211 protein-coding genes and 5 tRNA genes (2 of these 216 cut by a window edge) are annotated in these 226,084 nt (G+C 67.2%); 133 read left to right on the top strand and 83 right to left on the bottom strand.

The window, feature by feature from the left end; all coding sequences use genetic code 11:
• The 3 genes from ACFCQI_RS12440 to ACFCQI_RS12450 all read right to left on the bottom strand — a co-directional run.
• Positions 1-791 carry the 5' portion of a glycosyltransferase family 2 protein gene (locus tag ACFCQI_RS12440; RefSeq protein ID WP_395117136.1) on the bottom strand. Its footprint begins 232 nt before the window's first position, so 791 of the gene's 1,023 nt are visible here — the first part of the coding sequence; the start codon lies at positions 789-791; its stop codon lies off the left edge, out of view.
• Positions 792-915: 124 nt separating this feature from the next.
• Entirely contained in the window at positions 916-1,242 is a 327-nt protein-coding gene (locus ACFCQI_RS12445; protein ID WP_395117138.1) for a type II toxin-antitoxin system HicB family antitoxin, read from the bottom strand.
• Complete coding sequence (locus ACFCQI_RS12450) at positions 1,239-1,487, bottom strand: hypothetical protein (RefSeq protein ID WP_395117140.1); 249 nt, start codon at positions 1,485-1,487, stop codon at positions 1,239-1,241. Before ACFCQI_RS12450 ends, ACFCQI_RS12445 begins: the two co-directional genes overlap by 4 nt.
• A gap of 189 nt (positions 1,488-1,676) precedes the next feature.
• On the opposite strand from ACFCQI_RS12450, the gene ACFCQI_RS12455 reads away from it, so the two are divergent.
• Positions 1,677-3,791: a prolyl oligopeptidase family serine peptidase gene (locus ACFCQI_RS12455; RefSeq protein WP_395117142.1), complete on the top strand. Its 2,115-nt coding sequence runs from the start codon at positions 1,677-1,679 to the stop codon at positions 3,789-3,791.
• 141 nt (positions 3,792-3,932) lie between these two features.
• Here ACFCQI_RS12455 and mutY read toward each other — a convergent pair whose 3' ends face one another.
• The 3 genes from mutY to ftsY are packed head-to-tail and all read right to left on the bottom strand — an operon-like array spanning position 3,933 to position 7,226.
• Positions 3,933-4,994, bottom strand: a complete 1,062-nt coding sequence (mutY, locus tag ACFCQI_RS12460) for an A/G-specific adenine glycosylase (RefSeq protein ID WP_395117144.1) — start codon at positions 4,992-4,994, stop codon at positions 3,933-3,935.
• A 10-nt stretch (positions 4,995-5,004) separates the two neighbouring features.
• The gene (locus ACFCQI_RS12465) at positions 5,005-6,060 is read right to left on the bottom strand and encodes an AsmA family protein (protein ID WP_395117146.1); all 1,056 of its coding nucleotides are present in this window, start codon (positions 6,058-6,060) and stop codon (positions 5,005-5,007) included.
• A gap of 23 nt (positions 6,061-6,083) precedes the next feature.
• The gene (gene ftsY, locus ACFCQI_RS12470; RefSeq protein WP_395117148.1) at positions 6,084-7,226 is read right to left on the bottom strand and encodes a signal recognition particle-docking protein FtsY; all 1,143 of its coding nucleotides are present in this window, start codon (positions 7,224-7,226) and stop codon (positions 6,084-6,086) included.
• Positions 7,227-7,300: 74 nt separating this feature from the next.
• On the opposite strand from ftsY, the gene rsmD reads away from it, so the two are divergent.
• The 6 genes from rsmD (at position 7,301) to ACFCQI_RS12500 (ending at position 12,132) form a co-directional block, all read left to right on the top strand.
• Positions 7,301-7,882, top strand: coding sequence for a 16S rRNA (guanine(966)-N(2))-methyltransferase RsmD (gene rsmD / locus ACFCQI_RS12475; RefSeq protein ID WP_395117150.1), 582 nt, complete (start codon positions 7,301-7,303; stop codon positions 7,880-7,882).
• Between the two features lie 25 nt (positions 7,883-7,907).
• The gene (gene coaD, locus ACFCQI_RS12480) at positions 7,908-8,468 is read left to right on the top strand and encodes a pantetheine-phosphate adenylyltransferase (protein ID WP_395117152.1); all 561 of its coding nucleotides are present in this window, start codon (positions 7,908-7,910) and stop codon (positions 8,466-8,468) included.
• A complete protein-coding gene (locus ACFCQI_RS12485; RefSeq protein ID WP_395117154.1) occupies positions 8,461-8,961 on the top strand; it encodes a hypothetical protein in 501 nt (166 codons plus the stop codon). The genes coaD and ACFCQI_RS12485 overlap by 8 nt, the downstream gene beginning before the upstream one ends.
• Positions 8,962-9,051: 90 nt before the next feature.
• Positions 9,052-9,312, top strand: coding sequence for a YfhL family 4Fe-4S dicluster ferredoxin (locus tag ACFCQI_RS12490; RefSeq protein WP_395117156.1), 261 nt, complete (start codon positions 9,052-9,054; stop codon positions 9,310-9,312).
• A complete protein-coding gene (gene ggt / locus ACFCQI_RS12495; protein WP_395117158.1) occupies positions 9,309-11,027 on the top strand; it encodes a gamma-glutamyltransferase in 1,719 nt (572 codons plus the stop codon). The genes ACFCQI_RS12490 and ggt overlap by 4 nt, the downstream gene beginning before the upstream one ends.
• Before the next feature lie 64 nt (positions 11,028-11,091).
• On the top strand, positions 11,092-12,132 hold the full coding sequence (locus ACFCQI_RS12500) for a TMEM43 family protein (RefSeq protein WP_395117160.1): 1,041 nt from the start codon (positions 11,092-11,094) through the stop codon (positions 12,130-12,132).
• Between the two features lie 155 nt (positions 12,133-12,287).
• On the opposite strand, the gene ACFCQI_RS12505 is transcribed toward ACFCQI_RS12500, so the two are convergent.
• The 4 genes from ACFCQI_RS12505 to cdd form a co-directional block, all read right to left on the bottom strand.
• Complete coding sequence (locus ACFCQI_RS12505) at positions 12,288-12,884, bottom strand: NUDIX hydrolase (protein WP_395117162.1); 597 nt, start codon at positions 12,882-12,884, stop codon at positions 12,288-12,290.
• Between the two features lie 227 nt (positions 12,885-13,111).
• Positions 13,112-14,041, bottom strand: coding sequence for a 5'-3' exonuclease H3TH domain-containing protein (locus ACFCQI_RS12510; RefSeq protein WP_395117165.1), 930 nt, complete (start codon positions 14,039-14,041; stop codon positions 13,112-13,114).
• On the bottom strand, positions 14,029-14,598 hold the full coding sequence (locus tag ACFCQI_RS12515; protein WP_395117167.1) for a nitroreductase: 570 nt from the start codon (positions 14,596-14,598) through the stop codon (positions 14,029-14,031). Before ACFCQI_RS12515 ends, ACFCQI_RS12510 begins: the two co-directional genes overlap by 13 nt.
• A 72-nt stretch (positions 14,599-14,670) precedes the next feature.
• Positions 14,671-15,087: a cytidine deaminase gene (gene cdd, locus ACFCQI_RS12520; protein WP_395117168.1), complete on the bottom strand. Its 417-nt coding sequence runs from the start codon at positions 15,085-15,087 to the stop codon at positions 14,671-14,673.
• Positions 15,088-15,216: 129 nt separating this feature from the next.
• Here cdd and ACFCQI_RS12525 point away from each other — a divergent pair, with 129 nt between their 5' ends.
• Entirely contained in the window at positions 15,217-16,317 is a 1,101-nt protein-coding gene (locus ACFCQI_RS12525) for an NAD(P) transhydrogenase subunit alpha (protein WP_395117170.1), read from the top strand.
• Positions 16,318-16,347: 30 nt separating this feature from the next.
• On the opposite strand, the gene ACFCQI_RS12530 is transcribed toward ACFCQI_RS12525, so the two are convergent.
• Genes ACFCQI_RS12530 through ACFCQI_RS12540 form a run of 3 tightly spaced genes read right to left on the bottom strand, consistent with a single transcriptional unit; the run spans position 16,348 to position 17,919 of the window.
• Positions 16,348-16,881, bottom strand: coding sequence for a DUF3106 domain-containing protein (locus tag ACFCQI_RS12530; RefSeq protein ID WP_395117172.1), 534 nt, complete (start codon positions 16,879-16,881; stop codon positions 16,348-16,350).
• A gap of 4 nt (positions 16,882-16,885) precedes the next feature.
• Entirely contained in the window at positions 16,886-17,278 is a 393-nt protein-coding gene (locus ACFCQI_RS12535) for a hypothetical protein (protein ID WP_395117174.1), read from the bottom strand.
• Positions 17,275-17,919: an RNA polymerase sigma factor gene (locus tag ACFCQI_RS12540; protein ID WP_395117176.1), complete on the bottom strand. Its 645-nt coding sequence runs from the start codon at positions 17,917-17,919 to the stop codon at positions 17,275-17,277. Before ACFCQI_RS12540 ends, ACFCQI_RS12535 begins: the two co-directional genes overlap by 4 nt.
• A 168-nt stretch (positions 17,920-18,087) precedes the next feature.
• Here ACFCQI_RS12540 and ACFCQI_RS12545 point away from each other — a divergent pair, with 168 nt between their 5' ends.
• On the top strand, positions 18,088-18,393 hold the full coding sequence (locus tag ACFCQI_RS12545; RefSeq protein ID WP_395117178.1) for an NAD(P) transhydrogenase subunit alpha: 306 nt from the start codon (positions 18,088-18,090) through the stop codon (positions 18,391-18,393).
• Positions 18,393-19,850, top strand: a complete 1,458-nt coding sequence (locus ACFCQI_RS12550) for an NAD(P)(+) transhydrogenase (Re/Si-specific) subunit beta (protein ID WP_395117180.1) — start codon at positions 18,393-18,395, stop codon at positions 19,848-19,850. Before ACFCQI_RS12545 ends, ACFCQI_RS12550 begins: the two co-directional genes overlap by 1 nt.
• 81 nt (positions 19,851-19,931) lie before the next feature.
• On the opposite strand, the gene ACFCQI_RS12555 is transcribed toward ACFCQI_RS12550, so the two are convergent.
• Complete coding sequence (locus ACFCQI_RS12555; RefSeq protein ID WP_395117182.1) at positions 19,932-20,378, bottom strand: hypothetical protein; 447 nt, start codon at positions 20,376-20,378, stop codon at positions 19,932-19,934.
• 213 nt (positions 20,379-20,591) lie between these two features.
• On the opposite strand from ACFCQI_RS12555, the gene sufT reads away from it, so the two are divergent.
• The 3 genes from sufT (at position 20,592) to ACFCQI_RS12570 (ending at position 25,051) form a co-directional block, all read left to right on the top strand.
• Complete coding sequence (gene sufT, locus ACFCQI_RS12560) at positions 20,592-21,149, top strand: putative Fe-S cluster assembly protein SufT (protein WP_395117184.1); 558 nt, start codon at positions 20,592-20,594, stop codon at positions 21,147-21,149.
• Positions 21,150-21,648: 499 nt separating this feature from the next.
• Positions 21,649-23,796, top strand: coding sequence for a M4 family metallopeptidase (locus tag ACFCQI_RS12565; RefSeq protein WP_395117186.1), 2,148 nt, complete (start codon positions 21,649-21,651; stop codon positions 23,794-23,796).
• A gap of 343 nt (positions 23,797-24,139) precedes the next feature.
• Positions 24,140-25,051 carry a LysM peptidoglycan-binding domain-containing protein gene (locus ACFCQI_RS12570; protein WP_395117188.1) on the top strand — a complete coding sequence of 304 codons (912 nt, stop codon included), beginning with the start codon at positions 24,140-24,142 and terminating at the stop codon, positions 25,049-25,051.
• An 85-nt stretch (positions 25,052-25,136) separates the two neighbouring features.
• On the opposite strand, the gene ACFCQI_RS12575 is transcribed toward ACFCQI_RS12570, so the two are convergent.
• The 4 genes from ACFCQI_RS12575 to ACFCQI_RS12590 form a co-directional block, all read right to left on the bottom strand.
• Positions 25,137-26,795 carry a protein kinase gene (locus tag ACFCQI_RS12575; protein ID WP_395117190.1) on the bottom strand — a complete coding sequence of 553 codons (1,659 nt, stop codon included), beginning with the start codon at positions 26,793-26,795 and terminating at the stop codon, positions 25,137-25,139.
• Complete coding sequence (locus tag ACFCQI_RS12580; protein ID WP_395117192.1) at positions 26,792-27,325, bottom strand: FHA domain-containing protein; 534 nt, start codon at positions 27,323-27,325, stop codon at positions 26,792-26,794. Before ACFCQI_RS12580 ends, ACFCQI_RS12575 begins: the two co-directional genes overlap by 4 nt.
• Positions 27,326-27,434: 109 nt before the next feature.
• Complete coding sequence (locus tag ACFCQI_RS12585; protein ID WP_395117194.1) at positions 27,435-27,929, bottom strand: asparaginase domain-containing protein; 495 nt, start codon at positions 27,927-27,929, stop codon at positions 27,435-27,437.
• A 164-nt stretch (positions 27,930-28,093) separates the two neighbouring features.
• Positions 28,094-29,734, bottom strand: a complete 1,641-nt coding sequence (locus ACFCQI_RS12590; RefSeq protein ID WP_395117196.1) for an acyl-CoA dehydrogenase family protein — start codon at positions 29,732-29,734, stop codon at positions 28,094-28,096.
• Positions 29,735-29,836: 102 nt separating this feature from the next.
• On the opposite strand from ACFCQI_RS12590, the gene ACFCQI_RS12595 reads away from it, so the two are divergent.
• The 3 genes from ACFCQI_RS12595 (at position 29,837) to ACFCQI_RS12605 (ending at position 31,586) form a co-directional block, all read left to right on the top strand.
• Positions 29,837-30,622 (top strand): acyl-CoA thioesterase, encoded by a 786-nt coding sequence (locus ACFCQI_RS12595; protein ID WP_395117198.1) that lies wholly within the window; start codon positions 29,837-29,839, stop codon positions 30,620-30,622.
• A 202-nt stretch (positions 30,623-30,824) separates the two neighbouring features.
• Positions 30,825-31,139, top strand: a complete 315-nt coding sequence (locus ACFCQI_RS12600) for a TonB family protein (protein WP_395117200.1) — start codon at positions 30,825-30,827, stop codon at positions 31,137-31,139.
• Positions 31,140-31,208: 69 nt separating this feature from the next.
• Positions 31,209-31,586 (top strand): hypothetical protein, encoded by a 378-nt coding sequence (locus ACFCQI_RS12605; RefSeq protein ID WP_395117202.1) that lies wholly within the window; start codon positions 31,209-31,211, stop codon positions 31,584-31,586.
• A 352-nt stretch (positions 31,587-31,938) separates the two neighbouring features.
• On the opposite strand, the gene ACFCQI_RS12610 is transcribed toward ACFCQI_RS12605, so the two are convergent.
• Positions 31,939-33,018, bottom strand: a complete 1,080-nt coding sequence (locus ACFCQI_RS12610) for an IS110 family transposase (protein WP_395117203.1) — start codon at positions 33,016-33,018, stop codon at positions 31,939-31,941.
• 138 nt (positions 33,019-33,156) lie between these two features.
• Here ACFCQI_RS12610 and ACFCQI_RS12615 point away from each other — a divergent pair, with 138 nt between their 5' ends.
• The 6 genes from ACFCQI_RS12615 (at position 33,157) to ACFCQI_RS12640 (ending at position 35,901) form a co-directional block, all read left to right on the top strand.
• Positions 33,157-33,414, top strand: coding sequence for a hypothetical protein (locus ACFCQI_RS12615; protein WP_395117205.1), 258 nt, complete (start codon positions 33,157-33,159; stop codon positions 33,412-33,414).
• A gap of 314 nt (positions 33,415-33,728) precedes the next feature.
• Positions 33,729-34,106: an Imm50 family immunity protein gene (locus tag ACFCQI_RS12620; protein ID WP_395117207.1), complete on the top strand. Its 378-nt coding sequence runs from the start codon at positions 33,729-33,731 to the stop codon at positions 34,104-34,106.
• Between the two features lie 8 nt (positions 34,107-34,114).
• On the top strand, positions 34,115-34,492 hold the full coding sequence (locus ACFCQI_RS12625; protein WP_395117209.1) for a hypothetical protein: 378 nt from the start codon (positions 34,115-34,117) through the stop codon (positions 34,490-34,492).
• Between the two features lie 83 nt (positions 34,493-34,575).
• The gene (locus tag ACFCQI_RS12630; protein ID WP_395117211.1) at positions 34,576-35,106 is read left to right on the top strand and encodes a hypothetical protein; all 531 of its coding nucleotides are present in this window, start codon (positions 34,576-34,578) and stop codon (positions 35,104-35,106) included.
• A 79-nt stretch (positions 35,107-35,185) separates the two neighbouring features.
• On the top strand, positions 35,186-35,473 hold the full coding sequence (locus ACFCQI_RS12635; RefSeq protein WP_395117213.1) for a hypothetical protein: 288 nt from the start codon (positions 35,186-35,188) through the stop codon (positions 35,471-35,473).
• A 53-nt stretch (positions 35,474-35,526) separates the two neighbouring features.
• Positions 35,527-35,901: a hypothetical protein gene (locus tag ACFCQI_RS12640; RefSeq protein ID WP_395117215.1), complete on the top strand. Its 375-nt coding sequence runs from the start codon at positions 35,527-35,529 to the stop codon at positions 35,899-35,901.
• 401 nt (positions 35,902-36,302) lie between these two features.
• Here the strand turns inward: ACFCQI_RS12640 and ACFCQI_RS12645 are convergent, their stop codons facing one another.
• Positions 36,303-37,382: an IS110 family transposase gene (locus ACFCQI_RS12645; RefSeq protein ID WP_395117203.1), complete on the bottom strand. Its 1,080-nt coding sequence runs from the start codon at positions 37,380-37,382 to the stop codon at positions 36,303-36,305.
• Between the two features lie 143 nt (positions 37,383-37,525).
• Here ACFCQI_RS12645 and ACFCQI_RS12650 point away from each other — a divergent pair, with 143 nt between their 5' ends.
• The 3 genes from ACFCQI_RS12650 (at position 37,526) to ACFCQI_RS12660 (ending at position 40,269) form a co-directional block, all read left to right on the top strand.
• The gene (locus ACFCQI_RS12650) at positions 37,526-37,834 is read left to right on the top strand and encodes a hypothetical protein (protein ID WP_395117216.1); all 309 of its coding nucleotides are present in this window, start codon (positions 37,526-37,528) and stop codon (positions 37,832-37,834) included.
• A gap of 1,284 nt (positions 37,835-39,118) precedes the next feature.
• The gene (locus tag ACFCQI_RS12655; RefSeq protein ID WP_395117218.1) at positions 39,119-39,574 is read left to right on the top strand and encodes a GNAT family N-acetyltransferase; all 456 of its coding nucleotides are present in this window, start codon (positions 39,119-39,121) and stop codon (positions 39,572-39,574) included.
• A gap of 17 nt (positions 39,575-39,591) precedes the next feature.
• Complete coding sequence (locus ACFCQI_RS12660; protein ID WP_395117220.1) at positions 39,592-40,269, top strand: GNAT family N-acetyltransferase; 678 nt, start codon at positions 39,592-39,594, stop codon at positions 40,267-40,269.
• Between the two features lie 3 nt (positions 40,270-40,272).
• Here the strand turns inward: ACFCQI_RS12660 and ACFCQI_RS12665 are convergent, their stop codons facing one another.
• Both ACFCQI_RS12665 and wrbA read right to left on the bottom strand, forming a co-directional pair.
• On the bottom strand, positions 40,273-40,635 hold the full coding sequence (locus tag ACFCQI_RS12665) for a DUF2069 domain-containing protein (protein ID WP_395117222.1): 363 nt from the start codon (positions 40,633-40,635) through the stop codon (positions 40,273-40,275).
• Complete coding sequence (wrbA, locus tag ACFCQI_RS12670; RefSeq protein WP_395117223.1) at positions 40,632-41,234, bottom strand: NAD(P)H:quinone oxidoreductase; 603 nt, start codon at positions 41,232-41,234, stop codon at positions 40,632-40,634. Before wrbA ends, ACFCQI_RS12665 begins: the two co-directional genes overlap by 4 nt.
• Positions 41,235-41,339: 105 nt before the next feature.
• Between wrbA and ACFCQI_RS12675 the strand changes: the two genes are divergently transcribed.
• Genes ACFCQI_RS12675 through ACFCQI_RS12685 form a run of 3 tightly spaced genes read left to right on the top strand, consistent with a single transcriptional unit; the run spans position 41,340 to position 43,353 of the window.
• Complete coding sequence (locus ACFCQI_RS12675; protein ID WP_395117224.1) at positions 41,340-42,617, top strand: YihY family inner membrane protein; 1,278 nt, start codon at positions 41,340-41,342, stop codon at positions 42,615-42,617.
• Positions 42,614-43,087 (top strand): TlpA family protein disulfide reductase, encoded by a 474-nt coding sequence (locus ACFCQI_RS12680; protein WP_395117225.1) that lies wholly within the window; start codon positions 42,614-42,616, stop codon positions 43,085-43,087. Before ACFCQI_RS12675 ends, ACFCQI_RS12680 begins: the two co-directional genes overlap by 4 nt.
• Positions 43,087-43,353, top strand: a complete 267-nt coding sequence (locus ACFCQI_RS12685) for an acylphosphatase (RefSeq protein WP_395117226.1) — start codon at positions 43,087-43,089, stop codon at positions 43,351-43,353. The genes ACFCQI_RS12680 and ACFCQI_RS12685 overlap by 1 nt, the downstream gene beginning before the upstream one ends.
• Before the next feature lie 17 nt (positions 43,354-43,370).
• Here ACFCQI_RS12685 and prfA read toward each other — a convergent pair whose 3' ends face one another.
• Positions 43,371-44,450 carry a peptide chain release factor 1 gene (prfA, locus tag ACFCQI_RS12690; RefSeq protein ID WP_395117227.1) on the bottom strand — a complete coding sequence of 360 codons (1,080 nt, stop codon included), beginning with the start codon at positions 44,448-44,450 and terminating at the stop codon, positions 43,371-43,373.
• A 70-nt stretch (positions 44,451-44,520) separates the two neighbouring features.
• Positions 44,521-45,792 carry a glutamyl-tRNA reductase gene (gene hemA / locus ACFCQI_RS12695; RefSeq protein ID WP_395117229.1) on the bottom strand — a complete coding sequence of 424 codons (1,272 nt, stop codon included), beginning with the start codon at positions 45,790-45,792 and terminating at the stop codon, positions 44,521-44,523.
• 165 nt (positions 45,793-45,957) lie between these two features.
• Between hemA and ACFCQI_RS12700 the strand changes: the two genes are divergently transcribed.
• The 8 genes from ACFCQI_RS12700 to ychF all read left to right on the top strand — a co-directional run bounded on the left by ACFCQI_RS12700 (position 45,958) and on the right by ychF (position 53,523).
• Positions 45,958-47,649 (top strand): tetratricopeptide repeat protein, encoded by a 1,692-nt coding sequence (locus ACFCQI_RS12700; protein WP_395117231.1) that lies wholly within the window; start codon positions 45,958-45,960, stop codon positions 47,647-47,649.
• On the top strand, positions 47,646-48,251 hold the full coding sequence (gene lolB, locus ACFCQI_RS12705; protein ID WP_395117233.1) for a lipoprotein insertase outer membrane protein LolB: 606 nt from the start codon (positions 47,646-47,648) through the stop codon (positions 48,249-48,251). Before ACFCQI_RS12700 ends, lolB begins: the two co-directional genes overlap by 4 nt.
• A 55-nt stretch (positions 48,252-48,306) precedes the next feature.
• The gene (ispE, locus tag ACFCQI_RS12710; protein ID WP_395117234.1) at positions 48,307-49,686 is read left to right on the top strand and encodes a 4-(cytidine 5'-diphospho)-2-C-methyl-D-erythritol kinase; all 1,380 of its coding nucleotides are present in this window, start codon (positions 48,307-48,309) and stop codon (positions 49,684-49,686) included.
• A gap of 40 nt (positions 49,687-49,726) precedes the next feature.
• Positions 49,727-49,803 (top strand) — tRNA-Gln (locus ACFCQI_RS12715).
• Positions 49,804-49,854: 51 nt separating this feature from the next.
• Positions 49,855-50,796, top strand: coding sequence for a ribose-phosphate diphosphokinase (locus tag ACFCQI_RS12720; protein ID WP_395121353.1), 942 nt, complete (start codon positions 49,855-49,857; stop codon positions 50,794-50,796).
• 218 nt (positions 50,797-51,014) lie between these two features.
• A complete protein-coding gene (locus tag ACFCQI_RS12725) occupies positions 51,015-51,710 on the top strand; it encodes a 50S ribosomal protein L25/general stress protein Ctc (RefSeq protein ID WP_395117236.1) in 696 nt (231 codons plus the stop codon).
• Between the two features lie 53 nt (positions 51,711-51,763).
• Positions 51,764-52,345 (top strand): aminoacyl-tRNA hydrolase, encoded by a 582-nt coding sequence (gene pth / locus ACFCQI_RS12730; protein WP_395121354.1) that lies wholly within the window; start codon positions 51,764-51,766, stop codon positions 52,343-52,345.
• Between the two features lie 89 nt (positions 52,346-52,434).
• Positions 52,435-53,523, top strand: a complete 1,089-nt coding sequence (ychF, locus tag ACFCQI_RS12735; RefSeq protein ID WP_395117239.1) for a redox-regulated ATPase YchF — start codon at positions 52,435-52,437, stop codon at positions 53,521-53,523.
• Positions 53,524-53,637: 114 nt separating this feature from the next.
• On the opposite strand, the gene ACFCQI_RS12740 is transcribed toward ychF, so the two are convergent.
• The 3 genes from ACFCQI_RS12740 to ACFCQI_RS12750 all read right to left on the bottom strand — a co-directional run bounded on the left by ACFCQI_RS12740 (position 53,638) and on the right by ACFCQI_RS12750 (position 58,427).
• Positions 53,638-56,712 carry a TonB-dependent receptor gene (locus ACFCQI_RS12740; RefSeq protein WP_395117240.1) on the bottom strand — a complete coding sequence of 1,025 codons (3,075 nt, stop codon included), beginning with the start codon at positions 56,710-56,712 and terminating at the stop codon, positions 53,638-53,640.
• A gap of 91 nt (positions 56,713-56,803) precedes the next feature.
• Positions 56,804-57,862: a FecR family protein gene (locus ACFCQI_RS12745; protein ID WP_395117242.1), complete on the bottom strand. Its 1,059-nt coding sequence runs from the start codon at positions 57,860-57,862 to the stop codon at positions 56,804-56,806.
• A complete protein-coding gene (locus ACFCQI_RS12750) occupies positions 57,852-58,427 on the bottom strand; it encodes an RNA polymerase sigma factor (protein ID WP_395117244.1) in 576 nt (191 codons plus the stop codon). The genes ACFCQI_RS12745 and ACFCQI_RS12750 overlap by 11 nt, the downstream gene beginning before the upstream one ends.
• Positions 58,428-58,559: 132 nt before the next feature.
• Between ACFCQI_RS12750 and ACFCQI_RS12755 the strand changes: the two genes are divergently transcribed.
• The 48 genes from ACFCQI_RS12755 (at position 58,560) to ACFCQI_RS12990 (ending at position 96,376) form a co-directional block, all read left to right on the top strand.
• Positions 58,560-59,600, top strand: coding sequence for a cyanophycinase (locus ACFCQI_RS12755; RefSeq protein ID WP_395117246.1), 1,041 nt, complete (start codon positions 58,560-58,562; stop codon positions 59,598-59,600).
• Between the two features lie 106 nt (positions 59,601-59,706).
• On the top strand, positions 59,707-60,195 hold the full coding sequence (locus tag ACFCQI_RS12760; RefSeq protein ID WP_395117248.1) for an acyl-CoA thioesterase: 489 nt from the start codon (positions 59,707-59,709) through the stop codon (positions 60,193-60,195).
• Positions 60,196-60,288: 93 nt separating this feature from the next.
• Positions 60,289-60,374, top strand: a tRNA-Tyr gene (locus ACFCQI_RS12765).
• A gap of 48 nt (positions 60,375-60,422) precedes the next feature.
• A tRNA-Gly gene (locus ACFCQI_RS12770) sits at positions 60,423-60,496 on the top strand.
• A 172-nt stretch (positions 60,497-60,668) separates the two neighbouring features.
• Positions 60,669-60,744 (top strand) — tRNA-Thr (locus ACFCQI_RS12775).
• A gap of 79 nt (positions 60,745-60,823) precedes the next feature.
• Entirely contained in the window at positions 60,824-62,014 is a 1,191-nt protein-coding gene (tuf, locus tag ACFCQI_RS12780) for an elongation factor Tu (protein WP_395117250.1), read from the top strand.
• Positions 62,015-62,120: 106 nt separating this feature from the next.
• A tRNA-Trp gene (locus tag ACFCQI_RS12785) sits at positions 62,121-62,196 on the top strand.
• A gap of 81 nt (positions 62,197-62,277) precedes the next feature.
• Complete coding sequence (secE, locus tag ACFCQI_RS12790) at positions 62,278-62,673, top strand: preprotein translocase subunit SecE (protein ID WP_395117252.1); 396 nt, start codon at positions 62,278-62,280, stop codon at positions 62,671-62,673.
• A 7-nt stretch (positions 62,674-62,680) separates the two neighbouring features.
• On the top strand, positions 62,681-63,241 hold the full coding sequence (nusG, locus tag ACFCQI_RS12795) for a transcription termination/antitermination protein NusG (RefSeq protein ID WP_136258106.1): 561 nt from the start codon (positions 62,681-62,683) through the stop codon (positions 63,239-63,241).
• 299 nt (positions 63,242-63,540) lie between these two features.
• Positions 63,541-63,969, top strand: coding sequence for a 50S ribosomal protein L11 (rplK, locus tag ACFCQI_RS12800; protein WP_027491701.1), 429 nt, complete (start codon positions 63,541-63,543; stop codon positions 63,967-63,969).
• A gap of 3 nt (positions 63,970-63,972) precedes the next feature.
• Positions 63,973-64,680, top strand: coding sequence for a 50S ribosomal protein L1 (rplA, locus tag ACFCQI_RS12805; RefSeq protein ID WP_395117254.1), 708 nt, complete (start codon positions 63,973-63,975; stop codon positions 64,678-64,680).
• 349 nt (positions 64,681-65,029) lie between these two features.
• Positions 65,030-65,563 carry a 50S ribosomal protein L10 gene (gene rplJ / locus ACFCQI_RS12810; RefSeq protein WP_395117256.1) on the top strand — a complete coding sequence of 178 codons (534 nt, stop codon included), beginning with the start codon at positions 65,030-65,032 and terminating at the stop codon, positions 65,561-65,563.
• A 51-nt stretch (positions 65,564-65,614) separates the two neighbouring features.
• On the top strand, positions 65,615-65,986 hold the full coding sequence (gene rplL / locus ACFCQI_RS12815) for a 50S ribosomal protein L7/L12 (protein ID WP_136258109.1): 372 nt from the start codon (positions 65,615-65,617) through the stop codon (positions 65,984-65,986).
• Positions 65,987-66,242: 256 nt separating this feature from the next.
• A complete protein-coding gene (gene rpoB / locus ACFCQI_RS12820) occupies positions 66,243-70,406 on the top strand; it encodes a DNA-directed RNA polymerase subunit beta (RefSeq protein ID WP_395121355.1) in 4,164 nt (1,387 codons plus the stop codon).
• A gap of 154 nt (positions 70,407-70,560) precedes the next feature.
• On the top strand, positions 70,561-74,772 hold the full coding sequence (gene rpoC / locus ACFCQI_RS12825; RefSeq protein WP_395117258.1) for a DNA-directed RNA polymerase subunit beta': 4,212 nt from the start codon (positions 70,561-70,563) through the stop codon (positions 74,770-74,772).
• A 177-nt stretch (positions 74,773-74,949) separates the two neighbouring features.
• Entirely contained in the window at positions 74,950-75,324 is a 375-nt protein-coding gene (rpsL, locus tag ACFCQI_RS12830) for a 30S ribosomal protein S12 (protein ID WP_007083021.1), read from the top strand.
• Positions 75,325-75,527: 203 nt separating this feature from the next.
• A complete protein-coding gene (rpsG, locus tag ACFCQI_RS12835) occupies positions 75,528-75,995 on the top strand; it encodes a 30S ribosomal protein S7 (RefSeq protein WP_007514548.1) in 468 nt (155 codons plus the stop codon).
• A 192-nt stretch (positions 75,996-76,187) separates the two neighbouring features.
• On the top strand, positions 76,188-78,305 hold the full coding sequence (fusA, locus tag ACFCQI_RS12840; RefSeq protein ID WP_395117261.1) for an elongation factor G: 2,118 nt from the start codon (positions 76,188-76,190) through the stop codon (positions 78,303-78,305).
• A 158-nt stretch (positions 78,306-78,463) separates the two neighbouring features.
• The gene (gene tuf, locus ACFCQI_RS12845; protein ID WP_395117250.1) at positions 78,464-79,654 is read left to right on the top strand and encodes an elongation factor Tu; all 1,191 of its coding nucleotides are present in this window, start codon (positions 78,464-78,466) and stop codon (positions 79,652-79,654) included.
• Between the two features lie 533 nt (positions 79,655-80,187).
• Positions 80,188-80,499 (top strand): 30S ribosomal protein S10, encoded by a 312-nt coding sequence (rpsJ, locus tag ACFCQI_RS12850; RefSeq protein WP_007082173.1) that lies wholly within the window; start codon positions 80,188-80,190, stop codon positions 80,497-80,499.
• 20 nt (positions 80,500-80,519) lie between these two features.
• Positions 80,520-81,161, top strand: coding sequence for a 50S ribosomal protein L3 (rplC, locus tag ACFCQI_RS12855; RefSeq protein WP_395117262.1), 642 nt, complete (start codon positions 80,520-80,522; stop codon positions 81,159-81,161).
• Between the two features lie 11 nt (positions 81,162-81,172).
• The gene (rplD, locus tag ACFCQI_RS12860; RefSeq protein ID WP_395117264.1) at positions 81,173-81,775 is read left to right on the top strand and encodes a 50S ribosomal protein L4; all 603 of its coding nucleotides are present in this window, start codon (positions 81,173-81,175) and stop codon (positions 81,773-81,775) included.
• Entirely contained in the window at positions 81,772-82,065 is a 294-nt protein-coding gene (gene rplW, locus ACFCQI_RS12865) for a 50S ribosomal protein L23 (RefSeq protein ID WP_395117266.1), read from the top strand. Before rplD ends, rplW begins: the two co-directional genes overlap by 4 nt.
• A gap of 17 nt (positions 82,066-82,082) precedes the next feature.
• On the top strand, positions 82,083-82,907 hold the full coding sequence (gene rplB, locus ACFCQI_RS12870) for a 50S ribosomal protein L2 (RefSeq protein ID WP_395117268.1): 825 nt from the start codon (positions 82,083-82,085) through the stop codon (positions 82,905-82,907).
• A gap of 12 nt (positions 82,908-82,919) precedes the next feature.
• On the top strand, positions 82,920-83,192 hold the full coding sequence (gene rpsS / locus ACFCQI_RS12875; protein ID WP_108473256.1) for a 30S ribosomal protein S19: 273 nt from the start codon (positions 82,920-82,922) through the stop codon (positions 83,190-83,192).
• Positions 83,192-83,527 carry a 50S ribosomal protein L22 gene (rplV, locus tag ACFCQI_RS12880; protein ID WP_007082179.1) on the top strand — a complete coding sequence of 112 codons (336 nt, stop codon included), beginning with the start codon at positions 83,192-83,194 and terminating at the stop codon, positions 83,525-83,527. The genes rpsS and rplV overlap by 1 nt, the downstream gene beginning before the upstream one ends.
• Before the next feature lie 15 nt (positions 83,528-83,542).
• On the top strand, positions 83,543-84,295 hold the full coding sequence (rpsC, locus tag ACFCQI_RS12885; protein ID WP_136259089.1) for a 30S ribosomal protein S3: 753 nt from the start codon (positions 83,543-83,545) through the stop codon (positions 84,293-84,295).
• A gap of 12 nt (positions 84,296-84,307) precedes the next feature.
• The gene (gene rplP / locus ACFCQI_RS12890) at positions 84,308-84,721 is read left to right on the top strand and encodes a 50S ribosomal protein L16 (protein WP_136259088.1); all 414 of its coding nucleotides are present in this window, start codon (positions 84,308-84,310) and stop codon (positions 84,719-84,721) included.
• On the top strand, positions 84,721-84,906 hold the full coding sequence (gene rpmC / locus ACFCQI_RS12895) for a 50S ribosomal protein L29 (protein ID WP_136259087.1): 186 nt from the start codon (positions 84,721-84,723) through the stop codon (positions 84,904-84,906). Before rplP ends, rpmC begins: the two co-directional genes overlap by 1 nt.
• 12 nt (positions 84,907-84,918) lie before the next feature.
• Positions 84,919-85,179: a 30S ribosomal protein S17 gene (gene rpsQ, locus ACFCQI_RS12900; protein ID WP_136259086.1), complete on the top strand. Its 261-nt coding sequence runs from the start codon at positions 84,919-84,921 to the stop codon at positions 85,177-85,179.
• 15 nt (positions 85,180-85,194) lie between these two features.
• Positions 85,195-85,563, top strand: coding sequence for a 50S ribosomal protein L14 (rplN, locus tag ACFCQI_RS12905; RefSeq protein WP_395117270.1), 369 nt, complete (start codon positions 85,195-85,197; stop codon positions 85,561-85,563).
• A gap of 15 nt (positions 85,564-85,578) precedes the next feature.
• The gene (gene rplX / locus ACFCQI_RS12910) at positions 85,579-85,893 is read left to right on the top strand and encodes a 50S ribosomal protein L24 (protein ID WP_136259084.1); all 315 of its coding nucleotides are present in this window, start codon (positions 85,579-85,581) and stop codon (positions 85,891-85,893) included.
• A gap of 8 nt (positions 85,894-85,901) precedes the next feature.
• A complete protein-coding gene (rplE, locus tag ACFCQI_RS12915) occupies positions 85,902-86,444 on the top strand; it encodes a 50S ribosomal protein L5 (protein ID WP_395121356.1) in 543 nt (180 codons plus the stop codon).
• 63 nt (positions 86,445-86,507) lie between these two features.
• Positions 86,508-86,813 (top strand): 30S ribosomal protein S14, encoded by a 306-nt coding sequence (gene rpsN / locus ACFCQI_RS12920; protein ID WP_395117272.1) that lies wholly within the window; start codon positions 86,508-86,510, stop codon positions 86,811-86,813.
• 224 nt (positions 86,814-87,037) lie between these two features.
• Positions 87,038-87,433 carry a 30S ribosomal protein S8 gene (gene rpsH / locus ACFCQI_RS12925; protein ID WP_395117275.1) on the top strand — a complete coding sequence of 132 codons (396 nt, stop codon included), beginning with the start codon at positions 87,038-87,040 and terminating at the stop codon, positions 87,431-87,433.
• Between the two features lie 11 nt (positions 87,434-87,444).
• A complete protein-coding gene (gene rplF, locus ACFCQI_RS12930; RefSeq protein ID WP_395117277.1) occupies positions 87,445-87,972 on the top strand; it encodes a 50S ribosomal protein L6 in 528 nt (175 codons plus the stop codon).
• Between the two features lie 103 nt (positions 87,973-88,075).
• Positions 88,076-88,429, top strand: coding sequence for a 50S ribosomal protein L18 (rplR, locus tag ACFCQI_RS12935; RefSeq protein WP_136259079.1), 354 nt, complete (start codon positions 88,076-88,078; stop codon positions 88,427-88,429).
• 151 nt (positions 88,430-88,580) lie between these two features.
• Positions 88,581-89,090, top strand: a complete 510-nt coding sequence (gene rpsE / locus ACFCQI_RS12940; protein ID WP_136259078.1) for a 30S ribosomal protein S5 — start codon at positions 88,581-88,583, stop codon at positions 89,088-89,090.
• Complete coding sequence (gene rpmD / locus ACFCQI_RS12945) at positions 89,083-89,280, top strand: 50S ribosomal protein L30 (RefSeq protein WP_136259077.1); 198 nt, start codon at positions 89,083-89,085, stop codon at positions 89,278-89,280. The genes rpsE and rpmD overlap by 8 nt, the downstream gene beginning before the upstream one ends.
• Positions 89,281-89,285: 5 nt before the next feature.
• The gene (gene rplO / locus ACFCQI_RS12950; protein WP_395117279.1) at positions 89,286-89,717 is read left to right on the top strand and encodes a 50S ribosomal protein L15; all 432 of its coding nucleotides are present in this window, start codon (positions 89,286-89,288) and stop codon (positions 89,715-89,717) included.
• Positions 89,718-89,721: 4 nt separating this feature from the next.
• Positions 89,722-91,044 carry a preprotein translocase subunit SecY gene (gene secY, locus ACFCQI_RS12955; RefSeq protein ID WP_395117281.1) on the top strand — a complete coding sequence of 441 codons (1,323 nt, stop codon included), beginning with the start codon at positions 89,722-89,724 and terminating at the stop codon, positions 91,042-91,044.
• Positions 91,045-91,169: 125 nt separating this feature from the next.
• The gene (rpsM, locus tag ACFCQI_RS12960; RefSeq protein WP_136259074.1) at positions 91,170-91,526 is read left to right on the top strand and encodes a 30S ribosomal protein S13; all 357 of its coding nucleotides are present in this window, start codon (positions 91,170-91,172) and stop codon (positions 91,524-91,526) included.
• 90 nt (positions 91,527-91,616) lie between these two features.
• The gene (gene rpsK / locus ACFCQI_RS12965) at positions 91,617-92,003 is read left to right on the top strand and encodes a 30S ribosomal protein S11 (RefSeq protein WP_007513384.1); all 387 of its coding nucleotides are present in this window, start codon (positions 91,617-91,619) and stop codon (positions 92,001-92,003) included.
• Positions 92,004-92,070: 67 nt separating this feature from the next.
• Positions 92,071-92,697, top strand: a complete 627-nt coding sequence (rpsD, locus tag ACFCQI_RS12970; protein ID WP_136259073.1) for a 30S ribosomal protein S4 — start codon at positions 92,071-92,073, stop codon at positions 92,695-92,697.
• 16 nt (positions 92,698-92,713) lie between these two features.
• Positions 92,714-93,712, top strand: coding sequence for a DNA-directed RNA polymerase subunit alpha (locus tag ACFCQI_RS12975; RefSeq protein WP_395117283.1), 999 nt, complete (start codon positions 92,714-92,716; stop codon positions 93,710-93,712).
• A 204-nt stretch (positions 93,713-93,916) separates the two neighbouring features.
• Positions 93,917-94,300 (top strand): 50S ribosomal protein L17, encoded by a 384-nt coding sequence (rplQ, locus tag ACFCQI_RS12980; RefSeq protein WP_395117285.1) that lies wholly within the window; start codon positions 93,917-93,919, stop codon positions 94,298-94,300.
• Between the two features lie 175 nt (positions 94,301-94,475).
• A complete protein-coding gene (locus ACFCQI_RS12985) occupies positions 94,476-94,979 on the top strand; it encodes a disulfide bond formation protein B (protein WP_395121357.1) in 504 nt (167 codons plus the stop codon).
• The gene (locus ACFCQI_RS12990) at positions 94,976-96,376 is read left to right on the top strand and encodes a class II 3-deoxy-7-phosphoheptulonate synthase (RefSeq protein WP_395117287.1); all 1,401 of its coding nucleotides are present in this window, start codon (positions 94,976-94,978) and stop codon (positions 96,374-96,376) included. Before ACFCQI_RS12985 ends, ACFCQI_RS12990 begins: the two co-directional genes overlap by 4 nt.
• Positions 96,377-96,388: 12 nt before the next feature.
• Here the strand turns inward: ACFCQI_RS12990 and ACFCQI_RS12995 are convergent, their stop codons facing one another.
• Positions 96,389-97,996, bottom strand: coding sequence for an amidase (locus ACFCQI_RS12995; RefSeq protein WP_395117289.1), 1,608 nt, complete (start codon positions 97,994-97,996; stop codon positions 96,389-96,391).
• A gap of 95 nt (positions 97,997-98,091) precedes the next feature.
• Between ACFCQI_RS12995 and ACFCQI_RS13000 the strand changes: the two genes are divergently transcribed.
• A complete protein-coding gene (locus ACFCQI_RS13000) occupies positions 98,092-98,862 on the top strand; it encodes a c-type cytochrome (RefSeq protein ID WP_395117291.1) in 771 nt (256 codons plus the stop codon).
• A gap of 13 nt (positions 98,863-98,875) precedes the next feature.
• On the opposite strand, the gene ACFCQI_RS13005 is transcribed toward ACFCQI_RS13000, so the two are convergent.
• Together ACFCQI_RS13005 and ACFCQI_RS13010 are read right to left on the bottom strand one after the other, a co-directional pair.
• Positions 98,876-99,391: a mismatch-specific DNA-glycosylase gene (locus ACFCQI_RS13005; RefSeq protein ID WP_395117293.1), complete on the bottom strand. Its 516-nt coding sequence runs from the start codon at positions 99,389-99,391 to the stop codon at positions 98,876-98,878.
• Positions 99,375-100,067: an ATP-binding protein gene (locus ACFCQI_RS13010; protein WP_395117295.1), complete on the bottom strand. Its 693-nt coding sequence runs from the start codon at positions 100,065-100,067 to the stop codon at positions 99,375-99,377. The genes ACFCQI_RS13005 and ACFCQI_RS13010 overlap by 17 nt, the downstream gene beginning before the upstream one ends.
• Before the next feature lie 163 nt (positions 100,068-100,230).
• On the opposite strand from ACFCQI_RS13010, the gene rng reads away from it, so the two are divergent.
• From rng to ACFCQI_RS13100, 18 genes are all read left to right on the top strand, one after another.
• On the top strand, positions 100,231-101,730 hold the full coding sequence (gene rng / locus ACFCQI_RS13015) for a ribonuclease G (protein WP_395117297.1): 1,500 nt from the start codon (positions 100,231-100,233) through the stop codon (positions 101,728-101,730).
• Between the two features lie 21 nt (positions 101,731-101,751).
• Entirely contained in the window at positions 101,752-105,696 is a 3,945-nt protein-coding gene (locus ACFCQI_RS13020) for a YhdP family protein (RefSeq protein WP_395117300.1), read from the top strand.
• Positions 105,697-105,763: 67 nt separating this feature from the next.
• A complete protein-coding gene (gene tldD / locus ACFCQI_RS13025; RefSeq protein ID WP_395117302.1) occupies positions 105,764-107,203 on the top strand; it encodes a metalloprotease TldD in 1,440 nt (479 codons plus the stop codon).
• Between the two features lie 82 nt (positions 107,204-107,285).
• A complete protein-coding gene (locus tag ACFCQI_RS13030) occupies positions 107,286-107,573 on the top strand; it encodes a PAAR domain-containing protein (RefSeq protein WP_395117304.1) in 288 nt (95 codons plus the stop codon).
• A 144-nt stretch (positions 107,574-107,717) separates the two neighbouring features.
• Positions 107,718-109,031, top strand: coding sequence for a tetratricopeptide repeat protein (locus ACFCQI_RS13035; protein ID WP_395121358.1), 1,314 nt, complete (start codon positions 107,718-107,720; stop codon positions 109,029-109,031).
• Positions 109,032-109,143: 112 nt separating this feature from the next.
• Positions 109,144-111,105 carry a type VI secretion system Vgr family protein gene (locus tag ACFCQI_RS13040; protein ID WP_395117306.1) on the top strand — a complete coding sequence of 654 codons (1,962 nt, stop codon included), beginning with the start codon at positions 109,144-109,146 and terminating at the stop codon, positions 111,103-111,105.
• 11 nt (positions 111,106-111,116) lie between these two features.
• A complete protein-coding gene (locus ACFCQI_RS13045; RefSeq protein ID WP_395117308.1) occupies positions 111,117-111,659 on the top strand; it encodes a DUF6931 family protein in 543 nt (180 codons plus the stop codon).
• Positions 111,660-111,920: 261 nt separating this feature from the next.
• Positions 111,921-113,261, top strand: a complete 1,341-nt coding sequence (tagH, locus tag ACFCQI_RS13050; RefSeq protein WP_395117310.1) for a type VI secretion system-associated FHA domain protein TagH — start codon at positions 111,921-111,923, stop codon at positions 113,259-113,261.
• Between the two features lie 201 nt (positions 113,262-113,462).
• A complete protein-coding gene (gene tssK / locus ACFCQI_RS13055; RefSeq protein ID WP_395117312.1) occupies positions 113,463-114,797 on the top strand; it encodes a type VI secretion system baseplate subunit TssK in 1,335 nt (444 codons plus the stop codon).
• A gap of 4 nt (positions 114,798-114,801) precedes the next feature.
• A complete protein-coding gene (gene icmH / locus ACFCQI_RS13060; protein WP_395117314.1) occupies positions 114,802-116,178 on the top strand; it encodes a type IVB secretion system protein IcmH/DotU in 1,377 nt (458 codons plus the stop codon).
• A gap of 5 nt (positions 116,179-116,183) precedes the next feature.
• Positions 116,184-119,711, top strand: a complete 3,528-nt coding sequence (gene tssM, locus ACFCQI_RS13065) for a type VI secretion system membrane subunit TssM (RefSeq protein ID WP_395117316.1) — start codon at positions 116,184-116,186, stop codon at positions 119,709-119,711.
• A gap of 4 nt (positions 119,712-119,715) precedes the next feature.
• The gene (gene tagF, locus ACFCQI_RS13070) at positions 119,716-121,287 is read left to right on the top strand and encodes a type VI secretion system-associated protein TagF (protein ID WP_395117318.1); all 1,572 of its coding nucleotides are present in this window, start codon (positions 119,716-119,718) and stop codon (positions 121,285-121,287) included.
• On the top strand, positions 121,284-122,000 hold the full coding sequence (locus ACFCQI_RS13075; protein ID WP_395117320.1) for a PP2C family protein-serine/threonine phosphatase: 717 nt from the start codon (positions 121,284-121,286) through the stop codon (positions 121,998-122,000). Before tagF ends, ACFCQI_RS13075 begins: the two co-directional genes overlap by 4 nt.
• 16 nt (positions 122,001-122,016) lie before the next feature.
• Entirely contained in the window at positions 122,017-126,417 is a 4,401-nt protein-coding gene (locus ACFCQI_RS13080; protein WP_395117322.1) for a bifunctional serine/threonine-protein kinase/formylglycine-generating enzyme family protein, read from the top strand.
• The gene (locus ACFCQI_RS13085) at positions 126,414-126,785 is read left to right on the top strand and encodes a hypothetical protein (protein ID WP_395117324.1); all 372 of its coding nucleotides are present in this window, start codon (positions 126,414-126,416) and stop codon (positions 126,783-126,785) included. The genes ACFCQI_RS13080 and ACFCQI_RS13085 overlap by 4 nt, the downstream gene beginning before the upstream one ends.
• Positions 126,786-127,028: 243 nt before the next feature.
• Positions 127,029-128,798, top strand: a complete 1,770-nt coding sequence (locus ACFCQI_RS13090; RefSeq protein WP_395121359.1) for a ShlB/FhaC/HecB family hemolysin secretion/activation protein — start codon at positions 127,029-127,031, stop codon at positions 128,796-128,798.
• Between the two features lie 14 nt (positions 128,799-128,812).
• Positions 128,813-139,621: a filamentous hemagglutinin N-terminal domain-containing protein gene (locus tag ACFCQI_RS13095; RefSeq protein ID WP_395117326.1), complete on the top strand. Its 10,809-nt coding sequence runs from the start codon at positions 128,813-128,815 to the stop codon at positions 139,619-139,621.
• Complete coding sequence (locus ACFCQI_RS13100) at positions 139,600-140,745, top strand: hypothetical protein (RefSeq protein WP_395117328.1); 1,146 nt, start codon at positions 139,600-139,602, stop codon at positions 140,743-140,745. Before ACFCQI_RS13095 ends, ACFCQI_RS13100 begins: the two co-directional genes overlap by 22 nt.
• Before the next feature lie 39 nt (positions 140,746-140,784).
• Here the strand turns inward: ACFCQI_RS13100 and tssA are convergent, their stop codons facing one another.
• Complete coding sequence (gene tssA, locus ACFCQI_RS13105; protein WP_395117330.1) at positions 140,785-141,819, bottom strand: type VI secretion system protein TssA; 1,035 nt, start codon at positions 141,817-141,819, stop codon at positions 140,785-140,787.
• Positions 141,820-141,908: 89 nt separating this feature from the next.
• A complete protein-coding gene (locus ACFCQI_RS13110) occupies positions 141,909-142,463 on the bottom strand; it encodes an NADPH-dependent FMN reductase (RefSeq protein ID WP_395117332.1) in 555 nt (184 codons plus the stop codon).
• A gap of 28 nt (positions 142,464-142,491) precedes the next feature.
• Between ACFCQI_RS13110 and dapD the strand changes: the two genes are divergently transcribed.
• From dapD to dapE, 5 genes are all read left to right on the top strand, one after another.
• Positions 142,492-143,448 (top strand): 2,3,4,5-tetrahydropyridine-2,6-dicarboxylate N-succinyltransferase, encoded by a 957-nt coding sequence (dapD, locus tag ACFCQI_RS13115; RefSeq protein ID WP_395117334.1) that lies wholly within the window; start codon positions 142,492-142,494, stop codon positions 143,446-143,448.
• A gap of 101 nt (positions 143,449-143,549) precedes the next feature.
• Entirely contained in the window at positions 143,550-143,903 is a 354-nt protein-coding gene (locus ACFCQI_RS13120) for a Spx/MgsR family RNA polymerase-binding regulatory protein (RefSeq protein ID WP_395117336.1), read from the top strand.
• Between the two features lie 7 nt (positions 143,904-143,910).
• Positions 143,911-144,402: a DUF2165 family protein gene (locus ACFCQI_RS13125; protein WP_395121360.1), complete on the top strand. Its 492-nt coding sequence runs from the start codon at positions 143,911-143,913 to the stop codon at positions 144,400-144,402.
• A 2-nt stretch (positions 144,403-144,404) separates the two neighbouring features.
• Complete coding sequence (locus ACFCQI_RS13130) at positions 144,405-145,466, top strand: VIT1/CCC1 transporter family protein (protein WP_395117339.1); 1,062 nt, start codon at positions 144,405-144,407, stop codon at positions 145,464-145,466.
• A 42-nt stretch (positions 145,467-145,508) separates the two neighbouring features.
• The gene (gene dapE / locus ACFCQI_RS13135) at positions 145,509-146,648 is read left to right on the top strand and encodes a succinyl-diaminopimelate desuccinylase (RefSeq protein WP_395117341.1); all 1,140 of its coding nucleotides are present in this window, start codon (positions 145,509-145,511) and stop codon (positions 146,646-146,648) included.
• Between the two features lie 84 nt (positions 146,649-146,732).
• On the opposite strand, the gene ACFCQI_RS13140 is transcribed toward dapE, so the two are convergent.
• From ACFCQI_RS13140 to ACFCQI_RS13190, 11 genes are all read right to left on the bottom strand, one after another.
• The gene (locus ACFCQI_RS13140; protein ID WP_395117343.1) at positions 146,733-146,936 is read right to left on the bottom strand and encodes a Sec-independent protein translocase subunit TatA; all 204 of its coding nucleotides are present in this window, start codon (positions 146,934-146,936) and stop codon (positions 146,733-146,735) included.
• A gap of 14 nt (positions 146,937-146,950) precedes the next feature.
• Positions 146,951-147,577, bottom strand: a complete 627-nt coding sequence (locus ACFCQI_RS13145) for a nitrous oxide reductase accessory protein NosL (RefSeq protein ID WP_395117345.1) — start codon at positions 147,575-147,577, stop codon at positions 146,951-146,953.
• 26 nt (positions 147,578-147,603) lie between these two features.
• Entirely contained in the window at positions 147,604-148,437 is an 834-nt protein-coding gene (locus ACFCQI_RS13150; RefSeq protein WP_395117347.1) for an ABC transporter permease, read from the bottom strand.
• Positions 148,434-149,363: an ABC transporter ATP-binding protein gene (locus ACFCQI_RS13155; protein ID WP_395117349.1), complete on the bottom strand. Its 930-nt coding sequence runs from the start codon at positions 149,361-149,363 to the stop codon at positions 148,434-148,436. The genes ACFCQI_RS13150 and ACFCQI_RS13155 overlap by 4 nt, the downstream gene beginning before the upstream one ends.
• On the bottom strand, positions 149,347-150,627 hold the full coding sequence (locus ACFCQI_RS13160) for a nitrous oxide reductase family maturation protein NosD (protein WP_395117351.1): 1,281 nt from the start codon (positions 150,625-150,627) through the stop codon (positions 149,347-149,349). The genes ACFCQI_RS13155 and ACFCQI_RS13160 overlap by 17 nt, the downstream gene beginning before the upstream one ends.
• A 61-nt stretch (positions 150,628-150,688) precedes the next feature.
• Positions 150,689-152,635 carry a TAT-dependent nitrous-oxide reductase gene (gene nosZ, locus ACFCQI_RS13165; protein ID WP_395117353.1) on the bottom strand — a complete coding sequence of 649 codons (1,947 nt, stop codon included), beginning with the start codon at positions 152,633-152,635 and terminating at the stop codon, positions 150,689-150,691.
• A gap of 33 nt (positions 152,636-152,668) precedes the next feature.
• Entirely contained in the window at positions 152,669-154,858 is a 2,190-nt protein-coding gene (locus ACFCQI_RS13170; protein ID WP_395117355.1) for a 4Fe-4S binding protein, read from the bottom strand.
• Positions 154,858-155,925 (bottom strand): FAD:protein FMN transferase, encoded by a 1,068-nt coding sequence (locus ACFCQI_RS13175; protein ID WP_395117357.1) that lies wholly within the window; start codon positions 155,923-155,925, stop codon positions 154,858-154,860. Before ACFCQI_RS13175 ends, ACFCQI_RS13170 begins: the two co-directional genes overlap by 1 nt.
• A gap of 47 nt (positions 155,926-155,972) precedes the next feature.
• Positions 155,973-157,049 carry an NAD(P)/FAD-dependent oxidoreductase gene (locus ACFCQI_RS13180; RefSeq protein ID WP_395117359.1) on the bottom strand — a complete coding sequence of 359 codons (1,077 nt, stop codon included), beginning with the start codon at positions 157,047-157,049 and terminating at the stop codon, positions 155,973-155,975.
• Between the two features lie 194 nt (positions 157,050-157,243).
• Positions 157,244-158,152: a cyclase family protein gene (locus ACFCQI_RS13185; RefSeq protein WP_395117361.1), complete on the bottom strand. Its 909-nt coding sequence runs from the start codon at positions 158,150-158,152 to the stop codon at positions 157,244-157,246.
• Between the two features lie 20 nt (positions 158,153-158,172).
• The gene (locus ACFCQI_RS13190) at positions 158,173-159,906 is read right to left on the bottom strand and encodes a hypothetical protein (RefSeq protein WP_395117363.1); all 1,734 of its coding nucleotides are present in this window, start codon (positions 159,904-159,906) and stop codon (positions 158,173-158,175) included.
• 201 nt (positions 159,907-160,107) lie between these two features.
• Between ACFCQI_RS13190 and ACFCQI_RS13195 the strand changes: the two genes are divergently transcribed.
• On the top strand, positions 160,108-160,251 hold the full coding sequence (locus ACFCQI_RS13195; protein WP_395117365.1) for a hypothetical protein: 144 nt from the start codon (positions 160,108-160,110) through the stop codon (positions 160,249-160,251).
• 187 nt (positions 160,252-160,438) lie between these two features.
• Here the strand turns inward: ACFCQI_RS13195 and ACFCQI_RS13200 are convergent, their stop codons facing one another.
• The 5 genes from ACFCQI_RS13200 to ACFCQI_RS13220 form a co-directional block, all read right to left on the bottom strand.
• Positions 160,439-160,594 carry a hypothetical protein gene (locus ACFCQI_RS13200; protein WP_168709697.1) on the bottom strand — a complete coding sequence of 52 codons (156 nt, stop codon included), beginning with the start codon at positions 160,592-160,594 and terminating at the stop codon, positions 160,439-160,441.
• Between the two features lie 104 nt (positions 160,595-160,698).
• Positions 160,699-161,088, bottom strand: coding sequence for a hypothetical protein (locus ACFCQI_RS13205; RefSeq protein ID WP_136259908.1), 390 nt, complete (start codon positions 161,086-161,088; stop codon positions 160,699-160,701).
• Between the two features lie 57 nt (positions 161,089-161,145).
• Positions 161,146-163,404: a TIR domain-containing protein gene (locus ACFCQI_RS13210; protein ID WP_395117367.1), complete on the bottom strand. Its 2,259-nt coding sequence runs from the start codon at positions 163,402-163,404 to the stop codon at positions 161,146-161,148.
• 251 nt (positions 163,405-163,655) lie between these two features.
• Entirely contained in the window at positions 163,656-166,073 is a 2,418-nt protein-coding gene (locus ACFCQI_RS13215) for a penicillin acylase family protein (RefSeq protein ID WP_395117369.1), read from the bottom strand.
• A 26-nt stretch (positions 166,074-166,099) separates the two neighbouring features.
• Positions 166,100-166,867, bottom strand: a complete 768-nt coding sequence (locus ACFCQI_RS13220; protein WP_395121361.1) for a phosphodiester glycosidase family protein — start codon at positions 166,865-166,867, stop codon at positions 166,100-166,102.
• 169 nt (positions 166,868-167,036) lie between these two features.
• On the opposite strand from ACFCQI_RS13220, the gene ACFCQI_RS13225 reads away from it, so the two are divergent.
• A complete protein-coding gene (locus tag ACFCQI_RS13225; protein WP_395117371.1) occupies positions 167,037-167,525 on the top strand; it encodes an NUDIX domain-containing protein in 489 nt (162 codons plus the stop codon).
• Positions 167,526-167,653: 128 nt separating this feature from the next.
• Here the strand turns inward: ACFCQI_RS13225 and ACFCQI_RS13230 are convergent, their stop codons facing one another.
• The 4 genes from ACFCQI_RS13230 to ACFCQI_RS13245 form a co-directional block, all read right to left on the bottom strand.
• Entirely contained in the window at positions 167,654-168,430 is a 777-nt protein-coding gene (locus tag ACFCQI_RS13230) for a biotin/lipoate A/B protein ligase family protein (RefSeq protein ID WP_395117373.1), read from the bottom strand.
• Positions 168,427-168,714 carry a biotin--protein ligase gene (locus ACFCQI_RS13235; protein WP_395117375.1) on the bottom strand — a complete coding sequence of 96 codons (288 nt, stop codon included), beginning with the start codon at positions 168,712-168,714 and terminating at the stop codon, positions 168,427-168,429. The genes ACFCQI_RS13230 and ACFCQI_RS13235 overlap by 4 nt, the downstream gene beginning before the upstream one ends.
• Positions 168,715-169,068: 354 nt before the next feature.
• Complete coding sequence (locus ACFCQI_RS13240) at positions 169,069-169,956, bottom strand: NAD(P)/FAD-dependent oxidoreductase (RefSeq protein ID WP_395117377.1); 888 nt, start codon at positions 169,954-169,956, stop codon at positions 169,069-169,071.
• The gene (locus ACFCQI_RS13245; RefSeq protein WP_395117379.1) at positions 169,946-170,398 is read right to left on the bottom strand and encodes an Rrf2 family transcriptional regulator; all 453 of its coding nucleotides are present in this window, start codon (positions 170,396-170,398) and stop codon (positions 169,946-169,948) included. Before ACFCQI_RS13245 ends, ACFCQI_RS13240 begins: the two co-directional genes overlap by 11 nt.
• A 51-nt stretch (positions 170,399-170,449) precedes the next feature.
• Here ACFCQI_RS13245 and ACFCQI_RS13250 point away from each other — a divergent pair, with 51 nt between their 5' ends.
• A complete protein-coding gene (locus tag ACFCQI_RS13250; protein ID WP_395117381.1) occupies positions 170,450-171,127 on the top strand; it encodes a class I SAM-dependent methyltransferase in 678 nt (225 codons plus the stop codon).
• A 144-nt stretch (positions 171,128-171,271) separates the two neighbouring features.
• On the opposite strand, the gene ACFCQI_RS13255 is transcribed toward ACFCQI_RS13250, so the two are convergent.
• The 4 genes from ACFCQI_RS13255 to ACFCQI_RS13270 all read right to left on the bottom strand — a co-directional run bounded on the left by ACFCQI_RS13255 (position 171,272) and on the right by ACFCQI_RS13270 (position 173,921).
• Positions 171,272-172,027, bottom strand: a complete 756-nt coding sequence (locus ACFCQI_RS13255; protein ID WP_395117383.1) for an oxidoreductase — start codon at positions 172,025-172,027, stop codon at positions 171,272-171,274.
• Positions 172,028-172,151: 124 nt separating this feature from the next.
• Positions 172,152-172,409, bottom strand: coding sequence for a hypothetical protein (locus tag ACFCQI_RS13260; protein ID WP_395117385.1), 258 nt, complete (start codon positions 172,407-172,409; stop codon positions 172,152-172,154).
• Between the two features lie 88 nt (positions 172,410-172,497).
• Positions 172,498-173,232: an SDR family NAD(P)-dependent oxidoreductase gene (locus ACFCQI_RS13265; protein ID WP_395117387.1), complete on the bottom strand. Its 735-nt coding sequence runs from the start codon at positions 173,230-173,232 to the stop codon at positions 172,498-172,500.
• Positions 173,233-173,321: 89 nt separating this feature from the next.
• On the bottom strand, positions 173,322-173,921 hold the full coding sequence (locus ACFCQI_RS13270) for an NADPH-dependent F420 reductase (RefSeq protein WP_395117389.1): 600 nt from the start codon (positions 173,919-173,921) through the stop codon (positions 173,322-173,324).
• Positions 173,922-174,049: 128 nt separating this feature from the next.
• On the opposite strand from ACFCQI_RS13270, the gene ACFCQI_RS13275 reads away from it, so the two are divergent.
• Positions 174,050-174,955 (top strand): LysR family transcriptional regulator, encoded by a 906-nt coding sequence (locus tag ACFCQI_RS13275; protein ID WP_395117391.1) that lies wholly within the window; start codon positions 174,050-174,052, stop codon positions 174,953-174,955.
• 466 nt (positions 174,956-175,421) lie between these two features.
• Here ACFCQI_RS13275 and ACFCQI_RS13280 read toward each other — a convergent pair whose 3' ends face one another.
• Positions 175,422-176,333, bottom strand: coding sequence for an AraC family transcriptional regulator (locus ACFCQI_RS13280; protein WP_395117394.1), 912 nt, complete (start codon positions 176,331-176,333; stop codon positions 175,422-175,424).
• Between the two features lie 135 nt (positions 176,334-176,468).
• Here ACFCQI_RS13280 and ACFCQI_RS13285 point away from each other — a divergent pair, with 135 nt between their 5' ends.
• Both ACFCQI_RS13285 and ACFCQI_RS13290 read left to right on the top strand, forming a co-directional pair.
• Positions 176,469-177,257 (top strand): hypothetical protein, encoded by a 789-nt coding sequence (locus ACFCQI_RS13285; RefSeq protein ID WP_395117396.1) that lies wholly within the window; start codon positions 176,469-176,471, stop codon positions 177,255-177,257.
• Between the two features lie 225 nt (positions 177,258-177,482).
• Complete coding sequence (locus ACFCQI_RS13290; protein WP_395117398.1) at positions 177,483-177,989, top strand: methylated-DNA--[protein]-cysteine S-methyltransferase; 507 nt, start codon at positions 177,483-177,485, stop codon at positions 177,987-177,989.
• 159 nt (positions 177,990-178,148) lie between these two features.
• Here the strand turns inward: ACFCQI_RS13290 and ACFCQI_RS13295 are convergent, their stop codons facing one another.
• A complete protein-coding gene (locus ACFCQI_RS13295) occupies positions 178,149-178,739 on the bottom strand; it encodes a hypothetical protein (protein ID WP_395117400.1) in 591 nt (196 codons plus the stop codon).
• Between the two features lie 234 nt (positions 178,740-178,973).
• Entirely contained in the window at positions 178,974-179,405 is a 432-nt protein-coding gene (locus ACFCQI_RS13300; RefSeq protein WP_395117402.1) for a hypothetical protein, read from the bottom strand.
• Positions 179,406-179,761: 356 nt separating this feature from the next.
• Here ACFCQI_RS13300 and ACFCQI_RS13305 point away from each other — a divergent pair, with 356 nt between their 5' ends.
• The 3 genes from ACFCQI_RS13305 (at position 179,762) to ACFCQI_RS13315 (ending at position 182,896) form a co-directional block, all read left to right on the top strand.
• Positions 179,762-180,313, top strand: a complete 552-nt coding sequence (locus ACFCQI_RS13305; RefSeq protein WP_395117404.1) for a LemA family protein — start codon at positions 179,762-179,764, stop codon at positions 180,311-180,313.
• Positions 180,310-182,058 carry a hypothetical protein gene (locus ACFCQI_RS13310; RefSeq protein WP_395117406.1) on the top strand — a complete coding sequence of 583 codons (1,749 nt, stop codon included), beginning with the start codon at positions 180,310-180,312 and terminating at the stop codon, positions 182,056-182,058. The genes ACFCQI_RS13305 and ACFCQI_RS13310 overlap by 4 nt, the downstream gene beginning before the upstream one ends.
• 268 nt (positions 182,059-182,326) lie before the next feature.
• On the top strand, positions 182,327-182,896 hold the full coding sequence (locus ACFCQI_RS13315; protein ID WP_395117408.1) for a peroxiredoxin family protein: 570 nt from the start codon (positions 182,327-182,329) through the stop codon (positions 182,894-182,896).
• A gap of 40 nt (positions 182,897-182,936) precedes the next feature.
• Here ACFCQI_RS13315 and ACFCQI_RS13320 read toward each other — a convergent pair whose 3' ends face one another.
• Complete coding sequence (locus ACFCQI_RS13320; protein ID WP_395117410.1) at positions 182,937-184,166, bottom strand: MFS transporter; 1,230 nt, start codon at positions 184,164-184,166, stop codon at positions 182,937-182,939.
• 315 nt (positions 184,167-184,481) lie between these two features.
• Positions 184,482-186,152: a tol-pal system YbgF family protein gene (locus ACFCQI_RS13325; RefSeq protein ID WP_395117412.1), complete on the bottom strand. Its 1,671-nt coding sequence runs from the start codon at positions 186,150-186,152 to the stop codon at positions 184,482-184,484.
• A 451-nt stretch (positions 186,153-186,603) separates the two neighbouring features.
• Between ACFCQI_RS13325 and ACFCQI_RS13330 the strand changes: the two genes are divergently transcribed.
• Positions 186,604-187,407, top strand: a complete 804-nt coding sequence (locus ACFCQI_RS13330; protein ID WP_395117414.1) for a hypothetical protein — start codon at positions 186,604-186,606, stop codon at positions 187,405-187,407.
• A 112-nt stretch (positions 187,408-187,519) separates the two neighbouring features.
• On the top strand, positions 187,520-188,161 hold the full coding sequence (locus ACFCQI_RS13335; RefSeq protein WP_395117416.1) for an NAD-dependent dehydratase: 642 nt from the start codon (positions 187,520-187,522) through the stop codon (positions 188,159-188,161).
• Positions 188,162-188,177: 16 nt separating this feature from the next.
• Here the strand turns inward: ACFCQI_RS13335 and ACFCQI_RS13340 are convergent, their stop codons facing one another.
• Together ACFCQI_RS13340 and ACFCQI_RS13345 are read right to left on the bottom strand one after the other, a co-directional pair.
• The gene (locus ACFCQI_RS13340; RefSeq protein ID WP_395117418.1) at positions 188,178-188,933 is read right to left on the bottom strand and encodes a zinc-dependent peptidase; all 756 of its coding nucleotides are present in this window, start codon (positions 188,931-188,933) and stop codon (positions 188,178-188,180) included.
• Positions 188,934-189,027: 94 nt separating this feature from the next.
• Positions 189,028-192,255 carry an EAL domain-containing protein gene (locus tag ACFCQI_RS13345; protein ID WP_395117420.1) on the bottom strand — a complete coding sequence of 1,076 codons (3,228 nt, stop codon included), beginning with the start codon at positions 192,253-192,255 and terminating at the stop codon, positions 189,028-189,030.
• Between the two features lie 263 nt (positions 192,256-192,518).
• Between ACFCQI_RS13345 and ACFCQI_RS13350 the strand changes: the two genes are divergently transcribed.
• A complete protein-coding gene (locus tag ACFCQI_RS13350; protein ID WP_395117422.1) occupies positions 192,519-192,782 on the top strand; it encodes a hypothetical protein in 264 nt (87 codons plus the stop codon).
• The gene (locus tag ACFCQI_RS13355; RefSeq protein WP_395117424.1) at positions 192,779-193,273 is read left to right on the top strand and encodes a cupin domain-containing protein; all 495 of its coding nucleotides are present in this window, start codon (positions 192,779-192,781) and stop codon (positions 193,271-193,273) included. Before ACFCQI_RS13350 ends, ACFCQI_RS13355 begins: the two co-directional genes overlap by 4 nt.
• A 26-nt stretch (positions 193,274-193,299) precedes the next feature.
• On the opposite strand, the gene ACFCQI_RS13360 is transcribed toward ACFCQI_RS13355, so the two are convergent.
• Positions 193,300-193,848, bottom strand: coding sequence for a hypothetical protein (locus ACFCQI_RS13360; RefSeq protein ID WP_395117426.1), 549 nt, complete (start codon positions 193,846-193,848; stop codon positions 193,300-193,302).
• 18 nt (positions 193,849-193,866) lie between these two features.
• Positions 193,867-194,934, bottom strand: coding sequence for a DUF5694 domain-containing protein (locus tag ACFCQI_RS13365; protein WP_395117428.1), 1,068 nt, complete (start codon positions 194,932-194,934; stop codon positions 193,867-193,869).
• 471 nt (positions 194,935-195,405) lie between these two features.
• On the opposite strand from ACFCQI_RS13365, the gene ACFCQI_RS13370 reads away from it, so the two are divergent.
• The 4 genes from ACFCQI_RS13370 (at position 195,406) to ACFCQI_RS13385 (ending at position 199,039) form a co-directional block, all read left to right on the top strand.
• Positions 195,406-195,738, top strand: a complete 333-nt coding sequence (locus ACFCQI_RS13370) for a hypothetical protein (protein ID WP_395117430.1) — start codon at positions 195,406-195,408, stop codon at positions 195,736-195,738.
• 69 nt (positions 195,739-195,807) lie between these two features.
• Positions 195,808-196,866 (top strand): radical SAM protein, encoded by a 1,059-nt coding sequence (locus ACFCQI_RS13375; protein WP_395117432.1) that lies wholly within the window; start codon positions 195,808-195,810, stop codon positions 196,864-196,866.
• 20 nt (positions 196,867-196,886) lie between these two features.
• Positions 196,887-198,317, top strand: coding sequence for a hypothetical protein (locus ACFCQI_RS13380; RefSeq protein ID WP_395117434.1), 1,431 nt, complete (start codon positions 196,887-196,889; stop codon positions 198,315-198,317).
• A gap of 41 nt (positions 198,318-198,358) precedes the next feature.
• On the top strand, positions 198,359-199,039 hold the full coding sequence (locus ACFCQI_RS13385; RefSeq protein WP_395117436.1) for a glutathione S-transferase N-terminal domain-containing protein: 681 nt from the start codon (positions 198,359-198,361) through the stop codon (positions 199,037-199,039).
• A gap of 42 nt (positions 199,040-199,081) precedes the next feature.
• Here ACFCQI_RS13385 and ACFCQI_RS13390 read toward each other — a convergent pair whose 3' ends face one another.
• The 4 genes from ACFCQI_RS13390 to ACFCQI_RS13405 all read right to left on the bottom strand — a co-directional run bounded on the left by ACFCQI_RS13390 (position 199,082) and on the right by ACFCQI_RS13405 (position 203,234).
• Positions 199,082-199,831, bottom strand: a complete 750-nt coding sequence (locus ACFCQI_RS13390; RefSeq protein ID WP_395117438.1) for a class I SAM-dependent methyltransferase — start codon at positions 199,829-199,831, stop codon at positions 199,082-199,084.
• A gap of 40 nt (positions 199,832-199,871) precedes the next feature.
• A complete protein-coding gene (locus ACFCQI_RS13395) occupies positions 199,872-200,555 on the bottom strand; it encodes an SDR family NAD(P)-dependent oxidoreductase (protein WP_395117440.1) in 684 nt (227 codons plus the stop codon).
• A 72-nt stretch (positions 200,556-200,627) separates the two neighbouring features.
• Positions 200,628-201,920, bottom strand: a complete 1,293-nt coding sequence (locus tag ACFCQI_RS13400) for a M24 family metallopeptidase (RefSeq protein ID WP_395117442.1) — start codon at positions 201,918-201,920, stop codon at positions 200,628-200,630.
• Positions 201,921-201,968: 48 nt separating this feature from the next.
• Positions 201,969-203,234, bottom strand: coding sequence for an MFS transporter (locus ACFCQI_RS13405; RefSeq protein ID WP_395117444.1), 1,266 nt, complete (start codon positions 203,232-203,234; stop codon positions 201,969-201,971).
• 368 nt (positions 203,235-203,602) lie between these two features.
• Here ACFCQI_RS13405 and ACFCQI_RS13410 point away from each other — a divergent pair, with 368 nt between their 5' ends.
• From ACFCQI_RS13410 to ACFCQI_RS13420, 3 genes are all read left to right on the top strand, one after another.
• Positions 203,603-205,519: a M61 family metallopeptidase gene (locus tag ACFCQI_RS13410; protein WP_395121362.1), complete on the top strand. Its 1,917-nt coding sequence runs from the start codon at positions 203,603-203,605 to the stop codon at positions 205,517-205,519.
• Positions 205,520-205,551: 32 nt separating this feature from the next.
• A complete protein-coding gene (locus ACFCQI_RS13415) occupies positions 205,552-206,409 on the top strand; it encodes an endonuclease/exonuclease/phosphatase family protein (RefSeq protein WP_395117446.1) in 858 nt (285 codons plus the stop codon).
• Between the two features lie 332 nt (positions 206,410-206,741).
• Positions 206,742-207,956, top strand: coding sequence for a serine hydrolase domain-containing protein (locus ACFCQI_RS13420; RefSeq protein WP_395117448.1), 1,215 nt, complete (start codon positions 206,742-206,744; stop codon positions 207,954-207,956).
• A gap of 127 nt (positions 207,957-208,083) precedes the next feature.
• On the opposite strand, the gene ACFCQI_RS13425 is transcribed toward ACFCQI_RS13420, so the two are convergent.
• Positions 208,084-208,920, bottom strand: a complete 837-nt coding sequence (locus ACFCQI_RS13425; protein WP_395117450.1) for a class I SAM-dependent methyltransferase — start codon at positions 208,918-208,920, stop codon at positions 208,084-208,086.
• 166 nt (positions 208,921-209,086) lie between these two features.
• Between ACFCQI_RS13425 and ACFCQI_RS13430 the strand changes: the two genes are divergently transcribed.
• Both ACFCQI_RS13430 and ACFCQI_RS13435 read left to right on the top strand, forming a co-directional pair.
• Complete coding sequence (locus ACFCQI_RS13430) at positions 209,087-209,947, top strand: TrmB family transcriptional regulator (protein WP_395117452.1); 861 nt, start codon at positions 209,087-209,089, stop codon at positions 209,945-209,947.
• 29 nt (positions 209,948-209,976) lie between these two features.
• Entirely contained in the window at positions 209,977-210,624 is a 648-nt protein-coding gene (locus ACFCQI_RS13435) for a hypothetical protein (protein WP_395117454.1), read from the top strand.
• 328 nt (positions 210,625-210,952) lie between these two features.
• Here the strand turns inward: ACFCQI_RS13435 and ACFCQI_RS13440 are convergent, their stop codons facing one another.
• From ACFCQI_RS13440 to ACFCQI_RS13450, 3 genes are all read right to left on the bottom strand, one after another.
• Positions 210,953-211,420 (bottom strand): hypothetical protein, encoded by a 468-nt coding sequence (locus ACFCQI_RS13440; RefSeq protein ID WP_395117456.1) that lies wholly within the window; start codon positions 211,418-211,420, stop codon positions 210,953-210,955.
• A gap of 412 nt (positions 211,421-211,832) precedes the next feature.
• On the bottom strand, positions 211,833-212,510 hold the full coding sequence (locus ACFCQI_RS13445; protein WP_395117458.1) for a hypothetical protein: 678 nt from the start codon (positions 212,508-212,510) through the stop codon (positions 211,833-211,835).
• A gap of 73 nt (positions 212,511-212,583) precedes the next feature.
• Positions 212,584-213,114 carry a GNAT family N-acetyltransferase gene (locus tag ACFCQI_RS13450; RefSeq protein WP_395117460.1) on the bottom strand — a complete coding sequence of 177 codons (531 nt, stop codon included), beginning with the start codon at positions 213,112-213,114 and terminating at the stop codon, positions 212,584-212,586.
• Positions 213,115-213,248: 134 nt separating this feature from the next.
• On the opposite strand from ACFCQI_RS13450, the gene ACFCQI_RS13455 reads away from it, so the two are divergent.
• Positions 213,249-214,328 (top strand): IS110 family transposase, encoded by a 1,080-nt coding sequence (locus ACFCQI_RS13455; RefSeq protein ID WP_395117203.1) that lies wholly within the window; start codon positions 213,249-213,251, stop codon positions 214,326-214,328.
• Positions 214,329-215,454: 1,126 nt separating this feature from the next.
• A protein-coding gene (locus ACFCQI_RS13460; RefSeq protein WP_395116043.1) for an IS3 family transposase occupies positions 215,455-216,611 on the top strand; the annotation gives its coding sequence in 2 pieces (ribosomal slippage) (positions 215,455-215,704 and positions 215,704-216,611; 1,158 coding nt in all).
• A gap of 32 nt (positions 216,612-216,643) precedes the next feature.
• Here ACFCQI_RS13460 and ACFCQI_RS13465 read toward each other — a convergent pair.
• From ACFCQI_RS13465 to ACFCQI_RS13500, 8 genes are all read right to left on the bottom strand, one after another.
• Positions 216,644-217,021, bottom strand: a complete 378-nt coding sequence (locus ACFCQI_RS13465) for an Imm50 family immunity protein (protein ID WP_395117207.1) — start codon at positions 217,019-217,021, stop codon at positions 216,644-216,646.
• Between the two features lie 67 nt (positions 217,022-217,088).
• Complete coding sequence (locus ACFCQI_RS13470; RefSeq protein ID WP_395117209.1) at positions 217,089-217,466, bottom strand: hypothetical protein; 378 nt, start codon at positions 217,464-217,466, stop codon at positions 217,089-217,091.
• A gap of 350 nt (positions 217,467-217,816) precedes the next feature.
• Complete coding sequence (gene kynU, locus ACFCQI_RS13475; protein ID WP_395117463.1) at positions 217,817-219,094, bottom strand: kynureninase; 1,278 nt, start codon at positions 219,092-219,094, stop codon at positions 217,817-217,819.
• A gap of 95 nt (positions 219,095-219,189) precedes the next feature.
• The gene (locus ACFCQI_RS13480; RefSeq protein WP_395117465.1) at positions 219,190-219,705 is read right to left on the bottom strand and encodes a hypothetical protein; all 516 of its coding nucleotides are present in this window, start codon (positions 219,703-219,705) and stop codon (positions 219,190-219,192) included.
• Positions 219,702-220,736 carry an amidohydrolase family protein gene (locus ACFCQI_RS13485; RefSeq protein WP_395117467.1) on the bottom strand — a complete coding sequence of 345 codons (1,035 nt, stop codon included), beginning with the start codon at positions 220,734-220,736 and terminating at the stop codon, positions 219,702-219,704. The genes ACFCQI_RS13480 and ACFCQI_RS13485 overlap by 4 nt, the downstream gene beginning before the upstream one ends.
• Positions 220,737-220,850: 114 nt before the next feature.
• Positions 220,851-222,911 carry an FUSC family protein gene (locus tag ACFCQI_RS13490; RefSeq protein WP_395117469.1) on the bottom strand — a complete coding sequence of 687 codons (2,061 nt, stop codon included), beginning with the start codon at positions 222,909-222,911 and terminating at the stop codon, positions 220,851-220,853.
• A 132-nt stretch (positions 222,912-223,043) separates the two neighbouring features.
• Positions 223,044-223,607, bottom strand: coding sequence for an elongation factor P-like protein YeiP (gene yeiP, locus ACFCQI_RS13495; RefSeq protein ID WP_395117471.1), 564 nt, complete (start codon positions 223,605-223,607; stop codon positions 223,044-223,046).
• A 112-nt stretch (positions 223,608-223,719) separates the two neighbouring features.
• Complete coding sequence (locus ACFCQI_RS13500) at positions 223,720-224,487, bottom strand: SDR family NAD(P)-dependent oxidoreductase (RefSeq protein ID WP_395117473.1); 768 nt, start codon at positions 224,485-224,487, stop codon at positions 223,720-223,722.
• Between the two features lie 207 nt (positions 224,488-224,694).
• Here ACFCQI_RS13500 and ACFCQI_RS13505 point away from each other — a divergent pair, with 207 nt between their 5' ends.
• Positions 224,695-225,129, top strand: a complete 435-nt coding sequence (locus tag ACFCQI_RS13505) for an RcnB family protein (RefSeq protein WP_395117475.1) — start codon at positions 224,695-224,697, stop codon at positions 225,127-225,129.
• 100 nt (positions 225,130-225,229) lie between these two features.
• Here ACFCQI_RS13505 and ACFCQI_RS13510 read toward each other — a convergent pair whose 3' ends face one another.
• Positions 225,230-225,811, bottom strand: a complete 582-nt coding sequence (locus tag ACFCQI_RS13510) for a GNAT family N-acetyltransferase (protein ID WP_395117477.1) — start codon at positions 225,809-225,811, stop codon at positions 225,230-225,232.
• Positions 225,812-225,815: 4 nt separating this feature from the next.
• Positions 225,816-226,084: the 3' portion of a GNAT family N-acetyltransferase gene (locus ACFCQI_RS13515; RefSeq protein WP_395117479.1), read on the bottom strand. It continues 220 nt past the right edge of the window; 269 of the gene's 489 nt are visible here — the last part of the coding sequence; the start codon falls outside the window, past its right edge; its stop codon occupies positions 225,816-225,818.

Genomic DNA, 226,084 nt, shown 5'->3' on the forward strand with positions numbered 1-226,084 from the left:
CATGCGCCGATATAGGTCCAGATGCGCAACGGTGCGGTGCTGAAACTGGTGAATCCTTCCAACGCGAAGTTCCATAACTTCCAACCGGTGAACTTGCTGGTGCCCGTGGCTCGCGGCTGGCGCGTGTAGTCGATCACCTCCGTGCGAAAGCCGATCCACGCGAACATGCCCTTCATGAAGCGCTGGCGTTCGGGCAGGCGCTTCAATGCGTCGACCGATGCGCGATTCATCAGGCGAAAATCACCCACGTTGGCGGGTATTTCCAAGTGCGAGACGTGATTGTGGATCTTGTAAAACAGGTTGGCGGTGCCGCGCTTGACGAGTGAGTCCCCGGTGCGGTCGACGCGTCGCGCCAGCACCACGTCGGCGCCGAGGCGCCACTTCTCGATCATTCGGGCGATCAGTTCGGGTGGGTCCTGCAGGTCGGCGTCCATCGGAATCACCGCGTCGCCGGTAGCGGCGTCCAGGCCGGCGGTCAGGGCTGCCTCCTTGCCGAAGTTTCGCGACAGTTCGATGACCTTGATGCGAGGGTCAATGCGCGCTGCGGTCAGCAGTCGAGTGAGCGTGTCGTCCTTGCTGCCGTCCTCGACGCAGATGATCTCGAATGTCGTCGCCTCGATGTCGGCAAGCGTCGCGGTGATGGCCTCGAGGAATACCTCGACACCCTTGCCTTCGTTGTAGAACGGCACGACCAGCGATACGACGGAGCTTGCTTGCATATCCGACACCCGACCCTGCGGCGCCGGGCAGGAACCCACGGCGTCGCCAGATGGTAGCGTACTGGCCCCCAAGGAGCGCTCAAGAGGAGCGATTTTTTAGCAGTCTGCCATCTCTGTGGTCGTTCCCCGGTTATCCCCCGACGCTGTCCGGGTTGGTGTGCACACAGCCCGGCTAGGGGAACGCACAGGTTTCTGCTCACGCGCAAAGCTTGTCCGTGACGTACCGGTTGAGGCTGATGCCTTGCTCCGCTGCCTGCATGGCGAGCGCCTTGTGGCGTTCGGGCGGGATGCGCACCTGGAACTTGCCCGAGTAGGACTTGGCGCTCATCGGCTCCGGCGGTGCTTCGCCATGGGCCTCCATGTCGCTGACGGTCTCACCGACCACGCGCACGATGCCCGCCAGTGCCTTCGCCTGGTTGCCGTGCAGCCATGACAGGCTCGGGAATTCGGCGCACAGGCCTACGTATTCGGCGTCTTCCGGGGACCAGATGACGCGGTAGGTGTAGTGACGAGCGTCCATCATTTGTCCTCCAGCTTCTTGATTGCTTGCAGCACTTGCCGTACCTGGTACAGCTTGGCCTTCCCGGCGTCACCTTTCTGGATGTTCACGCGGGGATCGCCATGCCAAGGCGTCTTGTATACGCGATGACTTGTGCCTTCCTGCCTCGCCTTTCCGAAATGGTGATCGCAGACCTTGCAGAGGTCGGTATAGGCCACGCTTTTCGGTGCCTGGCGCATCCGTTCCATCAGATCCGTGATCTTGTCCATGTGAAAACGTAGTATCAATAATGATACTGTTCAAGTAGGCCGCCGCGCATGGTTGTTGCCACGGTCATTCCGGACACGCTCGAGGGAATGCTGTCGCCGCGTTGACTTCGCTCCCCGGTGCGCCGGACTTGCCTGTTGCGAGGCAGCGCCTTACCGTGGCTGTTTCGCCGCACAACTCAAGGACCCTCCATGAAACCGTTGATTGCCGCGCTGTTGCTTGCGTTGGTGGCCTCGCCCGCGCTGGCGGGCGGTGTCGTCGACACCACTTTTGCCAAGGCCCAGGGCTCGCACGCGTTCAACGTGCGCGATCTGGTGATGATGGATCGGGTCAGCGATCCGCAGTTGTCGCCGGATGGGCGCCATGCGGCATTCAGCGTGCGCAGCACGGATTACGCGGCGAACAAGGGTGTCAACGCGATCTACGTGCTGGACCTGGAGCGCAAGGGTGCGCAGCCGGTGAAGGTGGTGGACAAGGGTTCGTCGGCGCGCTGGTCGGCTGATGGGAAGAGCTTGTACTTCGTGGCGCCGGCGAAGGATGTGGCGCAGCTGTGGCGCGTCGATCTGGGTGCGAACCCTTCCAGCCATGCGGCGCCGGTGCAGGTCAGCCATGCGCCGTTGGATGTCGTCGATTACAAGCTGTCGCCCGATGGGAAGCAGGTGTTGCTCTCTTATGAGGTGTTCACCGATTGCGCCACGTTGGCCTGCACCGAGCAGCGCATCGAGGCGCGCGCGAAGGACAAGGCCAGCGGCACCTTGTACAACAAACTGTTCGTGCGGCATTGGGATACCTGGGCCGACGGCCGGCGCAACCAGTTGTTCGTTGGAACGTTCGGCGCCGATGGCCAGCTGCCGGCCGAACCGACCCTGCTGAGCCGCGACATCGATGGCGACGTGCCCAGCAAGCCGTTCGGCGACGCCAGCGAGTTCGCCTTCGCGCCGGACGGCAAGAGCGTGTATTTCGATGTGCGCATCGCCGGCACCACCGAGCCGTGGTCGACCAATTTCGATTTGTACCGCGTGCCGGTGGACGGCTCGACTGCGCCGGCCAACCTCACCGCCGACAACAAGGCCTGGGATGCGTACCCGGTGCCCTCGCCGGACGGCAAGACGCTTTATTACCTGGCGATGAAGACCCCCGGTTTCGAGGCCGATCGCTTCGCCATCATGGCGATGGACCTGGCCACCGGCGCCAGGCACGAAGTCGATCCGCGCTGGGATCGGTCGCCCGGCGGCCTGGCGATTTCCGCCGACGGCAAGACCTTGTACGCGACCGCCGACGACGAAGGCCAGCACCCGTTGTTCGCGATTGACCCGGCCAACGGCGAGGTGCGCAGCCTGTCCGGTGCCGGTGACGTGAACGCGTTTTCGCTGGCCGCCGGCAAGGTCCTGTTTGCGCGCGACGACCTGAAGCGGCCGGCCGACTTGTACCTGGCCAAGGCCGATGGGCGTGGCCTGAAGCAGGTCACGCATTTCAATGCCGAGGATCTGAAGAACGCCAGGGTCGGCGACTTCGAATTCTTCCAGTTCCCGGGCTGGAACAACGAAACCGTGCAGGGCTACGTGGTCAAGCCGGTCGACTACCAGAAGGGCAAGACCTACCCGGTTGCCTTCATCATCCACGGCGGCCCGCAGGGTGCGATGAGCAATGGCTGGAGCTATCGCTGGAACCCGCAGACCTATGCCGGCCAGGGCTTCGCCGTGGTCACGATCAACTTCCACGGCTCCACCGGCTACGGCCAGAAGTTCACCGATTCGATTTCGGGAGACTGGGGCGGCAAGCCGCTGGAGGATCTGAAACTGGGCTGGAAGGCCGCGCTGGACAAGTACAAGTTCCTTGACGGCGAGCGCGCCTGCGCGCTGGGCGCCAGCTACGGTGGCTACATGGTGTACTGGATCGCCGGCGTGTGGAACCAGCCATGGAAATGCCTGGTCGACCACGACGGCGTGTTCGATGCGCGGATGATGTACTACGCCACCGAGGAGCTGTGGTTCGAAGAGCGCGAGAACGGCGGCCCGCAGTACGAGGTGCCGCAGAACTACGAGAAGTTCAACCCGATCGACCACGTCAAGGACTGGCGCGTGCCGATGCTGGTGGTGCATTCGGGCAAGGATTTCCGCATCCCGATCACCCAGGGCCTGGGCGCCTTCACCGCGCTGCAGCGCCGCGGCATCCCCAGCGAACTTCTCACTTTCCCCGACGAGAATCATTGGGTGCTGAAGCCGCACAACAGTGTGCAGTGGCACGACACGGTGAATGCCTGGTTGAAGCAGTGGACGGCGAAGGACGCGGCGGCCAGTAAATGAAGAGTGAGTCTGGAACCGGGAGGCCCCTCTCCCGTCGGGAGAGGGGTTGGGGTGCGAGGCGAGTACGAGGCCCCACGCTCCGCCCGCACCCTCATCCGCCCTTCGGGCACCTTCTCCCGCAGGGAGAAGGGGGAGAATCTGTCACGTTGCGGCGATCTCAAGCAGCAGTTTGCGCACGGGGGCGGGCAGGCCGAGGGCGTCGAGGTCGCTGGCGCTGCACCAGCGCAGTTGTGCATCGTCGGCAATCTTGTGTCGTGCGGCGGCCCGGTCGAACAGCAACGGTTCGACGTTCAAGCGGTAGTGGCTGAACACGTGGGTGAACGGTGCGAGCGCCTGCGCATCGTCGATGCGCGCGTGCTGCTGGGCGATGCGCCAGGCGCCATCGGCATCGGCGGCTTCGGGCAGGCTCCACAAGCCTGACCAGACGCCTTGGGGGCCACGCCGCTCCAGCAGGATGCGCTGCCGAGCGTCGCGCAGTACCAGCATCACGGTGGCGCGGGTGGGAATGGATCTGCCCGCCTTGCGCGTGGGCAGTTCAGTGGTGAGGCCGTCGCGAAGCGCGATGCAGTCGCCAGCCAGCGGACAGGCATCGCAACGCGGGTTGCTGCGCACGCAGACGGTGGCGCCGAGATCCATGATGGCCTGGGTGTAATCGGCCACGCGGCGCACGGGTGTATGCGCCTCGGCATGCAACCACAGTTGCCTCTCGACCGCGCCGGTGCCGGGGTCGCCGTGGACGCCGTGGTAGCGCGTCAGCACCCGCTTGACGTTGCCGTCGAGGATGGGAAAGCGCAGCCCGTGCGCCTGCGCCAGGATCGCACCGGCCGTGGAGCGGCCGATGCCGGGCAGGGCGGCGAGGGCGGCGAAGTCGCGCGGCAGTTCGCTGTCGTGTTGCGCCACGCAGATCTGCGCGGCGCGATGCAGGAAGCGCGCGCGACGGTAGTAGCCGAGGCCCGACCACAGCGCGAGCACGGTGTCCTCGTCAGCGTTGGCCAGGTCGCGCAAGGTCGGCAGGGCGGCCACGAAGCGCTCGAAGTAGGCAAGCACGGTGGCGACCTGGGTCTGTTGCAGCATCACTTCGGACAGCCACACGCGGTAGGCGTCGCGCTGGCCCGGCGAAGTCTCCGACTGCCACGGCAGATCCTTGCGGCCGTGCCGGTCGAACCAGCGCAGCAGGCGTGCGGCCACGTCGGTATTCGCCATGGACCCTGATCTACTTCGCGGTCGCGGCGGCAGGCGTCGCGCTGCTGGATACGGTCGCCGGCACGTTGTCGCCGGCCCGCAGGGTCAGCCCTTCCACGTGCACGCCACCGGCGTCGATGCTGTCGAACTCGGCGTGTCCGCTGCCGGGCGGCACACCGAGTTGCGGTGCCTGCGGATCGCCCAGGCGACCCCACCAGCGCGCCAGTGCCAGCGGCGGCAAGCGCAGGTCGGCGTGGTTGCCGGGGCCGTCGAGTTTCAGCGCCAGCAGCAGCGGGTTGTCCTGGTTGGCGGGCGTGAGCGTCAGTGACAGGTCGTACTGGCCCGCGCCGGTGCGGTCGAGCTTGCCGGCCAGGCTGGCCGCGGCATCGGCTGCGCCGTGCCAGTGCGCGCGGCCGTTCAGCGCCAGCGTCACCGCATCTTCCTGCGCCAGGTGCAGGCTGATGTTGTCCAGTTGCAGGGCGTTGCCCTGGATGCGCGGCGTCGCCGACAGGTGCAGCTGCCACGGCTTGCCGGCGACGAAGGCGTTGATGCTGAGCGGAAACGGCTGCCCGGAAACGAGGCTGCCGGCCCTGATCGAGACGTTGTCCAGCAAGACTTCATTGCCGCGCACCACGCTGCCGTGGGTGATTTCCACGCCGGTGTCGATGCGCGGGATGTTGAGCGGCGCCTGCTGTGTCTGCGCCGGCAGCGCGGCCATCCATGCCTGCAGGGCATCGAGGTCGACGCGCGGCGAGTCGATCTCCAGTTGCGAGATCACGGCGGGCCCGCCGAACAGGGTGTGCCACGGCAGCACCAGCCGGCCGCGCGCGGCGAGCAGGATCGGTGCGCTGGCGCCTTGGGCGTTGAGCGTGATGCCACGCAGGTCCAGCGCCGGCCGCGGGAACAGGCTGGGGCTGGCGGGGCTGGCCAGGTTCAACTCCAGCCCGGCGGCGCGCGCCTGGCTCTGCAGCATGGCGGTGAAGCGGTCGGGCTGCAGCAGCAGGTAAACGGCGGCCACCACGACGAGCGTGGCCGCCACGACCACACCGCCGAGCACCGTTGCGATCAGGCGCAGTCGGCGCGACACCGGATCAGCCCCGCCAGCCGGCGTCAGCCATGGTCTCGAACCTGGCCGAGATTGGCGGGCAGCAGGCCGTCGACGAAGGCTTCGGCCTCGAACGCGCGCAGGTCGGTGGCGCTTTCGCCCAGGCCCACGAAACGGATCGGCAGGCCGAACTCGCGCGCCAGCGCAAACACCACGCCGCCCTTCGCGGTGCCGTCGAGCTTGGTCACCACCAGGCCGGTGACGCCCACGATCTGGCGGAACTGGCGCACCTGGTTGACCGCGTTCTGTCCGGTGGTGCCGTCGATCACCATCAGCACTTCATGCGGTGCGTCGGCGTCGAGTTTCTTCAGCACGCGGGCGATCTTGCCCAGTTCGTCCATCAGGCCACCCTGGGTGTGCAGCCGTCCGGCGGTGTCGGCGATCAGCACATCCATGTGGCGCGAACGCGCGGCCTGCAGGGCGTCGAAGATCACGCTGGCCGAATCGGCGTCCTGGCCCTGCGAGATCACCGGCACCGCGTTGCGCTCGCCCCAGGTCTTGAGCTGCTCGACCGCGGCGGCGCGGAAGGTGTCGCCGGCAGCCAGCATCACCGCGTGCTTTTCGTCGCGCCACCTGCGGGCCAGCTTGCCGATGGTGGTGGTCTTGCCGGCGCCGTTGATGCCGACGACCAGCACCACGAAGGGTTGTCTGCCGCGTACGTCCAGCGGCTGCTCGACCGGCTTGAGCAGCTCGATCAGCGCCTGGCGCAAGGCCGCCAGCAAGGCCGCGGCGTCGGCGAACTCGCGTTTGTGCATGCGCTTGCGCAGGCCATCGACCAGCGCGCTGCTGGCTTCGACGCCGACATCGGCGGTGATCAGCACGGTTTCCAGCTCGTCGAGCAGGTCGTCGTCGAGCTTCGGGTTGCGCACGAACAGCGAACCGAGGCTGCGCGAAAACACGCTGCCGGACAGGCGTTCGCGCCAACTGCGCTTCGGCGGCGCTTGGGCGGGTTCTTCCGCCGGCGCCACGAAGCGCTCGGTGTCGCGGCGGGTGTCCTCGGCCGAGGGCATTTCCGCCAGCGCCTCGCGCAGGCCCGATGCCACGGCTTCCGGCAGGCCCGCGTCGACCGCCGCATCCGGCGCGGCAGGCGGCACTTCCTTGCCGTGGGCATCCGTCTCGGCGGATTTTTTCTTCCAGAACTTGAGCATGGCCGGGGCGATTCAAAGACAATGGCCGGCATGCTAACACCCCGACCCGTACTCCCAGCTGAGGGCCCGCGCGCGTGAGTGGCGGGCGAAAACCGTCGCCTGGCCAGGTGCGCATCATCGGCGGCAACCTGCGCAATTCGCGCCTGCGGGTGCCGGAACTGCCCGGCTTGCGGCCGACCCCGGCGCGCGTGCGCGAGACCGTGTTCAATTGGCTGGCGCCGATGATCGCCGGTGCGCGCTGCCTGGACCTGTGCGCCGGCACCGGCGCGCTGGGCATCGAGGCGTATTCGCGCGGCGCAGCCAGCGTGCAGTTCGTCGAGCGCGACGCGCAGGCGGCGCAGGCGCTGCGCGCGAACCTGGCGCGGCTCAAGCTGATGTCCGCGGTGGTCACCACCGCGGAGGCGGCGACTTTCCTGCGCGGTCCGGCGCAGCCTTGCGATCTGGTCTTCCTCGACCCACCGTTCGCGCTCGACCTGTGGGCACCGTTGGCCGCGCAGTTGGAAGCGGGCGGCTGGCTGGCGGCGCAGGCGCTGATCTACGTCGAATCGCCCCGCGCCGGCGTCCCCGGGCTGCCGCCGAACTGGTCGTTGCATCGCGAGGGACAGGCCGGCGAGGTACGTTTTGCGCTCTATCGGCGTTCGCTTCCGTTAAGCTAAGGGTCACACCGTCGTCGGCGACTGCATGCCTTCCGTGAGAAAAAATCTGGGGAATCCCCGCCTGGCCATCTATCCGGGCACCTTCGACCCGATCACCAACGGCCACGCCGATCTGGTGACGCGCGCCGCGTCGCTGTTTGACCGGGTGATCGTGGCAGTGGCGGACAGTTCCACCAAGGGGCCGCACTTCAGCATCGGCGAGCGGGTGGCGCTGGCGCGGCTGGCGCTGGCCGACCTGCCCAACGTGGAGGTGCGCGGCTTCGATTGCCTGCTGGCGACCTTCATCGGGCAGGTGGGTGCCGGGGTGATCATCCGCGGGCTGCGGGCGGTGTCGGATTTCGAGTACGAATTCCAGCTGGCCAGCATGAATCGGCATCTGATCCCGCAGGCGGAGACCTTGTTCCTGACGCCGGCCGAAGAATACAGTTTCATCTCCTCGTCACTGGTGCGCGAAATCGGCCGCCTCGGCGGGGACATCTCCGGCTTCGTGCATCCGGCCGTGCAACAGGCGATGCGCCAGCGCTGGCAGAAGTCGCTTCATCCATCCAACCAGCAACCCGAAGCAGAAGGTGATGACCATGCGTAAATTCGTTCTCATTGCGGTTGTCGCGCTGAGCGCTTGCCTGGGCCTGAGTGCCTGCAACAAGCAGGGCGACGACCAGCAGGCCCAGGAACAGGTGCAGAAGGCGCCCAAGCCCACCGACGTCAATGACGCCAAGGGCTGGAATGCCTATCTCGGCCAGTTGGTGCAGGCCAACCTGCAGGGCATGAAGGCGCCGCAGCCGTATGCCTACATGGTCACCCCCGGCCTGACCGAGGACCAGCAGGCGCAGAACGCGCGGCAGTTGCAGGGCGTGCAGGACACCGTCGCCCGCGGCGTGCTGCCGGGCAACCTGCTTGCCTTCGGCGGCCCCAGTTCCGCGGCGACCTCCGAGTTCGTGATCGACGCGTTCAAGAACGCCAACCCCGGCTCGTTCAAGGACGTGATCGTGGTGTTCATCGGCGACAAGGCCGACGAGCAGAAAGTGACCGACGCGCTGAAGCCCACCGGGGCGACATTCCGTTTCGTCGAAATGTGATGAGGCGGGAGTGAGAAATGAGAGAGAGCATGGCGAGGTCCTGCCTTCTCTCGTTTCGCACTCCTCTTCACTCACTCCTGGCTTGCCCTCATGTCGCTCAAGATCCTCGACTCCTGCGTCAATTGCGACGTTTGCGTACCGGCGTGCCCCAATCAGGCAATTTCGCTGGGCGAGGAGTACTACGTGATCGACCCGGCGTTGTGCACCGAGTGCGTGGGCCATCACGACGAGCCGCAGTGCGTGGAGGTGTGCCCGGTGGAGTGCATCATCGGCGACCCCGACCATGTCGAATCTCCGGCCCAGCTTGAGTTGAAGTATCGACACCTGATGAGCAAGGAGTCCGTGGCATGAGCATCTCCTTCGATTGGCGCGCGCTGGCGCTGGGTCTGTTGCTGAGCGGTACCGCCGGCCTTGCGCCGGCGGCTTCGGCGAAGCAGGCGCCGCCGGCCGCGCCCGCCGCGCAGCGGCCGGGCCATGCGGCGATCGCCAGCGCGAATTTCCTGGCCACGCGCGCCGGCCTGGAGGTGTTGCGCAAGGGCGGCAACGCGTTCGATGCGGCGGTGGCGGTGGCTTCCACGTTGTCGGTGGTGGAACCGGAGAGCTCGGGCATCGGCGGCGGTTTCATGGCCGTGCTGCACCGCGCCAGCGATGGCCGCAACGTGTTCATCGACGCCCGCGAGACGGCGCCGGCGGCAGTCGATCCGAAGGATTACCTGAAACCCGACGGCAGCCCCAACCGCGATACCGCATTGACCGGCCCGCTGTCCGCCGGCATCCCCGGCGAGCCGGCCGGGCTGGCGCTGCTCGCGAAGGATTACGGGCGGTTGTCGCTGCAGCAGTCGCTGGCGCCGGCGATCCGCATCGCGCGCGACGGCTTCGTTCCCGATCCGCGCCTGCATGGCGCGATCGTCTCCGAGCAGAAATTGCTCGCGCGCTGGCCCGCCTCGGCCGCGAAGTACCTGGTGAACGGGCAGCCGCCGGCCGAGGGCGCCACCTGGCACGATCCGGACCAGGCCCGCACGCTGGAGGCGCTCGCGCGCCATGGCCACGATGGTTTCTATCGTGGCGAGACCGCGCGCAAGCTGGTCGACGCGGTGCGTGCGGCCGGCGGCAACTGGACGCTGGCCGACCTGGCCGCGTACCAGGCGAAAGAGCGCACGCCGATCAGCGTCGACTACCGCGGCTACCAGGTCATCACTGCGCCGCCGCCGTCTTCCGGCGGCGTGGCGATCGCCGAGATCCTCAACATCCTGTCCGGCTACGACCTGACGAAGATGGATGCCGCCACGCGCGTACATTACGTCGTCGAGGCGATGCGGCGGGCGTTCCGCGACCACAACGATTACCTGGGCGACCCGGATTTCGTGAAGATGCCGCTGGACATGCTGCTGTCGCCGTACTACGCCGACGGCCTGCGCCAGAGCATCCTGCCCGACCGCGCGACGCCCTCCTCGATGCTGCCGCGCGCCGAGCCGGCCGATGCGGGCATGCACACCACGCATTTCTCCATCATCGACGCCGACGGCAACATGGCCGCGGTGACGCTCACCGTCAACACCACGTTGGGCTCTAAGTTCGTCGCCGCCGGCACCGGGGTGCTGCTCAACAACGAGATGGACGACTTCGCGCTGGTGCCGAACAAGCCGAACGTCTACGGTCTGCTCGGGAGCAAGGCAAATGCGCCGGTGGGCGGCAAGCGCATGCTGTCGTCGATGTCGCCCAGCATCGTGATCGGGCCGGAGCGCACCATGGTGATCGGCTCGCCCGGCGGCTCCACCATCATCACCCAGGTGCTCGAAGGCATCCTGCATTTCATCGACGGGCAGGGCGCGCAGCAGATCGTGGCGCACAAGCGCTTCCACCATCAGTACCTGCCCGACGTGGTCATGACCGAGCCGCAGGCATTCGATGCGGGCACCGAGGCGGCCTTGACGAAAATGGGCTACGTCCTGAAACAGCGCGAGCCGTGGGGGTTCATGAACGTGGTCACCTGGGATCGCAAGACCAACCAGCTCGACGCTGCCAGCGACCCGCGCCGACCGTCGGGCCTGGGCCAAGTGCAGTAGGCGCCGGCATGGAGCATTCCGCCTTGCATCCCGCCTGCCCGTCGCCGCCGGTGCGGTGCGCCTGATGGAGCTGGGCAAGGGCATGTCCTGGCGCCTGCTGGCATTGAACGTCATCGGCGCCCTGCTGGTGATCGCCGGCATCGGCCTGGAGGCGCTCAACGCCAGCAGCCTGATCGATTTCCGCCAGGCGTCCGTCCGGCACGGCGGCGAGGCGATCGAACTGGGCGCGGATGCGCTGCCGCAACCCGGCCAGCACGGCTACATGGCACGCCTGGCCGGGACGCCACGCGTGGTCGAGGCGCCGCACGACCCGGAGTTCAACCAGACCGCCAATACACCCGTGCTGGTGCGGCATGTCGAGATGTTCCAGTGGCGGGAGATCAGCATCGGCGGCAGCGTCCACTACGAACTGGACTGGGTCGACCAGCCGGTGGATTCCAGTCGGTTCCGCTACGTTCGCGGGCACGTCAATCCCGGTCGTTTCCCGATCGAAAGCAAGCAGTTCGACGCCGGACTGGTGCAGATGGGCGGCTTCAGGCTCGGCCGCGTGCTGGTGCACGCCTTGCCCGGTTCGGAACTGATCGAACCCGACCCGGCGGCGCTGCCGCAGAACCTTGCCGTCACCTTCAGCCGTTATCAGGATTACCTGGTGACCAGCGCCCATCCTGGCGATCCGCGCCTGGGCGACCTGCGGGTGAGCTGGAGCGCCGTCCCGCTGCAGCAGGTCACCATCGTGGCACGCCTGGATGGCGCCCGGCTGGAAGCGGCCGCCGATGCTCCCGATGGCAAGGGCTACCAGGTGCAGGTCGGTGACGTGCCCTTGCTGGCGCTGTTTCCCGACCTGCCGGTGCCGCCGCAGTACGTGATGCTGTGGCGGGTTCTCTCCGTGCTGCTGGCGGCGCTGGGCGCACTGGCGCTGCTCGCGGCCCAGGGGCGCCGCCGTGACCCGCTGCTGGCGCTGGGCCTGGGTTCGATCGGCGTGGGCGCCGTCGCCAGCGTGTTGTGGCTGGGGGGCGAGAACGCCCACGTGCTGGGCGGCTGGGTGGTGGTGACCCTGGTCGGCGTGGCGCTGTCGGTCTGGTGTCTGCGCCGGCAAGATCACTGACTTGGACCCGTTCACCCTGGGCGCAGGCCGAAGGCCGCACGCGGAGAATGGCCATGGACAGCCACAGTCCTGAGGAGCGAGGAAGTCGAAGGGCACGCCAGCGACGGGCTTCCCGATAGGCGCCGCTTCGACTCCGCCCGCTGCGCGGGCTACGCTCAGCGCGAGCGGTCGGACATCGCGGACTGCTTTTCCGCACCGTCGTGCTCGATGAACCACAGTCCCGCGAACAGCTTCGGGTCGATCGAGTAGCCCTCGGCCGCGCGCGCGAACAGCCAGCCGCCGGCCTCGCGCCGCGGCACCTCGTGCACCACGATGTTCTCCGTCTCGTCGCCGCCACCGGGGCCGACCTTCTGCAGGTCGCGCGCGCGCACGAAGGCGATCATCTCGGTGCTCATGCCTGACGACGACGGGCCGCGGTGGATGAACTCCACGCTGGCGCAGCGGTAACCGGTTTCCTCTTCCAGCTCACGTTGCGCCGCCGCCAGCGCGCTTTCGTCGGCCTGGTCGGCCAGGTCGCCGACCAGGCCGGCCGGCATCTCGATCGTGTTCTGCAGGATCGACACGCGGTACTGTTCGACGAACAGCACGCAGTCTTCCGGAGTCACCGCCACGATGATCACCGCGCCCGCCGGATTGTTGCGCTCGGCATACTCCCAGCGGCCGCGCTTGCGCAGGCTCAGCCAGCGGCCTTCGCACAGGGTTTCCACCGGCGCGCTGGCGTCGGCGGGGATGGGGTGCGCGGTGTCGTTCATCGGTGCTCGCAGGTCCGGGCTGAAACACCCATGGTGGCCCGTCGCGTGCGGCGCGACAAGCGACCGCGTCAGACGATGATGGCTCAGTTTGAAGTCCGTTCGCGTTGAGCGTAGGCCCGCAGGGCCGAAGTCGAAACGCCTCGCCTCGCGGCACTTCGACTTCGCTCGCCTTCGGCAAGCTACGCTCAGTGCGAACGGGCAGAGAAGTTCGGCTTGGACACAACCCTTCAGACCGACAGCGCGCGCAAGCGACTGCGGGTAAGCGGGCCGAAGCGCAACTGCTCGCACAATGCATCGAGCTGATCGACCGGGCGAGGCCGGCGCTGCAGGGTTTCGACTTCGCCGGCGCCGGGAGCGTCCAGCGCGATCCGCGTCAATCGGCGGCACATCCGCGCCTGCTCGGCATGCTGGCGCAGCCGTGCCGCGCAACTGGCCGCGCCGCGCAGGCGCAGGAAGGCGACTTCGTCGATGCGTTCGAGCAGGGCATCCAGGCTGCCGAAATGGGCGAGCAGGGCCGCGGCGGTCTTGGCGCCGATGCCGGGCACGCCGGGGATGTTGTCCACCGCGTCGCCGCACAGCGCGAGATAGTCGGCGACCTGGTGCGGATGCACGCCGAGCTTGTCGTGGACGCCGGCCGGCCCCCAGCGCAGGTTGCGGGCGTAATCCCACTGCTCGTCGTGCTCGCCCAGCAGTTGGCCGAAATCCTTGTCCGCCGACACGATCACGCTGCGCCAGCCCAGCGCGCGCAGGTTCCACACGGTGCTGCCGATCAGGTCGTCGGCCTCGTACTCGTGGTCGATCATCAGGTGCACGCCGAGCGCTTCGGTGAGCGCCCGGCACTGCACGAACTGCCGTTCCAGGTCCGGCGGCGGCAGCTCGCGGTTGGCCTTGTAGGCCGGGTAGATCGTGTTGCGGAACGAGCTGGTCAGCGAGGCGTCGAACGCCACCGCGACATGCTCCGGTCGCGCCCGCTCCAGCAGCTCGCACAGGAAGCGCGCATAGCCGTGCACGGCGTTTACCGGATGACCGTCGACGTCGTGGAACTCGTCCGGCATCGAGTGCCAGGCGCGGAACACGTACAGGCTGCCGTCGACGAGATGGGCAGTGGGAAGATGGACGTCCGGACGTCCGTCTGGCGAGCTGGTCATGGCGTCCATGTGGTGAGCAGGTCGGCCAGCGCCGGTCGGTCGCGGTCGGGAACCTCGACCTGCGGCGTGCCCAGGTGGACGAAGCCGACCACGTGCTCGTCGGCGTCCAGGCCCAGCAGTGCGGCGACTTCGCGGTCGTAGGCGGCCCAGCCGGTCAGCCATTGCGCGCCGTAGCCAAGCGCGAAGGCACCGAGCAGGATGTTGTAGGCCACGTTGCCGGCGCACAGCTTCTGCTCGATTTCCGGCACCTTGCTGTCGGGGTCGATGCGCGCGACCACGGCCACCACCAGCGGCGCGAACGTGTAGCGGTGGCGCTCCTTCTCCAGCTTGGCGCCGATCATCGCCGGGTTGTTGCGGATACCGATCGCGGTCACCTGTTCGCCGAACGCCAGCTTGGCCTCGTCGCGCAGCAGGATCAGCCGGAACGGCACCAGCTTGCCGTGATCGGGCACGCGGATGGCCGCTTCGAGCAGGGTGTGCAGCGTGGCGTCATCCGGCGCCGGCTCGCCGAGCTGGCGTGCGGGCACGGAGTGGCGTTGCTGCAGCAGGGAGAGCGGGTTGGCCATGGATCGGTTCGACGAAGTAGGGACGCCCCATGCTAGCGGGCGGGTCGCCGGCGTGCGAACTCCCGGCGCCGCTCAGTTCGCCTGCGGCAGCTTGAACGAGCCGGGCAGCAGCGCGGCCACGCTGGTTTCGCGGGTGGCGCCGGTGAGGTTGGCCAGCAGCACCGGGGTAGCCTCGTCACACAATTCGGCCATCACCTGGCGGCAGGCGCCGCAGGGCGTGACCGCCTCCGGGGTATCGGCGACCACCGCAATGGCAGCGAAATCGCCGGGTCGGCAACCGGCGGCGACCGCACTGAACAGGGCCGTGCGTTCGGCGCAGTTGCACAGGCCGTAGGCGGCGTTCTCCACGTTGCACCCGCCGAACGTGCGGCCGTCACGGGTCAGTACCGCGGCACCCACGTGGAAGCGGGAATACGGCGCGTAGGCGTGTTCGCGCGCGGCGCGCGCCAGCGTGAGCAGGTCATCCAGGGCGGGGGGGCTTGCGGGCATCGTGATCTCCGGCGATGACCCCGGCGCTGCGTGCAGCGCGATCCGGCGGGCCAGCTTACTCTCGTGCGCGCGCCCGGATCAAAGCCAACTGCCGCTAAGATGGCAGGAACATTCCACGGGGATCGCACCATGCCTGTCACCATTGCCGCCTTGCGAGAGACTGCCGCCGGTGAGCGGCGCGTGGCGATCACCCCGGAGATGGCCAAGAAGCTGCGCGGCAAGGGGCTGCGCGTGCTGCTGGAGCACGACGCCGGGCGCGCAGCCGGCTTTCCCGACCAGGCCTATGCCGACGCCGAGTTTGCCGATGCCAGCGACGTGCTGGCGCAGGCCGACGTGCTGGCGTGCGTGTTGCCGCCCGAGGACGCGGTGTTCTCCAGCCTGCGCGAGGGCAGCGTGGTCGTCGGCCAGTTGCGTCCGTACGGCGCCGCCGAGCGCATCGCCGCGCTGGCCGCGCGCAAGCTGACCGCGTTCTCGCTGGAGCTGCTGCCGCGCACCACGCGTGCGCAGGCGATGGACGTGCTCAGTTCGCAGGCGGCGGTGGCCGGTTATCGGGCCATGCTGATCGCGGCCGAGGCGTCGCCGAAGTTCTTTCCGATGCTGACCACCGCGGCTGGCACGATCCGGCCGTCGAAGGTGCTGGTGATCGGCGCCGGCGTGGCTGGGCTGCAGGCGATCGCCACCGCGCGCCGGCTCGGCGCGCAGATCGAGGGTTACGACGTGCGCCCGGAAACGCGCGAGCAGGTGGAATCGTTGGGCGCGAAGTTCCTCGACCTGGGTGTCAGTGCCGCCGGCAGTGGCGGCTATGCACGCGAGCTGTCGGCGGAGGAACGCGCCGCGCAGCAGCAGGCGCTGGCGAATCACCTGAAGTCGTTCGACGTGGTGGTGAGCACCGCGGCGGTGCCGGGTCGGCCGGCACCGAAGATCCTCACCACCGCGATGGTCGAGGGCATGAAGCCCGGCGCCCTGATCGTCGACCTCGCCGCCGAGGGCGGCGGCAACTGCGAGCTGACCCGGCCCGGCGAGCACGTCGAGCATGGCGGCGTGACGATCATCGGGCCGCTGAACCTGCCGGCCGGCGCGCCGCTGCATGCCTCGGAGATGTACGCGCGCAACGTGTACAACTTCGTCGAGCTGCTGCTGCACGACGGCGCGCTGAAACCGGATTTCGACGACGAGCTGCTCGCCAGGAGCTGCTTGGCGCACGCCGGGGAGACCCGCTTCCAGGGCTGATGGCCGCGGTCATCCGCGGCCCGGCGTGAGTTACCGGGGCGGATGCCCGGTGCCGGTGCCGCCGTCGCGGTCGTGCTGCTGGATTCGCTGCTGCCGCTGCTCGGGCGACAGCTGGCGCCATTCGCGTTTCAGCTGTTCGCGCTGCGCGGGGGGCAGGCTCTGGAAGCGCTCGAAGCTGCGGTGCACGCGCTGGCGTTCTGCCGGCGACATCTCGCGGAACCGGTGCTCGTTGGCGCGTGCCTGACGGCGTTGCTCCGGCGTCATCTGCTGCCAGTGGACGATGCGCTGGCGGATCTCCTCGCGGCGCTCGGGTGGCAGCGTGGTCCAGTACCGGGTGCGGTGCAGCAGGTGCGCCTGCTTGCGTGGAGACAGCTGATCCCATTCGTCCTTGAGCGGCGCCAGCATCTCGCGCTGGCTCGGTGCCAGGCCGTTCCACGGGGTGCGTGCAGGCGCGTCCGCGCTCGCCGGTGGCGGCGTGGGCGTTTGCGCGCACAGCGGCGTGGCCGCGACCCCGAGCAGGGCGGCAAGCAACAGCGACAGGAGGGAAGGCAGCGGTTTGTTCATGGGGTCAGCGTGAGGTCGGGTGCCGGTCGTTGGCGGCGAGCCAGGCGTAGAAATCGAGGTTCTGGTACAGGCCCGGATCGACCTGCTCGGCGTCGGGCGGCAGCTCGTTGTCCACGTCCTGCGGGGCGCTGCTGGCCGCCTGGTTCGCCGATGGCGCGCGCGTGTGCGGCAGCGGTTGCCACACCATCATTACCGCCAACGCCATGGCCGCCAGCGCGCCGGTGGGGATCAGCCAGCGCACCGCCTGACGCTGCGGTGCGGTTGACGGCTGCAGCGCTTCGCGACGGGCGGCGCGCAGCCGCGCGGTCGTGCTCGCGTCAAGATGGTGCGCGGCCTCGCGCCACAGCTTGTGCGCGCGCCGTTCGATTGGTTCGTGCTCGTGCTCGGGCGAGTTCATCGCCAATCCTCCAGTTGGTCGCGCAGCTGATGCATGGCGCGCGACAGATGGGTTTTCACGCTGCCTTCGCCGCAGCCCATGGCGCGTGCGGTCTCCGCCACGTCAAGCCCTTCCAGCATGCGCAGGATGAACGCCTCGCGCTGGCGCCTGGGCAAGCGCTGCACCGCCGCGGCCATGTCCGCGTACGACTGCGCGTCGTGCAGCCGGCCCAGCGGGTCCTTGCCCGGGTCGGCCGGCTCCCACACGGGCAGCTCGTCGCCGCCGTCGTCATGCCCGCCGCCGAGCCAGCCGACGACGATCGAGCGCACCTTGCGCCGGCGCTGCAGGTCCACGATGCGCCGACGCAGGATGCCCCAGAACAGCGGCGCCCATTCCGCGGCCGGCTTGTCGCGATAATGCCGTACCAGTCGCAGCATGGCGTCCTGCACCGCGTCCATGGCGTCCTCGCGATGGCGCAACTGCAGCTCGGCCATGCGGAACGCGCGGCGCTCCACGTCGGCCAGGAACGCATCCAGCGTGGCCGGCACCGCGCGCGCATCGCCCGGCTCGCCCGCGGCGAGCAGGTCGGCCTCGAGCATGCCGGCGGTGGCATTCACGGCCGACGCTCCGCTGCCATCGGTGATGTCATCGACGGGCTCCATCGGTGGTTCCTGCCTGTTCAACGCGGCAGGCCCGCCAGGGTTGACCGCCTGCGCGAGTCGCGCGGCACCGTGCGCCGATCGGCGGCCCGGCCTCGACGCACGCCGGGCTTCCCGTATGATGCAGGTTCGGATGCATCCTGGCGGGCGGCTCTCACGGGGGATGGGCTCATGATCGACGGTTTCCTGGCGCTGTACATCTTCATGCTGGCCGCCTTTACCGGCTATGAAATCATCGCGCGGGTGCCGGTAATCCTGCACACGCCGCTGATGTCCGGCTCCAACTTCGTGCACGGCATTGTGCTGGTCGGGGCGATGATTGCGCTAGGCCACGCGAACACGCCGTTCGAGATCACGATCGGCTTCATCGGCGTACTGCTTGGTGCGGGCAACGCCGCCGGCGGCTACGTGGTGACCGAGCGGATGCTGGAAATGTTCAAGTCCAGCAAGCCGGACGCCGGCAAGGGAGCCAAGTGATGAGCTGGCTGCCCACCGTCATCAAGGCCTGCTACTTCCTCGCCGCGCTGCTGTTCATCCTGGGCCTGAAACGCATGAGTTCGCCGCGCACCGCGCGTGGCGGCATCGTGTGGGCCGGTTACGGCATGGTGCTGGCGGTGCTGGCCACGTTCTTCCTGCCGGACATGCACAACCGCGGGCTGATCCTTGCCGCGGTGCTGATCGGCGTCAGCGCCGCGTGGTGGACCGGCCGCCGCGTGGCAATGACCGCGATGCCGCAGATGGTGGCGCTGTACAACGGCATGGGCGGCGGCGCGGCGGCGGCGATCGGCGCGGTCGAGCTGATCGGCTACGCGCGTTCGTCGGGACTGCTGCACGCGGTGCCGGATACCTCGCCGCTGCGGCCCGAAGCCTGGGCGGTGAACGGCCTGCCGCCGGCGCTGTCGCCGACCGAGCTGGCGCTGGGCGTGCTCGGTGCGCTGATCGGCGCGGTGAGCTTCTCCGGGTCGCTGGTCGCGTTCGCCAAGCTGCAGGGCTGGATGGACAAGCGCTTCGTGTTTCCCGGCCAGCGCGCGGTGAATCTGTTGTTGCTCGCCGCGGCGGTGGTGGTCGGCGTGCTGCTCGCCACCGGGCATGCCAGCCCGGCGCTGATCGCGGCGTTCTTCGCGCTGGCGCTCGCCTTCGGCCTGATGATGACGCTGCCGATCGGCGGCGCCGACATGCCGGTGGTGATCTCGCTGTACAACGCGTTCACCGGCCTGGCGGTGTCCTTCGAGGGTTTCGTGCTGGGCAACGAGGCGATGATCATTGCCGGCATGGTGGTCGGCGCGGCGGGTACCTTGCTGACCCAGTTGATGGCCAAGGCAATGAACCGCTCGATCGGCAACGTGCTGTTCGGCAGCTTCGGCGCGGCCGGCGGCGAGGCGCAGGCGATCGAGGGTGCGCAGAAGCCGATCGACGCCGCCGACGCGGCAGTGATGATGGCCTACGCCGAGCGCGTGGTGATCGTGCCCGGCTACGGCCTGGCGGTGGCGCAGGCGCAGCACAAGGTGTGGGAGTTCGCGCAACTCCTGATGAAGCGTGGCGTGAAGGTGAAGTTCGCGATCCACCCGGTCGCCGGTCGCATGCCCGGCCACATGAACGTGCTGCTGGCCGAGGCCGGCGTGCCATACGACCTGATCGCCGACATGGACGACATCAACCCGGAGTTCGCCACCACCGACGTGGCGCTGGTGATCGGCGCCAACGACGTGGTCAATCCGGTGGCCAAGACCGACCCGGCCTCGCCGATCTACGGCATGCCGATCCTGGACGTGGTGAACGCGAAGCAGGTGATCGTGATCAAGCGCGGCAAGGGCACCGGCTTCGCCGGCATCGAGAACGCGTTGTTCTACGCCGACAACACCCGCATGCTGTACGGCGACGGCCAGGCGGCGGTGGGCGAGCTGGTCAACGAGGTGAAGGCGATCGACGGCTGAGGCCGCCTCGCTGCATGCCGAAGCGGGCACGGCCCGCCGGCTCTTGCTTCGCGGAATGAAAGGCGGCGGGCGGTGCCCGCCCTAGGTGTTCTTCTCGGGTGGAGGTGGACGCCGTTGGCGGGAGGCCAGCCACCCGGCCAGCAGCATGGCCAGCAAGGTCCAGATGAAATCGGCGGGGGTCAGGCCCATGCGCGCCAGCTGCCACAGCATGCCGATGCCGGCGGTGCGCATCGCCTCGATCAGGTCCAGGCCCATACTGCCCGCGACCTTCACGCCGGCGATCAGCAGGTTGACGTAGATCGCCGACAACGCGGTGGCGCCGGCGGCCAGCAGCAGCGCGCCGATGCCGGGGCGATGCACGCCGGCGCGGATGACCCACGCCAGCATGACGCCGATCGGCACCACCAGCCAGGGCAGGGGATGGCGCGAGTACAGCGCCACCACCATCCACGCGGCGCCGGCGGCAAGCCCCAGCATGGCGGCGCTGAACAGCGCAAACAGCAGGGCCGGAACGCTGCGCGCCCTCATTGGTGGCGTCCCGCCAGGTGGGTGCAAGGCATCGCTTGATCCGTCGGCAAAGCGGCCATCATACCGTGCGCTGCGCGCCGGGACGGGCGGGCAAAACGTCGCCTCATCTCCCGCCGGGCTGATCTGGAACAAGCGGTCGCGCGCCGCGGGCGGCATAATGGGCACTTCGGTACGGCATGTGGCCGCACCTGTGGATACGGGAAAGTCGTTGGCATGAGTGGTTTCAGTCTGAGCAGCGAACCGGTCACCCTGGTGCGCGATTGCAGCGCCGTGATGGTGCCGCAGGGCGAGGTGGTGACGTTGCCCGCGGGCCAGATCGGCTACATAACCCAGGCCCTCGGCGGCAGTTTCACCGTCTACGTCGAGGGCAACCTGTTCCGCGTGGCCGGCGACGATGCCGATGCGCTGGGCAAGGATCGGCCGGTGCCGATCGAAGTGCCGCCGGACGCCACCGATGCCGACGTGGAGAAGCTTGCCTGGGACCAGTTGCGCACGGTGTTCGACCCGGAGATCCCGGTCAACGTGGTCGATCTCGGGCTGGTCTACGACCTGAGCATGGAGCACGGCGAATCCGGCGAACGCAAGGTCTACGTCAAGCTCACCCTCACCGCGCCCGGTTGCGGCATGGGCGACATCCTGGTGGACGACGCGCGCACCAAGCTGGAGATGATCCCCACCATCTCCGAGGCCGACGTGGACCTGGTGTTCGACCCGCCTTGGAACCACTCGATGATGTCCGACGAGGCGAAGCTGGAAACCGGCATGCTCTGACCGGCGCGAGGTCGGTGTCGGAAAATCTTGCGTCGCGCTGACGCGCAGGAACAGTTCGGTGCCGTCGCGCCCGCAGCGCTCGTCGATGGACTTTCGCGTTCGCGAAAGTGACCACGGACAAGCCATCCGAAAGCTTCCGAAGCATCCGCGACACTGCGACGTCGATGTCGCGCGCGCATCCGGCAGGACGTGACCGCGATCACCCGGCGTAGGAAAAAGTCGGATTGTCAGGCGGTATCGCAAGTAATAACGTCGCCGGGTCCACCATCTGGGAGGCTGGGGGATGATCCCGTGGCGACGCCTTTGTCGTCTTGCAGTTACGCGTCCATGTGCTGTCCCTGCAGGGAACCTCAGGGGGAAGGCAGCCACCGGCGGACGTAGTTCGGGATCGCCGGACCGCTGACGAATACCAACGCCGTGTCTCGCACGGAAATTCTTGCATGGGGCTTTGCGGCCGCATCGGGCGCGTTTGTCCCCAATTTTTCCAGGAGCTCATTACATGCCCTATCCATCCCGCCTGAAATTGCTGGTGGCCGCCATCGGCATGGCCACCGCCACGGCTGCCACCGCCGCCAACACGCAATCCCTGCGCGCACAGAACCTGGGCGCCGTACCCGTCGCCTCGCTCGCCACCCAGTTGAACCTGGGCCCGGGCATGACGCTGGCGCCGCACGGCGCCGTGGCGCTCGCCGGCCAGCACCGCGTGGTGCGCCAGCAGCAGATGTACCAGGGCGTGCCGGTGTACGGCCGCAGCATCGCCGTGGTGCAGGACGCCCAGGGCAATGCCTTGCGCGCCACCGGCGAGCTGATGCAGCAGGGCCAGCAGCAGATCTCGGTGCGCCCCCGGCTGAATGCCGCGCGCGCGATCGCGGCGCTGAAGGCGCACGCGCACACCGTGCTGGTCGCCGGTACGGCGATGGAGAACGCCCGCGCCGACCTGTTCGTGTATCCGCAGGAAGGTGCGGCGCCGCGACTGGTCTATCGTGTCTCGTACTTCGTCAACGGCGCCAACCCGACGCGCCCCACCGCCATCGTCGACGCCAACACCGGCGCGGTGATCAAGAGCTGGAACGGTCTCACCGACGCCTCGGCCAACGGCCCGGGCGGCAACCAGAAGACCGGCATGTACACCTACGGCACCGACTACGCGGCGCTCGACGTCACCCAGTCGGGCAGCACTTGCACGCTGCAGAACACCAACGTCAAGACCTACAACCTCAACCACGCCAGCAGCGGCGGTTCGGTGGTCAGCTTCACCTGCCCGACCAGCAACACCGACGCGATCAACGGCGCCTATTCGCCGGTCAACGACGCCCACCACTTCGGCGGCGTGGTGCACGACATGTACCAGTCCTATACCGGTGCGCCGCCGCTGAGCATCCAGCTGCTGATGAAGGTGCACTACCAGTCCAACTACGAGAACGCGTTCTGGGACGGTTCGGCGATGTACTTCGGCGACGGCGCCAGCACGTTCTATCCGCTGGTGTCGCTGGACGTGACCAGCCACGAGATCAGCCACGGCTACACCGAGCAGAACTCCGGCCTGGAGTACAGCGGCCAGTCCGGCGGCATGAACGAGGCGTATTCCGACATCGCCGGCGAGGCGGCTGAATACTTCGATCGCGGCTCGGCCGATTTCCTGGTCGGCGCGGACATCGTCAAGGCCAGCGCCGGCATCGGCGACGCGCTGCGCTACATGTGCAACCCGCCGCAGGACGGCGGCTCGATCGACAACGCGGCCGACTACACCTCCAGCCTCGACGTGCACTACTCCAGCGGCGTCTACAACAAGTCGTTCTGCCTGCTGGCCAAGACCACGGGCTGGGACGTGAAGAAGGCGTTCCAGGTCTACGCGCTGGCCAACAAGGTGTACTGGACGGCCACGTCCACGTTCAACTCCGGCGCCTGCGGCGTGGAGTCGGCCGCGACCGACCTGGGCTACGACAAGAATGCGGTGATCGCCGCGTTCAACGGCGTGGGCGTGGCTTGCCCGGGTACCGGCGGCGGTGGCGGTGGCGGCACCACCGAGCTGCAGAACAACGTCGGCGTCACCGGCGTGTCGGGTGCCGCCGGTGCCGACAACGACTATTTCATCACCGTGCCGACCGGCGCCAGCAACCTGGTGATGTCGATCTCCGGCGGCACCGGTGACGCCGACCTGTACACCAAGTTCGGCAGCGCGCCGACCACCAGCAGCTACGATTGCCGCCCGTACAAGAGCGGCAACTCGGAAAGCTGCAGCGTGGCCTCGCCCGCCGCCGGCAAGTACTACATCAAGGTGCACGGCTACTCGTCGTACTCGGGCGTCACCGTCAAGGCGTCCTACTCGACTGGTGGTGGTGGCACCGGCGGCCTGCAGAACGGCGTGCCGGTGACCGGCATCGCCGGCGCCCGGAGCTCCAAGACCTACTACACGGTGACCGTGCCGGCGGGCAGTGCGCTGACCATCGCCACCTCCGGCGGCAGCGGCGACGTGGATCTGTACGTCAAGCAGGGCTCCCAGCCCACCACCACCAGCTACGACTGCCGCCCGTACAAGGCCGGCAACAACGAGACCTGCTCGGGCAGCAACGAGTCGGGCACGTACTACATCATGCTCTACGGCTACAGCTCGTACTCGGGCGTGACGTTGAAGGCCAGCTGGTAACAAGCCCCCAGGCGGGCCAGGGATGGTCCGTCGTTGCAACCTCAAGGAGCAGCACCCGCAAGGCAGGCCCGGCCGACTCGCCGGGCCTGCCTTGTCCCGAGCCGGCATGCACGTCCGCACCGGCAATCTGCAGCGGCAAGCTGCATGGGCACGGCTATACTGCCCGCGCCGATGGCATGGTTCGTCCCCGGGACGGATGCTGCTCGGGGGGACTGCCGGATGATGTTCGAACATCTTGATTTCCACGTGTCGCCACTCGCGCCCCTGGCGCCGGGTGCGATCGCGTGCGACGAAGCCGCCGCCGGTCGTGGCCGGCGCACGATGGCCTGACGGATCATCGGGCATGAGTCTCGCTCAACGCACCGCATTGATACGCCAGGTTCGCCTGCCGTGGCCGGCGACGACACTGATGCTTGCCGCGTTGGCCGCCACGGGCGTCTCCGGCTGCCGTTCGCTGGGCGGCTACTCCTCGGTGGCGATCACCCCGACGACATCGGCCGCGCGGCCGGCACCCGTCGCGCCCGCGGTGCCGACGCCGACCCCGTCGCTCGCCTCGATCGTCGACCATCAACTGCAGCCCGGCCATTACGCCGAGGGCGAACAGGCACTGCGGCAATACGTGGAGCAGCATCCGCAGGATCGCGCCGCGCGCGGCCTGCTGCACCAGCTCACCGCCGACCCCGAGCGCTGGCTCGGCAGCCGTTCGCGGGCGCACGTGGTGCAGTCGGGCGAGTCGTACAGCACGCTGGCGGCGCGCTATCTGGGCGACGCCAACCTCTTTCTGATCCTCGCGCGCTACAACCACTCGACCAATCCGTCGCTGCTGCGCACCGGCCAGACGCTGCGCATCCCGTTGTCGGCGCGAGGCGCATCTCCGGCGGCGGGAGCGGCGGCGAGCAGCGCGGCGCCTGCCGGCCCGGCCGTCGCCGAATCGTCGGTGGCGAAGGCGCGCCGCTTGCAGGACGAGAGCGTGTCGCTGTTCGACCAGGGCCATGCGCAGCAGGCGCTTGCCCGCATGGACGAGGCGTTGCGCCTCGATCCGCGGCTGCAACCGGCCGGCGCCGAAGCTGCCAGTCTGCGCAGTCGCCTGCTGGACTCGTACCACGAGCAGGCCGTGGTGCTGTACCGCGACCAGCAACTGGACAAGGCCATCGCTCTGTGGAACCGCGTGCTGGCGATCGCCCCGAACTACGAGCCGGCCGTCGCCTACCGCGCGCGTGCGCTCGAGCTCAAGCAGCGGCTGAAACAATACTGATTCACGCCACCGCAGGAGCCCGCCCGCGGGCGATGCTCTTGTGCCGGCATTCGGCAAAAGAAAAGCATCGCCCGCGAGCGGGCTCCTACGGTGGTGCGGGCGGAACGGGCGTGACGGTGACCTCGGCCGCTACCGTCGACATGATGCGGGTCGGGCGGGTGACGTCCGCCTCGCCGGCTGGCGGCGAGGCTTCGGCGGTGCGGCGCCGGCGGGCCTGCAGGGTGCTGTTCATCAGGTTGAAGGTGGCGAACAGGCGGCCGAATTCGTCGCGCCGCACCAGGCGGATACGGTGGGCAAAGTCGCCGCGGGCCACGCGCAGCAGGGCGTCGCCGAGCAGGCCCAGCATCATCAGCGGGCGGCGGAACAACCAGTATGCCGCGCCGACCACGGCAGCCAGGGTCAGCGCCAGCACCAGCGCGATCACCCACAGCGTGGTCTTCTGTGCCGCGCGCAGTCCCGCATTGCTGATGCCCAGGCGCAGGCTGCCGATGGTCTTGGTCTGGTACTGGATCGGCACCTCGAACAGCAGCATGTCGCCTTGCCGCTCCGCAGCGGGCAGCTTGCCGCCGACCTCGGCCTGCTGCGTGCTGGCGATGACTTCGCCGCTGCGGTCGGCGATCGCCAGGTAGTGGATCTGCCGGTTGCGCGAGACATCGGTAACCAGCGCGCGGGTGGCGGCGTGGTCGCCGAGCAGCAGGTTCTCGGCCGATTCGCCGGCGATCATGCGGCCCATCGAACTGCCGAAATCCAGCGCCAGGCCGGTCACCGCGGCATGCTGCTTGGCGTAGATCGCGGCCAGCCCCAGCACCAGCACCAGGCTCAGGATCGCGCCGAGGCTGCTGGCCCAGCGCAGTCGCAGCGAGATGATGCGCTTGGCCAGCGGCTTTTCGCGTTCGCGTTCGTACTCGCGTGCGGCCAGGCGCAGGTCGTCGATGACTTCCGCGCCGCGCTGGTAGCGCGACTCGGCCGCGCTCGCCAGCAGCGTGCGCGCGATGCTGATCAGCATCGACGGCGTGGCCGGGTCGCGCGGGCGGATCGGCGGCAGCGGCGAGCGCAGTCGCTTGCGCATCAGCTGCTGCACATTGCCCGGCTCCGGCCACGGCAGCTTGCCGGTGAGCAGCCAGTACAGCACCACGCCCAGCGAGAACAGGTCGCTGCGCGCATCGCTGCGTTCGCCGCGCAGGCGCTCCGGCGCCATGTAGGCCGGCGTGCCGCCGACTTCCTTCGCTCGCCGCGGCGTGTCGCGGGGCGAGGCGCGGCGTTCGGCGATGCCGAAATCGCTGATCTTGGCGTAGCTCCAGCCGTCGAGCAGCATGATGTTCTCGGGCTTGATGTCGTGGTGCAGCACGCCGCGCGCATGCGCGTAGTCGAGCGCGGCGGCGAGCTGGCCGACCAGGTCGATGATCGCCGGCAGCGGCGGGAATCCCTCGCGGCTGACCTTGCCGGCCAGCGTCTCGCCCGGCAGTCGCTCCATAGCGATGTACGAACGGCCGTCGTCGGTCTCGCCGACGTCGAAGATGGTGACGATGTGCGGGTGGGTCAGGTGGCCGGCGGCGCGGGCCTCGACCAGGAACCGGCGTCGGTACGCGGGGTCGGCAGCGACCTCCTGGTGCAGGCACTTGATCGCGACATTGCGCTGGATCTCCGGGTCGAAACCGGCATAGACCACCGCCATCGCGCCTTCGCCGAGCACGCCCTCGACGCGATAGCGGCCGACCCTGGACGGCAGTGCGCGCGCGCTCACGGCGAACGCAGCCACCACCAAGCCACGGCACCGGCAACCAGCAACAGCGCCACGGCGCCGCCGATCCAGCGCCCGTACGAGTGCCTCGGCTGGCCGTGTTCGCGGGTGAGGAACACGAACTCCGCCTGACCGAGGCGGATGTGGTCGCCATGGCGCAAGGCCACTTCGTGGATGCGCCGGTCGTTGACGAAGGTGCCGTTGGTGGACAGCGTATTCATGATGATGCAGCGGCCATGCTGCTGGGTGATCCACGCATGGCAGCCGGACACGCTCAGGTCGTCGACGACGATGTCGTTGTCGAGCCGGCGGCCGATCGCCTGCCGGCCGGGGCGGATGACGAAGCGCCGCCCTTCGATGCCGGGGCTGCTGCCTTCCAGCACCGGCGTGCGCGTGCTGACTTCGCTGTCCCGCCCGTTCGCGGCATCGCTGGCGTATTGCCGCAAGGCCTCTGTCGAGAAGAAGCGGGTGCCTTGCGGCCCGGAAGATCGCTTGCCGGAATGGCGAGACGGTTCTTGCTTGCTGTCACTCATTGATTCCCCGGATGGCCCCTGCCTGTCGGCACTATAGCCAAGCCGCGGGTGCGGCAAGCGTGATCGCCACCTCAATGGCGTCCGGCCGGCCGGCCCGGCTGCCGGGGGATCAGGAGGGCTTCGCTTCCTCGAAGCGGTTCTCCGCGCGGTTCTTGCGCACCTTGGCCGGGTCCCACACGCGGCCGTTCATGGCGATGTAGACGCCATCGGGCAGGGTCTGCACCGCGGCCACCGCGCAGCCGATGTTGAACACCGCGTCGGAGCCCTGGAAGCGCGCCGGGTTCAGCGCGCCGGTCAGCACGATCACCTTGCCCTTGATGCTGGCCAGCTCGCGCGCGGTCTCGACCATGGTGTCGGTGCCGTGGGTGACCAGCACGTGGCGGTGCGGCTGCGCCTCGATCGTCGAGCGCACCAGCGCGCGGTCCTCGGCGCCCATGTGCAGGCTGTCCTTGCGCAGGATCGGGATCACGTCGAACTCGAACGCCACGCCGAGGTGGCCCAGGATCTCGCCGATCTGCGGCGCGCCGATCTTGTAATCCGACTTGTCGTCGAAATAGACCTTGTCGATGGTGCCGCCGGTGGTGACGATGGTCAGGTGCTGCATGTCGGTGCGCCAGGGAGGGAATCGGCCCATTTTAGCCCGCGCGCATGTTGAACGCTTGCCGCGGCATCTTGTTGCAGGAGCCCGCTGGCGGGCGATGCTCTTGTTTCGATGTAAGTCCGAAGCAGAAGCATCGCCCGCCAGCGGGTTCCTGCGGGAAAGGCCTGTCAGCTCAGCAGCAAGGCGGCGTTGTCCATGTCTGGCGCGATCAGCCGGTCGAGACCGCGCCCGACGAAGCGGTGCAGTGCCGCGGCGGGTCGCGGGTCGCCGCGTTGGCTCGACCAGCTTGCCTGCCGTGCCAGCAGCGCGGCGGCGGCGCAGCGCGCCAGGGTGAAGGCGAGGCCGCGCGCGCCGGCTTCCAGCGTGTCGCGCGCGGACGCGTGGTGGTCGAGCCAGCGCGCGGCGGCGTCCAGCGTCTGCCGGATCGCGCTGGCCGCGTGCATGTCGTCGTTGCCGTCCAGCCAGCGGCCGGTCGCATGGCGCAGGGCACCGAGGCTGTCGCCGGCCAGCGCGCGCAGGCTGTCCAGCGAAAGGACATTCGTGGTGCCTTCCCAGATCGCGTAGACCTGCGCGTCGCGCAGCAGCTGCGGCAAGCCGGTGTCCTCGATGTAGCCGGCGCCGCCGAAACATTCCAGCGTTTCGGAGCAGGCCTTCACCGCCAGCTTGCCTGTCCACAGCTTGGCCAGCGGCGTGAGCAGGCGCAGCACCGCGGCTTCCTCCGCGCTGACTGCGCCGTGCTCGACGCGGCCGAGCAGATGGGCGACCTCGAACGCCAGCGCGAACGCGGCCTCGAAATCCGCCTGCATGCCGGCCAGTGTCTGCGCGTGCAGCGGCTGCTCGATCAAGGGGCGGCCAAACGCCTGCCGGCGAGTGGCGAAATCCCGCGCCAGGCTGATCGCCCGCGCCATGCTGGCCACCGCGCAGATCGCGTTCCAGCTGCGCGTGATGTTGAGCATCGGCGCCACCTGGCGCACGCCGTGGGCAAGCTCGCCCAGCGGCCAGGCGGGCAGGCCGTCGAGATGGATTTCCGCGGTGGGCAGTTCCTGCGTGCCGAGCTTGTCCTTCAGCCGGTCGATGATCAGTTCGCTCTTGCGCCGCTCGCCGTCCATCGTCTCCACGTAGAACAGCGCCAGCGCGCCGGTGCCGCCGCCGGCGCCTTCCGGCCGCGCCAACGCCAGCGCTGCCTCGCCGACCACTGCCGAGCTGAACCACTTGCGGCCGTACAAGCGCCATTGGCCGTCTGCGTCCTGGCGCGCGATCGTCTCGGTATTGCCCACGTCGGAGCCGCCGGTGGTCTCGGTCATCCACTGGCCGCTGAGCCAGAACGTGGCCGGGTCGCGGCTGAGGAAATGCGGCAGCACGCGCGCGATCAGTTCGCGGTTGCCGGAGGCCTTGATCGCGGTGGCGGCGCCGTCGGTCATCGCCAGCGGGCAGGTGTAGAACTCGCTGGCGAGGTGATACAGGTAGACGCGGGCGAACTCTTCCAGCCGCGCATGCTCGCTGTCCGCATGGCCGGCGGCGAGCACCGCGTGTCGCGTCGTCATCGCCGCGCCTTCCTGCCACGCCGGCGTCAACTCAATGCGGTCCACCCGTTGTCCCCACGCATCCCACTGCGTCAGCACCGGTTTGCGCCGCGTCGTGGTACATGCGCGCTGCCACGCCATCTGCGCGTAGTCGCCCAGCGCGTCGAGGTCGGCGTCCAGCGCCGCGCGTCGCTCGGCCGGCAGCGCACGATCGAGCAGGGCCAGCAGAACGCGGTCGCTGCGATACGGGTGCGGCAGTTGCGGCGGATCCTGCAGGAAGGCCATGGCACGCTCCGTCCAGAGTCGAGGTGTCGAGTATAGGCATGCGGGCATTCGGCGCGTGGCGCTGGCATCATCGAAAGCCATTCCCCGGCGCAGGCGCCTTCCATGCGATTTTCCGAAGCGATGCATACGGTCACGCGCCATGGCGACGGCTGGCAGGCCACGGTCAGCGAGGACTGGCTGCAGGGGCGCAGCGCCTTCGGCGGCCTGCAGGCGGCGCTGGCCCTGCGTGCGATGCGCGAGTTGGTGCCGGCGGACATGCCGCTGCGCACCCTGCAGGTGACGTTCATCGCGCCGGTGCCGGCCGGCAGCGTGGCCATCCGCGCGCGGCTGCTGCGCGCCGGGCGCAGCGTGATCCAGGTCGAGGCCAGCCTGTGCGACGGCGAGCAGACGCTGTGCCGGCTGCTCGGCGTGTTCGGCAGCGCGCGCCCCTCGGCGCTGGATTTTCAGCCGGTGCAGTCACCCGTGGAAAATGCCACTGCGCCGGAACTGCGCTACGTCGAAGGCCGCATGCCCGCCTTCACCCAGCACTTCCGCGCGCGCTGGCTGCGCGGCGACCTGCCATTCAGCGGCGGCCACCAGCGTGACAGCGTGCTGCAGCTTTCCCTGCGCGACGACGGTCCGCCCAACGAAACCCACGTACTCGCCTTCGCCGATTTCATCCCGCCCATCGCTCTGTCGATGTTCGCCACGCCCACCCCCGGCAGCTCGCTCACCTGGATGCTCGAACTGCTGCGCGACCGCTACGACGACCTGGGCCTGGACGACTGGCGCGTGGACGCCGAATTGATCGCCGCCCACGACGGGTATACCAATCAGAGCGTGATGCTGTGGGGGCCGGATGGGAAGCCGGTGGCGTTGAGTCGGCAGAGTATGGTGGTGTTTGGGTGAGGGCGGGAGTGTTTGGTGCATGGTGTTCGAGTCGTAGGCATGCCGCTGAAAACATGGCGGGATTAGACGGCGGGATTAGGCTGCACCAAGCACAGCAAGTTGTTGATCTGTGTGGACCGGAGTCCTATCGTGTAGGGCGATGAGCAGGGAATAGGCTGCGGGGTTACACTTCATTTTGAAATCTACATAGCGTTAGCTGTCTATGAAGATCGTCGTAATTCTGCTGCTCGTATTCGCTGGCTGCGCGTCGGGCACAGAGCTGGTGCCCATCGTTGCGCCGGCCATTCGCGCTCCCGCGGATGCATGCTGGTCGACATCTGGCGTTTGTGCTGCAACGGTCGCGTTCACCGTGCTGCCTGACGGCAACGTTTCTAACGTATCAATCAAGGAGTCTTCTCGCGATCGCGCTTGCGACTTGGCCGTAAAGCATGGTGTGGCCGAGTGGCATTACGCCCCGCGCATATCGCCAATCAAAGTCATCAAGCAGGTGCGGGGCTACACTTGTCCTGCCCACTAATCGACCGCTAACCACTCGTTCAAGGCGGACGGCTGCGCCGCCGCTCAACTCGAGCGTTAGGTGCCCAAGGTGAAACTCCGCACTTTGACAAAGGTTTTCACCTTCCTTGTAGGCGCGTGCATCGCCTTGCTCGGAGTGGCTTGGATCTTCATAGCCGCATCGGGTGCGGTCAAAACCGGTCCAGTCGCAGGCTATGTTGCTGGTGCTGGGTTCTTGCTGGTAGCAGCGCCACTTCTGGCATTTCCATTTTCTACTCGCGTCGCCAAGTCTTTGCTTGTTCTTGCCATGTTTGTTCTTGCGTTCGGCATGCTTTGGCTCGCATTTCAGCCTAACTCGCCTGCCAGTCATCCAGCGCTTGTCCAAGTGGCTGCTATCGCATTTGCTGTAATATTGCTCGCACGTGTTGTGCTGGTTCTGCGCCGTAAACGTTCCGCGTTGGGCGCCTAACCAGTCCGTAAGAGACTTCCGGTCAACCCCGGGCGCATGATGCTTTCGCCCTGGGCTTTCGGGCTGCTGCCGGTCATCGTGTTGTCCTGTTTGCTGCGTACTGCGTGTCAGTGCTTCATGGGTACAACGAATGTCAGGCTGCATTTCCGTAATCGGTCTTGTTGAGTCGATGCCGCCGACTCGGACCTTTGTATAAACCGCACCCGAAGACCTCGTTCGTTCATCGGACTGTCCGGTGCCCAGGGATCAGTCGGCACACCGTTTGGACGTCCATCTAGTTAGTCAGGTTCTCTCCGGGGTGGTCTGACCTGTTGTCTACCGTGTCGCGCTGACGTTGAATCGAAACTCGGTTTTACGCCGCCTGCACCGTGTGAGTTTGCTGGTGCATCGGATGCTGCAGGCAGGCACAGGGGTCGTAGTCGACGTCGTGCGCCAGCATCGCCCAGATCTGCCGGGCATGTTTGTTCGCGATGGCCACGATCACCTTGCCGAAAGGCATGCGTCCATCCAGGGTACGTATCCACAACTGTTCGGGCGTGGCCTTCTCGGTGGCCACGGCCTTCGCGCGCTGCAGACTGCTGCGGGCGCCCTGGATCAGCAACGTGCGCAGGTACGCATCCCCACGACAGCTGATCTCACCCAGCCGCGCATGCCCGCCGCTGGAGTGTTGGGTGGGCACCAGCCCCAGCCATGCCGCCATCTGCCGGCCGTGTTTGAACTCGCGCGCGTTGCCGACCGTGGCCACCGCCGCATCGGCGGTGATCGCGCCGACCCCGATGACCGCGCGCAGCCGCACACACTGCTCGTCATCGCGCGCGTGTATCTCGATGCGTGCATCGCACGCGTCGAGGTGCAGGCGCAACTGCTTCCAGTGCTCCGCCAGGTCACGCAACAGTTCCTTGAGCTCAGCCGGCAATCCGAGCTGCCCATCGAGGTCAGCCAGCTGGCGACGCAGCGCCAGATCGCTCTGCGCCACGACCACACCGAACTCGGCCAGCAGGCCGCGAATACGGTTGCCGATCGCCAGCGACTCGACCTTGTAGCCCTCGCGGACTCGATGCCATGACAACCGCACCTGCTGATCGATCGACTTGACCGGCACGAAACGCATGTTGCCCTGGCGGGCGGCTGTGGCGATCGCCTCGGCATCGGCCCGGTCGTTCTTGGTTCGGCGACCCTTGCGGAACGGCGTGACGAACTGGGCGGCGATGATCCGCGGCTGCAGACCGTACTCCAGGCAGCGCCGCGCCCAGTGGTGCGCCCCGCTGCACGCCTCCATCGCCACCACCGTGCCGGCCGGCAACTGCGCCAGCCACAGGCCAAACGGCTCGCGCCGTAGGTCCTGCCGCCGCAGCACATGGCCAGCGCCATCCATCTCACACGCTGAAAACAGGACTTTCGCCAAATCCACGCCGATGGTTATAGTGCTCATGGAGACTTCCTCTTCTGCTGACGGTTGTGTCGCAACACCATCATGGCCCTCGAGGCCGAAAGGGGAGGAAGTCTCTTTTTACTCGTTCAAGGCGGACGGCTTTGCCGCCGCTTAACTCTAGCGTTAGGAGGTCGACCCATGAAGGCTGCGAAAATCGAGTCGACCCCTTCTGGTAAATTCTGGACGACCACGAAGAACACTTCGTTGTCTCAGCGCGAAACCCTCGAGAAAACTTTGGCTACTCTCGCCGCGCTCGTCGGGGCAAAGGTGGTCTACAAGCAAATGGATTCGCGCTACGGCATTTTTTATGAAGTTCAAGCACCGGGGTTCTCAGGCTTTCAAAGCGCCACGAACACCATCTACGAGCTCTCGCAGCACCTTGCGAAAAGCTCCTAACCAATCATTCGAGGCGGACGGCTTCGCCGCCGCTCAATTCGAGCGTTAGTCGGTAGCTCGTGGTGGTTTGTCGTATCGTGTGTTTCGCCCAGCTTCGCGCTGGCTTGTCGTCCGTCGCCGCAGCAACTTTTCGCGCGACGGCGTCGCAAGCCTCAGCTTTCAGAGCTGGTCGTTTTGGGGTAGTCGGTTGTTCAAGCTGTGCGCTCGTCGTGGCAGTCGCTGTCGCCCAAGCAAACTGCGTCGCAACCGTCTAACTCCTCGTCCAAGCGGACGGCTGCGCCGCCGCTTAACTCAGGCGTTAGGTGCCACAAGAAATGATCTCGCACTCCGACCTTGTCGAGTCTATCTTTGGTTACTGGCCAAACTTTGCAGATGGCCATATCGAACTGTTCTCGTTCGAGCACCCAGGCATCATCAAGTTGCGAATTTCCTACATTGACGCTGAACTCGCCAAGGCGGCTAAGATTAGCCTTCAGTTCACTGGCGTGCATAACATTGCACTTTCCGAAATGTTCGATGGGAACTACCTTGACGTACTGAGCATCTCTGGTGAGTCTCCGCTCCTAGTGGAGCTCGAGGCTTGCTCGGGTCTTCAGGGTACTTTTGCATGTGCATCAGCGGAGGTTACCGCGGTGGCACCTAACCCATCGTTCGAGGCGGACGGCGCCGCCGCCGCTCAACTCAAGCGTTAGGTTCCCAAGTGAAACTCCGCGCATTCGCAAAAATTCTTTCGTTCCTGGCAGGCTTGTGTCTTGCCGCCGTCGGCGTGGCGTGGCTTTTTATTGCATCATCTGGCGCGGTTAAAGCCAGTCCCTTCGCTGGCTACCTTGTCGGCGCTGGGTTCCTGTCGGTTGCCGCGCCATTGCTGGCGTTCCCTTTTTCCATTCGTGTCGCCAAGGCTTTGGTTGCTTTGGTCATGGTCGGTCTTGCGGTCGGCATGCTTTGGCTCGCGTTCCGGCCCGACTCGCCTTCAAGTCATCCGTCGCTAGTTCAAGCCGCCGCAATTGCGTTTGCTGTAACGTTGTTCGCACGTATTGGGCTGGCACTTCGCCGCAAGCGTTCGGCGTTGGGCACCTAACCACTCGTCCAAGCGGACGTGCGAAAAGCCGCACGCCGCTTAACTCCAGCGTTATGTTTCAAACCAGGCACGAAGGGAACCCAATGAAAAAGGCCGCGATCTCAGTTGTCATGCTTGCGTGTTTGTCAGGTTGCGTCGCGCTTACGCCGCAGCGGCAAGTTAGCCTTACGAATACGTTTAACCCGCAGGAGGTTGCGTGGTTCAATTCAACTGGCACCGGTTCAATTACCGGTCAAGCATTCTTCCAAACGCGTGGTGGTCAGCCGCGCACCTGTGCCGGTCTTGAGGTTGCGCTCCAACCGCATTCAACTTATGGCGACGAGCGTTTACGGGCGATCTACGGCAGCACGGATACAGGGTACGCACCAGCCCTAGCTACTCGGGTTCAGTTCAACCCAGATAGCTCCGCGTACCTACAGACGCTCAAAAAATCTACTTGCGACGCACAGGGCAATTTCAGCTTTACTGGGCTTCCAGCCGGTAATTACGTCATCGTCTCGGTTCTCGCTTGGACGATTCCCGGGCAAGAGTTTGCACCACCGCAAGGCGGCGCTCTCATGAAGAGCGTCACCCTCAAGGACGGCGAGAATACGCGCATCATCCTTACGCACTGAAACATAACAATTCGTCCAAGCGGACGCGCGAAAAGCCGCGCGCCGCTTAACTCCAGCGTTAGGCCGCCCTTGGAATTCGATGTTCCTCACGTACACGCAAATGGACAAAGCCGGCACACGGAGGATGCATCGCTTCGGGTTGCCTCTGTACGCTTTCACCCTATTCGTTTGCTTGGTCACGTCCAGTCGTGGCGCTTTCTGGTTCTTTGGTGCTGTGACCGCTGTCGGCCTCGTTTACACGTTCGCGTACAGCAAGCTTTACGTTCATTTTATGCGCCATCCCGAGCTACCCGGTAAAAAATTTATTGCCAGCCTCGTGCTCCTTGAAATTTCCATCGGCTTGTTGTTGGCTGCAGTGGCGGCCTAACATCTCATTCGAGGCGGACGGCTGCGCCGCCGCTCAACTCCAGCGTTAGGCCAATGAAAAATACTTACACGCCTTCAGGCTACTCGCAAACGAGCGACGAATTTGCGGCGCTTATGGTTGATGCCCCCGAATTTGAAATGAATGGCATGTCTCTGGCCGAAGCATTCGGCTTGGTACGGGGCGGAATCGACACAGTCATTTCAAAGTCCAAATCTGCACAAGCAACCGCATTGCTTGTCACCTGCAAGAGTGAACTTGACGTAATTCAGAGCATTTTCGCTTCGAATGCAGAGGTGCGTGACGTAAACGTTCGCAAGGAAACTCGGAAACGGCTGCAAAGGCTCTATTACGACGTTTACTTGGCAGCCGGGCCTCTCCTCAAGTCCGTTCGGCACGCTGACGAAATTGGCCCCGATGACGATGTCTAGGAAGGGCTCTAGCCGTGGCAAAGCGCTCGGGCAGCGCGTAATGTCCTAACTATTCCGTAAGAGACTTCCGGTCAACCCCGGGCGCATGATGCTTTCGCCCTGGGCTTTCGGGCTGCTGCCGGTCATCGTGTTGTCCTGTTTGCTGCGTACTGCGTGTCAGTGCTTCATGGGTACAACGAATGTCAGGCTGCATTTCCGTAATCGGTCTTGTTGAGTCGATGCCGCCGACTCGGACCTTTGTATAAACCGCACCCGAAGACCTCGTTCGTTCATCGGACTGTCCGGTGCCCAGGGATCAGTCGGCACACCGTTTGGACGTCCATCTAGTTAGTCAGGTTCTCTCCGGGGTGGTCTGACCTGTTGTCTACCGTGTCGCGCTGACGTTGAATCGAAACTCGGTTTTACGCCGCCTGCACCGTGTGAGTTTGCTGGTGCATCGGATGCTGCAGGCAGGCACAGGGGTCGTAGTCGACGTCGTGCGCCAGCATCGCCCAGATCTGCCGGGCATGTTTGTTCGCGATGGCCACGATCACCTTGCCGAAAGGCATGCGTCCATCCAGGGTACGTATCCACAACTGTTCGGGCGTGGCCTTCTCGGTGGCCACGGCCTTCGCGCGCTGCAGACTGCTGCGGGCGCCCTGGATCAGCAACGTGCGCAGGTACGCATCCCCACGACAGCTGATCTCACCCAGCCGCGCATGCCCGCCGCTGGAGTGTTGGGTGGGCACCAGCCCCAGCCATGCCGCCATCTGCCGGCCGTGTTTGAACTCGCGCGCGTTGCCGACCGTGGCCACCGCCGCATCGGCGGTGATCGCGCCGACCCCGATGACCGCGCGCAGCCGCACACACTGCTCGTCATCGCGCGCGTGTATCTCGATGCGTGCATCGCACGCGTCGAGGTGCAGGCGCAACTGCTTCCAGTGCTCCGCCAGGTCACGCAACAGTTCCTTGAGCTCAGCCGGCAATCCGAGCTGCCCATCGAGGTCAGCCAGCTGGCGACGCAGCGCCAGATCGCTCTGCGCCACGACCACACCGAACTCGGCCAGCAGGCCGCGAATACGGTTGCCGATCGCCAGCGACTCGACCTTGTAGCCCTCGCGGACTCGATGCCATGACAACCGCACCTGCTGATCGATCGACTTGACCGGCACGAAACGCATGTTGCCCTGGCGGGCGGCTGTGGCGATCGCCTCGGCATCGGCCCGGTCGTTCTTGGTTCGGCGACCCTTGCGGAACGGCGTGACGAACTGGGCGGCGATGATCCGCGGCTGCAGACCGTACTCCAGGCAGCGCCGCGCCCAGTGGTGCGCCCCGCTGCACGCCTCCATCGCCACCACCGTGCCGGCCGGCAACTGCGCCAGCCACAGGCCAAACGGCTCGCGCCGTAGGTCCTGCCGCCGCAGCACATGGCCAGCGCCATCCATCTCACACGCTGAAAACAGGACTTTCGCCAAATCCACGCCGATGGTTATAGTGCTCATGGAGACTTCCTCTTCTGCTGACGGTTGTGTCGCAACACCATCATGGCCCTCGAGGCCGAAAGGGGAGGAAGTCTCTTTTTACTCATTCAAGGGGAACCAAAATCGTTCCGATTTTGCTCCCCTTAACTCAGGCGTTAGGCCTCATGGAAAAGCTTGCGCTCTCCAACATAGAGGACAGTGTCTTGGCTATGGCTGAGGATGCGTTCATCCACTTCAAAACAGCACGTCCAGTGCTGGGTACCTATTATGAGCGTAACGTTAGTTTCCAGGAGCTGTCGTCTATCGTCGGACGCTTGTCCGCCCTCGGGCTCATCCGCTGGCGTATCACACAACGCAGCACAATTCATTTCTGTAAGCGTGCGCCGGTCAGCTCTCAGCACAACTGCACGGCGGCGTTCACGGCCACGGCCAAAGGCAAGGCGTACCTCGCTCAGCCTCGGTGCGCGGCCTAACCACTCGTTCGAGGCGGACGGCTCCGCCGCCGCTCAACTCAAGCGTTAGTCGGCGGAGCGTTTCATTTGCTTCACAGGGTTGTTGGCGGCCGCGTTACGTTCACGGCCTTCCTCACCATCAAAGCCGCTTTGGCTGCTCCCAATGCAATCGTGTTGTGTTCCATCTTCGGGTAGCCTGCGCTCATGGCCTCATGGCTTCGTTCAATTCCGCGGCAACGCCAGCTTCCGCCGTCTAACACGGCGGTCAAGCGGACGGCGTACCGCCGCCGCTTACCTCTGCGTTAGGGGTCAGAAACAGGATGTTGGCTCTCGAAAGTTCTTTTTGGTCCGAGCTTCGGCATGCCTATGGAGCCGCGACGAATATTCCGGCGTTGTTGAGTCAACTCACGAGTTACCCGGACGAGGCTTCCTACCAAGACGAACCTTGGTTCACGTTGTGGAGTTCGCTCTGCCATCAAGGCGATATCTACTCTGCATCTTTCGCGGCAGTTCCCCACATTGTCCACGCGCTAGCTGCTAATGCCTCCCGCGCATCTGTCAGCTACTTCCTATTGCCGGCGAGCATCGAGGTGGCACGTGCCTCAGCCAACGCGGTCGTTCCCCCATCGTTGTCCGTCGCGTACTTTGCAGCGCTCGCCCAACTCCCCGCGCTTGCAGGGGCTGCCGCGCGGCCCGGGTGGGACGACTCGCTGTGTACTTCGGCTCTCGCGGCAACCGCCGCTGCCACTGGCAACCATCAAACTGCACGGCTACTGTTGGAGACGGAGCAGAGCGATATTCCTGAGGTCATTAATTGGCTGCAGTCGCGCTGACTCCTAACCACTCGTCCAAGCGGACGCGCGAAAAGCCGCGCGCCGCTTAACTCAAGCGTTAGGCCATCTATGTCCGAGTGGTCACGAATTGCGTATCGACAGTTCTGGGACGTGCCTCGCGCAGTGATTGCCCAGCGCGGAGGAGATCTATATTTCTTTGATTCTCGCTTCGACGACGACCTGGATGACTACCTCGACCACTACGAGGTATGGCGCCTACCATCACTGTCCGACGAGCAACTAGCTGGCTCTTGGGTCGGGTTAGAAAAGCTCGCACTGGAAAGGCTTTCCGACATTGGGCTGCGGGACTAGCCCTTTGAGGTCTCAAACCGCAACACCCACGACGCTGATGCTGGTCGTTCAAAGTGATAATAAGGGGTCAGGTTCATTATTTTCATCTGGAAAATTAGCCCGACCCCTTGGCTGCCCTTCTTTCCCGGTCGCGGGCTTGGCTGAGCTACCATCCGCGCGCATGGACATCCGGCTCGACGATCTCACCGCATCCCCCGTCATCGACCTGCTGCGCGAGCACCTGCAGGGCGTGGCGTTGCACTCGCCGCCGGAGAGCATCCATGCGCTCGACGTCGACGCATTGCGTCGGCCGGAAATCAGCTTCTGGACGGCGTGGGAGGAGAGCGAACTGCTGGGTTGCGGTGCGCTGAAGCAGCTCGATGCGCAGCAGGCGGAGGTCAAGTCGATGCGCACCGCCGCACGCCATCTGCGCAAGGGCGTCGCCGCGGCGCTGCTGCGGCACATCATCGACGAGGCGCGGCGACGCGGCTGCCGTCGACTGTGCCTGGAAACCGGATCAGCCGCGGCGTTCGCGCCGGCCCATCGCCTGTACGCCAGCTTCGGCTTCGTCCGCTGCGAAGCGTTTGCGGATTACGTCGCCGATCCATACAGCGTGTTCATGAGTCGCGAGCTGTAGTGGTCGCGGGATCACCGGTGCCAGCCATCCTCGACAACATCTTCTGGCATGCGCTCAGCGGGCCGCAGGCGGGCTTTGCCCAGGGTGCGGGCGGTGCGCGGCGGTTCGCGCCGGGGTTCTCGCCGATCCTCGGCTTTGCCGATCCGGCCGAACCGGCATTCGGCGAACTGCAGCCGTTCTGCGCGTCGGGCGAATCGTTCTACACCGATGGCTGGTCGGGGCCGGCGCCGGTCGGGTGGAGCATCGAACTGGAATCGACCATGTTCAAGATGCGCTGGGCCGGCGAGCTGCCCGCGCGGGACGATGCGCCGGGGGCGTTGCCGCTGGTGCCGCAGCATGCGGAGCAGGCCATGGCACTGGCCGCGCTGACCAGGCCCGGCCCGTTCGGCCCGCGCACGCTGGAGCTGGGTGATTACTTCGGTCTGTTCGACGGCGCGCGGCTGATCGCCATGGCCGGCGAGCGTGCCTTCGCTGGCGGCTGGCGCGAGGTGAGTGGCATCTGTACTCATCCCGACGCGCAGGGGCACGGGCTGGCCCGCCAGCTCACGGCCAGGCTGATCCGACGCCAGCTGCTGCGTGGCGAAACGCCGTTCCTGCACGTGATGCGCGCCAACGAAGGGGCCCGCGCGCTGTATCGGCGCATGGGCTTCGTCGATTACCGCGAATCGGTGGTGCGGGTGGTCCGGCGGGCTTGACGATCAGTGCGGCGTGCTTCGCTGCTTGACGCCGGCGCCCAGCACGGCGATCAGGCCGACCGTCAGCACGATCTCCGCCCATGCCAGCACGCGTTCGCCCGGCGCGCTCCACGCCTCGGTCACGCCGTGGCAGAAATAGAACAGGCTGAGGATGCCGACCCACAGCAGCGCGCGGCGCACGTTGCGGAGCGCCAGCAGCGGCAGCAGCAAGGGAATCACGGTGATCGCCAGCACCAGCCAGGCGGGCAGGGTTTGCGATGGCACCAGCCACGCATGCCAGACGAGCTGCAGCACGACGAGCAAGGCCCAGGCGGCCAGGCCGACGCGATAGACGGGCAGGATGGGTGGGTGCGTGGCGGCGGTCATGGCGTGTCCGCCAGGCGGCGGGCCACGTCGGCCAGGCGGCGGCCCAGCGCGCGGGCCAGCTCGCGCTCGTGTTCGCTGATCGGGTTGTCGCCCTTGGCGCCGGCGACGTGGCTGGCACCGTAGGGGGTGCCGCCGCTCTGCGTGCTCGTCAGCGCCGGCTCGGTGTACGGCACGCCGACGATCAGCATGCCGTGATGCAGCAGCGGCAGCGCCATCGAGAGCAGGGTGGATTCCTGGCCGCCGTGCATGGTGCTGGTGGAGGTGAACAGCGCCGCCGGCTTGCCGGCCAGCGCGCCGCTGGCCCATTCGGCGCCGGTGGTGTCGAGGAAATATTTCAGCGGCGCGGCCATGTTGCCGAAGCGGGTGGGGCTGCCCATGGCGAGTGCGACGCAGTCGAGCAGATCCTGCTTGGTCACGTATGGCGCGCCGTCCTCCGGTTCCGGCGGCTGCGCGATGTCGGTCACCGGCGCCACCGGCGGCACCTGGCGCAGGCGGGCGCGCATGCCGGGTACCTCCTCGATACCACGCGCGATCAGGCGCGCCAGTTGGGCGGTGTGTCCGCTGCGGCTGTAATACAACACCAGGATTTCTCGGGCCATGCGGCGATTCCACGCGTTGAGGCGTTCACGGGCAATGGGCTAGTGTACCGGCCGATACCCCGAACACCGGAAGCGGCAGGCTGCCGCGACAACCCGAGGATAGCGATGGCCCGCCGCTTCGATCCCGATCGCATGCGCTATTTCCGCCGCTTCGTGTGGCAGCGCTTCATCGACGACAAGTGCTTCGAGACGGCCGGCGCGCTGTCCTACACCACGCTGGTGTCGCTGGTGCCGCTGACGGTGGCGGTGCTGGCGATGTTCGCGGTGTTCCCGGTGTTCGCGGGCGCGCGCGACACGCTGCTCAATTTCGTCTTCAACAATTTCGTGCCGACGGCCGGCGAAAAGGTGCAGGCGGCGCTGCAGAGTTTCGCCGACAACGCCAAAGGGCTCACCGGCGTCAGCATCCTGGTGATGCTGTTCAGCGCGCTGTCGATGATGATCAGCATCGAGGACCGGCTCAACCGGATCTGGCGCGTGCACCAGGCGCGCCGCTGGAGTTCGCGCCTGCTGCTGTACTGGGCCGCGCTGACGCTGGGGCCGATCCTGGTCGGCGGCGGCATCGCCACCACGTCGTACGTCACCGCGATGCCGTTCCTCAGCGTGGCGGCCGGCCAGATCCACTCGATCGGCGCCAGCCTGCTGGCGACGCTGCCGTTCCTGGTGACCTTCTGCACGTTGTGGCTGATGTACGCAGTGATCCCCAACACGCGGGTGTCGCGTCGCGACGCGGCGATCGGCGCGCTGCTGGGCGCGGTGCTGTTCGAGATCGCGCGCTGGGGCTTCGGCCAGTTCGTGGGGCACGCGCAGACCTACCAGCAGATCTACGGCGTGCTGGCGACGATCCCGATCTTCCTGCTGTGGATCTACCTGTCGTGGGTGATCGTGATCCTGGCCGCCTCGGTGGCGGCGTCGATCTCCGCCTACGAGTACGTGCCGCCCTCCGCAACCCTGCCGGCAGGGGCCGAGTTCCTGGGCCTGCTGGTGGTGCTGGGGGTGTTCGTCGACGCGCAGCGCAAGGGTGCGTGCGTGGACGTGGCCGAGGTGCGCCTGGGCGCGCCGAGCCTCAGCGCAGGTGCGGTCGCCGGCTATTTCGACGACCTGCAGGACGCCGATCTGATCCAGCGCGGGGAGGCGGGCGGCTGGCTGCTCTGTCGCAGCCTGGACAGCACCGACCTGCTGCGGCTGTATCGTTGCACTCATCACCGCCTGCCGCTGCAGCCGCGCGAGGAAGCCGCGGCGATGAACGTGGTGTTGCCGGCGGAGCTGCTGCTGCTGCTCGACGAGGTGGCCGCCGCGTTGCATTCGAAGCTGGGCACCCGGCTCGACCAGATCTATCCCCCGGCCGCCGACCCGGCCGCCGACACCGAGGAACTCCCCGCATGATGTTGCTGAGCCGTTTCGCCGCCGTCGCCCTGGCGCTGGCTTTCGTCACTCCGTTGCAGGCCGCGATGCCGGAGCAGCCAACGCTCAAGGTCAGCACGCTCGATGGCAAGAGCTTCGACCTGGCCGCGCAGCGCGGGCACTGGGTCATCGTCAACTACTGGGCGACCTGGTGCGTGCCGTGCATCAAGGAAATGCCGGACATCTCGCACTTCGTCGCCGCGCACCAGAACGTGCGCGCGATCGGGCTGGCCTACGAGGACAGCGACACGGCCGACATCAAGGCGTTCCTGGCCAGGCACCCGGTGGTCTATCCGATCGCCCAGGTCACCGTGGACAAGCCGCTGAAGGATTTCGACGCGCCGCGCGGCCTGCCGATGACCTACCTGATCGACCCGCAGGGCAAGGTGGCGCAGCGGAAGCTGGGGCCGGTCACCGAGGCCCTGCTCAAGCAGTGGATCGGGGCGGACTGATGCCGACGGCGCGGTTTCTCGTGGACGGTCGCGTGCAGGGCGTGTTCTTTCGCGCCAGCACCCGCGAGCAGGCGCTGACGCTGGGCATTGCCGGTCACGCGAGGAACCTGGATGACGGTCGCGTCGAGGTGCTTGTCGGCGGGCGCGCCGAGGCGCTCGACGCGCTGGAGCAGTGGCTGTGGCAAGGCCCTCCCGCGGCCGAGGTGACCGCGGTCGATCGCGAGGATCTGCCCGAACGGGAGCTGCACGGTTTCCACACCGCCTAGCCTGCTCTGGGAGGGGCTCAGGCGCCGCCGAGGGCCTGCAACTGGTCGGCCTGGTGTTCGCGGGTCAGCGTGTCGATCAGTTCGCCCAGGTCGCCCTGCATGATCTCGGGCAGGCGGTAGAGGGTGAGGTTGATGCGGTGGTCGGTGATGCGGCCCTGCGGGTAGTTGTAGGTGCGGATGCGCTGGCTGCGGTCGCCGGAGCCCACCTGCAGGCGCCGTTCCTGCGCCTGCGCGGCGGCCTGCTTGCCTTGCGCCTCGTCGAGCAGGCGCGCCTTCAGCAGGCTCATCGCGCGCGCGCGGTTCTTGTGCTGACTGCGTTCGTCCTGGCACTCCACCACGGTGCCGGAGGGCAGGTGGGTGATGCGGATTGCCGAGTCGGTCTTGTTGACGTGCTGGCCGCCGGCGCCGGAGGCGCGGAAGGTGTCCACTTTCAGGTCGGCCGGGTTGATCTCGATCTCGTCGATCTCGTCCAGCTCCGGCAGGATCGCGACGGTCGCGGCCGAGGTATGGATGCGGCCCTGCGATTCGGTTTCCGGCACGCGCTGCACGCGGTGCGTGCCCGATTCGAACTTCAGTTGCGAGTACGCGCCCTTGCCCTCGATGCGCGCCACGATCTCCTTGTAGCCGCCGTGCTCGCCGGCGTGCTCGCTGAGCACCTCGACGTGCCAGCGGCGGCTCTCGGCGTAGCGCACGTACATGCGGAACAGGTCGCCGGCGAAAATCGCCGCCTCGTCGCCACCGGTGCCGGCGCGCACTTCCAGATAGAGATTGGCCTCGTCGCGCGGGTCCTTCGGCAGCAGCAACAGCTGCAGTTCGCCGTCGAGATCCTGCAGGCGGCGCTCCAGGCGGGCGACGTCGTCGACGGCCATCTCGCGCAATTCGGGATCGTCCAGCATCGCGCGCGATTCGGCCAGATCACGCTCGGCGCGCTCGTGCTCGCGCAGCGAACCGGCGATCGGTTCCAGCTGGGCGTACTCCTGCGACAGCTCGCGAAAGCGGCTGTTGTCGGCCAGCACCTCGGGCTGCGACAGCAGCAGGCCGATTTCCTGGTGGCGCTCGGCGAGTGCTTCGAGCTTGCGGCGGATCGAGGGGGTCATGGGGAGGGGCGAGAAGTGAGTGGAGAGGAGTGAGAAAAGAGAGGGCCGGAGCGATGCTTTCTCTCACTTCTCACTTCTCATCACTCGCTTCTGAATCAAGCCCGTACAGCCGCCCCGCGGCGTGCAGCAGGTCGAGATCGCCGCTCAGGGCGGCTTCGCGCAAGCGCGCGCTGGGATGGTGCAGCAGCTTGTTGGTCAGCGTGTTGGCGAGAAAGGCCAGTGCCTCGTCCGGCGACTTGCCGTGGGCGAGCATCGCGCGGGCCTTGCCCAGCACCTCGTCGCGGTAGACCTCGGCGTGCTGGCGCATGTCCAGGGCGGGGTTCTTCGTGGTCAACGCGCGGCGCCAGGCCATGTAGCGGTCGACTTGCAGGTCGATGATCGCATCCGCCTCGCGGGCGGCCGTTTCGCGCGAGCGGCGGTTGTCGTCGATCACCTGGCGCAGGTCGTCGATGCCGTAGAGATAGACATCCGGCAGTTCGGCGACGGATTCCTCGATGTCGCGCGGCACCGCGATGTCCACCATGAACATCGGCTTGCGCCGGCGGCTCGCCATTGCCTGCCCGACCATCGCGCGGGTGACGATCGGCTGCCGCGCCGCAGTGGAGGAGATCACGATGTCCGCCTCGGCCAGGTGTTGCGGCAGGTCGGCCAGTGCCACCGCGTAGCCGCCGTAGCGGCCGGCCAGATCCTGCGCGGTTTCCAGCGTGCGGTTGGCCACGATCAGGCGGCGGGCGTGGCGTTCGGTCAGGTGGCGCGCGGCCAGCTCGATGGTGTCGCCGGCGCCGATCAGCAGTATGCAGGCCTGTTCCAGGTCGGTGAATACCTGCTCGGCCAGGCGCACCGCGGTGAATGCCACCGACACCGTGTGCGCGCCGATGCGGGTGTCGGTGCGCACCCGCTTGGCCACCGCGAAGGTGTGCTGCAGCAGGCGATCCATGGGCGCCTTCAGCGCATGCGCCAGGCGCGCCTGCTGGTAGGCGTCCTTCACCTGACCCAGGATCTGCGGCTCGCCCAGCACCATCGAATCCAGCCCGGTGGCGACGCGGAACACGTGGCGTACCGCATCGCGTTCCTCATGCCGATAAAGGAACTCATCGAGTTTGCCGGGGGTCAGATGATGATGACGGTTCAACCACACCTGCGGGATGTCCTCGGCACCTTCGGCCACGCCCACGTACAGCTCGGTGCGGTTGCAGGTGGACAGGATCATCGCCTCCTCGATGCCCGGCTCGCTGGCCAGCTCGCGCAGCGCTGCGCTGGCGGCGTCCTCATCGAACGCCACCTGCTCGCGCAGGCTGACCGGCGCGGTGAGGTGATTGAGCCCGAGGGCGATCAGTGGCATGGGATGGCGGATATCTCGGCGGCAGGAGTTTGGCGGCGTAGGCTAAGCTTGGCGCGAGCGCCGATCATCGCGGATACGGCTGCAGCAGGTCGGTTGACGGAGAACAGTGTGCGGAGCGGGTCGAACAAGTTCAAGCAACTGCGGCATTTTACGGCACTGGCCGCAATGGCGCTCGCGCTTGGCGCCTGCACCACGGCGCCGCTGCGTCCGCAGGCCGCGCCGACGCCGCAGCCGCTGGCGCATCTGGTGGTGGCCACGCCGGATGCCGACCACGACTTGCTGGCCCAGTTGCTGGCCGGCGAAATGGCGTTGGGGAACACCGATCTGCCCGCCGCGTCGGCTCATTACGACAAGGCGATGGCCCTCAGCACCGATCCCGCCGTTGCCGAGCGGGCAGCGGAGCTGGCCATCGCCGTGCATCACGGCGAGGCGGCCGGCCGCGCGCTGGACCGCTGGCAGGCCTTGGGCGCCAAGCCCGCATCCATTGCCCGCGCGCGCGCCGAGCTGGCACTCGACCAAGGCAATGCGACCGAGGCGGAACAGCAGCTGGAACGCCTGGTCACCAGCGGCGACAAGGATGCCTGGCGCCAGTTCGGCCGCGTGCTGCTGGGCGCGCGCGACCAGGCGCAGGCGGCGCGCCTGCTGGAGGCGCTGGCCGTGCCGGCGCGATTGCCGGCCGACCCCAAGGCCTGGCTGGCGATGAGCGAACTGGGCGACAAGCTCGGCCGCCATGCCTATGCGCAGCAGATCGCCACGGCGGCGGTGCAGCGCTTCCACAACGCCGAGACCTACGCCTGGGCCGCGCAAATGAAAGCCAAGGACGGCGACCGTGCCGGCGCGCAGGAGCTGTTGCGCAAGGCGCTGGCACAGGCACCGTCCGATACGCGCCTGCGCTTGGCCTACGCCGGCCTGCTCAGCGCGTCGGGTGACGACGCGGCCGCCAGCCGGCTGCTCGCGCACGGCACGCAGGATGCCGACACCTACGCCATGCGCGCGGGGTTGGCCGCTCGCCACCAGGACGCGAAGGCCCTGGCCACGCTGTACCGCCAGTTGCAGCAGGCCGCGCCCGACGTGCGCGTGCAAAGCAGCTACCTGCTCGGTCAGCTGGCCGAGATGCAGCATCGCGAGGCCGAGGCGCTGGACTGGTACGAGCAGGTCGGCGACGACGATCCGCATGCGTTCGACGCCGCGATACGCAGTGCGCTGATCCTGCACACGCAGGGCAAGCGCGAACAGGCGCATCAGTTGCTCGCCCAACTGGAAATCGACTACCTCGAACAGCCCGAGCAACTGAGTCAGGCCTTGCAGGCCGATGCCGAGCTGTACCTGCGCGAGCAGGACTACGCACAGGCGGAAACCGCGTTCGGCCGCGCCCTGCAGGTGATGCCCGACGATCCCGGCCTGCTCTACGGTCGCGGCCTGGCCTATGCCCAAGCCGGCCAGATCGACCTGGCGGTGAAGGATTTCCAGCACCTGCTGAAGATCAAGCCCGGCGACATCGACGCCAGCAACGCGCTGGGCTACACCCTGGCCGACGCCAATCGCGACCTGGCCGAGGCGAAGAAGCTGCTGCAGGTCGCGCGCGCGGCCAAGCCCGACGATCCGGCCATCGCCGATTCGTGGGGTTGGCTGCAATATCGCCTCGGCCATCTGGCGCAGGCCGAGCAAACCCTGCGCGGCGCCTGGCTGGCGCGCAAGGACGCCGATGTCGGCGTGCATCTGGGCGAAGTGCTGTGGAAGCAGGGCCGTCGCCACGATGCGCAGCAGGTGTTCGACGAGGTGCGCAAGCTCGACCCGCACAGCCTCGCCCTGCGCGATGCCCTGAAGCGCCTGCTGCCGGTCGGAGCGCATCCTTGAGCCGGATCACCGCGTACGGCGCGGCATTGCTGCTGCCGTTGCTGCTGACTGCCTGCGCGCCGGCGGTACGCATGCCCGGCGACGCCGGCCTGCTTGCCGCCCAGCGCGCGCGCGAACACGCGCTGTCCGACGCCGGGCACTGGTCGCTGCAAGGCCGGCTGGGCGTGTCGGATGGCCACGAAGGCGGCAGCGGCAGCTTCAGCTGGAGCCAGGACGGCGCGCGTTACGAGTTCGTGCTGCGCGCGCCGGTGACCGGCAAGAGTTTCCGGCTCAGCGGCGATGCGCACGATGCCTTGCTCGAAGGGCTGGACGGCGGGCCGCTGCGCGGCAACGACGCCGAGGCGCTGATGCGCAAGGCACTGGGCTGGGAAGTGCCGCTGCGCGAGTTGCGCGCGTGGGTGCTGGGCCTGCGTGCCGCTGGCGGCCCGGCGGAAATCCGCTTCGGCGAGAACCGGCTGCCGTCGCTGCTGCGGCAGGACGGCTGGTCGGTGGAATACCGCAGCTGGGACGAAACCCGCGATCCGCCGTTGCCGACCAAGGTCTACGCCGCGCGACCGCCGTACAAGGTGCGGCTGTCGATCGAATCCTGGCAGTTTCGGTAAGCGCCGTCGGTTGGGTTAGGCTTTGCGCCCTGCCGACGGTGCGCCGCTGCCATCCATGAACGTCCACATCGACCGTGCCCAGCCGGGCCATGTCGCCGCCCTGTGTGCGATCGAGCGCAAGGCCGTGCAGCTGTTTCGCGGCCATCCGGCGTGGCCGGCGTACGCGGCGGTGTCGATGCCGGTCGAACTGCTGCGGCAGGCTGTCGAGCGCGGCCTGGTCTGGGTGGCGCCGGATGAAGCGGGCGATCCGCTCGGCTTCATCTGGCTGGACGAGGAGCCGGGCGACGGTGCGATCGGCGTCGCCGAGATCGACGTGCTGCCCGGGCATGGTCGCCGCGGCATCGGCGCGGCCCTGCTCGAACACGCCTGCAACTGGGCGCGCGAGGCGGGCTATCGGCGGGTGGATCTGGGCACCCTTGCCGACGTGCCGTGGAACGCGCCGTTCTACGCACGGCATGGTTTCGCGGTGGTCGACAAGAACGCCCCGGCGTTCGCCAACGCCCGCCAGCGCGATCGCGAGCACGGTTTTCCCGACGACCTGCGCGTCTTCATGAGCCGCCCGCTGGCCACGCCGGCGCGTGGTGAATGGACCGCATGGCCCGCGCCGGCCAAGCTGAACCTGTTCCTGCGCATCACCGGTCGCCGTGCCGACGGCTACCACGAACTGCAGACCGTGTTCCGCCTGCTGGACTGGGGTGACGAAGTGCGCCTGCGGGTGCGCGACGATGGCGAAGTGAAGCGCCTGCACGGCGCGCGGGGGGTGGCCGAGTCGGACGACCTGGTCGTGCGCGCGGCCCGCTTGCTGCAGCAGCATGCCGGTTGTGCGCTGGGCGCGGATCTCGCCGTCGACAAGCGCATCCCGATGGGCGGCGGCCTCGGCGGCGGCAGTTCCGACGCGGCCACCGTGCTGGTGGCGCTCAATCACCTGTGGCGGCTGGATCTGGACGAGGACAGCCTGGCCGCGCTGGGCGGCCAGCTCGGCGCCGACGTGCCGGTATTCGTGCGCGGACGTTCGGCCTGGGCCGAGGGCGTCGGCGAGCGACTCAGCCCGATCCATCTGCCGCGAAGGCATTACGTGGTGCTCGACCCGCGCGAGCAGGTGCCTACTGCAGCGCTCTTTCAAGCGCCTGAATTGACACGAAATGCGCCGCGGGCGACAATTTCGTCCTTTGTTTCCGGCGCAACGGTCGAGAACGCCTTCGAGCCGGTCGTGCGGGCGCGTTACCCGCGGGTCGCGGCAGCGCTGGCGTGGCTGGGCGGTTTCGGCACGGCGAGGCTTTCGGGTACCGGCGGCTGCGTGTTCCTGGAGCTGCGCTCGCTCGCGCGTGCCCACGCCATCGCAGAACGTTGTCCGGCGACATTCAGGGTACACGTGGCGAGCGGGATGGATGTCTCGCCGCTGCATCAGGCGCTGGCGCGGCAACGCGCAAGTTGACGGATTTCAGGCAAAGGCACGACCGAATACACCAAGACACTGGGGCGTCGCCAAGCTGGTTAAGGCACGGGATTTTGATTCCCGCATTCGCAGGTTCGAATCCTGCCGCCCCAGCCACTTCATTGTTGGCTGAGTTTTCGAGGTAGCACCGTGGACACGTCCACCCCGATGATGCTGTTCACCGGCAATGCGCATCGCGCATTGGCCGAGGATGTCGCCCACCGCCTGGGCGTGCCGCTGGGCAAGGCCCTGGTCGGCACCTTCAGCGACGGCGAGGTGCAGATCGAGATCGAGGAGAACGTGCGCCGGCAGGAAGTGTTCGTGATCCAGCCAACCGGTGCGCCCAGCGCGGTGAACCTGTTCGAGCTGCTGGCGCTCACCGACGCGCTCAAGCGCGCCTCGGCGGCCAGCGTCACGGCGGTGATCCCGTACTTCGGCTACGCCCGGCAGGATCGCCGGCCGCGCTCGGCGCGGGTGCCGATCACCGCCAAGCTGGCCGCCCGCATGATCGGCGCCGCGGGCGTGGACCGGGTGCTGACGGTGGACCTGCATGCCGACCAGATCCAGGGCTTCTTCGACATCCCGGTCGACAACGTGTACGCCTCACCGGTGCTGCTGGCCGACATCTGGCGCAAGTACAGCATGGAAGACCTGATCGTGGTCAGCCCGGACGTGGGCGGCGTGGTGCGTGCCCGGGCGATCGCCAAGCGGCTGGACGACGCCGACCTGGCGATCATCGACAAGCGCCGTCCGCGCGCCAACGTCTCCACCGTGATGAACATCATCGGCGACGTCGAAGGCAAGACCTGCGTCATGGTCGACGACATCGTCGATACCGCCGGCACCTTGTGCGCGGCCGCTGCAGCTCTCAAGGAGCGCGGCGCCCGCAAGGTGGTCGCCTACTGCGTGCATCCGGTGCTGTCCGGCGCGGCGATCAGCAACATCGAAGGCTCCCAGCTCGACCGGCTGGTGGTCACCAACACCTTGCCGCTGCGCCCCGAAGTCCAGGCCTGCAGCAAGATCCGCCAGCTCTCCGTCGCCGAACTGCTGGCTGAAACCATTCGCCGCATCGCCTTCGGCGAGTCGGTGAGTTCGCTGTACGTGGATTGAAATTTGAAAGTCCACCCAGGGATGGGTGGTCTTGATCTTTGTTTTTCGCGGCATGGATGCCGCGTGGAAGAAATTGAAGAGTCCGCCCCGGACGGGCGGTTTTGATGTTCGGCTTTTCGCGGCATGGATGCCGCGTGAAATAACGATCTTCCCTGGTCGCGGGGAAGTCACCCAAGCCGTCGCGAGGCGGCAAACCACCACCAAGGTAGTGAAACAAAATGACCCAGACTCATGAAATCAAGGCGCAGAGCCGCAAGGACGAGGGGAAAGGTGCGAGCCGCCGCCTGCGTCGCGCGAGCTTCGTGCCGGCCGTCGTCTACGGTGGCAGCCAGCCGCCGGAAAGCATCCAGATCGAGCACAACACCATCCTGCTCGCCGCCAAGAACGAATGGTTCTTCTCCTCGATCCTCGACCTGAACGTCGATGGCAGGGTGCAGAAGGTGCTGGTGCGCGACTGGCAGAAGCATCCGTTCAAGCAGCTGATGATGCACATGGATTTCCAGCGCATCGACGAGAACGCGAGGCTGCGCGCCAACGTGCCGCTGCATTTCCTGAACAAGGAACTGTCGCCGGCCGGCAAGATGTCCGGCGTGGTGATCTCGCACAACCTGACCGAAGTGGAAGTCAGCTGCCTGCCGAAGGATCTGCCGGCGTTCATCGAGCTGGATCTGGGCGCGCTGCAGGCCGGCGACATCATCCACCTGTCGCAGCTGAAGCTGCCGGCGAACGTGGAACTGCCGGCTTTGCAGCTGGGTGAAGCCCACGACGTCGCTGTGGTGACCGTGAACGCGGTCAAGGAAAGCGCCGCGGATGTCGCGGAAGACGCTGCCGAAGCCGAGGCCGAAGCGACCAAGGCCGCGGCTGCCAAGCCGGGTGCGAAGTCCGACGCCAAGCCGGCTGCCGACAAGAAGTAAGTCGTGCGGCCCCGCGCCCGACCGGCGCGGGGCCATGCATGGCTGGCTGCGCAATGGCTGGATTGAAACTCATCGTCGGGCTGGGCAATCCCGGCGCCGAATACCTCAGAACCCGGCACAATGCCGGGTTCTGGCTGGTGGACGCCCTCGCCGGCGGCCAGGGCGAGCGGTTCGCCTTCGACGGCAAGCTGCATGGCGAGAGCTGCCGCGTGCGCCTTGGCGGCGAACCGGTCTGGCTGCTCAAGCCCGCCACCTTCATGAACAAGAGCGGCATCGCCGTGGTTTCGGCGCTGCGCTATTACAAGATCGAACCCGAACAATGTCTGGTCGCGCATGACGACCTGGACCTGTCGCCCGGTACCGTGCGCCTGAAGTTCGACGGCGGCCACGGTGGGCAGAACGGCCTGCGCGACATCATGGGCCACCTCGGCCACGGCAAGTTCCATCGCTTGCGCGTGGGCATCGGCCACCCCGGCCACAAGGATCAGGTCACGCCGTGGGTGCTGGGCCGGCCTTCCGCCACGGACGAAACCGCCATCCTGGACGGCGTCGCGCGCGCCCTGGACGTGCTGCCGCTGGCGGTGGATGGGCAGTTCGACAAGGCGATGCAGCAGTTGCATACAAGTCGGGAATAGGGGATGGGGAGCAGGGAATCGCAACAGCGTCCCGTGCTCCTGCCGTTCCTGTTCCCCATTCACTATTTCCCATTCCCGGATTTCAAACCATGGGCATCAAATGCGGCATCGTCGGACTGCCCAACGTCGGCAAGTCCACCCTGTTCAACGCGCTGACCAAGGCCGGCATCGCGGCGGCCAATTTTCCGTTCTGCACGATCGAGCCGAACGTGGGCGTGGTGCCGGTGCCGGACCCGCGGCTGAATGCGTTGGCGGCGATCGTCAACCCGCAGAAGGTGGTGCCGACCGCGGTGGAGTTCGTCGACATCGCCGGCCTGGTCGCCGGCGCGTCGAAGGGCGAGGGCCTGGGCAACAAGTTCCTGGCCCACATCCGCGAGGTCGACGCGATCGCCCACGTGGTGCGCTGCTTCGAGGGCGACGTGATCCACGTCGCCGGCAAGGTCGATCCGATCGCCGACATCGAGACCATCGACACCGAGCTGGCGCTGGCCGACCTGGAGTCGGTGGACAAGGCGCTGAACCGCGCCGAGCGCGCGGCCAAGGCGAACGACAAGGATGCGTTGGCGAAGAAGCCGGTGCTGCAGAAGCTGGCCGCCGGGCTCAACGAAGGCAAGTCCGCGCGCAGCCTCGGCCTGGACGAGGAAGAGAAGGCGCTGGTGCGCGACCTGTTCCTGCTCACCCTGAAGCCGCTGATGTACATCGCCAACGTCGCCGACGACGGCTTCGAGAACAATCCGTTGCTGGACGCCGTGCGCGAGCGCGCTGTCGCCGAGGGTGCCGAGGTGGTGCCGGTGTGTGCGGCCATCGAGGAGGAACTGGCGCAACTCGACGAAGCCGACCGCGACGAGTTCCTGAAGGACATGGGCCTGGACGAGCCGGGCCTGAACCGGGTGATCCGCGCCGGCTACAAGCTGCTCGACCTGCAGACCTATTTCACCGCCGGCGTGAAGGAAGTGCGCGCGTGGCAGGTGAAGCGCGGCGCCACCGGGCCACAGGCTGCCGGCGTGATCCACAGCGATTTCGAGAAAGGCTTCATCCGCGCCGAAACCGTCTCCTACGACGACTTCATCCAGTACAAGGGCGAAGCCGGCGCCGCCGCCGCCGGGCGTCTGCGCAAGGAAGGCAAGGACTACATCGTCAAGGACGGCGACGTGCTGCACTTCCTGTTCAACGTCTGACGACCAGCGGGCTATGCCCGCCGCAAGATCGTGGGAGCGCACTTGTGCGCGATGCTCTCCGTCACGCTGCGGAAAGCATCGCGCACAAGTGCGCTCCTGCGGGAAGGTTGGCTGCTAAAGCGCGCTGCCGCCGAACTTGTAGGTGAACTGCACGTAGTAGCTGCGGCCGGCCGCGTCGAACCACGAGATGTCGTAGTACGGGTATGACGTGTAGCTGGGGTCGCGTGGCGGCATCTTGTCGAACAGGTTGTCCACCGCCAGCGACAGCTGCGCGTGGTCGCTGAACTTGTATTGCAGCGTGGCGTTGTAGCGGTAGGTGGCGTGTACCCAGGCCGGTTCGCCCGCGCCCGTGTCGACGATCTGGTCGTACGAATCCGAGTTCGGCAGCCGTCCGAGGCGCGTGCCGAACAGGGTGGCCGACCAGGCCTTGCGCTCCCATGACACGCTGGCGCTGGTCTTCTCGCGCGGGATGTCGAAGCCGCTGTTGACTGCCAGCTCGTCCAGGGTGGGGTCGCCGGGATATTGCTGGAACAGGTGATTGCGCGTCCAGGTATGGCTGCCCGCGAGGCGGAATGTGCCGATCGCGGTTTCCAGCTTGTAGTGGGCGCTGGCGTCGATGCCGCTGGTGCGCTCGTTGGCCACGTTGATCGGGTTGACGTAGATGCCGTACAGGCCGCCCGGATCGACCGCGCTGTCGGTCGGATAGCGGTTCACGCGCGAGATCGCGTCGAGGCAGCTGGGCGAATTCGCGTCCACCGGATTGCCGCCGACGTCGGTGCCGATGCGGCAGTTCGCCTCCAGCTGCAGGATGCGGTCGGTGCTGAGGTCCTGCACCTGGTTCTTCATGCGGATGTTGAAATAGTCCACCGACAGATCCAGGTTCGGCGTCGGCGACCACACGAAGCCGCCGGTCCACGAGGTGCTGGTTTCGGAGTTCAGGTCGCGGTTGCCCTGGCGCGTGCGGATCAGGCCTTCGTCGGCGTAATCGCAATCGGTGATGTCGACATCCGGCTCCTCGGTGCGGCAGCGGTAGTAGTCGTTGCCGGAGGTTTCGTCGTTGCCGATGCCGGCGTAGACGTAGTGCAGGTCCGGCGCACGGAACGCGGTGCCGTAGGAGCCGCGCAGCAGCAGGCTGTCGAGCGGGCGCCATTCCAGCCCGGTGCTGTAGGTCAGCTTGCCGGTCTTGTGGCCGGAGAAGCGGTACTGGTCGTAGCGGCCGGCCAGGCTGAGGTTGAGCGATTCCAGCAGCGGCAGGCGCAGCTCGCCGGCGGTGGCCCAGCGGTTGCGGCTGCCGTGGCCGTCGGAATCCTTCCAGCTGTAGTAGTAGTACTGGGTGGCCAGCGGGTCGGGGTTGAGGTCGTAGGCCTGGTTGCCGAACTCGACCACGCCGGCGAAACCCGCCGGCCCGGCGGGCAGGTTGAACAAGGCGGTGTTGGTCAGGGTGAACGCCAGCGTGTCGCTGCGCGATTCGGGGTGGTAGTTGGTGCGCGCGGTGATCGCGTCGTACTCGGCGCGGGTCAGCGGCGTGTACAGGCGGACGGGATCGGCGTCGAAGATCGGCAGGCCGCTGTCCGGGTCCACGCCCAGTTGCGGGCCGAGGTAGAGATCGTTGGCCTTCGCGGCGACGGTCTGCGGCCAGCTGATCAGCGCCTTGTACTGCGAGTGGCTGAGCGAGGCCTCGTAATCCCAGGCCTGGCCGAACGTGCCCTTGAAGCCGGTGGTGAGGCTGAAGGTCTTCTGCGTGTTCTCGATCATGCCGCGGCCGAGGCCACCCATTTCCTCGGGCGTGAACTGGCGATACCAGTTCTCGATGCCGCCGCTGTGCGCGTTGTAGAAGTAGCCGTCCTCGTTGCCGTCGGGCGCCTGGTAGTTCCACTGCTCGACGTCGCGGAACAGCTCGACCTTGCTCCAGCCCAGCTGCATGTCGCCGAACCAGCTCAGGTTGTCGTTGATCTTGAAGTTGGCCGAGGTGTAGGTGTTGATGCCGCGGCGCTGGCTGAGGATGGTGCCGTAGCCGATCGACTCGGCGCTGCCACAGAAATTGCCGTAGCGCGGCCGGTTCGCATACACCGTGGTGCCGCCGTTGAGGTACGACAGCGCGTCGCAGGTGGCCTGGCCGGGGTCGATGTAGTCGTCGTTCCAGTCGCCATTGAGGAAGGTGCGGCGCGGCACCTGCGAGCGCGCGGTGGGCGCGTCGGCGGTGGAGTCCTGGATCTTGCGGTCGTAGGCCCACAGCGGCTTCTGGTCGATCAGCTCGGCGCCGAACACCAGGTTGAAGTCACCCTGCGAGAAGCCGGTGGAGAAGTTCAGCTTGGTCGACGCGCCGCCGCCGCGGGTGGTGTCGCCGTAGCGCAGGTCGATGGTGGTGCCGTCGGCGTGGTCCTTCAGGATGAAGTTCACCACGCCGGAGATCGCATCCGAACCGTACACCGCCGAGGCGCTGCCGGTGAGCACCTCGATGCGGTCGATCATGCCGATCGGGATGTTGGAGATGTCGGTGAAGTTGCTGCGGCCCTTGAACGGCAGCGGAAAGTCGGCGATGCGCCGGCCGTTGACCAGTACCAGGGTGTGGTTGGGGCCGAGCCCGCGCAAGTCGACTTCCTCGGCGCCCGGCGAAAAGTCGGCGCCGCTGGAGGATTGCTGGCTCTGCGTCTCGCCGCTGTTCTGGGTGATCGCGCGCATCACGTCGGGCACGCTGGCGAAGCCGGCGGCCTTGATCTCCTGCGCGGTGACCACGGTGACCGGCGCCGGGCCCTCGACCTGCACCCGCGGAATGCGCGAGCCGGTGACCTGCACTTCGTCCAGCCGCGTGGCCTGTTCCGGGTCCGGTTCGGCGGAGCCGCTGCCGGCAGGCGCGGGTGCGATTGGCGGCGCGGTTCGGCGGGCCGCCTTGACGATCACTACCGCGCCGGACTCGTCGTGCTGCGTGGTGAAGCCGCTGCCGGCCAGCAACCGCCGCAGTGCCTCGTCCGTCGACAGCGTGCCGCGCACGCCGGCGGTGCGCAGTCCGCGCAGCTGGTCGGCCTGGTAGATGAACTGCGCGCCGGACTGGCGGGCCAGCGTATCCAGCGCGGTGACCAGGTCACCGGCCGGGATGTCGACCGGCCGCGTCGCCGGGGCCTGTGCGGCGGCGAGGGCCGGTGCCGAGCAAGCAAGGATCAACAGCGCGCCGCGTAGCGAACGAGTCATGTGCAGTTCTCCCCGGGCAGGCGCGCACGATGCGCACCGCGTAGATGCCATGACGAGCGGGCGCGGAAAATCCCCCCAGGCACCGCTCCGCTCAGCGCGGACTCAACACGATGGTGTTCCCGCGCGCGGCGGCCTTGACCGGGAAGCCGCGCGTCAGCAGCCGCACGAAGGCGTCGGTGTTGGACCAGCGGAAGTTGCCGCCCACGCGCATGGCGCCGACCCGCGCATCGTCGATCACGATCTTGCGCTGGTTGTAGCGGTTGAACTCGGCCACGGCGGTGGCCAGCGGGGTGTCGTGGAAGCTGACGAAACCGTTGCGCCAGCTCAGGTATTCCTGCGCCTGCTGCACGGTTCCCGAATGCACGACCACGCCGCCATCGCTGGCGATGGCCACGCTGCCGGCCGGCAACAGGGTGGTGGCCTGGTGCGGGCCGTCGGGACGACCGTCGGATTCCAGCCGCACCAGGCCCTGGGTGACCACCACGCGCAGATCCGCCGCGTCACGGCGCACCGCGAAGCGTGTGCCGACGGCGATCACCCGGCGCGCGTCGGCGCTGACCACGAACGGTCGCGCGCGATCCTTGGCCACGCTGAAGAACGCCTCGCCTTGCTCGAGATCGACGTGGCGTTCGCGGCGCGACCAGGTCAGCTGGATGCGGCTGTCGCTGCTGAGCGTGGCCACCGAGCCGTCCGCCAGTTGCACCTCGCGCAGCTCGCCGACGGCGGTTCGATAGGACGCCTGCTCCACCGCGCCGTACCCATGCCAGGCCAGCGCCAGCGTCACGACCACCAGCAGCGAAGCAGCGACCGCCAGCAGCCGGGCGTGCGGCCAGGATCGGCGTCGCGTGGCTGCCCGCCAGCCGCGCGGAGTCGCGGCAGGGTGCGGTTGCGTCAGCGCAGGTGCACCGGTGTGCGGCGTCGCCCAACTGCCACGCGGCGGCACGCCGCCGGCGCGCCAGCCGGCACCCAGCGCCTGCAGCCGGCCGCTTTGCTGCCACGCCGCGTCGAGCCGCACGTAGGCCACCCGGTGCGCGGTTGACGCATCCAGCCACGCGTCCAGCCGGCGCTGGTCGCGCTCGTTCCAGTGCTCGCCGTCGCGTCGGGCCAGCCAGCTCGCGGCGATGTGTTCGATCTCCCTGCTACTGGTCATGACCAAGCTCGATGGCGGTTTCCTGTTCGCCTGCACGGGTGTGGCGATGGGCGTGGCGATCGCCGTGCACATACTGAGCGATCAGCCGCGCGCCCTTGGCGATCTGCTTCTCCACGGTCTTCTCGCTGATGCCCATGCGGGCGGCGACCTGTTTCTGCGACAACTGCTCGACGCGGCGCAGCCAGACCACCTCGCGGCAGCGGTCGGGCAGGCGGTCGAACGCGTCGGCGAGGCGTTTCAACTCCTGGTGTGCGTCCAGCCGGCGGTCCGGCGTGACCTCGTCCACCGAGACGTTCAACGCGTCGATATCACCCACGGCCTCGATCGAGACCACCCGTTCGCGGCGCAGGCGGTCGGTCATCAGGTGGCGCGCCGTGGTGAACATGAACGACTTGGGTTGGGTCGGGCGCGACCGTGCCGCGGCTTCGTAGACGCGCACGTAGATCTCCTGGCGCAGGTCGTGGACCTCCTCGCGACGGAACCAGCTGCGCCGCAGATAGCGCATCAGGGCGCCCTCGTGGACGAGGATTTCGCGGGCAAACCAGCTGTTGAGGGAATTGTCCACGTGGCGACCTTAGCGCCAATCCGGGGCGGCTGGACAGCGGGGCGAACGTGGGGGATATCCGCGGGCCGCTCGTCCCGGACGATAACCACGGACGGGCATGCGCCCGCTCTGTCATGGCCCGGGGAAGTGCCGATGAAAACGTTCCGACCAACTTTCCGCTGGCTGTGGCTGGCGTGCTGCCTGCTGTTGGCGGGCTTCGGGCCCGGCAGCGTGGCCAAGCCGTCGGGTGCGGGCTACGACTATTACCGGATCGGCAAGCTCGACGCCGCGCGCCCCGGAACCACCGAGCCGGCGCTGCTGCTGATGGGCGGTGGTGACTGGCCGCCGGCGGCGTTCGCATGGTTCGCCGCCAGGGGCGGGCACGGGCATTTCGTGGTCCTGCGCGCCTCCGGTGCCGATGAATTGCAGAAGGAGCTGTACGAAGACATCGGCGGCGTGGCCTCGGTGCAGACCCTGGTGTTCCACGACCGCGCGGCGGCCAGCGATCCGCGCGTGCTGGAGATCGTGCGTTCGGCCGACGGCATCTTCATCGCCGGCGGCGACCAGGCCAACTATGTGCGGTTCTGGAAAGGCACGCCGTTGAACGCCTTGCTGGAACGCCATGTGGCGCAGGGCAAGCCGCTGGGCGGCACCAGTGCCGGCCTGGCGATCCTCGGCCGCTTTGCCTATGGCGCGCTGGACGGCGGCAGCATCACCTCGGATGAAGCGCTGGCCGATCCGCTGGGCAAGGCGGTGACCGTGGTCGAAGGTTTCCTGCATCTGCCGTACCTGCGGCACGTCATCACCGACACCCACTTCCATGCGCGCAAGCGGCTGGGCCGGTTGGTTGCGTTCATCGCCCGGTTGCGCCACGAGGGGCATGCCGACGTGATCGGCCTGGGCGTGGATGAGGATGCCGCGTTGTGCGTGGAGGCCGATGGACAAGGGCATCTGGTCACCCTGAACGACGGTTTCGCCTGGCTGGTGCGCCCCGCGGGTCCGCCGGCGCGGGTCGTTGCCGGCCAGCCGCTGGACTATCGGGGCATTCGCGTGACCGGCATCGGCCCGCACAGTCGGATCGACCTGCGCGATCTGAGCGTGCAACGCCCGGCGTTCGAGGTCACCGCTGACGTGCGCGACGGCAAGCTTGAGTTGCACGGCGATGCCGTGCCGGCCGCGACGCCGGCACGTTAGCTGGCTTCGGCGCGCGCATGGCGACGCCGGTTGCCGGCGTAGCGATCGTGGTGAGTGGGTGAAGCGGGCATAATCGCCCTTCCGATCTTGCTTTCGCGGACCCGCCATGCCCGGAAAACAGCAGGAAGTCAGTTTCCGTTTTCTCGCCCAGCCCACCGACGTCAACTTCGGCGGCAAGGTGCACGGCGGCATGGCGATGAAGTGGATCGACCAGGCCGGTTATGCCTGCGCGGTTGCCTGGAGTGGAGCGTATTGCGTCACGGCCTCGGTCAGCGGCATCCAGTTCGTGGCGCCGATCCTGATCGGCGACCTCGTCACGGTGAGGGCGCGCCTGATCCATACGGGCCGCAGCAGCATGCATCTGGCCGTCGACGTGATGGCCAGCGACTTGCGCAAGGGCGACCAGCGCCTGGCGACCAGCTGCGTGATGGTGTTTGTGGCGCTGGACGGCGCCGATGGCAAGCCCACCCCGGTGCCATGCTGGGAGCCGCGCAACGAGGCCGACCGACGCCTGCAGGCCAAGGCCCGGCAACTGCTCGAGTTGTCCCGGGGGATGGAGCAGTTGGTCGATCCGCAAGACCTTGCCGACACCTGACGGGCACGGCCGGATGGCGCGCCGACATGCGATATGCGTGCCATGAGGTGTTGACAGTTCCCGGCACGATCCACACAATACGCGTTCTTTGTTGGAGGGATACCCAAGCGGCCAACGGGGGCAGACTGTAAATCTGCTGGCTTACGCCTTCGGTGGTTCGAATCCACCTCCCTCCACCAGCAACAAGCGACGCGAAAGCGGCGCGCAAGACACGATTTCCGCGCAGGGCGGGAGTAGTTCAATGGTAGAACCTCAGCCTTCCAAGCTGATGATGCGGGTTCGATCCCCGTCTCCCGCTCCATTGCACTGCAAGTGTCAGAAGCTGTTGATCGACGCGATCGCGGCATAAGTTTCGAATCATCCGGCAGGACGCCGGTCTGTTCTTCGTCATCATGGAGGATGGCTGAAGTTATGAAGAGTCCGACAGGATGTCGGTCTTGTCTTTGCCGTCATGGAGGACGGCTGAAATACACGCTCATGTAGCTCAGTCGGTAGAGCACTTCCTTGGTAAGGAAGAGGTCACAGGTTCGATTCCTGTCATGAGCACCAGCTTCCGGCCTTCACGGCCAGCCCGTAAACGGGCTGTTCTTTTTCTACAATTGATTGACTCCATCGGGGTTTAGCGCGCATGGCAAAGGGTAAATTCGAACGCACCAAGCCGCACGTCAACGTCGGCACGATTGGTCACGTGGATCACGGCAAGACGACGCTGACGGCGGCGCTGACGAAGGTCGGTGCCGAGCGTTTCGGTGGAGAATTCAAGGACTACAGCGCGATCGACGCGGCGCCGGAAGAGAAGGCGCGCGGCATCACGATCTCGACCGCGCACGTGGAATACGAGTCGCCGACCCGTCACTACGCGCACGTCGACTGCCCCGGCCACGCGGACTACGTGAAGAACATGATCACCGGTGCGGCGCAGATGGACGGCGCGATCCTGGTGTGCTCGGCCGCGGACGGCCCGATGCCGCAGACGCGCGAGCACATCCTGCTGTCGCGCCAGGTCGGCGTGCCGTACATCGTGGTGTTCCTGAACAAGGCGGACATGGTCGATGACGCCGAGCTGCTCGAACTGGTCGAGATGGAAGTGCGCGAGCTGCTGAGCAAGTACGACTTCCCGGGCGACGACACCCCGATCATCCATGGTTCGGCGCTGAAGGCGCTGGAAGGCGACCAGAGCGAAATCGGCGTGCCGGCGATCATCAAGCTGGTGGACGCGCTGGACAGCTACATCCCCGAGCCGGTGCGCACGATCGACAAGCCGTTCCTGATGCCGGTGGAAGACGTGTTCTCGATCTCCGGCCGCGGCACCGTGGTGACCGGTCGTATCGAGCGCGGCGTGATCAAGGTGGGCGACGAAATCGAAGTGGTCGGCATCCGCGACACGCAGAAGACCACAGTCACCGGCGTGGAGATGTTCCGCAAGCTGCTGGACCAGGGTCAGGCGGGCGACAACGCCGGCCTGCTGCTGCGCGGCCTGAAGCGCGACGACGTGGAGCGTGGCCAGGTGCTGGCCAAGCCGGGCACGATCACCCCGCACACGGACTTCGAGGCCGAGGTGTATGTGCTGTCGAAGGACGAGGGTGGCCGTCACACGCCGTTCTTCAAGGGCTACCGCCCGCAGTTCTACTTCCGCACGACCGACGTGACCGGTGCCGTGACCCTGCCGGAAGGCGTGGAAATGGTGATGCCGGGCGACAACGTGAAGATGGTGGTGAGCCTGATCCACCCGATCGCGATGGACGAAGGCCTGCGTTTCGCCATCCGCGAGGGCGGCCGCACCGTCGGCGCCGGCGTGGTGGCCAAGGTCATCAAGTAAAATACATCGGGAGTAGGGAATCGGGAATCGGGAATCGCTGGAGCGAAGCACGACACGCTCCGGATCGTTTACCATTCCCGATTCTCTATTCCCTGTTCCCGTTTTTACGCCAGTAGCTCAATTGGCAGAGCAGCGGTCTCCAAAACCGCAGGTTGGGGGTTCAAGTCCCTCCTGGCGTGCCACTTTTCCCGAGGATTCGGACGGGTGACGATGGCAGGGTCGACCGCAAGGCTCGGCGTGCTGCCGCCACTCGACAAGCGCACATGATTACCAAGGCAGAACAGCCCAAGGGCACCAACGCTGGCGACATCGGCAAGCTGATACTGGCGGGGCTGGTGCTGGCAGCGGGCATCTTTGCCTATTCCTGGTTCGGTCGTGACGGCAGCGTCCCCGTGTCGATGCGCCTGCTGGGCGTGCTCGCCGCGCTGGTGATCGCCGTGGCGATCGCCGCGTTCACCGGGCTGGGGCGGCGGGTCAGGAATTTCCTGGCCGAATCGCAGTTCGAGATGCGCAAGGTGGTCTGGCCCACGCGCGACGAGACGATCAAGACGACCGGCGTCATCCTGCTGGTGGTGATCGTCCTGTCGCTGCTGCTGGGGTTGATCGACCTGATCCTGAAGTCGGTCATCCTCGACTGGCTGTTGAAGCTGGGTGGTTGAGATGAGCATGAGCAAGCGCTGGTACGTGGTGCACGCCTATTCGGGCTTCGAGAACCAGGTCAAGCGTTCTCTCGAGGAGCGCATCAAGCGCGCCGGGATGGAAGAGAAGTTCGGCGAAGTGCTGGTGCCGACCGAGGAAGTGATCGAGATGCGCGGCGGGCAGAAGCGCCGCAGCGATCGCAAGTTCTTCCCCGGCTACGTGCTGGTGCAGATCGAGTGCAGCACCGAGGGCAAGGCGCCACGCATCGACGACGAGTGCTGGCACCTGATCAAGGAAACCCCCAAGGTCATGGGGTTCATCGGCGGCACCGCCGATCGCCCGTTGCCGATCAAGGACAGCGAAGCCGACGCCATTCTCAGTCGCGTGCGCGAGGGCGTCGAGAAGCCCAAGCCGAAGGTGCTGTTCGAGCCGGGCGAGATGGTGCGTGTCACCGAGGGCCCGTTCAACGATTTCAACGGCGTGGTCGAGGAAGTCAACTACGAGAAGAGCCGCCTGCGCGTGGCCGTGTTGATCTTCGGGCGTTCGACCCCGGTGGAACTGGAGTTCGGTCAGGTCGAAAAGGCCTGAGTCCAGGGAAAAGATTGCCCGGAGCGCACTCGCTCGGCATCTTCGTCTTTTCCTCCGCTGGCGGGGGAGGGTAGCGCCGGTCAGGCCGACACTCTCCGCTTCCGATTTCGGTCTTGGTGCCGCAACTGGCACGGGGCTTGCTGATGATCCGGTAAATCTCTATACTGCGCGGTTCACGCGGGGTCTTTTTGGCCCGGCGTGTCCGCGTTTCGGATCTGCACGAGGCAGGTCTTCCTTCCATCCACGGAGCGGTGAACAGCGAGGAGCCGCAAGGCGCCTGGACTCGCGAGGAAAATCCCATGGCAAAGAAAGTTGTCGGTTACATCAAGCTGCAGGTCAAGGCCGGTCAGGCCAACCCCTCGCCGCCGGTCGGTCCCGCCCTCGGTCAGCGCGGCCTGAACATCATGGAGTTCTGCAAGGCGTTCAATGCCGCCACGCAGAAGCTGGAGCCGGGTCTGCCGATCCCGACCATCATCACGGCCTATTCCGACCGCAGCTTCACCTTCATCACCAAGACCCCGCCCGCCACCATCCTTCTGAAGAAGGCCACCGGCGTCGCCAAGGGTTCGCAGAAGCCGAACACCGACAAGGTCGGCAAGGTCACCCGCAAGCAGCTGGAAGACATTGCCAAGCAGAAGGAGCCGGATCTGACGGCTGCCGATCTCGACGCCGCGGTACGCACCATTGCCGGTAGCGCCCGCAGCATGGGCCTTGTGGTGGAGGGTTAAGACATGGCAAAGCTCACGAAGCGCATGAAAGCCGCGCAGGCCGCGGTGCAGCCGGGCAAGTTCTACGGCCTGGAAGAAGCCCTGAAGATCGTCAAGGACAACGCCAAGGCGAAGTTCGCCGAGTCGGTGGACGTGGCGGTGCGCCTGGGTATCGACGCGAAGAAGTCGGACCAGGGCGTGCGTGGCTCCTCGCTGCTGCCGCATGGCACCGGCAAGACCGTCAAGGTCGCCGTGTTCTGCCCGCCGGGCGAGAAGGCCGAGGCTGCCAAGGCCGCCGGTGCCGACGCCGTCGGCATGGACGACCTGGCCGAGCGCATGCAGGGCGGTGATCTCGACTTCGGTCGCGTGATCGCCACGCCGGACGCGATGCGCGTGGTCGGCAAGCTCGGCCAGTTGCTCGGCCCGCGCGGCCTGATGCCGAACCCGAAGGACGGCTCGGTCACCGCCGACGTCGCCACCGCGGTGAAGAACGCCAAGGCCGGCCAGGTCAAGTTCCGCAACGACAAGGCGGGCATCGTCCACGCCACCATCGGCAAGGCCAGCTTCGAGGCCGCCCAGCTGGCGGACAACCTCAACGCGCTGATCGCCGATGTGATCAAGGCCAAGCCGTCGACGGCCAAGGGCGTGTTCCTGCAGAAAGTGGCGTTGTCCAGCACGATGGGCGTCGGCGTTGCCGTCGATACCTCGTCGCTGACGATCGCCGCCAAGTAATCAAGCCCCGCGTCGACCTCGAAGTCGACGCGGGCAGTTTTTGAGGGCAGTCCCGGCCCGTTCGCGAAGCCGGGATCGCTGTCAAAGACCGCAGGCGCAACCAACGCGCGACGACGACGGGCAGGGAGCTCGAACCTGGCAGGGAATCGCCGCGTCGCCAACGGGGTTGCTTAATCGGAGTCGCCACGATCCGGCCTGCGCAGATGGTGCTGCCCCTACTGGAACGGTTCGTTGTTCAGTTCTGGAAAGGCCAACACCCGGGGCACGAGGTGTCCCCGGCGCCAGGGATGGCGTCGCCCAGGACCGCAAGCGGCAGGAGCCGCGAGCGGAGTTCATTTGGAGGAGTGCAATGGCTCTCAATCTGTCTCAGAAGCAAGAAGTAGTCGCAGAGCTGGCTGAAGTTGCCGCGAAGGCTCACTCCCTGGTCGCTGCCGAGTATGCGGGCACCACGGTCGCTCAGATGACCGCGATGCGCAAGAAGGCCCGCGAATCCGGTGTGTACTTGCGAGTCGTCAAGAACACGCTGGCGTCGCGCGCCGTGGCCGGTACCGAGTTCGAGGTCGTCAAGGACGCCCTGGTCGGTCCGCTGCTGTACGCATTCTCGATGGAAGAACCCGGCGCTGCCGGGCGTCTGATCAAGGAGTTCGCCAAGGACAACGACAAGCTGCAGGCGAAGCTCGTCTCGGTCGAAGGCAAGCTGCTGCCGGCCTCGCACGTCGACGTGCTGGCCTCGCTGCCGACCCGCGAACAGGCGCTGGCCATGCTGGCCCGCGTGCTGGCCGAGCCGGCCACGATGTTCGCCCGCGTCGTCAAGGCGGTGGCCGACCAGCAGGGTGGTGGCGAAGTCGCCGCCGAAGCCCCGGCTGAAGCCGAACCGGCCTGATCGATCTGCGTCTCATCAAACCGAACCGAAATACATCCAGAGGTAAATGCAATGTCCCTGACCAACGAACAGATCGTTGAAGCCGTCGCCGCCAAGTCGCTGATGGAAGTGATGGACCTGGTGAAGGCGATCGAAGAGAAGTTTGGCGTGACCGCCGCCGCCCCGGTGATGGTCGCTGCCGGCCCGGCTGCTGCCGGTCCGGCTGCCGAAGCGCAGACCGAGTTCGACGTGATCCTGAAGAGCGCCGGTGCCAAGAAGGTCGACGTGATCAAGGCTGTCCGCGCGATCACCGGCCTGGGCCTGAAGGAAGCCAAGGACCTCACCGAGGCCGGCGGCGTCCTGAAGGAAGCCGTGTCGAAGGAAGACGCCGACAAGTTCAAGAAGGATCTGGAAGCTGCCGGCGCCACCGTCGAATTGAAGTAATCGGCGTTTGTACGCCGCTGCTTCGACTTGATGTCAAGCGAGCCTGGGAGCGAAAGCTCCCGGGCTTTGCCCGTTTGAACGGGAATGGGGAATGGAGAATGGCGAATCGTCAGTAACGGCCTTCGGGCCTTGACCGATTCCCCATTCTCGATTCCCGAATCCCTGGCCCGGATGGCGTTGGCCGTCCGGCAAAGACAAATCATCCCTTCAGCCGGTGTGTGCACCGCCGGCGTCACTGCGAACCGAGGCGCTACCGATCATGGCCTACTCGTTTACCGAGAAGAAACGCATCCGCAAGGACTTTGGCAAGCGTCCGCCCGTACTGGGCGTGCCCAACCTGCTGACCATCCAGACCGATTCCTACCGTGAGTTCCTGCAGGAGCACGTCGCGCCGAAGCAACGCGGCGAGAAGGGTTTGCATGCCGCGTTGAAGTCGGTGTTCCCGATCTCCAGCTATTCGGGCAATGCCGCACTCGAGTATGTCGACTACCGCCTCGGCGAGCCGGCGTTCGACGAGCGCGAATGCCGCAACCGCGGCATGACCTTCGGCGCACCGCTGCGCACCACCGTGCGCCTGGTCATCTACGACAAGGACAGCCCGGCCTCCAAGAAGGTGGTCAAGTACATCAAGGAGCAGGAGGTCTACATGGGCGAGATTCCGCTCATGACCGACACCGGCACCTTCATCATCAACGGCACCGAGCGCGTGATCGTCTCGCAGCTGCATCGTTCGCCGGGCGTGTTCTTCGACCACGACCGCGGCAAGACGCACAGCTCGGGCAAGCTGCTGTTCTCGGCTCGCGTGATCCCCTACCGCGGCTCATGGCTGGACTTCGAGTTCGACCCGAAGGACGCGCTGTTCACCCGCATCGACCGTCGCCGCAAGTTGCCGGTGACGGTGCTGCTGCGTGCGCTCGGCTACAACAACGAAGAGATGCTGGGCATCTTCTTCGAGCACAACGTGTTCCACCTGGGCAAGAAGGGCGGCACCACGCTGGAGCTGGTTGCCGAGCGCCTTCGCGGCGAGACGCTGAGTTTCGACCTGGCCATAGGCGGCAAGGTGCTGGTGGAAGCCGGCAAGCGCATCACCGCGCGCCATGTGCGCCAGCTGGCGGCCGAGAACATCACCGCGCTGGAAGTACCGGATGACTATCCGGTCGGCCGCATCGTGGCGAAGGACATCGTCGACAGCAAGACCGGCGAGCTGCTGGCCTCGGCGAACGACGAGATCACCGCCGAGCAGTTGGAGAACTTCCGCAAGGCCGGCATCGAGATCGTGCCGACGCTGTACGTCAACGACCTGGACCGCGGCGCCTACATCTCGCACACCCTGCGCATCGACAACACCACGACGCCGCTGGAGGCGCTGGTGGAGATCTACCGCATGATGCGTCCGGGCGAGCCGCCGACCAAGGACGCCGCGCAGAACCTGTTCTTCAACCTGTTCTTCACCTTCGACCGTTACGACCTGTCGAGCGTGGGCCGGATGAAGTTCAACCGCCGCGTGGGCCGCAAGGAAATCCTCGGCCCGGGCGTGCTGTACGACTACAAGTACTTCAGCGAGCGCAAGGAAGAGGAGTCGCAGCGACTGGTCGCCGAGCAGGGCGAGAGCTCCGACATCCTCGACGTGCTGAAGGTGCTGATCGACATCAAGAACGGCCACGGCACCGTGGACGACATCGACCACCTGGGCAACCGCCGCGTGCGTTCGGTGGGCGAAATGGCGGAGAACACCTTCCGCATCGGCCTGGTGCGCGTCGAGCGTGCGGTTCGCGAACGCCTCAGCCTGGCCGAAGCCGATGGCCTGACCCCGCAGGACCTGATCAATGCCAAGCCGGTCGCGGCGGCGGTGAAGGAGTTCTTCGGTTCCTCGCAGCTGTCGCAGTTCATGGACCAGAACAACCCGCTGTCAGAAGTCACCCACAAGCGCCGCGTCTCCGCGCTAGGGCCGGGTGGCCTGACCCGCGAACGCGCCGGCTTCGAGGTGCGCGACGTGCATCCGACCCATTACGGCCGCGTCTGCACCATCGAAACGCCGGAAGGCCCGAACATCGGCCTGATCAACTCGCTGGCCGTCTACGCGCGCACCAACGCCTACGGCTTCCTCGAGACGCCGTACCGCAAGGTGGCCGGCGGTAAGGTCACCGACACGGTCGATTACCTGTCGGCGATCGAGGAGGGCGACCACGTGATCGCGCAGGCGAACTCGCCGCTGGACAAGCATGGCGCCTTCATCGAGGACTTCGTGTCCTGCCGCTTCCGCGGTGAATCCGAGCTGCGTCCGGCGTCCGAAGTGGACTACATGGACGTCTCGCCGATGCAGACCGTGTCGGTCGCCGCGGCGCTGGTGCCGTTCCTCGAGCACGACGACGCGAACCGCGCGCTGATGGGCGCGAACATGCAGCGTCAGGCGGTACCGACCCTGCGTTCGCAGACCCCGCTGGTCGGCACCGGCGTCGAGCGCGCCGTGGCGCGCGACTCCGGCGTCATCGTCTCGGCCAAGCGCGGCGGCGTGATCGACCAGGTCGACGCGGCGCGCATCGTGGTGCGCGTGAACGAGGACGAGGTGGGCGACAACGACGCCGGCGTCGACATCTACACGCTGACCAAGTACACCCGCTCCAACCAGAACACCAACCTCAACCAGCGTCCGCTGGTCAACGTCGGTGACGTGGTGGCGAAGGGCGACACGCTGGCCGACGGCTCGTCGACCGACCTGGGCGAGCTCGCGCTCGGCCAGAACATGCTGATCGCGTTCATGCCGTGGAACGGCTACAACTTCGAAGACTCGATCCTGCTCTCCGAGCGTGTCGTGCAGGAAGACCGCTACACCTCGATCCACATCGAGGAGCTGTCCTGCATCGCGCGCGACACCAAGCTGGGCGCCGAGGAAATCACCGCCGACATCCCGAACGTGGGCGAGCAGGCGCTGGCGCGGCTGGACGAGTCGGGCATCGTCTACATCGGTGCCGAGGTGAAGGCCGGCGACATCATGGTCGGCAAGGTCACGCCGAAGGGCGAGAGCCAGCTGACCCCGGAAGAGAAGCTGCTGCGCGCGATCTTCGGCGAGAAGGCATCCGACGTGAAGGACAGCTCGCTGCGCGTGCCGCCGGGCATGGACGGCACCGTCATCGACGTGCAGGTGTTCACCCGTGACGGCATCGAGAAAGACAAGCGCGCCAAGCAGATCGAGGAAACCGAGGTCAAGCGGGTGCGCAAGGATCTGGACGACCAGTTCCGCATCCTCGAAGGCGCGATCTACAGCCGCATGCGCACCCAGCTGGTCGGCAAGACCGCACAGAGCGGTCCGGGCGGCCTCAAGCGCGGCACCGAGATCACCGACGCCTACCTCGACGGCCTGAAGAAGGACGACTGGTTCAAGATCAACGTCAAGGACGAGGACGTCACCGAGTTCCTCGAGCGTGCCGCCGACCAGATCAAGCGCCACAAGGAAGAGTTCGACAAGCGCTTCAAGGAGAAGCAGGGCAAGATCACCCAGGGCGACGACCTCGCGCCGGGCGTGCTGAAGATGGTCAAGGTGTTCCTGGCCGTGAAGCGCCGCATCCAGCCGGGCGACAAGATGGCCGGCCGCCACGGCAACAAGGGCGTGGTTTCCAACGTGGTGCCGGTCGAGGACATGCCGTACATGGCCAACGGCGAGGCGGTGGATATCTGCCTCAACCCGCTGGGCGTGCCTTCGCGCATGAACATCGGCCAGATTCTGGAAGTGCATCTGGGCTGGGCCGCCAAGGGCCTGGGCAAGAAGATCCAGAAGATGCTCGAGGCGCAGGAGAAGGTGGTCGAGATCCGCAAGTTCCTCGACCAGATCTACAACACCCACGTCGCCGGCGCGGTGCAGCACGTCGACCTGAAGTCGCTCACCGACAAGGAGATCCTGGCGCTCGCCACCAACCTGCAGGAAGGCGTGCCGATGGCGACGCCGGTGTTCGACGGCGCCGAGGAGACCGAGATCAAGGCGATGCTGAAGCTGGCGGATCTGCCCGAATCGGGCCAGACCACGCTGTACGACGGCCGCACCGGCGAGGCGTTCGATCGCCCGGTCACCGTGGGCTACATGCATTACCTGAAGCTCAACCACCTGGTTGACGACAAGATGCACGCACGCTCCACCGGCCCGTACTCGCTGGTCACCCAGCAGCCGCTGGGCGGCAAGGCGCAGTTCGGCGGCCAGCGCTTCGGCGAAATGGAAGTCTGGGCGCTGGAAGCCTACGGCGCGGCCTACACCCTGCAGGAAATGCTGACGGTGAAGTCCGATGACGTGCAGGGCCGCAACCAGATGTACAAGAACATCGTCGACGGCAACCACGAGATGTCGGCAGGCATGCCGGAGTCCTTCAATGTGCTGGTGAAGGAAATCCGCTCGCTCGCCATCAACATCGACCTGGAAGAGGTCAAGTGATCGACGGGGTTCGGGATACGGGATTACCAGACATTCGTCTGTTAAAAGCCGGGATTTGCAAAAGCAAACCCGGTCCCGGCCCCGGATCCGGCGAACCTGATCTTGTTCGAACCGCGGACCTCGACCCAAGAATTTGCTCCGACCGGAGATTCAAATGAAAGACTTGCTCAACCTCTTCAACCAGCAGCGTGCGACGCCGGATTTCGACGCGATCAAGATCGCGCTCGCATCGCCGGAGCTGATCCGCTCGTGGTCGTACGGTGAAGTGAAGAAGCCGGAGACGATCAACTACCGTACCTTCAAGCCGGAGCGTGACGGCCTGTTCTGCGCGGCCATCTTCGGTCCGGTGAAGGACTACGAGTGCCTGTGCGGCAAGTACAAGCGCATGAAGCATCGCGGCGTGGTCTGCGAGAAGTGCGGTACCGAGGTCACCCTGGCCAAGGTGCGTCGCGAGCGCATGGGCCACATCGAGCTGGCCAGCCCGACCGCCCACATCTGGTTCCTCAAGTCGCTGCCCTCGCGCATCGGCCTGATGCTGGACATGACCCTGCGCGACATCGAGCGCATCCTGTACTTCGAAGCCTTCGTGGTGATCGACCCGGGCATGACCGCGCTGGAGCGCGGCCAGCTGCTCAGCGAGGACCAGTACCTGGAGGCGACCGAGGAACACGGCGACGAGTTCGACGCGCGCATGGGTGCCGAGGCGGTGTTCCACCTGCTGAAGTCGCTCGACCTGCCGGGCGAAGTCATCCGCCTGAAGGAAGAGATCGCCTCCACCAATTCCGAGACCAAACTGAAGCGGCTGACCAAGCGCGTCAAGCTGATCGAGGCGTTCCTGGAATCCGGCAACAAGCCGGAGTGGATGGTGCTGACCGTTCTTCCCGTGCTGCCGCCGGATCTGCGTCCGCTGGTGCCGCTGGACGGCGGCCGCTTCGCGACCTCCGACCTGAACGACCTGTACCGTCGCGTCATCAACCGCAACAACCGCCTGAAGCGGCTGCTCGAGCTCAATGCGCCGGACATCATCGTGCGCAACGAGAAGCGCATGCTGCAGGAATCGGTCGATGCGCTGCTCGACAACGGCCGCCGCGGCCGTGCCATCACCGGCACCAACAAGCGCGCGCTGAAGTCGCTGGCCGACATGATCAAGGGCAAGCAGGGCCGCTTCCGCCAGAACCTGCTCGGCAAGCGCGTGGACTACTCCGGTCGTTCGGTGATCGTGGTCGGCCCGACCCTGCGCCTGCACCAGTGCGGTCTGCCGAAGAAGATGGCGCTGGAGCTGTTCAAGCCGTTCATTTTCGCCAAGCTGCAGGCGCGTGGCGAAGCCACCACCATCAAGGCGGCGAAGAAGCTGGTCGAGCGCGAAGAGGCCCAGGTGTGGGACATCCTCGAAGAGGTGATCCGCGAACATCCGGTACTGCTGAACCGTGCGCCGACCCTGCATCGCCTCGGCATCCAGGCGTTCGAGCCGAAGCTGATTGAAGGCAAGGCGATCCAGCTGCATCCGCTGGTCTGCACCGCGTTCAACGCCGACTTCGACGGCGACCAGATGGCTGTCCACGTGCCGCTGTCGATCGAGGCGCAGCTGGAAGCGCGCACCTTGATGATGTCGACCAACAACATCCTGTCGCCGGCGAACGGCGAGCCGATCATCGTGCCGACCCAGGACGTCGTGCTGGGCCTGTATTACCTGACCCGTGAGCTGATCAACGCCAAGGGCACCGGCATGGTGTTCTCCGGCATTGGCGAGGCACGTCGCGCATACGACAACCGCGCAGTCGAGTTGCACGCCAAGGTCAAGGTGCGCATGAAGCTGGTGCATATCGCCGAAGACGGTACCCGCACGCAGCAGACCAGGATCGTCGATACGACGGTCGGTCGCGCCTTGCTGGCCGAGATCATGCCCGAGGGCCTCCCGTTCGAGCTGGCCAACACCGAGCTGACGAAGAAGAACATCTCGCGTCTGATCAACTCCAGCTACCGTCTGCTGGGCCTGAAGGACACGGTCGTGTTCGCCGATCAGCTGATGTATGCCGGCTATCGCTACGCGACTCGTTCGGGCATCTCGATCGGCATCGACGACATGCTGATTCCGGCCGAGAAAAAGCCGATCCTGGAAGAGGCCGAGAAGGAAGTCGTCGAGATCCAGCAGCAGTACCAGTCCGGTCTGGTCACCGCCGGCGAGCGCTACAACAAGGTGGTCGACATCTGGTCGCGCACCAGCGAGCTGGTGGCCAAGGCGATGATCGACGGCATCGGCACCGAGAAGGTGGTCGATGCCGACGGCAAGACGGTCAACCAGAAGTCGATGAACTCGCTGTACATCATGGCCGACTCCGGCGCGCGTGGCTCGGTGGCGCAGATTCGCCAGCTGGCCGGCATGCGCGGCCTGATGGCGCGCCCGGACGGCTCGATCATCGAGACCCCGATCAAGGCCAACTTCCGCGAAGGCCTGAACGTGCTGCAGTACTTCAACTCGACCCACGGCGCCCGCAAGGGCCTGGCCGATACCGCGCTGAAGACCGCCAACTCCGGTTACCTGACCCGTCGCCTGGTCGACGTGGCGCAGGACGTGGTCATCACCATGGACGACTGCGGCACCGAGGACGGCATCACCATGCAGCCGATCGTCGAAGGCGGCGACGTGGTCGAGCCGTTGCGCGACCGCGTGCTCGGCCGCGTGGTAGTCGAGGACGTCTACGCCCCGGGCGACGACGACCAGCCGATCGTCACCCGCGACACCCTGCTCAACGAGGCACTGGTCGAGAAGCTGGACAAGGCCGGCGTGCAGATCATCAAGGTGCGTTCGCCGATCACCTGCGAAGCCGAACATGGCGTGTGCAAGCTGTGCTACGGCCGCGATCTGGCCCGTGGCCATCTGGTCAACATGGGCGAGGCCGTGGGCGTGGTGGCCGCGCAGTCGATCGGCGAGCCCGGCACCCAGCTGACCATGCGCACCTTCCACATCGGCGGTGCGGCTTCGCGTGCGGCGGCGGTGGACAACGTGACGGTGAAAACCACCGGTTCGCTGAAGTACAACAACCTGAAGTCGGTGCAGCATAAGCAGGGCCATCTGGTGGCGGTGTCGCGTTCCGGCGAACTGAGCGTGATCGACGCCAGCGGCCGCGAGCGCGAGCGCTACAAGGTGCCGTACGGCGCCACCATCGCGGTCAAGGACGGTGCGGCGGTCAAGCCGGGCCAGACCGTGGCCAACTGGGACCCGCATACCCACCCGATCGTCACCGAGGTGGCCGGCGTGGTGCGCTTCATCGACTTCCTCGACGGCGTCACCGTGCAGAGCCAGACCGATGAACTCACCGGCCTGGAGTCGGCGGTGGTCACCGATCCGAAGCGCCGCGGCGCACAGGCGAAGGACCTGCGTCCGATCGTGCGCCTGGAAGACGCCAAGGGCCGCGAGCTGAAGCTGCCGGGCACCGACATCGCCGCGCAGTACTTCCTGCCGGCCGGTGCGATCGTGTCGATCCAGAACGGCGCCGAGGTGGGCGTGGGCGACGTGATCGCGCGCATTCCGCAGGAAAGCTCGAAGACTCGCGACATCACCGGCGGTCTGCCGCGCGTGGCCGACCTGTTCGAGGCGCGCAAACCGAAGGAGCCGGCGATCCTGGCCGAGCGTTCGGGCATCGTCAGCTTCGGCAAGGACACCAAGGGCAAGCAGCGCCTGGTCATCAAGGACGTCGACGGCAACGAGCACGAGGAACTGATTCCGAAGTGGCGTCAGGTCATCGTGTTCGAGGGCGAGCATGTGGAGAAGGGCGAAACCGTCGTCGACGGCGAGCCGAGTCCGCATGACATCCTGCGCCTGCTGGGCGTGGAGCCGCTGGCCGGTTACCTGGTCAAGGAGATCCAGGACGTGTATCGCCTGCAGGGCGTGAAGATCAACGACAAGCACATCGAGGCGATCATTCGCCAGATGCTGCGCAAGATCGAGATCGTCGAGCCGGGCGACAGCCATTACCTGCGCGGAGAGCAGATCGAGCGCGTGCGGATCAACGCCGAGAACGAGCGGGCCGTGGCCAAGGGCGAGCGACCGGCCGAATACCAGTCGATCCTGCTTGGCATCACCAAGGCTTCGCTGGCGACCGAGTCGTTCATTTCGGCCGCCTCGTTCCAGGAAACCACCCGCGTGTTGACCGAAGCTGCGGTGCGCGGCACCCGTGATACCTTGCGGGGCCTGAAGGAAAATGTTATTGTCGGCCGTCTCATTCCGGCAGGCACGGGCTTGGCGTACCACGCATTGCGTCGTCGCCAGGGCGGTTTGACCGCCACGGAGCTCGAGACGCTTTCCGGAACCACGCCTGCGACCCCGGTCGCAGAGGTGACCGGTGCAGATGGTGGTGCCGAGTAAGCCCGTTCGAGGCTTCACTCGCTGACATACGAAATGAGGCGCAGGGACGCGCCTCGTGTTCGGGTCAAGGACGGCAGGGCGTCAGCTTGCCCATGGCAGGCGGCTCATGTTAAATTCCCGCTTCTTGGCAGACCGAGCTTGATCGGGCTGCCTTTATGTTTTCAGGAACAGCTACGCATGACGACAGTCAACCAGTTGGTGCGCAAGAACCGCAGTCCCAAGACCTACAAGAGCGGTTCGCCGGCCTTGCAGAGCAGCCCGCAGCGCCGCGGCGTCTGCACGCGCGTTTACACCACCACACCGAAAAAGCCGAACTCGGCCCTGCGCAAGGTCGCCAAGGTGCGCCTGACCAACGGTTTCGAGGTCATCAGCTACATCGGCGGTGAAGGGCACAACCTGCAGGAGCACTCCGTGGTGCTGATCCGCGGCGGCCGTGTCAAGGACCTGCCGGGTGTGCGCTACCACACGGTGCGCGGCAGCCTCGATTGCGCCGGCGTGACCAAGCGCCGCCAGTCGCGTTCCAAGTACGGCGCCAAGCGCCCGAAGAAGTAACGCCCGGGCCTGCCAGGCAGGCGGGCAGGGTCGACCGCCCGGGTTGCCGGGTCGGGCACCTGCAAGAGTGAGACATCTGGAAAGTGCGGCCATGGACGGGCGCTTTGGCTTCGCAGGCGGGATGCCTGCAAAAACATCGATGCGGCCATAACGGCTGCTTTTCGTGCGGGCAGGGTTGCCTGCGAAAACAACGGACAACAAACATGTCGCGCAAAGGTTCACATCCCGCCCGTCTGGTTCTGCCGGATCCCAAGCATGGCAGCCAGCTGATTGCCCGCTTCATCAACATGGTGATGAAGAGCGGCAAGAAGTCCGTGGCTGAGAGCATCGTTTACGGTGCGCTGCAGCACATCGGCGAAAAGAATGCCGAGCCGGTGGCCCTGGTCGAGAAGGCACTGAACAACATCGCCCCGGCGGTCGAGGTGAAGTCCCGCCGCGTGGGTGGTGCCACCTACCAGGTGCCGGTCGAGGTGCGTCCGGGCCGTCGCATGGCGCTGGCGATGCGCTGGGTCATCGATGCTGCCCGCAAGCGTGGCGAAACCTCGATGCCGCGCAAGCTGGCTGCCGAGCTGCTGGAGGCCTCCGAAAGCCGCGGCGGCGCCGCCAAGAAGCGTGAAGAGACGCACCGCATGGCCGAGGCCAACAAGGCCTTCTCGCACTATCGCTGGTAATTGAAGTTGCGCTTGCCGCCAAACAGTGGCGGCGAGCGACAAAAGCCGCCGTCCATGGCGGACCAGGGATACCGGGCCGCTTCAATGGCGGCCAAAAGCAAGCCGCCTTCAAGGGCGGATTTCTCACAAGCTCTCGGCCCGGACGGCCGCGTCCAGACATGGGGCAGGGCTGCCCGGCAAAGGTAATCATCCATGGCACGCAACACTCCCCTCGACCGCTACCGCAACTTCGGCATCATGGCCCACATCGATGCCGGCAAGACCACGACCACGGAGCGCATCCTGTTCTACACCGGCGTCAGCCACAAGATCGGCGAGGTGCATGACGGCGCGGCCACCATGGACTGGATGGAGCAGGAGCAGGAGCGCGGCATCACCATCACCTCCGCGGCTACCACGGCCTTCTGGAAGGGCATGGATGGTTCGATGGAGCAGCATCGCTTCAACATCATCGACACCCCCGGACACGTCGACTTCACCATCGAGGTGGAGCGCTCGCTGCGCGTGCTCGACGGCGCCGTATTCGTGCTGTGCGCGGTCGGTGGCGTGCAGCCGCAGTCCGAGACCGTGTGGCGCCAGGCCAACAAGTACAAGGTGCCGCGCCTTGCGTTCGTCAACAAGATGGATCGCACCGGCGCCAATTTCGAGAAGGTCGTCGGCCAGCTGAAGTCGCGCCTCGGTGCCCACCCGGTGCCGATGCAGGTGCCGATCGGTGCCGAGGACAACTTCACCGGCGTGATCGACCTGTTGCGCATGAAGGCGATCAGCTGGGACATGGAAACCCAGGGCATGAAGTTCGAGCTGAACGACATCCCCGCCGAGCTGGCCGACAAGGCGGCCGAGGCGCATTCCTTCATGGTGGAATCCGCTGCGGAAGCCACCGAAGAGCTGATGAACAAGTACCTCGAAGGCGGCGACCTCTCCACCGAGGAGATCATTGCCGGCCTGCGTCAGCGCACGCTCGCCAACGAGATCATTCCCGTGTTCTGCGGTACCGCGTTCAAGAACAAGGGTGTGCAGGCGATGCTCGACGCCGTGGTGCAGCTGTTGCCGTCGCCGGCCGACCGCCCGCCGGTGGCCGGTATCGACGAGAACGAGCAGGCGGCCACGCGCAAGGCCGATGACGCCGCGCCGTTCTCCGCGCTGGCGTTCAAGATCATGACCGACCCGTTCGTGGGCTCGCTGACGTTCTTCCGTGTCTACTCGGGCACGCTGAACTCGGGCGACGCCGTGTACAACCCGGTCAAGAGCAAGAAGGAGCGCATCGGCCGCATCCTGCAGATGCACGCGAACGAGCGTCACGAGCTGAAGGAAGTGCGTGCCGGCGACATCGCCGCCGCGGTCGGCCTCAAGGACGTGACCACCGGCGACACGCTGTGCGCGCAGGATCACGTGATCACCCTGGAGCGGATGACGTTCCCGGAGCCGGTGATTTCGATGGCGGTCGAGCCGAAGACCAAGTCGGACCAGGAAAAGATGGGCATCGCGCTGGGTCGCCTGGCTGCCGAAGATCCGTCGTTCCGCGTCCGTACCGACGAGGAATCCGGTCAGACCATCATCTCCGGCATGGGCGAGCTGCACCTGGACATCCTGGTCGATCGCATGCGCCGCGAGTTCAACGTCGAGGCCAACGTCGGCAAGCCGCAGGTGGCTTACCGCGAGACGATCCGCGCTTCGGACGTCAAGTCGGACTACAAGCACGCCAAGCAGTCGGGCGGCAAGGGTCAGTACGGCCACGTCGTGATCGAGCTGTCGCCGATGACGGAAGAGGAGCGCAAGAGCCCGGACGTCAAGGACGATTTCCTGTTCGTCAACGAGATCACCGGCGGCGTAATCCCGAAGGAGTTCATCCCCTCGGTCGAGAAGGGCCTGCGCGAGACCATCACCAGCGGTCCGCTTGCCGGGTTCCCGGTGGTGGGCGTCAAGGTGAAGCTGGTGTTCGGTTCGTACCACGACGTCGACTCGTCGGAAATGGCGTTCAAGCTGGCCGCCTCGATGGCGTTCAAGCAGGGCTTCAACAAGGCCAATCCGGTGCTGCTCGAGCCGATCATGAAGGTCGAGGTGGTGACTCCGGAGGAATATGTCGGTGACGTGATGGGCGACATGAGCCGCCGTCGCGGCCTGCTTCAGGGCCAGGACGACACGCCGTCGGGCAAGACCATCGACGCGATGGTTCCGCTGGGCGAGATGTTCGGCTATGCGACCACCATCCGCTCGCTGACCCAGGGTCGTGCAACCTTCACGATGGAGTTCGACCACTACGCCGAGGCACCGAACAACATCGCCGAGCAGGTGATCAAGAAGGCCTGATTGGCGCGATCGTCCTGATCGCAAGAGCAAGATCAAACAGCGGCCATCCATGGCCGTACTCTTCAAGAAAAGCAGTGCGACCTTCGACGGGTCGCGTAGGTTGAAAGCGACGCGGCGGACGCCGCACTGACGAACGTTCCAGCTAGAGGTCTCAAGTCATGGCAAAGGGTAAATTCGAACGCACCAAGCCGCACGTCAACGTCGGCACGATTGGTCACGTGGATCACGGCAAGACGACGCTGACGGCGGCGCTGACGAAGGTCGGTGCCGAGCGTTTCGGTGGAGAATTCAAGGACTACAGCGCGATCGACGCGGCGCCGGAAGAGAAGGCGCGCGGCATCACGATCTCGACCGCGCACGTGGAATACGAGTCGCCGACCCGTCACTACGCGCACGTCGACTGCCCCGGCCATGCGGACTACGTGAAGAACATGATCACCGGTGCGGCGCAGATGGACGGCGCGATCCTGGTGTGCTCGGCCGCGGACGGCCCGATGCCGCAGACGCGCGAGCACATCCTGCTGTCGCGCCAGGTCGGCGTGCCGTACATCGTGGTGTTCCTGAACAAGGCGGACATGGTCGATGACGCCGAGCTGCTCGAACTGGTCGAGATGGAAGTGCGCGAGCTGCTGAGCAAGTACGACTTCCCGGGCGACGACACCCCGATCATCCACGGTTCGGCGCTGAAGGCGCTGGAAGGCGACCAGAGCGAAATCGGCGTGCCGGCGATCATCAAGCTGGTGGACGCGCTGGACAGCTACATCCCCGAGCCGGTGCGCACGATCGACAAGCCGTTCCTGATGCCGGTGGAAGACGTGTTCTCGATCTCCGGCCGCGGCACCGTGGTGACCGGTCGTATCGAGCGCGGCGTGATCAAGGTGGGCGACGAAATCGAAGTGGTCGGCATCCGCGACACGCAGAAGACCACAGTCACCGGCGTGGAGATGTTCCGCAAGCTGCTGGACCAGGGGCAGGCGGGCGACAATGCCGGCCTGCTGCTGCGCGGCCTGAAGCGCGACGACGTGGAGCGTGGCCAGGTGCTGGCCAAGCCGGGCACGATCACCCCGCACACGGACTTCGAGGCCGAAGTGTATGTGCTGTCGAAGGACGAGGGTGGCCGTCACACGCCGTTCTTCAAGGGCTACCGCCCGCAGTTCTACTTCCGCACGACCGACGTGACCGGTGCCGTGACCCTGCCGGAAGGCGTGGAAATGGTGATGCCGGGCGACAACGTGAAGATGGTGGTGAGCCTGATCCACCCGATCGCGATGGACGAAGGCCTGCGTTTCGCCATCCGCGAAGGCGGTCGCACCGTCGGCGCCGGCGTGGTGGCCAAGGTCATCAAGTAACGGTTCTTGCGGGAATTCCGGCATGGATGCCGGTTTGATCTTTGCCATCAGGGAGGATGGCTGAAGTAAAGGTCACGGGGTCGCGGGGCGAATGGACCCACGCGCTGCCGGGCAACTCCCGTCGTTGAACCGGCCGCGGCTGCGCCGCGCCGATTCACCCCGGGGCGAGTCGAGGGTGAAGTTGTTTCGCACCTCTTCACTAATCCCGGATTTACCGGTATACTTCGCAGCTCACTTGTCGGACAGACGTGTTTCTGGACGACCAACCGCGAAATGAGGCACAGGACGTGCTTCGAGTTCGCTGGCCGTGGATCGGCCTTCGCAAGTCGACGTGATCGCGGGGCTAGCCCTGTTGACACGTCGTTTTGCGCGAGATTCGGATTGTGCCAGGCGAGCGGATCGATGCTCGCCTGGTGTTTTTCAAAGGGGCCGGCAGATCTCGATGGCCCCGGACAAGTGGCAAAAGGGCAGTGCGGAGTGGTGAGAAGCCGCTCCGGCATCACAGAACGTTCTTTCGACAACAGGACACGGTTATGGCGAACCAGAAGATTCGCATTCGGCTGAAGGCATACGATCATCGACTGATCGACCGCTCCGCCAGCGAGATCGTCGAGACGGCTAAGCGCACGGGTGCCACGGTACTCGGCCCGATTCCCCTCCCGACCAAGATCGAGCGTTACACCATTCTGACGTCGCCGCACGTCGACAAGGATGCACGCGACCAGTACGAGACCCGTACGCACAAGCGTGTACTCGACATCGTCGACCCGAACGACAAGACCGTGGACGCGCTCATGAAGCTTGATCTCGCCGCTGGCGTCGATGTTCAGATCAAGCTCGGTTGAGCGACAGACAGGATACGAAGATGAGTATCGGATTGGTTGGCCGCAAATGCGGCATGAGCCGACTCTTCACTGAAGACGGCCGCTCGATTCCGGTGACGCTGATTGAAGCGACGCCGAACCGCGTGACCCAGGTGAAGACGGACGACAACGATGGCTACAGCGCCGTCCAGGTTTCCGCAGGCAGCAAGCGTGCGAACCTGCTGACGCAGCCGCTGAAGGGCCACTACGCGAAGGCGAAGGTCGAGCCGGGTCGCGGTCTGTGGGAGTTCCGCGTTGCTGCCGAGGATCTCGGCAAGTACGCGGTGGGCTCGGAGATCAAGGCGGACGACGTGTTCTCCGTCGGCCAGATCGTGGATGTCGCCGGCGTGTCGAAGGGCAAGGGCTTCCAGGGCACGATCAAGCGCTGGAACTTCAAGATGGGCGACGCTACCCATGGCAACTCGCTGTCGCATCGCGCACCGGGCTCGATCGGTCAGCGTCAGACCCCGGGTCGCGTGTTCCCCGGCAAGAAGATGGCCGGCCAGATGGGCAACGTGAATCGTACCCAGCAGGGCCTGGAAGTGGTCAAGGTCGACGCCGAGCGTCATCTGATCGCGGTCAAGGGTGCGGTACCGGGTGCCACCGGTAGCGACGTCGTCATCCGCCCGACGACCAAGAGCTGAGGAGAGACACCATGGAACTCAATGTCATGGGTGCCAAGCCGCTCAGCGTGTCGGACGAAGTGTTCGGCGGCGAGTACAAGAAGGCCCTGGTGCACCAGGTCGTGGTTGCCTATCAGGCCGCTGGCCGCGCCGGTACCAAGGCGCAGCTGTCCCGCGGCGAAATGTCCGGCACCACCAAGAAGTTCAAGAAGCAGAAGGGCGGCGGCGCCCGCCACGGTGACTACCGTGCCCCGATCTTCGTCGGTGGTGGTGTCACGTTCGCCGCCAAGCCGCGCAGCTACGAGCAGAAGGTCAACCGCAAGGCTTATCGCGTCGCGATCCGCTCGATCTTTTCCGAGCTGGTTCGCCAGGGTCGCCTGAAGGTGGTCGAGAGCTTCGGCATCGAGACACCGAAGACCTCCGCGATGGTCGCCAAGCTGGCCGAGCTGGACGTGTCCGGTCGCGTGTTGCTGGTGTCCGAGGATGCCTCCGAATCCGTGTTCCTGGCTGCGCGCAACATCCCCTACATCCATGTGCTGGATGTGATGGGCCTGAACCCCGTCAGCCTCGTCGGCTCCGACCACGTGGTGGTCACGGTCGATGCGGTGAAGAAGATCGAGGAGTGGCTGGCATGAGCAACGAACGCATTCTCGATACGCTGCGTGCGCCGCATATCTCCGAGAAGTCGGCGCGTCTTGCCGAGCACAACCAGTATGTGTTCCTGGTCGCCCCCGCGGCGACCAAGGCCGATGTCCGCGCTGCGGTGGAAAAGCTGTTCGACGTCAAGGTCGAGCAGGTGAACCTCGTCAACGTCAAGGGCAAGGTCAAGTCCTTCCGTTTCCGCGCTGGCAATCGCCAGGGCAAGCGCAAGGCCTACGTGCGTCTTGCCGATGGCCAGGCCATCGACGTGTCCGCCAAGGCCTGAGCCAGGAGTTCTGTGAAATGGCACTAATCAACCACAAGCCGACCTCGCCGGGTCGCCGCGACGCAGTCAGCGTCCGCACGGAAGGCCTGTACAAGGGCGCGCCCTACGCTCCGTTGACCGAGGCGCAATCCCGTACCGGCGGCCGCAACCATCATGGCCGGATCACCACGCGTCATCGTGGCGGCGGTCACAAGCAGCATTACCGCATCATCGACTTCAAGCGTGACAAGGAAGGCATCGCCGCCCGCGTCGAGCGCATCGAATACGATCCCAACCGCACCGCGCACATCGCGCTGCTGTGCTACGCCGATGGCGAGCGTCGCTACATCATCGCGCCCAAGGGCGTGCAGGTGGACGATCGCCTGGTGTCGGGTCGCGAGGCGCCGATCAAGGCCGGCAACTGCCTGCAGCTGCGCAACATCCCGATGGGCAGCACGATCCACTGCGTGGAGCTGCGTCCCGGCAAGGGCGCGCAGATCGCCCGCAGCGCCGGCGCCTCGGTGCAGCTGGTTGCCCGCGAGTCCGGTTACGCCACGTTGCGCCTTCGCTCCGGCGAGATGCGTCGCGTCTCGGTCGATTGCCGCGCCACCATCGGCGAAGTCGGCAACGGCGAGCACAGCCTGAAGAAGCTGGGCAAGGCCGGCGCCAAGCGCTGGGTAGGCATTCGCCCGACCGTCCGCGGCGTGGTGATGAACCCGGTCGACCACCCGCACGGTGGCGGCGAAGGCAAGACCTCCGGCGGTCGTCATCCGGTCAGCCCGTGGGGCACGCCGGCCAAGGGCTACAAGACCCGCAACAACAAGCGCACGCAGCACTTCATCGTGCGTCGTCGTACCAAGTAACAGGAAGCCGACATGCCTCGCTCTTTGAAGAAAGGTCCCTTCGTCGACCTTCACCTCGCGAAGAAGGTGGAAGCTGCGGTTTCCGCCAACAACAAGCGCCCGATCAAGACCTGGTCGCGCCGCTCGATGATCCTGCCGGAAATGGTCGGCTTGACCATCGCCATCCACAACGGCCGTCAGCACGTGCCCGTCCTGATCAACGAGAACATGGTCGGGCACAAGCTCGGCGAGTTCGCGGTGACCCGCACGTTCAAAGGCCATGTCGGCGACAAGAAGGGCAAGTGATGAGCACTGAAGCCAAAGCGATCCTGCGCGGCGCCCGCATTTCGGCGCAAAAGGCACGCCTGGTGGCCGACCTCGTCCGCGGACTTCCCGTGGGCCGGGCCAGCGACGTGCTCACCTATACCAACAAGAAGGCTGCGCACCTGGTTCGCAAGGTGCTGCTGTCGGCCGTCGCCAACGCCGAGAACAATCTCGGTGCCGACGTCGACGAGCTGAAGGTGTCCAGCATCTTCGTCGACGAAGGTCCGGCGATGAAGCGCATGTACGCCCGCGCCAAGGGCCGCGGTTCGCGCATCCTGAAACGTACCAGCCACATCACTGTGGTTGTCGGCAACTGACTGAGGATATAGACGATGGGTCATAAAGTTCATCCCACCGGTATCCGCCTCGGCATTGCCAAGGACTGGAACGCGAAGTGGTTCGCCAACAAGGGCGATTACGCCAAGTATCTCGTGGCCGACATCAAGGTCCGCGACATGCTGAAGAAGAAGCTGGCCGCCGCCGGCATCTCGAAGATCCAGATCGAGCGCCCGGCCAAGACCGCGCGCGTGACGATCCACACTGCCCGCCCGGGCGTGGTGATCGGCAAGAAGGGCGAGGACATCGAGAAGCTGCGCAAGGAAGTCAGCGACATGATGGGCGTCCCGACGCACATCAACGTCAACGAGGTGCGCAAGCCCGAGCTGGACGCGCAGCTGGTGGCAGAGTCCATCGCGCAGCAGCTGGAGCGCCGCATCATGTTCCGCCGCGCGATGAAGCGCTCGGTCGGCAACGCGATGCGCCTGGGCGCCCTGGGCATCAAGATCAACGTCTCCGGCCGCCTGAACGGCGCCGAGATCGCCCGCTCCGAGTGGAGTCGCGAGGGCCGCGTGCCGTTGCATACGCTGCGCGCCGACATCGACTACGGTTTCGCCGAGGCGAGCACCACCTACGGCATCATCGGCATCAAGGTCTGGGTGTACAAGGGCGAGATCTTCGATCTGGCCGCTGCCAGCCAGGAGTCGAAGGACGAACCGTCGCCGTCGCGCCGTGAAGGTGGCGAAGGCCGTCGTAATGATTCGCGTCGCGAGGCCGGTGAAGGCCGTCGCGAGCGGTCTGCGAAGTAAGGGAGAGTTGCCATGTTGCAACCCAAGCGAACCAAGTACCGCAAGCAGTTCAAAGGCCGCAACGACGGTCTGGCCCAGTGCTCCAACCTCGTCAGCTTCGGCGAGTACGGCCTGAAGGCGACCACGCATGGTGCGCTCACCGCGCGCCAGATCGAGGCGGCTCGTCGTTGCATCACCCGCTTTGTCAAGCGTGGCGGCAAGCTGTGGATCCGCGTGTTCCCGGACAAGCCGATCACCAAGAAGCCGATCGAAGTGCGCATGGGCGCGGGCAAGGGCGGCGTCGAGTTCTGGGTCGCCCCGATCCAGCCCGGCCGCATGCTGTATGAAATCGAGGGCGTCGACGAGACGACGGCACGCGAGGCGTTCCGCCTGGCCGCCGCCAAGCTCTCGGTGCAGACCCAGTTTGTGACACGGGCGGTGATGTGATGGCCAGCAAAGATATCAACAACCAGTCGGCCGACGAGCTGAACCAGCATCTGCTGGACCTGCGCAAGGAGCAGTTCAACCTGCGCATGCAGAAGGGTTCCGGCCAGCTCACCCAGCCGCACCAGCTTCGCCGCGTTCGGCGTGACATCGCCCGCACGAAATTCGTGCTCGGCAGCAAGAAGTAAGGGACGGCCGAGATGAGCGAGAACCAGAAGAAGGCACGCACCCTCGAGGGTCGCGTCACCAGCAACAAGATGGACAAGACGGTCACCGTCCTGGTCGAGCGCCAGGAGCAGCATTGGCTGCTGGGCAAGACCATTCGTCGGTCGACCAAGCTGCATGCGCAGGACGACCTGGGCGCGAACGAGGGTGACCTCGTGCGTATCGCCGAGTGCCGTCCGTTGTCCAAGACCAAACATCACCGCGTGGTTGAAATCATCACGCGCGCCAACGTCTAAAGGGAGGGTGCAGCCATGATCCAGATGCAAAGCACGCTTTCCGCAGCGGACAACAGCGGCGCCAAGGAAGTGATGTGCATCAAGGTGCTCGGCGGCTCCAAGCGCCGTTACGCCTCGATCGGTGACGTGATCAAGGTCACCGTGAAGGATGCCATTCCCCGCGGCAAGGTGAAGAAGGGCGAGGTGTACAACGCCGTGGTGGTGCGTACTGCCAAGGGCGTGCGCCGTCCCGACGGCTCGCTGATCCGTTTCGACGGCAATGCGGCTGTCCTCCTCAACAACAAGCTCGAGCCGATCGGTACCCGTATCTTCGGGCCGGTTACCCGCGAGCTGCGCAACGAGAAGTTCATGAAGATCGTCTCGCTCGCGCCCGAAGTGCTCTGAAGCGGAGTCAAGACAATGAACCGTATCCGCAAGGGTGATCAGGTCCTGGTGATCACCGGCAAGAACAAGGGTCAGCGCGGCGACGTGCTGCGTGTTGCAGGCGATCGCGTATTCGTCTCCAACGTGAATCTGGTCAAGCGTCACACCAAGCCGAACCCGCAGGCCAACCAGGCTGGCGGTATCGTCGAGCGTGAAGCCTCGATCCATCTCTCCAATGTGCAGCTGTTCAACCCCGCCACGAACAAGGGTGAACGCGTCGGTTCCAAAACGCTCGCTGATGGGCGCAAGGTCCGCGTGTTCCGTTCGAATGGCGAGGTCGTGGACGCGTAAGGAACACGATCATGACGCGCCTTGAAAAATTCTACAAAGACCAGGTAATCGGCAAGCTCACCGAGCAGTTCGGCTACCAGAACGTGATGCAGGTTCCCCGCATCACCAAGATCACGCTGAACATGGGCGTGGGCGAAGCGGCGGGCAACAAGAAAGTGCTCGAGAACGCCGTGGCCGACATGGCCAAGATCGCCGGCCAGAAGCCGATCACCACGAAGGCCCGCGTTTCGGTGGCTTCGTTCAAGATCCGCGACGGCTGGCCGATCGGCTGCAAGGTCACGTTGCGCCGTGCGCAGATGTGGGAGTTCCTCGATCGCCTGATCAACATCTCGCTGCCGCGCGTGCGCGACTTCCGCGGTGTTTCGGCCAAGGCGTTCGACGGTCGCGGCAACTACAACTTCGGCATCAAGGAACAGATCATCTTCCCCGAGATCGATTTCGACCAGGTGGATGCTCTGCGCGGCATGGATATCTCCATCACCACGACGGCGCGAACCGACAACGAGGCGAAGGCCCTGTTGACGGCCTTCAGCTTCCCGTTCCGGAACTGAGCGGTCATCCTTGACGAACCCGGCCGTCCGCGGCCGGACTCTTTGAAAGAGCAGCGATAAATTATGGCCAAGAAATCAATGGTGAACCGCGACGTCAAGCGGGCCAAGCTGATCCAGAAGTACGCCGCCAAGCGCGCCGAACTGAAAGCGATCGTGCTCAACCCGACGGCTTCGTACGACGAGAAGATGGAAGCGCAGGCGAGCCTGCAGAAGCTTCCGCGCGATGCCAGCCCGGTTCGCGTGCGGACGCGTTGCGCCCTGACCGGTCGTCCGCGCGCCGTCTACGCGAAGTTCGGCCTGGGTCGCAACAAGCTGCGCGAAGCCACCATGCGCGGCGACGTGCCGGGCCTGCGCAAGGCCAGCTGGTAATTCACAACCTGCAGGATCGGCGCGTCGGCTGTTCCGGCGCACCGATCCGACCGGCGGCACCGCATGCCACCGGTGGATGCGACTAACGCATCCGATGTTCGCCAAAACCCGAAATTGCTGCTATAGTCGGCGGTCTGCGCAACGCAGGCTGGCTTCTTTGCCGGCTCACAATCTGATTGATTTCCGGTTTTATCGGATATCGGTGCACTCTGAAGGATGTTTTCATGAGCATGACTGATCCCATCGCCGATCTGTTCACGCGCGTCCGCAATGCCCAGGCCACGGGCAAGCCGGTCGTGCGTATGCCGTCGTCGAAACTGAAGGTGGCCATCGCCGACCTTCTCAAGAACGAGGGCTACATCCTCGACGCCAAGACTTCCGTCGAGGAAGGCAAGCCGGTGCTCGAGATCAAGCTCAAGTATTTCGACGGTCAGCCCGCCATCGAGAACATTTCCCGTGTCAGCCGTTCCGGCCTGCGCGTTTACCGCGGCAAGGACGAGCTGCCGAAGGTCCTCGGCGGCCTGGGCATTTCGATCATCTCGACTTCCGCTGGTCTGTTGACCGATGCGCAGGCCCGTGCCAAGGGCCTGGGCGGCGAAGTCATCGGCCAAGTGGCATAAGGAGTCTTTCAATGTCACGTGTAGCCAAACAACCCATTTCCCTGCCGAAGGGCGTCGAGCTGACGGTCGCCGGAGGCAACATTTCGGTGAAGGGCCCGAAGGGCACCTTGTCCGTGCATCAGCTGCCGGGCGTCACGGTCGCCGTCGACGGCGGCGTGGCGAATGTCACGCTGGGCGAAGGCGTGGACGACAAGTTCGGCGGTACGGCGCGTGCGCTGATCGCCAACATGGTCACCGGCGTCTCGCAGGGTTACGAGCGCAAGCTTGAGCTGGTCGGCGTCGGTTATCGCGCCGCCATGCAGGGCAAGGCGCTGAGCCTCAGCCTGGGCTTCTCCCACCCGGTGGTGTTCGACGCGCCCGAGGGCATCAGCATCGAAACGCCGACCCAGACCGAAGTGCTGATCAAGGGCACCGACAAGCAGGTCGTCGGCCAGGTCGCAGCCAAGATTCGCGGCTTCCGCCCACCCGAACCCTACAAGGGCAAGGGCGTGCGCTATGCCGGCGAGAAGATCACCCTGAAGGAAGCCAAGAAGGCGTAAATGCGCTGTCCCTGCGCGTAGAGACCGGTCATCCATGGCCGGACTTTTCACAAAGAGCATGATGACAGCCATCCGAGCCGATCCGCTTTCGAGGAATTGAGAGATGAACAAGAACGAAAATCGCCTGCGCCGCGCCAAGTCCACCCGCAGCCACATTCGCAAGCTGGGCGTGGCCCGCCTGTCGGTGCATCGCACCGGGCAGCATCTTTATGCGCAGGTGTTCGACGCCTCCGGCAAGAACGTGGTAGCGGCTGCCTCCACCGTGCAAAAGTCGGTCGCCGAAGGCCTGAAGGGCACCAAGAACCTGGCTGCTGCGGCGGCCGTGGGCAAGGCTGTGGCCGAGCGCGCGAAGGCTGCCGGTGTGGAGTCGGTGGCGTTCGACCGCTCCGGTTTCCGCTATCACGGCCGCATCAAGGCGCTTGCCGAGGCGGCGCGCGAGGCGGGCTTGAAGTTCTGAGGCGCCGGGATGCGGGACGCGGGATTCGGGATTCGAAAGAGCCCGCTTCCGCGAGTCGCCAATCCGGTTGCTGATCCTGGCAGCACATACAACTACAAGCGGCCAAGCCGCAAGCAAAAGTCCCGGATGGTCCGGGCACACGGAATAGAACATGTCTTCTAACGATCGCGAAAATTCGGACGGCCTGCTCGAGAAGCTGATTGCCGTCAACCGGGTGGCCAAGACCGTCAAGGGTGGCCGCCAGATGAGCTTCACTGCACTGACCGTGGTCGGTGACGGCGAGGGCAAGGTCGGCTTCGGCTATGGCAAGGCGCGTGAAGTGCCGGTGGCCATTTCCAAGGCGATGGAGCGTGCCCGCCGCCAGATGGTCAACATCGAACTGAACAACGGCACCCTGTGGTACGCCATCAAGGCGAACCATGGTGCGGCCCGCGTGTACATGCAGCCGGCTTCCGAAGGTACCGGCGTGATCGCCGGCGGCGCCATGCGTGCGGTGCTGGAAGTGGTCGGCGTCAAGAACGTGCTGGCCAAGGCCGTCGGTTCGCGCAATCCGATCAACCTGGTGCGCGCCACCATCAAGGGCCTGCAGGCGGTTGCCTCGCCCAAGAAGATCGCCGCCAAGCGAGGCAAGAGTCTGGAAGAGGTGCTGGGCAATGGCTAAGAAGAACGAATCCGCTGCCACCGTGCGCGTGCGCCTGGTCAAGGGCCTGCGCGGCGTGCAGGCGCGCCATCGCCTCAGCGTCAAGGCGCTGGGTCTGGGCAAGGTCAACGACGTGCGCGAGCTGAAGGACAGCCCGCAGGTGCGTGGGCTGATCAACACGGTCTACTACCTGGTCCGGGTCGAGGAGTAATCATCATGCGTCTGAATGACATCAAGCCGGCCGCCGGTTCCCGCAAGACCCGCCTGCGCGTGGGTCGCGGCATCGGTTCGGGCCTGGGCAAGACGGCCGGTCGCGGCCACAAGGGTCAGCATGCCCGCGCGGGCGGCACCCACAAGTTCGGTTTCGAAGGCGGCCAGATGCCGCTGAACCGCCGGTTGCCGAAGGTCGGCTTCCGCTCGAAGCTGAAGGCGCAGAGCCAGGAAGTCTTCCTGTATCAGCTGGCCAACCTCAAGGGCGACGTGATCGACGTGGTCGCGCTGCATCAGGCTGGCCTGATCGACAGCCGCGCCAAGAAGGTCAAGGTAGTGCTGAAGGGCGAGATCGGTCGCGCGGTGAAGCTGTCCGGTCTGCTGGCCACGGCGGGCGCGAAGGCGGCCATCGAGGCGGCCGGCGGAAGCGTGGAGTAAGACGGTGGCCGTAGCCAAGGGCAACGCACTGGGCAAACTCGGCAAGCTGACGGAGCTTCGTCAGCGCATCCTGTTCGTGGTGGGTGCGTTGATGGTGTTCCGTCTCGGCTCGTTCATTCCGGTTCCGGGCGTCAACCCGGAGGCGATGACGAACCTGGTCAACGGCAACGGCCTGATGGACATGTTCAACATGTTCTCGGGCGGCGCGCTGGAGCGGTTCTCGGTCTTCGCGCTCGGCGTGATTCCGTACATCTCGGCGTCGATCGTGTTCCAGATGATGGGCGCGGTGGTGCCGAGCCTGCAGGCCCTGCGCAAGGAAGGCGAGGCCGGCAAGCGCAAGATGACGGCGTACACCCGTTATGCCACGGTGCTGCTGGCGGCGTTCCAGTCCTTCGGCATTGCGGTTGCCTTGCAGGGCCAGGTGGCCGCGGGCGGCGCGCCGGTGGTGTACACGCCGGGCTTCGGCTTCGTGTTCTCGTCCGTGGTCGGCCTGACCGCCGGTACCATGTTCCTGATGTGGCTGGGCGAACAGATGACCGAGCGCGGCATCGGCAACGGCATCTCGCTGCTGATCTTCGCCGGCATCGTGGCCGGCTTGCCCGGCGCGGTGGTGCACACGCTGGGCATGGCCAACAACGGTGAGCTGTCGCTGCTCATGCTGCTGGTGGTGTTCGGGCTGGTGCTGGCCGTGACCGCCTTCGTGGTGTTCGTGGAGCGCGCCCAGCGGCGCATCACGGTGAACTACGCACGACGTTCGGGCGGACAGAAGGCCTACCAGAACCAGAGCTCCAGCCTGCCGCTGAAGATCAACATGTCGGGCGTGATTCCGCCGATCTTTGCGTCGAGCTTGCTGATGTTCCCGGCCACCGCGGTGAGCTGGTTCAGCACGGGTCATTCGTCGCGCTGGGTGCAGGATCTGACGCAGTCGCTGAGTCCAGGCAACCCGTTGTATGAAATCACCTTTTCGGTACTGGTGATCGGTTTTGCATTCTTCTACACCGCGATCGTGTTCAACGCGGAAGAGACGGCGGACAACCTGAAGCGCTCCGGCGCCCTGATTCCCGGCATTCGTCCGGGCAAGGCCACGGGCAGCTACATCGACGCGGTGATGACACGCCTGACGGCGGTCGGCGCGATCTACCTGGTGCTGGTGTGCCTGGTGCCGTCGTTCATGCAGCAGGCGTGGCACGTACCGTTCTATTTCGGTGGCACCTCGCTGCTGATCGTGGTGGTGGTGGTGATGGATTTCACGGCGCAGATCCAGGCGCATCTGGTCAGTCATCAGTACGAAAGTTTGCTCAAGAAAGCCAACCTCCGTCGCAGTTGACGCGGCGAGGGACGCTCCAGGTCGGAGAGTTGCGGTGCCTTGGCGCCGCAGGGCTTTCCTGTTCGGGTAATTCAGGTTAAAATTGCGCGTTTACCGCGCACGAAACGCATTCGGAGAGAGTACTCATGGCGCGCATTGCGGGTGTCAATTTGCCGGTTCAGAAACACGTCTGGGTCGGTCTGCAGAGCATTTATGGTATCGGCCGCAGCCGCGCCAAGCAGGTTTGCGTGGACGCGGGCGTGGTCCCGACCACCCAGATCAAGTCGCTGAGCGAAGGCGAAGTGGAAAAGATTCGCCTGGAGATCGCCAAGTACACCGTCGAAGGCGATCTGCGCCGCGAGGTGGGCATGGCGATCAAGCGGCTGATGGACCTGGGCTGCTACCGCGGCCTGCGTCATCGTCGCGGCCTGCCGGTTCGCGGGCAGCGTACCCGTACCAATGCGCGTACCCGCAAGGGTCCGCGTCGCGCAATCAAGAAGTGATTGCCTGCGGATTTGTGCGGTCACCGATGACCGCGAAGATCAAAAAAGCGGCCATCCGTGGCCGCACTCATCGAGAAGAGCCTTCAAACCATGGCTAAGCCGGTCAAGACCAAGAAGAAGATCAAGCGCGTTGTCACGGATGCCGTGGCCCACGTGCAGGCCTCCTTCAACAACACCATCGTTACCATCACCGATCGCCAGGGCAATGCCCTGTCGTGGGCGACCGCCGGCGGTGCCGGTTTCCGCGGCTCGCGCAAGTCCACCCCGTTCGCTGCACAGGTCGCCGCCGAGAAGGCCGGCCGCGCCGCGGGCGACTACGGCGTGAAGACGGTGGAAGTGCGCATCAAGGGTCCCGGCCCGGGCCGCGAGTCGGCGGTGCGTTCGCTGAATGCGCTGGGCTACAAGGTGCTCAACATCATCGACGTCACGCCGATCCCGCACAACGGCTGCCGTCCCCCCAAGAAGCGGCGTGTCTGAGGGCGGTCGTTTTCGATCGCGAGAATCAAGCACCGGCCGCGGCCGGACTATCTGAAAGAGAAGAAACATGGCCCGTTATCGTGGAGCTACCTGCAAACTCGCCCGGCGCGAAGGTGCGGATCTCAGCCTGAAGAGCCCGGCGCGTGCGCTGGATTCAAAGTGCAAACTGGAAAACAAGCCCGGCCAGCATGGCGCGAACAAGCGCATGCGCATGTCCGACTACGCCGTCCAGCTGCGTGAGAAGCAGAAGGTCAAGCGTATCTACGGCGTGCTCGAGCGCCAGTTCAGCAACTACTACACCAAGGCGACCACGCTCAAGGGCAATACCGGCGAGAACTTGCTGCGTCTGCTCGAGAGCCGCCTGGACAACGTCGTGTTCCGCATGGGCTTCGCGGTCACCCGCGCCCAGGCCCGCCAGCTGGTTGCCCACAAGGCGGTGCTGGTCAACGGCAAGAAGGTGAACATTCCTTCCTACCAGGTGCGCCCGGGCGACGCGATCGCGCTGACCGAGAAGGCGCGCAGCCAGCTGCGCGTGCAGGAAGCGGCCACCGTGTTCGACACCATGGACCTACGCCCGGTCTGGGTCGAAGTGGATTCCAAGAAGTTCGAAGGCACGTTCAAGTCGGTGCCGGATCGCGGCGACCTGCCGTCCGACATCAATGAAGCATTGATCATCGAGCTTTACTCGAAGTAATTAACCGGAGCTCTGCATGGCAGTTTCGTCAACTAGTGTGCTGCGGCCACGTGGCCTCAGCGTCGAACAGCTCGGAGCCAACCGCGCCAAGGTGGTGGTCGAGCCGCTCGAGCGTGGCTTTGGCCATACCCTGGGCAACGCGCTGCGCCGCGTGCTGCTCTCCTCGATCCCCGGCAGCGCCATCGTCGAGGTGGAAATCGACGGCGTGCTGCACGAATACACCACGCTTGAAGGTCTGCAGGAGGACGTCATCGAAGTCCTGCTGAACCTCAAGGACGTGGCGATCCGGCAGCATTCGGGCGATGAAGTGACCCTGACCTTGTCCAAGAAGGGCAAGGGCGTGGTGACCGCCGGCGACATCGTGGTCGACCATACGGTGGAGATCGTCAACCCCGAGCACGTCCTGTGCCACCTGACCAAGGACATCGCGCTCAACATGCGCCTCAAGGTGCGTCGCGGCGTCGGCTACCAGCCGGCCAGCGCGCGCCAGCATCCTGACGACGAGGCGCGCCCGATCGGTCGCCTGCAGCTGGATGCCTCGTTCGCGCCCGTATTGCGGGTGGCCTACGAAGTGGACGCCGCGCGTGTCGAGCAGCGCACCAACCTTGACAAGCTGGTGCTGGACATCGAGACCAACGGCACCATCGACGCCGAGGACGCGGTGCGCAAGGCCGCCGAGATCATCAACGACCAGCTGTCGGTGTTCGGTGACTTCTCGCGTCGCGAAAGTGCCACGGACAAGGCCGAGAAGAGCGGCTTCGAACCGCTGCTGCTGCGTCCGATCGACGATCTGGAGCTGACCGTGCGTTCGGCGAACTGCCTGAAGGCCGAGAGCATCTACTACATCGGCGACCTGGTGCAGAAGACCGAGGTCGAGCTGTTGAAGACGCCGAACCTGGGCAAGAAGTCGCTGACCGAAATCAAGGATGTCCTGGGCGGGCGCAGCCTGTCCCTCGGCACCAAGCTGGAAAACTGGCCGCCGCCGGGGCTTTCGCACGGCATGCAGCTGGGCTAGGGCGATCCTCCTTGATCGCTGTTGTAGCCGGATATTGGCCAGGGTGTGTACAGCACCTTGGCCATGCAGCAGAAGCGGCCATCCATGGCCGCACTTTTCACAAGAGCCTGCTCCGATGGGGCTCACATAAAAGCGGGTAACCGCGGGGTGTCGGACACAAGCGCCGGCACTTCATAACAACAGACCTACAGAGAGTATTCCGTCATGCGCCACCAGAAATCCGGACGCAAGCTCAACCGCACCAGCAGCCACCGCGAAGCGATGTTCAAGAACATGGCCTCGTCGCTGTTCAAGCATGAGCTGATCCGCACCACCCTGCCGAAGGCGAAGGAACTTCGCCGCGTCGCCGAGCCGCTGATCACGATGGCCAAGACCGATGGCGTCGCCAATCGCCGCCTTGCGTTCTCGCGTCTGCGCGACAAGGAAGCGGTGGGCAAGCTGTTCGTCGAGCTGGGCCCGCGTTACAAGGAGCGTCCCGGCGGTTACCTGCGCATTCTCAAGTGCGGCTTCCGCGACGGCGACAACGCGCCGATGGCGTACGTCGAGCTGGTGGGGCGTCCGCAGGTCGAGTCCGTCGACGCGGAGTGAGATGCCGGCCGGACGACCTGACGGTCGCCTGCAGCGTCATGCAAACCCGGCCTGGTGCCGGGTTTTGCGTTTTCGGCCCGACGCCGGTCCGTCTTCGCGGTTGCTGCAGCGTTGCGTGCTGACAGCGCTGCGCCGAACGGGTAATGTCATCGTTTCGCATCGCAGCAAAGCCCCTATGAACCCATTGCGCTGGTCGTACCGCTTCAGTTTCGCCGTCGGTTTCCTCGTGTGCGCCGCCCTCATGGGCTTCGCGCTGTATGCCGAATATGCCTGGGAAATGACGCCGTGCCCGCTGTGCATCTTCCAGCGCGTCGGCTTCATCGTGATGGGCGTGTTCTTTCTGCTTGGCGCCTTGCACGCGCCGCGCGGCGGGCTGCGCTGGATCTATGCCGCGGGCGTGTGGCTCGGTGCGGTATTCGGCATCGTGGTGGCGGGGCGGCACCTGTGGATCCAGTCGCTGCCCGCCGACCAGATTCCGTCCTGCGGGCCGCCGCTCGATTACATGTTCAGCGCGTTCCCGTTTGCCAAGGTGCTGCGCATGGTGTTTACCGGTTCCGGCGAATGCGCGGCGGTCGAGCCGATCCTGGGCTTGCCGATGCCGGCGTGGACGCTGCTTTGGTTCGTGCTGCTCGCCGTACTGACGGTGGTGGCGGTGCGCCGCCGGACGTCGCACGCATGAACAAGCTGCGGGATTCCGACGTCGGCGTCGTGGCTGCTGATGTGGCTCGTACCGGCACGGCGCCGTGGACGCCCGATTCCTGGCAGCGTCGTCCGGCCCTGCAGCAACCGAGCTACGACGACCCGGTCGAGCTGGCCAAGGCAGGTGCGCTCCTGGCCCGATTGCCGCCGCTGGTCACCTCGTGGGAGATCCTGGCGCTCAAGGAGGCGGTGGCCGAGGCGCAGGAAGGGAAGCGCTTCCTGTTGCAGGGTGGCGATTGCGCGGAGAGCTTCGCCGACTGCACCAGCCCGGTGATTTCCAACCGGCTGAAGGTGCTGCTGCAGATGAGCCTGGTGCTGGTGCACGGGCTGAAGAAGCCGGTGCTGCGGGTGGGGCGCTTTGCCGGGCAGTACGCCAAGCCGCGTTCGGCCGATAGCGAAACGCGCCACGGCGTGAGCCTGCCGAGTTTTCGCGGCGACGTGGTCAACAGCCAGGAGTTCACCGCCGCCGCGCGGCGTCCCGATCCGCAGCGGTTGATCCAGGCGCATGCGCATTCGGCGTTGACGATGAACTTCGTGCGCGCGTTGATCGACGGCGGTTTTGCCGACCTGCGCCATCCCGAATATTGGGACCTGGCCTGGGTCGAGCATTCGCCGCTGGCCGCCGAGTACCGGCAGATGGTCGCCGCGATCAGCGATTCGCTGCACTTCATGGAGACGCTGGCCGGCCCGATCGCCGGCTTCTCCAAGGTGGATTTCTTCACCTCGCACGAGGCGCTGCTGCTGCATTACGAACAGGCCCTGACTCGCCAGGTACCTCGCAATCCGGGCTGGTTCAACCTGTCCACGCATTTCCCGTGGATCGGCATGCGCACCGCTGCACTGGATGGCGCGCACGTGGAGTACTTCCGAGGCATCCGCAATCCGGTGGCGGTCAAGATCGGCCCCTCGGTGACTCCCGATCAACTGCTGCCGCTGATCGACGCACTCGATCCGCACGCCGAGCCGGGCCGGCTGACCCTGATCCACCGGATGGGCCAGGCGAAGATCGCCGATGCGCTGCCGCCGCTGCTGGACGCGGTGAAGCGCGAAGGTCGACGCGTGCTGTGGGTGGCGGACCCCATGCACGGCAACACCGAGAGCACCTCGAACGGCCACAAGACGCGCCGCTTCGACAACATCCGTGGCGAACTGGATCGGGCCTTCGACATCCACGCGGCGGCTGGCACGCGGCTGGGTGGCGTGCACCTGGAGCTGACCGGCGAAGACGTGACCGAGTGCATCGGCGGCGCGCGCGACCTCAAGGAGGGCGACCTGGATCGCGCCTACAAGTCGATGGTCGATCCGCGCCTGAACTACGAACAGTCGCTGGAGCTGGCGATGCTTATCGTGCGCAAGTCGACCGGCGGGGCGGGCTGACGCACTGCATGCTCAGCGCGGGGACGCCGCGGGCGGATCGCCCACGGTGGGCAGAAACTGCGGCGCTTGCCATGCCTTGGCGTGCTGCTCGAAACCGTAGGCGATCGAGATCAGCACCGGTTCGCTCCACTTCGCGCCGAACAGCACGATGCCGACCGGCAGGCCGTGGGCGAAGCCGGCGGGCACGGTGATCGACGGGTAGCCGGCCACGGCTGCCGGTTGCGAGGCGCCGCCCACGGTCGGATCACCGCTGACGATGTGATCGCCCAACACCGGGTCGGTGACGAAAGCCGGGCCCCACGACGGCGCCAGCAGCGCGTCCAACTGCTGCGATTGGAGCGCCGCGTCGATGCCTTCCGGCCCGGACAGGCGCTTGGCCGTGGCCAGCGCATCGGCATAGACCTTGTCGCTGGGCGGTCCCTTCTGCTCGGCCTTTTCGAACAGTTCCTGGCCGAACCACGGCATTTCTTCGGCGGCATGCGCCTGGTTGAACGCGATCAGATCGGCCAGCGTATTCACCTTCAGGCCGTGGCGGCTGGCCAGATAGGCGTTGACGTCGTGCTTGAAGTCGTACAGCAGCACGGTGAATTCCCGGTCGCCGAGTTCGGCCAGGTGCGGCAGCGTGACCGGATCGACGACGATGGCGCCCTGCGCTTTCATCAATGCGATCGACTGCGCCAGCACGCGGTCGGCGTTCGGCTCGGCGCCGGCGAGCTGACGCACCACGCCGATGCGCTTGCCCCTGAGTCCGTTCGGGTCGAGGAACTTCGTGTAGTCAGTGGCGTGCCGGTCGGCCTCCAGGGTGGCCGGGTCGCGCGGGTCGCTGCCGGCGATCACGCTGAGCAGGGTCGCAGCGTCGGCGACGCTGCGCGCCATCGGGCCGGCGGTGTCCTGGTTGTGACTGATCGGCACGATGCCGCGGCGGCTGACCAGACCGAGGGTGGGCTTGATGCCGACGATGCCGTTCATTGCCGCGGGGCAGATGATCGAGCCGTCGGTTTCGGTGCCGATCGCCACCGTGGCGAGCCCGGCCGCCACCGCGACGGCGGAACCGGCGCTGGAACCGCAGGGATTGCGATCGAGCACGTACGGGTTCTTCGTCTGCCCGCCGCGCCCGCTCCAGCCGCTGCTGGCGTGACTGGAACGGAAGTTCGCCCATTCGCTCAGGTTGGTCTTGCCGAGGATCAGCGCACCGGCCTTGCGCAGCCGCTCGACCAGGCTGGCGTCGCGGGCGGCCGGTGCATCGATCAGTGCGAGCGAGCCGGCGGTGGTGAGCATGTGGTCGCCGGTCTCGATGTTGTCCTTGAGCAACACCGGGATGCCGTACAACGGGCCGTGGGATGTCGTGCGCTTGGCGTCGAGCGCGTCGGCCAGCGGCAGCACGTCGGGGTTCGTCTCGATCACTGCGCGCAGGGTGGGGCCGGAGCGATCGATCCGCTGGACGCGATCGAGCAACGCGCGGGCCAGCTGGCGGCTGTCCAGCGCGCCGGCATCCATGCGTTGCTGGAGTTGGTCGATCGACGCGTAGGCGACATCCGGCGACGTGGCTTCCGTGGCCAACGCGAGGCCCGGGAGCAAGGCGATGGTCAGTGCGGCGATACGGACGGCTGGACGGTTCACGGTAACCCCCGATTTCGGGACACGGCGTGTGGTCGCCCGGCCAGCTTAGCGCCGTTGCGGTTTGGGCGCTGCGGCCGTCAGCGTACAATCGTCGGATGATCACGAACCTCAGCCTGCGTCACGCCAAGCCGTTCGGTGTCGCCATGCTGTTTGCGGCCGCCCTCGGGTACGGCGCCGCCAGTTGCGCCGCCGACCGACTCCCGATTCCCGATACCTTGCAGCAGCGCATCGCCGCCTGCACCACCTGCCATGGGAAGCAGGGCGAGGGGCGTGCGGCCAGCGGGTATTTCCCGCGCCTGGCCGGCAAGCCGGCGGCCTACCTGGCGCGGCAGCTGCAGGATTTCCAGGACGGTCTGCGCAAGTACGCTCCGATGGAATACACCGTGCGCGAGCTGACGCCGACGTACATGCACGAAATCGCCGAGTACTTCGCCGCGCAGCGCGTACCGTTCGCGCGCTCGCCGACGCCTGCCGTGCCCGCCGCGGTGTTGCAGCGTGGTGCACAATTGCTGGACAAGGGCGATCCGTCGCGACGCATTCCCGCCTGCAGCAGCTGCCACGGCAGCCAGTTGACCGGCGTGGAACCGTCGATTCCCGGGCTGGTTGGGTTGCCTTACGACTATGTCAGCGCGCAACTGGGTTCATGGCGCACGCACACCCGCGCCACGGTGGCGCCGGACTGCATGGCCGAGGTGGCCAGCCGGTTGAGCGAGTCGGACATCAGCGCGGTCGCCGCCGCGCTGGCCAACCGTGAACTGCCGACCGATACCCATCCGCTACCGGCCGGTTCGGTGAAACCGCCGCTGCATTGCGGGGTGCTGGATGCGGCGATCGAAGCGGCACCGCCGGCCACGACGGTCAACTGAAGCTGCGGACGCGTCAGCGCGCGCCATCGCCCCGGTACAACGCACCCAGTGCCAGCCACGGCTGCAGGTTCCAGTGTCCGCGTGCCTGGCCGGAGGGCGAAGGCAGCACGAACAAGCGCGTGGCGCCGAAGGTTTCCTCCTGCATGCCGTAGTCGAGCGCGCCACCCAGCGCCGCGCGGGCGGCGTTCTTGCTGGTGAAGGCGAGCAGGCTTGGTCGGCAGCGCCGGATCTTGCGGCGCAGCGCGGCGGCGTCGAAGGCGTCGCGGGGCAGTGCGGCGTCGTTGCCGCTGTGGTGTTTGGCCAGGTCGGTGAGGCCGATGCCGAGCGGCAGCAGGTGCCTGAACTCGGCCGGCGCAAACAGGCGCGGGGTGAGCCCGGCGTCGAACAATGCGCGCCAGAACAGGTTGCCGGGATGCGCGTAGTAGGCTCCTTCGGCAGCCGAGCGCGCACTGGCGGCGGTGCCGCAGAACACCAGGCGCAATCCGGGTGCCAGCAGGTCGGGCAGGATGGTGTCAGGCCGGGCCGGCATGCTCGTCGAGCAGGAAATCGGTGTACTGGAAGCGCCCGTCGCGCAGCACCGACTCGCCCCGGCGCAGCCGCAGCGGGTGGCGGAACAGCGGTCCGGCGTAGCTCAGCGTGTGGAACTCGCCGTGTTCGCCGCAGGGATCCACGCCGGCCGGCAGGGTGTCGAGCAGGCCCGCATCGTAGTCGCGGCCGCAGAAGCCGGCGTCCAGTTGCCCGGTGTCCACGCAGCACAGCACGGCGCGGTGGCCCTCGCCCACGAAGCGGCGCGACAACGCCGCCGTGTCCTCGCCCCACAGCGGGAACACCGCGCGCCAGTTCTCGCGGCCGAGCTGGCGCACGCGGTAGTCGCGCACGTCCTCCAGGAACAGGTCGCCGAACGCGCAGTGGCGGATGCCGGGCCAGCGCATGCGGGCCTCGACCAGCGCGCGGGCGTGGGCTTCCTCGTAGGCTTCGTTGCTGCCGGGCCAGTCCAGCAGGACTTCGACCAGCGGCAGGCCGAGCGCGGCGGTCTGCGCCAGCAGCACTTCGCGATGGACGCCGTGCATCGCCACGCGCTGATAGTTGCGGTTGAGCGTGGTCAGCAGGCCGACCACCTGCCAGGCCGGATCGGCCTGCAGCCGCTGCAGCGCCAGCAGGCAATCCTTGCCGCCGCTCCAGGCCAGCAGAATCGGGGTGGTCATGCGCGACTGGCTCCAGAGGGGCGGGAACGTCTCGCGCCGGAAGCGAGACGAAAACGGACCCATTTTGCAGTATCGGTGCGGCCGGGTCGATTTCCGCGCGCCGTTCATCGACAGCCTGCATGGCCAACGGCTATAAAGATGGCTTGTATCCTGGGGGTGTGCGGTGAGTGAAGAAATCCTGATCAACGTGACACCGCGTGAAACCCGGGTCGGCGTGGTCGAGAACGGCATGTTGCAGGAGGTGCACGTCGAACGGGCCTCGCGGCGCGGCTACGTCGGCAACATCTACAAGGGCCGCGTGCAGCGCGTGATGCCGGGCATGCAGGCGGCGTTTGTCGAGATCGGGCTGGAGCGCGCCGCGTTCCTGCATGCCTCGGATATCGTGCGCCCGGCGCTGTCGGCGGTCGAGGATGACGATGCCGGCAGCAACGGCAACGGCCACCTGCCCTCGATCAGCGAACTGGTGCACGAGGGCCAGGAGATCGTGGTGCAGGTGGTGAAGGACCCGATCAGCACCAAGGGCGCGCGGCTGTCGGCGCACCTGTCGATTCCCTCGCGCTACCTGGTGCTGCTGCCGCATTCGCGCACGCTGGGCATCTCGGCCCGCATCGAGGATGAAGTCGAGCGCCAGCGCCTGCGCGAGGTACTCGGCACGCTGATCGGTGCCGATGCAACCGATGGCAACCGCCTCGGCTACATCGTGCGCACCAATGCCGAGGGCCAGGGCGCGGAGTCGCTGGCATTCGACGTGACCTACCTGGGCAAGGTGTGGCGCGTGGTGCAGGAGAACATCGCCAAGGCGCGCGTGGGCGAGCGGGTCTACGAGGAGTTGTCGCTGCCGCTGCGCAGCCTGCGCGACATGCTCAACGAGGACATCGAGAAGGTGCGCGTCGATTCGCGCGAGACCTTCGAGCGGGTGGCCCGGTTCGTGCACAAGTTCATGCCGCAGCTGGACGATCGCGTCGAGCACTACGACGGCGAGCGCCCGATCTTCGACCTGTACGGCGTCGAGGACGAAATGCAGCGCGCGCTGAAGAAGGACGTGCCGCTGAAATCCGGCGGCTACCTGATCGTCGACCAGACCGAGGCGATGACCACCATCGACGTCAACACCGGCGCCTATCTCGGCACGCGCAACCTCGAGGAAACCGTCTACCGCACCAATCTGGAAGCCGCGCAGGCGGCGGCGCGCCAGCTGCGCCTGCGCAATCTGGGCGGCATCATCATCATCGACTTCATCGACATGACCGATGAGGAGCACAAGCGCCAGGTGCTGCGCATGCTCGGCAAGGGGCTGGCGCGCGACCATGCCAAGACCACGGTGTACCCGATGTCGGCGCTGGGCCTGGTCGAGATGACCCGCAAGCGCACCACCGAGAGCCTGGCCCGCCAGCTGTGCGAGCCTTGCCCGGCCTGCAACGGCCGCGGCGTGCTGAAGACTGCCGAGACGGTGACCTACGAGATCTTCCGCGAGATCACCCGTGCCGTGCGCCAGTTCAACGCGGAGAAACTGCTGGTGATGGCCAGCCCCTCCGTGGTGAACCGCATCCTGGAGGAGGAGTCCGCGGCGGTCGCCGAGCTGGAGGAGTTCATCTCCAAAAGCATACGCTTCCAGGCGGAAGAGCATTACTCGCAGGAACAGTTCGATGTGGTCTTGCTGTAAGTCGACGCCGGCCCACGGCGCATGAACAAGGTGTGGCGTCGTCGATTGCACGGTGGCGCGCGCGGCCTGGGTTGGGTCGCGGGCGTGCTGGTGATCCTGTTCGCCGTGCTGACGGCGCTGGCGCAGTTGCTGTTGCCGCTGCTGGCGCGCCATCCCGAATGGGTGGCCGCGCAACTGAGCCAGCGCCTGCAGCGGCCGGTGGGCATCGCCTCGATGGCGGGGCGATGGACGGCGGGCGGTCCGGAATTCGTGCTGCATGACGTGCGCATCGGCCCGGCCGCCGGGACGAATGGCGCGGCACTGCAGTTGCCGGAGTCTCGCCTGAAACTGGACCTGGGTGGTTGGCTGCTGCCGTCACGGCATCTGTTCAACGTGTACCTGCGCGGCTTGCAACTGGATCTGCTGCACGATGCCAGCGGCTGGCGCGTCAGCGGGCTTGGCACCGCCGCCGGCGCGGACCAGCCGGCGCTCTCCTTGCGCCACCTGTCGCTGGATCTGTGGCTGGATGACCTGCGCGTGGTAGTGACCGATGCCACGCTGGGCGAGCACTACGCCTTGCTGTCGCGGCAGTTGCGGATCAGCTTGCAGGGTGACCGCATCCGCTTCGGCGGCAGCCTGCGGCGCGAGGGCGTGGCCGAGGCCAGCGTGCGCGCGGTAGGCGACCTGCGCCAGGACGAACGCTCCGGCAAGCTGTGGGTCAGCGCCGATGCGGCCCATCTGAAACCCTTGCTCGACGGCATCGACCTGAAAGGTTACGGGATCGAACACGGCACCGGCCGCCTCAGCGCATGGCTCGACTGGCGCCAGGGTCAACTGGGCGACAGCGTGGTGCGTGTCGACCTTGACACGCTGTCGGTGCGCGGACCCGCCGGCGGCGTGGCCGAGGTGGCGACGCTGCATGGCTTGGCCGGCATCCATGCCGAGGGTGCCGGTTACGCGCTGCGCTGGGCCGGCGACGACGGTAGTGCCGCGGTGGTGGAACTGGATCAGCCGGGCACGCCGCAATTGCGCGTGGAGGCCGCCGCGCACAAGCTGCAGTTGGCACCGCTGCTGCCATGGCTGGCGTTGAAGCCGGATCTGCCCCCGGGCCTCGCGCGCTGGCTCGGTCGCGGGCATCCGCGTGGCGAACTCGAGCGGCTCGCGCTGCACTGGACACGGGCCGGCGGATTGCAGCGCCTGGCAGTGGCGTTCGATCGGCTCGGCATCGATCCGGTGGACAAGTCGCCAGGCTTGAGCAACCTGCGCGGCACGCTGCGTGGGGACGCCGAAGCCTTCTCGCTGGAGCTGCCGGCGCAAGCCACCACGGTGACGTTTGCGCAGGTGTTCCGCCACCCGTTCGCGTTGTCGAACCTGTCCGGCACGCTGGCGTTCTGGCCGCAGGATGGCGACTGGCACATCGGTGCCGACAGTCTGGAATTCGTCGGCGCCGGCTATGCCGGCAGCGCGCGCGGCGAGGCGGTGCTGCCTGCCGGCGGCGGCGCGCCGTGGCTGGGTCTGTACGCGTCGATCGACCACGCCGAGGTTCCCGCGGCGAAACTGTTCTGGCCGGTCAACGTGATGCCGCCGGCGACCGTGGCATGGCTGGACCGCGCGCTGGTGGCCGGCACCGTCGAGCAGGCGCAGGTGCTGGTGCGCGGCGATCTGGCGGACTGGCCCTTCCACCACAACGAGGGTCGCTTCGAAGCGCGGGCCGAGATCCACGGCCTGACCCTCGACTATGGCGACGAGTGGCCGCAGGCCGAAGGCGTCGATGCGGTGGCCAGCTTCGTCAACGGCGGCATGCTGGTGCAAGCCGGCGCCGGCCATTCGCTGGGCGTGAAAGTGGACAGCGCGGTGGCGCTGATCCCGGACTTCGGCCAGCCCCTGCTTGACCTCAACGTGCGCGGTGGCGGCAGCGGTGCGAGCCTGCTGAACTTCTCCCGCAGGAGCCCGGTCGCCCGCCGCGCGTCCGATACACTGGCCAAGCTCACACTTGGTGGCCGCGGCACGTTCGAGTTCCATCTCAGCCTGCCGTTGACGCACATTGCCGATGCGCAGCTCGACGGCACCGCGCAGTTGCACGATGCCGACCTCGCGGCACCGGACTGGCAACTGGCATTGGCCGGCATTGCCGGTCCGCTGCGCTTCGACCTGCACGGCCTGCAGGGCGGGCCGCTGGATACCGTGTTCCATGGCCAACCCGCGCAGTTGCAGCTGGCGATTGCCGGCGCCAACGCCGCGCCGGACACGGTGTTCTCGGCGACCCTCCAGGGCAATTACCAGGTCGCCGAGCTGGTGCAGGGTTATCCCTCGCTGGCATGGCTGGCGGACCTGGCGCACGGGCGTGGCCCGTTCAGCATCGGCTTCACGCTCGCCCATCCGCCGGGCAGCGAGGAACTCGCGCAGACGCTCAGCATCGATTCGCCGCTCAGCGGCATCGCGCTGGCGCTACCCGCGCCGCTGGACAAGCCCGCCGCGGGCAACCTTCCGCTGCATCTGCAGATGAGCCTGCCGACCGCCGGAAGCGACGTGCAACTGGAGCTGGGCCAGGTGCTGCGCGGCCACCTGCGGCTGGCCGATGACGCCGCCGGACGACCGCTGGCCGGCACCTTGGCATTCGGCAGGCAGATGCCGCCGGCGCTTCCCACGAAAGGCTTGCGCATCCGCGGCCATGCGGCCCGGCTGGATGTCGCCGGCTGGGTCCAGCGTGCGGTGGCGGGTGCGGGCGGCGACGGCCCGGCGCTGGAAAGCATCGACGTCAGCACCGACCAGGCGATCGGTTTCGACCGCCCCCTCGGCGCGCTGACCGTGCGTGCCGCGCCCCAGCCCGGCTTGCTCAGCGTGGACGTGGATGGCCCCGCCATGGCCGGCAACATCAAGGTGCCCACCGACGAACTGGACAAGCGTGGCGTCACTGCGCGCATGGAACATCTGCACTGGCCACGGCAGCCCGCCGCGTCGGCCACGGCGGCGAGTGCGCCTGCCGTCGCGGCGACCGCGGCCGCCCCCGGGCCGGCACCGGCGGCAATCGTCGATGACCCGGCGAACACCGGCATCAATCCCGCGGCGCTGCCGCCACTGCATCTGTGGGTGCGCGACCTGCGCCTGGGCGATGCCAGACTGGGCGAAGCGCGGCTGGAGACGTGGCCCACGCCCAAGGGCATGCACATCGAACAGCTGCGCGCGCTGTCCGAGCGCGTGCAGGTCACCGCCAGCGGTGATTGGGACGGCACCGTCACCGACAGCCGCACCCACATGCGGATCAGCTTCTCCGCCGAAGATCTCGGCGCGATGCTCTCGGCATTCGGCTACGACGGCCTGGTCGATGGCGGCCGGACCCGCGACGAACTCGATGCCAGCTGGCCCGGCAGCCCCACCGCGCTGTCGCTGGCCACGATGGACGGCACGCTCAAGGTGCAGGTCAACGATGGCCGTATTCCCGAGGCAAGCTCGCCCGGCGTGGGGCGCCTGCTCGGCCTGGTCTCGCTGGCCGACCTGCCGCGCCGGCTCACGCTGGATTTCGGCGACGTGTTCGGCAAGGGGCTGGGCTTCGACACGATCAGCGGCGATTTCCGCCTGGCCGACGGCAACGCCACTACCGACAACCTGATCATCAAGGGGCCGGCGGCCAACATCAGCGTCACCGGTCGCACCGGCCTGCGCGCCCGCGATTACGACCAGCAGATGGTGGTGGTGCCGCACGTCGGCAACAGCCTGCCGGTGGTCGGCGCGGTGGTCGGCGGCCCGCTCGGCGCGGCGGCCGGTTTCGCGGTGCAAGGCCTGCTCGGCAAGGGGCTGAACAAGGCGGCCAGCGCGCGCTACCGGATCACCGGGAGCTGGGACGACCCGAAGATGACCCTGGTCGAGAAGCACGACGTGGTGGTGCCGCCGAGCCTGTTGCTCGAACCCGCGCCGGCTTCGTCCGGCGGCATCGCGCCGACCGGGTCCGTGCCTGCTCCGGCCAGCGCCGGTTCGTCGGGGCCGTGAAGCTTTAAAGCCGCCCCCGCCAGCCCCATGTGGGGTAGTTCCGGATCGACCACAGGCACGCTGACCCATGGATTCACTGATCGCCCTCGCCGAAAGCAAGCTGCTGTCCCCCGGCGGCATCGCCACCGGCGACCTCGACCGCGTGTTCGGCCAGCTGATGGGTCCGTCGATCGACGCCGCCGACCTGTACTTCCAGCATTCGCGCAGCGAGTCGTGGACGCTGGAGGAGGGCATCGTCAAGGACGGCAGCCACTCGATCGAGCAGGGCGTGGGCGTGCGCGCGATCAGCGGCGAGAAGACCGGCTTCGCCTATTCCGACGAGATCGTGCTGCCGCAACTGCTGGAGGCGTCCAGGGCAGCCCGCGCGATCGCTCACGGCGGCAACGGCGCCGGCAAGCCGCTGGCACTGCACGACGCGCGCGCGCTGTATCCGGCGATCGATCCGGTGGAGAGCCTGCCCAATCCCGACAAGATCGCGCTGCTGCGCGAGGTCGACGCCTACGCGCGCTCGCGCGACCCGCGCATCAAGCAGGTCATCGTCAGCCTCGCCGCGACCATGGACACCATCCTGATCGCTGCCTCCGACGGCACCCTGGCCGCCGACGTGCGCCCGCTGGTGCGCATCAACGTGCAGGTGATCGCCGAAGCCAGCGGTCGCCGCGAGCAGGGCTATTCCGGCGGTGGCGGCCGTTACGGTTATCGCGAATTGCTCGAGAACGGACGTGCGCTGCGTTTCGCCGACGAGGCCGTGCGCCAGGCGCTGGTGAACCTCGATTCAACCGACGCGCCCGCCGGCCAGATGACCGTGGTGCTCGGCCCCGGCTGGCCCGGCGTGCTGCTGCACGAGGCAATCGGCCACGGCCTGGAAGGCGACTTCAACCGCAAGGGCAGCTCCGCGTTCTCCGGTCGCATCGGCCAGCGCGTGGCGGCGAAGGGCGTCACCATCGTCGACGACGGCACACTCGCCGGTCGCCGCGGTTCGCTCAGCATCGACGACGAAGGCACGCCGACCGAATGCACCACCCTGATCGAGGATGGCATTCTGAAAGGCTACATGCAGGACAAGCTCAACGCGCGCCTGATGGGCATGGCGCCCACCGGCAACGGTCGCCGCGAATCGTTCACTGCATTGCCGATGCCGCGCATGACCAATACCTACATGCGGGCCGGATCGCACGATCCGGCCGAGATCATCCGCTCGGTGAAGAAGGGACTGTACGCGCCGAACTTCGGCGGTGGCCAGGTCGACATCACCAACGGCAAGTTCACCTTCTCCGCCTCCGAGGCCTACCTGATCGAGGACGGGAAAATCACCCGCCCGGTGAAGGGCGCCACCCTGATCGGCTCCGGCCCCGACGTGCTCAACCGCGTCTCGATGATCGGCAACGACCTGGCGCTGGACGAGGGCGTGGGTGTGTGCGGCAAGGACGGCCAGAGCGTGCCGGTGGGCGTGGGCCAGCCGACCCTGAAAATCGATTCGATGACGGTCGGCGGCACGGCCTCGTAATCCGGGCATGCGACGCGGCTGACTCCGTGCGCCGAACTGGCGTACCATCGCCGGGTCACGCCATCGAGCCACGGAGTTCGCCATGCCTCCCGCCGCACGCCTCACCGACATGCACGTGTGCCCGATGGTGACCGGCGTGGTGCCGCACGTCGGCGGCCCTATCGTCGCGCCGGGCGCGCCCACCGTGTTGATCGGCGGCTTGCCGGCCGCACGGGTGAGCGACATGGTCACCTGCGTGGGCCCGCCGGACACCATCGTCATGGGCGCACCCAAGGTGTTGATCGGAGGCCTGCCTGCGGCGCGCATGGGCGACAGCACCGCACACGGCGGCACCATCGTGCTCGGCTGCTTCACCGTCATCATCAACTAGACGTCGTTCGGTTCCGGTATCCCGTCCGCGGCGGACGGGGCTTGTGCCGGACGCGACTGCGCGTGGCAAGGGGGCGACTTGAAGCGTGTTTCGTCGGATCGAAGCCGACGCCGGCCGCACGGCAGTGCGCTGGCTGCCGGTGTGCTGGCCACCCTGGGCGACGCGATCGCCGCGCATCGCGACGGCCAGCTCGACGCGGCGGAGGCGCTCTACGGCAAGGTCCTGCAGCGACAATCCGGGCAACCCGATGCCCTGCATTTCCTCGGCGTGCTGTGCCACCAGCGCAACCGCAGCGAGGAAGGCATCCGGCTGATCCGCATGGCGCTGCGCGCGACCCCGCAGCATGCCGATGCGCACAACAACCTGGGCAACATCCACAAGGAGTGCGGCCAGCTGGCCGAGGCCGAGGCCTGCTACCGGCGCGCGCTCGGCCACCAGCCGCGGCACCACGACGCGCTGAGCAATCTGGCCCTGGTGCTTGAGGCGCAGGGCCGCGTCGACGACGCCGGCGAGATCTACGCCCGCTTCCTGGCGCAGGAGCCGCAACTGGGCCACGCGCACTACCTGATGGGCATGTTCCGCCGTCGGCACATCAACCAGATCGAAGACGTGGAGGAAGCGGTGCGCTGCTTCACGCGTGCATCCCAGCTTGATCCGCGGAACCTGCGCGCGCGTGATGCGCTCGGCGTGTCGCTGTACATGCTCGGCCGCAGCGGCGAGGCGATCGAGGTCTATCGCGACTGGATGGCGCGCGAGCCCGACAACCCGGTGCCGCGGCACATGCTGGCCGCCTGCGGCGGCGAGGCGGCGCCTGCACGCGCGGAAGACGCTTATGTCCGCCAGGTGTTCGACGGCTTCGCCGCAAGCTTCGACGAGATGCTGCTGAAGAACCTCAACTATCGCGCGCCGCAGGTGCTCGTGGGCGCGCTGGCGGATCGTCTCGGTGCGCCGCAGGCCACGCTGGACGTGCTCGATGCCGGTTGCGGCACCGGTCTGTGCGGGCCGCTGATCGGACCGCATGCGCAGCGCCTGGTGGGCGTGGACCTGTCCGGCGGCATGCTGGAAAAGGCGCGCCAGCGCGGTGGTTACGACGAACTGGTGGAGGCGGAACTGGCCGGGTGGCTGCGCGCGAGCCCGCCCGTCTGGGATGTCGTGCTGTCCGCCGACACCCTGATCTATTTCGGTGACCTGGTGCCGGTGCTGTCGGCCGCCCATCACGCGTTGCGCCCGGGCGGCTGGCTTGCCTTCACGCTCGAGGTGCTGGACGGCGAAGGCGATCGTCTGGAGCTGTCCGCCAGCGGACGTTATCGGCACACGCGCGGGTGCGTCGAACGCGTGCTGTCCGCCGCCGGATTTCCCGATCCGTCGATCAGCGCGGATTCGCTGCGCAAGGAGTTGGGCAGGCCGGTGGCCGGCTGGGTGGTGCTGGCGCAAAAGCCCGCCGCGAACGGCAATTGAAGAGGCGCGCAAGCGCCGCAGGGCGCCAATGGACTCCCCAAACAGGCCAGACGTATGATACCGGGACTGGTTTGCCGGCCCATGCCGTCGGGACCGTTGGGGGAGGACGGACATGCCGCATCAAATGACACTGAAGTCAGATCTCGGTGACAAGCTGCAACCAGCCAGCTTTTCCGGCAGCGAACAACTGGGGCAGCTGTTTTCGTACAACCTCAAAGTACTCAGCAAGGATGGCGAAGTTGCGCTGCTGCCGTTGCTGGGCAGCTCGATGACCGTCACGTTCGACACCGGCGACTACACCCGGCATTTCAACGGCATCGTGGCGGAGATTTCGCAGACGGGGTTCGAGAGCTTTTCCGGCAAGCGCCAGGCGGAGTACGCGTTGACCCTGGTGCCGAAGCCCTGGTTGCTGCTGCACAAGATCGATTGCCGCATCTATCTCAAGAAGTCCGTGCCGACGATCGTCAAGGACGTGCTCGCCGAAATCGGCTACAGCGACGTCAAGCTGAGCCTGAGTGGCGACTACCCGGAGCGCGATTACTGCGTGCAGTACCGCGAGAGCTACTTCAACTTCATCAGCCGACTGATGGAGCAGGAGGGCATCTACTATTTCTTCCAGCACCGTGATGGCGTGCACACGATGGTGCTGGCCGATTCGCTCGGTGCGCACGGAGCCACCGGCGGCTTCGACGAATTGCCGTATCGGCCGCAGACCGGCACCAGCAAGGCGTCAAGCGAGCCGGCGATCACCGAGTTCAGCACCGCGCGTTCGGTGCAGACGATCAAGTATTCGCTGACCGACTACGACCCGCTGGACCCGAAGAAGTCGCTGCTGGGGTTCGAGTCGATCAGCAACGCCGACGGCAACCATCGGGTGCCCAAGCTCGATTCGTTCGACTACCCCGGCGACCACCTGACCGCCGCCGCCGGCAAGCATTACGCGCAGGTTCGGCTGGAGGCGATCAACGTCGCGCAGTCGCTTTGCACCGGCGCGACCAACGTCTGCGGCGTGCTGACCGGCGCGCTGTTCAAGCTGACCAAGTTCCCGCGCGCGGAGTTGAACCAGGAATACCTCGTGGTCGGCTCCACCGTGCACATCGAGAATGCCGCCGAGGTCTCCGGCGCGCAGGGCAGCAACCAGTTCTTCTGCCATTTCTCGGCGATCCAGAGTCGCCAGCCGTTTCGCAGCATGCCGACCGCGGTCAAGCCCGGCATCGTCGGCCTGCAGACCGCGGTGGTCTCCGGCAGCGACACCGCCGAAGACATCTCGGTGGACAAGTACGGCCGCATCCAGGTCACGTTCCACTGGAACAAGCCGGACAAGGAAAACTTCCACATCTCCTGTCCGGTGCGCGTGGCCTCCTCGTGGGCCGGCAAGAACTGGGGCGCGGTGAGCATTCCGCGCGTCGGCCAGGAAGTGGTGGTGAGCTTCCTCGAAGGCGATCCGGACCGGCCGCTGGTGATCGGCAGCGTCTACAACGCCGACAACATGCCGCCGTACACGCTGCCCGACAACATGACCCAGAGCGGCATCAAGAGCCGCAGCCACAAGGGCGGCGGCGCGGAGGATTTCAACGAGCTTCGCTTCGAGGACAAGAAGGGCAGCGAAGACTTCTTCATGCATGCGCAGAAGGACATGCATGTAGAGGTGGAGAACGACCGTGTCGTGACGGTGGACCACGACGAGAAGATGACCGTCAAGAACGACCAGACCGAGGACGTCACCGGCAAGCGCACGACCACCGTGGGCAAGGACGACAAGCTTGACGTCACCGGCAACGGCACGACCACCATCGGGCAGAAGTTCAAGCTCAGCGCGGGCACCGAGATCGAGCTGGTGACCGGTGCGGCGAGCATCGTGATGAAGTCTTCCGGCGCCATCGACATCAAGGGCGTGAACGTCAGCATCAAGGGCGTGAGCGTCAAGATCGACGGCGACGCCACGGTGGCGGCCAAGGCCGGTGCCTCGGCGGAGTTTTCCAGCAGCGGTGCGACCACGGTCAAGGGCACCATGCTGTCGCTCAAGGGCGACGCCATGGCGCAGTTGTCCGGCGGCATCATCATGATCGGCTAGAGGGCGCACAGATGTCATCCGTGATGCAGGCATCGATCCAGATGGAGTTGTCCGAGCCGGCCAGTGCGCTGCTGCGGCCGGAGATGACCGCGCACGCGGCGGTGCAGGCGCTGGTCGAGGCCGGCCAGGTGCAGGATGCGCTGAAACTGCTGGCGCGGATGCTGCCCAAACGCTACGCCGTGGCATGGCTGTGCCAGTGCGCACGCGACCAGACGCTCGATGCGGAAGACCGCGCCGGCGCCTCGCTGGCCGAGAAGTGGGTGCGCGAGCCGAACGAGAGCAATCGCCGCGCGGCGTTCGAGTTCGCCACCGCGGGCGGTTACAAGTCCGCCGGCGCCTGGGTCGCCGCTGCCGCGGGCTGGTCCGGCGGCAGTCTCGCGCCCGCCACGCAGGAGGCGCCGGTGCCGCCGGCCGACCATCTCACGGCATGCGCGGTGGTGGCCGCGATCAACATGCTGGCGGCGCTGGATGTCGATACCTTCGCCGCGCGTCGCGCCGCCTTCATCAAGCCGGCCTTGAGCCTGCTCAACGGCGACGGCGCGGCGGGAGCCTGAGGCCGGTCGCGCGCGTTCGCGGCTTGCCCGCTGCACCTCGGGACGATACGATGGCGCGGACGGTTTCCGCGCGTCAGTCAGGCCATGCCGGCAGTTCCGATCACGCGCTTCGCGCGTGGCGGCGACCGATCCACGGAGCCGCGGTTTTTCGCGAACAGTCAGCAGCCAGGTCGGACGGCGAGCCCGGTCGGGACGTGGATGGAATCCATCGTGCGCGGCGCCGGCTGATTCACCTTGACCAGGGAACACTCGAGCAAACCGATGTCGCAGAGCCTGATCCTCGCCGTTGCCGGTCATCAGGCTGCCCAATTCGGCAGCCGCAGCAGCGGGACGTTCGCGGGCGTCGGCGGCAGCATCGGTCGTTCCGAGGATTGCGACTGGGTGCTCGGCGCCTCGGGCGTGTCGCGCGTGCACGCGATGGTGCGCTACCTCAACGGCATCTACTTCATCGAGGATCGCAGCACCAACGGCATGTTGCTCAACGGTGCGCCGCTGGTGAAGGGCGAACCCTCCGCGCTGACCGACGGCGATCGCCTGCTGATCGACACCTTCGAGGTGGAAGTGCACCTGGGCGATGCCGGCGCCACGATCCCGCCGCCCGACCTGCTGGCGCCGCCGACCTCCGCCGCGATCGGTGCCGACATCGACCCGCTGGATTTCGGGCTGTCGTCGCCGATGGCGTCGCTGCCGCCGCAGCCCTCGCCGAACACGATTCCGGCCGATGCCGACCTGATCCCCGGTGCGGTCGGTGTCGGTGGTGCGCTGGACCCGCTGAGTTTCCTCGGCCCGGGCGATCCCGCTTCCGAACTGCTGTCCGGTGCCACCACCGGCAATGCCAGCGCCAGCTGGAACCACACCGCCAGCACGCAGGATCATTTCCACCCGCCGATGACCAACGAGCAGCGGCAGGCCAACCAGCTCCCGGAGAACTGGGACCTGACCATGGGCGACTTCTCCGCGCCGGTGCCGCCTGTGGCGGCGGCGCCGGTCGCCGCGGCGCCGCGCGTGATGCCCGCCGCGCCGATGCCGATGGCCGCGGTCGATCGCGCCGAGGCCACCGGGCCGCACGCCTTGCCGACCGGCATGGACGAGATCTTCCGCGTCGTGGTCGACGGCGTGATGGACGTGCTGCGTGCGCGCGCCGAGATCAAGAACACGTTCCGGCTGCCGGTCACCATCATCCAGCGCTCCGAGAACAACCCGCTGAAGTTCGCGCCCAACCCGGAGGAGGCGCTGCAGAAGATCATGGCGCCCAGCGGCGGCGCCTTCATGTCCGGCACCGCGGCGTTCGAGGATGCCTTCGACGACATCCGCTGTCACCAGATGGCGATGCTGGCAGGCGTGCGGGCGGCATTCGAGTCGTTGCTGGTGCATTTCAACCCGGATCGCTTCGAGCAGGAGGCCGATGGCGGCTCCAAGCGTTCGGCGTTCGCCGGCAAGGGCAAGTACTGGGAAAGATATCGCGAGCATTTCGAAGGCTTGAACAAGGACCCGGACGATTGTTTCCGGCGCCTGTTCGGCGACGAGTTCGCGCGTGCGTACGAAGAACAGTTGTCACGCCTGAAATCGGCGCGGAGAATGCGGCAGGCAACGCATCGCTAGCGGGTACATGGCGATTGCGGACGCGCCGCGTTCGATGGGGTGCAGGAAGGGCAGGGCCGCTCTTTCTCGACGGATTTCCGGGCGCCGGGGGCGCCACGGACGCGGATGTTTTTCCATGCAGCGTCGGTCGGCGACAGCGGGTCGACGCGGCATATCCCGGCAGCGCAGCCGGGGGAACTTCTGACAGGGGCAGCGCGACGCATGGAAAACAACAAGGTTGTGTGGAGTGAGGGGCTGTTCCTGCGCCCGCAGCACCTGCAGCAGCAGGAGCGTTACCTGGAGCGTTTCGTCGAACTGCGCGCCGGCAGCCTGCGTCCTTACACCTGGGGCTTCTCCGAACTGGAGCTGGAAACCGATCTGCTGGCGATCGGCAAGCTCGGCATCAAGCGCGCGCGTGGTGTGTTTCCCGATGGCACGCCGTTCGACATGCCCGGCGACGATCCGCTGCCGCTGGCGCTGGACGTCAACGACAACTGGCGCGACCAGACCGTCTTCCTGACCCTGCCGCTGCGCTCGCCGGCGCAGCCGGACAGCGGCCGGCCCGAGGCGCCGGCGGAAAAGCTGTTCCGTTATCGTGTGCGCGAGACCGAGGTGCGCGACGCCTCCGGCAGCGTCGACGGGCTCACCGTGCTGGAGGTGGGCGGGCTCAACAGCCGGCTGTTGCCGCAGTCGCAACCGCTCGAAGGGCTGGCGCAGATCCCGGTGGCGCGCATCGTCGAATGCCGCTCCGACCGGCGGGTGATCCTGGAAGAGGCGTTCATGCCGACGGTGCTGAGCTGCCAGGCCGCGTCGCGGTTGAGCACGTTTCTGTCCGAACTGCTGGGCCTGCTGCACCAGCGCGGCGAGGCGCTGGCCAGCCGCGTGGCGGTCACCGATCGCGGCGGCGCCGCCGAGATCGCCGACTTCCTGCTGCTGCAGGTGGTCAACCGCTATCAGCCGCTGATCGCGCACCTCTGTGCCGCGCCGATCCTGCATCCGGAGGATTTCTACCGGGTGCTGGCCGAGATGGCCGGCGAGCTGGCCACTTTCACCGCTGCCGGCAAGCGTCCCCCGGCATTTCCGGCGTACCGCCACGAGGCGCTGTACGCGAGCTTCGAGCCGCTGATCGCGGCGCTGCGCACCAGCCTCAGCGCGGTGATGGAGCAGACTGCGATCCCGATCCCGATGCAGCAGCGCAAGTTCGGCGTGTGGGTGGCGGTGGTGCCGGACCTGAGCCTGATCGATACCGCAGCCTTCGTGCTGGCGGCGAAGGCGGACCTGAAGTCCGAAGACTTGCGCCGCCAGCTGCCGGCGCAGTCGAAGATCGGTCCGGTGGAGAAGATCCGCGACCTGGTGAACCTGCAGCTGCCGGGCATCCCGGTGGCGCCGATGCCGGTGGCGCCGCGGCAGATTCCGTACAACTCCGGCTACCTGTATTTCGAGTTCGACAAGAATTCGCCGATGTGGCGGAGCCTGAAGACGTCGGGCGGCATCGCGTTCCATTTTGGCGGCGAGTTCGCCGGTCTCGACCTGCAACTCTGGGCGATCCGAGGTTGAGCGCATGAGCAGCAATGGTCCCCACGACGACGATCCGCAGCAGGACCGGACCATAGTCCGCCCGCGCGGCGCACCTGCACCGGCTGCGCCGACCCCCGCGCCCGCTCCTGTTCCCGCAGCGCCTCCCGCTACCCGGCCGACTGCCGCGCCGGCACGGCCGGCGGCGGGTCACGCGCAGGTTCCCGCGGCTGCAATCGGCGATTTCCTGGGGGCCGGGCTCAATACCCTGGTTCAGGCGGCCAGCCCCTTGCTGCTGTTGTCGGTGCAGTTGCGCAACAGCGCGTCACAGCCCGACGCGGCGCGCCTGCGCGAGCAGGTCATCGCCCAGGTGCGCCAGTTCGAGAGCAACGCGCAAGCCGCCGGCATTGCGGCGCAAACCATCACCGCCGCGCGTTACGTGCTGTGCACCACGCTCGACGAGGCGGTGATGAACACGCCGTGGGGCGGGCAGAGCGGCTGGGCGGCCAAGACGCTGCTGGTGGCCTTCCACGGCGAATCGTACGGTGGCGAGAAGTTCTTCCTGATCCTGGATCGCCTGTGCGCGGACTTCTCGCGCCACATCGACCTGATCGAACTGATGTACATCTGCCTCACGCTCGGTTTCGGCGGGCGTTACCAGATCGAGGCCGACGGCCGCGCCAAGCTGGCCGACATCCAGGAGGAGCTCTACCGGCGCATCAAGGCGCAGCGTCCGCCGGCGGCGGACGAACTGGCACCGCACTGGAAGGGCATCGAGGACCGGCGCAACCCGCTGGTGCGTTACGTGCCGCTGTGGGTGATCGTGGCGGCCGGCGCCTGCATCCTGCTGGGCGCGTTCTTGTACTTTTACACCCGCCTGAACGAGTTGTCCTCACCGGTCAGCGCGCAGGTGGCGCAGATCGGCTTGCGCAGCGCGGTGCCGCCGGACGAGTCGCGGCTGCGCCAGACCCAGCCCAAGGTCGAGCGCAAGAGTCTCAAGCAGTTGCTGGCGCCGCAGGAGCAGGCCGGCGCGCTGACCGTGGAGGAGAAGCCCGACGGCTCGGCGCTGGTGCGGCTCGATGCACCGGCGATGTTCGCCTCCGGCGGTACCGAGGTGACAGCGCGGCAGATCCCGATGCTGCACGCGATCACCGCGGCGCTGAACCAGGTACCGGGCCGGGTGGTGGTGGTTGGCCATACCGACGACCAGCCGGTTCACTCGCTGAAGTTCAAGGACAACTACGCGTTGTCGGCGGCACGCGCGCGTTCCGTGGTGCAGATCCTCAGCGAGGGCATCGACAACGCCGGGCGGCTCGAATCCAGCGGTGCCGGTTCGTCGCAGCCGATCGCGCTGCCGCCGGACCTGCCAGCCAACCGGGCGCGCAACCGTCGCGTCGAAATTCTCTACAGCCCGGAGGACTGAACATCGTGGGCAAGCTTCTTGCGCTGTTCAAATCCCGCCTGTTCATCACCCTCGTCGGCCTGCTGCTGCTGGGTTTGCTGATCTGGTTCGGCGGCCCCTACCTCGGTTTCGGCGAGTCGCATCCGCTGGAAAGCCAGGTCGTGCGGCTGCTGGTGATCCTGGTGATCGTGGTGATCTGGGCGGTGTGGCTGCAGGTGCGGCAGATGCGCGTGCGCGGCAAGGCGCGGCAGATGGCCAGTGACCTCAGCGAGCAGGGTGCGCCGGCGACTGCGGGCATCGACGATCGTGCCGCCAACGAACGTGCGCAATTGCAGGGGCGCTTCCAGGAAGCGGTGGACACCTTGCGCAAGAACCGCAGCGGCGGCACCAACCTGTACGCGCTGCCCTGGTACGTGGTGATCGGCCCGCCGGGTTCGGGCAAGAGCACCCTGCTGCAGAACTCCGGCCTCAACTTCCCGCTGTCGAACAAGTTCGGCAAGGAAGCGATCCGCGGTGTCGGCGGCACCCGCAACTGCGACTGGTGGTTCACCGACGAGGCGGTGTTCCTGGATACCGCCGGACGCTACACCACCCAGGACTCCGACCGCGGCGCGGATGCGTCGGCGTGGACGGAGTTCCTCAACCTGCTGCGCAAGTACCGCAAGCGGCGGCCGATCAACGGCGTGATCGTGGCGATGAGCCTGTCGGACCTGCTCACCCTGGATGAGGCCGGGCGGCAGCAGCACATCATGGCGGTGCGGCAGCGGCTGGACGAGCTGGCCAAGCACCTGCGCATCGGGGTGCCGGCCTACCTGGTGTTCACCAAGTGCGACCTGGTGGCCGGCTTCACCGAGTTCTTCGACGACCTCACGCCGGAGCTGCGCAGCCAGGTCTGGGGCATGTCGTTCCCGGTCGACCAGACCATGGCCGGCACCGCGGCCAAACAGTTCCTGGCGGAGTTCAACCTGCTGCTGGAGCGGCTCAATACGCGCATCCTCGATCGCCTGCATCGCGAGCGCGACCGCCAGCGGCGCGCCGCGATCCTGTCGTTTCCGCAGCAGCTGGGCGCCTTGCGCGAGATCACCCGGCAGTTCGTCGAAGGCGTGTTCACGGGCCATCAGTACGACGCGCCGCTGCTGCTGCGTGGCGCGTATTTCACCTCCGGCACGCAGGAAGGCACGCCGATCGACCGCATGATGGGCGCGGTGGCGCGGACCTTCGGGCTGGACGCCTCGCGCCTGCACGTGCCCGGCGCGCAGAGCCGCACTTTCTTCGTCGAGCGTCTGCTCAAGGACGTGCTGTTCCGCGAATCGGGCTTCGCCGGCACCGATCCCAAGCTGGAGCGCCAGAAGGTGCTGCTGCAGGCGGCCTGCTACATCGGCGTGCTGCTGGCCTGCGGCCTGCTGGTGTTCGGCCTGGCCACCAGCTATCGGCGCAACGGCAATTATCTGGCCGACGTGCACACGGCGCTGGCCAAGTATCCGGCGCAGAGCGATCTCTCGCTGGCGCCGAACCAGCAGGCGTATTTCGCGCTGGTGCTGGAGCGGCTGGAAGCGCTGTCCGCGGCGGTCGACGTGGCCGACCAGCACCAGGGCGACGTGCCGCTGTCGATGCGCCTGGGCCTGTACCAGGGCAACGCGGTGGGCGACGAGGTGCGCGATGCGTACTACCGCGAGCTCAACGCGATCCTGCTGCCCGGCGTGGCCTCGCAGTTCCGCGCCGGGCTGGCCGCCAACGCCGGCGACCCGCAGATGCTTTATTACTACCTGAAGGGTTACCTGATGCTGGGCGAGCCCAAGCATCTGGACCACGACCAGATCGTGGCGCTGGCCGGGGTCGAGTGGCAGCGCCTGTTTCCGAACGACCCGGTGCTGCAGAAGGCGCTGAGCAAGCACTTCGACGCACTGGTCGCGCACGAGGGGCGCCTGCGCCCGCTGAGCCTGGACGACAACCTGGTCGAGCAGGCGCGCAGCACGCTGCGCACCGCGGACCTTGCCACGCTGATCTACGGCAACCTCAAGCTCACCGCCGGCAGCGGCAACTACCCGCCGCTGCGGCTGGACAAGGAACTGGGCCTGCTCGGCAACGTGTACCAGCGGCGCAGCGGCAAGCCGCTGTCCGATCCGATCCCGGCGTTGTTCACCCAGCCGGTGTTCAAGCATGAGGTGGACAAGGGCATCGAACAGTCGGTGGCGCAGTTCGCCGCGGACGACTGGGTCTTCGGCGCCACCAAGATCGACGCGGTGCAGAAGGCTCAGCTCGCGCAACAGGTGCTCGGGCTTTACGAGCAGGACTACATCAAGGCCTGGGACGATGTTCTCGCCGACCTGCAACTGCAGCCGATCAACAACATCCAGGACGCCAGCGCCATCGCCGCCAAGCTGGCCGGCCCCAACTCGCCGTTGAAGCTGCTGCTCAAGGTGGTGCGCGACAACACCAGCGATCTGATGCGCGCGCCGCCCGGCGATGCCGCCGACAAGGCCGAGGACGCGGCCAAGAAGCTGGCGCAAAAGCGTGCCACGCAAACTGCGCTGGCGCAGGCGCTGGCGCAAGCCGGGGCCACCGGTGCGGCGGGTGGCGATGCAGCCAGCGAGAAACCGGGCAAGGTCATCAGTGACCATTTCGCCGAGATCGACAAGCTCACCGAGGGCGCGCCCGGCGCGCAGCCGATCGACCAGACCCTGAAGACGCTGGACGACCTCAGCAAGACCTTGCTGACCATGGGCGATTTCAGCAACGCGGCCGGCCAGCCCAACCCGCAGTTGCTGCTGGCCCAGCAGGCTGCGGCGCAACTCCCGCCGCCGGCCTCCAACTGGTTTGCCGCACTCACCGGCAAGAGCCAGGCGCTGGTGGCCAGCGGCACCAAGAGCGCGCTGGACGACCAGTACCAGCAGGCCGTCGGCAAGGACTGCGCCGACTTCACCCGCGGACGCTACCCGTTCTCGCCGTCGAGCAACAACGACATCCCGCTGCAGAACTTCGGCGAGCTGTTCGGCTATGGCGGTCGCTTCGACAGCTTCTACAACCAGACCGCCGGCAAGCTGATCGACGCCAGTGGCCGCAACTGGCAATGGAAGACCGGGCCCGGCGCGATCAGCGGCTCGGCCGGAATGCTGGGTCAGTTGCAGGGCGCCGACCGGATCAAGCAGATGTTCTTCCGCAGCGGCAACCTGCCGGAAGTCGATTTCACCTGGCTCACGCCGGTGCTTGATGCCGGCATCGGCAAGCTGGTGATCGACGTCGACGGGCAGAAATACGAATACCAGCCGGGTGGCGCGACCAACGTCAGCATGAAATGGCCCGGACCGCAGCCGGGCCGCGTCTCCATCTCCGCCTACGACACCGCCGGCAACCTGCTCACCACGTTCGACTATCGCGGCGACTGGGCGTTCTTCCGCGCACTGCAGGCGGCCAACCTGCAGAAGCAGTCCGACCTGCGCTTCGTGGCCAGTTTCAATTTCGGCGGCCACGTGGCGAAGGTGACGCTGCAAGCCAACAACCTGAAGAATCCGTTCCTCAGCAACGCCCTGTCCAGCTTCCGGTGCGGAGGCTGAGCGCGTGCCGTCCGCGGCCGCAGGCTTCTTCGGCAAGCTGCCCTGCGCGGGAGACTTCGTGCAGCGACGGCTGCCGGCCAGCTTCGTCGATGCCTGGGACCGGCACTTCGAGACAGCCGTGGCGCACAGCCGCGACGCGTTGGGCGATACCTGGCACGAGGCGTTCCACGCCAGCCCGGCGTGGCGTTTCGCACTCGCGCCGGGCGTATGCGGCGAGGCGGCGTGGGTCGGCGTCATGGGGCCGGGCGCCGATCGTGTGGGTCGCTGTTTTCCGATGGTGATCGCCGCGCCGCTCTCCGACGTTGCTGCAGCCATCGGCGATGGCGCGGAATGGTTCGAACGCGCCGAGCAGTTGCACCGCGCGGCGCAGGCCGATGCGGGCATCGGCGTGGACGACTTCGACGCGCAGGTCGCGGCCTTGGGCGGCCCGCTCGATGCCGGCCAGACGCGGCCCGATCCGTGGCGTGAGGTGGACTGGACAGCGGCCAGCCACTGGCGCCTGCCGTTGCCCGCGCATGGCGGCGCGACAGCCTTGGCTGATCTGTGGAAGCGCCTCGGCGCCGTTCCCGGGCGCTGGTGCCTGTGGTGGACCGATGGCGCGGGGCGCGTCCCGGCCAGTGTGCTGGCGACCGATGGCTTGCCCGGCGCCGAGGCTTACGCCGGCTTGCTCGACGCCGGGCAGGGCACGGCCGCGTGGCAGACGCTGGGCAGCTTCGAGCTTGCAACTCCGCGCGCAACCGCGCCACTGACGATGGACGCGCCACCACCGGTGGCCTCCATCAACTCCTGGCTGCCGGACGATCTCGACCTGCTTGCCGACCTGGGCGGCAGCTCGCCCGCCGCATCCACGGCCATGCCGCTCGGCGACGTGACCCTCGCGGCGGATGTCGCCGCGGCAGCGAACACGCCGGTCGCCGCCCTCGCCGTGCTGCAACGGCCGGAGGTCGGCCTGAGCCTGGTCGCCGCCGAGGTCGGCGTGGCCGATCCGCGCCAGCAGGCCGTGGCGGCAGTGGCGGCGATCGCCGGCGACATGCTCGGCGCCGAACTGATCGGCGGCATGCAGGTGCTGCGCACGCGCATCATGGCGTTGAACCCGCAACTGCGGCAGTTCGGCGAGGATCTCGTCGACCCGGTGCCGGAGGATTGCGCGGTGATCGCCGCGCACGTGGCCGACGGCCAGGCCGCATTGCTGCGTATCGGCGCGGCGGCAGGCTGGCATTGGCGGCACGGCCGGCTGCAACCGTTCTTCGCGCGCAGCGATGCGCCACCGGCCGCCAGCGCGAGCAACAGCAGCGACGACCTCGACGACCTGCTGTTCAGTCCCGTGTCGCTGGCTGCGCCCGGCCTGGGCGCGACCGCGCAGCCGACTTGCGGCGAAGTCAGCTGCGCGCTGCAGGCCGGCGACCGGCTGCTGCTGATGGCCTCGCACCCCTTGCTGCAGCTGCCGCCGGACTTGCTGGCACGCAGCCTGGCCGCAGGCACCTGCAGCGAGGCGCGCGCACGCATCGCGGCGGCTGCCGGACTGGGCGCCAGTCCCGACCACTGGCCGTTGGCGGTCATTGAGGTGCACGCATGACCACCCGTTATGTTTCCGCCGGCCGCACGGTGACCGGCAAGGTGCGCAAGCACAACGAGGACGCGATCCTGGTGCGCGATGAAGTCGGCCTGTGGGTGGTGGCCGACGGGTTGGGCGGGCACGCTGCCGGCGACTACGCCAGCAACATGATCGTCGAGCGCCTCGGCGCGTTGCCGCGTGCCGGCAGCGTGTTCGATTTCATCGAGTCGATCGAGGACACGCTGGTCGGGATCAATGCGGAGCTGCTGCAGACCGCGGCCTCACGCGGCGTCGACCTGATCGGCTCGACCGTGGTGGTGCTGGTGCGCGACACCGATTTCACGCTGTGCGGCTGGGTCGGCGACAGCCGGGCCTACTGCTACGAGAACGACCGCCTGCGCCAGATCACCCGCGACCACGTGCATGGCGGCGACGTCGACGTCACTCATTTTGGTGCCGCACCGCCGCCGGCTGCCGGTTCGGGCGTGCTGACCCGCGCCGTGGGCGCCGAGGACCAGTTGTTCGTCGACTGGGTGGTGGCGGGGAGCCAGCCCGGCACCACGTTCGTGCTTTGCTCCGACGGCATCAACAAGGAGATGTCCGACAGCGAGCTTCACGAACAGTGCCGCGTGCATCCGCAGCCCCAGGATCTGGTCGAGAGCCTGTTCGAGCTGGCCATGGGCCGCGCCGGGCGCGACAACATTTCGGCCGTCGTCGTCGGCCTGCAAGCATGAAGACAGCAACCAATCCATGAATTCCATTGCCGAACTGGTCAGCGCCTACCAGGCCGAAAAAATCAAGCTGCCCGCGCTGTTCGAAGCGCTGGGCGCGCTGCCGTCGTTGTCCGCCGACGAGCATCGTGCCGGCGTCGAATGGATCGGCCAGGAGCAGGCGGCGGGCCGGATCGATCCGCTGATCGCCAAGGCCTTGCTGGCCAAGCTGGCGACACTGCAGCCGGGCCCGGCGAGCCCGGACGAAGACGTCACCATGGTCAAGCCGACCACCCGGCGACCGCCACCGCCGTCCGCGGACGACGAGGCCACCCGCGTGGCGCCGCCCTCGCGCCCGCCGGCGCCGCCGCTGGACGAGGCCACCGTGGTCAAGCCGGCCTCGCGGCCACCGCAGCCGCCGACCGACGAGGCCACCATCGTCAAACCGGTGTCCAGCGCGCCGCTGCCGCCGCGCGAGGGACAGATCACCAGCCACACCGGCACCCAGGGCACGCGTCAGGGCATGACCGGCACCAGCTCCAGCATGGGCAGCCAGTCCAGTTGGCAGCACATCGGCGATGCGGAGGCCGCCGATTTCGTCGCGGTCGGCTCGCTGCTCAAGGGTCGCTTCTATCTCGAACGCGAGATCGGTCGCGGCGGCATGGGCGTGGTGTACAAGGCGCGCGACGAACGCAAGGTGGAGGCGCGCGATCGCGATCCGTACGTCGCGGTCAAGGTGCTGAACGACGAGTTCCGCCGTCACCCCGATTCGCTGATCTCGCTGCAGCGCGAGTCGCGCCGCTCGCAGCAGCTGGCGCACGACAACATCGTGCGCGTCTACGATTTCGACAAGGATCGCACCATCGTCTTCATGACGATGGAGTACGTCGACGGCTCCGACCTCAAGCAACTGATCCGCGAAAAGGCCTACAACGGCATGCCGCTGGAGCAGGCGCGCCCGCTGATCGAAGGCATGGCCCGCGCGCTCAGTCGCGCGCATGCGGCCGGCGTGGTGCATTCGGATTTCAAGCCCGCCAACGTGATGGTCACCCGCGAGGGCGTGCCCAAGGTGTTCGACTTCGGCATCGCCCGCGCCGGCAAGCACATGGGCGATGCGGTGGGCGAGCAGACCGTGTTCGACGCCGGCACGCTCGGCGCGCTGACCCCGGCCTACGCCAGCCTGGAGATGATCCAGGGCAAGGACCCGGTACCCAGCGACGATGTCTACGCGCTCGGCTGCGTGGCGTTCGAACTGCTCACCGGCACCCATCCCTACGGCAAGGTCAGTGCCGAGGTGGCGATGCGCGAAGGGCGCAAGCCGCCGCCGGTGAAGGGCCTGACCAAGCAGCAGTACAAGACGCTGTGCGCCAGCGTGGCGTTCCGCGCCGAGGACCGCCTGAAGAGCGCCACCGAGCTGGTGGACGGCCTGCGCGACGTGGGCTTGCGCGAGCGGGCGCTGCCGTTCCTGATCTACGGCGTGCCGGCGGTGCTGATCGTCGCCGGCGGCGTGTGGGGCTGGGTCACCTGGCGCCACGACCATCACGTCAACGAAGTGATCCAGCGTTTCACGTTGACCCGGCCGGATCGCTACGCCAGCGAGTCGCAGGCGCTGCAGGCACTGGACACGCTCAGCGACGACGACCGCAAGCGCATCGTGGTCGACCAGAGCGACCTGATCCAGAAGTTCCTGCTCAGTCGGATCGACGCGTACTGGAACCCGACCGAGGGTCGCTACGACTACGCCGGTACGCAGAAGGTGTTCACGCTGCGCGACGACCTGAAACTGTATTCGCCCGCGCTGGACATCAAGCGCAGCGAGATCGAGAAGCAGCGCAACGACCTGCTCAACGCGCTCGACACGCAACTCAGCCAGCAGATCGGTGCCGGGGCGATCTTCGAGAACCAGCCGGACAACGTGGTCGCCACGCTGGACAAGATCCGCGCCATCGACCCGACCAGCGCGCTGCTGAAGAACACCGAGCTGGAACTCAAGTACGACGCGGCGATCGGCAAGTCGCTGGATGCCGGGCAGGTCGACCAGGCCGCGACCGAATTCAAGCTGGCCAGCCGCCTGTTCCCCGATTCCACGCGGATCAAGCAGCGCGGCGCGCAACTGGATGAGCTGGGCAAGGCGCTCGCCGCGCAGCAACTGGCGCAACAGCAGGCCGCGCAGTTGCAGCAGCAGCGCGAGCAGAGCCTGCTCTCGCTCAGTGGCCTGCTCGATCATCCCGACAACAGCGACGACTGGCGCAACCGCGCCGCCACTGCCTACCAGGGCGCCGCCAAGCTGCTGGCCGACGACGCCCGCCTGCCGGCGCAGGCGGAGCGCCTCAAGCAGGCGCTGGCCGCCCAGGCTGCCGAACGCCAGGGCGCCGGCGATCTGGACGGCGCCATCGCCATCGCGGGCTTCGGCGTCAACCTGTTTCCCGGCGATGCCGATCTGTCCTCGACTCGCCAGAAACTGCTGGAACAGCAGAACCAGCTGGCGCAGAAGGCCGCCAGCGAAGCCCAACGCAATGCGCTGGCCAAGCGCCGCGTCGACGACCTGCTGGCCAAGCCGCTGGGCACGGCCGTGTGGTTGCAGGACGTCAGCAGCGCGCTGGGTACCGCGCGCGAGCAGATGGGTGTTGGCGCACCGGCTTACGCCGAGGTGCGCGGCAACGTCGATGCCAGCCTGATCAAGCTGGCGCGCGAGCGGATCGCCGCTGGCGATCTCGATGAAGCCCAGCGCATCGTCCAGGCCGGTCAGCGAATGGACCCGGCCGAAGCCGGCTACGCCACCGTGCTGGCCGAGGTCGGTGCGGCCCGCAGCGCCGAGCAGGCGCGCCAGCAGCAACAGCAGGTGCAAGCCATTGCCGCTGCTCGCGCCACCCTGGCCGGGCTCGCCGCCAAGCCGTTGCTCACGCCCGACTGGCAGCAGGCCGTGGCCAGCGCGATGGCCTCACTCAAGGGCGATACCTCGCCGGAAACCACCCGCACGGTCGGTGCGTTGGCCACCTCGATTGCCGACGTGGCCGCCTCGCAGGCTGATCCGCAGCATCTGCCGCAGGCGCGCCTGGCGGTGGACTTCGGTCTGAAGTATGTGCCGCAGTCGCCACGCTTGCTGGCCGAGAGTGCCAAGCTGGATGCGCTGCAGGCCGACCTCCAGGCCAAGGCGGCGCGCGACAGCGCGGATGCGGAAGTGAAGTCGCGCATCGAGTCGATGCGCAGCGCGGCGGCCGCGGCGGACGTCGGCAAGGCGAGTCAGTCGCTGGCGCGGATCAAGGCGCTGCAGCCGGACAACCCGTTCCTGCAGAACGAGGGTCCGAAGCTGCTGGCCGATGCCTATCTCGGCCTGGGCCAGGAAACGTTCCAGAAGGGGCGCTACGAAAAGGCCGCCGAGGTGCTTGGCCAGGGCCTGCAGGTGCTCGGCGGCAATGCCCAGTTGCGTGGCGCGAAGGCACGCTACGACGTGGTGGCGGCGATCATGGCCGCGGCCCGGCAGCCGACCAGCACGGCCGATTACGCACGGTTGAAGCAGCAGCTGGCGAGCGTGCGGCGCAACGATCCGAAGGCGCTGGCCGCGCTCGAGTCGGACATGCGCATTCGTGGCCAGCTGACCGGCAAGACGCTGGAGGAGCAACTCGACCGGGTCAAGCCGAGTGCCGCGGCCGCACCGGCGCCGGCACCCGCACCCGCCACGCCCGTTGAGTCGACGCCGGCCACGGAGCAGGGCGCCCTGCCGGGGCGGCCCGTGCCGGTCCCCCGGCCCGGCGCACCGACACCGGCGCAGCCGGGCAAGGTCGCCAATGTGCCGAGCGGGCCGAGCGGCCCCGATCCGTGCGCCAAAGCCGGGATGGCCGGGACCGGCAAGTTCTGCCGCGACAGCTTCGGGACGTCGTATGGCCCCTTCATGGTGGTGGTGCCTGGCGCGGGCGGTGGACGGCCGTATGCGATGTCGCGTGCGGAGGTATCGATCAACGAGTTCAACGCGTTCTGCCGCGCATCCGGCAAGTGCGCAGCCAAGTCGGTCAGCGATCCGGATCTCGGCAATGCGCCGATCACCAACATCCCGCTCAGCCAGGCGCAGGCTTATGCGCGGTGGCTCAGCGATGTCAGCGGCTTCAGCTATCGCCTGCCGACGGATGCCGAATGGCTCAATGCCGCCAGCGCCGGCGGCCGCTTCAAGCAGGCCGAGGACAGCAACTGCGTGCCGCCTTCGGCTGGCGGCGGCGACGGCAGTGGCGCGCTGGTTTCCGCCCGCGGGCGTTCGCGCAATCCCTGGGGCCTGGTCAACATGACCGGCAACGCCTGGGAGTGGGTCGTCAGCGGTGGCAGCGTGGCCGTGCGCGGCGGCAGCTACACCAGCTATTGGTCCGATTGCAGCGTGGGCACCCAGCGCAGCGATGGCGGCTCGCCGCAGCGCGACGTCGGCTTCCGCATCCTCAGGGAGGTGAAATGATCGATTTCGCTGAACGCGGGCGTGCCGTGAACCAGGATCTGCGTGTGCTCGACGATGCCCATCGGCTTGGCCGGATCACCCGCGCCGAGTATCGCGCGCGTCGCCGGCGATTGCTGGAAAGCCTGTACGACCCCAGTGCGGTGGTCACCGCCCGCAACACCCTGGTGCCGCCGACGGCCACCACCACCCCGCGACCGCGCAGGGCGCCGGCGGCGCCGCGTGACGATGCCTCCGCCGACTCGGCCAGCCATGCCCTGACCAGCCTGCTGGCGATGCGACCGGCCACGCGCTGGAAGTCGGTGGCGGGCGGCGTGCTGCTGCTCGTCATCGCGTTGGGTGCGCTCGCCTACTGGTTGTTGCGCGGCTAGCTTGCGCCGGGCTTGCCGGTTCCGGCATCGGCTGCTGCGGCGCGTCACGAGGGCGGGACGGAGGGCGGAAAATCGCTCGCCAAACCGTCGCGTGCAGGCCTGCGGTGACTGGTTCCGCAGCGCGACGAGGGTGTATCCTGATCGGACGATCCAAGCCCGGGGGCAGCAATTGCCCGATCCGTGGGGGGCTTCGATTTCGCAGCTGGCGCGCCTTCGATGTCCAGGCGCGCCGTCAATGGAAAGATGATGCAGCCGGGGGAGTGTATCGTGCGAATTGTCCGTCTCGCCGCAGCGTTGACATCGGCCTTGGCATTCACCGGCGGCGTGGTTCACGCCCAGGAAGCAGCAACGGCTGCGCCAGGTCAGTCTTCACCCGCACCCACTTCGACTCCCGCGCAGACGACGCCATCGCCGCCGCCGGGCGGCGTCGTTCCGCCGGTACGCGATCGCGATGCGGCGGCCGTGCAGACGGTCGCGGTACGCGGCTTTCGCGTCAGCGGCGTCGGCAGCCATGCGCAACTCGGCATCACGCCGGCCAGCATCCAGGCACTGGCCGATGCGCAGTTCCGCGAGCTGGCCGCAGGCGCGGGCACGGCCGAGTTGAGCTTCGCCCAGATGCAGGGCGTCGCCGACAACATCACCGAGCGTTATCGCACCGCCGGCTTCATCGTCTCCAACGCGTTCCTGCCGGCGCAGACCATCGGCTCCGACCATGTCGTCGGCATCCAGGTGCTGGAAGGGCAGATCGGCAAGATCATCGTCAAGGGCACCAAGCGCTATCGGCCGGACGTGATCTCGGCGGCGGCGCAGGAATTGCGCGGCAAGCCCCTGCTGAAGAGCGACGTCGATTCCGCCTTGCTGTATGCGCGCGACCTTCCCGGCGTCACCGTGGCCTCGACCTTCCAGCCCGGCGAGCAGACCGGCGACACCGACCTGATCATGATCGCCCACGAGAAGCGGCCGGTTCAGTTCACTCTCGGCGCCAACAACTACGGCACCGACCTGACCGGCAAGTACCGCGTGCAGGCCGGCGTGGAATGGGCCAATCCGCTGCACCTGGGCGACACCTTCACGGCCAACGTCGATTACGCGCTCGACCCCAACGACAACATCTACGGTGCGCTGACCTACCGGGTGCCGTTCACGAGCACGCCGGGGTTGTCGGCGGTGGTCGGCGCCTCGCGCAACGAGCTGCAGATCAATACCGGCACCTTTGCCGCGCTCGACGTGAAAGGCCCCAGCTCGCTCTACTACGGCGGCCTCGACTGGAAGTACATCAATCGTGACGACCTGCAGCACGTGGCCACCCTGCACCTGCTGAGGGAACGCTCCCAGCTCGACAGCCTGGGCTTCCACCTGTCCGACGAGAAGTTCACGGTGGCGGAAGCCACCTGGGGCATGCTGCATACCGATCGCCGCTTCCACGGCGTGGACATCATGCAGGTGGCCCTGCGCAAGTCGATCAGGGACGATTCGCGCGAGCCCGACCTGATCAGCCCGCAGCATGACCGCAGCTTCCTCGTCGCGAAGCTCTCCTACACCCGGTTGCAGTTCCTCACCAAGTCGCAGCGCCTGAACTTCAAGTTCATCAGCCAGTACACCCGCGACGCGCTGGTGCCGCTGGAGCAGTTCGCGATGGGCGGCCCGGACAGCGTGCGCTCCTACCCGATCGCCGACGCACTGCGCGACCGCGGCTTCTACACCGCGCTGGAATACCACGTCGATGCTCCCGGTTTCGGCGACAAGGTGTCGCCGTTCTACGGCAGGCCGTGGCGCGAGCTGCTGGAGTTCGAGGTGTTCTACGACTACGCCAGGGGCTACTCGGCCGGCGCCAACCGCATGACCACGCCGGACAGCGCGGAGCTGAGCGGCGCCGGTGCGGGCTTCATCTTCCGCCTGCCGCGATTCAAGCAATTCGAGCTGCACTTCGACGCGGCCAAGACCACCAGTTCGCAGAACGCGTCCAACGGCAAGGGTTTCCACATCTATACCCGCTTCAGCTTCACGTTCTGAGGGATGACGACGACATGAGCAAGCACATCAGCACCCGGCGTGAATCGCGCAACGGCGCTTCCGTGGATCGGATCGCACGCTTGCCCTCCGGCAGCCTGCCGCTGCACAAGACCTGGCCGATCAGCTTGTGCATCGGGCTCGCGATCGGCTCGATCGCCGTCAGTCCTGACGCCTTCGCCGGCGGCCCCACCGGCGGCACGGTGGTCGGCGGCACCGGCAGCATCACCCAGAACGGCAACGAGACGGTGATCAACCAGATCTCGCAGCGACTGGCGCTGAACTGGGAGACATTCAACCTCAAGGCCAACGAATCGGTGCTGTTCAACCAGCCCGGCCGCTCGGCGGTGGCGCTCAACCGCATCCTAGATCAGAACCCCAGCCAGATCTTCGGCAAGATCAACTCCAACGGTCAGGTCTTCCTGATCAACACCCACGGCATCATCTTCGGCGCCACGGCACAGATGAATGTCGGCGGCCTGATGGCCAGCACGCTGGACCTCACCCCGAAGGATTTCCTTGCCGGCAACTACAGCCTCAACGCGGTCGGCGCGGGCGCGGGCATCGTCAACCACGGTCTGATTCAGGCCGCCAGCGGCGGCTCCGTCGCACTGGTCGGCGGCAGCGTGGCCAACGACGGCGTGATCCTGGCCAACTACGGCAGCATCAACCTCGACGGCGCCGAACACGCCGTACTCGACTTCGACGGCAACGGCCTGATCAACATCCAGATCACCGGCGAACTGAAGCAGCGCCTGGACGACAAGGAAGCGGCAGTCAGCAACTCCGGCACCCTCAAGGCCGAAGGAGGCACCGTGGTGCTGCAGGCCTCGGCAGCCAAGGATCTGTTCACCAACCTGGTCAACAACTCCGGCGTGATCGACGCCAGCGGCATCAGCACCGACGGCGGCGTGGTGCGGCTGGTGGGCAACGGCGGCAATGTGCAGAGCAGCGGCAGTGTCACCGCCACGGGTGACCATGGCGGGCGCATCGAATTGCTGTCGGACCATGACGTGATGGTCACTGGCGGCACGGTGGATGCTTCAGGTCGCCTGGGTGGCGGAGCCATTCGCGTCGGTGGCGGCATCCGTGGAGGCGAAGGCCTCGCCGTGGCCGCGCGCACGTACATCGGGCCGGATGCGTCGCTCAACGCCGATGCAACCGGCAAGGGCGACGGCGGCAGCATCGCCGTGTTCTCGCGCGACAACTCGGTCATCGCCGGCGGCTTGTCCGCGCGCGGCGGCATTGACGGCGGCAACGGCGGTTTCGTCGAGACGTCGAGCCACGGCGCGCTCACCATCACCGGTACGCCGCAGGTCTTCGCGCGCAGCGCCGACGGGTTGGGCGGCAACTGGCTGATCGATCCGAACAACATCACGATCGTCGCGGGCGGCGGCAACACCAAGATCAATGCCGCCAACCCCTTTGTGTCGACCAACGACGGAGCGTCGCTCGGCGTCGACCTGATCACCGCCGCCTTGACCGGTGGCGCCAGCGTCACGGTCACGACGGGTACGGGGGGCGCCAATTCCGAAGCTGGCGACATCACCCTCAATGCCGACCTCGACTACAACGGCAAGGGAACCAACTCGCTCACGTTCAATGCGGCGAACGACATCGTCATCAACAACAAGATATTCGATTCGGTGCTTGGCGGCGACGTGCTGAACCTGTCGTTGCTCGCCGGCCGCAACATTTCGCTCAACAACGACATCTCGCTGGGCGGTGGTACGGCCACGCTGACTGCGACTGCCGGCAGCATCTCGCGCACTGCGGGCACGATTTCCGGCAGCGCCCTGACTCTCACGGCGGGCGGCACCAATGGCGCGATCGGCGCATCGGGCGCCATCCAGACGGACGTCGACAGCATCGTGTTCAGCGCGAAGGGTACCGGCGCGGTCAACATCGTTGACGCCAATGGCGTGAATGTCAGCGGTACCGCCGGCAGCGGCAACGTCGGCATCACCACCACCACGAGCGATCTGGGCGTGGTGGGTTCGGGCATCGTCACCGCCGGTGGTGCGGTGACGCTCGGAGCCGCCGGCGGCGGCGCGCGCATCAACATCGGCACGGGCGTCGCAGTGGATACCACCAATGGTGTCGCTACCGGCGCAAACGTCAGCCTGGTTGCAGACAACGCCGACATACTCGGAACCATCAATGCCGGCACCGCCGGTATCGTGGCCATCCGGCAGGCTACGGCGGGACGGCTCATTTCGCTGGGCCCCGACGCTCCGTTTCCCGCAGATCCCCAGCTTGGCGTGACGAGTGCCGAACTGGATCAGATCACCGCCAACACGATCGTGATCGGTGACGCCAACAGCGGTGACCTGGGTATCACGGCGGCCATCGCTCCGGCCCACGCCACCACCCTCTCGCTGAATACCGGAGGGACCATCTCGCAAGTGGGGGGAGCCACCATCACGGTCGGCACCCTGACTGGCAGCTCGGCCGGTGCCACCACGTTGGGAGAGGCCAACCAGATCGGCAATCTCGGAAGTTTCACCGCCTCAAGCTTCAGTCTGACCAATGCCGCTGCGCTCACGCTTGTCGGCAACGTGACGACCAGCGGAGCACAAACCTACAACACGGCATTGGTGTTGGGCGGCGACCGCGTGTTGAGCGGCAGCGACATCACCTTTGCCTCGACTGTCGACGGCACGCATGCGTTGACCGTGAACGCCAGCGGAATCACCAGGTTCGACGCTGCGGTCGGCGGCACGACGGCGTTGACCAGCCTGATCACGGATGCCGCCGGCAGCGCCACGTTGAGTGGCAATGTCGCCACCAGCGGCATGCAGAGCTGGGGCGACGCGCTGACGCTCGGTTCCAATGTCATGCTGACTGGAACGACGATCAGCCTGGCGGCCGTGACAGGTGCCGGCAACAACCTGACGGTGACCGGCAATGCGGTGCTGGCAGGGGCGGTGGCTGGTGTGGGCGTGCTGCAGGTAAGCGGCACGACGAATCTCAATACCGCCAGCGTGAGCACCAGCGGTGACCAGGCCTACAACGGCTCGGTGACGCTGGGTGCCAATGCAACGCTGGCCAGCAGTGGCAGTGGCACGATCGGCTTCGGCTCCACGGTGAATGGCGCGCACACGCTGGCGGTGAACACCGGCGGTGCCGCCAGCTTCGGCGGCGCGGTCGGCGCAACGACGGCACTGACCAGCCTGACGACGAACAGCGGCACGTTCAGCGCGGTCGACCTGACCGTCAACGGCCCGTTGTCGGTCACCACCACGGCCGGAGGGATCACGCAGGGAGCCGGTTTCTACACGGTCAACGGAACATCGACTTTCAACGCCGGCAGCAACGCGATCACGCTGACCTCGCTCAACGACTTCATCGGTGCGGTGAGCCTGACCGGCGGCACCACGCAGATCACCGATGCCAACGCGCTGGCGCTGGGTACCTTGCAAACAGGCAGCCTGACGGTCAGCAGTGGCGGGGCGCTTGACCTGGGCCATGGTTCGGTTGCCGGCGACCTGTCGGCAACTTCAGGGACGTCCATAACGCTCAACGGAGCGCTTGCCGGACTCGGCAACGTGGCGTTCAGCGGATCTGCGCCAAGCGGTACTGGAAGCATCGCCGGCACCGGATCGATTACAGGCATCGGTGGGTCACCGTTTGCGCTTGTCGGCGCCAACCAGGGCACCTCCGGCGGGATCAGCTTCACGGGTTTCATCGCGGCCGACGCCACGGCGGTCACCGGTGCTGCGGGTTTCGACGATGCCAGCAAGGTCAGCCAGGGCATGACCTTCGTCAACGCCACCAGCGTGGGCGGCAGCGGCACGATCGCGAACGTGGTCGGCAGCTTCGCCGACAACACCGGGACCTCGTCGGCGAGCGGCATCGTCTACAGCGGCTTCGATGCGGTGACGGGCACCGGCGGCAGCGTGACCGGCGTGACCGGCAGCTTCAATCTCGGCACGAAGGTGTCCAGCGCGTCGACGCTCGACTACAGCGGCTTCGGCGTCACCACGCTGACCGGCAGCGGGGCCGGTGCCACGATCGCGGGCAGCGGCCAGACCTACACGCTGGACAACACGGTCATCGACCAAGGCAGCAGCGGTGGCGTGACCTGGACGGGGTTCGGCAACATCGCCGATACCAGCGGCACGGTGGCCTTCGGCACCGGCGGCAGCGTCAGTGGCAACGTGACGGCGGCGACGCTGAACTACGGCAGCCACAGCGGTGCCGTGACGTTCGACCTGGCCGATGGCAGCGGCGCGACCACGGGCATCGGCGGGACGTGGGCGGGCGTCACGGCGGTCACGGGCAACGGCAATGGGGCGATTACGGGCAGCAGCACCTTTGCCCTGAGCGGAGCCAACGCGGGCTCGGCGGGCGGTGTTGCCTTCACCGGCTTCACGGCTGCCGACGCGGCGACCATCACCGGTGCCGCGGGTTTCAACAGCGCGGCCAAGAGCAGCCTCGGCATGACCTTCGCCAACGCCACGAGCGTGGCGGGCAGTGGCGCGATCACGAACCTGGGCGGCACCGCGTTCAACCTGAGCGGCACCAAGACGGGCAATGCCGGCGGTGTCGGCTATAGCGGCTTCACCGCGGCCGACACGACGACGGTCACCGGTGCTGCGGGTTTCGACGATGCCAGCAAGGTCAGCCAGGGCATGACCTTCGTCAACGCCACCAGCGTGGGCGGCAGCGGCACGATCGCGAACGTGGTCGGCAGCTTCGCCGACAACACCGGGACCTCGTCGGCGAGCGGCATCGTCTACAGCGGCTTCGATGCGGTGACGGGCACCGGTGGCAGCGTGACCGGCGTGACCGGCAGCTTCAATCTCGGCACGAAGGTGTCCAGCGCGTCGACGCTCGACTACAGCGGCTTCGGCGTCACCACGCTGACCGGCAGCGGGGCCGGTGCCACGATCGCGGGCAGCGGCCAGACCTACACGCTGGACAACACGGTCATCGACCAGGGCAGCAGCGGTGGCGTGACCTGGACGGGGTTCGGCAACATCGCCGATACCAGCGGCACGGTGGTCTTCGGCACCGGCGGCAGCGTCAGTGGCAACGTGACGGCGGCGACGCTGAACTACGGCAGCCACAGCGGTGCCGTGACGTTCGACCTGGCCGATGGCAGCGGCGCGACCACGGGCATCGGCGGGACGTGGGCGGGCGTCACGGCGGTCACGGGCAACGGCAATGGGGCGATTACGGGCAGCAGCACCTTTGCCCTGAGCGGAGCCAACGCGGGCTCGGCGGGCGGTGTTGCCTTCACCGGCTTCACGGCCGCCGACGCGGCGACCATCACCGGTGCTGCGGGTTTCGACGATGCCAGCAAGGTCAGCCAGGGCATGACCTTCGTCAACGCCACCAGCGTGGGCGGCAGCGGCACGATCGCGAACGTGGTCGGCAGCTTCGCCGACAACACCGGGACCTCGTCGGCGAGCGGCATCGTCTACAGCGGCTTCGATGCGGTGACGGGCACCGGTGGCAGCGTGACCGGCGTGACCGGCAGCTTCAATCTCGGCACGAAGGTGTCCAGCGCGTCGACGCTCGACTACAGCGGCTTCGGCGTCACCACGCTGACCGGCAGCGGGGCCGGTGCCACGATCGCGGGCAGCGGCCAGACCTACACGCTGGACAACACGGTCATCGACCAGGGCAGCAGTGGTGGCGTGACCTGGACGGGGTTCGGCAACATCGCCGATACCAGCGGCACGGTGGCCTTCGGCACCGGCGGCAGCGTCAGTGGCAACGTGACGGCGGCGACGCTGAACTACGGCAGCCACAGCGGTGCCGTGACGTTCGACCTGGCCGATGGCAGCGGCGCGACCACGGGCATCGGCGGGACGTGGGCGGGCGTCACGGCGGTCACGGGCAACGGCAATGGGGCGATTACGGGCAGCAGCACCTTTGCCCTGAGCGGAGCCAACGCGGGCTCGGCGGGCGGTGTTGCCTTCACCGGCTTCACGGCCGCCGACGCGGCGACCATCACCGGTGCCGCGGGTTTCAACAGCGCGGCCAAGAGCAGCCTCGGCATGACCTTCGCCAACGCCACGAGCGTGGCGGGCAGTGGCGCGATCACGAACCTGGGCGGCACCGCGTTCAACCTGAGCGGCACCAAGACGGGCAATGCCGGCGGTGTCGGCTATAGCGGCTTCACCGCGGCCGACACGACGACGGTCACCGGCGCTGTGGGCTTCGACAGCTCGGCCAGGAGCAGTCTCGGCATGACCTTCGCCAACGCCACGAGCGTGGCGGGCAGTGGCGCGATCACGAATCTGGGCAGCACCGCGTTCAACCTGACCGGTACCACGGCAGGCAACGCCGGCGGCATCGACTACAACGGCTTCACCTCAGCCGACACCACCACGGTCACCGGTGCCGCGGGCTTCGACTACACGGCCAAGACCAGCCTGGGCATGGCCTTCGCCAACGCCACGAGCGTGGCGGGCAGTGGCGCGATCACCAACCTGGGCAGCACGGCGTTCAACCTGACCGGCATCATGGCAGGTACGGCAGGCACCACCAGCTTCAACGGCTTCGACGCGGCCGACACCACGGCCGTCACCGGCGCCGCAGGTTTTGACAGCTCGACCAGGAGCAGCCTGGGCATCGCCTTTGCCAATGCCACGAGCGTGGCGGGCAGCGGCGCGATCACGAACCTTGGGGGTACCGCGTTCAATCTGGTCGGCACCAAGACCGGCAATGCCGGTGGCGTCAACTACAGCGGCTTCACCGCGGCCGACACCACGTCCGTCACCGGTGCCGCCGGTTTCGACAGCGCGGCCAAGAGCAGTCTCGGCATGACCTTTGCCAACGCCACGAGCGTGGCGGGCAGTGGCGCGATCACGAACCTGGGCGGCACCGCGTTCAACCTGAGCGGCACCAAGACGGGCAATGCCGGCGGTGTCGGCTATAGCGGCTTCACCGCGGCCGACACGACGACGGTCACCGGCGCCGTGGGCTTCGACGACAACGGCAGGACCAGCGAGGGCATGGCCTTCGCGAACGCCACCAGCGTGGGTGGCAGCGGCTCGATCGCGAACGTGGTCGGCAGCTTCGCCGACAACACGCGTATCTCGTCAGCTAGCGGCATCGCGTACAGCGGTTTCGGTACGGTTACGGGCACCGGCGGCAGCGTGACCGGGGTGACCGGCAGCTTCGATCTCGGCACGAAGGTGTCGAGCGCCTCGGGCATCGACTACAGCGGCTTCAACCTCACCACGCTGGCCGGAAGCGGCGCCGGCGCCACGATTGCCGGCAGCAACCAGACCTACAACCTGACCGGCACAGACGCCGGCAACAACGGCACGCTGAGCTGGACGTCGTTCGGGAACCTGAGCGACAGCGGTGCCGGCACCTTCATGTTCGCGAACGGTGCGGGCGTGTCGGGCATGCTGACTTCCGCTGCCGCAGGCACATTGGATTACAGTGCGTACACGACCGCGGTGAATGTGGACCTGGGAGGCACGGCGACCGGTACCGGGGGCTGGAGCGGGATCACCGCGGCGAAGGGCGGTTCTGCCTCTGACACGATCAGCGGCAGCAGCCAGACCTACAATCTGACCGGCCTCAATGCCGGCAACAGCGGCACCGTGAGCTGGACCTCGTTCGAGAACATTGCCGATGCGGGTATCGGCACGTTGACCGCCAGCAACCAGACCTGGAGCCTGACCGGGCACAACCAGGGCACGGCGACCAATCTGGCAGGCGCCTTCTCCGGCATCGGCAATCTGATCGACACCGGCACCGGCCACTTCCTCATGCACTCGGGCGCTGACGGGGACATCTCCGGCAGCCTCGACGCCGGCATCGACGGAAGCCTGGACTATTCGGGCTACACCACCGCGGTCAACGTGAACCTTGCCGGTGCGGGCTCGACAGGCGTAGGCGGTACAAACTCCGGAATTTCAGCGGTAACGGCGAGTTCGAACCTCGGCATCAGCGGCAATGCGAGCAACGGGCTGACGATCACCACGACGGGCGCCGGAACCACCACAACCCTGGGCGCGACCACGGTCGGAGGCGATCTGAACATCACCGCCAGTGGGGCGGTCTTGCAGACCGGCGGTGCGCTGAGCGTTATCGGCACGAGTACCATCCATGGCGGCTCGAACGCGATCACCCTGACAGGCGGCAGCAACGACTTCGGCGGCACGGTGAATCTCACCGGCGGTGCCACCCAGATCAATGACCTCAACGCACTGACCCTTGGCACGGTGAACACCGGGGCGCTGACGGTGAGTGCGGGCGATCTCACCCTGGCTGGTGCGGTCAATGGCACGGCGGTCAGCCTGACCTCTTCCGGCGCGATCAGCGAAGGCGCAGGCGGCAGCCTCACGGCCACTTCGCTGACCGGTCATTCGGCCGGTACGACGACCCTTGCCGGGACCAATCACATCGGCTCGCTGGGCAGCTTCAGTGCGGCGGGCCTCGCGTTGATCAACGCCCAAGCCTTGACGGTGAATGGCCCGGTAAGTGGCGGTGCGGGTACCGCGCTGACCACGACCGCCGGCAACCTGACGATCAATGGTGCAGTGAGCGGCACCACGACAACGCTGAATTCCGCCGGTGGGATCAGCGAAGGCGGCAGTGGCAGCATCACGGCAGGCACCTTGAGGGGTCAATCCATCGGTGCGACTGCGCTCAACGGCGCAAACCACATCGGCACCTTGGGCAGCTTCAGTGCGGCGGGCTTCGCGTTGACCAACGCGCAGACCCTGGTCGTGGGCGGCACCGTCGACGGGGGGGCCAGCACGGCGTTGACCACGACGAGCGGCGACCTGGCGATCAACGGTCTGGTGAAGGGCGCCACCACCACGCTGGTCTCGGCGGGCGCGATCACCGAAGGCGCCGGCGGCAGCATCACGGCGAACCTGTTGACCGGTCATTCGATCGGAAACACCACACTCGATGGCAACAACCACATCAACATACTGGGCGGCTTCAGCGCAGACTTCAGCCTGACCAACGGTCAGACGCTGACCGTCGAAGGCCCGCTCGATGGTGGCCCGGTCGTGGCGCTGACCACGACGGCCGGCGACCTGATCATCAATGGCACGGTGACCGGCGCCACCACCACGCTGACCTCGGCCGGTGCGATCATCGAAGGCACCCATGGCGTCATCACCGCCGATAACTTGACCGGCAGCTCCGCTGGCAGCACCAGCCTGCTCGGCGCCAACCAGGTGGCAGCCCTGGGCGCATTCGTCAGCGGTGGCGACTTCGCCTTCAACACCATCCGGACCTTGACGGTGAATGATGCACCGTCGGCCAATGGTGGTGCCGGCGACCTTACGCTGACGGCCAGCGGGGCGAACTCGGACCTGATCCTGGCCAGCACCCTGACCGGCAACACGGTTACCTTGGGTGCAGGCCGCAATATCAACCAGACGGCTGGTGCGATCCATGCGAACACGTTGACTGGCAGTTCGGTCGGCAGTACCGCGCTCGGTGGCGCCAACCACATCGGCACGCTGGGCAACTTCACGGCGGCGAACTTCGCGCTGACCAACGCGCAGGCGCTGGCGGTGACGGGCTCCGTGGACGGCGGCGCGAGTACTTCGCTGAAGACCACCAGCGGCAATCTGGCGATCAACGGCACGGTGAAGGGCACGACCACGACGCTGGCCTCTGCTGGCGCAATCACCGAAGGCGCCGGCGGCAGCATTGTCGCCGGCATGTTGACCGGCAGCTCCGCCGGTGCCACCACGCTCAACGGCACCAACCGCATCGGCACCCTGGGAGGCTTCACGGCCGCCAGCTTCGCCTTGACCAACGCACAGACATTGGCCGTCAGCGGCACGCTGGATGGCGGCGCCAGCACCTCGCTGAAGACCACCAGCGGCGATCTGGCGATCAATGGTCCGGTGAAGGGAACGGCCACCTCGCTCACCTCGGCCGGCGCGATCACCGAAGGCGCGGCGGGCGTCATCACGGCCGGCACCCTGACCGGCAGTTCGGTCGGCGCGACCACGCTCAACGGCGCCAACCAGATCGGCACGCTGGGCAGCTTCACGGCAGCCAATTTCGCCCTGACCAGTGCGCAGGCGCTCACTGTCGACGGTCCGCTGGATGGCGGCGCCAGCACTTCGCTGAAGACCACCAGCGGCGACCTGGCGATCAACGGCTCGGTGAAGGGAACGGCCACCACGCTGACCTCGGCCGGCGCGATCAGCGAAGGCGCCAGCGGCATCATCACGGCCGGCACGCTGAGCGGCAGCGCGGTGGGTCCGACCGTGCTGGGCAGCGCGGGTTCGCCCAACAAGAACATGGTCGACACGCTGGGCAACTTCACTTCGCTGGCCGGCTTCAGCATGACCAACGACAAGACGCTGACACTGGCGTCGGTGGCCGGCAGCGCCTTCACGGTGAACGCGGGCACCTCGCCGTTCTACCTGTCGGTGACCCATGGCGACCTGTTCCAGCTCGGCACGACACCGCTGTATGACGGCATAGGCGTATGGGGTTCCACCGGGCGCCTGGGTTCCAGCTCCCAGCCGATCTACGTGGTGGGCACGGGCCTGCAGAACATCGCCAACGTCGGCCTGCCGCCCGCTTACTTCTATGCGGTGGACAGCTCCGGCAACCTGCTGCCGCTGGGCGGTGGTTTCGCCATCAACGTGCCGACCGCCTCCGGTGCGGGCAGCGCGCAGAACGGCAACCACGGCGACTCCTACATCGACCCGAGCGTGATCACCGCCAACTACCGCTCGTACGGCATCGTGCCTTCCGGCGTGCGCCTGCCGCCCGACCAGCAGAGCGGTTGCGATCCGGATCAGCCGGACCAGGCCGCCTGCCAGGACCCGGACGCACTGGGCATGGTCATGCCATGGCCGAAAGCGCCGCAGTGACCGGCATCGGCAAACTCGGCGCAGGCATCGCGGTGGCGATGCTTGCGCTGGGCCTGACCGGCCCCGTCGCGGGCCAGGCAGCGCCGCAGATCGCGCCGCGGCTGACCGGGGAACTGATCATCACGCAGCTGGACACGGCGCAACACGACCTCGCCGCACGTGCGACCGGGTCGCCTGGCTCCAGTCTCGCGGCAACCAGCCAGAAGCTGGCCGACCTGGGCCGGGACTTGCGCAAGGCGCTGGGCAAGGATCTGGCCAAGCCGATCGACATGCTGGGCAACGACGAGAAGGCGCAGGCCTACCGCGCCGAAGCCGCCGTGCAGCGCACGCAGGCGTTCCTGGAGGCCAGCAAGGGCTGCCTGGGCCAGGATGTCGCCGCGATGGCGGCTGCACTGGCCCGCACCGTGGCGTTGAAGGCGGCCGCCTCCGGCGGGTCGAAATTGCCGCCGGTGATCAATGGCGTGGAGACGCTGGATCGACGCCCGCTGTTCGTCCTGCATGGCGCCGGCGCCGGGGCAGCGTTCGCGCTGACCGGGGAAAACCTGCTTGACGCACAGTGCGCCAGCCCGGTGGTCAGCGCGACCGACGCACAGGGCAAGCCGCAGGCGGTGCAGCCGGTGGTGACCGGCGTGTTGCCCAATCGCATCGAATTGAAATTGCCTGCCGGTGCGCTGCCATCGGGCAGCTACGTGCTCAACGTGGTGGCGCAGCGCAAGGTGTTCCTGATGGGCTGCACGGCGCAGCCGCCCACCTCGGCCGCGCTGGAGGTGGCGCCCGCGCCGAAGGTCTCGGTGAGCTACGCGCTGACCCAGATCTGCCCGGCGCCCGGCGGCGGACAGGGTCGCGCCATGCCGGCGGTCACCGGCAGCATGCCCGAGGGTGTAGGGCGGGGCACGGTGGCCAAGTACGTCACCGTCGACGGTTGCGCCGATCCGCTCAGCTACGCGATCAGTGCGACGGTGACGTTCGGCGACGGACACGGCAGCACGGTGGGGCCGATCAGCCAGATCGCCTCGGCCGGCATCACGGCCGGGCTTCCGGGCGGCCTGTCGCTGAGCTGGGACCCTTCGGTGCACCAGCTCGTGGTTCGCCCCGCAGCCAGCAGTTGCAAGGGCGTTTACTGACGAGGCGCCGCGCCCGCCGGACTTGTTCCCGGCGGCGGGCTATTCGTCTTCCGGCGTACCCGACACCACGCGCAGTTCGGAAATGCCGCCCGGCGCGAGATCCCTGAGCAGGTCCATGAAATCCATGCCGACCAGCCGCTGTGCGCGCCGCAACAGCAGCGGTACCGGGCTGGAGGGTTCGCAGCGCGTGTAGTAGTCGCAGATCTCGTCGAGCCGGCGCATCACGTCCTGCGGCCCGGCGATCGGACCCGAGGCCCGCGCCGCGTTCGGTGCACCACCCTCCGCGCCGCCTTCGCCAGCCCCTTCGCCTTGCACTTCGGCCGGCAGTCGACGCGCCAGCTGCGGGTCGAGGAATTTCTTCAGCTCGTAGATGTCGCTGAGCAGGTTCTTGAAGTCCGGACCCATCGTGCCGACGTGGTCGTTGAACAGGGCGTCGATGGCCTTGGCATGCTCCAGTGACTCGCTGATCGCGGCGGTGGTCTGGACCAGCTCCTCCTCCGCGCAATCCATGCAGCACGCTTCCATCTCGGTGATGCTCGGCTCGGGGCCGTCGCCGGGCGTGGTGACCTTCAGCGTGCCGTTGGCGATGCGCAGGTCGCGCAGGCTGAAACGGCCCATGCGCGGCGACTGCACGAACGGCGTGGTGCGGAAATAACCGAGCACACCCTGCAGGTCGTTCAGCGGCACCACCGCGTTGACGCGCATGGTCGGGTCGTTGTCGTCCTCCGCGTCCAGCTGCGGATGCACGGTGTCCCAGAATTGTTCCAGCAGGCCGCGGATCAGCCCCAGCCCGGCGCTCCAGCCGGGCATGCCGGAGCTGCGCATCCAGGCCGTGGTCAGGTGCACCGCCGGGCGCAAATCCTTGGAGCGTTGCAGGATCGCCTCGGACAGCTCGACGACTTTCTCCCAGTCCGGCTCCTCGGCAGCCTTGACCGCGTCGCCCACGGCGCGCTCGGCCTTGGGCGCGGCGGCGCGCTCCAGGGCGAGAAACTCCGGGTCGTACTCGAGATCCGGTCCGGCCGGCGATTCGTCGGATACCGGGGCCAGCAACGGCTCCAGATTGTATCGCGCCATGGATCTCCCCCCGTGGTCGAATGGTCCCCCATTATCGCCCATCGGCGGCGCAAAACCAGTCGCAGGCGTAGTGGCCGGCGACGCCGGGATCAACGTGCAAAGCGGCGAATCCAGGCCACGTAATCATCGACGAAACCTTGCAGGAACTTGCGCGTGGAGTCGTTGGCGACGCTGCCGTCATCGGCGATCAGATCCTCCTTGAAGTGGATGAATACCTCCGGCTGGGCCAGCGTGGGCACGTCCAGGTAGGCCAGCACGTTGCGCAGGTGCTGCTGCGCCATCGCGGTGCCGGTCGAGCCGATCGAGGTGCCGATCACCGCCGCCGGTTTGCCGGCGAACGAGTTGGTGCCCCAGGGGCGCGAGGCGATGTCGATCGCGTTCTTCAGCACGCCCGGGATCGAGCGGTTGTACTCGGGCGTGACGAACAGCAGCCCGTCCGCCCCTTCGATATCCTTCTTCAGCCGCGTGGCGGTGGCCGGGTAGGCGGCGTCGAAATCCTGCGAGTACAGCGGCAGGTCGTTGATCTGGATGTGGCGGAACGCAAGGTCGCCCGGTGCCAGTTTCTCCACTGCGCGGGCCAGTCGGCGGTTGAACGAATCTGCACGCAGGCTGCCTACCAGCACGGCAATCTTGATCTGGCTCATGTTCGGCTCCTCGTGGGGATGTGGAAGAATGGACGTCCAGCCAATGTACTGCGCCGTCGGGTTAAAAGCGCATGAACCCGGCCGCACCCGCGCTGGCAGCCTGTACTCTTTGCCGTTCGCCGCAGCGGCCGCCTTTCATCGACCGAATCGAATCGCCATGCAATCCATCGAAACCCTGATCGACGACGCCTTCGAGCGCCGCCACGCACTCACCCCATCCGAGATCGAAAGCCATCTGCGGCCGGCCGTGGGGCAGGTGCTCGACCTGCTCGAATCCGGCGAGCGCCGCGTCGCCGAGCCGGACGGCCACGGCGGCTGGACGGTGAACCAGTGGCTCAAGAAGGCCGTGCTGCTGTACTTCCGCATCAACGACAACCGCGTGGTCGACGGCGGCCCGGCGCAGGCGTTCGACAAGGTGCCGCTGCGCTTCGCCCACGGCAATGACGCCGAACTGCAGCAGCTCGGTGCGCGCGTGGTGCCCGGCGCGCTGGTGCGCCGCGGCGCGCACATCGCGAAGGACGCGGTGCTGATGCCCAGCTACGTCAACATCGGCGCCTGCGTCGGCGCCGGCACCATGGTCGACACCTGGGCCACGGTGGGTTCCTGCGCGCAGATCGGCGCGGGCGTGCACCTGTCCGGCGGCGTCGGCATCGGCGGCGTGCTGGAGCCGTTGCAGGCCAACCCCACCATCATTGAGGACGGCTGCTTCATCGGCGCGCGCTCCGAGGTGGTCGAGGGCGTGGTGGTGGAGAAGGGCAGCGTGATCGGCATGGGGGTTTTCCTGGGCCAGTCCACCCGCATCTACAACCGCGCGACCGGCGAGGTGAGCTACGGCCGCGTACCGGCCGGCAGCGTGGTGGTGGCCGGCAGCCTGCCGGCGAAAGACGGCTCGCACAGCCTGTACGCCGCCATCATCGTCAAGCAGGTGGATGAAAAAACCCGCAGCAAGACCAGCATCAACGACCTCCTGCGAGCTGCCACATAGGAGCCCGCTCGCGGTCGATGCCCTGGCGGGCATCGGGATTCGGGATTCGCAGAAGCAAGAGCATCGCCCGCGAGCGGGCTCCTACAGGAAGGAAGATCGGGATGACGACTGTTTATGGATTGCCCACTTGCGACACCTGCCGCAAGGCGCGCAACTGGCTGGTCCGCTTCGAGGTGCCGCATGATTTCGTCGACTACCGCGCCAACCCGCTGCCGGCGTCGACGCTGAAGGACTGGGCGGCGCAGCTCGGCGGCTGGGAGAAGCTGGTCAACAAGTCCTCCACCACGTGGCGCAACCTGCTGCCGCAACGCAAGAACCCCGGCAGCGACCCGGAGTGGACACTGCTGCTGAAGGAATATCCCGCGCTGATCCGCCGTCCGGTGGTGGTGCGGGACGACGGCACGGTGAGCGTGGGCTTCACCGACAACGGCTTCAAGAAGCTGTTCGGGCGCTGACGTGTCGATGCGGCTTTCGAAGATCGGGTTGGTGGCGACGATCGCACTGTGGCTGGCGCTGGTCGCGTTCGGCAACCTCACCGACTACGGCAGCAACCTGGTCTTCGTGCGGCATGTGCTGGCGATGGATTCGATCTTCCCCGGCGCCGCCATCCACTACCGCGCGATCCATGCACCGCTGCTGCAGCATGCCGCCTACGTTCTGATCATCGCCGCCGAAGCACTGGCCGCCGTGCTGTGCGGCGCCGGCGCCTGGCGCATGTGGCGCGCGCGCCGTGCGCCCGCGACGGCGTTCCGGTGCGCCGGTCAGCTCGCCGTGGCCGGCCTGGGCGTCGGCGTGCTGTTGTGGCTGGGCGGCTTCATGGCGATCGGCGGCGAATGGTTCGGCATGTGGATGTCCACGCAGTGGAACGGGCTGGGCAGCGCGTTCCGCTTCGTCGTCGTGTTGCTGCTGGCGCTGGTCTGGCTCGGCCAGCATGACGACGAGCTCGGTGATTGACGATGACCCACGGCCGCACCCGCCGCTTCCGCAACAACCTGCGCATCGAGCGCGACAACGCCGCGCTGTACGCGCGGCTGGCCGAGCTGGCCGACGACCCGCAACTTCAGCACGCCTACCGGCGCATCGCCGCGGGCGAGCGCGGCAATGCGCAATTCTGGGAGGCGCGCCTGCGCGAACTGGGCGAGGCCGTGCCGCGGCAGCGGATCGGCCTGCGCGTGCGCGCGCTCAGCTGGTTTGCGCGACGCTTTGGCACCGAGTTCGTGATGCCGACCGTGGTGCGGTTGGCGCACGCGGATCATGAGGCCACGCCGGTCGACCGCAGCGGCCACCGCGACCACTTTCCGTTGCCGCGTCCGGCCGGTCCGCACGGGTTGCGCCATCGCGCGCAGAGCGGCAACACCTTGCGCGCCGCCGTGCTCGGCGCCAACGACGGGCTGGTGTCCAACGTCAGCCTGGTGATGGGCATGGCCGGCGCCGCCACCGGCGATCGCGCCGTGCTGCTGGCCGGCCTGGCCGGCCTGGTCGCAGGCGCGTGCTCGATGGCCCTGGGCGAGTGGCTGTCGGTCAACAGCTCGCGCGAGTTCTACCAGGCGCAGATCACCGAGCGCGCCGAACGCCTGGCGGTGGCCCCGGAAGATGGCCGCGAACACATCGCCGGCATCTATCGCGACAAGGGGCTGGAACCGGCGGCGGCCGAGCACCTCGCCGAACACGTGACCGAAACGCCGCGCGCGGCGCTGGACATGCTGGTGCGCGAGGATCTCGGCGTCGACCCGGCCGAGCTGGGCGGCTCGGCCTACGGCGCGGCGATCTCCTCGTTCTGCCTGTTCGCCTGCGGCGCGCTGTTTCCGGTGGCGCCGTATTTCTTTCTGGGCGGACAAGCGGCATTGCTGGCCAGCGTGGCTTCCACTGCTGGCGGATTGGCGCTGATCGGCATCGGCACCTCGCTGTTCACCGGGCGCAGCATGCTGTTCTCGATCGCCCGGCAATTCGTCATCACCAGTGTCGCGGCCGCGATCACTTTTGGCGTGGGGCATTTGCTGGGCGTGGTGCTGAGCTAGCTTGGTATGCTGCGGCATCCCCCGGCACTGCGCAGGAACCCCATGTCCGACGTGCTCGAACTTGCCCGCGACCTCATCCGCCGTCGTTCGGTGACGCCGGAAGACGCCGGTTGCCTGCCCTTGATCGGCGAGCGCCTGGAACACGCCGGCTTCCACGTCGAGCACCTGCGCTACGGCGAGGTCGACAACCTGTGGGTCACCCATGGCGCCGCCGGTCCGACACTGGCCTTTCTCGGCCACACCGACGTGGTGCCCAGCGGTCCGGAAGCCGCGTGGCAAAGCCCGCCGTTCGAACCGACCATCCGCGATGGCCGTCTATACGGCCGCGGCGCGGCGGACATGAAAGGCTCGGTGGCGGCGATGGTGGTCGCGCTGGAGCAGTTCGTGGCCGCGCATCCCGATCATCGCGGCCGACTCGGCCTGCTGCTGACCAGCGACGAGGAAGGTCCGACCAATCTCTACGGGGTGCGCCGCGTGGTCGAGCATTTCCGCGGGCGCGGCGAGCGCATCGACTGGTGCGTGGTGGGCGAGCCATCCTCGAAGGAAACACTTGGCGACCTGATTCGCGTCGGACGTCGCGGCTCGCTGTCCGGCGCGCTCGTCGTGCGGGGCGTGCAAGGCCACGTGGCGTATCCCGAGAAGGCGCTCAACCCGATCCACGCCTTCGCTCCCGCCCTGGCCGAACTCGCCGCCGAGCGCTGGGACGAGGGCAATGCGGATTTCCCGCCCACCTCGTTCCAGGTCTCCAACCTCAACGCCGGCACCGGCGCGAACAACGTGATCCCCGGTGAACTCGTGGCGCTGATCAATTTCCGCTACTGCACCGCCAGTCGCGCCGACGACCTGCGCGCGCGCACCGAGGCGATCCTGCATCGCCATGGACTCGACTTCGCACTCGACTGGAATCTCTCCGGCGAACCCTTCCTCACCCCGCCCGGCGGCGTGTTGCGCGAAACCGTGGTGGCAGTCTGCCGCGAGCTGTGCGGCATCGATCCCGAACAGAGCACCGGCGGCGGCACCTCGGACGGCCGCTTCATTGCCCCGATGGGTGCCGAAGTCGTCGAGCTCGGCCCGGTCAACGCCACCATCCACAAGGTGGACGAGTGCGTGGACGTGGCGGAGCTGGAGAAACTGCCGGCGGTGTATCGGGCGTTGTGCGAGCGGTTGCTGGCCCGGACCTGACCTGACGATGACGCTTCAACAGGCGAGTCTCGACCGCCGTGGCGGTGCCTGCATCAGGCAAGTCAACGCATCCGGATCAGCGCCTCAGGGTCGTGGTTCGCCATCCGCATCCCGCCGCACCGTCGGCGGCGTGGCCTCGTGCGGCTGGCCGCCCTTGAGCCCCTGGCGGAAATCGGCGATGGCGCTGCCGACGTCGCGGCCGACGTTGCGCAGCTTGCCGGTGCCGAAGATCAGCACTGCCAGTACGAGCAGCACGATCCAGTGCGAGAAACTCTCCAGTGCGGGCATGTTGCGGGTTCCTGTCATGGGTGGGGGCGTGGATGCGCCGGCGAAAGCGCGGCTTGCGGATGGCTCGACAGGCCGAGCGACGGCGTGGGCGCAGCGAGGCATTGCAGCGTGCCGTGAGCGCCGCTGGCCCGGGCGGGGCAGCGGTAGTCCAGCGTGGCCACCAGTGCGGGCGTGATCTCGGCGAAGTCGAGCACGGCGCCGCCATGCTCGCGTGCGAATGTTTCCGCGACAGCGCGGCTGGCGAACGGCGCCAGGGTCGGTCCCATCGAGCCGGCCAGCGGCTGCCAGGCCACGTAGACTGCGGTGCGCGCGTCGATGAAGCTGGCGGCGGCGTGGGCGGGTTGCTGCCAGTCGATGCGCGCGCTGTCCTGCACGAACAGTTCCTGCAGCGCGGACTGGTTTTCCGGTTGCAGCACGTAGGCGAAAAAGTCGCGGGTGGAATCGAACACCAGCGGCTTGGCGCGGCCGCTGATCCAGGCCTCGGCGCGCGGGCCGGGCGAGCCGTCCAGGTACATGCCGCACACCGCGCAGGCATCGTCCGGGTGGGTGTCGACGGCGTGGCGTGCGGGTGCGGGATTGCCGCCGCAACCGGCCAGCACGGCCAGCGCCAGCACGAAGACAGCGCGGCGCAGGTTGGTCATCGGCAAGCAGGCATGTGCGAACTCCTTCAGATTTCCTTGCGCCGGAACGCGAGCATCGCCCAGGCGAACGGCGCCACCGCCCAGCCCAGCAGCAGCGCGTAGAGCAGGGCTGGCGGATAGACGTGGTGGGCGGTCATGCCGGTCAGCAGGTCGTTGCCGGCGCCGTCGCCCAGCGCGGTGAGGTTGACCAGGCGGAACACGTCGACCGGGTTGAACAGCAGCAGGTACGGATACACCGCGCGCTCGACCGGGTTGCCGCCGCTGACCACCAGCAGCGCCAGCAGCGCCAGGTCGAACAGCACCACGCTCACCAGCCAGCCGACCAGTGCCAGTCCGGCGGCGCGCGACTTGTCGGTGGTCTGCACGCTGATCAGGCAGGCCAGCCCGACGAAGCAGGCGCCCAGCAGCGAGGCGCTGAGGATGAAGCGGCCGATGTGCAGCCACGCCTGCAGCGTCTGCGCGGGCGGCTGCATCAGCTGCATGATCGCCACCGCCAGGCCGAAACCCGCCAGCGTGGCGGCGGCCAGCGCGCCGCAGTGGCCGAGGAACTTGCCGGCGACCAGCTGGCCGCGCGCCAGCGGGTAGCTGAGCATCAGCAGCAAGGTGCCGTCGTCGCGCTCGCCGACGATGGTGTCGTAGGCGATCAGCAGGCCGATCAGCGGGATCACGAAGGCGCCCAGCGTGGTCAGGCTGGCCAGCGTGGCGTCGAACGACGTGAAGCCGACCCGGCCGGCGGCGGCACTGCCGAACCAGGCGATGCCCAGCGCCAGCAGCGCGAACAATATCGTGAGCGCCACCGTCCAGCGGTTGCGGAAGTCGTCGCGGAACTCCTTCCAGGCGACGATGAAAATGCTGTTCATGCGCGGGCCTCCGCGGCGGGCTGCGGGCCGGCGCCGAGCCAGTCGTACAACTGCGCCAGCGTCGGCTCGCGTACGTCGAGGTCGGCGATGGCAGGGTTGGCGAGGAGTTCGCGCAGCGTACGCAGCTTGGCTTCGCGCGGCACCTGCAGCTCCAGTCGGCCATCGGGCCGCGACTGCGCGGCCAGGCCGCGCGCAGCCAGCTGGGTCATCAGTTCGGCGCCGGCGTTCTCGTGCGGACGCAGCAGCATGTGGGCGGGCAGTGCCGCCTGTTCGCCGAGTGCGGCCAGGCTGCCGGCGGCGAGCAACTTGCCCTGGCGCAGGATCAGCGCGCCGTCGATGTGCGGTTCCAGTTCGGCCAGCAGGTGCGAGGAGACCAGCACGCAGCGGCCGTCCGCGCGCAGCTCGCCGACGATCCGGTAAAGCTCGCGGGTGGCCTGCGGGTCGAGACCGGTGGTCGGTTCATCCAGCAGCACCAGTTCCGGCGAGCCGAGCAAGGCCTGCGCGAGGCCGAGGCGCTGGCGCATGCCCTTGGAGTAGGTGCCGATGCGCCGGTCGGCGGCGTGCGCCAGGCCGACGCGTTCCAGCAGCGCCTGCGCCTGGGCGCGCGGCGCCTGCTTCAGCCGGGCCAGGTAGTCGAGCAGCTCGCGGCCGGTGAGGTTGCCGTAGAAGGTGGCGCTCTCGGGCAGGTAGCCGATGCGCCGGCGCAAGGCGTGCGCGCGCCACGGTGACTGGCCGAGCACGGCGAGGCGGCCGCCGCTGGGCGCGATCAGGCCGAGGATCAGCTTGATCAGGGTCGACTTGCCGGCGCCGTTGTGGCCGAGCAGGCCGATCACCTGGCCGCGCGGCACGCAGGCGCTGACGCCGTCGAGCGCAGCGAGCGTGCCGTAGTGCTTGGCCAGCGCCTCGAATTCAATCGCGTGGTTCATGGTCGGGCCGGAAGGAGGCGGGGGCTTGCATGAGCGGGTGGCTGTCCTGCACCGATGGCGGCGTGAACACCGGGAACGCGCGTTGCACGTAGCGCAGCAGCAGCACCGCGGGGCTGGACATCAGGTTGCGTGCGGAGGGGTATTTCCACAGCAGTACGTCGACGCCGTCGTTGGGGCGGAACGGCACGTCGCCGATGCCGTCGGCGTCCAGGTCCCAGCCGAGGTAGTCGCTCCAGAAATTGCCGCGGCGGTTCGCCGACCATTCCTGGGCGAGGTTCTGCACGTACTTCACCTGGATGCGGTTGCCCACGAAGCGGTTGCCCCACAGGCGGTTGTTCTCCGAGCCGGCAGTCATGTGGATGCCGATCTGCGAGTCGGCGGCGAGGTTGTCGTGGAGGGTGTTGAACTGCGACAGATAGACGAACAGCCCCTTGCCCTCGGTGCCGTCGATCAGCCCGCCCTGCATGTCGCGCTGGCCATTGATGCGGCGTACCTGGTTGCCGGCGATTTCACTGTGCGAGATGTAGTTGAGCAGGAAGCCGTAGGAATCATCGTCCTCGGCGGTATTGCCGATCACCTGGAGGTGATCGGACGACATCAGTGCATAGCCGGCGAGGTTGCCGCGGCTGACGTTGTCCTGCAGCAGGTTGTGCTGCGAATACATGTAGTGGATGCCGTAGCGCACGCCATGCACCACGTTGCGCGCGATCGTGTTGTGTGGGCTGACGTAGACGTAGATGCCGTCGCGCGCATCGGCCACGTCGTTGCCCTCGATGGTGCAGCCGGTGTCGTTCCACATGTGGATGCCGTCGCCGCGGTCGGCCACGCGCAGCGAGCGCATGCCGCGGATCACGTTGCGCGCAACCCGCACGTTGGCCGCGCCGTCGAGGTAGACGCCGAACAGGCTCTCCTCGATGCGGTTGCCCTCGAGCGTGACGTCGCGTGCCTGGCGCTCGACGAAGATGCCGGCGTTCATCGCGGTGAGATCGGTGCCGCTATGACGGATGGTCAACCCGCGTACGGAGACCTGCGCGGCGCCGATGCGCACCACGTCGCCTTCGCCGCCGCCGTCGAGGATCGCGCCGGATTCGCCGACCAGGGTGATGGGTTTGTCCAGCCGCAGGTGCACCACGTGCACGCCGGCCGGCACGCGGACGGTGGCGCCCGGCGTTGCCGCGGCCACGATCTGCTCCAGTGAGTCTTGCGCATGCACCGATGCCGCCAGCAGTAGCGCCAGCGCCAGGGCGGCAAGGAAACGAAGCATATGCATGGGACCGGAAAGGCCAGGCCGTGCCGCCGCGCGCTGCGCGACGGCACGGCGCGGCTCACGCCTCCACCAGCATCCGCCCGCTCATCTCCATGTGCATCGCATGGCAGAAGAACGTGCAGTAGTACCAGAACACCCCCGCCTTGTCGGCGGTGAAGGTGGCCGAGGCGGTGGCGCCCGGGCTGATCTCCATGTTGATGCCGTAGTTGACGATGCAGAAGCCGTGGCTGACGTCCTCCACCGCGTCGATGTTGGTCACCACCACGGTCACCTCGTCGCCCTTCTTCACCTTGAAGCTGCCCATGCTGAAGATCGGCGCGGCCGAGGTCATGTACACGAACACCTTGCGGCCCTCGCGGATGACCTTGCTGTCGGACAGCACGTTGACGCCGTGGCGCTTGGCCATGGCCACCGTCTCGGCGAAGAACGGATCGTCGCGGTCCCAGCTCTTCCTGACCTTGTCGATCAGCAACCGCCGGTGCAGCAGGATCACGTCGTGCGGTTCGGCGTAGACCGGGCCGTCGGCGACCAGCTTCATGGTCTCGCCGGAGATGTCGATCAGCTGGTCGTTGTCCGGATGCAGCGGGCCGGTGGGCAGGAAGCGGTCCTTGGAGAACTTGTTCAGCGACACCAGCCACTTGCCGTCGGCGTCGCGGGTCTCGCCCATCGAGGTGTGGCAGTGGCCGGGCTGGTAGGCCACGTCGATCTTCTGGCGCAGGTAGTTGACCTTCTTGCCGTCGTGGGCGGCGATCGCGTCGGCGATGTTCCACTTGGCGATCTGGCTGTCGATGAACAGCGTGGTGTAGGCGTTGCCGCGGCCGTCGTAGGCGGTGTGCAACGGACCCAGGCCCAGTTCGGGCTCGGCCACCACCGTATCGCGCGGGTCCTTGAGCTTGCCGGCGAAGCAGTCGTCGATGCGGCTCCACTCCATCACGGTGACGGTGGGCGAGAGCTTGCCGTTGGCCACCACGTACTTGCCGTCGGGGCTGGCGTTGATGCCGTGCGGGTTCTTCGGGATCGGGATGTAGAGGGTCAGCGGCGAGCCGTGGCGACCGTCCAGCACCGGCACCTTGGAGCTGCCGATGGTCTTGAACTCGCCCTTCTTCACCGCTGCCTCGATGCGCGCGATGTTGAACACCACCGCCCAGTCGCGCTCGGCCTGCATCGTGCCGGGCAGGTCCATGCCGCCCTCGCTGTTGTAGCAGGTGGAGATGGCGTACTTGCCGGCGTAGTCGGCCTCGGTGTTGTCCAAGTTGCCGTCCACCAGCACCTGCCAGACGACTTCCATGGTGTCGCCGTCGAGCGCGCTGAACATGGTCTGGTACTTTTTCGGATCGTCCAGGTCGCGCCCGTCGTTCGGCGCCGGGACCAGGAACTCGCCGTTGGCGAACACGTAGCCGGTGCGCGGCGCGCGCTGCACGCGCAGGCCGTGGATCGCCTGCACGTTGGGCACGTCGGTGATGCGGTCGGTGCGCATCACGTCGCAGCGGATGCGCGCGACGCGGGTGTGCGCCTTGTCGTTGATGAAGATGTAGCGGCCGTCGTAGTGGCCGTCGGTCTGGCTCATGTGCGGGTGGTGGCAGTCGCCGCCGGGCGGGAAGTTCGGCCCGAGCACGCGCTTGCTCTCGTTGGTGACGCCCCAGCCGATGGTGAAGTCGGGGTTGAACACCGGGATGCGCATCAGCTCGCGCATCGAGGGCACGCCGACCAGGCGCACCTCGCCGGACTGGCCGCCGCTCCAGAAGCCGTAGTACTCGTCGAGCTGGCCGGGCGGCACATGGTCGGAGGCGGCTTCGTGCTCGCCGTGCTCGCGCTGGCGTTCGCCATCGTGTCCGGCGGCGGCACCTTCCGCGCCACCGTGGTCCCCCTTGCGACCGCAGCCCGCCAGTGCCAGTCCCGCCGCACCGGCCAGGCCGGCCAGCGCGCTCGTCCTGATGAAGTTGCGACGCGCGGGGTCGGCGCCTTCCTCGATTGCTTCGGGTTTGATTTTCGATTCGTCGTGCATGGCTTCCATCCGCAGAGGCAGGTGAGGTGGGGATCAGTCGACGACGGGCGCCGACTCTCGGGTTTCCGGCGCGTTCGCCGGGGTAATCAGCGCGATCGGTGTGGGCAACGGCCGCGCGGCGCGTTCGCGCTTCTTGCGCTGCTGCACCATCGGCGGGCACTTGTGATCGTTGACGCGGGTGACCTGGCAATCCAGGCAGTAGTGGCATTCGTTGAAGTCGATGCGGCCATCCGCATGGATCGCCTTGACCTCGCACTCGTTGGCGCAGACCTGGCAGGGGCTGCCGCACTCGGGGCGTCGGCGCAGCCATTCGAACAATCGCCAGCGTCCGGACACGGCCAGTCCGGCACCCAGCGGGCAGACATAGCGGCAATAGAACTTGTGGTTGAACGCGGATACGCCGACCAGCAGCACCGCGTAGAGCACGTAGCTCCACGAGCGCGCGAAGTGCAGCGTGAACGTGGTCTTGAACGGCTCGATCTCGGCGTAGTGCTCGGCCGTGTTGAGCGACTGAAGCGACATGCCGAACAGCACCAGCAGGATGACGTACTTGAGCGCCCACAACCGCTCGTGCACCGCCCGCGGAAACTCGAACTGCGGCACGTGCAGCCGCTTGGCCGCCTTGTTCACCAGCACCTGCAGCGCACCGAACGGGCACAGCCATCCGCAGTACACGCCGCGCCCGAGCAGCAGCAGGGTGGCGGCGACGAATACCCACAGGATGAAGATCAGCGGGTCCATCAGGAAGGTTTCCCAATGGAAGCCGTGCAGCACCGACTGGATGAAGGTGAAGATGTTCACCACCGACAGCTGCGCCAGCCCGTGCCAGCCGATGAACACCAGCGTGTAGATCAGGAAACCGGTGCGCACGCGTTCGAGCAGCACGGGCCGCGTCACCAGCCAGTCCTGGAACAGCAGGACCAGCGTCAGCACGGTCAGCCCCGCCAGCAGCACGGCGATGTCGATGCGCCGGCCGTACCAGATCTTCTGCCACAGTGCGGCGTCGGCCGGCAGTGCATCGGACTGCGAGTCGGTGCTGCTCTCCGGTCGGGTGGTGTAGACCGCCGGCATGCGGTAGTCGCGGGTGAAGGTGTGGTAGATGCTCTGCAGCGGGCCGACCTGGCGGTTCACCATCAGTTGCAACGTCCACGGCCGGGTCGCGTCGAAACCGCTGCCGCTGTTGCGCACGATGAAGATCGCCTGCTCGGCGAACGCCGGCTTGCCACGCAGCGGGGTGTCGTTCAACTGCACCAGGTCGGTGTCCTTGAACAGCACCAGCTTGCCGTCCTGCAGCACGTGCACGCGGTCGAAGATGCCGCCGCGCACATAACCCACGCCCTTGAACGAATAGATGCCGTTGGCCATCACCGCGATCGCCGAGTCGCCGGGCTTGAGCTGCTTCATCAGGTCGGCGTGGGCGGTCGGGCCGAGCAGGTTGCGGCCCACCGTGGGCGGGGTGACGTCGGCGAAGTACAGGTCGATGAAGACATCGCCCTCGTGGCCGGGCGCCGGCGCGGTGGGATCGTCGACCAGGCCGCTCTCCGGCTGGCCCTTGAAGGCGTCGGTGATCGCCTGGCGCTTGAGCTGCAGGTGGGCGATCGCGCCGTTGCCGGTCAGCGTGTCCCAGTCGGCCCGCTGGTAGTAGTCGGTGCGCACCGCCGCGGTCCTGGCGTCGGTGTCGGTCGCGCCGGCGATCAGCTTGCGCGAGGCGGCCACCTTCAGCGCCGAGTTCATGATCGTCTCGTTGACCACCATCGAGGTCACCGTGGCGCTGCTGATCGCGTCGATGCGCACGCTGCCGCTGGCGCCGCCGCCGACCACGATCTGGTCGTCGACGCGGTGGCCGATGTAGCGCGCCACGAAGTCGTACAGTTTCTGCACCGGGATGCCGACCAGCAGGATCGGCTCGTGCTGCTCCAGCACGCGGGCGTCGCGGATGCTGCCGTCGATGCCGATCGACACCAGCAGGTTGATCGGCGCGCCCGAGTAGGCCGGCACCGGCGCCACCATCACCGTCTCGAACGCGTAGCCGATGATCTTGTCGCCCTGGTACACCGCGGCGGCCGGCGGCGTGCCTTCGATGTCGCCGTAGCGGGTGGCCTGCGGAAATACCTCGTGCAACTGCGGGTGCTTCCCATCGATGCCGGCCAGCGCGGCGGGTGCCGGCAACAACAGGCACAGCGCCAGCAGCAGGCGGGTGACGAGCGGGCGTGACAAGCGCATCACACGCGCTCCGCCGTGCCGGCAATCAGCGGCAGGTCGCGCGAGCGCCAACGCTGCCCGCCCGTGCGCGAGAACGCCAGCCACTGCTGATCCTGCGCGTCCATCAGTGCGGACAGGCGCGGCAGCTCCAGCGAGAACGCCGCCGTGCTCATGCCGTCGGCCAGCACCGAACGCTGCGCCATCACGGTCACGCTCGAATAGCTTTGCGGCGACCAGCCGGTGCGCGGGTTGACGATGTGGAACAGGCGCCGGTCGGCGGAGAAGAACACGCGGTAATTGCCGGACGTCGACACCGCCGCGTTGCGCAATTGCAGCACCACTGCCACGCGGCTGACGTCGCGTGGATCGACGATGCCGACGTTCCAGTGCCGCGCCGGGTCGTTGCCGCAGATCGCGTGGATGTCGCCACCGGCGTCGATCAAGCCGTACTCGATGCCGGCGCCGCGCAGCGCGGCGATGCCCTGGTCGACCACGTGGCCCTTGGCGATGCCGTCCAGAGTGATCGCCATGCCCGGGCGCAGCAGCCGCGCGCCGCGCGCATCGAGTGCGAGGTCGCGGTAGCCGACCAGCGCGTCGCGGCTTTCGGCCACGCGTTGCTCGTGCGCGTCGGTGGCCGCCGTGCCGCGCAGCGTTTCGAAGTAGCGCAGCACCGGCAGCACGGTCGGGTCGAACGCGCCGTCGGTCAGTCGCGACAGCGACAGCGCCTGGCGCAGCACCGCATCCAGTTGCGCCGGCACCTGCGCCAGCCGGCCATCGCGGTTGAGCCGCGCCAGCGGGCTGGCGGGATCGAAGCGGGTCAGCTGCGCGGCGGTCGCGGCCATGCGTGCGAACGCCGCCTCGATCGCCACGCCGGCGGCTTGCACGTCATCGGCCAGGCAGGTCACCGCCACCGAGGTCTGCATCAGCGTGCGCTCCCGGCGCACCTGCCACAGGTTCTGCTTGCGCTTGAGCACCGCCCAGCCGCCGCCGGCCAGCAGGCCGCCGGCGATGGCGAGCTGGCCGGCCTGCTTCAGCCAGCGCCGGCGTTCGGGCGAACGCAGGTCGTCGGAAGCGGAGGGACGGTGCATGGGATGTCTCCCGGGATGAGTGATTGAACGCGTGCGGGCGGGCGAGGTCAGGCCGTGGCCGCCACGCGTGGCGGCGGCTCGGCGACGACCTCATCGCGCTCGGCATCGCGCACGCCCAGGCGCCGCTGCAAGGCCGGGCTGGTGGTCGTGTACTGCAGGTTCACCTTGTCGCCGGGGTGCAGGTGCGCGTGCACGGCGAACGCGCACAGCGCGCTTTCATGGAAGCCCGACAGGATCAGCTTCTTCTTGCCCGGGTAGGTGTTGATGTCGCCCACCGCGAAGATGCCGGGCACGGAGGTCCGGAAGGTCGCCGGGTCCACCACCAGTTGCTGGCGTTCCAGTGCCAGCCCCCATTCGGCGATCGGCCCCAGCGCCGGATGCAGGCCCCAGAACACCAGCAGGTGCGAGGCCGCGATGCGCTGGACCATGCCGCTTCGCGTGCGTACGCGCACCTGCGCCAGTGCGTCGTTCGCCGTTTCCAGGCCGACGATGTCGCCTTCGCAGAACTGCATGCGCCCCTCGTCGCACAAGGCCTGCATGCGTGCCACGCTGGCCGGCGCCGCGCGGAAGCTGGACGAGCGATGCACCAGCACCACGCTGCGCGCGCGCTCGACCAGGGCCAGCGCCCAGTCCAGTGCCGCGTCGCCGCCGCCGGCGATCACGATGTCCTGGTCGTCGAACAGCGCCGGCTGGGTCACCTTGTAGTGCAGCGTGCGGCCCACCAGCGGCGCGGCTTCCGGCAGGTTCAGCGTGCGCGGTGCGAACGCGCCCAGGCCACCGGCGATGATCACCGCGCCTGCGTCGAACGCCAGCCCGCCGCTGGTCTGCAGGCGGAAGCGACTGTCCTGCATGCGTTCCAGCGAGGTGACGGTGTGGCCCAGGTGGAACTGCGGCGCGAACGGCCGGATCTGCTGCTGCAGCCGCGCGATCAGCTCGTGCCCGCTGCACACCGGCACCGCCGGGATGTCGTAGATCGGCTTGTCCGGATACAGCTCGATGCATTGCCCGCCGGCATGCGGCACGGCATCGACCACGTGCGCATCCAGCCCGAGCAGGCCCAGCTCGAAAACCTGGAACAGGCCGACCGGGCCTGCGCCGATGATGACGGTGTCGCAGCTGATCATGGATCGCGCCCGCTTGTGGACAGGGCGGATCATGCGCGTGCGCCACGCGCTCACGTTTGACTGTGGTCAACTTGGCCCGGGTGGCGCATGCGGTCGAATGTCGCGCCGGCATTGACGCACGCCGCGCGACGGGGTGCCTCCGCGATCAGTCGAGTTCCGGCGGCGCACAGCGCTGCCGCATGCCGCCGGTTACCTCAACCCAGGCGCGCCCACGCCCGCACCGGGAACGTGCCCATGCCTGCCATGCGCATCGGCACGGCGGAGAAGCGCAGCTTCTCGGCGGGCAGCATGGCGAGTGAGGCGAGGTTCTCGACGATCGGGATGCCGGCGGCCAGCAGGATCGAGTGGGCGGGGCGTTGCGGATCGCCGGTGTCGTCGATGTTGAGCGCGTCGATGCCGACCAGCACCGCGCCGTGGTCGCGCAGGTACTCGGCGCCGTCGCGGCTGAGGAAAGGTTGCGCCTGCAGGTAGGCATTGGTGCCCCAGCGGGCGGCCCAGCCGGTATCGAGCAGTACGGCGCGCCCGCGCACGTCCAGTGCCGCGAGCGCGGCGCGGTCGATGCTTCGACCGCGCATGCCCTGCAGGTGGATGACCACGGCATCCACGTCGGCGATGTCGCCGAGCGGCAGCTGGGCGACGTCGGCGGCGCCGGGGTAGCGGTGGGAGGGTGCGTCGATCGCGGTGCCGGAGTTGGCCACCATGTCGATGCGCGCAATCTGGAACGTCACGCCCTCGGCGTAGCGGCCGATGCTGGCCTGGTGGCTGAGATGGTCCGACACGCGGGGCGCGGGCAGACCGGGGTAGACCTCCTCGCCGCTGTGCACGACGTGGGCGAGGTCGATCAGGTCCGGCCGGACGGCGTTGCCCGGCGCGGCTTGCGGCTGGCGCTTGTGACGTTCGCGGATGATCGACTTGTTGAGGATGCGCACGGCGCCGACCATCAGCAACCGCATGTCGCGCACGATGTAGTCGGCCAGCGCCGCGTCGTCGATGTCGTCGCCGTCGATGTCGAGCCGGAATCCCTGGCCCTGGATGCCGCCGCCGTTGGAGAAGTCGACTTCGAAGTCGAAACAGGCGCGGCATTCTTCGGTGGATCGACTCATGTGGTTTGCTCCGGTCTCGCCTACATTCTCCCGTGTTCCAGCGGTCGCTGGCGATGCATCAGGGCCCATTCGGCGTGTTCGGCCAGGGCGGCCTCGCCCAGCGCGTGGAGGATGGCGCGTTGCTCGGTGGCGTTGGTGGTCAGGGCCAGCGCCTTGCGCGCCTCGTCGAAGATGCGTTGCATGAAGCGGTATTGCTTGATGAGTTCCTTGTCGGCCTTCTTGAACGCATAAGCCTCGCGCACGGCGGCGAGGATCGACAGCACGCCCATGATGACCACCAGCGTGTTCTTGGTATCGGCGGCCAGGCGGTGTGCGAGCGCCGCCAGCACGATGCTGATGCCGATGCCGGCAAGCAGGCTGGCGAAGCCCAGCATTTCGGTAAAGCGATGCTGGCGCGTGCGCTGCGCAGCCTTGCTGCGGAAGTAGTCCACCTGGCCGCCATGTGCGCCGTCTCCGACCCATTCGCTGATGACCTCGCGCAACTCGCTCTCCAGGTTGCCGCTGCCCGGCACGCGGCAGAGTGCGGCGCTGCGCATCACGTTGCGCGTCCAGCCAAGCTCGATGTCCTGTTTCTGCATGAAGCTGTCCTGTGCAAACTCGGGGTCGCCGGTGAGCGAGATCCCGGCACGGCGCCAGTAGCCTTGCACGCGCAGGCCTTCCGCCAGTGCCCGGTAATCCAGGTATTTGCGATGCCAGCCGCGTCGCCGCGCGAGCGTGGCCACCCATACGCCGCCGGCGAACAGCAGCAGGAATACGTAGATGAAGTCGTCCTGGTCAGGCAGGTTGTCGTAGATCGTGAAGGCGATGGCCATGACTGCTGCCAGCGTGTAGAGGGTTCGCATCGCCAGCAGCACACGCTGGCGGAAATGCACCGCCAGCCAGTCCGCCGCACGGAACAGGGCCGCCTCCGGCCGCGCCAGCGTCGCGGTGTCGCTTGGCGACCCATCGGCACCGGCGCTGCAGTGGATCTCGCTGCGGTATTTCAGGCAATCTGCGTCGAACTCGGCCATGCGCGCGAAAGTCTGGTGGAACATCGCAGGCATCGGCACGTCGGGCAATGAAACTTCGGTCTGCGTGCGCCATAGCAGCTGCCCTGGCTGCAGTGGCGGGAGCGGCGCGCCGTCGTCGGTATCGCGCGAGCAGACGATCTGGCAGACCAGCCGCTCGTCGCCGCTGCCCAGCAGGTGATGACGGCCGCCGCGGCGGCGCTCGGTCAGGCCCGGCATCACGCCGTTGAGAAAAAACTCCGCCACCTGGGCAGTACCGCCGAGCCGGGTCGACGTCTTGCCGTCCCAGATCGCCAGCAACAGATGGCAGTGCCGTGCGATGAACACGCCGGCCCGTCCGTACTGCCGGTCGCGCTGGGGGCCAGGGCTGCCGATGCCGTGGGGGGTGCTGTCCGGCAGCAGCGGCAGCTCGATCACCCGGGCACGCGCGGCGAGCGCATCGAAACGGTCGCGGGTGGCCGCGTGGTGGAAGTCCTCGACATAGAGTTCGCGCGGCAACGGCAGCGGCGCGATCAATCGCGCGCCGAGCGCCAACGCCTCTTCCGCCACCAACTGGTCGCCGCCCTCGGCCAGCGCGGACAGCACCACCAGCGGCAGCGCGGGAAAATCGCGCTGCAGTTGCGCCAGGAATTCCCGCACGCGGCGCCGCACCAGGTCGACTTCGCGGGCGGGAATGTTGCGGTGGCTGGTGACGCCGATCACCAGCGGTACGCTGGCAGGTGCGAGGAGGCGAGGTCGATGTTCCATGGTGGGCAAGGGGTCGCGTCAGGTAATTTCGATTTTCGGATGGCGCCAACGCCTTGAGCGGATGAAGGCGGCAAGCCTTGCTCAGGCCTGCCGCCTGCGCCGCCTTGCTAGTTGTTTTTGATCCTCGGGTCTGTGGTGGTGTCGGGAGATACGCAACTCTGACTGCCAATCGCACAGGCGAACCAGTTGCTGATGGCATCCATGACCGAGTCCGAGGAACCCGCGGCCGGCGTACCGGCACTGGCAAGTGCCGAAGTCGCCGCCAAGGCGATGCCAAAAGCTACAGACAATGCGATGCGCTTTTTCTTGGTTTCATCCTCACGTTATGCGGAAATGCCTCATTGAACATCGATTATTTCGGTACAAGAGCCGGCGTGTTTCGTTATCCGCTCATGGCTGGTCTCCTTCAGTTCGCTAATCGGTCGGCATCGGGCGCGCAGATATTGCGGTGGCTGGTCACGCCGATCACCGCGATACGCTCGCAGGTGCGAGGGGGCAAGATCGATGTTCCATGCGAGGCACTGGGTTAGTGTCAGAGGTTCTTGATCTGTGGGTTGGTCGTTGTGTTCGGCGAGAGCGTGCCCAACTGTTCCACGTTCTGGTCGGAGTCGCGGTTGCTATCCTGGGTCTGGTCGTCTGGCTGCGGTTCGGCCGGGATGTTCTGATTGTCTTTGCTGGTCTTTGGCATGATGGTCTCCAGGCTTGACTGGTATGCGATGTTGCCGTTCGGATCGAGGTACCCTTGGCATTGCTTCCTCGCTGTCCCTGCGCCAAAGCGCCTGCATGGTGGCGCTACAGGTTCTTGATCACCGGATTCGTCGTGGTGGCCGTAGGCAGCGTGCTGATGGTCGAGTATGGGGCGCCATTGATCGTCGCGCAGAGCTGGTAGATCCACTCGCCGCTCGAGCTGGTGCTGTCGTTGGCATCGGTGATGGTGATCTTGTCGCCGTTGTTCGCGAGTTGCGCCTGACCGAACACGCCGGATGGAGGCGATTGGATCCAGGCGAACCCGGGATGGGTCGGATCGCTGATCGCATTGAATGATCCCGGGCTCACGCCGGGGCCGCTCAGGTGCCAGGTGATCGTCACCGACTGGCCGTGGGCGATCTGGTTTCCGTTACCCGACTGGTCGACGTCGAGGCTGCCGTTTTTCAGTGTCACCTCAAGTGTTACGTTGGGCATGTCGTACTCCTGCAGGGATCGATGGGCGGCGTGGAAGGCGGGCCGCAGCGCCTTGATTCAGGGCTTCGGGTGCGGCGTGCGCACCGCTGCCGTGACGGGCGCCGGAGTGCTGGCGTCGACCTGCATGATCTGCGCAATGCGCGTCGCGAAGGCGGGGTTTTCCGGGTAATCCACGCGGGCACGCCGCAGGATCGCCAGCAGCGCCGGGTCGCGGTAACCGGCATTCCAGAGGCGCTCGATCAGCAGCCTTGCTTCGGCATTTTTCTGCAGGCCAAGCAACGCCTCGACCTGCAGCGCGAGCAGGCGCGGATCGTCCTTGCCGTCCTTCACCGATTGGCTCGCCTCCCATGCCTCCTCGCGCAGCCGTCGTGTCGCTGCTGCGTCGCTGGCGGTGTCGGCGAGCAGCAGCTTCGCGGACAGCGTATCCAGCACCAGGCCGCGGTCATCCGGTTCCTTGGCGAGTAACGGTTGCAGGATGTTCATGGCGACCTGCACCTGCGCCTGCGCCGCCGCGGACTGTCCGCCGGCAAATGATTGCGCGGCCTGCTCGCTGCGTGCCGCGGCGTCAATCTGCTGCCATGTAACGTTTGCTGGATCCTGTCGAGTGAGCCTGGACAGGATGGCCAGCGCTTGTGCGGCCAGCGTCCGTGCCGCCGGCAGGTCCCCGTGCAGGCGTTTCAGGCGGCTCAATTGCACGAGATAGAGCGCCGATTTTGCCTGAAAGCCGGTTTGCGTCGGCGCGATCGCGATCAGCTGGGCGGCGATGTCGACCGCCTGCTGGAGGTCGCGGATGCCCGCGTCGACGTCGCCGGTCAGGGCCAGCGTGCGGCCTAGGATCGCGCGCACCCGCAGCATGTTTTCGCGCTGGTCATTGTTCTTGGGGTCGGCGGCGGCAAGCCGGGTTTCGATCGCGTCGTCGGCGTGGTACTCGGCGATCGCCTCTGCCAGATCGCCACGCTGCAAGGCCAGCTTGCCGAGATTGTTGTGTGCAATCCCCAATGCAGCCGACCAATCAGTGTTGACGGGATTGGCCGCGACCAACCCGCGACCCAGTGCCAACGCGTTCCGGTAGGCGCTGGCGGCGGCGGCCGGCTGCCCGCGTGCTTCCAGCACGTGACCGATATTGCTGTTGACGTTCAGCAGTTCGAACTTCAGCGACAGGTCATTGCCGGCACGCGCCTGTGCCTGCTGCAGCACGTTCTGCGCGGATTCGAAATCCCGCCAGGCGGCGTCCAGCTTGCCCTGATACCAGTCGGTCATGCCGACGAAGGACCACGACCGGGCATGGGCGACCTGCCGCGCCGCGTCGCCGGGTGCTTCCTCGGCGAGGCGCCCGGACAGCTGCAGGGCTGCCCGATACGACTCCATCGCGCCGGACAGGTTGCCTTGATCCAGGCGCACGCTGCCGATCTTCTCCAGTGCCTTGGCGCGCTGCTCCAGGGTCTCGTCGGTGACATCCGTGGCCGGCAGCGACTGGAAGTAGGCCATCGCTTTGTCGTCGACGCTCTGCATGATGTCCAGCCGGGCTGCTTGCGCCAGCTTGTCGTTCAGATCGCCGAGCATGAACCCGACCAGCGCCTCGGCCTGCTTCTGCCGGCGCTGGGCGGCCTGGCTGGCCTCCACCGCGGCGTGGCGCGAAACGATGGCGAGGACCGCCAGCGTGGTGGTCACGGTCATCACGGTCACTGCCAGTGCCGCCACCATCGTCATCCGCCGCGCGCGCCGCCGCAGCTCGCGCTGCTTGAGCATGTCGAAGCCCACGGCAAGCATCCCGGCGATCAGTTTCAGCTTGGCGTTCGCCTTGCCGTCCTTGTCCGGGCGGGCGTCGGCGGCGATGGGCTCGGCGCGTTGCGTGGCGAGCAGGCCGGTGGCGTCGAGCTCGAAGCGCAGCGCGGGGGCGAAACATTCCTCCGCCTCGCGGCCGGGCAGGTCGCTGGCGTTCGGTTCGCCGTCCACGATCAGGCACAGGATGCGCTCGTCACGACCGAGGCGCTTGTACGCCAGCACTTCCTCGCTCACCCAGTGCGACGCCGCCGAATGCGGCGAGCAGATCACGATCAGGTTGGCCGATTGCTCCAGCGCCTCGATGATCTTGCGGCCGAGGTCGTGTGCGGTGGCCAGTTCGTCGCGGTCGCGGAAGATCGGCGTGAGGCGTTTCGGGATGGGGCCGGCCGTGGTGATCTGCCCGACCAGGCGTTTCGGCACCGCATAGGTTTCCAGCGCCTTGTGGAGCCAGTCGGCCCAGGTCTTGTCCTGGTGGCTGTAGCTGATGAAGGCGTAATACCGGAACCCTGGTGATCCCGTGCCCTGCGTCATGACATCCGGCACTCCCGTGCCTGGTCATGCAGTCCCTTGCGGGTTGTCCCCGCGTCGAGACGGCCGGCAGCAGCTCAATCACTACCGTGTCGGTGGTCTGTGCGTCGGCGCAACATAGCACCAATCATGAGAACTGCGTCACACTTTTCGGCACGCCGCGCCGGGTGGCGGGGTGGCGGGAGCCATGCCGCCCCGCGGGGGCGACGCGCCGGACCTGCGAGGCCCGGGCGCCCGGGCATGCGAGGTCGTGGTCAGCCGGCTTCCGGTTGCAGCGTCAGCGTGTGCGTGGCCTGGCCCGGCAGCAGCGGAGTGGGACGCCCCTGAACCCAATCCTGGTGCCCTGCGCCGAAGAACGGCGAGAGCGGGTTGTCGCTCTGGCCGCCGGGCATTTCCAGGATGCCGCGGTCTTCGTGGCCGGGGGAGACGTCGAGCCGTTCGGAGGCGCCGAAGCCCGGTACCGCCACGCGCGGCATGTTGTGGTCGCCGGGCAGCGGCTGGTCGGGCATGTCGATGAAGCGCGCCAGCCATGCGGGCAGGGCGGCGGCCAGCGGATGCCTGATGTCGCTGCGATTGATCTCGCCCCAGTGGCGCGCGGCGAGGCCGCCGGGTTGCCGGTCGAGCTGCCGCGCCACCTGGAGCGCGGAGTCGGTGAGCAGGGCAGGCCAGTCGGGATACTTCGGATCGAGCAGCCAGTCGGGTCGCGCGTGGATCAGCATCCATACCGCCGCTTCCGGGCTGTGCTCGCCGGGCCAGCGGAAATCCGCATGGCGTTGTTTCACCCGCGCGACGAACGGCGCCAGCACCGCCTGGCTGACCTGCGTGCGGAAAGCGCGCACCAGCCGGTAGTCGACGCTGTCGACGGCGGCGCGGCCGCGCCAGTGGCGGGTGAGCCGGCTCATTTGCTGCAGCAGCGGGTCGTGGCTGTCGGCCAGTGTGCGTTGCAGCAGCGCCTGCCAGCGGGTGAGGAACAGCGCGTGGTCGTCGAGCTGGATGTCGAGCAGGTCGCCGGGGGTGAAGCTGGCGCGCGCGTGCAGGTCGTCGCGGATCTGCTGCGCGCGCGCGCCGAGATCGTGCCCGCCGTTGCCGAGCAGGCTCAGCGCGGCGCCGTCGACGGTGCGGTTGTTGGCGGTCCACAGTCTGCCGTCGGCGGGATTCTCGATGCGCGGGTACTGCGCGGGCGCGGCCCAGCCCTGCCAGCCGATGCCGGACGCGGACCAGTCCGACGGCAGCAGCGGGTCGATGCCCACGCGCAGCGGGATGCTGTTGCCGGCGATGGTCCAGCCGATGCTGCCGCTGCTGTCGGCCACCAGCAGGTTCTGCGGCGGCATGCCAAGGGTGGGTGCGAGCTGCAGCGCGTCGGCCACGTTCGCCACTTGCTCCATCCGCAGCAGGCCGAGGTTGTAGCTGCGTGGCTGTTGCGCGATCCAGGCCAGCGCCAGCGGCGTGCCGTCGGTGTCGGTGGCCATGATCGGGCCCCAGCGGGTGTCCTCCACTTTCAGGATGGTGTCGGGCTGGCCCTTGACCTGGATGTGCTCGTCGTGGGTTTCCAGCGTGGCCCAGCCGTCAGGCACCTTGTAGCGCGTGGAATCGGCCGGATCACGCCGCACGCGCACCCAGTCGGCCCAGTCGCCGTAGCTGTTGGTGAAGCCCCAGGCGACCTGGCCGTTGGAGCCGGCGATGATCGCCGGCGTGCCGGGCAGGCTGACGCCGTTGACGTCGCGCCGGCCGTGCGGTGCGCCGGCGTCGGGATAGCGCAAGCGGGCGCGGAACCAGATGTTGGGTACGCGCAAGGCCAGGTGCATGTCGTTGGCCAGCATCGCCGCGCCGTTGCCGGTGAGCCACCCGGCCACGGCGAAGTTGTTGCTGCCGGGGCGTGGCGCATCCAGCGCGGGTGCCACCGCGGCGGCCAGGCCCGCGGTGGCCGCATTGGCCGGCAACTGGCGCAGGTCCAGCACGTCCGCGCCGGGCACCACTGGCGAACGCGACAAGCGCCCGCGCAGCGGCGCCTCCCAGTCGGGGTCGGGCGCGAGCAGGAAATCCACCAGCGATGCCGGCAGCACGTCGCGCATCTGGGCAAGGCGCAACTCGCGCTCGTTGCGCCCGCCGCTGTTGAGGTCCAGGTACATCGCCGCGATGACCAGGGCGCTGTCCTGCGGCTGCCACGGCTGCGGCTGGCTGCCCAGCAGCAGGTATTCCCACGGCCGCACGCGCAGGTCGGCCAGCCCCGCGTTGACGCCGGCGGCGTAGCGGCGCAGCACGTCCTTCTGCGCCGGCGGCATCGTGGCCCATGCCGCGTCGACCACCGCGCGCAGGCGATGGCGGCGATGGTCGAGATCCACCGGCAGCGCCGCCGGCCCCACCAGCGCGGCCAGCTCGCCCGCACTCGCGCGGCGCATCAGGTCCATCTGGAAAAAGCGCTCCTGTGCGTGCACGTAACCCATCGCCCAGGTGACATCGGCGCGGTTGCCGCCTTCGATGGTGACCGTGCCCAGCGCGTCGCGGCTGATCGTCACCGGCGCCTGCAGCGCCGCCACCGCGCGCGTGCCGTCGAGCCGCGCGCGACCGCCGGCGAGCAGCCACCACGCCGCGGCGAAGGCAACCAGCAGCAAGGCCAGCAGGCTCGCCAGGACGGCGCGTGCGATGCGCCAGGAGCGTGAGGTCACGGGCATGTCGTCATGGGGTGGGTGGTCACGGATCAAGGCTTGGCGAACACGGCAAAGATGCCGGCGTACGGCTTGACCATGAAGGCCGGCGCGCCGGCGTAGCCCGCGCCGTCCACGTAGATCTGCGAGATGCTGCCGTCCAGGTACAACGCATCGCGGCAATGCAGCTTGTCGCGGAACAGCCGTCCAAACGTGTGGAAGTTCACCGGCGCCTCGCTCACCGCGAACACCACTTCATGCGGCGACGGCGCGCACACGCCGCTGCGCCACTTGAGGCTGGCCGAGTCGTCGATGAACTGCTCGTTGAGCTTGCCGTCGATCAGCAGCATCGGGCCGGACTGGGTCGCCGCCTGCACTGCCTTGTCGTCGGCCTTGAACGCCTCGCTGGTGCGTACCGCGGCATGGCCGTCCGGGTAGATCGCGAACACGCCATTGGGCAGCAGCGAGAAATTGCCCGATGCGGGATTGCCGTGGACCAGGTTCAGTGGCACCAGCGTCTTGCCGTCCTCCACGTACAGGCCCAGCGGCGCAAACTTGTGGTCGTAGATGCCGGCATTGGCCGCGAACAGCAACCGTTGGCCATGTGCCTCGCCCCACTGGCGCAGGCTCTCGACGCTGCCGAACGGCTGGCCATCCTGCGGATTGCGCCAGTGCAGGCCCAACTGTTCGCGCTTGAGGTTGATGTGCACGACCCGGTACTGCTGCCCGGCAAACGCCACCTCGTCGCTGTCCAGCGCCCGCGCCTTCGACGTGCAGCCGGGCAGGGTGAGCAGCAGGCCGAGCAACACCGCGGCCGGCATCCAGCGGCGGCGGCTTCGGGCGGTCGAGTGGCATGGGATGCGGAAAGTCATCCCCTGATGGTCGCGGCGCAGCGGCGATCGTGCAACCCCGCGCGCGCAACGTTCTCCCGCCGTGGGTCCGGCGCGTCGCCATTCGCCGTTAAACTCGGGTTTTTGCCGCGAGAGCGCGATGCCTTACACGCCGATCGTCGCCACCCTGGGTTACGTGTTGTCGCCGGATCGCAGGCAGGTGCTGATGATCCACCGCAACACGCGGCCGGACGACCAGCACCTGGGCAAGTACAACGGGCTGGGCGGCAAGATGGAGCCGGGGGAGGACATCGCCACCTGCATGCGGCGCGAGATCCGCGAGGAGGCCGCGATCGAGTGCGAGTCGATGCGCCTGCGCGGCACGCTGAACTGGCCCGGCTTCGGCAAGCACGGCGAGGACTGGCTGGGCTTCATCTTCCTGATCGACGCGTGGCGCGGCACGCCGCTGCAGGGCAATCACGAAGGCACGCTGGAATGGGTCGCGCGCGAGCGGCTGCTGGAGCTGCCGATGTGGGAGGGCGACCGCCATTTCCTGCCGCTGGTGTTCGACGACGACCCGCGGCCGTTCCATGGCGTGATGCCGTATCGCGACGGCCGCATGCAGTCGTGGTCGTTCAGCCGGTTCTGAAGTCGCCTCGCTGGCGCCCGCTCCTCCGCAGGAGCCCGCTGGCGGGCGATGCTCTTGGCTGGGAGACTCGCAAGAGCAAAAGCATCGCCCGCCAGCGGGCTCCTGCGGTGACGTGCGCATGGGCGGGATCACGCCACGTCGGCCAGCCACGCCTCGCTGGAAAACCGCTCGCGCGCCAGCGCTTCGGCGCGGGCCAGCTCGCCGGCGCGCAGGACGTCGTCGGCGAGTCCGTGGCGCTGGCGGAAGGTGGCGATCATCCGCTCGATCACCGCCTCGCGCGGCAGGCCGGTCTGGCTGCGCAACGGGTCGACCCGCTTGGCTGCGCTGGTGGTGCCCTTGTCGGACAGTTTCTCGCGGCCGATGCGCAGCACGTCGAGCATCTTCACCGCGTCGATGTCGTAAGCCATGGTGACGTGGTGCAGCACCGCGCCGCCGCGATGCGCCTGCGCGGCGCCGGCGATCTTGCCGCCTGCGGAAGTGATGTCGTTGAGCGGCTGGTACCACGCCTTGATGCCCAGCGTGGCCAGCGCCTCGATCACCCACTCGTCCATGCACGCATACGCCTGCTGGAACGACAGGCCCTTGATCAGCGACAGCGGCGCGCAGATCGAATAGGTGATGGTGTTGCCCGGCTCGATGAACATCGCGCCGCCGCCGGAGATCCGCCGCACCACCTCGATGCCGTGGCGCCGCGCGGCTTCCATGTCGACCTCGTTGCGCAGCGACTGGAAGCGGCCGATCACCACCGCCGGGGAGGCCCACTCCCAGACGCGCAAGGTCGGCGGACGATGCCCGGCGCCCACCTCGTGCACCAGCACGTCGTCCAGTGCCATGTGCAGGCTGGGCGATTGCGGCGTGGTGTGGATCAACTGCCAGTCGTGGTCACGCCATTCGCTGCGCATCATGCGGCATCTCCATCCACGGCACGGCGCACGGCAATCGCGATCGCCTGCGCGGAAAGGCCATACATCATCACATCGTCCGCCAGCCCGTGCTGGATGGCGGTGGCGAGGGCGGCCTCATCGGCATCCTGCGGCCGGCCTTCCAGCGCCCGGTTGATCGCGTGCAGCGCGCTGTCCGGCTCCAGGAAGAAATCCCCGCTCACCTGCACGCCGGCAAGCCGGCCGTCGCGAACCTCCAGGTCGACCACCACCAGCTTGCCGCCGGGCATCTTGTATTCGCCGTGCATGGGCGCGTTCCGCGTATCGTCTGGACAGACGTGCAGTTTGCCTCGTTGTCGGCACCGATGCCAAAGACGGCGACTTCAGACCGCCGTCTTTGTGGGTTCCAGCGTATTTCCAGCTTCAGCACCCGGGCGATCGATTCCCGGGGAACGTATTTGCAGTTCCGGTTCTGCGTGGGCCGCACGCTGCGGCCGTCCTGGGCGATCATCGCGCCGTGCTCGAAGCCGGGGCCCGGTGGACGGGCATGGCGGCAATGTCCGTGTCTCCGACGAGCATGTGCAGGCCGTGCCTCGGGATCGGCTCAATCGGGCGCTGGAAGAACCCGCTTCGTGAGTTGCCGTCCAGGGTTTGGACGTTGGCTACGACCCCGGCCACACCAGCGAGCGGTGAATCTGCGCGCCGGCCCAGGCGCCGTCGCCCACCGCAAGCGAAACCGAGTGCGGGATCTTCGCGGCGTCACCGCAGGCGAACACGCCCGGCACGGTGGTCTCCCTGGTTTCGCCGGTGGATATCTGCAGGCCCATCGGCGTCTCGACCAGTTCGCAACCGAGCTGTGCCGCGATCGGCGTCGAGGGTTCGTTCCGCGGCGCGGTGAACAGGCCGGCGAAGCTCATGCGTCGTCCGTCGGTGAGCACGACGTCGGCGTCTGCGTCGATCCGCACGATTCGCGTCGCTTCGACCGTCACGCCGCGGCGCGCCAGTTCCCGCGCGGCAGCCTCGTCGAGTTCGAACGTACCGTTTGGGAAGAACGTGGTGTTTCCCCACTCCGGCAGCAGTTGCGCCTGATGGATCGACATCGGCCCTGTCGCGATGACGCCGATGCGGCCCTGATCCAGTTCATAGCCGTGGCAATACGGGCAGTGGAAGATGCTCCTGCCCCAGCGCTCGGCCAGGCCGGGGATTTCGGGCAGCCGATCCGACACGCCGATCGCCAGCAGCAAGCGCCGGGCTGAATGCGGGGTGCCGCCACAGGCCACCTGGAAGTCGTCCCTCGTGCCCGTTGCTTGCTCGACCTCGCCATCCAGCCAGGTCAGCGTGGGATACGCGTGCAGTTGCTCGCGGGCAACGCGGGCCAGTGCGGCGGGATCGATGCCGTCCTGGCCCAGGAATCCGTGGGAATGACTGGCGCTGCGATTGCGTCGCTTGCCGCCGTCGATGATGAGCACGCTGCGGCGCGCCCGCAGCAGCTGCAGGGCCGCGGCCATGCCCGAGTAGCTGCCGCCGATGATGATCACGTCATGCTTCATGCCGGTGCCTCGACCGACGGGCGCCATGGCGGCGCGCGAAATCCGCGGCCAGCGCGGCCAGGGTGACCGACTCGAACCGCTGCAGCAGCAGTGCCTCGGCGTCGGCGAAGGCGATGTCCAGCGCCGCATTGATCGCCTGCTCGACGAGGCATTCGGGATGTTCATTCCGGTTGCCCACGGCGAACAGTGCAGGCTCGCCCAGCGCTTCGTGCAACTGGCGCAGCGTGACCTTGGAGAGATCCGCCGAAATGCGCCAGCCGCCGGCGTGTCCGCGATCCGCCGTGACCAGGCCGGCCTCGCGCAGCAGGCCCATGGTGCGGCGGACCACCACCGGATGCGTGCCCAGGCACTGCGCCAGCGCATCGGACGTCATCGGCGCATCGCACTCGGCCATGTGCAGCAGGGCATGGAGTACGGCGGAAAGTCGGCTGTCTCGTTTCATGTAACAAACGATGTTACGTTAGTGCCTCCATGTCAAGCGGGCGAGGGCAGCATGTCTTCTTTCAACGATCCCCAGGCGGTGGCGCGATACACGGACGGGCCGCTGCGGCAGGTGCCGGGATTGCATGCGCTCCACCAGATGACCGGCCTGCTCCTGCACGAGCACGTGCCCTCCGATGGGCGCGTGCTGGTGCTCGGCGCCGGTGGAGGTCTTGAGCTCAAGGCCTTTGCCGAGACCTACCCGCACTGGCGTCTGCTCGGCGTCGACCCGTCGGCGCCGATGCTGGAATTGGCCGTCCAGACGCTGGGGCCGCTGGCGCCGCGGGTGGAGTTGCTGGAGGGCACCATCGATGCGGCTCCGGCCATCGAATTCGACGGCGCGGTTTGCCTGCTGACCATGCACTTCCTGTCCGTCGCGGAGCGCCTGCAGGCGCTCCGCGAGCTGAGGCGCCGATTGAAGCCGGGCGCCCCGCTGGTGGTTGCCCATCACAGCGTTCCCGCTGCTCCCCACGCAAGGAAGCGCTGGCTGCAAAGGCACGTGGCCTTCATGGCTTCCAACGGCGTGCCGGTTGCGGACACGGCCAGGACCATCGAAGCGATGGCCAGCCGTCTCCCGCTGCTTTCTCCCGAAGCCGAGGTCGACTTGCTGGAGCAGGCCGGCTTCGAGCGGCATGAGCTGTTCTATGCGGCTTTCACGTTCAAGGGATGGGTGGCGTATGCGGCTTCGTGAAAATCCTCCAACCTCACGCCTCGATCGGCAAAGGCTTGTGCGACAGACGGACCGCGTGGATGCCGGGCCTCATCGTCTTGCCGGCCGGCAGCCATTCGATCGGGTCGCCGCGGGCGCACCGAATCCGGCGGGAAGCCAGATGCGTCAGCGCGTAGTCATTCCGCCATCCACGCGGTAATTCGCGCCGGTCAGGAACTTGCCGCGATCCGACACGAGCAGCGCCACGACTTCGGCGATGTCCTCGGTGGCGCCGATGCGGCCAAGCGGCAGAAGCTGCAGCCACGCGTCCGTGGAAAATCCCGGCGTCGTCCTGGCGAATTCATCGGAACCCGGTGTCGCGATGACGCCGGGGGACACGACGTTCACGCGGATTGCCGGCGCGAGCTCCAGTGCGAGCGTGCGCGAGTAGTACTCGAGCGCGGCCTTGGCGGCGCCGTAATGCACGAAGGGGGCGAACGGCATCGCTGCCGCCGCGGAGGAAATGTTCACGACCGCTGCAGCTTTCGACTCCCGCAGCGCCGGGAGCAGGGCGTTGGCAAGGCGGATCGCCGCCTGGAGGTTGAGCGCGAAGCTGTCGGCCCATGCCTCGTCGGGGATTGTCCATGAGCCTTCCAGGAAGGCGTGCGCGCCGCCCGCGTTGTTCACCAGGATGTCGAGGCCGCCGAGTGCTGCGAGGGCCTGCGTCGCGACGGCCGCCACGCCTTCGCTCGTGGCGACGTCGCCGGACACGAACGTGGCGCCCGCGGGCATGTCCTTGTCGGCTTTGCGCGCGACGACAACGACCTTGGCGCCGGCATCGAGCAGGCGCTGGGCTACCGCCGCGCCGATGCCACGCGTGCCTCCGGTGACGAGGGCACGGCGGCCGGCGAGTTCTTTCGGCAAATGGGGATGGTTGGACATGATGATGTTCCTGTGTGGTTGGTCGATATTTCCCGGGAAGTGATCCGGATGATCACGATCTTTTGCGCGCGGCAAGGTTCTGCTCCCGGGGAGCGGGTTGCCTTGCAGGGCGCATGCGTCGCTGTCAGGTCTTCAAGAACCGATAGGCGAAGCGATCGGTCCGGCCCTTGATCGATGGGTCGATGCTCTCGCCCCGGCTGCTTCGCCAGGCCCGGGCGCGGCCGACCGGATCGTTCTTGAGGTGAGCGACCTCGGCCGGCACGAAGCTGCAGACCCGTCCCTCGGGACCGACGATGTCGGAAAAGAGGCCGGTCCAGTCCCCGCCGCCCGGATCCACGTCGATCACGGTCGAGCCAGCCTCGGCTCGGGCGAAACGCAGCAACTCGGATTGTCTGGAGTGCGGGGAGATGGTGGCCTCCGAAGTGGATGACTCTGAAAAACGGGTGGGGGAGCCGGAAGGGCATGCCGCGTCAGATCTGCGCCAGCCCGCCATCGACGGCGAGCTCGCTGGCGGTCATGAAGCCGCTGTCCGACGACGCGAGAAAGGCCGCCGCCGCCCCGATCTCCGCCGGTTCGGCCATGCGCTGCAGCGGGTTCATCGAGGCGAACACCCTCATGCCTTCCTCGCCCACCGCGGCCTTGGCCAGTTCGGTCGCCGTCGGCCCGGGCGACAGCACGTTGACCCGGATGCCGGTGCCCTTCAGGTCCTGCGCGAAGGTCTTGGCGAGGTTGCGCACGGCGGCCTTGCTCGCGCTGTAGACGCCGAAGGCCGGGGCGCCGGTGGTGCCGGCGCTCGATCCGGTCAGGATGATCGAGCCGCCCGGGCCCATCAGCGGCAGCGCCTTCTGCACCGTGAAGATCGTGCCCTTCACATTGGTGTCGAAGGTTTCGTCGATGTGTTCGGCGGTGATCTCGCCCAGCGGAAGCAGGCTGCCCGTCCCGGCGTTGGCGAACACGATGTCGAGCGTTCCGCGTTCGGCCTTCACCGCCGCGTAAAGCCGGTCGAGATCGGTCGGGTCGGAGACCGAACCCTGCACTGCGCGGGCGTTGGGGCCGAGTTCGGCCACCGCGGCGTCGAGCGCTTCCTGCCGACGGCCGTAGATGAAGACGAAGGCGCCTTCGTCGATGAAGCGCTTTGCCGCCGCGCGGCCGATGCCGGTGGCACCGCCGGTGATCACCGCGGTCTTTCCATGCAACTTGCTCATGTCATGAATCCTGGATGGGATTGCAACTGCCGAAGCAGTGATGGGGATGGCGCGCCGATCGCGATCCTTGTCGCGATGGCCGTACGCGCTCAGGGCTGCTGCTTGAACAGGTCCTGGAAAATCAGCGGGCCCCAGACGCGGCCGCGTGCCTGCACCAGGGTGCCGCCTTCGTCGAACCTGCCGAGGTTGACGGGGGCGAAGCCGAGTCGCTTGGCAAGGTCCGCCACTTGCGCGGTGGCCGCTTCGTCGTCGCTGGACAGGAACACCACCCGGTGGCCGCCCTGGACGTTCGGGTCGGTGGCCAGCGTGCGCGCCAGCAGGTGATTGAAGCCCTTGACGAACCGGGCGCCGGGGAACGACCTGGCGGCGAAGGCGGAGGAGGGGAGGCCGTCGAGCGTTTCGACGGGGGCATTCGTGTTCATCGCGTCGATGATCGTCTTGCCCTTCCAGTCCGGAAGCGCCTTGCCGACGTCCTGGTGCGCCTCGAACAGCACCGCCAGGATGATCACGTCCGCCTTGACCGCTTCCTGCAAGGTCCCGGGGATGACCTTGGGGCCGATCGCCTGCGCTTGGGGCAACAGGGCTTCGGGCGGCCGCCGACTGGCGACCGTGACCTCGATGTCGTTGCGGGCGAACGCGCGGGCGAGGGCCTGGCCTATGGAACCGAAACCGATGATGGCGTAGCTCATGGGGATGATCCTTCTTGAGTGGAGTGATCCGGCCTGTTCGAGCCGGTTGCCCAACCCATCTGGGTCGCTTGACGCATCAATCCAATTGACGAAATATCGCTTGATACGATCTATTTTCTGGATATCCGATGCTCGACAACGTCACTATCAACCAGCTGCGTGCGTTCGTTGCGGTGTGCGACCAGGGCAGCTTCTCGGGTGCCGCGCGCAAGCTCGCGCGGGCGCAGTCGGCCATCAGCCACGCGATCAAGGCGCTGGAGAGTGCGTTCGACGTCGAGCTGTTCGAGCGCAACACGCGCAAGGCCCAGCTCACCGCGGCGGGGCGCAGCCTTCTGCCGGACGCCCGGGCGGTGATCTCGCGTACGGAGGAAATGAAGAACCGCGCCGGCGCGATCGCCAAGGCCGGCGTGCCGCAGGTATCGGTGGCGGTCGACGCCTACTTCCCGCGCGCCTACCTGGTCGACGGCTTGCGCACGCTGCAGGAAGAGTTTCCGACCGCCGCGATCAACCTGCGCATCACCACCATGCAGGGCGGCGAAAAGCTGGTGCTCGAAAAAGTGTGCGCGCTGGCCGTCACCATCAACGACGTGCCGGAAGTGAACCCGCAAGCCATCGAACGCCACTGGCTGCGCGAGGAGGAGATGGTGACGGTATGCGCGCCGTCCTATCCGCTCGCTTCGACACCCAAACCCATCCCGGTGGACGAGTTTGGCCGATACATACAGGTCATCGTCACGGACAACCAGCCCGGCGCCGAAGAGAGCCAGCAGGGTGTAGCCGGCAAGCGCCAGTGGCTGGTCAACGACCTGGGCGCCAAACGCGACCTGCTCAAGGCCGGCCTCGGCTGGGGACACTTGCCACGGCACCTGGTCAGCGAGGATCTGGCAAGCGGAGCGCTCGTCGAGCTTGAGCGTCGCGCCTGGCACATGGGCCCGCTGACGTTCGTGATCTCGCAGCGGCGGGGGCACGATTTCTCGCCGTGCGAGTTGCGGCTGATCGAGTTGCTCGGGAAACCTCGGCGTTCGCTCGTTTGAAGAAGTGGGAGAAAAGTGTCTGGGGCAATGCGCGACGGATGATGAGGGGTGGAATGGCAGGTTGAGGCCCATCAAAGGAGACCTGGTGAGCTGGGCCGGGTTTGACTGATCCTCTCGGACGCACACAGGGTGCCGAGCGAGAATTGCACGTCGAAGTCATGCATTTTCCTGAAGCCCGCGGAGCTCCCGCTTTCCGCGGCCGATCCCGATGCCGAGTCGGTGCTGCCCATTGATGCCGAGGAGGTTTCCATCTGCGTGGAACAGGCACTGCCTGCCTTGACCTGGTCATCCGCTACGGATGCATCCGGGGAAGTGGGCGAGGGCCGGGTGGAATTTTCCCGACCCGGTGGGCATGCAACCCGGTCACTGGCGCCGCACTGCTCGCGTCGCTCGGACTGCACCCCGCTGGTACGGCGGCTGTGCGATCAGTTCGGTTGGGTCGCCTTTGACGAGTCGCCCCTGCTGTTCAAGCCTCACCGTCCACCCCGGCACCGGGTTGAGGGAGACGTGGCTCATTGCCTTTTTCAGCTCCCCCATTCCGCAACCACGCGCGCGGCGACATGCCCACAGACTGGGTGAAAACCCGCGACAGTGACGACGCGTTGCGATAGCCGAGCTGCAGGCTCGCCGTTTTCAGCGAAGCGCCTTGGCGAAGCAGGGCCTGCGCGACGGCAACGCGCCATTGCGTGAGGTATTCGACCGGCGTGTGGCCGACGTGCTGCTTGAAGGCGGCGGCAAATGCACTGCGCGACATGCCGGCGGTCTCGGCCATGGCGGCCAGCGACCAGTCTGCGCCGGGCTGCTCGTGGATCGCGGTCAGTGTGCGCGCCAGCTTCGGGTCCGACAGGCCGGTCAGCATGCCCGGCGGCAGTTTCGCCTCTGCGGGGTGGTCGAGCAGCCAGCGCAGCAGTTGCAGCACCAACACGTCGAACAGGCGGTCGGCCAGCAGGCGCTGGCCGCAGCGTACCCGCTCGGCTTCCGCGAACAGCAGCGCCAGCGTCTGCTCCAGGCCGTCCACCGCCCGCAGCGGCAGCACCAGCAGCGGCGGCAGGGCGCGCGCCAGCGGATGCCGCGCGCCGCCATCGAAATCAAGCGTGGCGCAGACGAAATCCGAACCCTCGGCCGGCGGGTTGTGGAAGCTGTGCGCCAGCGGGCGCGGGTAGAACAACAGGCTCGGTTCGGCCACCTCGATGCGGCGCGGCACACCGCTGCGCGGGCGATGCGTCACCACCAGTTCGCCCCGTCGCAACACGTGCAGGAAACCCCGTCCCGGCCGGGCGTCGAATTGTGCCAGCCCGCACAGCGCCCCGGCATGAAACAGGTGCGCCCGCACGTGGAAGCGCTCCATCAGTGACGACAAGCGGTCGAGGGTAGCCATGGTTTGCTTCCGCATCCTGGACGATCAGTGGTATTTCATGGACAAAATAACACCTGTGGAGGGCGCTCCGGGGCGACGCTGGCCCCACGTCGCCAAGCACCCGCCAAGGCGGCACATCCCCGATGAGGAGTCGCCATGTCCACACACCCGCCGTTGCATCCACGTCAGCCGCTCGGCACCCGCGCGCGTCTTGCCATCGCCGTGGCACTGCTGCTGGGCGGTTCGGCCAGCTTCGCCCATGACGGCACCACGCACGCTGGTGGCATCGCCAGCGCACCGGCCAAAGCCGTGCAGGCACCGTTCGACATCGTGCATACCAGGGTCAGCACCGAGGGAAACATCGCCACGTTTCACATCGCCGTATCCGGCAAGGCCGGCGACAGCAAGCCGGTGAAGACCGGCAAGCTCGCCGGCAGCAGCGTGTTCTCCTACGTGTGGCCGACCACGCTCGATCCCTACCTGGTCGGCTTCGAGCATGGCAGCGGCATTCTCGCGTTCGCGGTCACCGCGCATCCCGACTTCGACGACACCCCGCTGTTCGACGAGAACGGCGATGGCGACCCCGGCAACGATGGCAACCTGTGGCACTCGCACTGGGTGGTGCTGCAGCCCGACGACGCCTGCGGCAAGGGCGCGCTGAAGGTGGTCGACATCGCCGAGGGCAGCAAGCCGCGACTGCCCAGGACCTGGCCAGGCCTGCCGATCCTGATCGACAGCCCCGGCTGGAGCCCCGTCTTCGACGACCACTCGCTGGAGGTGCGGGTGCCGTTCGACGACATCGGCGCCGTCGACGCCGCCGGTTTCGACGGTGTCACCGCCGCCTTGCGCGTCAACGCCAGCGTGCACGATCCGCTGCTGTGCGTTGTCGACGTGTTCAAGGTGGCCTCGGGCGACTTGTCACGACCGGGCAGGGTCAATCGCTGATCGGGGACGGGCGGCGGCTGGCTGTTCTGTCGTGCGCGGTGCGCCTCGTCTCACGCATCGGCCAGCCGCCCTGGCCCTCCGCCGACGTATTCCGCCACAGGTGATTCGCGCGACTGCGTGGTGTGGCGGTGGGGGGGTGAGACGGGCGCGCTTCGCCTCGACTGCCGCGGGGAGTACCGTGCATCGCATCGGCTGCGTCGCCAGCCATCTGCTTTCCCCTGCTTCATGCCCGACGACCTGGCCTACCTTCCCGTCGATACGCCGCTGGGCGTTTTCCTCGTCGCCGAGCGCGACGGAGCCCTGAAAGGCGGCTGGTTCGAGGGGCAGAAGTACTTTCCGGCCATCTCGCCGGAAGCCGGGTGGCGGAAGGCCGCGACGCCCTTGTTGCACGAGGCGGGGCGGCAGCTGGACGCCTATTTCGCCGGCGAGCTGACGCACCTGGAGATGCCGCTGGCGCCGGAAGGCACCGCGTTCCAGCAGCAGGTGTGGCGCGCGCTGTGCGCGGTGCCGTACGGGGAGACGACGACGTACGCGGCGTTGGCGCGGGCGATTGGCCGGCCCGAGGCGTTCCACCCGGTGGGCGCGGCGGTGGGGCGCAACCCGATTTCGCTGTTCGTGCCTTGCCACCGCGCGCTGGGCAGCAACGGCTCGCTGACCGGCTACGCGGGCGGGCTGGCCCGCAAGCGCTGGCTGCTCGATCACGAAGGACGCGAGCGCCGCTTGTTCGATTGAGCCGGGAATGACGGCCCCGACCAGGATGCCTTGTCGGGCGGCTTTGGCATCCAGGTGCAGATCACGGCGGCACGCGGCCGCCGCTTGAACCCGGCGCCCTCCGCCCGATTTGCTGCCGTTGATTGGCCGGGTCGCGAGGCTCGCGAGCGGTCTCGGACCTTAGCCCTGCACTGGCTGCGGCTCGCCCATCCCGCCCTGCAGCGCCTGTCGATCGATCTCCGCCCGCAGCAACGCCGTCGCGATATGGATCTCCCTGCTGCCGGCCTGGTTCAGCGTCTGGATGAATCGTTCCAGGCTGCCTGATGCGACACCTTCACGCAATGCGGGCAGCATGACGAGCCAGTCGCCCTTGATGCCCCGCTGCTCCAGGTAGATGTCCATCAATTTCTCCGCCTCGAACCAGAACGGGGATGTTCCGACCTTGACGGGTATGGCGATGGTATTCACGCTCCAGGCACCCCACTCCGCGACGTGCGTGCCGGCTTGGGGTGCTCCGGCCCTCGCGAGCCCCCCGCACAGCAGCGACAGGGCTGCCTCCCGCGCCTGCGCGCTGATCCCCGCCTGCAGCAGCGCGGTAACCGCGGCGGCTCGTTGAAGGGCCACCGCCATCCACAGGGCGTGCTCGCGCTCCTCGTCCGAGGTGCACCGCGCCACGACCCGGGCGGCGGCCTGGGGCGTGTCGTCGTTCCACAACAATTCGATGATCGCCTGCTTGAACTCGAACTGCCTGCTCTGTGCTTCCGTTGTCATGGGCGTTCCTGGGGTGCTCGTGATTTCGTGGTACGACGGCGGCAACCGGCAGCGTCCGCGTGGACAGTCGGCGCGAACGCCTGACGGTCGTGGGCAGGTTCAACCGCGTCTTCCGCGCTGGTGGCGGTGGTTGCCGATACCGGCAGGTGCCGCAGTGGAGAAGGACTTTCGCTGGCGCCGCGTACCGCTGCCAGCTTGCGGGGGCGGCCCGCGTCTGGCCTATTGCTTGGTGCGTCAGCGAGAGGAAGCGATGAAGCTGTTCGGTGCGTAAAGCACCCAGTCGGCTTCCTCGCCGTTCACCGCCACGTGGGCATTGAACGCGACGCAGCTGTGATCCGGGCAGGGACTGGCGTACGCCATGTTGCCCGGGGCGGGAGCGAGCAGCGCATAGTCGTGCCTGGCATTGATCTCGCGGCAGAACTCGGGTGCGCCGCCGATGATCTTGATCACCACCGGGTTTGCATAATATCTGTGGTCCAGCACCTGCAGCTTGAATTCTTCGGAGGTACAAGCCCAGGCGCCAGACTTGAAGCTGACCGAAGTGGCCTGGGCGGGCGGCGCAAGCAGCGCTTCCTGCGCGAGGGTCGGCATCAGGCCGTTCCTCCCGAAATGCCAGAGAAGAATGCCGCCAAACACCACCAGCCCCACCAATGCCCGCTTCAACATCTTTGTCTCCCCCTCGATCCTCCATGGATCGTCGTGACGCAGAATTGCACCGCATTTCAGGGGCGTCAAACCAGGCAAGCGAAACCGGGGCGGAGAAAGTCAGTGCCCTCTGCTCGATGTCCGCGTGCTTCGGCGGCCCCGGACGGCGCAAGCTCACCAGGTGGCCGATGGTCTTTTCCCCCATGGCCTCGATTGACTTCCTCCATCCCGCTTTCGGCGGCAGTTGAACCCGGCGCGTGCTGTCGCCAGAATGGCCCGGCGGCGCAGGTGGCGGTCGCACAGGGTATGGGGAATGTACCGGTCGGCTGTGCCGTCGGATTGCAGCGCCCGCGAATCGGGCGCGAGGGGACGCTCATTTGATTTTCTACGCAACGGGCCTGCTGCTCGTCGTCGGCGCGGTCTGGCTGTTCAATCGACTGGTGCGGCTGCGCAACCAGGTTCGCAACGCGTGGAGCGATGTCGACGTGCAGTTGCAGCGTCGCCACGATCTGGTGCCCATGCTGGTCGAAGCGGTCAAGGGTTACGCCAGCCATGAGCGGCAGTTGCTGGAACGTGTCGCCGCCGAGCGCAGCGCGGCGATGCGCGGCGGAACCCCGGCGCAGCGGATCGCGCCCGAGATTGCGCTGGGCCAGCAGCTGGTGCGCCTGGTCGCGCTGGGCGAGGTTTACCCGGAGCTCAAGGCCAGCGGCAACTTCAGCCAGCTTTCGGACGAGCTGGTGGAGGTGGAGAACACCTTGCAGCACGCCCGGCGCTTCTACAACGGCTCGGTGCGCGAGTACAACACGGCGCGCGAAACGTTTCCCACCTTGCTGATCGCCGCGCCGCTCGCCTTCAGGCCCGCGGAGTTCTTCGCCGCCGACGCCGATGCCAGGGCCAATGTCCAGGTCAGGCTCGGGGAGCCTGCATGAGGCTTGCCGGCGGCCTCGTGCGGCATCGGATCTCGCGCATGTTGTGCCTCGTTGCCGTGGCGCTTGCCGCCGGCAGTGCGATGGCGCAGGACGCCGGTCAGTCCGGTGTCGAACCCACCACGATGACGCGCGATACGTCGATCTGGGTCAACCACGACTACTCGATCGAGGTCAGCGAGACTACGGAGGTCAACGCGGCGACCCCGTGGGAGTTCCATCGCGACCTGGTTCTTCCGGGCCGCAAGCTCGCACTTCGCGACGTGTTCCTGATGGGGGCGGCCGAGAACGGCGACGGGGTGACGACCGAGGTTGCGCCGCTGGGCGATGGCGTGCGTATCACCGTGCATCCGACACGTCGCGTGGGGATGCAGTTGTTCGAACTCGATTACCGCGTCCTGTACAAGGCGGTCGACGATGGCAAGCTCGTTTGGCCGCTCACCTCGGCCACCGATCGACTGTCGCTGCAGCGTGCGAAATTGGTGGTGAAGCTGCCGCGGGAAACGCCTTCCAGTCAGATCCATGCGCAGTTCCAGCTCGACGGTGCGCCTGTCACGGCAGGGGATCGCCGAGTCACCGGAACCAAGGTCGACCTCGGTTGGCACGATGCCGTCGCGCCGGGGCAGGTGTTGGGCGCGGTGCTCACGTTTCCCGAGGTGGCCGAGGCATCGACCCCCCTTTTGTCGGCGGGGCCGGCCTGGATGTTCAACGGCACCGTGTGGCTGGCCGTGCTGGCGTTGTACTACCTCCTGGCGAAAATTTTCTTCACCGGCGGCGGCGACGGCAAACCCGTGATCGTGGAGTACGAGCCGCCGACCGGCTGGTCCGCCGGCGCCGTGCGGTTGCTGTGGCACGGTGCCTGGGATGAAAAATGCTTTGCCACCGGCGTGCTCGGCATCGCCGCCAAGGGTGGGCTCACGCTGGCCCGGCAGGACGATGGCACATGGGTGGCAACGCGAACCGGCGGTGACCTTGCCCCGGCCTTGACGATGGACGAACACCGGCTGCGTTCGGCGTTGTTCGCGTTTGGCCCCACGGCGGAGTTCTCCGAGGCCCATGCCGACAGCACCGGCCTTGCCGAGCTTGCTTTCCGGCGTGCGCTGGAGAATCGCTGCGCGGGCGAACGTCCAGGCGATCCCTCCTGGCTGTTGATCCCCGGCTGGCTGACCGCGCTGACCGGCGCCACGCTGTTGTTCTTCGGCATCGACAGTCGCTTCGTTATCCTGGGCGAGATTGCGGCTCCCAGCCTCGTCGGTGCGCTCGTCGTGGCGATGCTGATGGACGTGGTCCCGCTTGCGCTCCTGCGCGCCACTCGTGCGCAGGTGTACGTCGTGGCCGCGATCGCCGCGATCGGATTGCTGGGCGGCGGCGACCGCCTGGACTGGCTGGCGGGCGCCGCGCTGCTCGCCGGCCAGGTCGCCGCGGGCTGGTGGTTGCTGCGCCAACCGCCGCGGGAGACGCCGTTGCGGCGCAAGCTGCACGGCTTCCGCTGGTACCTCGGCACCGCCGAACAGCAGGACATGGATGCGCGCTACAAGCCGTCGCTCCATCCCGAACTCCAGGCGAGCCTGCTGCCGTACGCGATGGCGCTGGATGTGGCGGTGACGTGGAACGCTCGCTTCGCGCATTCGCTCGAAGAGGCGGGAGGGCAAGAGGACTTCATTGCCAGCCTGAATCCCGACCATGACGACGCCGCGCTGGAACTGCTGGCTTTTGCACAGGCGATGGCGCGTCGCATCCCGAAATGAAGGGCGCATGCGATGGAAACGCGGCGGCCGGTCGCTGGACAGGCCCGGGAGGCTAGGGCGAAAGCTTGCGGCAAGTCACGGGCCAGCCTGCGTCCCGTAGCCATCCCGCCGGAAACACGACAGCGCGCCGATTCGCCGATGCCCGCACCCCGGACGACTGTCGAGTCCGGTGCGCCGCCAGCGAAGCAGGGAAGATGTACGCTGCGTGGTTGAAGTGATGCCCGCGGCAGCTGGCGCCGCGGGTCGTGCAGCAGGGATGGAGATTGCGATGACGTCCGCAGCAGCCCCCGAGTGGCGCACCAGCGCCTGGTTGAACACGCCCGAGCCATTGACCCTCGGCCATTTTCGCGGGCGGGTGGTGCTGCTGCACGCGTTCCAGATGCTCTGTCCGGGTTGCGTGGCGCATGGCATTCCGCAGGCGCAGCGCGTGGCCAAGCTGTTCGAGGGCGCGCCGCTGGCGGTGGTCGGCTTGCACACGGTGTTCGAGCACCACGCGGCGATGGGGCCGGAGTCGTTGCGCGCGTTCCTGTACGAATACCGCATCGCGTTTCCGGTCGGCATCGATGCGCCCGGCCCGGCCGGCGATCCGATTCCGTGCACCATGCGCGCGTATGCCATGCAGGGCACGCCGACCACGATCCTGATCGACGCGCAGGGGCGGCTGCGTCGCCAGGTGTTCGGCCAGCACGATGACCTGCTGCTCGGCGCGGAGATCGGTACGTTGCTGGCGGAACTGGAGCAGTCGCGCCCGCAGATGGCAGACGCGGCGCTCGCGGCAGAGGCTTGCAGCGAAGATCGCTGCGGGATCACGGCGGGTGCGCGGCAGCCGCCGTCGTAGCGGCGCCTGGCACGGCAGAAGAATGATGAGGAAGCGCGGACTAGGCTGATCGCTCCGGCGCATCGGGACGCAGATCCATCGCGCCCGGCGTGGTGTGCACCAGCGGCACGAAGTTGTCGTCCGGCGTCACTTCGCGCTTGCGGCGCATGAAGCGGTACAGCGCGTAGCCGGCCAGCAGGCTGTCGAGCACCGCGAACCAGCCGAACAGGAGCGTCGGCCGCGTCAGGCTCATCAGCGTGCCCGCCAGCAGCGGCCCCACCGCCGAGCCGATGCCGTTGACCAGCAGCACCGTGCTCGATCCGGACAGCAGCTCGTCGCGGCGCAGATAGTCCACCAGGTGCGCCACCGCGATCGGGTACACCGCGAAGCTCATGCCGCCGAAGGCGAATACCAGCAGCATGGCGATGGTGTGGCCGGCATTCGGCAACACCAGGTTGGCCAGCGCCGCCAATGCCGCGGTGGCGCTGATCAACGCCAGCGCCAGACGCCGGTCGATGCGGTCGGACAACCGTCCCAGCGGCAGTTGCAGCACCACGCCACCGGCGATCGCCACGCTCATGTAGGTGCCGACTTCGGCCGCGCCGAGACCGCGCGCGGCCGCATACAACGGCAGCAGGCCCCAGAACGCGCCCAGCACCATGCCCGAGATCAGTGCGCTGACCAGCGCGGTCGGCACCAGCCGGAACATGCGCCCGACCTGGACGCGCGGCGCGGCATGGATGGATGGCTGCGGCTGCGGGGTCATCACCACCGGCAGGTTCGCCGCGCAGACCAGGATCGCCACCACGCAGAACAACACGAAGCCCTCGCCGCCGATGTGCAGGAACTGCTGCGCGATCGCGCTGGCACCCAGGTTCAGCATCATGTAGACGGCGAACACCGAACTGCGATGCTTCGGATCGGCGGCGGTGTTCAGCCAGCTCTCGATGATCGCGTACAGGCCCACCAGCAGCAGCCCCTGCAACACGCGCAGCACCAGCCATGCCGCGTAGGCCGAGGTCAGTGCCTGCACCAGCACGACTACCGCCAGCAGCGAGGTGCAGAAGGCGAAGGTGCGGATATGGCCGAAGCGATGCGTCAGCCGGGGCACGGTGTAGGTGCCGACCAGGAAACCGGTGTAATAGGCCGAGGTCAGCACGCCGATCATCGCCACGGAGAAGCCCAGCACCTCGCCCTGCAACGCGATATGCGTGTGCAGCAGGCCGACGCCCATCAACAGGAACACGGTGCTCGACAACAGCGGTGCGGTGGTGCGGATGCTGCTCAACATGCGAAAGACCCGGGGATGGCACGCGCCGCGCGACCGGCGGAGCCGGTGCGGCTTCGGCAGGGTAACCGGACGGGAAAGCGTTTGTCGCCGCCCGGCAGTGTGCGGGCCATGGCGTACGCACGGCGAAGCGTGGCCCGGAACAATCGACACGACGGCGTTGAACGCGTTGCGCCGCCCCGGTCCCGTCGACTTCCCAACCCCAGGAGCGGGCTCCTGCGAGGGCGTGGAATTCCGGGGGCCGTGGCGTCGACGACGACGGCCGCGCACCTTGGCCGGAATGACGGCACGACGAGACGGCGAGGGGTCTCTTCGCTATCAGTATCGTGCCGTCGTCAGCGGCGCATCGGCCCATTGCCATGCGGTCGCCTGCAGCTTCGAGGTTTCGCGCGCGGCGTCGACCTGCCCGAGCTTTTGCTGGGCCTGCGCCAGGCCGAACAGCGACCAGCCGTTGAGCGGGTAGGTTTTCAGGTCCTGGTTGAATGCTTCCGCCGCGCCCGCGGCATCGCCGGTTTCGAGCAGCGCGGCACCGAGGTAGGGGCGGACCGGGAGCGACCAGTCGGCCGGTTCGTTGTAGGCCAGCGCATCCTCGGCGGCTGCCGCTTCGTGCAGCGCGGCGATGGCCTGCGCGTGCTTGCCTTGTGCGCGCAGCAGTTCCCCGCGCAGCAGGGCGTCGGCCACGCGCAGCACGCCATCGGCGTGGTTGATGTCGAAGAAGCTTACTTTCGCCATTGCCGGATCGACGGCGATCGCATGCAGGGCGTCGGCTTCGCGAGCGGCTTCGATCAGGGTGCCCTTGCGCGCGTGTGCCATGCCGCGGGCGAAGTGACGGATCGCCGCGGGGTATGGCAGTTCCGGTGACGCGGCGGTGTCGGCAAGAATCGCGTCCCAGTCGCCGAAGCGGACTTGCGTGAGCAGAGGCGTGACCACGAATTGCTGCATGAACTCCATTGGCGCCGCGCCCATTGCGGCACGGTCGGCGCGCCGGGCAGTCTGCTCGGCCGCCTGCAGCGCCAGCGTGCGCGAGCCGGTCAGGCCTGTCGTCATCGTGGCGAAGTGCCAGTTGTGCGGCACGTAGCCCAGCGGATAGACGCCGTTGCTGCCGCGGCACATCGCCAGGAAATCCTTGTCGGCGGTGGTGGCGGCGAGGTTGGTCAGGGTCGCGTCGTGGTAGCGGCCGACGCGGATGTAGGTGTGTGCGGGCATGTGCACCAGGTGGCCCGAACCGGGCGCCAGCGCGGCCAGCGCGTCGGCGTGGGGTTCGGCGCGCTGTGGCTCGGGCGAGGATTCGGTGGCGTGGATGTAGTAGTGCATCGCACCGATGTGGCGCGGGTTGCGCGCCAGCACGCGTTCCAGTTCGCCGAGCAGGCGCGGGGTGAACCGGGCCGGGGTGCCGTCCTTTTCCCAGTACGCCCAGGGCGAGAGATCCATCAACGCCTCCGCGTACAGGGTGGCGGCATCGTCGTCCTCGGGGAATTGCGCGACCACGCGCGCCATCGCTTCGGCATAGGCGCGGTCCAGCGGTGCGCGATCTTCCGGCGCCGGGTCGGCATAACGCAGTTGCAGTGCCTGGATCAGCGCGCGATCGACCGGACGTGCGGTGGCGGCCAGGCTGGCCGCGCGCGCGGCGAGGGCGGTGGCGTCCTTCGCGTGGGCCGGGTCCATCGGCAGGTTGATGTTCGGCCCCAGCACCAGCGCCTGGCCCCAGACGCACATCGCGCATTGCGGGTCCAGTCGCGCCGCCTCGGCGAAGTTGCGCCCGGCCGCCTCGTGGTTGAAGCCGTACGCCATGCGCAGGCCCTGGTCGAAATGGCGTTGCGCCAGGGGCACCGGGGTGGCCACGTCGTGGTGCAGGTCGCCGAAGGTATCGAACAGCGGCGGCGCAGCGGTTTCGGGCGCGGATGCGGCGTCGCCGGCCGCCTTCGGCGCGGGATTGCAGCCCGCCAGCAGGACTGCCAGCAGCGGCAGGAACAAGCATCGACGGATCATCGTGATTCTCCCATGGTCGGTTCGGAAACAGGGGGAAGCAGCAAGCAGAGTAGCCGAGGTTTGCGGAAATGGATGCCCGATTTTCTCCGGCCACGCACAGGCCGGTTCACTGCCCCTGCGGCCGATTGGACGTCCATCCATACCTTCCACGTTCACATTGTCCCTGGCAGCTTTTGGCTCTCCGGCCGGCTGTTGCGGTCCCATCCGGGAAAGCTCACCATGCGCGACGTGCGCGAGTGCCTTGTCGTATTCGACCGCATGAGTGTGCGATGGGGTAGTGAGGGGAAGTACCAGTTTTGGGGCAGGCACGAACGCCGCCGTTTGCCTGGATGTCCGGCTGGGACACCGGCGCCTGTGCCATTGGACTCACCTGTGCTCTCGGCACCGCGACCCACTCGGTGGCCGAGCCCGGTCGAGCCATCCGTTGTGGAAAGAACCAATCGGGGATGCCATGACCACGAATCACGCGCAGGCGCTTGACCTACCCACCAGTCCGAACCTCATGGCGGCCGTCGACCGCTGGATCTGGGTCTTCATGGCGGCGTTCTTCATCGCCATCACGCTGACCGGATTCGTGCCGGACTCGCTGCAGAAAGTCGCCATGATCCGGGCCGGGGCAAGGCCGCCGTTCCCGCCGGTACTGCATGTGCATGCCGTGTTGATGGGCTCGTTTCTGGTCCTGCTGCTCGTCCAGTCCTGGCTGATGGCGACCGGCCGGCGCCAGCGGCACATGCTGCTGGGGCGCTTGGCTTTCGTGCTGGTCCCGGCCATCATCGTCACCGGTTTCCTCCTGGTCCCGACGATTTACCGACAGGTCTGGAACGGGGCGCACGTCGCGCCGTCGCCGGTGCGTGAACAGCTTCAGCAGACGCTCCTTTTCCTCGACAACATCGCCTTGCTGCAGCTGCAGGCCGGCATCCTGTTTGCCGCTTTCATCTGGCTCGCCTTGCGTGTGCGACGCACCGATCCGGACTTCCACAAGCGGATGATGTTCCTGGCCACGGCCTTGCCGCTGCAGGCGGCGATCGATCGCATCGGCTGGTTGCCGCCGATCCATCCCGGTCCGTTCTCGACCGACCTCTACACGCTGCTTGCGGTGTCGCCGCTGTTCCTGTGGGACGTGGTCAGGCAGCGCCCGGTGCAGCGGGTCTATCTGGTCTGGCTGGGCCTGTTCCTGCCGGTGGCTGTTGCCGTCAACCTGCTGTGGGACATGCCGGGCTGGCACGCGCTGGTGCCGAAGGTGCTGGCGCCCTGACGGAGGCCGGCGCGGTCGCGACGCACCGCGCGGGTAACATCTGAAGCGCGGGACGCTCGACGCGTGGTCCGCCGAGTCGTCCATTGCGTTTTCCTGTCATCCGGAGGCATGCATGTCGCGAGTGTTGCTGTGCGGTGCGACCGGCCTGGTCGGGCGCGAGGTGCTGCGGATGGCGCTGGATGATGCCGCAGTCACCCGGGTGGTGGCGCCGACGCGGCGGCCGCTGCCGGCGCATCCCAAACTGGTGAACCCCGTGGTCGACTTCGAGCAGCTGCCGGCCGATGCCGCGTGGTGGCAGGCCGATGCGGCGATCTGCACGTTGGGTACCACGCTGCGCGATGCCGGCTCGCCCGCGGCGTTCCGGCGGGTGGATTTCGATTACGTGCTGACGTTTGCGCGACTGGCGCGGGCCGGTGGCGCGCAGGCCTTCGCGCTGACCTCGTCATGGGGTGCCGACGCGGCATCGCGCTACTTCTACCTGCGCATCAAGGGCGAGGTGGAGCAGGCGGTGCAGGCACTGGGTTATCCCTCGCTGACCGTGCTGCGGCCCTCGCTGATCGGCGGCGAGCGCGAGCGGCGGCGGCTGCGCGAGCAGCTCGGCATGCGTGTGCTGCAGGCGCTGGCGCCGATCGTGCCGCGACGCTGGCGCATCGTCCCGGCGCCGCGAATCGCGCAGGCATTGCTGCAGTCGGCGCTGGCGATGACCCCCGGCTGCGCGGTGATTTCCCCGGAGCAGTTGCTGTCGCCGGCATGAAGCGGCGGGCGCCGGCCTACAGCGGATGCTGGCGATAGAACAGCTCGAGTTGCCGGTAGACCTCCGGCAAGTGCTCGCGCAGGTTGGCCGGAGCCTCGAAGAACTGCTCGCTGCACACGGCGAAGAACTCGGCCGGGTTTTCCAGCGCGTACGCGTCGATCGGCAGCTCGTCGCCGTTGTTGCGTGCCTGCTTGAGGCGATGCCATGCGTCGGAGAACACCTGCGACCACCGCCTGGCATCCATGCGCCGGTGCAGTGGCGGGAAGCCGTTCGCCTCGCCGTTGAGCATGTCGAGCTTGTGCGCCATCTCGTGGATGACCACGTTGTGGCCGGGCTTCTTTCCGCTGTCCAGCACTTCCGCCCACGACAGGATGACCGGACCGCGGCCCCACGCCTCGCCGGCCAGCAGGCTGTGGCCCTGGTGGACCACGCCGGCGGCGTCCACGTGCTGGCGCTGCGGCATGAACGCATCCGGGTAGACGATGATGCTGTGCCAGCCGTCGTACCAGTCCATGCCCAGTTTCAGGATGGGCATGCAGGCATGCGCCGCCAGCAACACGCGGTCGACGTCGCCCAGCGGCAAGCCTTCCACCGGCTCCAGCGATTTGCGTTCGAGGAACAGCGTGGCCAGCACGCGCAGCGCAGCCTGGTCCGACGCGCCCAGCCGGCGCGCGGCGGTGCAGCGTTGCAGCGCCTCGCGCCAGAGCGCTTCGGCGATCGGGCGCCGGGTGACGGTGCGCCGTGCGCGCCAGTTGCGGAAGATGTCGAACATGGCCACATGCTGGAGGGGGAGCTCCGGAACATCTGGGCCGTCGCGCCGTTACTCAAGCGGGCGGGCGATGCATAAGCACGGGCGGTACGGCGATTCAGACCGGCGCGGGGTGCGCTTCCAGCGTGGCCTCGAACTCCGCCGGCGGCAGCGGGTGGCCGATCAGGTAACCCTGGAACACGTCGCAGCCCTGGGTCAGCAGGAACTGCCGTTGCGCGATGGTTTCCACGCCTTCGGCGATCACTTCCAGGCCCAGGCCGCGGCCCATGCCGATGATGGTCTGCGCCACCATCGCGCCGTTGGCGTCCTCCGGCAGGCAGGCAACGAAGGACTGGTCGATCTTCAGCTGGTCCAGCGGCAGGCGCGAGAGATAGGTCAGCGAGGAATAGCCGGTGCCGAAGTCGTCCAGCGAGATGCGGATGCCTTGCGCACGCAGCGCGGTGAGCTTGACCGCCGCCTCGGCGAGGTCGTCCATGATGGTGGTTTCGGTGATTTCCAGTTTCAGCCGCGACGGATCGGCACCGGTGGCCGCCAGCGCCTGGCACACGCCGTCCACGAAGTGCGGCTGGGCGAACTGCCGCGCGCTGACGTTGATCGCCAGGGTCAGTGACTGCGTGGCCGGCCGGCTCGACCAGGCCACCAGCAACTCGCAGGCGCGCTGCAGCACCCAGTCGCCCAGCGGCAGGATCAGCCCGCTCTCCTCGGCCACCGGGATGAACACGGTGGGCGACACCGCCACGCCGCGGCGCGTCCAGCGCAGCAGCGCTTCCGCGCCGAGCACGCGGCCGTAGCGGTCGACCTGCGCCTGGAGGTTCAGTGCCATCGCGCCTTGGGCGATGGCGTCGCGCAGGTCGTGCACGAGGCCGTCGCGCTGCGCCAGTTCGGCCAGCATCTCCGGCTCGAAGCGGCATACCTGGTCGCGGCCGGCCGCCTTGGCGCTGTACATCGCCAGCTCCGCCTCGCGCAGCGCCGATTCGGGCGTGTCGTGGCCGGCCGCCAACTCGGACCAGCCGATGCTGGCGGTGATCGTCACCGGCGCGTCGCTGGCCAGCCGGAACGGCTCGTGCAGCGCCTCGCGCACGCACTCGGCGCACTCGCGGGCGCGCTGCGCGCGTTCGCTGCGGTTGCTCCGCTCGCACGGCAGGGCGAGCGCGAACGTGCCGCCGCCCAATCGCGCCAGTACGCAGCCGTCTTCCAGCAGCCGGCGCAGGCGCTGCGCGATCAGGGTCAGCAGGTGATCGCCGGCGGCGTGGCCGCGCAGATCGTTGACGCGCTTGAAGTGGTCCAGGTCGACCAGCAGCAGCAGCGCGCGAAAACCTTCGGCCTGACCCAGCAGGTGCTTGAGGTGGTTGCGCAGGAAATGCCGGTTCGGCAGATCGGTGAGCGGGTCGAAGAAGGTCATGTGGTCGACGCTGGCGTGGGCCTCGCGCTCGCTGGTCAGGTCGACCATGGTGCAGACGCGGTGGGTGACCTGGCCTTGCGCGTCGGCGACTGCCGAAGTGGCCGCGCGCACCACCCGCGGCTGGCCGTGCTTGACCTGGATCCAGCGCTCCTCCTGCCAGAAGCCGTCGGGGCCGAGCTGCTCGTGGTGCTCGTGCGCCGGCGCGTTGTCGTCACGGCGCGCCCAGACCTGCGACGAGGGCTGCCCCCGCACCTCGTCCATGCGATAGCCGGTGAGCCGGGTGAACGCCTGGTTGACGCGCTGGATGGTGCCGTGGGCGTCGGTCACCATCAGCGCCTCCTGGGTCTGGAAGGCCACCGCGGCCAGGCGCAGTTCGCTGTCGGCGCGTTTGCGCTCGGTGATGTCCTGCGCGTAGAGGATCGCGTAGAGCGCCGCGCCGTCCTCGTCGTGGATCACCGAGCAGTCCAGTTTCGCGGGAAAGCGACGCCCGTCGCGGGTGATCTGTTCGGTTTCCCAGACCAGGTGTGCGAGGCGGTCGGCCTGCGCCCATTGTTCGTGCTGGCGGGCAAGGACGTCGGGCGGGAACAGTGCGTCGACAGGCGTGCCGACCATTTCCTCGGGCGCGTAGCCGCGCTCGCTGGCGAACACCGGGTTGACCGCGGTCAGCAACCGCGTGCGCGAGTCGCAGATGGCCACGCCGAAGGCGGCGTTCTGGAACGCGTGCGCCCACAATCGCAGTTGCGCCTCGCTGTGCAGGCGCCGGGTGACGTCGCGCGCCACGGTGAGCACGCCGTGGATCGCGCCGGTGGGATCGTGCAGCGGCACCTTGCTCAGTTCCAGTTGCCGGCTGTCGCCGTCCGGTGCCTCGTACGGCACGATCGCATTGCTCGGCTGTCCGTTCGACAGCACGCCCTGGCTCATCGAGCGCGATGCGGCGGCGAAGCGCGTGTTGCGCTCGTCGAAGGCGTCGAACGTCGTGCGGCCGAGCAGCGATTCGCTCGTGCGCCCGAACAGGCCGCAGGCGCGGTCGTTGCAATCGGTGAGCACGCCATTGCCGTCGCTGACCCACATCGCGTCCGGGCTGGCGTCGAACAGGGCGCGCAGGTTGCGCTTCTGCGCGCGCAGCTCGCGGGTGCGCACGGCCACCGTGCGGCGCAGCGACCATACCCACAAGGCCAGCAACACGGCCAGCGCCAGTCCCACGATCAGCGCGATGCGCGCCGTCCGCGCGAAAGGTTGCGACATGGCGGGACGATCCAGCCAGCGCTCACGCAGGGCGGCGCGTTCGGCCGGCGTGATCATCGCCATGCCGCGCTCCACCGTCTGCAGCATCGCGCTGTTGCCCGCGCGCACGGCGCGGCGGGGCTGGCCGGTATAGAGGATGTAGGCGAGGTAGAACTTGTCCAGCGCGGCGTAGCGGTAGAGGTAGTAGTTGGCCGGGTTGGTGTCCATGCAGAACACGCCGATGTTGCCGCCGACCGCAGCCTGGATGATCTCCTTGTAATTGGTGTATTCGTGCAGGTCGGTGATGCCTTGCCTTCGCATGTGTTCGGCGCAGGCGTCGCCGCGCTCCACCGCCACGGGAAAGCCGCGCAGGCCGGTGCTGTCGGTGATGCCGCGGATGCTGCGCGCCACGTAGATGCCCACGGCCTGCCTCGCGTACGGTGCGGAGAACTCGTACAGGGGCACGCGCTCCGGCGTGAGGTAGATCATGTCGATCACGTCGGCCTTGCCGGCCAGCAACTCCTTCTGCGCCTCGCTCCAGGCCATCGGCTCCAGCTCCACCTGGATGCCGGTGCGCTGCTGGAACAGCCGCCACATGTCGACTTCGTAGCCCTGCGGCTTGCCATTCCCGTCGAGGAACAGGAAGGGCGGGTAGTTGTTGTCGGTGACCACGCGGATGCGCGCGGGGGCGGGCGACATGGCGGCGGACGTCGAGGCGCTCGGCGGCGGCGACGCGGCCACTGCCGCAAATGCCGCGGCCAGGCCACAGAACGCTCCTCCGATGCATGCCGTGCGCCATCGCTTCATGCAGATGCCTCTTGCGGTCGCGGTCCCCGTTGCGAAGTTCAACCATACCCCAATCGGCGCGGTCCGGCGCAGGCCGGCCCGGTTCGCCGCGGGGCATCTCTGCCTTGTAGCGGCGTCGCCGGGAATCTCTTGAACATGGCGCGCATGCCGTGCGCGTGAGCCGGCGGCTGTTCCGGCCTGGCGCCGAGGCCAGCCGGCCGGTGCCGAACCCGGCGGTGCGCCGCCTGGCCGCGGTCATCCGCCGCCGCATCGCCGGCAAGGGCCATCTGCTCGACGTCTCCCCGCAGCTTTGTTTCAAGGCGTACCTGCATGCCGAGAGTGCGGCGACGGTGCCACGCCGCGAAACGCTGTCGCAATTTGCGGCGCGACGGTGTTCTTCCGTGAGGACAGCTTCTGTCGAACGGAGGATGCACCCATGAACACGACATGCGCGATCGCCTTGCTGGCGCTTTCACTGGAACTGGCCCCGACCCCCGCCGCGGCCGCGCCGCCTGCTGTTGCCGCCGTGCAGCTCGCGCCCGGCGACCTGAAATGGATGCCGGCGCCGCCGGTGCTGCCCAAGGGTGTGCAACTGGCGGTGCTGAGCGGCAATCCGTTCGCGGAAGGGTTCACCACCCTGCGCCTGAAGATCCCGCCGCACACCGTACTCGCGCCGCACTGGCACCCGACCGCGGAGGGTTTCACCGTGCTGCAGGGAACCTTCCACATCGGCATGGGCGACCAGGTGGACAAGGCCGCGGCCAAGGCGCTGCCGGCGATGAGCTACGCGTCGCTGCCGGCGATGCATCACCACTACGCCTATACCGGGGACGAGGGCGTGGTCATCGACCTGAGTTTCTACGGGCCGTTCCAGATCCACTACGTGCATCCGGCCGACGATCCGTCGCGGGTGGCCGCGACGAAGCCCTGACGGCGGATCGTGCGGCGTCCTAGGTCCTAGATGCCTGCGTGGTACGGTCGGCCGGCCACGCAGTTGTCTACTTCCTGCTGGCTGATGTGCGCGTAGGGCCGCAGGTTCACCACCGCTTGCACCATCCGGTCCTGGCGCTGCACCACGTCAGCCAACGCAGCGCAGAATTCGGGCGAGTGGGACAGAGCGAGGCCTTGCTGCTCCAGTTTGTTCTCCATCTTGTCCAGGCGGCCGGTCATCATCGCGAACACGGTCCTGGCCATGACGTGCCGGGTCATGTGCGCGGCCTTGTCCAGCGAGAGATCCACCAGCGCGATCACCGCCTCGCGGTAGCGCAGCGCCTCGGCCTTCTGCGCAGCGGAGAGCGCCAGCGGATCGTTGCCGATCTTCACCGCGCCGGAGGCGTCGATGCTGGCGTCGGGATGGCCCTTGGCGTTCATGCCCAGCGGCTCGCGATGCACCTCGGCACGCGCCGATTCGATCTCGCGCGTGGCCACGCCCGAGCAGCCCGTGCCAAGCATGGCCACGAGGATGAGGAGGGCGCCAGCCAGGCGCGGTCGATTTGCCTGAAACATGCGGGATTCCCGGGGCGGTTACTGCAGCACTTTTTCCGCGTCGACGATGGCCACGCCCTGCATCTGGCCCAGCAGGCTGTCGAACCACGGCTTGTGGGTGGCGCCGACGATGCACAGCACGCGGGCACCGGGACGTTCGCGAAATGCCGCGCGCACGTTGGCCACCATGCGCAGGTTGCGCGTCTCCCAGCCGGCGACGTAGATGCGCGCCAAGTGGCCGGGCGACTCATCGCGCATCGCCGCGCCCATGTCGGCGTCGATCTGCCTGCGCAGGACCTCGGGCCGGTTGATGAAGCGGTACAGCGCCAGCATGTCGCCGCGACCGGTGAGCGTTTCCTGTTGTCTGCGATCGGCCGCCACTTCGCCCGCGCTGGCGGCCCAGGCATTGCGGATCGCGTTGGCGTAAGCGGGCACGTCGGGCACGTCCACGTTGTCGCCGGAGTGGTCGTCGACCGGATACACGCGTTGCAGGCCCAGCCGTGCGGCGAGGCGCGCGGCGATCTGCAGGTCCTCGCCGTTTCGCGTCTGCAGTTCGCGCAGGCGGGTGGCCAGCGCATCGTCCAGGCCATCACCGGCGTGTCGTTCGGCCTGTGGCAACTGCAGCCACTGGGTCAGCGCCGAGGCATCGTCGCCGCTGGCGAGAAACAGCGCGGCCAGGTGCCGGCGCTGCGCCGCGTGCGGCCGTGCCGGCCAGTGTGCGAGCGACTCCTTCACCGCGGCCACCGCAGCGGGAACGTCCAGGCCGGTGGCTTTCTTCGCCGCCGTGGTGTCGCTGCAATAAGTGGCGACGTCCTGCGCCGCGTAGAGCGCCGGGTTGCGCCTCATCATCGCGCAGCTTTCGCCGGGGATCGCCTCGACGGTGATGATGTCGGGCCTGAACTTGGCCAGCTTCGCCAGCACCGGCTGCAAGGTATCGGCCTTGAACCCGTCGGGCATCTGCGACAGGTGCACGCTGCCCAGCACCAGCACCTGCGACGACGGACCGGCCATGCCCTGGTCCAGCCCGGACAGGTCGACCTGCGCCAGCGCCGTGCCCGACCACAGCAGCGCCGCCAGCAGGCCACAGCTCGTCCATCGATTCGTCATGCGTCGCTCCGCGGCGGCAGGTGTGGGGAAGTATTGGCGCCGGGCCCGACCTCGCCGGCCATTGCATCGGCGCGACCGCGCGCCGCCGTCACGCCATGGTGCGGGCATGCACCGACACGGGCACGTGCGAAAAGTCACGAGGGATGTCGGGAGCGCCGCAGGAAAAAACGCGAGGTGTGCGGCGTGGGTTCATTCCGCACGGCAGTGTGCAAATAGGAATGACGCCTGGTGGGTATCACCTGACCCGGGGGAACGCGGTAGCGGGTCATTCGCGCCCCGGTTCGCGGCGCGTGGACGTGCGGCGGCCGCGCTGCGGCGCGGTCGCGGTGTCGTTGCGTGCTGGCATGTCGCTTGCTGGACATGGCGTCGGGGGCGGGCGATCGGACTCCGGCGGCGGGCAGGCCGCCGGGTTCCGGTTGTCGCAGCCGCCTTCGCCCGGGCAACCGGCAATCCAGCGCAGGAGGCTTCTTCATGGCCACGACTCGCAAGATCACAAGCAACGCGAACAGGGGCTCGGCCAAACTGTTCGCCCTCAAGCCGCACGATCACGCCGGCATCGCCAAGGCGCTCGGCGTGGCACGCGGCGATTACGAAGTGAAGTGGTGGTGGAAATACGGACAGCCGGCGATCGACCTGATCCAGGCACAACTGGAGGTCAACGCCAAGCAACTCGGCCCGGTGGTGAGCCAGCTGATGCGGCTGAACGGTCCGACGCTGCAGGTCAGCGCATCGTGCTTCCCCTACGGCATCCCGGTGCCGGAGTGGTTCCGGCTCGAAGTGAATATCCGCGACGCCGGTCGCTAGAGGCCGACTGATGCATCCACGCGGCCGGGAGCCATCGCCCGGCCGCCGTTGCCTTGCCGCGAGAACGTCATGGGCCCGACCGGCGACGTCGTCAACGTCATCCAGATCCACCCCACGCTGCGCTGCAACCTGCGTTGCCGGCATTGCTACTCGACCTCCGGTCCGGAGCAGCGCGGCGAGCTGGACGTGGAGCTGCTCGAACGCTTCCTCGCCGACGCAGCGGGCGAGGGTTACAACGCGATCGGCATGTCCGGCGGCGAACCGCTGACCTGGAAGCCGCTGCCGCGCCTGCTGGCCTGCGCGCGGTCGCTGGGTTTCGCCACCTCGGTCACCAGCAACGGTTTGCTGCTCGATGCGCGGCGGCTGGCGCAACTGGCGCCGCATCTCGGGCTGCTGGCGATCAGCCTCGATGGCGTGCCGGAGAGCCACAACCGCATGCGCAACCGCGCGCATGCGTTCGAGCAGATGCGCGCCAAACTCGACCTGCTGCGCGCGGCCGGCGTGCCGTTCGGTTTCATCTTCACGCTGACCATGGACAACCTGCCCGAGCTGGATTGGGTCGCCGGCTTCGCCGCGGCCGAGGGTGCGCGGTTGCTGCAGATCCATCCGCTGGAACAGGTCGGCCGCGCCCGCGAGTACGAGCTGCGTCCGCCGGACGACCTGGAGCTGGCGTACGGTTTCCTCGAAGTGGCGCGGCTGCAGCGGCAGTACCACGGGCAGCTGACCTTGCAGTACGACGTGGCCGATCGCCAGCTGATCGCGCGCGAACCCTGCCGTGCCTTTGCCGGCCCGGCGGTGGCCGCGGACGTGGCCGCCGATGCGCGGCTGGCCGCGCTGGTCTCGCCGCTGGTGGTGCAGGAGGATGGCTGGGTGGTGCCGATCCAGCACGGCTTCGCCACCACCCATGCGATCGCGCGACTCGATCGCGGCCCGTTCCGCACGCAGGCTGCGCGCTGGAAGCGCGAACGCTATCCGCGCTTCCGCCATCTCGCCGAGCAGGTCTGGGCCGGCATGCGCGACGCGCCGGAGCACCTGCCGTTCACCAACTGGTATGCCGCGATCACCACGGCCAGCGCGCATCGACCGGCGCGGCGGCCGCTGACGACGCCGGTGCGGTTGACGGCCTAGGCGAACCCTCGGGGGACGACATGCGCAGATGCATCACCATGGGGTTGATCGCGGGCCTTGCCTGCCTCGGCAGTGTCGATGCGCTGGCGCAGCCGCCAGCGCAATCGCTGCAGCAGTTGCACAAGCACGAGGCATTGGTGCCGGTGGCGAAGGCGGCGAGCAGCGTCACGCATGTGTCTGCCCCGAGTGCGGAGCAACACGTGGCGTTGAGTGATGCGATGCTGCACGTGGCGGCGGGACAGTCGCCCCTGCCGGCGTCGGCAACCACCACCAGGCCGGCCGCCGTACTCAGCCCGGCTGCCGCACGGGCGGCGCAGAAGTTCCATCTCGACCCGCTGGCCCTGAGCAGCGGCGAGGTGAAGGCGGTGTCCGGCAGCCATGCCGAAGTGGTCAATCCCGATACGGTTGCCGAACAGGCACGGCCGGGTTCGGTCTTCGTCACCCGCACCGGTACCGGCGCGACCCGGGTGGCGCTGTCGGCGCCGCTGCGCGCGGCGCTGCCGGCCGGGGCGCAGACATCCGCCGTGCGGCTGGGTTATGTGGTGAGCGCCACCACCGGGGCGGAGGCCAGCCCGGTGCGGCTGGCCGCGCTCATCGCCGACAACACCGGGCTGGTGCTGGACGCTGCGCATTCCGCCTGGCGCGGCGGCTTCTCGGTGGCGCTGTCCAATCTCGACGATCCCGCCGATCGGCGCCCGCTGAACACGCCGGTCACCGTGGCGATCACCGCGGCCGGTGCCTCCGACGTGACGCCCGCGCCGCTCAGCATCGCCGACGTCGGGCGCTGGCATGCGGTGCGCGTGACCGTGCCGGATTTCCCCGGCGACCGCTATCACGTGTCGGTCAGCGCCGACCCGCAGGATCGCGGCAACGCGATCGACCTGCCGGTGGTGAAACCCACCATCGAGGTGATCGCCGCCAACCCGCAGATCGCCGGCTGGGGCATCGGCCAGACCGCGATCACGCTGCGCGCCCGCGGCCTGGTCACGCCCGACGGCTATCCGGTGACGCTGCGCAACGAGCACGGCTCGCTCGACCCCACCTACGTGAAGCTCGACGCGCAGGGCGTGGCCACCGCGCGGCTGCGCTCTGATTCGGCCAGCTCCACCAGCGTGAGTGTCGCCGACGCCGGCGTGGTTTCCCAACCGGCCACCGTGGTGTTCACCGCGCCGTGGCTGTTCCTGGCCGCGGCTGTTGCCGGCGGTCTCCTCGGTGCGTTCATCCGCGGCAAGGGGCGCCGCCGAGCCTGGTACGCGTTGGCGATCGGCGTGGCGTCGGCGATCCTGATGACGCTGGCCTACGCAGTCGGCATCGACTGGGTCAGCCGCGCGCTGCCGTCGGCGCACCTGGCCACCTCCGGCGAGGCGGTGATCTTCGTGCTGGGCGCGATCGCCGCGCTGCTCGGCGTGGGCGTGCTGCTGCCGGCGGGTGGGGGAGGGAAGGACGCTTGATCGGGGGACGCAGACGGCGGCGATAATGACGGGATTCTCCTGTGCGAGGCGCCGCGATGTCCGTTCAATCCGACGAGGCCGCTGCGAGCCCGCTGCCGCGCATCACCGGGCGCAGCAGTTCCCACTACACCCGTCTGGCACGCATGTTCGCGCACGAGCTGGACGTGGCCTGCGAGTTTGCGCCGGTGTACGACCTGGCCTCGCTGGACGAGCGCAGCTACACGGGCAACCCCGCCCTCAAGTTGCCGGTGCTCAGTCATGGCGGGACAGTGGTTTTCGGGACCGAGAACATCTGCCGCACGCTGGCGGAGCTCGCCCCGCGCTCCGCCGTGATTCTCTGGCCCGAGAATCTGCGTGACGTGCCGGCGCGCAACGCGCAGGAGCTGGTCTGGCACGCGATGCAGGCCCAGGTGCAGCTCGGGTTCGGCACGCAGATCGCGGGGCTTTCGCCGGACAGCATCTACTTCGTCAAGGCGGCCACGGGCCTGCGCAACGCACTGGCGTGGCTTGACGAGCGGGCGCCCTCGATCATCGCCACCCTGCCGCCGCACGATCTGGGCATGCTGGAAGTGTCGCTGTTCTGCCTGCTCGAACACTTGGCCTTCCGCACCACCGTGCCACTCGCGCCGTATGTGCGGCTCGGCGATTTCGCCCGCGCCTTCGGGCAGCGGGCTTCGGCGCGAAGCACGGCTTATCGGTTTGACACTCCCGCTCGGGATTGAAGCGGTCGGCCCCGGCGAAGCGCTGCACCGAGCCTGGCGACGTCAGCTCGCCTCCGCGCGCACCAGCCACACCTCGCCGCGGCGTGCGCGTGGCAGGCCGTTGAACAAGGCGAACCAGGGTGCGAGCAGGCGCACGGTCCAGCCCAGCCGGCGGATGCGGCGGAACGGGCTGGAGACGGCGCGTTCGGCGCGGATGGTGAAGCCGGCTTCCTGCAGCGCCTTTTCCAGCACCCACGGGCTGAGCGGGGTGATGTGGCCCTGTTCGCGGTAGTCGATGTCGCGAAACCACTGGAACTGGCCCGTGCGCAGGAACAGCGCCTGCGAGACCGGGTTGGCGATGTTCGGCGTGGACAGCACCAGTTGCCCGCCGACCGGCAGCAGGGCGCGGATCTGCCGCAGCACCTCGCGGAGGTTTTCCAGGTGCTCGACGATTTCCAGCGCCATCACCGCGTCGAAGCCCTGCGGCCATTGCGCGGCGAACGCGCCGTTGAGGTCGGCCGCGACGAAGGGCACGTCGGTCGGCTTGAAGCTTTCGGGAAACAGGTCGCTGGCGGTTACCTGGAAACCCAGGTCGGTCAGCCGCAACGACATCGCGCCGCTGCCGGCCCCGAACTCCAGCACGCGCGCGCCCGCGCTGGCCGCGCCGACCAGCAGTTCGGTGGCCGCCTCATGCAATCCGGGGGCGGCGTAGATCGGCAGGCCCTTGTACTCGCGCATCGGCTGGCCCGCGAAGCCGGTGCGGAAGTTCTCGGCGCGCGCGCTGGCCTGGTTGGCCACGGAGGGAGTGGGCATGGGCGTCGTGGTGGGCGGCTGGAGGGTTGAGGGGCGGCGGTCACACGCGCCCGGTCACCGGGATCAGGGCGCCGGTGATGGCGGCGGACTGTTTCGACAGCAGGAACACGATCACGTCGGCCAGTTGCTCCGGTTTGACCCAGCGCGTGAAGTCGGCCTTCGGCATGTCGGCGCGGTTGGGCGGCGTGTCGAGGATGCTGGGCAGCAGCGCGTTGACGGTGATGTCGCGCTCCTTGAGCTCCTCGGCGAGCGATTCGGTGAAGCGCATCACGCCGGACTTGGAGGCGGTATAGGCCGCCACGCCGGCGCCGGCCTTGAGCGCGGACGCGGCGCCGATGTTGATGATGCGTCCGCCGGCATGCAGGTGTTTCAGCGCGGCCTGGCTCGCCGCGACGGCGGTGCGCAGGTTGACCCGGTAGAGCAGGTCCCAGGTGTCCGGGTTGCCGTCGGCCACGCTCTCGTAGCGAAACATGCCGGCGATGTTGACCAGCGCGTCGAGCCCGCCCATGGCCTCGGCGGCAGTGTCCAGCGCGTTCGCCGCGGCGGCGGGATCGGCCAGGTCGACGCCGCCAATGCAGCTGGCCGCGCCGATGCCTGGGCTCGGTGCGGGGGCACGATCGATGGCGGCGACGCGGGCGCCGGCGGCGAGCGCCGCCTGCACCGTGGCGAGGCCCAGGGTGCCGAAACCGCCGGTGACGGCGACGCGCAGGTGGTCCAGTTGCATGGTGTTCTCCCGAGGCTGTCCGCCGGACAGGATAGCCTGCCGCGCAGGCCGTACAAAGAAAACGCCAGCCGATCAGCCGAACGGCAGTTCGATCGACGGGCTCTGCGGGGTGAACCAGCGTGCGCCGTCGTCGGTGATGTGCATGTCGTCCTCCAGCCGCACGCCGAACTCGCCGGGGAGGTAGATGCCCGGCTCGTCGCTGAAGGTCATGCCCGTTTCGAGCGCGCGCTTGTTGCCCTGCACGAGGTAGTACCACTCGTGCATGTCCATGCCGATGCCATGGCCGAGGCGGTGGCTGAAGTACTTGTAGCCGGGGCCGTAGCCGGCGTCGACGATGACCTTGCGCGCGGCGGCGTCCACCGATTCCATGGTGGCGCCGGGGTGCGCGGCCTTCAACGCCGCCTGCTGCGCGCGGTGCACGATGTCGAACACGCGCTTCATCTTGTCGCTGGCCTTGCCCAGCACGAAGGTACGGGTGAGATCGCTCTGGTAGCCGCCGACCTTGCAGCCGTCGTCGAGCATGATCACGGTGCCCTCGCTGATGTGCTGCGGCAGCGGCGAGCCGTGCGGCGAGGCGGTGAACGCGCCGACGTTGACGCTGGCGTCGCCGCGCAGGCCCTGGCGTGCGTAGGCCGCATCCACCAGGGCGGAAATCTGCTGCTGGGTCATGCCCGGCTGCAACGCCTTCCACACCGCGTGGTACACCGCCAGGGTGGCGTCGTTGGCCAGTTGCATCAACGCCAGCTCGGCCGGGCTCTTGATCGCGCGGCAACCGGCGGTGACCGGCGTGGCGCTGACCAGCTTCACGTGCGGCGCCGCGGCGGCGATGCCGAACTGCGTGGCCGAGCGCAGTTGCTCCTCGATGCCCAGCGTGCCGGTGGCCATGCGCCATTCGGCGAGCACGCCGGCGATCAGCGCGTACGGGCTCTCGAACTCCTGCCAGGTGCGCACGTCCTTCCTGCCGAAGGCGATCTGCTCCAGCGTGCGTTCGCGCTCGAACGCCGGCGTGATGTAGACCGGGTCCCCCGATTTCGGCAGCAGCATGCCGGTGGTGCGTTCGCTGACCCACCAGTGCATGCCGGTGAAGTATTCGAGCGAACTGCCGCCGCCCATGAACACCGCGTCCATCCCGTGCTCGGCCATCAGCCGCTGTGCCTTGCGCAGGCGTCCCTCGCGCTCGGCATCGGTGATCGGCACGGCGCGCGGCGCCACCGGTTCCAGCGCCAGGATCGAGGGCGGCAGTGCACTGCCCGTGTCGCTCGCACTGGCGGTACCGGCGCCCAGCAGCGGCAGCGCAGCGGCGCCCAGCGCGGAGTGTTTCAGGAAGCGGCGTCGCGATGGCTGGAGGGTTTCATCGTGGCTCATGGGTGTTCGCCTGGCATGGAGAATGAAAGGTTCGCACACCCGGCGCGGTCACGCGCGCGCAGGCGGTCGCACGTCGGGCAGGAACACCGCCAGCAATCCCAGCAGCGGCAGGAACGCGCAGACCTGGTACACGAACACGATGCCGTAGTGGTCCGCCACCACGCCGAGCACGGCCGCGCCGATGCCGCCGAGGCCGAACGAAAGCCCGTAGAACATGCCTGACACCATGCCGACGCGGTGGGGCATCATGTCCTGCGCGTAGACGATGATCGCCGGGAAGGCCGATGCCAGCACCACGCCGATCACCAAGCTCAGGCCCACCGTCCATGCCAGCCCCACGTGCGGCAGCAGCAGGGTGAACGGCGCGATGCCGAGTATCGACACCCAGATCACCTGCTTGCGCCCGATGCGGTCGCCGAGCGGGCCACCGAACAGGGTGCCGGCGGCCACGGCCATCAGGAACACCGCCAGCAGGTGCGTGGCGGTGGTCATCGACAGGCCGAAGTGGTGGATCAGGTAGAACTCGTAGTAGCTGCTGATGCTGGCCAGGTAGAAGAACTTGGAGAACATCAGCACCATCAGCACGCCCAGCGTGCGGCGCACCACCGGCGCGGGGAACGGCGGCTGGTCCGAGGCCAGGCGCTTGCGCACGCGCTCCTCGATGTGTCGGCTGTACCAGCGGCTGACCTGCAGCAGCACCACGATGCCCAGCAGCGCCGCCAGCCCGAACCAGCCCACGTGCGCGCGGCCCAGCGTGAGCACCACGCCCGCCGCCATCAGCGGCCCCAGCGCCTGGCCCAGGTTGCCGCCGATCTGGAACACCGACTGCGCCAGGCCATAGCGCCCGCCCGAGGCCATCCGCGCCACCCGCGAGGATTCCGGATGGAACGCCGACGAGCCGCAGCCGATCAGCGCCACCGCCAGCAACAGCACCGGGTAGCTCGGCGCCACCGACATCAGCAACAGGCCGGCCAGGGTGAAGCACATGCCGACCGGCAGGGTGTACGGCAGCGGATGCCGGTCGGTGACCATGCCCACCACCGGCTGCAGCAGCGAGGCGGTCAGCTGGAAGGTCAGCGTGATCGCGCCGATCTGGAAAAAGCTCAGCGCAAACTCGCCCTTGAGCAGCGGGTAGATCGCCAGGATCACCGACTGCATCATGTCGTTGAGCACGTGCACGAAACTCACCGCGCCCAGCACGCCGTAGCGCGTGGTCGACAGCGGCGTGGTGGTCGCCGCCGCGATCACCGGCGGCGCGCCGCCCGCTTCGCTGGCGGTGGCGAGGGAGGAAGTGTTCGACACGGTGTCTTTCATGCGGGGAAGCATCACGGGTGGAGGGGTGCCTGCCGTGCCCACGCCGCACGCCGGATCGGGCCGCCGGCCGCACCGGGCAGCGCAGTCACGCGGTCGGCCATCAGCGCCGATCAGGATACGCCGCGGGTCGCCGTCGTCCAAGCAAATGCCTGCGTCGCGCGAACCCGCCACCCGGCAACCCGTGCCGCGTCACCCGGGAGCCGGGTCGTGGAAAGCGTGTCGCACGCTACCCGCGGGAGCCCTGGCGCAGGTTCCTGCGGACAGGGGCCCACTGCCATGCGCCGGGACAGTGGTGCTAGTTTGATGCCCTTTCCCGTCGCCCTCCGGAGTCGCCCATGCCCGCTCGTCCTTCCGCCCGCTCGTCGGCCATGCGCCGGCTGGCTTGCACTTGCATGCTGGCGACTTCGCTGGCGCTGTTTGCCGGCACCGCACTGGCGCAGCAACAGCGCAGCCTGCAGGTGCCGGACCCGCAGGACGCGCCGTACGCCGGCACGATCGCGCTGCATGTCGATGCCAGCGACACGGCGCAGGGCATCTTCCGCGTGCAGGAGACGATTCCGGTCACGGCCGGCGCGCTGACCTTGCTGTATCCGCAATGGATTCCCGGCGACCACTCGCCCACTGGCCCGATCGACATGCTGGCCGGACTGAAGCTCCGCGCCGACGGCAAGCCGGTGGCGTGGAAGCGCGACAAGTACAACGTCTACGCGTTCCACCTCGACGTGCCCGCGGGCGCGTCCAGTCTGGACGTGCAGTTCCAGTACCTGTCGCCGCGCCGCGGCGGCTTCGAGATCACCGACCGCATGATGGACATGGCGTGGAGCAAGGTCGCGCTGTATCCGGCCGGGCACTACACGCGCGGCATCACGGTCGCGCCCAGCCTCACGCTGGCGCCGGGCTGGCAGTTCGGCACTGCGCTGGAAACCTCGGCGCGCAAGGGCGACACCGTCACGTTCAAGCCGGTGACCTTCAACACGCTGGTGGATTCGCCGGTCTACGCGGGGCGTTATTTCAAGCGCGTGGACCTTGCTCCGGACAGCAAGGTGCCGGTGCACCTGGACATCGTCGCGGATGCGCCGAAGTACCTGGAGATCACCCCGCAGCAGCTGAAGGCGCACCGTGCGCTGGTGACCCAGGCGGTGAAGCTGTTCGGCTCGCAGCACTACGACCACTACGACTTCCTGTTCTCGCTGTCGGACGTGCTGGCCGGCAACGGTACCGAGCACCACCAGTCCAGCGAGAACGGCCTGGACGCGGACTACTTCACCGCCTGGTCCGACACCGCGCCCAACCGCGACCTGCTGGCGCACGAGTACACCCATTCGTGGAACGGCAAGTTCCGCCGTCCGGCGGATCTGTGGACGCCGAACTTCAACGTGCCGATGGGCGATTCGCTGCTGTGGGTGTACGAGGGCCAGACCCAGTACTGGGGCTTCGTGCTGACCGCGCGCTCCGGCCTGTGGACGGCGCAGCAGTTCCGCGATGCGCTGGCGATGGTCGCGGCCAATTACGACCGCAACCGGGTCGGCTTCGGCTGGCGCACGCTGGAGGACACTACCAACGATCCCACCGCTGCGCTGCGCGCGGCGCTGCCGTACCGCAGCTGGCAAATGAGCGAGGAGTACTACAGCGGCGGCCAGATGATGTGGCTGGCGGTGGATGCAAAAATTCGCAGCCTCACGCACGGGCGCAAATCGCTGGATGATTTCGCCCGTGCCTTCTTCGGCGTCGACGACGGCAGCTTCGTCACCAGGACCTATACCTTCGACGATGTGGTGGCGGCACTGAACGGCGTGGCGAAGAACGACTGGGCGAGCTTCCTGCACGCGCGCGTGGACACGCTGGATCCCCCGCTGGCCAGCGGCCTGGCCGCTACCGGCTGGAAGCTGGTCTACACCGACCAGCCCAGCACTTATGAAAAGCAGTACGAGAGCCGCCCGGAATCGCCGCGGCACATCTTCAACTTCGCCTGGTCGATCGGGTTGACGTTGACCAAGGGCGGGGAGATCAACGACGTGCGCTGGGACGGCCCGGCGTTCAAGGCCGGCGTGAGCACCGGCGCCACCGTGGTCGCGGTGAACGGGCAGGCGTACGGCACCGACGTGCTCAAGGACGCGATCACCGCGGCCAAGGGCAACCAGGCGCCGATCAAGCTGCTGCTGAAATACCAGGGCAGCCTCCGCACCGTGGCGGTGGACTACCACGGCGGGCTGCAATATCCGCACCTGCAGCGCATCGAGGGCACGCCGGATTACCTCGGCGACATCATCGCGGCACGGCAGTAGATCGGGCGAACCACCCGGCACGGAGGAAGGCCATGAAACCACGTCACTGGATTGCCATGCTTGCCTGCGCCCTGGCGATGGGTGCGAGCAGTGCCGCGCCGGCACGCGACGCTGCGCTGCGCGTGATGACCTTCAACGTGCGCGTGCCGGTGGACCAGGGTGCCAACGCGTGGGAGAACCGGCGCGAGCTGATGGTGCAGGTGATCCGCGCGCAGCACCCGGACGTGCTCGGCACGCAGGAGCTGACCGAGGAGCAGGGCGAATACCTCGCCGCGCATCTGCCCGGCTACGCCTGGTTCGGCCAGGGTCGCGAGGGTGGCAGCAAGGGCGAGCACATGGGCGTGTTCTACCGCACCGATCGGCTGGAGGTGCTGCGCTCCGGCGATTTCTGGCTGTCCGACACGCCGGACGTACCCGGCAGCATCACCTGGGGCCAGCCGTATCCGCGCATGGTCACCTGGGCGCGGTTCCGCTTGCGCGATGGCGGCGGCACGTTCGACTACCTCAACACGCACTTCCCCTACCGCGACCAGGACGTGCGCCCGCGCATGCTCAGCGCCGCCAAAATCCTGCGCTGGATCGACCAGCTGCCGGCCGATGCGCGGGTCATCCTCACCGGCGATTTCAACTGTGCGCCGGACACGCCGGTGCACGCGAAGCTGACCGCCGGCTTGCATGACGCCTGGATCGAAGCCGCCACGCGCTCGGGCCCGGCAAGGACGTTCCACAACTTCACCGGCACGCCCGACCGGCGCATCGACTGGATTCTCAGCCGCGGCTTCAAGGCGCGCACGGTGAGCACGGTGACCACGCATGAAGGTGCGCGCTATCCCTCCGATCACTTCCCGGTGGTGGCCGAGCTGGTGGCGACGCCGGCCGCAGTCCAATGAGCGACGCCCGGCCTGCACGAGCCTGCTGGCGGGTGATGCTGTTGGGGCCGGGGTCAGGGATTCGGGATTCGGGATTCGGGATTCGCAAGGTGAAGAGCATCGCCCGCGAGCGGGCTCCCGCGGGGCCCCGGCGGGTTTGAGTCGTCCTGCATTCGACCTGGCGGTGCATTCTTCACGACCGCCATGCCAGCGACGCGTGTCATGTCGCTGACCTGCGGCATGACGACCCGTGAGGCTGACGACTAGAATTGAGCGGCTGTCGCGCCGGTGAATGCAGCCTTTGCCCATTCTCCGGCTGACGCAATCGCGTTCGCCCCACCATCGGAACCACCATGCGTTCGACCCTCGGCTTGCGTCTGCTTTCCCTCGTGCTGTGCCTGGCTGTGCCGCTGCCGCTGTTGGCCAAAGATGCGCCCAGCGTGGGCCAGCAACGCGAGGACGTGCTGTTCTGGACGCAGGCGCAGCGCACGGCGCAGTTTCCGCGCATGTACGAACTGTTTCCCGCCGACCGCGTGGCGCACGGCAGCCACGTGCACGCCTTGCCCGAGGGTGAGCCGCTGGTTCCGCGCTGGGACGCCGCCGGCGTCACGCTGGCCGGCTACATGAGCGAACACCACCTGGCCGGCGTGATGGTGCTGCAGCACGGCCGCATCCGCCTGCAGCGCTACGCGAGCGGCTTCGGGCCAGCGCAGCGCTGGACGTCGTTCTCGGTGGCCAAGTCGGTCACCTCGACCCTGCTCGGCATCGCGCTGCGTCGAGGCGACATCCACGGCATGGACGACACGCTGGAGACCTACATCCCGCAATTGCGCGGCACCGCCTACGCCAAGGTGACCGTGGAGCAATTGCTGACGATGACCTCCGGTGTGCGCTGGAACGAGGATTACGACGACCCGCGTTCCGACGTGGCGCAGATGTACCGCAGCGCCTGCGAGAACGGCCAGCCGCACGTGATCTCGTACCTTGCCAAATTGCCGCGCGCGTATCCCGCCGGCACGCACTGGAACTACAACACCGCCGAAACCGACCTGCTCGGCATCCTGGTCCAGCGCGCCACCGGCCAGTCGCTGGCGGGCTATCTGTCGCAGACGATCTGGAAGCCGTACGGCATGGCCTCGGACGCGTACTGGCTGAAGGACGAATGCGACGGCAGCGACACCGGCGGCAGCGGGCTCTCCGCCACCCTGGCCGACTACGCGCGCATCGGCCAGTTCATGCTCGACGGCGGCCGCATCGACGGCCGGCCGGTGATCGCCGACGCGTGGCTGCACGGTGCCATGCGCAAGCAGCAGGAGGTGGCCAGCCCCGGCCACGGCTACGGCTACCTGTGGTGGACCGATGCCGACGGCAGCTACGCCGCGATCGGCATCTTCGGCCAGATGGTCTACGTCGATCCGGCGCGGCAACTCGTGATCGTGCAGGTGGGTGCGTGGCCGCAGGCGACCTCGAAGGCGCTGGTGGCCTCGCGCCGTGCCTTCATCAAGGCCGTGCAGCGCGGCGCGGATGCACCCGTTGGCGAGCGCCGGTCTCCCAGCCATTCCCGCTGAGCGTCCCGTTCGCCCCGGCCCACCACCGGGCGCTGCATGGTTCCCGCGAGCGCCGCCTGCATGTCCCCATTGATCCCGCTGAGCGTAGCCCGTGCAGCGGGCGGAGTCGAAGCGCCGCCGTACCCGCTCACCGCCGTATGGCAAGCACCCCGTCCAGCGCCAGCTCCGCCCGGAACCCCGCCTGCTCCAGCCGGCGTGCCACCTCGCGCGGCACGTCGCGTCCGCTGGTCAGCTTGTTCGGGCTGCCGGTGTAGTGGAACAGCCGCCCGCCGCGACGCAACACCCGCGCCAGCTCCCCGTAGAACGCCTGCGAGTACAGCTCGCCGGCGATGCCGAAGCGCGGCGGATCGTGCAGCAGCGCATCGAACGAGGCATCGGCGAGTTGCCCGATGGCCTGCGCCACGTCGGCGTGCTCCATCTGCAGACGACCGTCGCTGGCGGCCGGGTCGGGCGACCACGGGTTGAGCGTGCGCAGCCACAGCACGTCGGCGTTCTTCTCGAACGACTGGACGCGCGCCACGCCGGACTCCAGGCAGCACGCCGCGAAATAGCCAAGGCCGCCGCAGGTATCGAGCACCGCCTTGCCGCGCGGTTCGACCAGCGCCACCTTGCGCTGCGCATCGGCGAGCGGCGAGGCCTTGGCCGTGGGCAGCATCTTGATGCCGTCGATTTCGAACGTGGGCACGCCCCACTCGGTGGGCACCAGCTTGATCAGCGAACCGGCGAAGCGCGCCACCGGCGCGAAGTCATCGCCATCGAAAAAGTAGACCGTGCGCTCCTTCAGCTTGCCGGGGTAGGGATGGAGCGCGTCGCGCCAGCGCCAGCCGTCGGCCAGCAACGCTACCGTGTCGTGGCTGAGGCCCAGGTCGAGCGAACCGGTCCAGGTGGCGGCGCCGGCATCGCGCGCGGCGAGCAGGTCGTCGGCGATCGGGCGGGTCAGCAGCGGACCGTGATAACGGGACAAGTGGCGATTCCTGTGCCGGCAAATCGGGCCGGCTGGCCGGGCGGGCAGGTCATCCCGTCACGGTGATGGTACAGGCCCGCGCCGGTTGCCTTGCGGCAGGCAGACGGCCCGGCGGAGGCCGGAAAGGTTTGACCCTTGCCGGCCGCGGCGTATAGTAGCTATACACATGACTACTAATAAGCCAGGCAGCGACATCCTGCACGCGCTGCACCAGCTCGGCTTCACCGAGTACGAGGCGCGCGCCTATGCGGCGCTGGTCGCCGGCGGCGAGCTCAACGGCTACGCGCTGGCCAAGGCCAGCGGCATTCCTCGCGCCAACGTCTACGCGGTGGCGGGCAAGCTGGTGGCGCGCGGCGCGGCCGTGCGGGTCGAACGCACGGCTGGCGCGGCCTATGTCGCCACGGCGCCGAAACAGCTCCTGCGCGACATCGATGCCGATCGGCGCAGGGCGTTGGGCGATGCCCGCGAGGCGCTGTCGCGGCTTTCCCGCGAGCGTCATCCGCCGATGGTATTGAACCTGCGCGACGACGAAGTACTGGAGCGCGCCGGACAGCTGATCGAAGCCAGCGCGACCAGCCTGCGCATCGCGCTGCAGCCCACCGAGGCCGCGCACCTGGCCGCGCCGTTGCGTGCCGCACGAGAGCGCGGCGTGGCCATCACCACCTTGTGCCTGGAAGGTTGCGAGGTGGAATGCGGCGGCTGCGTAGGTGACCTCCATCGCTGCGCCATGGTTTCCGGCGGCGCGCGCTGGCTGCTGGTGGTCAGCGACGATCACGCGGCACTGCTGGGTTATTTCACCGGCAGCGGCATCACGGCGATATTCACCGAGCAACCGCTGGTGGTTTCGCTGACGGCGGCCTACATCCAGCAAAGCGCCACGCTGGCGATCCTGGGCAGCGAGCTCGCCGGACGTTTCGAAGGCCTGCTGTCGACCGAGAGTCGCCTCCTGCTCGACGGCCTGTACCCGGCCGGAGATTTTCTCGCGCACATGCGCGAACTGAGTGACGCCACGCCACGAACGGCGTGACGCGTTTCCATGCAAGAGGAGTGATGACCATGAACATGCGCAAAAACGTATTGGCAGCAGCGTTGGCCCTGGGCGGCATCGCCTTTGCCAGCGTGGCGATTTCCGCCGAAGCCCCGGCCGCGGCACCGCAGGCGCAGATGAACGCGTCGGCGATGAACTGGTTCGGCGGCGAGACTTACCTCGGCGCTCCGGCACTTGATGTAACCGCCGCGCTGGTCAAGGCCGGTGGCGGCGCCGACAACTTCAGCTTCTCCACGGCACTGGTCTCGATGCTGGGCGAAAAGACCGTCAACGCGGAGGTGGCCAAGCTCACCAAGCAGTACGGCCATGAGAGCGTGACCAACTTCATCAACGGCATGACCTTCGCCGTCAACGACGGCCTCAAGCGCGCCACCGAAGCCGGCGTGACGTTGCCTGCGGCGCCGGCCGACCTCAAGGGCGCCAAGCTCGCCGGCACCCTGGTCAGCGCCGGCACGGCTGCCGACGGCAGCTGGTGGTCCGGCCTGCTGTTCGACAAGGCGCTCTCGCACGACATCCACGTCAAGGTGATGCAGGACATCGACGCCAAGTACGGCCATGGAGCCGACGAGAACACCCACAAGATCCTCAACCAGGCGATGTACGACGTCGCCCAGGCGCTGAAGGCGAAGAACGTGAAGCTGGCCTCATTGCACTGAAGGCTTTCCACGGAATCGATGCAGAAACGGAGGCACAGGCCTCCGTTTCCTTTTTCAACCCGGCGCGTCGCCGGTGGCTTCAGCGCTCACCGGAACCGGCAGCCGCAGCCGGGTCGCTGCCGCGAAACGGAATCGGCGCAGCGGCATCCACCGGCAGCGTCGGGTGCGTGCGGCCCAGCGTGATGTTCTTGCTGGCGCGGCCCCATCAGCTCGCCTGGCTCATGCAGGCCGGGGCCGCGTGGCGCGTCGTTCTTCATGAGGCTCCGCGGCGGGAAAACCGCAGCATCGCGCCGCGGCCTTCAAGGGTGCACGGTGCCTCGGCATGGGGTCACTCCGCGGCCGACATCACCGCCTTGAGCTTGTCCTGGTCCATGTACTGTTCGAGGTCGGCCATGCCCTTGGCAACCTCGGGGTTCGAGAACAACTCCCTGCCGGCCACCTGTCCGAGCATGTTGAAGGCCGCGCCCACGGCGCCGCTCCCCTCGTACTTGACGGCGGCCTGCATCTCCTTCTTGCAAGTCACCGTCAGCAGCGTCTCGAACAGCTGCGCCATGTCGATGTTGAACTGCTTGCGTTGCGCTGCGGGTATGGACACGTAGCGCGAGACCGCCGGGTTGAGTGACATGGCGGAGAACATCCAGTTGACCAGCACGGCCTTCTGCTCGGACGTCGTGCGCGATACCAGGCACTTCGAAAGGTCGTCGGTGTATACGCCGGCCGAGGCCGGTCGGGGCGCAACGGCCATGAGCGTGAACAGCACTGGCGCCAGCAGGGTGGCAGTACGTCGATTCCTCATCCTTGTGCTCTCGCTTGAAGTCGGTAATGGATCGGTGGCGCGAGGTCTCGCGCGCAACCGCCGGGAAGGAGAGCACCCCTGTCTGCGACACCGCCGGCCATGCGGCCGCGGCGCGCTGGAGAGCAACAGGGAAGTCCCCGCGAGCACTATAGCCGCTATAGCCGCAGACATGGGCCAGGCGAAGCGCGTGTACTTGATCCGATGGTCCGCACCATTCATGGGGCGAGGTATCGGCGGAAAACAAACGTGATCCGTCAGTGCTTGCCCAAGGGTTGCAACCTGGCCACCTTCGACGACGCCTTCATTGACAGGTGGTTCGTGGGCTTGGCTTGGGCATGCTGTGGACTCCTGAGAAGTCAGTTCAGGTGTCCACTAAACCGTAGGAACCGTCGGTTTCGGGCTCAATGAATGGTTAGGCCGCAGCCTGACCAAGCAACCACTTTGCGGTGCTCTGCCATGCCGGACTCTCAATTGCCGCCAGCTCAATCATATGGACTGCGATCATTGCGCCGCCCGCCCAGAGATAGACCGGATGCACACGTTTGATCGTCAGCAAGTCACGTGCAATTGCAACCAGCAGCACGGAATCCGCGATGATAGAAAAGACCAAAAACGGATTCTCCACCGAGGGGAAGATATGGCGGAACCTTACCCAGGCCGGTCCGAGCAGTGAAATGGTGGCTAGCAGCACAAGTCGTTTGTGGCTCTCGCCATCCCGGCGCAGTGCGATGGCGGCGGCGACGAGCGAGCCAAACAACAGCATCTCGATCAGGATGTTCACGAACTGGCCCAAGACAAAGCTGCCGCCGTCCCCCGCGAGGTCCCTCCGCGTGGCGTACAAGCCCACTTGAACACCGGACACGACGATGGCCGCGCAGAGACAGGCCCCAAACACGCCAAGGCGCCGGTGCAGCAAAATGCTCTTGCTCTGGATCAGCGACGACTGGGCAATGAAAAATAGCAGCCATCCGAACAGCAGCGCCCCGTGGGTATGGATGAGCGGTGGCGCTACGAACGTGCCGCGTGCCAGAGGAAAGAAGAACGTCGTCGAGAAGCCGATGACCCCGATCGCCAAAAATGCGAACGACATATACAAGAAGAACCTGCTGCGCTTCGCTGCTCTTGTTGCCACGGTGGATCACCCCGGAACGTTCTACTGCGGTCTAACGCTGGAGTTGAGCGGCGCGCGGTTTTTCGCGCGTCCGCTTGGACGAGTGGTCAGGTTGCAGCGGCATGGCGTATGGGAAACACTGCAATACCCCAAAACGTGAGACCGGCGCCCCCGTTGAATGATAGCCAAGCGCCTCGTAGAAGGGCCGAGCCATGGCGGTGCTGTGCAGGTGTAACGCGCTTAGTCCCCATCGCCTTGCAGCAGCCTCGAGCTCGGCATGGACCATTGTACCTATGCCTTGACGCTGAGCATTTGGCGCTAGGTAAAACAGTCGGATCTCGCCACTGCGATGCAGGAGACCAACACCTGAGAGGTGATTACCTGACTCTGCGACAACACAAAAGTTGTCTGGGTTGGCGAGCCAGAGCAGGAAATTTTCTGGCGTTTTGTTGGCAAGCCACGTGGCGATGGTGGCCGGGTCTCCTTGGTGGTCGGCGACACAGAGCTGCTGGATCGAACGGCGGACTACATCAACAGCCACCGCTGCATCTGCTTGCGCTGCCGGGCGTACCTTGATTTTCATCTGCAACCTAACGCTGGAGTTAAGCGGCGGCGTAGCCGTCCGCCTCGAACGAGTAAAAAGAGACTTCCTCCCCTTTCGGCCTCGAGGGCCATGATGGTGTTGCGACACAACCGTCAGCAGAAGAGGAAGTCTCCATGAGCACTATAACCATCGGCGTGGATTTGGCGAAAGTCCTGTTTTCAGCGTGTGAGATGGATGGCGCTGGCCATGTGCTGCGGCGGCAGGACCTACGGCGCGAGCCGTTTGGCCTGTGGCTGGCGCAGTTGCCGGCCGGCACGGTGGTGGCGATGGAGGCGTGCAGCGGGGCGCACCACTGGGCGCGGCGCTGCCTGGAGTACGGTCTGCAGCCGCGGATCATCGCCGCCCAGTTCGTCACGCCGTTCCGCAAGGGTCGCCGAACCAAGAACGACCGGGCCGATGCCGAGGCGATCGCCACAGCCGCCCGCCAGGGCAACATGCGTTTCGTGCCGGTCAAGTCGATCGATCAGCAGGTGCGGTTGTCATGGCATCGAGTCCGCGAGGGCTACAAGGTCGAGTCGCTGGCGATCGGCAACCGTATTCGCGGCCTGCTGGCCGAGTTCGGTGTGGTCGTGGCGCAGAGCGATCTGGCGCTGCGTCGCCAGCTGGCTGACCTCGATGGGCAGCTCGGATTGCCGGCTGAGCTCAAGGAACTGTTGCGTGACCTGGCGGAGCACTGGAAGCAGTTGCGCCTGCACCTCGACGCGTGCGATGCACGCATCGAGATACACGCGCGCGATGACGAGCAGTGTGTGCGGCTGCGCGCGGTCATCGGGGTCGGCGCGATCACCGCCGATGCGGCGGTGGCCACGGTCGGCAACGCGCGCGAGTTCAAACACGGCCGGCAGATGGCGGCATGGCTGGGGCTGGTGCCCACCCAACACTCCAGCGGCGGGCATGCGCGGCTGGGTGAGATCAGCTGTCGTGGGGATGCGTACCTGCGCACGTTGCTGATCCAGGGCGCCCGCAGCAGTCTGCAGCGCGCGAAGGCCGTGGCCACCGAGAAGGCCACGCCCGAACAGTTGTGGATACGTACCCTGGATGGACGCATGCCTTTCGGCAAGGTGATCGTGGCCATCGCGAACAAACATGCCCGGCAGATCTGGGCGATGCTGGCGCACGACGTCGACTACGACCCCTGTGCCTGCCTGCAGCATCCGATGCACCAGCAAACTCACACGGTGCAGGCGGCGTAAAACCGAGTTTCGATTCAACGTCAGCGCGACACGGTAGACAACAGGTCAGACCACCCCGGAGAGAACCTGACTAACTAGATGGACGTCCAAACGGTGTGCCGACTGATCCCTGGGCACCGGACAGTCCGATGAACGAACGAGGTCTTCGGGTGCGGTTTATACAAAGGTCCGAGTCGGCGGCATCGACTCAACAAGACCGATTACGGAAATGCAGCCTGACATTCGTTGTACCCATGAAGCACTGACACGCAGTACGCAGCAAACAGGACAACACGATGACCGGCAGCAGCCCGAAAGCCCAGGGCGAAAGCATCATGCGCCCGGGGTTGACCGGAAGTCTCTTACGGGAGTTGTTAGGCCTGCTGCGGGTAGGGAGAGTCATTTGATGACCTGTGCCACACGGCATTTTCAGCTCTTTGCAGCTCGGAACGATACCTGTCTTGAAGGCTAGAGATGATGTCAGAACTCAGTGGCTGTGACGACTTTGCTATGGACGCACCGCAAGTCATGTAGAGATACAACGCAGCAAGCTCTTCTAGCCTTGGCGATGAAGACTCAACTGAAAAGAGCAAGGGCTGCTCCTGGATAGCAAATAATTCGACGGAGGGATCGTCGCTTTCCCGATCAGCGATATAGAGATGCGTCCAAGTCCTGCTGTTTACAGGGTAAGAGTTGCCCTCAGTGTCGACATTGCGATCTGCGCCATATAGCAGGTCTATGAAGACGCGGAAGTCTGGCCTGTCCTTGCTGACTGCGATGGTGTGCATTGTTGGCCTAACGCTGGAATTAAGCGGCGGCGGAGCCGTCCGCTTGGATGACTGGTTAGCACGCCGGCGCGCTACTTGCGATTGGATGCCTTTGCTCCGATAGCAGGCGCGACAACCAAGACGGCAACAACAAACAAAGCAAGTGCACCACAAATGATTGCTGGGAGCTCCCACGCCGGTGACCCTGCAAAGTAGCGTACAGCTGCTCGGGCCACGAAACCGCCAACCGCGAAACCAACCAGGCCACATGCTGCGCCTGTAGCAATTTTGCGAAACGTGATGCGAGTGTTGGACATGGGGTTCTACCCCGATTCCGCGGACACTTTCACTAAGCCCCATACTGGGCCAGAGGAGTGTTCATGTCCAAGCGCAAGCGTTACAGCCCTGAGTACAAACAAGAGATCGTCGAACTGGTTCGGCGGTCGAAGTCGAGCTGCCGCCAGGTCGCCCTGGAGGTCGGCGTCAATCCGAACATGCTGACCCGCTGGGTTCGGGAGGCCGAGGCGGGAGGCGGCAAAGCTTTCCCCGGGGGTGGTACCCCGCGTGACGAGGAGCTCGCTCGCCTTAAGCGCGAACTGGCACGGGTCACGAAGGAACGGGATTTTTTAAAAGACGCGGCAGCGTACTTCGCGAAGCAATCACCGAACGGTACGCGGTGATTGAGCGCTGCCGCAGCGACTATCCCGTCGGGATGATGTGCCGCTGCCTAGAGGTTTCAACGAGTGGTTTCTACGCTTGGGTCGGGCGCAAGCCGGGCCCGCGTGCGCGGGCCAACGCGGGCCTGCTGGAGCGCATCCGGGAGATCCACGAGGACAGCAAGGGCGTGATCGGCGCCCCACGCATGCAAGAGGACCTGGTCGATGAGGGCATGCATGCCAGCGTCAATCGGGTGGCTCGCCTGATGGCCCGCGCTGGCCTGCAGGGCTGGCCACGGCGGACCAAGCGTCGCTTCGGCGGCAAGCCGGGCGCCCGGCCCGTGGGGATCGAGAACCGGCTGGAACGGGACTTCCACGCCAGCGAGCCGGAGACCAAGTGGGTCACGGACATCACCGAGGTCGTGACGCAGGAAGGCAAGCTATATCTGTGCGTCGTGGTCGATCTGTACAGCAAGCTCGTCGTGGGCTGGTCGATGCATCACCGCCAGGATCGCCACATGGTCGTGCGGGCGGTGCAGATGGCGGTGTGGCAGCGGCAGGAAAGCTCGGAGGTCATCCTGCACTCCGATCGCGGTGGCCAGTTCATCAGCGGCACGTATCAGAAGTTCCTGGGCGGGAACGCCTTGGTGAGCAGCATGAGTGCGGTCGGCCACTGCGCCGACAACGCAGCCTGCGAGGGCTTCTTCGGGATGCTCAAAAGAGAGCGGGTGCACCATCGCTGCTACCGGACTCGCGACGAGGCGCGGGCCGATCTGTTCGATTACCTCGAGCGGTTCCACAACCCGCGCATGCGTCGTAGAGTTGCCCGGCGCGACCGGGAGTTTTCAGCCTTAATCAAACCGTCCGTGGAAACGGGGTAGAACCCATGTGCAGAGCTCCATGCTCTTGAGTGCTAACGCTTGAGTTGAGCGGCGGCGGCGCCGTCCGCCTCGAACGATGGGTTAGGTGCCACCGCGGTAACCTCCGCTGATGCACATGCAAAAGTACCCTGAAGACCCGAGCAAGCCTCGAGCTCCACTAGGAGCGGAGACTCACCAGAGATGCTCAGTACGTCAAGGTAGTTCCCATCGAACATTTCGGAAAGTGCAATGTTATGCACGCCAGTGAACTGAAGGCTAATCTTAGCCGCCTTGGCGAGTTCAGCGTCAATGTAGGAAATTCGCAACTTGATGATGCCTGGGTGCTCGAACGAGAACAGTTCGATATGGCCATCTGCAAAGTTTGGCCAGTAACCAAAGATAGACTCGACAAGGTCGGAGTGCGAGATCATTTCTTGTGGCACCTAACGCTGGAGTTAAGCGGCGTGCGGCTTTTCGCACGTCCGCTTGGACGAGTGGTTAGGTGCCCAACGCCGAACGCTTGCGGCGAAGTGCCAGCCCAATACGTGCGAACAACGTTACAGCAAACGCAATTGCGGCGGCTTGAACTAGCGACGGATGACTTGAAGGCGAGTCGGGCCGGAACGCGAGCCAAAGCATGCCGACCGCAAGACCGACCATGACCAAAGCAACCAAAGCCTTGGCGACACGAATGGAAAAAGGGAACGCCAGCAATGGCGCGGCAACCGACAGGAACCCAGCGCCGACAAGGTAGCCAGCGAAGGGACTGGCTTTAACCGCGCCAGATGATGCAATAAAAAGCCACGCCACGCCGACGGCGGCAAGACACAAGCCTGCCAGGAACGAAAGAATTTTTGCGAATGCGCGGAGTTTCACTTGGGAACCTAACGCTAAGTAGACCCCAAAAATGGGGTGTTGCTCGGAGTATGCGGCTCCACTTCCCATCGTTCAAGCGGGGGATTTCTGCGACGGATCATCCGGTTGCGCCGCGGTGTGGGGGCGGGTACGGGGTTTGCGGCTCGGTGTTATCAGGCACTTTTGAGGGTGTATGAGTTACACCCTCGGGAGTGGGGGTGTAACGGGGGCGAAAGTGCCGGGTTTTCGTGTGGTGGGGCGCCGGATTTTCGGACGCGGTCTGGCCAGCGGGCCAATGGGGCCTTGCGGTGCGACATGCGCCTGGGTCGCCGGATCGCGTCGGGACCGGCAATCATCCGGTAGCGGTCGGGTCAGCCGCCGCGACTCCACTCGCGTGCCGCCTCCGCAAACGCCACGCAATCCGCGAAGCGGTTGTACAGCGGCGCGGGCGAGATGCGGATCACGTCGGGTTCGCGCCAGTCGCCGATGACGCCGTGGGCCATCAGATAATCGAACAGTGCGCGGCCGCGTTCGCGGCCTTCGATCACGCGGATGGAGAGTTGGGCGCCGCGGCGTTCGGGGTCGGCGGGGGTGACGACCTGCAGTACGTCGGCCAGTTGCGTCTGCACCAGCCATTCGAGGTAGCCGGTGAGCGCCAACGATTTTTGGCGCAGGGCATCCATGCCGGCGCGGCGGAAAATTTCCAGCGACACGCGCAGGGGGGCCAGCGCCAGGATCGGCGGGTTGGAGAGCTGCCAGCCGTCAGCGCCGGGCGTGGGCACGAACCGGGGGCCCATCTGGAAGCGCGTGGTCTTGTCGTGGCCCCACCAGCCGGCGAAACGCGGCAACACGGCCTTGGCGTGGCGCTCGTGCACGAAGGCGCCGCCGACGGCACCGGGTCCGCTGTTCAGGTATTTGTAGCTGCACCAGATCGCGAAGTCGGCGCCGCTGTCGTGCAGTTGCAGCGGCAGGTTGCCGACGGCGTGGGCGAGGTCGAAGCCCACGGTGCAGCCGTGCCGATGCGCCAGCGCGGTGATGGCCTTGAGGTCGAACGCCTGGCCGGTGCGGTACTGCACGCCGGGCAGCATCACCAGGGCGATGCGCGAGCCGTGTTCGGCCAGCACGCGCTCGATGGCGGCGATGGAAACAATGCCGTTCGGCTCGTCGGCTTCCAGTTTGATCAATGCCGTGGAGGGATCAAAACCGTGGAAGCGGATCTGCGATTCCACCGCGTAGCGATCGGTGGGGAAGGCGCCGGCCTCGATCAGGATCGCCGGGCGTTCGGCGGTGGGGCGGTAGAAACTCACCATCATCAGGTGCAGGTTCACGCCCAGGGTATTCATGGCCACTACTTCGGTGGGCAGCGCACCGACCACGGCGGCGAGGTCGTCGCGCACGAACTCGTGGTAGTCCATCCACGGCAGGCGACCCTTGAAGTGGCCTTCCACGCCCAGCTCGCCCCAGTAGTCCAGCTCCGCGTTGACCGCCTCGCGCACGGCGCGCGGCTGCAGGCCGAGCGAGTTGCCGCAGAAATAGGCGCTGTCGCAGCCTTCGTGCGGCGGGATCAGGAACTCGTCTCGGAACGCGCGCAGCGGATCGGCGGCATCGCGGGCGGCGGCCCACGCAGCGGTGGGCTGGTAGTCGGGCATGGTGGTGTCCTGTTTCGGTGGGAGCGGCTGGCGCGCTTTTCGTCGGCGTGACGGAGAGCATCGTGCGCGAGCGCGCTCCTGCAGGGGTTGCGGATCTATTTCAGTTGGACGGCCAGCGCATCGCAGCCCTTGTCGAAATCGGCCTGCCATGCGCTGCCGGCCTGGGTGCGGGTCGGGCGCACGCAGCGCAGCTGGATCGCGTAACCGTGCTTGAACCAGTAGTGCTCGGTGTAGCTGAAGGCGGTGCCGTTTTCCTGCGCGGTGTAGAGGTTGCTGTTCGGTACCGGCGGCACCTTGTCCTGCTGGTAGCCGGGCAGGGCCAGCGCCTTGGCCGTGGCCTGGGCCATGAACTGGTGGAAGCTGCTGATGTCCGGCACCCGGGTCACGGTGACGGTGACGCGGGCCAGGCTGCTCTTGCCGGTGGGCGAGGGGTCGGGCACCTGGAACACCTGCGCCTCGGGGTCGCCTTCGGTCTGCATGATCGGGAGCCAGTTGGCGGGCGTGTCGAAGGTGATGTTGCCGCCGGCCATGCTGACTTCCGCGGCGTGCGCCGTGCCGGCCAGCAGCAGGGTGGCGACGAGCGCCAGTGTGGTCGTGCGAAGCAGGTTCATGCGGACTCCGGTCGAGAAGGGTCGGGGGCGAAACGATGCCTGGGCAGGCCCAGCCACTCCAGCGCGGTGCCATGGAACAGTCGCTCGCGCCCGGCCTCGTCCAGGCCGAGCGCCTCGATGCCGCTGCCCGGCACCTGTTCGCCCAGCGGGAAAGGATAGTCGGTGCCGAGCATGACCTGTTCGACGCCGGTCACATCCAGCAGGTAACGCAGGGCATCGTCGTCGTGCACGCAGGAGTCGAAATAGAAGCGCTTGAGGTATTCGCGCGGGTTGCGCGGGTTGTCGGTGGCCACCAGATCCGGGCGCATGCGAAAACCGTGCTCGATGCGGCCGATGGTGTACGGAAAACTGCCGCCGCCGTGGGCCAGCATCACGCGCAGCTTCGGCAGCCGCTCCAGCACGCCGCCGAAGGCGAGGCAGCAGGCGGCGCGGGACTGCTCCGCGGGCATGCCGACCAGCCACGGCATCCAGTACTTGGGCATGCTGGCCATGCCCATCATGTCCCATGGATGCACCAGGATCGCCGCGCCGAGATCGGCGGCCGCCTCGAAGAACGGGAACAGCTCAGGCGCATCCAGGTTCCAGTCGCCGCAGTGCGAGCCGATCTGCACGCCTTGCAGGCCCAGCTCGTCGATGCAGCGCTCGAGTTCGCGCACCGCCAGCTCCGGCGCCTGCAGCGGCACCGTGCCGATGCCCGCGTAGTGGCGCGGGTAGTCGCGGCAGATGCCGGCCATGTGGTCGTTCAAGTGGCGATGCAGTTCCAGCGCCTGGTATCCCGGTGCCCAGTAGGAGAACAGCACCGGCACGGTGGAAATCACCTGCACGTCGACGCCGAAGCGCGCGTAGTCGTCGATGCGCGTCTGCGGATCGAACGCCGAATCCCACACTTCGCGGAAAAACCTGCTGTCCTTGTAGATGCGGTGGCGGCCGTCGGTATGGGTCATCACCGGGAAGCGGTCGTCGCCGTACTTGGCTGCCAGGTTCGGCCAGTCGCGGGGCAGGATGTGCGCGTGGGTGTCGATCTTGAGCATCCGTGCAGTGTAAAACCTCCGGGCGCCGCCGTCGCCTCACGGGTTTTTGCGGGAGCGCACCTTGTGCGCGAGCTCTTTCGCCACGGGAGGATCCAGCGCGCGCAGGGTGCGCTTCTACCGGTCGGGCAGGGCCGGCTCGGGCCGGTGGCGGTTGATGACGTGGGCAAGCGTATCGATGTTGTCTACCAGGCGATCGCTGATGCGGCCCAGCAGGTCGACACTGGCAGCGTCCGCGCCCGCAGTGCGGCGAACCAGCGCGCGTTGCGCGGCACGCAGGTCGGGCAGCCCGGTGAGCGGTGCCTGCTGGCGCAACGCGCCGGAGATGGCATGCAGTGCGCGGATGCATTCCCCGATAAAGTCGGCCAGCCCGGTCGACGGCGGCAACCTGGCGAGGTCGCCCAGCATCGCTTCCAGCGTCATCGCGGTGCGCGCCAGCCGGTTGCCGTTGGCTAGCAGCTGGCGTGCCAGCGCCAGCAACGCAGGAGGCGTCGCCGGCTCACTGCGCATGCGCTCGATCGACGCCTGCGCATTGATCCGGGCCGTGCGTGCGGCGGAGCGAATTTCGCCGCGCACCACGCCGCCGCATCCGGCCAGGTGGCCCAGGTAATCAGCATAGGCGTCGAGCATGCTGGCCAGGGCCTCGCGCGCGCGACTGCGCTCCCAGGTCGGCCACGCCACGTAGGCGAACAGCGCAATGCCGCAGCCCAGCGCGGTGTCGATCACGCGGTCGAGCACCGCGGCATCGGGTGCCACGCCCTCGAACGAAAGCAGGATCACCACGGTGCCGGTCAGTGCGGCCACCGCGATGCCGTAATGCGCGCCGGCCAGGTAGCGGAACGCCATGCACAGCACGGCCATCAGGGCGAGATGCGCCCATGGCTGGTCGGGCGTGATCGACAGCAACATCGTGGTAAGCACCAGACCGAGCACGGTGCCGAGCACGCGCAACAGGCCGAAGTTGAAGGTGGCGGCGAAATCCGCGCGCAGCACGATCGCCGCCGTCATCGGCACCCAGTAGCCGTGCGGGAGATCCAGCCAGCGCGACAGCGCCAGCGTTGCGGTGAGGCACACTGCCATGCGTACGGCGTGGCGGAACGCCACCGAGCGCGGCGTGAGGCTGGCGCGCAGGGTGGCCCGGATCGCCGTGCTGCGCAGGGTCGCCGGCAGGCGCGTTTCCGCTGCGCTGGCGCGCAGCTCGCCGCGGCTGCCGGCCCAGTCGGCGTTGCGCACGGCTGCCGCAAGCTGACCGATCAGCGCATCCCGATGCGGCGCCAACCCGTCGCCCTCGTCGTGCCGCGCGCGCAGGGCCTGCAGCAGCGTGTCGGCGCGTGCGGGCGAATCGCCGTGCTCCAGCGCGTCGGCAATCGCCGCGAGCACCTCGGCCGCGCCATCCCGGAAGCCGGCCTGCAAGGCAGGGCCGGCATGCAGCTCGGCGATGGCGGTGAGTTCCAGGCGGATTCGCTCGGCCAGTTCCAGCAACACGCCGAAGGCTTCCATCGCGCGCCCGTGGGCGCGGTGGCGCCCCAGCAGGGTCTGCTGAAGGGTGGTCATCGCCTCGGTCAGCGCCGGCACGTCGGTGGCGTCGTGGCGGGTTTCGCGCGCCAGCGTGGCCAGCCCGCGGTACACCTCGACCAGCGCATGGCGCTCGGGCCAGTAGCGCTGCAGCGGCCACGCCGCCAGCGAGAACGCGGCCAGCAGCAGGCCGCCGGCGAAGATCAGCGCCGCGCCGCCCAGTGCGCCGGGCAGCGGCTGCGGGGTGGCGGCGGTGATCACCAGCAGGATCATGCTGGTCATGCCGGCGCGCGCCGTGTCCGGGCCGAACACCACCAGCAGGCCGCCGAAGAAACCGAGCGCCGCCGTAATCGCCAGCAGTGGCAGCAACTGGTCGCCGAGCAGGAAACCCGCCAGCGAGGCCAGGCCCGCGGCCAGCGCGTTCAGCAGCAACTGCCGCAGGCGCTGGCGATACGGCCCGGGCTGGTCGGAGAACATCGCATTCAACGCGCCGCTGGCCACCGCCAGGCCGATCGTCTGGTGGCCCGTCGCCATGCCGGCAGCCAGCGGCAGCACCACGGCAGCGGTGTTGCGCACGACCACCCGCCACGGCACGTTCGGCCGCTTGACCTGGGTCAGGCTTTCGATGGCGTGCGCGCGCAGGGAGTAGCTGCTGGATGACATGGGGCAGGAAGCGGGGGCGGGCAACGAGTATGGCAAAAAGGCGCGCGGCAGATGCCACGCGCCCTGTTTTCCGTGCCGCCGGTGCACGGCGCTGTTGCTGCGCGCCGTGGCGGATCGCGAGGGGTGTCCGCCCTACGCGCGGCCGGCGAACTCGCCGGTGAGCGTGTTAACCCACACCTTTTCGTCGACGCTGATGTACTCGGGCACCTGCACTTCGATGCCGGTGTTGAGCTTGGCAGGCTTGTTGCGCTTGGTGGCGCTGGAGCCTTTCATTTCCGGCGCGGTATCGACCACGGTCAGCACCACGCTGGTCGGCACCTGCAGGCCGACCGGGGCGTCGTCGATCAACTGCACGTAATAGCCTTCCAGATCCTCGACGATGTAGCCGGCGTTGTCGCCGACCAGTTCCGGCGAAAGCAGGTACTGGGTGTAATCCTCCGCGTCCATGAACACGAACGCGTCGCCGTCCATGTAGGAGAAATTCGCCGCGCGGCGAACCAGGTCCATTTCCTTCAGGTCGTCGTCGGCGCGCAGGCTGAGGTCGTACTTGCGCGCACCGGGAATCGAATACATGGTGAAGCGGAAGGTGACGTTGCCGCCCCGCGCGGTGGGCGCGCTGCGCTCGATGTCGCGCACCTGGTAGACGGTGCCGTCGTGCTCGACCACGTTGCCTTTCTTTACGTCGGAAGCTTTCATGGGTCAGGAGTGAGTTCAGAGTAGTGAGAAACGAGAGAAGGCAAAGGCGTGCGGTGAAGCGGCATGAGGCGAGCTTTCTCTCACTCCTCACTCCTCTCCACTCACTCCTCGCTTATTTGGGCTGCAGCCGCACCGCGCCGTCCAGCCGGATCGTCTCGCCGTTGATGTAGCGATTGCCCAGGATGAAAGCGACGGTGCTGGCGTATTCGTCCGGCCGTCCCAGCCGCGAGGGGAAGGGGATCGAGGCGGACAGCGATTGCTGCACGGCCTCGGGCATGCCGTCGACCATCGGGGTCCAGAAGATGCCCGGCGCGATGGTGGCCACGCGGATGCCGAAGCGCGCCAGCTCGCGCGCCATCGGCAGGGTCATGCCGACCACGCCGCCCTTCGATGCCGAATAGGCGGCCTGGCCGATCTGGCCTTCGTAGGCGGCGACGCTGGCGGTGTTGATGATCACGCCGCGCTCGCCGTCCTCGCCGGCTTGGTTGTTCTGCATCAGCGCCGCGCCGGCCTTGGCCACGTTGAAGCTGCCGACCAGGTTCACCATCACGGTGCCGGAGAAGTTGGCCAACGGCATCGGGCCTTCCTTGCCCAGCACGCGGCCCGCGCCGAGGATGCCGGCGCAGTTGATGACCACGTTGAGTCCGCCCAGCGCGTGATGTGCAGCGGCCACGTTGGTGGCCACGCCCTCTTCGGAGGTGACGTCGGTGCGGAAGAAGCGGGCGGCGTCGCCCAGTTCCCTCGCGGCGGCCTGGCCCTTCTCGTCGTTGACGTCGAACAGTGCGACGCGGCCGCCGTGGTCGACGAAATGCTGCGCCACCGCGTGGCCGAGACCGGAGGCGCCGCCGGTGATGATGGCCTTGACCTGATCGAGCTGCATGGGTGATCCCCCGAAACGGATGCGGAAAGCCGCCAATGGTAGCCGAGCCGCCGCGTATGCTGCAGGCTGAACGCAAAACACGCCCGGCTGGCCGATTCATGCCCGGTTGGGGGTGTCGGCACCAGCGTGTCGTCTGACCGCACAGCATCGTCAGGCGGTTGTCGGTACGATGCACGCGGTTCCTGGCCCACCAAGTGGAGATCCATCATGAAAAAGTTGCTTGCTCTGTCTGTTGCATGCGGCACGATGCTGATGCTGGCCGGCAGCCCCGTATTGGCGCAGGAACACGGTCGGGGCCACGACCGCGATCGCCACGGGCAGAACGACCGTGACCGCAGCTACGACCATGATGGCGACCGTTACGTGCGCTACGATCGCGACAACGACCAGGGGCGTGGCCACGGTCGCGGCCATGGCCGCTACAAGAACTGGCACGACCGCGGTCGCCACGAGGGCTGGTACAAGCGCGGCGGCTACCTGCCGGTGGAATACCGCAGCACCCGCTACGTGGTGTACGACTGGCGCGACGCCCGCCTGCGGGAACCGCCGCGTGGCTACCACTGGGTGCGCAGCGACAACGGCGACTTCCTGCTGGTGGCGATCGCTACCGGCGTGATCGTCGACCTGCTGCTCAACCAGTAAGCCGGCTTGACCGTGAAGGCGTGCCCGCATCCGCGGGCACGCTTTTTTTTCAGGCAAACCGGTGCAGATATGCGGGAGCGCAAGGCGGGCAGTGCCCGCTCTACGCGTTCGGGTGGTCTTCCAGCAACTCTTGCAGCGTGGCCTGTGGCAACTGCGGGAAAGGGGTGACGGGCGCGGGCGGATTCGCCGCCGCCTGCAGCTCCTTCTGCCATACGCCCACGTCCCACCACCGGCCGAGCTTGTAACCGCACTGTCGCCACACGCCGGTCGACGTGAAGCCCATCGCCTCGTGCATCGCCACGCTGGCCACCCCGGGCAGGGTGATCACGCCGACGGCCTGGGTGATGCCCTGCAGCCGCATCACGTCCAGCAGCACGCCATACAGCTGGCGCGCGATGCCGCGGCGCTGTGCGTCGGCGCGCACGTAGATCGAGGTTTCGGCGATCCAGTCATAGGCGGTGCGTTCGCGGAAGCGGCCGGCGTAGGCGTAGGCCAGCACCTCGCCGGCTTCTTCCCACACCAGCCACGGGTAGTGGTCGAGGCGCGCGCGCAGGCGTTCGCGCATGGCGTCCACGCCGGGCAGTCCGGTTTCGAAGGTGGCCACGCCGTCGCTGACCGATGGTGCGTAGATCGCGTGGATGGCGGCGGCGTCTTCGTCGCGGGCAGTGCGAATGGGTGTCATGGGCTCACAGCTCGCGGATGAAGAAGCGGTCGCAGCTGAAATGCCCGGTGCCGCCCATCGGCGCGCACAGCGCGGTGAAGCCGCTGCGCTTGTACAGCGCCTGCGCCGCGTCCATGCCGGTCAGCGTCTCCAGGTAGCAGCGTCGGAAGCCGTGCGCGCGGGCCGCGTCGAGGCAGCGTTGCATCATCGCCGTGCCGGCACCGATGCCGCGCACGGCGGGCAGGAAATACATCTTGCGCAACTCGCACACGTCCGGCTCCGCGTTTTGCAAGG

Origin of the sequence: Rhodanobacter sp. FW102-FHT14D06 (assembly GCF_043950705.1) — a bacterium.
In the GTDB taxonomy this organism is placed as follows: Bacteria; Pseudomonadota; Gammaproteobacteria; order Xanthomonadales; family Rhodanobacteraceae; genus Rhodanobacter.

Coding starts and splice junctions, on each gene's coding strand:
- rplJ (WP_395117256.1), top strand. CDS start 65,030: ATGGCTCTCAATCTGTCTCAGAAGCAAGAAGTAGTCGCAGAGCTGGCT.
- ACFCQI_RS13190 (WP_395117363.1), bottom strand. CDS start 159,906: ATGGAACATCGACCTCGCCTCCTCGCACCTGCCAGCGTACCGCTGGTG.
- ACFCQI_RS13215 (WP_395117369.1), bottom strand. CDS start 166,073: ATGCCCGTGACCTCACGCTCCTGGCGCATCGCACGCGCCGTCCTGGCG.
- rplL (WP_136258109.1), top strand. CDS start 65,615: ATGTCCCTGACCAACGAACAGATCGTTGAAGCCGTCGCCGCCAAGTCG.
- ACFCQI_RS12590 (WP_395117196.1), bottom strand. CDS start 29,734: ATGGCCTTCCTGCAGGATCCGCCGCAACTGCCGCACCCGTATCGCAGC.
- ACFCQI_RS13275 (WP_395117391.1), top strand. CDS start 174,050: ATGCTCGACAACGTCACTATCAACCAGCTGCGTGCGTTCGTTGCGGTG.
- ACFCQI_RS13445 (WP_395117458.1), bottom strand. CDS start 212,510: ATGTCGTTCGCATTTTTGGCGATCGGGGTCATCGGCTTCTCGACGACG.
- rpsK (WP_007513384.1), top strand. CDS start 91,617: ATGGCTAAGCCGGTCAAGACCAAGAAGAAGATCAAGCGCGTTGTCACG.
- ACFCQI_RS13450 (WP_395117460.1), bottom strand. CDS start 213,114: ATGAAAATCAAGGTACGCCCGGCAGCGCAAGCAGATGCAGCGGTGGCT.
- hemA (WP_395117229.1), bottom strand. CDS start 45,792: ATGCCACTGATCGCCCTCGGGCTCAATCACCTCACCGCGCCGGTCAGC.
- ACFCQI_RS12990 (WP_395117287.1), top strand. CDS start 94,976: ATGAACAAGCTGCGGGATTCCGACGTCGGCGTCGTGGCTGCTGATGTG.
- icmH (WP_395117314.1), top strand. CDS start 114,802: ATGAGCAGCAATGGTCCCCACGACGACGATCCGCAGCAGGACCGGACC.
- ACFCQI_RS12540 (WP_395117176.1), bottom strand. CDS start 17,919: ATGGAGCCCGTCGATGACATCACCGATGGCAGCGGAGCGTCGGCCGTG.
- ACFCQI_RS13240 (WP_395117377.1), bottom strand. CDS start 169,956: ATGAAGCATGACGTGATCATCATCGGCGGCAGCTACTCGGGCATGGCC.
- ACFCQI_RS13250 (WP_395117381.1), top strand. CDS start 170,450: ATGTCTTCTTTCAACGATCCCCAGGCGGTGGCGCGATACACGGACGGG.
- rpmD (WP_136259077.1), top strand. CDS start 89,083: ATGGCTAAGAAGAACGAATCCGCTGCCACCGTGCGCGTGCGCCTGGTC.
- ACFCQI_RS13205 (WP_136259908.1), bottom strand. CDS start 161,088: ATGCCCAACGTAACACTTGAGGTGACACTGAAAAACGGCAGCCTCGAC.
- ACFCQI_RS13480 (WP_395117465.1), bottom strand. CDS start 219,705: ATGAACCTGCTTCGCACGACCACACTGGCGCTCGTCGCCACCCTGCTG.
- ACFCQI_RS13465 (WP_395117207.1), bottom strand. CDS start 217,021: ATGATCTCGCACTCCGACCTTGTCGAGTCTATCTTTGGTTACTGGCCA.
- cdd (WP_395117168.1), bottom strand. CDS start 15,087: ATGCCCGCAAGCCCCCCCGCCCTGGATGACCTGCTCACGCTGGCGCGC.
- prfA (WP_395117227.1), bottom strand. CDS start 44,450: ATGACCCCCTCGATCCGCCGCAAGCTCGAAGCACTCGCCGAGCGCCAC.
- sufT (WP_395117184.1), top strand. CDS start 20,592: ATGAGTGGTTTCAGTCTGAGCAGCGAACCGGTCACCCTGGTGCGCGAT.
- ACFCQI_RS13020 (WP_395117300.1), top strand. CDS start 101,752: ATGAACAAGGTGTGGCGTCGTCGATTGCACGGTGGCGCGCGCGGCCTG.
- rpsS (WP_108473256.1), top strand. CDS start 82,920: ATGCCTCGCTCTTTGAAGAAAGGTCCCTTCGTCGACCTTCACCTCGCG.
- ACFCQI_RS12580 (WP_395117192.1), bottom strand. CDS start 27,325: ATGAGTGACAGCAAGCAAGAACCGTCTCGCCATTCCGGCAAGCGATCT.
- rplX (WP_136259084.1), top strand. CDS start 85,579: ATGAACCGTATCCGCAAGGGTGATCAGGTCCTGGTGATCACCGGCAAG.
- dapD (WP_395117334.1), top strand. CDS start 142,492: ATGGACGTCCAGCCAATGTACTGCGCCGTCGGGTTAAAAGCGCATGAA.
- ACFCQI_RS12455 (WP_395117142.1), top strand. CDS start 1,677: ATGAAACCGTTGATTGCCGCGCTGTTGCTTGCGTTGGTGGCCTCGCCC.
- ACFCQI_RS13345 (WP_395117420.1), bottom strand. CDS start 192,255: ATGTCGCCCGCCCCCGCGCGCATCCGCGTGGTCACCGACAACAACTAC.
- ACFCQI_RS13180 (WP_395117359.1), bottom strand. CDS start 157,049: ATGATCAGCTGCGACACCGTCATCATCGGCGCAGGCCCGGTCGGCCTG.
- ACFCQI_RS12615 (WP_395117205.1), top strand. CDS start 33,157: ATGAAGGCTGCGAAAATCGAGTCGACCCCTTCTGGTAAATTCTGGACG.
- ACFCQI_RS12700 (WP_395117231.1), top strand. CDS start 45,958: ATGGCGCTCGCGCTTGGCGCCTGCACCACGGCGCCGCTGCGTCCGCAG.
- ACFCQI_RS13130 (WP_395117339.1), top strand. CDS start 144,405: ATGACCCACGGCCGCACCCGCCGCTTCCGCAACAACCTGCGCATCGAG.
- ACFCQI_RS12720 (WP_395121353.1), top strand. CDS start 49,855: ATGATGCTGTTCACCGGCAATGCGCATCGCGCATTGGCCGAGGATGTC.
- ACFCQI_RS13265 (WP_395117387.1), bottom strand. CDS start 173,232: ATGAGCAAGTTGCATGGAAAGACCGCGGTGATCACCGGCGGTGCCACC.
- rpsM (WP_136259074.1), top strand. CDS start 91,170: ATGGCGCGCATTGCGGGTGTCAATTTGCCGGTTCAGAAACACGTCTGG.
- dapE (WP_395117341.1), top strand. CDS start 145,509: ATGTCCGACGTGCTCGAACTTGCCCGCGACCTCATCCGCCGTCGTTCG.
- ACFCQI_RS13210 (WP_395117367.1), bottom strand. CDS start 163,404: ATGACGCAGGGCACGGGATCACCAGGGTTCCGGTATTACGCCTTCATC.
- ACFCQI_RS12485 (WP_395117154.1), top strand. CDS start 8,461: ATGCGTAAATTCGTTCTCATTGCGGTTGTCGCGCTGAGCGCTTGCCTG.
- ACFCQI_RS12450 (WP_395117140.1), bottom strand. CDS start 1,487: ATGGACAAGATCACGGATCTGATGGAACGGATGCGCCAGGCACCGAAA.
- ACFCQI_RS12545 (WP_395117178.1), top strand. CDS start 18,088: ATGATCGACGGTTTCCTGGCGCTGTACATCTTCATGCTGGCCGCCTTT.
- ACFCQI_RS12640 (WP_395117215.1), top strand. CDS start 35,527: ATGAAAAATACTTACACGCCTTCAGGCTACTCGCAAACGAGCGACGAA.
- ACFCQI_RS13330 (WP_395117414.1), top strand. CDS start 186,604: ATGACCACGAATCACGCGCAGGCGCTTGACCTACCCACCAGTCCGAAC.
- ACFCQI_RS13510 (WP_395117477.1), bottom strand. CDS start 225,811: ATGACACCCATTCGCACTGCCCGCGACGAAGACGCCGCCGCCATCCAC.
- fusA (WP_395117261.1), top strand. CDS start 76,188: ATGGCACGCAACACTCCCCTCGACCGCTACCGCAACTTCGGCATCATG.
- ACFCQI_RS13405 (WP_395117444.1), bottom strand. CDS start 203,234: ATGAAAGACACCGTGTCGAACACTTCCTCCCTCGCCACCGCCAGCGAA.
- rplP (WP_136259088.1), top strand. CDS start 84,308: ATGTTGCAACCCAAGCGAACCAAGTACCGCAAGCAGTTCAAAGGCCGC.
- ACFCQI_RS13080 (WP_395117322.1), top strand. CDS start 122,017: ATGAATTCCATTGCCGAACTGGTCAGCGCCTACCAGGCCGAAAAAATC.
- rplK (WP_027491701.1), top strand. CDS start 63,541: ATGGCAAAGAAAGTTGTCGGTTACATCAAGCTGCAGGTCAAGGCCGGT.
- ACFCQI_RS13500 (WP_395117473.1), bottom strand. CDS start 224,487: ATGCAGCTCGATCAGGTCAAGGCCATCATCACCGGCGGCGCCTCCGGT.
- ACFCQI_RS13315 (WP_395117408.1), top strand. CDS start 182,327: ATGACGTCCGCAGCAGCCCCCGAGTGGCGCACCAGCGCCTGGTTGAAC.
- ACFCQI_RS12680 (WP_395117225.1), top strand. CDS start 42,614: ATGATGTTGCTGAGCCGTTTCGCCGCCGTCGCCCTGGCGCTGGCTTTC.
- ftsY (WP_395117148.1), bottom strand. CDS start 7,226: ATGCTCAAGTTCTGGAAGAAAAAATCCGCCGAGACGGATGCCCACGGC.
- ACFCQI_RS13290 (WP_395117398.1), top strand. CDS start 177,483: ATGCCCGACGACCTGGCCTACCTTCCCGTCGATACGCCGCTGGGCGTT.
- ACFCQI_RS13225 (WP_395117371.1), top strand. CDS start 167,037: ATGCCTTACACGCCGATCGTCGCCACCCTGGGTTACGTGTTGTCGCCG.
- ACFCQI_RS12565 (WP_395117186.1), top strand. CDS start 21,649: ATGCCCTATCCATCCCGCCTGAAATTGCTGGTGGCCGCCATCGGCATG.
- ACFCQI_RS13280 (WP_395117394.1), bottom strand. CDS start 176,333: ATGGCTACCCTCGACCGCTTGTCGTCACTGATGGAGCGCTTCCACGTG.
- ACFCQI_RS12585 (WP_395117194.1), bottom strand. CDS start 27,929: ATGCAGCACCTGACCATCGTCACCACCGGCGGCACCATCGACAAGGTC.
- ACFCQI_RS13380 (WP_395117434.1), top strand. CDS start 196,887: ATGCGCAGATGCATCACCATGGGGTTGATCGCGGGCCTTGCCTGCCTC.
- secE (WP_395117252.1), top strand. CDS start 62,278: ATGATTACCAAGGCAGAACAGCCCAAGGGCACCAACGCTGGCGACATC.
- rpsN (WP_395117272.1), top strand. CDS start 86,508: ATGGCCAAGAAATCAATGGTGAACCGCGACGTCAAGCGGGCCAAGCTG.
- ACFCQI_RS12745 (WP_395117242.1), bottom strand. CDS start 57,862: ATGACCAGTAGCAGGGAGATCGAACACATCGCCGCGAGCTGGCTGGCC.
- ACFCQI_RS13095 (WP_395117326.1), top strand. CDS start 128,813: ATGAGCAAGCACATCAGCACCCGGCGTGAATCGCGCAACGGCGCTTCC.
- ACFCQI_RS13295 (WP_395117400.1), bottom strand. CDS start 178,739: ATGACAACGGAAGCACAGAGCAGGCAGTTCGAGTTCAAGCAGGCGATC.
- ACFCQI_RS12755 (WP_395117246.1), top strand. CDS start 58,560: ATGAAAACGTTCCGACCAACTTTCCGCTGGCTGTGGCTGGCGTGCTGC.
- mutY (WP_395117144.1), bottom strand. CDS start 4,994: ATGGCGAATACCGACGTGGCCGCACGCCTGCTGCGCTGGTTCGACCGG.
- ACFCQI_RS13075 (WP_395117320.1), top strand. CDS start 121,284: ATGACCACCCGTTATGTTTCCGCCGGCCGCACGGTGACCGGCAAGGTG.
- ACFCQI_RS13170 (WP_395117355.1), bottom strand. CDS start 154,858: ATGCGCTTGTCACGCCCGCTCGTCACCCGCCTGCTGCTGGCGCTGTGC.
- rpsE (WP_136259078.1), top strand. CDS start 88,581: ATGTCTTCTAACGATCGCGAAAATTCGGACGGCCTGCTCGAGAAGCTG.
- ACFCQI_RS13235 (WP_395117375.1), bottom strand. CDS start 168,714: ATGCACGGCGAATACAAGATGCCCGGCGGCAAGCTGGTGGTGGTCGAC.
- tldD (WP_395117302.1), top strand. CDS start 105,764: ATGGATTCACTGATCGCCCTCGCCGAAAGCAAGCTGCTGTCCCCCGGC.
- tuf (WP_395117250.1), top strand. CDS start 78,464: ATGGCAAAGGGTAAATTCGAACGCACCAAGCCGCACGTCAACGTCGGC.
- rplO (WP_395117279.1), top strand. CDS start 89,286: ATGCGTCTGAATGACATCAAGCCGGCCGCCGGTTCCCGCAAGACCCGC.
- coaD (WP_395117152.1), top strand. CDS start 7,908: ATGCCTTCCGTGAGAAAAAATCTGGGGAATCCCCGCCTGGCCATCTAT.
- ACFCQI_RS13430 (WP_395117452.1), top strand. CDS start 209,087: ATGACTACTAATAAGCCAGGCAGCGACATCCTGCACGCGCTGCACCAG.
- ACFCQI_RS12645 (WP_395117203.1), bottom strand. CDS start 37,382: ATGAGCACTATAACCATCGGCGTGGATTTGGCGAAAGTCCTGTTTTCA.
- rpsD (WP_136259073.1), top strand. CDS start 92,071: ATGGCCCGTTATCGTGGAGCTACCTGCAAACTCGCCCGGCGCGAAGGT.
- ACFCQI_RS13340 (WP_395117418.1), bottom strand. CDS start 188,933: ATGTTCGACATCTTCCGCAACTGGCGCGCACGGCGCACCGTCACCCGG.
- ACFCQI_RS12650 (WP_395117216.1), top strand. CDS start 37,526: ATGGAAAAGCTTGCGCTCTCCAACATAGAGGACAGTGTCTTGGCTATG.
- ACFCQI_RS13310 (WP_395117406.1), top strand. CDS start 180,310: ATGAGGCTTGCCGGCGGCCTCGTGCGGCATCGGATCTCGCGCATGTTG.
- ACFCQI_RS13360 (WP_395117426.1), bottom strand. CDS start 193,848: ATGTTTCAGGCAAATCGACCGCGCCTGGCTGGCGCCCTCCTCATCCTC.
- ACFCQI_RS13160 (WP_395117351.1), bottom strand. CDS start 150,627: ATGCTTCGTTTCCTTGCCGCCCTGGCGCTGGCGCTACTGCTGGCGGCA.
- ACFCQI_RS13505 (WP_395117475.1), top strand. CDS start 224,695: ATGAAAAAGTTGCTTGCTCTGTCTGTTGCATGCGGCACGATGCTGATG.
- kynU (WP_395117463.1), bottom strand. CDS start 219,094: ATGCCCGACTACCAGCCCACCGCTGCGTGGGCCGCCGCCCGCGATGCC.
- ACFCQI_RS13030 (WP_395117304.1), top strand. CDS start 107,286: ATGCCTCCCGCCGCACGCCTCACCGACATGCACGTGTGCCCGATGGTG.
- ACFCQI_RS12530 (WP_395117172.1), bottom strand. CDS start 16,881: ATGAACAAACCGCTGCCTTCCCTCCTGTCGCTGTTGCTTGCCGCCCTG.
- ACFCQI_RS12550 (WP_395117180.1), top strand. CDS start 18,393: ATGAGCTGGCTGCCCACCGTCATCAAGGCCTGCTACTTCCTCGCCGCG.
- ACFCQI_RS13390 (WP_395117438.1), bottom strand. CDS start 199,831: ATGCCCACTCCCTCCGTGGCCAACCAGGCCAGCGCGCGCGCCGAGAAC.
- rpmC (WP_136259087.1), top strand. CDS start 84,721: ATGGCCAGCAAAGATATCAACAACCAGTCGGCCGACGAGCTGAACCAG.
- rpsC (WP_136259089.1), top strand. CDS start 83,543: ATGGGTCATAAAGTTCATCCCACCGGTATCCGCCTCGGCATTGCCAAG.
- ACFCQI_RS13375 (WP_395117432.1), top strand. CDS start 195,808: ATGGGCCCGACCGGCGACGTCGTCAACGTCATCCAGATCCACCCCACG.
- ACFCQI_RS13155 (WP_395117349.1), bottom strand. CDS start 149,363: ATGAACCACGCGATTGAATTCGAGGCGCTGGCCAAGCACTACGGCACG.
- rplA (WP_395117254.1), top strand. CDS start 63,973: ATGGCAAAGCTCACGAAGCGCATGAAAGCCGCGCAGGCCGCGGTGCAG.
- tuf (WP_395117250.1), top strand. CDS start 60,824: ATGGCAAAGGGTAAATTCGAACGCACCAAGCCGCACGTCAACGTCGGC.
- ACFCQI_RS13410 (WP_395121362.1), top strand. CDS start 203,603: ATGCGCCGGCTGGCTTGCACTTGCATGCTGGCGACTTCGCTGGCGCTG.
- ACFCQI_RS13100 (WP_395117328.1), top strand. CDS start 139,600: ATGGCCGAAAGCGCCGCAGTGACCGGCATCGGCAAACTCGGCGCAGGC.
- ACFCQI_RS13125 (WP_395121360.1), top strand. CDS start 143,911: ATGCGGCTTTCGAAGATCGGGTTGGTGGCGACGATCGCACTGTGGCTG.
- rpoC (WP_395117258.1), top strand. CDS start 70,561: ATGAAAGACTTGCTCAACCTCTTCAACCAGCAGCGTGCGACGCCGGAT.
- rpsL (WP_007083021.1), top strand. CDS start 74,950: ATGACGACAGTCAACCAGTTGGTGCGCAAGAACCGCAGTCCCAAGACC.
- ACFCQI_RS13285 (WP_395117396.1), top strand. CDS start 176,469: ATGTCCACACACCCGCCGTTGCATCCACGTCAGCCGCTCGGCACCCGC.
- rplV (WP_007082179.1), top strand. CDS start 83,192: ATGAGCACTGAAGCCAAAGCGATCCTGCGCGGCGCCCGCATTTCGGCG.
- ACFCQI_RS13325 (WP_395117412.1), bottom strand. CDS start 186,152: ATGATCCGTCGATGCTTGTTCCTGCCGCTGCTGGCAGTCCTGCTGGCG.
- ACFCQI_RS13000 (WP_395117291.1), top strand. CDS start 98,092: ATGATCACGAACCTCAGCCTGCGTCACGCCAAGCCGTTCGGTGTCGCC.
- ACFCQI_RS12555 (WP_395117182.1), bottom strand. CDS start 20,378: ATGAGGGCGCGCAGCGTTCCGGCCCTGCTGTTTGCGCTGTTCAGCGCC.
- rplB (WP_395117268.1), top strand. CDS start 82,083: ATGGCACTAATCAACCACAAGCCGACCTCGCCGGGTCGCCGCGACGCA.
- ACFCQI_RS13150 (WP_395117347.1), bottom strand. CDS start 148,437: ATGAACAGCATTTTCATCGTCGCCTGGAAGGAGTTCCGCGACGACTTC.
- ACFCQI_RS12505 (WP_395117162.1), bottom strand. CDS start 12,884: ATGAACGACACCGCGCACCCCATCCCCGCCGACGCCAGCGCGCCGGTG.
- ACFCQI_RS12610 (WP_395117203.1), bottom strand. CDS start 33,018: ATGAGCACTATAACCATCGGCGTGGATTTGGCGAAAGTCCTGTTTTCA.
- ACFCQI_RS13415 (WP_395117446.1), top strand. CDS start 205,552: ATGAAACCACGTCACTGGATTGCCATGCTTGCCTGCGCCCTGGCGATG.
- ACFCQI_RS13365 (WP_395117428.1), bottom strand. CDS start 194,934: ATGACGAATCGATGGACGAGCTGTGGCCTGCTGGCGGCGCTGCTGTGG.
- ACFCQI_RS13270 (WP_395117389.1), bottom strand. CDS start 173,921: ATGAGCTACGCCATCATCGGTTTCGGTTCCATAGGCCAGGCCCTCGCC.
- ACFCQI_RS13440 (WP_395117456.1), bottom strand. CDS start 211,420: ATGAGGAATCGACGTACTGCCACCCTGCTGGCGCCAGTGCTGTTCACG.
- ACFCQI_RS12655 (WP_395117218.1), top strand. CDS start 39,119: ATGGACATCCGGCTCGACGATCTCACCGCATCCCCCGTCATCGACCTG.
- ispE (WP_395117234.1), top strand. CDS start 48,307: ATGAACGTCCACATCGACCGTGCCCAGCCGGGCCATGTCGCCGCCCTG.
- rpsG (WP_007514548.1), top strand. CDS start 75,528: ATGTCGCGCAAAGGTTCACATCCCGCCCGTCTGGTTCTGCCGGATCCC.
- ACFCQI_RS13455 (WP_395117203.1), top strand. CDS start 213,249: ATGAGCACTATAACCATCGGCGTGGATTTGGCGAAAGTCCTGTTTTCA.
- ACFCQI_RS13355 (WP_395117424.1), top strand. CDS start 192,779: ATGAACACGACATGCGCGATCGCCTTGCTGGCGCTTTCACTGGAACTG.
- ACFCQI_RS13420 (WP_395117448.1), top strand. CDS start 206,742: ATGCGTTCGACCCTCGGCTTGCGTCTGCTTTCCCTCGTGCTGTGCCTG.
- ACFCQI_RS13230 (WP_395117373.1), bottom strand. CDS start 168,430: ATGATGCGCAGCGAATGGCGTGACCACGACTGGCAGTTGATCCACACC.
- ACFCQI_RS12675 (WP_395117224.1), top strand. CDS start 41,340: ATGGCCCGCCGCTTCGATCCCGATCGCATGCGCTATTTCCGCCGCTTC.
- ACFCQI_RS12685 (WP_395117226.1), top strand. CDS start 43,087: ATGCCGACGGCGCGGTTTCTCGTGGACGGTCGCGTGCAGGGCGTGTTC.
- ggt (WP_395117158.1), top strand. CDS start 9,309: ATGAGCATCTCCTTCGATTGGCGCGCGCTGGCGCTGGGTCTGTTGCTG.
- ACFCQI_RS13400 (WP_395117442.1), bottom strand. CDS start 201,920: ATGAGCCACGATGAAACCCTCCAGCCATCGCGACGCCGCTTCCTGAAA.
- yeiP (WP_395117471.1), bottom strand. CDS start 223,607: ATGAAAGCTTCCGACGTAAAGAAAGGCAACGTGGTCGAGCACGACGGC.
- ACFCQI_RS13195 (WP_395117365.1), top strand. CDS start 160,108: ATGACCGAGTCCGAGGAACCCGCGGCCGGCGTACCGGCACTGGCAAGT.
- ACFCQI_RS13185 (WP_395117361.1), bottom strand. CDS start 158,152: ATGAGTCGATCCACCGAAGAATGCCGCGCCTGTTTCGACTTCGAAGTC.
- ACFCQI_RS13435 (WP_395117454.1), top strand. CDS start 209,977: ATGAACATGCGCAAAAACGTATTGGCAGCAGCGTTGGCCCTGGGCGGC.
- rplW (WP_395117266.1), top strand. CDS start 81,772: ATGAGCAACGAACGCATTCTCGATACGCTGCGTGCGCCGCATATCTCC.
- ychF (WP_395117239.1), top strand. CDS start 52,435: ATGGGCATCAAATGCGGCATCGTCGGACTGCCCAACGTCGGCAAGTCC.
- tagH (WP_395117310.1), top strand. CDS start 111,921: ATGTCGCAGAGCCTGATCCTCGCCGTTGCCGGTCATCAGGCTGCCCAA.
- ACFCQI_RS13395 (WP_395117440.1), bottom strand. CDS start 200,555: ATGCAACTGGACCACCTGCGCGTCGCCGTCACCGGCGGTTTCGGCACC.
- ACFCQI_RS13485 (WP_395117467.1), bottom strand. CDS start 220,736: ATGCTCAAGATCGACACCCACGCGCACATCCTGCCCCGCGACTGGCCG.
- ACFCQI_RS13090 (WP_395121359.1), top strand. CDS start 127,029: ATGATGCAGCCGGGGGAGTGTATCGTGCGAATTGTCCGTCTCGCCGCA.
- ACFCQI_RS13120 (WP_395117336.1), top strand. CDS start 143,550: ATGACGACTGTTTATGGATTGCCCACTTGCGACACCTGCCGCAAGGCG.
- ACFCQI_RS12515 (WP_395117167.1), bottom strand. CDS start 14,598: ATGGCCAACCCGCTCTCCCTGCTGCAGCAACGCCACTCCGTGCCCGCA.
- ACFCQI_RS12740 (WP_395117240.1), bottom strand. CDS start 56,712: ATGACTCGTTCGCTACGCGGCGCGCTGTTGATCCTTGCTTGCTCGGCA.
- ACFCQI_RS12635 (WP_395117213.1), top strand. CDS start 35,186: ATGTTCCTCACGTACACGCAAATGGACAAAGCCGGCACACGGAGGATG.
- ACFCQI_RS13040 (WP_395117306.1), top strand. CDS start 109,144: ATGCCGCATCAAATGACACTGAAGTCAGATCTCGGTGACAAGCTGCAA.
- nosZ (WP_395117353.1), bottom strand. CDS start 152,635: ATGCACGACGAATCGAAAATCAAACCCGAAGCAATCGAGGAAGGCGCC.
- ACFCQI_RS12525 (WP_395117170.1), top strand. CDS start 15,217: ATGCCTGTCACCATTGCCGCCTTGCGAGAGACTGCCGCCGGTGAGCGG.
- ACFCQI_RS13140 (WP_395117343.1), bottom strand. CDS start 146,936: ATGCCCGCACTGGAGAGTTTCTCGCACTGGATCGTGCTGCTCGTACTG.
- ACFCQI_RS13220 (WP_395121361.1), bottom strand. CDS start 166,867: ATGCCGGCCGCGGTGTTGCTCGGCCTGCTGCTCACCCTGCCCGGCTGC.
- ACFCQI_RS13370 (WP_395117430.1), top strand. CDS start 195,406: ATGGCCACGACTCGCAAGATCACAAGCAACGCGAACAGGGGCTCGGCC.
- ACFCQI_RS13010 (WP_395117295.1), bottom strand. CDS start 100,067: ATGACCACCCCGATTCTGCTGGCCTGGAGCGGCGGCAAGGATTGCCTG.
- ACFCQI_RS13490 (WP_395117469.1), bottom strand. CDS start 222,911: ATGTCATCCAGCAGCTACTCCCTGCGCGCGCACGCCATCGAAAGCCTG.
- ACFCQI_RS12620 (WP_395117207.1), top strand. CDS start 33,729: ATGATCTCGCACTCCGACCTTGTCGAGTCTATCTTTGGTTACTGGCCA.
- ACFCQI_RS12500 (WP_395117160.1), top strand. CDS start 11,092: ATGGAGCTGGGCAAGGGCATGTCCTGGCGCCTGCTGGCATTGAACGTC.
- ACFCQI_RS13145 (WP_395117345.1), bottom strand. CDS start 147,577: ATGACCAACCTGCGCCGCGCTGTCTTCGTGCTGGCGCTGGCCGTGCTG.
- rplQ (WP_395117285.1), top strand. CDS start 93,917: ATGCGCCACCAGAAATCCGGACGCAAGCTCAACCGCACCAGCAGCCAC.
- rpsH (WP_395117275.1), top strand. CDS start 87,038: ATGAGCATGACTGATCCCATCGCCGATCTGTTCACGCGCGTCCGCAAT.
- ACFCQI_RS12975 (WP_395117283.1), top strand. CDS start 92,714: ATGGCAGTTTCGTCAACTAGTGTGCTGCGGCCACGTGGCCTCAGCGTC.
- ACFCQI_RS12630 (WP_395117211.1), top strand. CDS start 34,576: ATGAAAAAGGCCGCGATCTCAGTTGTCATGCTTGCGTGTTTGTCAGGT.
- ACFCQI_RS12985 (WP_395121357.1), top strand. CDS start 94,476: ATGAACCCATTGCGCTGGTCGTACCGCTTCAGTTTCGCCGTCGGTTTC.
- ACFCQI_RS13045 (WP_395117308.1), top strand. CDS start 111,117: ATGTCATCCGTGATGCAGGCATCGATCCAGATGGAGTTGTCCGAGCCG.
- ACFCQI_RS12760 (WP_395117248.1), top strand. CDS start 59,707: ATGCCCGGAAAACAGCAGGAAGTCAGTTTCCGTTTTCTCGCCCAGCCC.
- ACFCQI_RS12595 (WP_395117198.1), top strand. CDS start 29,837: ATGCGATTTTCCGAAGCGATGCATACGGTCACGCGCCATGGCGACGGC.
- rpsJ (WP_007082173.1), top strand. CDS start 80,188: ATGGCGAACCAGAAGATTCGCATTCGGCTGAAGGCATACGATCATCGA.
- tssA (WP_395117330.1), bottom strand. CDS start 141,819: ATGGCGCGATACAATCTGGAGCCGTTGCTGGCCCCGGTATCCGACGAA.
- ACFCQI_RS13005 (WP_395117293.1), bottom strand. CDS start 99,391: ATGCCGGCCCGGCCTGACACCATCCTGCCCGACCTGCTGGCACCCGGA.
- rplF (WP_395117277.1), top strand. CDS start 87,445: ATGTCACGTGTAGCCAAACAACCCATTTCCCTGCCGAAGGGCGTCGAG.
- rpsQ (WP_136259086.1), top strand. CDS start 84,919: ATGAGCGAGAACCAGAAGAAGGCACGCACCCTCGAGGGTCGCGTCACC.
- ACFCQI_RS13320 (WP_395117410.1), bottom strand. CDS start 184,166: ATGTTGAGCAGCATCCGCACCACCGCACCGCTGTTGTCGAGCACCGTG.
- ACFCQI_RS13300 (WP_395117402.1), bottom strand. CDS start 179,405: ATGTTGAAGCGGGCATTGGTGGGGCTGGTGGTGTTTGGCGGCATTCTT.
- ACFCQI_RS13255 (WP_395117383.1), bottom strand. CDS start 172,027: ATGTCCAACCATCCCCATTTGCCGAAAGAACTCGCCGGCCGCCGTGCC.
- ACFCQI_RS13200 (WP_168709697.1), bottom strand. CDS start 160,594: ATGCCAAAGACCAGCAAAGACAATCAGAACATCCCGGCCGAACCGCAG.
- ACFCQI_RS12725 (WP_395117236.1), top strand. CDS start 51,015: ATGACCCAGACTCATGAAATCAAGGCGCAGAGCCGCAAGGACGAGGGG.
- rplC (WP_395117262.1), top strand. CDS start 80,520: ATGAGTATCGGATTGGTTGGCCGCAAATGCGGCATGAGCCGACTCTTC.
- rplD (WP_395117264.1), top strand. CDS start 81,173: ATGGAACTCAATGTCATGGGTGCCAAGCCGCTCAGCGTGTCGGACGAA.
- ACFCQI_RS12570 (WP_395117188.1), top strand. CDS start 24,140: ATGAGTCTCGCTCAACGCACCGCATTGATACGCCAGGTTCGCCTGCCG.
- ACFCQI_RS13175 (WP_395117357.1), bottom strand. CDS start 155,925: ATGCACCGTCCCTCCGCTTCCGACGACCTGCGTTCGCCCGAACGCCGG.
- nusG (WP_136258106.1), top strand. CDS start 62,681: ATGAGCAAGCGCTGGTACGTGGTGCACGCCTATTCGGGCTTCGAGAAC.
- ACFCQI_RS13245 (WP_395117379.1), bottom strand. CDS start 170,398: ATGAAACGAGACAGCCGACTTTCCGCCGTACTCCATGCCCTGCTGCAC.
- rplN (WP_395117270.1), top strand. CDS start 85,195: ATGATCCAGATGCAAAGCACGCTTTCCGCAGCGGACAACAGCGGCGCC.
- rplR (WP_136259079.1), top strand. CDS start 88,076: ATGAACAAGAACGAAAATCGCCTGCGCCGCGCCAAGTCCACCCGCAGC.
- wrbA (WP_395117223.1), bottom strand. CDS start 41,234: ATGGCCCGAGAAATCCTGGTGTTGTATTACAGCCGCAGCGGACACACC.
- ACFCQI_RS12665 (WP_395117222.1), bottom strand. CDS start 40,635: ATGACCGCCGCCACGCACCCACCCATCCTGCCCGTCTATCGCGTCGGC.
- ACFCQI_RS12535 (WP_395117174.1), bottom strand. CDS start 17,278: ATGAACTCGCCCGAGCACGAGCACGAACCAATCGAACGGCGCGCGCAC.
- ACFCQI_RS13085 (WP_395117324.1), top strand. CDS start 126,414: ATGATCGATTTCGCTGAACGCGGGCGTGCCGTGAACCAGGATCTGCGT.
- tssK (WP_395117312.1), top strand. CDS start 113,463: ATGGAAAACAACAAGGTTGTGTGGAGTGAGGGGCTGTTCCTGCGCCCG.
- ACFCQI_RS12600 (WP_395117200.1), top strand. CDS start 30,825: ATGAAGATCGTCGTAATTCTGCTGCTCGTATTCGCTGGCTGCGCGTCG.
- ACFCQI_RS13335 (WP_395117416.1), top strand. CDS start 187,520: ATGTCGCGAGTGTTGCTGTGCGGTGCGACCGGCCTGGTCGGGCGCGAG.
- ACFCQI_RS12490 (WP_395117156.1), top strand. CDS start 9,052: ATGTCGCTCAAGATCCTCGACTCCTGCGTCAATTGCGACGTTTGCGTA.
- ACFCQI_RS12445 (WP_395117138.1), bottom strand. CDS start 1,242: ATGATGGACGCTCGTCACTACACCTACCGCGTCATCTGGTCCCCGGAA.
- ACFCQI_RS12510 (WP_395117165.1), bottom strand. CDS start 14,041: ATGGACGCCATGACCAGCTCGCCAGACGGACGTCCGGACGTCCATCTT.
- pth (WP_395121354.1), top strand. CDS start 51,764: ATGGCTGGATTGAAACTCATCGTCGGGCTGGGCAATCCCGGCGCCGAA.
- ACFCQI_RS13110 (WP_395117332.1), bottom strand. CDS start 142,463: ATGAGCCAGATCAAGATTGCCGTGCTGGTAGGCAGCCTGCGTGCAGAT.